This window comes from Mycobacterium decipiens (assembly GCF_963853665.1).
GTDB lineage: Bacteria > Actinomycetota > Actinomycetes > Mycobacteriales > Mycobacteriaceae > Mycobacterium > Mycobacterium decipiens.
In genome coordinates, this window is record NZ_OY970459.1 from 3,393,756 (window position 1) to 3,624,441 (window position 230,686).

A 230,686-nucleotide genomic window follows, 5' to 3' on the forward strand; every position below is an offset into this window, starting at 1 on the left:
GCAGCCGCTCGCGTCGCACTGGACATCGCGACCCGATATGCGTTGGCGCGCACGCAATTCAGCGCACCGGGGGACGAAGACGAAGTGCTGATCATGGACTATCTGGTGCACCAGCGGCGGCTGTTTCCCTTGATCGCGCGGTCGTATGCGCTGCAGTTCGCGCAGAACGAGCTGGTGTCCAAGTGTCACGACTTGCAGACATCGCAGGTGGTGGATGCCGAGGAGCAGCGTGAGCTGGAGGCTCGTGCCGCCGGGCTGAAGGCGGCGAACACCTGGCACGCCAGCCGGGCCATCCAGGAGGCCCGCGAGGCATGCGGCGGTGCGGGCTACATGGCCGAGAATCGGCTGATCGCATTACGCGCCGACACCGATGTGTTCACCACCTTCGAGGGCGACAACCACGTGCTGACACAGTTGGTGGCCAAGGAGCTGCTCACCGCATACGCCGACGATATCCGCAGCATGAGCCCGGTCGAGTGGGTGCGCTTCGCCGCCAGCGCCGTTGGTGACCGCGTAATGAAACGCACTGCCGCCGAGACAATTATGCAGCGAATCGTGGACGCCCGGCAGGACAGCGAGGAAGAGGGCAGCTTGTTCAACCGCGGCACCCAGGTAACGATGTTCGAAGAGCGCGAGGAATATCTGCTGTCCTCGGTCGCCCGTCGGCTACAGGCCAAGTCCAAAGAGATGTCGGCTTTCGAAGCGTTCAACGCCGTCCAGGATCACGTGTTGCACGCCGCGACAGCACACATCGACCGAGTGGTGCTGGAAGCGTTCGTCGCCGGGATCGAGTCGTGCCCAGACACCGAGGCCCGCGAACTGCTCGAGGTGGTGTGCGACCTGTATGCGCTGTCGGTGATCGAGGAGGACAAGGCCTGGTACATCGCGCACCGGTACCTGTCGACCGAGCGGGCCAAGGCAGTCACCCGCGGCATCAACGATCGGTGCCGGGTGTTGCGCCCGCACGCCAGGACGCTGGTCGACGGTTTCGGCATCCCGGAGCCGCTACGTTACGCCGAGATGCTGCACCCGGAGAATCTGTCCGACTGAGTTCTGGCCGGCGCCGATGCCGGCTGCGGCACCAAGGCCGGCTGCAACGTCGCCAGGTGGGTAGCCGTTCGGCGCACGTACATCTTCCAGGTCACGACGGCGGCGACGACGTAGAACAGCATGAAGCCCCAGAACGCGTCGGTCCCGGTGCCGGTGCTCACGTAGGACTCGCGCAGCGCCAGATTGATTCCGACTCCGCCGAGCGCACCGAAGGCGCCCACAAACCCGATGACTACCCCCGAGATGATGCGTGACCAGTCACGGCGTTCGGCCTCGTTGAGATCCAGGGAGCGGCTGCACGCATCGAAGATCGTCGGAATCATCTTGTACACAGACCCGTTGCCCAACCCGGCCAGGATGAACAACGCGATAAAACAAACGAAGTAGCCGGCCATGGTAGCGCCCCGATGCGGACCAGAGTGGCGGCCTTCCAGGGTGCTGGCGCTGATCAGCAGCGCGGTGGCGAGGGTCATCGCAATAAAGACCACAAGGGTGAGTCGGCTACCACCAATTCGGTCGGCCAGCCGGCCACCATAGATCCGAGCCACCGCCGCCAGCAGCGGTCCGAGGAACGCGAGCTCGACCGCATGCAGCGTCGCGTGCGCCGGGCTTTGTCCCCACGCCGCGAAGTTGGTCTGCAGGACCTGGCCGAACACGAAGGAGAACCCGATGAACGAGCCGAAAGTGCCTAGGTAGAGCACCGAGAGCAACCAAGTGTCGCGGGTCGACAGGACCGCGGCAATGATCGGCCGCAGCCGGTTCACCTCCACCCGGTGCTGCTCGACGTTGTTCATGAACCGCGACACTCCGACTACAGCGATCGCCAGCAGACCCACATAGAGTGCGCACACCAAGTAGGGCTTACGGTCGCCAGTGGTGGCGATTACCAACAGCCCGACCAACTGGATCGCCGGCACGCCAAGATTGCCTACCCCACCGGCTATTCCAAGCGCCGAGCCCTTGAGCCGTTGTGGGTAGAAGGCATTGGCGTTGCTCATCGACGACGCGAAATTGCCGCCACCCAAACCGGTCAGTGCCGCACACACCAGGTACGGCCACAGCGGCAGCCCCGGATGGGTCAACAGCACGGTGGTGCCAATGACTGGAATCAACAACACGATCGCCGAGAAAGTCGCCCAGTTCCGACCACCAAAGATTGCGCTGGCCAACGAGTACGGCATCCGCAGAAACGCGCCAGCCAATGTTGCGACGGTGCCGAGCAGAAATTTGTCACCGGCTGAAAATCCGTAGACGTTCTGGGGCATCAACAACTCGAGCACCGGCCAGAGCGTCCAAACCGAGTAACCCAGGTGAACCGTCACTACCGACCAGAGCAGATTGCGTCGGGCAATGGCCTTATTGCCCGCCTCCCACGCCATCAGATCCTCGGGATCCCAATGAGTAATGTGACGTGAGCCCCGCCCGGGCTTGCCCGAAGGGGCGGTAGTTTGGGAAGCACTCTGCGCGACGGTGGATGCGGCTCTCAAGCCTTGAGCGGGACTGCGCGGCGATTCGTCGCGCTGCAGCAGCGTGTGCTGTTCCATCACTCTCCTTGCTCCCAGCCTGGTGGGAAATCGGCCCGACCCACCAGGGTGCCAGCCCTTGCGTATACAAGGTGTTTCCTGCCAGCCTGAAATTCCTGTAGAAGTCCTGTAGAAGTGCTGAATACATAACGCAATTGGGCTCACCCTTGAGCCGCGAAGACCTGACCATACACGCAAATTTGCGCTGCGTCCTTGCAGCAAGCAAACCGGCGGAAGTTATTGTGCGCGAATGTCACTGATGTGGGATAGAGCCGAGGGCCTTTAGCTTGCCGTCGGATCCGATCTGAAATCGCACCGTGCCGATGCCGGTGGGACAGCACGGCTCATCGCTGCCGACCTGCCATTGGTACTGAACCGTCACCGTTTCATCACCGGCCGGCAACACAGTGATGTAGGGCTTCGGGTTCGGGGTCGGCGAGCCCAACGCGGTGTTGTGGTCGAAGAACAACAGCTGTTGGGGAGTCGACTCGGAGGCAATCGTCGGGATGACCTGCACCCAGTACAAGCGGCAGTTCCGAGTATGCCCCCGGCCGATCTCAACCCATTTCGAGCCCGGTACCAGCACCGGAACCGCGGCGATGGCCCGCCGTACCGAGTCAGCGGTCGGCCCGTCGGAGTCCTTGCAGTTCTCTGGCGGTGCAGGTCGCGGTGCCGGCGGCTGCCAGCCGCAACCGGAAACGCCCAGGCCCACGATCAGCGCCAGCGGTCCCAGAATCAACAGCACGGCCCTGCACTGACGACGCACGTGGTGAGCTTAGCGAAAACTGTGAATGTCCCCCAGATTTCATCAAAACCCCTGGTGTAGAGCTTTAGAGCGGATGCGCCGCGGGTAATCTTGCGCAAATCGGCCGGTCGATGATGACCTTTGGATGACTGCGCGAGATCCGGTAAAGCGGGCGAAACCTCGGATATCCCGACGCGAAACATCGTTATCGCACAATTCAGCGCATATTTCGGTGCGCAATCCAGGAAGGACATGGCGTGGCTAGGGGCACCGTGGCGCCCGGTACGGACACCGTGAACACCATGTGCGCCTATTGCGGCGTGGGCTGCGGTCTTGTGCTGCAGGTCACAACCGACCCGCAAACGGGAAGCCGTCACGTTTCTAAGTCCGTTGGGCAAAAATCACATCCGGCCAACTTTGGCCGGGTGTGCACGAAGGGTACGACCACCGCGGACCTGCTTGCTGCACCGGGTCGGCTGGAGTCGGCGTATCTACGGATCGACCCCTCCGAACCCTTTGAATTCGTCGCGATCGAAACTGCGATCTCCCAGTGCGCCAAGCGGTTAAGCGCGATCGTCGCCGAACACGGACCTGACGCCGTCGCAGTGTATGTGTCCGGGCAGATGTCCATAGAGGCGCAGTACCTGGCGAACAAACTGACTAAGGGCTTCATCGGCACCAACCAGATCGAGTCGAACTCACGATTGTGTATGGCCGGCGCAAGTTCGGGCTACACCCTGTCGCTGGGTGCGGACGGACCACCGGGGTCGTACCGGGACTTCGACCACGCCGACGTGTTCTTCGTCATCGGCGCCAATCTTGCCGACTGCCACCCGGTCTTGTCCCTGCGGATGATGGACCGTGTCAAGGCCGGCGCCAAACTGATCGTCGTCGACCCGCGGCGAACCGCTACCGCGGACAAGGCCGACCTCTTCCTGCAGATCGCCGGAGGCACCGACCTCGCGCTGCTCAACGGGCTGCTGCACCTGATTGTCGAGAACGGGCATATCGACCCCGAGTTCATCTCCGAATTCACCGAAGGCTGGGAGATGATGCCGGAATTCCTCGCACAGTTCACCCCCGACAAGGTCAGCGAGATCACTGGCATCCCAACCGAAGACATCCGCACGGCGGCACGCTGGATTGGCGAAGCGGCGAATTGGATGAGCTGCTGGACCATGGGACTCAACCAGAGCACCCACGGCACCTGGAACACCAATGCGATCTGCAACCTGCACCTCGCCACCGGCGCGATCTGCAAGCCTGGCAGCGGCCCGTTCTCGCTTACCGGACAGCCCAACGCGATGGGCGGACGCGAAATGGGTTACATGGGAACAGGTCTGCCGGGTCAGCGGTCGGTCACTTCCGACGAAGACCGCGAGTTCGTGGAGGACCAATGGGGTATTCCCCGGGGGTCGCTGCGCACCGAAGTCGGTGCCGGCGTGATCGACATGTTCTCCCGCATGGCCGATGGGCAGATCAAGGCATGCTGGATCATGGGCACCAATCCGGTTGCCACCGTGGCGAATCGAAAGACCGTATTGGCCGGTCTGGAAAACACCGAACTGGTGATCGCCCAGGACGCCTTCCTCGAGACCGAGACCAACGAATACGCCAACGTGTTGTTGCCGGCTGCCCTGTGGACGGAATCCGACGGGGTGATGGTCAATTCCGAGCGCAACCTGACCCTGTTCCAAAAGGCTGTGGAGCCGGTAGGACAAGCGCTGCCGGACTGGCAGATCATCGCCCGGATGGCCTGCGAAATGGGTTTTACGGACTCGTTCAGTTACCGTTCCGCGGCCGAGGTGTTCGAAGAGATAAAGCGGTTCTGGAATCCCGCAACCGGCTATGACCTGCGCGGCGCCAGCTACGACCGGCTGCGGCAGACGCCACTGCAGTGGCCATGTCCACCGGATGCCACGAATGACCGCAACCCGATCCGTTACCTCAACGACGGTGTCAGTCAGACTCGGTTGGTTCGCGAAGACGGCAGCGTGCCCCGGTTGGCGTTCCCGACCGCCAGTGGTCGCGCGGTGTTCTTCGCCCGCCCACACCTGCCGCCCGCGGAGCTGCCCGACGCCGATTTCCCGTTCTTGCTCAACACCGGACGCCTGCCCCATCAATGGCACACAATGACCAAGACCGGCAAGGTCGCGAAGCTGAACAAGCTCAACCCGGGGCCGTTCGTAGAAATTCACCCCGATGACGCCGCCCGGCTGCAGATCTGTGCGGACGACCCCGTCGAAGTCGCTTCCCGCCGTGGCCGCGCGGTGCTGCCAGCAGTGATCACCGACCGGGTGCGACCCGGCAACTGCTTCGCACCCTTCCATTGGAACGACTCCTACGGCGAATACCTCTCGATCAACGCCGTCACCAATGACGCGGTCGACCCGATATCGCACCAACCCGAATACAAGGCGTGCGCGGTCACCCTGACGAAGGTCGCCCTACCAGACGTGCGGCCAAGTACAGGCGATGAACCCGGAAGTTCGCCACCAAGCGCTTCGCAGGTCGATGCCCTCGCCGAATTCCTCGGTGTGGCAGGCGAACCCATGCCCCAGTTCGGTCCGGTTGCCCGTTCCTACCTGGCAGGACTGATGGCCGGCCTACGTTCGGAAACCGGTCGGCGCATGCGCGGGGTGCCCACCCTGCCGGTCAGCTCCCCTTTCGACACCGGCACCCGGCTGTGGTTGGACGGTCTGCTGGCGGGGATGTTCGCGCGCATCGAGACGGCCGCACCGGTCCCGGTCGCCGAAACGCGCTCCGACCCACCCGCAACGACTGATCCGGTGGCCGAGCAGGCACCAATCGTAGTGCTGTGGGCCTCGCAAACCGGGACGGCCGAAGAGCTCGCTGCCGACGTCGCAGCCCAGCTCACCGCGGCCCGCCTGCCAATCGCGTTGCACGCCATGGACGAATTCGGCGTGGCCGACCTGCCGACAGTTCGGTGGCTGCTCCTCATCACCAGCACCACCGGCGACGGCGAGCCACCGGACAACGGCGCCGCCCTCTGGCGGTCACTCGCCGCGGCTGACGCACCTCAACTGTCCGGTACCCGCTACGCCGTTCTAGCGCTGGGCGACTCCAACTACGACGACTTCTGCGGTCATGGACGCAAGCTCGACGAGCGCCTCGCCGAGCTCGGTGCGACCCGCATCATCGACCGCGTCGACTGCGAACCCGACTACGAAGCGCCCGCAGCAAGATGGCTGCGCCGGATCTTGCAACTACTGGCCCGGACCACCGCACCGGTCGGCGCACCGCGGACGTCCACGAAGAAACACCCCCTGGTCGTCAGTTTGGTCCGCAATACCATGCTCAGCCAGCCACGATCGGCGAAGGACGTGCGGCAGTTGGTATTTCGCTTGCCCGAAGGAACCGCCAGCTACGAGGCCGGTGACTCTCTCGGAGTGTGGCCGCGCAACGACGACCGGTTGGTCGACGAATGGCTGAGCGTGACCGGGTTGGACGGCAATGCCAACGTGGAGGTTGCCGGCTACGGGTCGATGTCGTTGCGAGCCGCACTCACCGACCGGTTCGAGATCGCTCACATCGGCCCGGACCTGCTGCGGTTCGTGCGACAGCGGACCCGTGACACCGACACCGCCGCAAAGCTCGCCGAATTGATGATGCCGGCGAACAAAGCCGCCCTGGCGGATTGGTCATGGGGGCGCCAGTCAATCGACCTGCTCTCCCAATCGCCGGTCATCGCATCCATCGACGAGTGGCTGACCGTACTCAAACCGCTTCAGCCGCGGCTGTATTCGATCTCATCCAGTCCTAAGGAACACCCCGGGGAGGTGCACCTGACGGTGTCGCCGGTGCGCTACAACTTTCGGGGTGTGCCGCGACGTGGGGTGTGCTCGACCTACCTCGCCGACCGCTCTCCCAACGATCAGGTCGCCATCTACATAAGGACATCCAGCAATTTTCGGCCGCCCAGCGATCCGGACACACCGATGATCATGATTGGACCGGGGACCGGGATCGCACCGTTCCGCGGCTTCCTACACGAACGGCGTGCGCTCGGCCACACCGGACCCAACTGGCTGTTCTTCGGAGAACGGCACGCCGCCACCGACTTTTACTACCGTGACGAGATCGAGGCGATGCACGCCGACGGGTTCCTCACCGAACTGGATCTGGCGTTCTCCCGCGACCAGCGTCACAAGGTTTACGTGCAGCACCTGATGCGCAAGCGCGGAGCACAGCTGTGGCGGTGGTTGCAGGACGGGGCACAGCTGTACGTCTGCGGCAACGCCGACCCGATGGCCAAGGATGTCGATCGCGCGCTCTGCGAAATCGTGGCCGAACAGGGGCACCTGGACCCCGACACGGCCAGAACCTACGTCCAGGCATTGCGAGCTGACAAGCGTTACCATCGCGACGTCTACTGAATCCACTGCTTGTGAGGTTGTGATGGGCGGCGCTCGCGTGCCACGGATCCCGGCCGCGTTGTCAGCGCCGAGTCTCAATCGTGGCGTGGGCTTCACCCACCCGCAACGACGACAGCTGGGACTGACCGGCCGGCTTCCGTCGGCGGTGCTCACGCTCGACCAACAGGCCGAACGCGTATGGCGTCAGTTGCAGAGCCTCGCCACCGATCTGGGCCGCAATCTGCTGCTCGAGCAGCTCCACTACCGCCACGAAGTCCTGTACTTCAAAGTGCTGGCCGACCATCTGCCCGAACTGATGCCGGTGGTCTACACACCGACCGTTGGAGAGGCGATCCAACGTTTCTCCGACGAATACCGGGGGCAACGCGGACTGTTTCTGAGCATCGATGAACCCGACGACGTCGCGGAAGCCTTCGAAACGTTGGGGCTGGGACCCCAAGACGTCGACCTGATCGTGTGCACCGATGCCGAGGCGATCCTGGGTATCGGTGACTGGGGTGTGGGTGGCATCCAGATTGCGGTGGGCAAACTGGCTCTCTACACCGCCGGCGGCGGCATCGATCCGCGCCGCTGCCTCGCGGTGTCCCTTGACGTCGGCACCGACAACGAACAGCTGCTGGCCGATCCGTTCTATCTGGGCAATCGCCACGCCAGGCGCCGCGGTGCGGAGTACGACGAGTTCATCAGTCGCTATATCGAAACGGCTCAGCGGCTATTTCCACGTGCCATTCTGCATTTCGAGGACTTCGGGCCGGCGAACGCGCGGAAGATCCTGGACACATACGGCGCGGATTACTGCGTGTTCAACGATGATATGCAAGGAACCGGCGCGGTGGTCTTGGCCGCCATATACAGCGGCGTGAAGGTGACCGGCATACCGCTGCGCGATCAGACGATAGTCGTCTTCGGCGCAGGGACCGCGGGTATCGGGATTGCCGATCAGATCCGAGACGCGATGGTCGCAGACGGCGCCACGGTCGAGCGGGCCGAGTCCCAGATCTGGCCGATCGACAGGCAGGGCCTGCTGTTCGACGACATGGATGACCTCCGCGACTTTCAAGTGCCGTACGCGAAGAACCGCGACCGGCTCGGTGTGGCCGTCGGGGATCGGGTCGGGCTGGTCGACGCGATCAAGATCGCATCACCCACCATCCTGCTCGGCTGCTCAACGGTCTACGGCGCGTTCACCAAAGAGGTGGTCGAGGCGATGACCCAATCCTGCGAACGCCCAATGATCTTCCCGCTCTCCAACCCGACGTCGCGCATGGAAGCCATGCCGGCCGACGTCCTGGGATGGTCGAACGGCAAGGCACTGCTTGCCACTGGCAGCCCGGTCGCCCCAGTGGAGTTCGACGAAACCACCTACGTCGTTGGTCAAGCCAACAACGTGTTGGTGTTCCCCGGCATCGGACTGGGCGTTATCGTCGCCGGAGCCCGACTGTTGACCCGGGGCATGCTGCATGCCGCGGCGAATGCCGTTGCACACCAGGCGAATCCGATAAATCCGGGCGATTCGCTATTGCCAGGAGTCCAAGACTTGCGCGCGATCTCGACGACGGTCGCCGAGGCCGTCTATCGGGCCGCCGTCGAAGACGAGGTGGCTACCAGAACGCATGACGACGTCAGCCAGGTCATCCTCGACACGATGTGGCTGCCCGCATACGACTAGGACCGGGAGGGATCGAGCACCGCGGGGGCTGCGGCGAGCTGCGCGAATGCGCTTCTCAGCCGGGGGTACAGGGCCACAAAGACACCATATTGTTCCTCGTAGGCTGAGTGTGCCCGGTCCCGCGGTGCATAGGATCGAGCGACCGGGATGATGTCGCGCGGCGCGAAGTCCTCGTACCAGCCCATTTCACGGCCCACGATAATGGCCGCGCCGCGGACCGCCGCATGCTCCGGCTCCGCCACCACCTGGAGTTCTCGACCCAGCACATCTGCCAGGATCTGCATCCACACATCCGACTTGGCCCCGCCACCGACGACATACAAGGTTTCCGCCATTGTCTCCAGTCCGTCGAAGAGCGAACGGTAGGCGAAACAGACGCCTTCCATCACGGCGCGAATGAGGTCTGCGCGCGTGGTCCGGCCGCCGATGCCGACGAAACACGCTCGAGCATGCGGATCTCGGAAAGGAGAACGTTCGCCGTTGAGGTAGGGCAGATAGATCATGCCGTTGCTGCCGACGGGAGCGGCGGCCGCTATTTCGTTCAGTGCGCCGTAGTCTTCGTCTCGAGCTATCTCTGCGCGTACCCAATCCAGGTTGCCTCCCGCGGTAAGCATGGGCGCGACCCGCACGACGCGCTGCAGGTCGGGATGACGCAGCGTAAAGATGCTGCGTTCAGCGCCGGGGGGCACTGCCCGAACGGTGGCCCGCAGCGTCGCCGCGACCCAGCCACTCATGCCCAGATAGCCATAGGAGCGATTCGGTTCTCCCGCGCCAGCCCCTACCGTCGTTGCGGCAAGATCGCCGGCACCGGCGAAAACGGCCAGATCAGCCGGCAATCCCAGGGCCCGCGCGGCCGCAGTTTTCAGCGTCCCGATCTGGGCGGCTGCCGCGGCCAACGGCGGCAGCTTCTGCGGGTCCAAGCCCAGCCGGGCCAAGAGGTCCGTTGCCCACACGTTGTGGTCCAGGTCGAAAAGACCGGTGGTGCTGGCCGTGGTGTAGTCACAGCTGGTGGCCCCGCAAAGCCGCCACGCGACATAGCTGTGCGCACCGAACAGAATGGTCTGAGCCGCGGCCAACCGTTCGGCATCGTGGGCCTGCAGCCAGCACCACTTGGCCAAGAGGCTCGACGCATCCTGGGCATTGCCGGTGACGCGCAGCAGTTCCTCTTCGCCGATCTGCGCAATGATCATCTGCGCTTCGCGTTGCGACCTCGTGTCGGAATAGAGGACGGCGGGCCCAATGGCATCATCTGCAGCTATCGGGATTAGATCCTGCATCTGCCCGCTCAACGCGATGCCGGCCAGTTCATGTGCGTGCATGCTCAGCCGGGTTCTCAGCTGGGCAATAGCCTCACTCGTTGCCAGCCACCACGCGTCCGGCTCCTGTTCGACGCGGTTCCCCGCCTGGTTGTGGCTCGCATACGCCGAATAACCGCTTGCCAGGATTCGCCCATCCCGTGAAACAAGTGCGGCTTTCGTGCCAGTGGTACCAATGTCTAGCGCAATCAGTTCTGGCATAGCTGAAAATCCCTATGTTTGTAGGTGTCTGGGGTTGATGCCCTGAACGCCCAGGACGGTGGGGTGTGGCTGATGGCTGGTTGCTGCGTGTGTGGCTCGAGTGAAATGGCTGCCCGGCCGTCCTGGACGCTCCGGGCGGATTTCTGATGCGGATCGTCGCTGTTTAGGGACCAGATGGCGGGGGTGCCCACGGGCTTGGCCGGCGATGACAGGAGGCCAACAGTGACGGTGCGACCGCTTGTTTGGGTCGGAATCGATGTCGTAAGACCACGCATTGCGCGTGTGTGGTGGATGAGACCGGCAAGGTCTGCCGGTCGCAGAGACTCGACAATGACCAGCGCTCGATCAAGCAGGTGATCGAGCGAGCAGGCAAGACCGCCGACCAACTGCGATGGGCGATCGACTTGACCATCCCGATGGCGTTGATGCCGATCACGGTGTTGTTGACGGCCGAGCAGTCGGTGGTTTGTGCGCCTGGCCGGGTGGTCAATACCATGACGCAGGCGTTTCGGGGCGAAGCAAAAACCGACGCCCAAGACGCTCGCGTGATCGCCGAAACTGCCCGCCTGCGCAGCGATCTCAGTGAGATCACCATCCCCGACGAGCTCGTCGTCGAGTAGACCCAGCCAACTGGTTACCGAGCCGATCTGATAGCGGACTGGGTGCGGGGCATCAACCGACTGCGTGCGCTGCTTGGGTCCATCTTCCCCGCGTTGGAGGCCGCATTCGACTACTCCAACCGCACACCGCTCATCCTGGTCGCCGGCCTGTGCACACCCGGCGACATTCGGGCGGCCGGAACCGAGGGTGTCACGACCTATCTCACCGAGAACAAAGCCTGGTCCGCCGGAATCGCCAAAACCGCTGCTACCGCACCGATCAAGCGGCTGGCGCGCAAAGCTGCCCGACCTCCACCGTGAAATCGAAGACATCGACAAAACCATCACCGAACGCCTCCGCACCCACCCCCACACGCGGATCATCGAGTCCCTGCCTGGATTCGGACCTGGCCCGGGCACCGAGTTCCTGGTAGTCACCGGCGGTAACCTCGACTCGTTTGCCACCGCAGGACGCCTGGCCTCCTACGCCGGATTGGTACCTGTGCCAGGCGATTCCGGCCGCATCACGGGAAACCTGCACCGACCGAAACGCTACAACCGCAGACTGCGCCGAGTATCCTACCTGGCCGCACTGTCGGCCATCCGTGCCTCTGGGCCAGCCCGGCAGTTCTATGGCCGCAAACGCGGCGAACGACTCATCCATACCCAGGCACTCCTGGCCCCGGCCCGTCGCCTCGTCGACGCGCTCTGGGCACTGCTGCGCGACGGCCGCGAATTCACTCTCAAAATGCCCACACCCGTCACCGTAGCGGCTTGACATCCTCATTCAGATTCCCCTCACGCAAGCATGCCGCCGATGCCGTTCGCCGTCGTCACGACTATCGACCCGCACGCACCGGTATGCGTACAGGGCTCTTCGCAGTTGGTAGGGGTGTGGCGCTTGTCGCACATTGTGTCGTGTCGGTGATTGGTCGAGAGCCCGCGCCCTGGTGAGCTGGGTGTCGTTCAGGCATCCAGAACAGCAAGCAACGCGGGCATGGTTGACGGTAGTTCGTTGCTTCTCGATCGCGACGGTGTCGTGGTCGACTCGGTGCAGCGCGTTGATCATGGAACTCGTCTGGCGCTCCTGCGGACCCCCCGAGGGCTCGGTGCTCACCAGCCCGCGCAAGCGGAAATGGCTGTGCCTCAACATGATGCGCGAGAGCAAGGTGTTCTCCGCGACGACCAACGCGATTCAAAGCTGGTGCCCAACAGGCGACTCACAGCGACATCGTAAGATGCTTGCATGGTCAAACTGCGTTCTACGCAGTCTCATAGAACCGTTCCATGCTCGCTCTTCGCGAAAGGTATCGCGTATGACACATCAAGATCAGGAAAGTATTGGCCGGCTCCATGCTCGCCAGTGCGCTCGGAACCGTCGGTGTTGGCACGACGGCTGGGATCGCCAACGCCGCGCCACACAATTCACGCGTACCAGCTCCGCCGCAAGTCAATCGGGGGAGACCGAACCCTCCTCCGGTGCCGAACCATGGCGGTGCGGGGTGACGGCCCGTCGGGGGGTCAGTGTCGCTGAGTCCGGGGTTAGCTGTGCGGCCAGTGATGCCGCGGCGACTTCGTACATGTCGATAGGCGTGTTGAGGTGACGCTGCCTTTCTTACTCTCGGTCTTCACAGCCGTGCCCATGCTCTGGATGGGTCAGCCGCCGGAGGTGCATTCGACCGCGCTGAGCTTCGGCCCGGGTCCCGGCCCGCTACTGGACGCAGGCGGGGCATGGCAACAGCTAGGCCTTGAGTACGACTGGGCGGCACAAGAACTCGGCAATGAGCTGGCTGTCGTGCCGTGGGAGGGCCCGAGTTCGCAGAGCTATCGGGGTGCGCATGGGCGCTACCTGGAGTGGTTGGAGGAGGCCGGCCAGGAAAGCCAACAGCAGGCTGTCGCACATCAGCAGGCGGCGGCGGCGTATTCCGTTGCGTTGGCGGAGATGCCAACGCTGGCAGAGTTGTCCGTTAACCGCGCCGCCAATGTGGCGTTGCTGTCGACGAACTTCTTTGGGATCAATACGATCCCGCTTACGATCAATGAAGCCGACTATGCGCGGATGTGGATCCAGGCGGCGATGTCGATGCAGTTGTATCAGCAGCACGCAAATATGGCGGTGGTGTTGAACGCACCACGTAACCGCCCCGCGCCGCTGATGCTGCGAGGCCCTGAGCAGTATGAGAATGAGGCGGCCGGACCGATAATTGAGGAACCCGACGACGATCCTGTCGATGACAACGGTAATCAGAACGCCCTTGTGGAACGTCCCGAATATAACGATGGACCGCTCATTGAGGAAGTCTTCGACGATGATGTTGACGTCGGCGGCGACCGAGCCCTGGTGGTCGTCGAGAACGCCGACGTCGTGGAAGCTGAGCCCGCCACGATCCCCCAATTGATGATTGCGGCGCTCAGTCAACTCGCCAATTTCGTTGGCCAGACGTTTAGCCTTATCGGCAACATCATCACTTTTGTTGATCGTGCTCTCGGCTGGGCGCTCCGCATTTTTTACGCTGTTGCCGTCTACAACGCGGTCGGTATGATTGCATCGGCGATAGCATCAATCTACAACCTTGTCACCACGATTATTCAGTGGGTGTATGCTGTGTATAACGCGGTCGTGTATTCGTTAACGATGGTTATGCACGCGATTTCGTTCATTGGGTCACTTGTCACGCAATTCGTGGCTACATTGACGCAGCTCACGGCCGAATACGTGCCTATGCTACTCGGGGGCGTTTTGACTGGCGTTCCTCCATCGGTGGTGCCGCCGTCGAGCGCTGGATTCGTACCACCGGATGGTTCATCGCTCGCCGTTGGCCCGCCACCCGCGCCGCCCGGCGCAGCGCTTGCTCCGCCCCCGCCCCCGCCCCCGCCCCCGCCCCCGGCGCCCACCGCCACCCCATTTGCGACACCTACCCCCGCGACCGGCACCGCGGCTTCGAGCGTGTCGGCCCCCGCCCCTACGGCTTCGACCGTGCCGGCCCCCGCCCCCGCATCACCATCGGTGACCGGTGTGGGTATGGAAGGCCACGCCTACCTGGCGGGCGGCTTCACCCCGGCTGCCAGGAAGGCGCCCGGCACCAGCGCCCGAAAGAAGGCACCGGAGCCCGATAGCGCCGAGGCCCCGGCGGCCGCGGCGGCGGCCCAGCAACCAGCCCGATTGCAGCGGCGCCGGCCGGCCAAGCTCAAAAAGATCAGCCGCGGTTACGAATACGCGGACCTAGAGCCCGATACCGACCAAGACCCGAGTCGTTCGTCGGGCAAGCACCGGGTCGCACTCCTCGCCTCGGATGGGTGCGCGCGAACCCCGGGTTTCGCCGGAACCGCACGCAAGCAGACCACCGCCGCGGCAGCCGGCCTAGCCACACTGGCCAACGATGCGTTTGGCGGCAGCCCGCCCGTGCCGATGGTGCCGGGGACTTGGGACGCTGACTTGGTGTCGCCCTCCAGGCGATAAGCAGCCCAGAATAGCCCCCTCAACCGTGCCTCGCCTGGCCGAGCTGCTGCGACGGTACTCGAGACTTGACACGTTCCAGAGATCCGTAGCCATCTGAGCCTTTTAGCAAAATCCCTGGTCAGGGGCTATGGCGGTTCAATTCCACGCGCCCGCGCGACGGACTTGAGCCAGGCCGCCCAGACCGGTCAAGCTCGACCAGCGGCTCGAAACGGACATCATCGCCGAGATCATCGCGCGACACGAGGCACACGAACCGTCCACCTCGGTAGCCGTCGCCTTCAGCGTCAGCAAGGGCAGCGTCATCGGCCTACTGCGCGAAGCCGGCGTCCCCATCCGCGATCAACGACTCGCCGACGACCAGATGTCGCTGGCCAAGATCGGCGTACCTCTCGGCGTCGACCACGGCACCGTCTGGCGTGCGCTGGGAAACGGTGAGGACAGATGCGGGATACGCACGGAAGGAAACGCTAAGCACACTTGTCTCGGTCGAGCGCTTTCGCGTACTTGCCGCAATTCGGCTCAAGTCGCTGAATACTGCGAACAGTGATCCGTCGATACTTTGGTGAATTGATCTTGCGTTTAGGGGTTTGGATTGTTATTCAAAGCACCTTTAAGAATACCGCTTCAGCTAGACTCGTCCGTTTCGATTAAGACTCGGCCTCAACCCACGGCCCGTCGTCATCGTGAATTGCCCCGGCTCGTCCGGAGACTCCACTTCTTGGGAAGGTTGGAGTCATGTCAGGTGGTTCGTCGAGAAGGTACCCACCGAAGCTGCGCGGAGACGGTGCGCATGTGGTTTCGCCAGGCCCAGGTCGATGCCGGCGCACGGCCCGGGATCACGACCGAAGAGTCCGCTGAGCTGAAACGCTTCGCCCCGGAGGCTAGAAGAGGATCGTCCAACACATCGGGCGTATCGCCTTCGGATTCTGCCGGGTGGACCCACGTCTCGAAGGCGTACTTTCCTAACACGTTCTACGAGTGCACTCAAAGATCGGTGGTATGCGTTGCCTCGCGTTTGGCGGCGCTGCCCGCGGCGTCGATGTTACGCGGGAACCAGCGCCAGCCGGCGAGGAACACAAAGGCCAGTGTTGCGGTGGCGACAAGGAAAGCCACGCGGATGCCTTCGATGAAATCCTCCTCAGCGATCGCAACGGGGTCGCGATGCTTGATGTGGCGCCGAGGGACGATTCCGCCGACGTGGGCTCGCGGATTGGCGCTGTCGATAATGATCTCGGCAATGACGTGCCGCTGGACCGGGTCGGGCACCGCGGGCTCCAGATGGGGCTCGAGTGTGGCCGAAAGCCAGGCCGCCAGGACAGAGCCCAGGACCGCAAAACCGATCGTCGAGCCGATCGCCCGCTGCGCGCTCATGATGCCGGACGCCATGCCCGCACGTTCTGCGGGAACCGCCGTCATGGCCACGGTCGTGATCGGCGTCAGGCACAGCGCGACGCCGGTGCCGCACATGCCCAGCCCGACCAGGACCAAGGCCGAGCTCCGGTGCTCGCTGACGATCAGCGTGAGCAGGCCCAACATCAACATGCACAGCCCCGCGAGGATGGGAAGACGTGCTCCGATCCGGCCAACCAGTTGCCCAACCAGAGGCGACACGATCGCCACGGCCGCGCTGAACGGAAGAATCATGAGGCCGGTCGTGCTCGGGGTATAGCCGCGTACGTTCTGCAGGAACTGGGTGGTGAGCAGCAGCATCCCGTACACAGCGAAGAACACTGTGCAGATGGTCCCGATGGCCAGTGCGTACGAGGTGTCGCGGAACAGGGTCAGATCCATCATCGGATTCGACGATCTGCGCTCGAGCCAGAGGAAGAGGGCACAGCAGATGGCAGCCGTCAAGAGCAGCACGATGGTCTGCGGCGACGTCCAGCCGACCTGGGGGCCTTCGATGATCGCGTACACAAAGGCCCCCACGGTTGCGATGAACAGCAGCTGCCCGGACAGGTCGAAGCGGCGTGCCCGCTCGTTGCGTGATTCCTCGACGAAACCCAGCGTCAGCAGGAGCACGAGTACGCCCATCGGCACGTTGACATAGAAGATGCTGCGCCACCCCCACTGATCCACCAGCAGACCGCCCAGCGTCGGGCCCGCCGTCGTGCCGACGCTGGCGATGGCGGTCCAGATCCCTATTGCTCGTGCCTTCTCCTTCGCCTCCGGAAACGCCGCGCTGACCAGGGCGAGCGAGGTCACGCTGACGATCGCCGCGCCCAGGCCCTGCACGCCCCGCGCGGCGGTCAGCACCGCCATGGAGGGCGCCACCCCGCACGCGACGGATCCCAGCGTGAACAGCGAAATGCCCGTCAAGTACCAGCGGCGGCGGCCGTGGAGGTCGGCGAGCGTGGCCGCCGACATGATGAACACCGCCATGCCCAGGCTGTAGGAGGCCACCACCCATTGCAGGCCGTCTTCTCCCACGTCGAAGCTGCGCTGAATGTCAGGCAGCGCCACGTTTACGATCAGCGCGTCAAGAAAGATCATGAACAGGCCTAGGCCGGTGGCAACGAGGGTGAGGAGCTGCGTGCGGTTCATGCGGGCCCCGATCTAGGCGAATGCGATGGCGATCTGTGGTGAAACCTTAGGCGGCAACACCGGCGGGGTCAGCGGATTTGGTCGTTTTTAGCCCTCGGCTATGCGACGCACCGCGTCGATGAAGACATCGATCTCCTGGTACGTGTTGTAAAACGCGACCGACGGGCGAACCGTAGCTTCAAGCCCGAGGCGGCGCAGAATCGGCTGTGCGCAGTGATGGCCGGCGCGCACCGCGATGCCTTCGGCGTTGAGTGCCTTGCCCACCGCGAGTGGGTCGTGTCCGGCCAGCACGAACGACAGCACGCTCGCCTTCTCAATTGCGGTGCCCACCAGCCGAACACCTGGTATGCCGGCCAGGCGCGGGGTCGCATACTCCAGCAACGCGTGCTCGTAGGCAGCAATGCGGTTGATGCCCACCCGCTGGACGTACCGCAGCGCCTCACCCAGTCCGACGGCGTCGGCGATGTTGCCGGTACCGGCCTCGAATTTGTTCGGAGGTCCTTGAAATAACGACCGTTCCAGCGTGACGTCAGCGATCATGTTGCCGCCACCCTGCCACGGCGGCGTCTCGTTTAGCGCATCCTCGCGACCGTAGAGCACACCAATCCCGGTGGGACCGTAAATCTTATGTCCGGAGAACACAAAGAAGTCGACGCCAAGCGCAGCAACGTCGACCGGCAGGTGCGGAATCGACTGGGCGCCATCGATCAGCACCCGCGCACCGTAGCGGTGCCCCAACTCGACGATCTTGTCGACCGGCGTCACGGTGCCCAGCGCATTCGAAACCTGAGTCGCGGCAACCAGCTTTGTTCTCGGACCCAACAGATCCTCGAATTCCGACATCAGCAGGTTGCCCGCGTCGTCAACCGGGGCGACTTTGAGTATCGCCCCCGTCTTCTGCGAAATTAGTTGCCACGGAACGATATTCGCGTGATGCTCCAGATGCGTGATGACGATCTCGTCGCCGGGACCTAAATGCTTGCCGCCCCAGGCGTAGGCGACGAGGTTGATGGCTTCGGTGGTGCCGCGCAGGAAGATGATCTCCTCGTCCTTGGACGCACCGATGAATCGCGCCACCCTCGCACGGGCCTCTTCGTAGGCGTCTGTCGCCCGGGCGGCCAACTCGTGTGCCGCGCGGTGGATGTTGGAGTTCTCGTGCGCGTAAAAGTACGACAGCCGATCAATCACCGCCTGCGGCTTCTGAGTGGTCGCGGCATTATCGAACCAGATCAGCGGCTTTCCGTTGCTGGTCTCTTTCAGGATCGGGAAGTCCGCTCGGATGGCGTTGACGTCGAACACCTGATGCTCGTCGGCCAACCGCGGCACCGGAGCGGTCGGCGTCACCCCGGCCAGCACCCCCGGCACCGTCGACACGATGCCCGAAGTCGGTACCGCGAAGGCAGCCAAATCGGCGACACCGGGCGGCAGGAAAGGATCCGCCACGGCCGCGGTCGGCACGTTCCCCCGCGGAGCCAAGGATGCCGGGAGGTAGATATCCGCGACACCGATCAAGGGAACCGGTACCGACGGGTCCTCACTTGTACTCATGGAACTGATCCACGGCGACGTCGTCGAGAACGGCCAGCGCGTCGTCGGTGAGCACCGCCAACGACGTGTACAGGGTGACTAGGTAGGTCGCGATCGCCGATTGGTTGATGCCGGTGAACCGCACCGACAGCCCCGGCGCCTGCTCGCCGACCAGGCCGGGTTGGAACAAGCCCACGACTCCTTGGCGTTCCTCGCCGGTGCGGACCAGGAGGAATTTGGTCTTGCCGTCCTGTACTGGCACCTTGTCCGACGGAATCAGGGGAATGCCGCGCCAGGTGATGAATTGCGCCCCGAACAGGCTCACGACCGGCGGCGGCACACCGCGGTAGGTGGCCTCCCGACCGAACGCCGCAATGCCCTGTGGGTGCGTCAGAAAAAAGCTGGGCGTCTTCCAGACCTTCGTGATCAGCGCGTCGAGGTCGTCGGGTGTCGGGGCACCGGCGAGCGTTTGGATGGTCTGCGCTGGAGTCGCCTGGGCAAGCAGCCCATACTCGGGGCTATTAACCAGTTCAAATTCCTGGCGTTCCTTGATCGTCTCGATGGTCAGGCGCAGCTGCTGCGTAATCTGGTCGTGCGGACTCGAGTACAGGTCGGATACCCGGGTGTGGATGTCGAGCAGAGTCGAAATCGTCCGCAGCGTGTATTCGCGCGGACTGGTCTCATAGTCCACGTAGGTCTCCGGCAGTGGGCCGTCGGTGCCGGCACCCTCTTCGGCCTTGACGGCGACCCGCTCGGGGTTGACCACGCGGTTCACCCGGTAGAGGCCGGCTTCCACCGGCACCCAGCTGAGTAGATGCAACAACCAGCGCGGCGTGATGGTCGAAAGCTGCGGAACGGTTTTCGTCGCGTTGGCCAGCTGCCTGGCGGCAAGATCACCGAGTGCCTGTGACTCAGTTTGCGGCCCGTTTTTGGGCAGGGTCATGGTGGTCCTTCCATGCTTGATGGCCGAATACAGCGGCGGGTGTCTGACCTGCCCACTCGGGCGGGCCGAGCCTATGCAATGGCAAAACTGGGGCAAAAGGTTTAATGCGGGTGTGAGGCAAATAGGCGAAGTGGCCCCGGTAAACCCATGCCCTTATAGTGGGCCTATGCAACAGGCCGTACAGCTGCGCTTTGTCCCCCCGCGCCGCATCGCCGTGCGCTGTTGTTGTTGTTGACACCTGGCGCCCGCAGTAATCCTCGCGCTCTTGCCCGCAAACGGGTGGAAATCCGAGTCCGCCCCGCGGCGCGCAGCTGCACCCCAGTCACGAGTCTTTCAGGAAGATCAACAACCCATGACCGTGCTGTTCATTCCCGACCGTGCCGTGGCGCGGGTGGCGACCCGTCGACGCGTACTGGTCCGGCCGGCGACCAAACTCCCGCACATGACCCGCTACCGGGGCGGCACCTACTCCCATACGGTGGACAGGATCGTGTTCGCCGACGGTACGTCAGCGCGCACGGATCTGATCCGGCTCAATCCCAACCTGCGTGGGTACTCTCTGGATTTCACCGGCGTCGCACCGGGGCGCCCGTCGCGCTATCACCTGGGGACCTGGTCTGCGGTGCCTCACCTGCGGGCACGTGCCTGCGAGACCGAGGTGGCGTGGATCCTGCGCCACTCCTACCCGATGCTTCCGACCGCCGAACTGAGCCGACGACTGCGCCAGGCCGGCTATCCGCTGGGACCGGCCAACATCAGCGAGCACGAGGCGATAGCCGGAACCCAGGCCGCGATCTGGCAGTTGACGAACGGCCTGGCCCTGGACACCCGGGCGCTGAACGTGCCCGTGGCGGTGCACCGTGCGTCCGGCCCGGTGTTCACGTTCGAATTCGACGGGCAACCACAACTGGGCGGCTACTCGGTGTGGACGGCTTCTGACGCAGCGGTCACCATCAAGCTGCAGAAGTCAGCCAATGGTGTTGTTTGGCAAGATATTTCCGGTTCCCAACTGACCGCACCCGCCGGAAAGGGCCGCCACAAGCGCACACTTGGCGTCGGCAGCACGCTCTGCGCCAGTACTCATGGCCGCAGCGGACGCGGCTACCGCTACTACCGGTTGATCGCGACAACCAACGCCGCTACTCCCGAAATCGACCATGTCCGCTTCTGGCTCACCGGTACCGGCCACTGCCGCAATGCCGACCGAGTGGTGCACCTATACGACTACCTGCTGGCCGGAGCACACAACGCCGGTCGCCACAACGACGAACCTCGCCTGGTCGACACCCACGCGACCGCCCTGGCGGAACTCATCGGACCGTTTCACGTGTCAATCCCCTTGACGCTCAGCGTCACCGACGGCTACCGACTCGTCGACGCCGACGGCGTGGCCATCGACGACGTGGTCCAACCAGGTGCACACTTCTACCTACGCCGAGCGCCGGGCGCATCGGCAACGACCCTGACCGCAACACCACCACACAGCCTCGGTGGGCGGGTGCTGACCGCCGTGGCGCTAGACGGGGCACCGCAGCGATACACACCGGTCGCACTGACCGTGCCTACAGATGTAACTATCGAGTTCGACATCAGCTGGGCGGGCGACAAGGCCCGGACCGACACCGTTGAGGAAAGCAGATGAGCATCGCCGAGGACGTCACACAACTCATCGGGCGAACACCGCTGGTCCGGCTGCGCCGGGTCACCGACGGCGCCGTAGCCGATATCGTCGCCAAGCTGGAGTTCTTCAACCCGGCCAACAGCGTGAAAGACCGTATCGGGGTTGCCATGCTCGACGCGGCCGAGCAGGCAGGTTTGATCAAGCCGGATACGGTCATCCTCGAACCGACCAGCGGCAACACCGGCATCGCCCTGGCCATGGTGTGTGCGGCACGCGGCTACCGGTGCGTGCTGACCATGCCCGAAACGATGAGCATTGAGCGACGAATGCTGCTACGCGCATTTGGCGCCGAACTCATCCTGACTCCGGGTGCGGACGGCATGCCGGGCGCCATCGCCAAGGCCGAGGAACTGGCCAAGACCGATCAACGGTATTTCGTGCCCCAGCAGTTCGAGAACCCGGCGAACCCGGCAATCCACCGCGCCACGACCGCCGAAGAGGTCTGGCGCGACACCGACGGCAAGGTCGACATCTTCGTTGCCGGAGTCGGCACCGGAGGCACCATTACCGGCGTCGCCCAGGTCATCAAGGAACGCAAGCCGTCGGCGCGATTCGTGGCGGTGGAGCCGGCCGCGTCGCCGGTTCTCTCCGGCGGTCAGAAGGGGCCGCACCCGATCCAGGGCATCGGTGCCGGGTTCGTCCCGCCGGTACTCGACCAGGACCTCGTCGACGAGATCGTCACCGTCGGCAACGATGACGCGCTCAACTTGGCCCGCCGACTGGCCCGGGAAGAGGGATTGCTGGTCGGAATCTCCTCGGGCGCAGCCGTGGTAGCCGCCCTGCAGGTGGCCCGCCGGCCCGAAAACGCCGGAAAGCTCGTCGTCGTTGTCCTCCCCGACTTCGGCGAACGCTATCTGAGCACGCCGTTGTTCGCCGACGTGGCTGACTAGCCGTGCTACGCGCCATGCAGGGTGACATCCGGGCAGCCCGGGAGCGGGATCCGGCTGCCCCCACCGCGCTGGAAGTCATCTTCTGCTACCCCGGTGTGCACGCCGTGTGGGGCCACCGCCTCAGCCACTGGCTGTGGCAGCGTGGCGCCAGGCTGCTCGCACGGGCATTCGCCGAACTCACCCGCATCCTGACCGGTGTCGACATCCACCCCGGTGCCGTCATCGGTGCCCGCGTATTCATCGACCACGCGACCGGCGTGGTGATCGGAGAAACCGCGGAGGTAGGCGACGACGTCACCATGTACCACGGCGTCACTCTCGGCGGCAGCGGCATGGACAGCGGGAAACGCCATCCCACCGTCGGTCACCGCGTCACCATCGGCGCCGGGGCCAAGGTCCTCGGTGCGATCAAGATCGGCGAAGACAGCCGGATCGGCGCGAACGCCGTCGTGGTCAGAACTGTCCCGCCGGGCTCGGTGGTCGTGGGCGTTCCGGGGCAGGTCATCGGCCACAGCGAACCCGGCCCCGGCGGCCCGTACGACTGGAGGTTGCCCGATCTCGTGGGAGCCAGCCTCGATTCCCTGCTAACCCGGGTGGCCCGGCTGGAAGCCCAGGGTGATGGCCCCGAGACCGGACGCGTCATCCGACCGCCCGAAGCCGGGGTATGGCACGGCGAGGACTTCTCCATCTAAGGAAAAGGTCCAACTAAGGAAACAGGTCCAACTAAGGAAACAGGGTCCAGCTGAGCAAGGGCTCCCCCGGGAGGACTCGAACCTCCAACCCTTCGGTTAACAGCCGAACGCTCTGCCAATTGAGCTACAGGGGACCAGCAAGTCCATGCGAATGCTCGCGCACATCGCGGGACGACTCTAGCGTACTGGCATAGGGCGCCCAACTAGACCACATGGTAGCGACCCGCTGCGCCCACTCGAGGGATCGGGCGCGCGCCCCACCGGGGGCGTGAGGCAGGATGGAACCAACCGCACTGTCTACTCGGAGGGGACCGCTTTGATCGGGTTTGTCGCCGTGCTGGGACTGGGTTACGTGCTGGGCGCAAAGGCCGGCCGCCGCCGCTACGAGCAGATCGCCGGCACCTATCGCGCACTCACCAGCAGTCCCATGGCCAGGGCGGTCATCGAAGGGGGCCGTCGCAAGATCGCCAATCGGATTTCACCCGATTCGGGGTTCGTCACCCTGGCCGAGATCGACAACCAGACCGCCGTTGTGCAGCGCGGAGTCGAACACCCGGTCGAGCGGCAGCCGAAACCCGCGCCCTGATCCTCACGCGGTGAGATCGTCGCCGCTGGCCTGCTCCAGCAGGCTGCGTCGATAAGCCTCCATGGCGACCAGGTCGCCGAACAGCGCGTGATACTCATCGCCCTGCTCGATCGGCGACATGCGCTGCAGTTTGGACTTCACTTCGGCGATCTGCCGGCCCATCCAAACCTCCTGCAGTCGGGCCAGCACGCCGGCGATATAGCGCGGCAGCTTGTCGTCGTCGACCGCAATCGCCTCTACCCCCAGCTCGCTGATCAGACCCGCGGTCAAGGCCGACGTGGTCTGTTGGCGCACCATATCCATCCACTGCGCCCCGCTCAGGCCGCTCGAGGTACCGCCCGCCGCGTCGATGGCCGTGCGCACCGCCGCGTATCCGGGGTGGGTGAAGCTTTCGACGGTCAGGGTGTCGAACACCGGGCCGGCCAGCGCCGGGTACTGCAACGCCGACTTGAGTGCCTCCCGTTGCGGCCACAGGGTTGGGTCACGCGGGTCGGGCCGGGCCGCGGGTTCGGCCGGGGGGCTGTCGGTGGGCTCCGGCGCCCCTCGGCCGATGGTCTTCGATCCCGGGCCGCCCCGCCTGGGCTGCTTGGATCCCTTGGCTTCGCCCCGCACCCGGCCGATGACCTGCGCGACGTCGGCCCAACCGACCCAGCCGGCGAGCTGACGGGCGTACTCGTCACGCAGCGTGGGGTCCTTGATCTGACCCACCATCGGTACGCAGCGACGCAGCGCGGCCACCCTACCCTCGGCGTTGTCCAGGTCCATCTCGGCAATCGCGGTGCGAATCGCGAACTCGAACAACGGGGTTCGCCGTGCCACGAGGTCGCGCAGAGCACCGTCGCCGCACTTCAGCCGCAGGTCGCAGGGGTCCATGCCGTCCGGAGCCACCGCGACAAAAGACTGACCCGCCAGCTTCTGCTCACCGCCGAAGGCCTTGAGCGCGGCGGCGCGGCCAGCCTCATCGCCGTCGAAAACATAGATCAGCTCGCCGCGGAAGAAACTGTCGTCCATCATCAGTCTGCGCAACATCGCCAGGTGCTCGTCGCCGAACGCGGTCCCGCACGACGCCACCGCGGTGGTAACCCCGGCCAGATGCATGGCCATCACGTCGGTGTAGCCCTCCACCACCACCGCCTGATGTCCCTTGGCGATATCGCGTTTGGCCAAGTCGATGCCGAACATCACCGACGATTTCTTGTACAGCGATGTCTCGGGCGTATTGACGTACTTGGCCTCCATCGGGTCGTCGTCGAACAGTCGCCGGGCCCCGAACCCGATCACCTCACCGGCCGAGGTGCGGATGGGCCACAGCAGGCGGCGGTGAAACCGGTCCATCGGGCCGCGGCGACCCTGCCGGGAAAGTCCCGCCGCTTCCAGTTCTTTGAACTCAAAACCCTTGCGCTGCAGATGCTTTGTCAACGATTCCCAGCCCGACGGTGCGAACCCGCAGCCGAAGTGCCGAGCCGCCGACGCATCGAAGCTGCGCTCGGTCAGGTACTGGCGAGCCGGGGCCGCCTCGTCCGACTCGAGCGCCTGGGCGTAGAACTCTGCCGCGGCCGCATTGGCGGCGATGAGCCTGCTGCGACTGCCGCGGTCGCGCTGCACGCTGGTGGCCGCGCCGGTATAGCTGATCGTGTGGCCGATGCGGTCGGCGAGCAGCTCAACCGCTTCGACGAAGCTGACGTGTTCGATTTTCTGGATGAACGCATACACGTCGCCGCCTTCACCGCAGCCGAAGCAGTGGAAGTGGCCATGGTTGGGTCGCACATGAAATGACGGGGACTTCTCGTTATGGAACGGGCACAGACCCTTCAGTGAATCTGCGCCGGCGCGCCGCAGCTGCACGTAGTCGCCGACGACATCCTCGATACCGGCCCCCGCGCGGATGGCCGCGATATCGCGATCGGAGATCCGGCCGGACATCGGCTCAGTCTAAAGCGTTCCTGTTGACACCAAGCCGATCGGCGTCGATGCGTTCCAACCGGCCCTCGGTGTAGGAGGCGATCTGATCGACGACGACCCGCAATCGGGCTCCATCGTCGGCGGCGGTGTTGAACACCGCGGCAAAAAACGGGTCGAGCGTCTGCGGTGCCCCCGCGTACAGCCAGTGCGCCACCCGGTGGATACGTTCGCGCTGCCGGGCCTGCGTTTCCAGATGCCGAGGGTCGGACATGATGAACTGCAGCGCCAGGATTTTCAGTAGCGCGACCTCGGCGCGCACCAGGTCGGGCACCCGCAGGTTGGCCTGGTAGCGCACCAGCCGCCCGGGACCGGCCGCCGCGCGGGTGGTCGCGATCGCGGCCGAGACAAACCGGCCAACCAGCTCGCTGGTCAACCGCTTGAGCGCGACCGACGCCGACAAGGTGGCGTCATACTTGCCGACCGCGGCCACCACCGGCAGCCCCGACAGCCGCCGCGCGGCCGCCATCAACTCGTCGGCGCTCACCCGGGAGAATTCGCGCTCCCCCAACTTCGCCAACGCGGCAGCGTCCTCGTCGGCGGCGAGCACGCGCAGGTCGATGCGTTCGGAGACGACGCCGTCCTCCACATCGTGTACCGAATACGCGACATCGTCGGCCCAGTCCATCACCTGGGCTTCCAGACAGATCCGATCCGCGGGGGCACCGTGCCGGACCCACGCCGCCGATTCGCGGTCGTCATCGTAGAAACCGAACTTGCCTCGCCCGTCCTCGAGCCGGTCACCACGCGTCCACGGATACTTGGTGACCGCGTCCAGCGACGCGCGAGTCAGGTTCAGCCCCGCACTAAGTCCCTGTGCATCAAGAACTTTGGGCTCTAGGCTGGTCAGGATGCGGAAATTCTGCGCGTTGCCTTCGAAACCGCCGTGGTGGGCCGCGACTTCATCGAGCGCCCGCTCACCGTTGTGCCCGTAGGGTGGGTGCCCGATGTCGTGGGCCAGACCGGCCAGTTCGACCAGGTCTAGGTCGCAGCCCAGCCCGATCGCCATTCCGCGCCCAATCTGGGCCACTTCCAACGAGTGGGTCAGCCGGGTGCGCGGAGTGTCACCTTCCCGGGGTCCGACAACCTGTGTCTTGTCGGCCAGCCGGCGCAGCGCGGCGCTATGTAGCACCCGGGCCCGGTCCCGGGCGAAGTCGGGGCGGTGCAGGTCCTCCGTGCCCGGCAGACCCGCAGTCTTCGGCGCTTCGGGTACCCGCCGCTGGCGGTCGAAGTCGTCGTAGGGGTCGTGCTCACTGGTGCTCACCGACCCACAGTCTGCCAGGGAGGCCGTCTAAATTGACGATATGCGTATCGCTCGCCCGCTCGGCGTGATCCTGACAGTACTTATCACCGGCCTCCTGCTGGCGCCGCCCGCCGACGCGCAACCACCGTTCCGGCTGTCGGCCTACGTGACCGACAATGCTGGCGTGCTGACTGATTCCGGTCGCACCGCGGTGAAGTCAGCCGTCGACCGGCTCTACACCGATCGCCGCATCCGGCTGTGGGTGGTCTACGTTGACAACTTCTCCGGACAGAGTGCGGTCAACTGGGCGCAGCGCACTATGCGGACCAGCGAGTTGGGTAACTATGACGCGCTGCTGGCCGTGGCCACCGTCGATCGTGCCTATGCCTTCCTGGTGCCATCCACGTTGCCGGGCATCAGCGAAAGTCAGGTCGCCAACCTCCGGCGCAATCAGATCGAACCTGCGCTGCACGACGGCGACTACGGCGGTGCGGCCATTGCGGCGGCGAACGGACTCGACAGGTCACCCAGCTCGTCCAATCGGGTGTTGTTGCTGGTGGCGCTTGGCCTCATCGTCATCGCCGTGGCGATCCTGCTGGTCGTGATGCGCTACCGCAGCCGCCGGCGGCGCGTCGACGCGCTGGCCGCGGCACGACGCGTCGACCCCACCGACCAGGTGGCGCTGGCCGCCGTGCCACTGGATGCCCTCGATGACCTCTCCAGGTCGATGGTGGTGAGCGTCGACAATGCGTTGCGCACCAGCTCCAACGAGCTCGCGCTCGCGATCGATGAGTTCGGCGAACAACGAACGGCACCGTTTACCCAAGCGGTGAACAACGCCAAAGCGGCTCTGTCCCAGGCGTTCACCGTGCGCCAACAACTGGACGACAGCACACCCGAGACGCCGATGCAGCGGCGTGAACTACTCACCCGAGTGATCGTGTCGGCGGCGAACGCCGACCGCGAACTCACCTCGCAAACCGAGGCCTTCGAGAAGCTGCGCGATTTGGTGATCAACGCCCCGGCCCGGCTCGATCTGCTCACCCAGCGCTACGTCGAACTCACCACCCGGATCGGCCCGACCGAACAGCGGCTAGCGGAGCTGCACAACGAATTCGATGCTGCGGCGCTAGCGTCGATCGCCGGCAACCCCACCACGGCCACCGAGCGGCTGGCGTTTGCCGACCGCAACATCAGCGCGGCCCGTAATCTGGCCGCCCAGGCGGTGAGCGGACAACAGACCGGCCTGGTGGATGCCGTCCGTGCCGCCGAGTCGGCGCTCGGGCAGGCCCGGGCGCTGCTCGATGCGGTGGATAGCGCGGCCACCGATATCCGGCACGCCGTCGACTCGCTGCCCTCGGTGGTAGCCGACATCCAGGCGGGCATCAAACGCGCCAATGAACTCCTACACCAGGCGCAAAAGCCGCAGTCCGCCCACACCGGTGACCTGATCGCGGCCCGCGATGCGGCGGCCAGGGCCCTCGACCGCGCACGCGGTGGCGGAGCCGTTGATCCGCTGGCGGTATTTGCCCAGCTAACGAAGGCCGACGCTGACCTGGACCGGCTCCTGACCACCCTGGCCGAAGAGCGGGCAAACGCCGATCGGCTCAACCGTTCGTTCGAACAGGCGCTGTTCACCGCCGAGTCGCGGGTGCGCGCCGTCTCGGATTACATCGACACCCGCCGCGGCAGTATCGGGCCCGAGGCCCGCACCCGGCTCGCCGAGGCGAAACGCCAGCTGCAAGCCGCACATGAGCAGAAATCGAGCAACCTGACCGAAGCGATCACCTACGCCAACGGGGCCTCGACGCTGGCCGCACACGCGCAGGCGCTGGCCAATGCCGACGTGCAATCGGCCCAGCGCGCCTACACCAGTCGCGGCGGCAGCAACGCCGGCGCGATCCTCGGTGGCATCATCATCGGCGACCTACTCAGCGGAGGCGCCAGAGGCGGGTTGGGTGGGTGGAGCCCCACCTCGTTCGGCGGTTCCTCGACCGCACCGGGCAGTTCCGACGGCGGGTTCTTTGGGGGCGGAGGGCGGTTCTAGGCCCGCATACGGCACCGTCTGCCCCGGTCTGACGGCATAAAACTGCGCACGCCAGCGCACGGGTTTCCCCGCACGCTGGCGTGCGCAGTCGCAGACCGAGTCTGCTTCGATCCGCCTCAGGCCCAGCTGGAGCCGACGGCGCTGTCGGTTTGCGCCATGTTGCTGCCGGCGGCCTGCACCTTCTGCCCGTGGGCGTTGGCCTGCTCGTAGATCACCTGGAAGTTGCGACCCAGCTGGGTAATGAACTCCTGGCACGCCACCGAACCGGCGCCGCCCCAGAAGTCCCCCGCAACCAATACATCGCGAACAATGGCCTGGTGCTCCGCTTCAAGCGATGCGGCCTGTGCCCGGATCATGGCACCGTGGGCGTCGACATCGCCGAACTGATAGTTGATCGTCATCGAACCTGTTCTCCTTAGCTTGTGAAAGTTATTGCGCTGCAGCGGCTTTCGCCGCGATCAAAGTTAACTGCCGAGAATCTGCTGGGAAGCCTGCTCTTGCTGCTCGTAGTTGTTGGCGTCACGAACCAGCCCGTCGCGCACCCCGTGCAGCATGTTCACGATGTTGCGGAACGCTTGATTCATCTGGGTCATGGTGTCCAGCGAGGTCGCCTCCGCCATGCCGCTCCAGCCCGCACCGGAAATGTTCTGCGCGGACGCCCACATCCTGCGGGCCTCGTCCTCGACCGTCTGGGCGTGCACCTCAAAGCGGCCCGCCATGTCCCGCATCGCGTGGGGATCCGTCATAAAACGTGTTGCCATCTTGCCTTGTCTCCTTGTTACCTGGACCTAATTACCTGGGACTACCTGCGACTTGTGTTGCAGATTGACTGTTGCCATCGCCGGCCACGAGAGCACCGAGACCGCCGATCACCGGTGAAACAACGACAGTCTTTGCCCCCTCTCTTAGCCGGCCGCCGGAGAATTCGGAATCACGCTGCTGCTGCTGCGTGGCATTTCAAAGCGAGGTTCAGCATTCTCGGCTTCCCACTCTCGCCACGCCTGCCACTCATCCCACTCGTCCATGCCTGCGGCCTCTGCGTCCGCCCCCTCGGCGGCCTGGACATCGACATCGGCACCTTCCTCCGGTTGCGGCGCCCAATGGTCATAGTCGTCGGGTGGCACGGCCACTCCCCAGCTGAGCGGAACCGACAACCCGCCGAGCATCCCCGACTCAGCCCGTTTCGCCGAGACTGCGTCGGGCGGCAAGGGCGGACCCAGTGGCAATAGCACGCTGTTCCCTTCCAGTCCCGAGTCTCAACACACCCACACTCGGAGGCAAAAAGCACCACCAAGCTCTCAGCATCGTATGACAATCCACGCACAATATCCCGAGTTTTCTGATTTCGGTGCCACGACGACGCTTCCGGACCAACCGACTCGGACGATCCCGGCGCACACCATGAAACCGGTCGGCCGCCTGGGGTTGGAGTTCGACCCAACCAATCATTTGCTCTGCCGCCATCAGCTAACAGATGCCGCTGGGAATCCCGCGGGCGGGCCCGGATTCCTGGACCGGCGTTATCTGTGGGAAGGGCACCCGATAAGGCAGCCCCTCGTTCAAGAAGCCCAACACGACATTCGGCACGCAGTTGGCGACCTTCGGCAGTTGCCGGACCGGACGGTCCAGATTGGGCGGCGAGGGATCGGGCGGGACCGCGAAGTTGAATACCGACGTCATATCGGCGGTCACACTGGCCCGCCAGGGCGTCAAGTTTGGGACCGGCACCCCGAAGCGCTTGCCGATCAACTGCAGCTGGGATGTGTGGTCGAACCGATCGTGGACCATCAGCCCGCCGCGACTGTAGGGCGAAATGACGAAACAGGGGACGCGAAAGCCCAGACCGATCGGCCCACGTATGCCGCCGGAGCCGTCGACCTTGTTAATGTCAACGCTGTTGGGAATCCATTCGCCGGGTGTGCCCTCCGGCGCGGTGGGCGGTGTGACGTGGTCGAAGAAGCCACCATGCTCGTCATAAGCGATGATCAGCGCGGTTTTCTCCCACACCGCCGGATTGCGTAACAACGCCCTGATCAGATTCACGATCGTCACCGCACCGACCGCCACCGGGAAGGAGGGATGTTCGGACTCGACGGTCAACGGGACGACCCATGAGACCTGGGGCAGCTTGTTGTTCATGACGTCGCGGACGAAATCCCAGGGGTAGGTCGGGGCGATGCCATAGCGGGCCAGGTCCGACCTCGGGTCTGCGGCCTGCTTGAAACTGCCCACATACCCGTTGCGGCTCAAAGATGTGTCGTTGAGGCCCCCGAGTAGCTTGCTGTTGTACACCTTCCAACTGATCCCCGCGTCGCTGAGGTTTTGCGGCATGAGGCGCCAGGTGAATGTCAATTTCGGCTGGATGGCGGGCTCGACTATCTGAGGCCCGCCTTGATCCCCGTCTGGATTGACCGTGCCGCTGATCCAGTAGAGCCGGTTGGGCATGGTCCCGCCCAGCAGCGACGAGTGATACTGATCGCAGATCGTGAACGTGTCGGCCAGCAGGTAGTGGATCGGTATGTCGGGACGTGCGTAGTAGCCCATCACCACGGGCGTATTGGCTACCGACCGGGTCCTCGCCTGTGCCGGCAGCCAGCCGTCGTTGGCGCCGCCGTTCCACGACAGGTGCGCCGCGATCCACTGGTGGTCGGGGTCGTTGACGCACTCGCCCACCCCGTTGGGACCCCTGGTGGTATCGATGCGGTAGGGCAACGTAATGCCGGCGGGGTCCAGTGCCTGCGTCTGCGGATTCCAGCCCCGTTGCTGGAATAGCGGCGTCGGGGTATCGAACCCATCGATAGCAGAAAGTGTGCCGAAGTAGTGATCGAACGACCTGTTTTCCTGTAGGCACAGCACGATGTGCTCGATATCGGTCAACTGACCCGAACAGGGACCGGCCCCATAGGCCTTTTCGATCACCGGTGCGGCCCAGTCCATCAGAAGCGCCGCTGCACCGGTACCAGTAGCCTTAGCCAGGAATTCGCGGCGCGACATTCCGGCGAATGCACCTTGGCTCACCACACCGGCTCTCCTTCGCGTATTCCAGCTCACCGTCGGGGCCATTCGCCAAATGTGGATCAGCAAAGTCCGCTGGGAATCCCTCGGGTGGGCGCGGTTTCTTGGGTGGGCATCGATTGCGGGAACGGGACTCGATAGGGAATTGCCGTCTTCGTCGTCGATCCCAAGACCACGTTGGGAACGCACTGCGGCAGCTTCGGAATCGCGTTCAGCCGCGGGTGGTCCAGATTGGGTTTCGACGGATTCGGCGGGGCGGCAAAGTTGAATGCCGACGTCATATCGCCGACCGTCGCGTCCCGCCAGGCGCTGATGTTGGGCACCGGGACGCCGAACCGCGCGCTGATCAATTTCAGCGTTGACGTGTGGTCAAAGACTTCATTGGCCATAAGTGGGCCGCGGCTGTAGGGCGAAATGACGAAACAGGGGACACGAAAGCCCAGACCGATCGGCCCGCGGATGCCACCGGACCCCGGCACCGAGTTGATGTCGGGGACCGTGACAAATTCGCCGGGAGTCCCGGCCGGCGGTGTCGGCGGTACGACGTGGTCGAAGAACCCGCCGTTTTCGTCATAGTTGACGATCAGCGCGGTCTTTTCCCACACCGCCGGGTTGGACAGCAAAATCCGCAGCACGTCGACGATCGCGACGGCACCGATGTTCACCGGGAATGCCGGATGTTCCGATAGCAGAAACCCGGGCAGCACCCAGGAAACCTTGGGCAGCCGGTTGGCTCTGACGTCGGCGGCGAAGTCCAACGGGTAGGTCGGTGCGATGCCAAACCGGGCCAGATTCGACCTCGGATCGGCGGCCTGCTTGAAGTCATTAACCAGCCCGTTGTAGCCGATGATGGTGTTGTTGATGGCCCCCAGCAACTTGTTCTGGTAGACCTTCCAGCTGATGGCGGCATCTTCGAGGTTCTCCGGCATGATGCGCCAGCTGTAATGCTGCAGCGGTTGGACGGTGGGTTCGATCAGCACCGGCCCACCGTTGGTGCCGGCGGGGTCGATCCAGGCGCTCATCCAGTACAGCCGGTTGGGGGTGGTCCCGCCCAGCAGCGAACAAAAGTAGTGGTCGCAAATCGTGAAGGTATCGGCCAGCAGATAGTGGATGGGAAGGTCGCGGCGCGTGTAGAAACCCATGGTCACCGGCACGTTGCCGGCCAGCGGACTGAACTGAGTCTGCGTTGGCAGCCAATTGTCGTTGGCACCGCCGTTCCATGACTGGTGCATGCCAATCCAGCTGTGGTCCGGGTCGTTGACGCATTCGCCGGCGACCAGCGGGCCCCGCGTGGTGTCGAAGCGGTACGGGAGGGTGGTGCCGGCGGGGTCGACCGCCTGCGTCATCGGGTTCCAGCCCTGCTGCGCGAATACCAGCGGCGGGGTGGTGTCGTCGAACCCACGGGTGTCAGAAAGCGTGCCGAAGTAGTGGTCGAAGGAACGATTCTCCTGCATCAACAACACGATGTGTTCGATGTCGGTCAAATGACCACCGCAGGGCCCGGCCCCGTAAGCCTTTTCGATTATCGGACCAGCCAAGGACAGGAATGCCCCAGCACTGGTGGCGGCGGCCGCTTTGGCAAAAAATTGTCGACGGGTCATTCCGTCGACTGGATGTTCGCTCCCCACGCGCCCTCCTCGACGGCCCCGTTCGGCCATTGCTGATCACGGTATAGTTACGCCCGCGATCAGCCATGGACATGCCGACCGGCGTGTCGTGGCTTGTGGCGGGATTTGCTCGCACATTGCGGACAATTCCACGACGGAGATATTCAGGTGCAGGGCCCGCTGGGAACCCCCCGGACAGGCGTGGTTTCCTGGGTCGGCATCGACTGCGGAAAGGGCACCCGATAAGGAATGCTCGGCAACGCGCCGTTCGTGGTTCCCAATACCACGTTGGGGATGCACTGCGGCAGTTTCGGCACCGCCGCCAGCAATGGATGACTCAAGTTAGGTCTGGTCGAATTCGGCGGAGTCGCAAAGTTGAACGCTGAGGTCATATCGCCGACCACACCGTCGCGCCAGGCGGTCAGGTTAGGAACCGGCACGCCGAACCGCGCGCGAATCAACTTCAACTGGGAGGTGTGGTCGAACGTGTCGGAGAGCATCAGGGGGCCGCGGCTGTACGGGGAAATGACCAAGCAGGGGACGCGAAAGCCAAGACCGATCGGGCCGCGGATGCCACCGGACCCAGAAACTGCGTCGATGTCGGGGACAGTGACAAATTCGCCGGGCGTCCCCGGCGGGGCGGTGGGCGGTGTCACGTGGTCGAAAAAGCCGCCGTTTTCGTCGTAGCTGACGATCAGTGCGGTCTTTTCCCAGACCGCCGGATTGGACAGCAATATCCGCAGCGCGGTCACCATGGACACCGCACCTAGCGCTACCGGCAGGGCGGGATGTTCGGACTGTAGGATATTCGGCACCAACCAGGAGACCTTGGGCAACCGGTTGGCCCTGACATCGTCCGCGAAGTCCCCAGGGTAGGTCGGGTTGATACCGTAGCGGGCCAGGTTCGACCTCGGATTCGCGGACTGTTTGAAGGCCTGCACCAGACCGTTGTTGCTGATTGGGGTGTTAATGAATCGCCCAAAATCCTTGTTCTGGTACACCTTCCAGCTGACCCCGGCATCTTCAAGGTTCTCCGGCATGATGCGCCAGCTGTACTCCTGCAGCGGCAGGAAGCCGGGCTCTACCAGTTGCGGTCCACCATTGGTGCCGGCGGGGTCGATGTTGGCGCTTAGCCAGTAGAGCCGGTTGGGCAGGGTGCCCGTCAGTGCCGAGCAATAGTAGCCGTCGCATACCGTGAACGTGTCCGCCAGCAAATGGTGGATCGGGATGTCCTGGCGCGTATAGAAACCCATTGTCATCGGGACATAGGGGCCCGCGCGGGTGGTCGCTTGCGCCGGTAGCCAGTTGTCGTTGGCGCCGCCGTTCCATGACAGGTGCATCCCGATCCACTGGTGCTCGGGGTCGTTGACGCACTCGCCATCCACGAAGGGGCCTCGGGTGGTGTCCAGGCGGAACGGAATGGTGACCCCGGCAGGGTCCAACGCCTGTGTCATTGGGTTCCAACCCATTTGTTGGAATGCTGGCGATGCGGTGTTGAACCCATTGGTGCTCGAAAGCGTTCCGAAGTAGTGATCGAATGAACGGTTCTCCTGCATCAACAGCACGATGTGCTCGATGTCGGTCAAATGACCACCGCACGGCCCGGCCCCGTAAGCCTTTTCGATCACCGGAGCGGCCCAGTCCATCAGGAACGCCGCGGCGCCTGCGCCGGTGAGCTTGGCCAAAAAGTCTCGGCGTGACATTCCGAGGAATGGGCGAGCGCTCACCTAACCTGCCTCCCTGCAAACACTCCAGATCACGTTATAGTTACGACGGTCATCGATCGCGATATGCCAACCGGCGTGTCGCAAGCGGATTTCCCTGGCAGCAAACGCAACTGCACTGTTTGGGCGCGGCGGGTGCCCCATGCCGTGATGTCGATCGGATTGCGCGGGCCGGTTGGAATTCACCCCGTCACGGCGCCGTCAAGGGGCCGGGCACCGACCTCCCAAACCCCCTGGGCACCAGCGGATGACGGCGTACACGCATCTGGAAAACACGGCCGTGCCGCACCCCGCATGGCGCTGGAACCGTTCGGGAGGGGCGCCGTCACCAAGACTGCCGCTGAGCCTCCTTGCAGCCGCTGGCAACCCCGGCGGCGAAAAAACTTATTGAATCCCACATTCCTAACGGAAACTTTATGGAGCCGATTTTCCTACCTCGTTTCGGCGCTTAAGGCACCGGATAGTTCGAGGTCAGCGACCGGCTATCGCGCCGTCGCCCATATGGCGATCGCCCGCCGATAATCTTACTCACGCGCCAGAAAGACAATCGGCTGTCGCACTCTGTCGCTATCGATAAATCAATATCCTATTTGGCGCAGACATAACCCGCGCCGCCGATGTAGCGTCCATGCCGTGTGGACCACGGTCCTGGTATTGGCTCTGGTGGCGACGGCTGACCCCGTCCGGATCGGGATCAGTGTTCTGTTGTCCTCGGGGCCCCGTCCGGTGCGTCATCTGGTCGCGTTCTGGCTCGGGGGCCTGGCAACGAGTATCGCCCTGGCTGTTGGTGTGCTCTTCGGGCTGCGTGACGTCACGCTTGCAGTGATGCACCGGGTGCAACTTGCCACCGCGAGCTCATCCGCCGGGCACATTCAAATCGCGATGGGTGTGCTGGCACTGCTGATCGCCGGTGTCACGATTGGTTGCTCGCCACGCCTGCGGGCGCGAGCCGCAGTGCCCTGCGCTCATCCGTCCCACCTGCGGGTGCTGACGTCGACCGCCGTGTCGAGATTGTCGACGCGAGCCCAGGACGCGCTGCAGACCAGGCCACTTCGGGTGGCGTTCATACTTGGCGTTGGGATGTTGGCGGACCTCAGGTTCTTGGCGGCACTCACCGCCATCGTGGCCTCGGGCGCCGCGGTGAGCACGCAGCTCACCGCGGCGGGGATGTATACCGTTGTGGCGCTGGCTTTTGTTGAGTTCCCGCTCGCCAGCCAACTGACGGCGCCGGCAAAGACCGGCCAGGTGCTGTCTGCGGTGCACTGCTGGGTGAAATCCCGCCGCCAACAGGTCTTCGCCGTCGTCATCGCCATGCTCGGGGCCTTCCTCATGGCCAGCGGAATGGGCCACGCCTAACCGAGCGCTTCGGCAACAGCCGCTTCAGCGCCGAGCCTGCTGCCTTGTTCGCGAAGCTCGGCCATCCGGTCCTCGCCAAGATGCTGACGAATCAGCATGTCCACCGCGCGCCGCTGCGAGGTCAACGTCCCGTAGCGAACGACCGAAATATCACCGCTGGCCCAGCTCTCGGCAGCAGCACCCAACCTTTTTGCGGCCAGCTCGTAGTCGCCGCGCTGCGCCGAGGTCCACGCCAGCAGCTCCAGAGCGAACGCAACGACAATCCGGTCGGCGAAGGGCCTGGACAGCCGCAATGACTCCAACTGCGCGGCCGCCGCCTGGTCGTAATCACCGGCGAAGTATTGGAACAAGCCCCGGGCGAACATCAGATACGCCAGATGCCATCGTTCACCCACCCGTTCGCAAATGGCAACCGCTTCCTGCCACATCCGCAGAGCGAGTTCCGCGTCGCCTGACGCCGCGAGTGCGGTGATCAACGCCGATGTGGTGGCGACGACGCCCTCCGGATCCTGTTCGGCCCGGTGGCACTGAAGCGCCCGCTGGTAGGCGGCGATTCCGGTGCTCACGTCGTTGCGACCGATCGTGGCCAGCCCGAGCACTAGGTTCGCGTATCCTTCGGCCGAGTGATCCCCGCACTGGGCCGCCAATTCGCATGCAGCACTGGCATATTGCTCCGCGATATCGAGATCGTTCTGGATCACCGCGGTGAAGCCGGCATGCCACAGCGCCCGCGCCCGAATCGAAGGGGCTTGAGCGTCGGAATCGGCGACCTCGACGAGCCACCGGCGACTCTCGGTCAAAGTGGTGCTGGCCAACCAGTAGTAGTGCAGGGACGTGACGATCCTCGCACCGATCTCGGCCAACCTGTCGTCACTCTGGCAGTACGCCAAAGCGGCACGGAGATTTTCACGCTTCTCGTGGACCTCGTTGAACAACTCGACCTGCCGCGCACTGAACCAGCCGCGGCCGAGTTCCTCAGCGATGCGCAAGTAGCGCTTGACGTACCGCTCAACAACTTCATGTCGATGGCCAGACTCCGCCAATCGTTCGGCCGCGTACGCCCGAAGTGTGACCAGCAAGCGATATCGCTGGATCCCATTTCGCGGCGTGCTGACCACCATCGATTTGTCGATCAGCGACGCGAGAAGCAAACGAACATCTTGGGCGCTCAACGACGGCCCGACACACAGCTCGACTACCGCCTCCGCATTGAACTCACCCGCGAAAAGTGAAGTAGCAAGCCATATTTCACGCTCACCGGGGGTGAGCAAGTGATAGCTCCAGTCGACCAGCGCCTGTAGTGTGCGGTGGCTTGGCTGTGCTGCGCTGCTGCCCGTGGAAAGCAACCGGAACCGATCCCTGATGATCTGCAGCAAGGTGGTGACTCCAAATGTGCGCAACCGGGCGGCAGCCAGCTCGATCACCAACGGCATGCCGTCGAGCTGGGCGCACAACCGGGCCACGTTCAATCGCTCCTGCGCCGTCATCGTGAAGCCGGGCACCACGGCCCTAGCCCGGTCGATGAACAACCGGATGGCCTCGTGCTCCATCAGGCGGGCGAGGGTGGCGGGATCGTCGTCGATGTCGCTGGGATCGGGCAATGACAGCGGTGCGACCGCGTAGATGTGCTCGCCGGCAATGCCAAGGACCTGCTGACTGGTCACTAGCAGTTGCAAGTCCGGCACCGCACTCAGCAGCTGCTCTATCAAGGGGCCGCAGACATCTATCAGGTGCTCGCAATTGTCCAGCACGATCAGCGCCCGGCGGGCGCCCAACGACCGGACCAACCGCCGGGCCAGGTCTTGGGTGGGGTTCTTTGCCGGCCCAGGCTGCTCGCCGAGCGACAGTGCATCGGCGATCACGTCGATGAGGTGATCGGCCTCGGGGACATTCCCCAGTTCGACGAACCAGACGCCGCCGGGGAGCGACGATTCGAGTTGGGTGGCAACGTGCACGGCCAGCCGGGTCTTGCCGACGCCGCCCGGACCGGTCAGCGTGACCAACCGGGCGTCCCCGCCCAGCAGTGCGATCACCTCATCGAGCTCGCGGCGCCGCCCGACGAACGTCGTCAGGGGTTTGGGCAGCTGCGGATGGGCGGGCAACGCATCAACTTCTGCGGGTATGCCGTCGACGCTCGTGGTTCGCATAGACCACCGCTCGTCGTCACGAAGCGAAGTCTGCAGCCCAACCACCGCGGCGGGTCCGGTCGATGTCGCAGGAATGGCCATCTCATCGGGCGGGATCCCGTGCTCGCGCTGCAGGCCGCGCAGCAGCGTTCCAAACTCCGCGGCACTGGCCGGCCGTATGACGGGGTCTCGGGCCATCACCCGCTTGAGGAGCTGCGCCAGGCCGGCCGGCACATCCCGGCCAAGCAGCATCGGGGGTTCATGAGTAGTGATCCGCAGGAACTGCGCCACCGCCTCCTCACCCGGCTGGCGTTCGAAGGCCGCGTGGCCGGCTACCAGGTTGAACAGTGTGGCGCCCAGACTATAGACATCGGTCGCGACACTCGGTGTCGCGCCGGCCAGCACCTCCGGCGCGGCAAAGGCCAGCGAACCGGTGACACTTCTTCCACTGCCGGTTTCAAATCCGCCCACGAGGCGCGCGATGCCGAAGTCGGTCAGTTGCGGTTCGGAGTATGCGGTGAGCAGTACGTTCGCGGGCTTGACGTCGTGATGAAGTATCCCGGCAGCGTGTGCGGTTTCCAGCGCGCCGGCCAGCTTTACCCCGACGCGTAGGGCCCAGGCCCAGTCGCACGCTCCGCCGCGCCGCACCAGAGCATCCAACGAATGCCCCGGATAGAACGGCATCACGAGGTAGGGCCGACCACTCGCGAGGGCACCGACATGCAAGATCGCGGCAATGTTGGGATGGCCGGACACCCGCCCCATCACATATACCTCGCGACGAAACCGCTCGTAGTTGGTGCGGTCGAAGCTGGTGGTCAGTACCTTTACCGCCACCGGGCGGCCCAGCTGCGGTTGTACACATCGATAGACCACGCCGAAGCCACCGCGTCCCACCTCGCTCACGTCGACGAAGCCCGCCTGCGCAAGTTCGCCAACAATTGAGTCGAACGGGTCCGCCCGCGCGGGATCTGGATCGAACTCGGTCGCGGTGCCCGGACGCCGGCGCGTTGTCGGCACGCGACCTCCGACCGAGTTGACCGAGCTTGCCGAGGCGCGCCGGCCGAGTGCTGCCGCAAAATCCCGGCACCGGCTGAACCGGTCGGCGGGCTCCTTGGACAACGCTTTCGCCATCACCGCATCAAGATGCGCCAACTCGGGGCGCCGCTCGCTGAGCCGGGGCGGACCGCCGCTCAGATGCCGGCCGATGACCGCCAAGGGATTGGCAACCTGGAACGGCGGGGCGCCGGTGAGCAGGTGAAAAGTGGTGGCGGCCAGCCCGTACTGATCGGCGCGGCCGTCGATACGTGCGCCCATCAGCTGCTCAGGTGCGGCGTAGGCCAGCGTTCCCAGCGCAAAATTCGTCGCCGTCAACCCACCGACATCGCCTAGTGGCCGAACGATGCCGAAGTCTGCCAACAGAATCTGCCGCCTGCCGTCAACCGGATGGGCGAGCAAGATGTTGGCGGGCTTGACGTCACGATGCAAGAGGCCCCGGTGGTTGGCATAGTCGAGCGCCTCTGCCACCGCGGTGACGATGGCGCACACATCGTCGGGTGGCATCCCGGCTGGAAACCGATCGCTCATCAGCTGTGCGGCATCGGTGCCATCGACGTAGCTCATCGCGATCCACAGCCGGCCTTCGAACTCCCCGCGATCATGCACCGCCACGATATGGGGGTGAAACAGCGTCGCGACCGTATCGGCTTCTCTGGTGAATCGCTCGCGGAAGTCGGCGTCAGCCACAAATTCCGCGGAAATGATTTTGAGGGCATCACACCGTGGCAGTCTCGGGTGCTGGGCAAGATAAACCTCACCGCTTGCCCCCGAGCCCAACAATCGGACAATGTGGTAGCCAGCGAATACGGCGCCGGTTGCCAGCGGCATGCAAGAAATCCTACTACCGCTGCGCATTGTCGAATCGAGAGCAAACCGACGAGTCCGGACCAATACGCCGACCAACGGGCTCGGCGAAAGTCTTAGCAGTGTAGTGCATTTCGCCCGAAAATGACCGCATCAGGGCAATTACCGCGCTCGTGCAGTTCCTGATTACTCGGCCGGGAGTACTCGGAGGTGTTGATATGCCGAGGGCGCGGGTAACACGACCCCCCGTGTTACCCGCGCCCGTGACCTCGCTCGTCGCAGTCAGCTCGTGAATAGCTAAGCCCAGCTAGATCCCACCGCGGAATCGGTTTGGGCCATGTTGCTACCGGCGCTCTGCACCTTTTGCCCGTGGGCGTTGGCCTGCTGATAGATCACCGAGAAATTGCGACCCAACGCGGTGATGAACTCCTGGCAGGCCACCGACCCGGCACCACCCCAGAAATCCCCGGCCGCCAACACGTCGCGCACAATCGCCTGATGCTCGGCCTCCAACGCCGCCGCCTGAGCCCGAATCATCGCCCCGTGGGCATCCACATCACCAAACTGGTAATTAATCGTCATTGCCCAAGCCCTTTCTAGCTGCTCAAAATCTGCTGCGACGCCTGCTCTTGCTGCTCGTAATTATTCGCGTCGCGGACCAACCCGTCGCGCACGCCGTGCAACATGTTCACAATATTGCGGAACGCCTGATTCATCTGAGTCATCGTGTCCAACGACGTCGCCTCAGCCAACCCGCTCCAACCGGCACCAGAAATGTTCTGCGACGACGCCCACATCCGCCGCGCCTCATCCTCAACCGTCTGCGCATGCACCTCAAACCGCCCCGCCATGGCCCGCATCGCATGCGGATCGGTCATAAACCGAGTAGCCACCACACCGCTCCCTTCCACAGTCGACTGATCACATCAATATCAACGTGCCCCAACATGGCCAACGGGAAGACCCCGACCGATCACCTCCGCCCTATCCGACCCCAACCCGCGGTACCACACTGGGCCGCGCCTGCACCACATTCGGATTTGCACCACCGCGGCCCATCATCCCGCCCGGCATGCCCGCCCCGGCACCGCCCATGCCCATCGGCATCGGCATCATCCCCATGGGGCCGCCGACCGCCGGCGCCTCAGCAGGCATGGCTCCCAAACCGGCCATCGCCGAGCTGGCCATCCGCGCCGGCATCGATCCCTCCCAGGTCGGCGGCACCGACATCGCTCCCACCAACCGCGCCTTACCCAGTTCCGCGGCCATTCCCGCCCCCACGCCGCCGGCACCGCCCAGGCCGTTCATCGGGGCGAGATCACCGGCAAACTTCGGCATATCCGCAGCGGCCAACCCCGCGGCCTCAGCACCAGCCAACCCGGTACCCATGCCCGCCGATTGCCCCAGCTGCATCATCGGCCCAATCAGCATGCTGGCCGGCATCGCCACCGCCTGCGCCGCCCCCATCACCGTCTCCACCGGCACCGCCGAGGCCACCGACTGCGCCCCGGCCACCACACCCGGCAACGCCGCCGCCGCACCCTGCGCGATCGGGGACAACGCGGCCGAGGCCGTCGTCGCCATCCCGGTCAGCTGCGCGCCAACCTGAGCACCGACCTGGGTCGCCAACCCCGCCAAATCCAGCGGTGGCGCAGCAAACGGCGTCAACGTCGCGGCCACCGCCGACGCTCCCGCGTGATAGCCCACCATTGCGCCCACATCCTGCGCCCACATCTCCACGTAATCGAACTCGGTGGCCGCAATCGCCGGCGTGTTCTGCCCCAAGATGTTGGTCGCCACCAACGCCCCCAGCAACACCCGATTCGACGTCACCGCCGCCGGATGCACCGTGGCCGACAATGCCGCCTCAAACACCGTCGCCGCCGCGCGAGCCTGACCCGCCGACGCCTCCGCCTGCCCGGCCGCCGCGCTAAGCCAACCCACATACGGCGCCGCCGCCCCCGCCATCGCCACCGACGCCGGACCCGCCCACGGCCCACTGGCCAACCCGGCAATCACCGAATCAAACGAGGACGCCGAGGCCCGCAAATCCGCTCCCAATCCCTCCCAAGCCGCCGCCGCCATGAACAACGGCCCCGACCCCGCACCGGCATATATCCGCGCCGAGTTGATCTCCGGCGGCAACCACGAAAAGTCCAAAATCATCACTACCCCAAACCAGCCAGCCGCATCAACGGCTCCGACCACCACTCGGTAGACACAAACCAACCCACGGGCGGATCGTAAGACAATCCACACCGAAAATCCGCAGTTTCACCAAAACCTTATTCATGAATTCGGCATGAGCGGCTGGCACCAGCGCATCACCTCCGCCGGCCGACCAGACAGGTGTCTAGACAACTGTGAAACATGGGCAACTGCCTCGGCTTGCGGACGCAGCGAGGCAGCCGCCGTGCCGGCCGGCGCCGCTATCCACGCCCGGACAGCTCGCGATATTCCCAGGTCAGAGGTTCGGGCCGCCGCCAGCCATCGACACGTCGCCCAGTGATCGTGCTAAGCCAACGAACGGCTAAACACCGATCGGGCGGGAACGACGATCTCAACTATGCCGCGCCACGAAACCCGACCGCACCGCTATCAGAACAAGTTCTTGAAGAAACCCGAAAGCCCAGTGCCCGTGACCAGCAGGCCGGAGTTGCCAGTCCCGAAATTGAAAAATCCCGAACTCACGACGCCCGTCACGTAAATACCGGTGTTGTTGACAGCCGCGTTATAGAAGCCCGCATTGCCGTAGCCGGTGTTGAGCACGCCTGAGTTACCGCCAAACATGCTTGTGGTGCTGGTGTTGACATAACCCGAGTTGCCGAAACCCGAGTTCTGAATTCCCGAGTTGCCATTGCCGGCCGGGTCGTTGTGCCCGAAACCGGAGTTTCCGGTGCCGACGTTGAAGAAGCCCGAGTTCGGGCCGGCTTGGGTCACCGCACTGAAGAAGCCCGTATTGAGGGTGCCGGCATTAAACCCACCCGTGTTGGTGTTACCCGAGTTTCCCAAACCAGTATTGACATCACCCGCATTGCCAAAGCCGGAGTTGATGTCGCCAGCATTGAGGAATCCACTGTTGCCGCTGCCCGAATTCCCAAAGCTCGAATTTTCGTTGCCGGCGTTAAAGCTGCCGAAGTTGTAGTCGCCCGCATCGAAAAAGCCGGTGTTGCCGGTACCGGCGTTGGCGAAACCTGTGTTTGTGCTGCCACCGCTCCAGAATCCCGTATTGACGTTGCCGGCGTTCCCGAAGCCGGTATTCCCGATACCGGAGTTCCCGAAGCCTACGTTGCCGGTACCGGAGTTGAAGAATCCGATGTTTCCGGTACCCGAGTTCCCGAAACCGAAATTTCCGGTACCCGAGTTCAGTCCGTGGATGCCGAACTGATTATCGCCGGTAATCCCGATGCCGAAGTTGTTGTTGCCCGTGTTCCCGAAACCAAAATTCCCGCTGCCGGTGTTGCCGAAGCCGATGTTGTTACTACCGGCGTTCCCGCTGCCCACGTTGAAGGTACCGGTGTTTCCGTTGCCGAAGTTCGTGTCACCGATGTTTCCGCTGCCCACGTTGGTATTGCCGATGTTGCCGCTGCCCAGGTTGGTGCTGCCGATGTTGCCGCTGCCCAGGTTTTGGCTGCCGAAGTTTCCGCTGCCCAGGTTGAGGTTGCCAACGTTGCCGCTACCTAGGTTGATGTCCCCCTGGTTGCCGCTGCCCAGGTTGAAGCTGCCGATGTTTCCGCTGCCCAGGTTGGTGTTGCCGATGTTGCCGCTGCCAACATTCGTGTCACCGGTATTTCCGCTGCCCAAATTGAGGGAGCCGATGTTGCCAAATCCGAAGTTGATGCCCTGTAGCGGCGGAGGCACGGCGGAGCCGACCGCTTCGGCGGTTACCGCCGGTGCGCTGGACTGTGTCGCACCACCTACCGGACCCGACAAACCCGGCAGCGAACCCTGCCACGGCGCCAACGCCGACGCCGCCGCCGATGCCCCACCGTGATAACCCACCATCGCGGCCACATCGGCGGCCCACATCTGCTCGTACACGCCCTCAGCCGCCGCAATCAACGGCGCATTCTGCCCAAATATGTTCGACATCACCAGCTGCACAAACGCGTTGCGATTGGCCGCCACCGCCAACGGATGCACCATGGCCGCCCGCGCCGCCTCAAACACACTGGCCACCGTCTTAGCCTGCGCCGAAGCCCCCGCGGCCCGCGCCGCCGCCGCACTCAACCACCCCGCATACGGCGCCGCCGCCGCAGCCATCGCCGCCGCCGCCGCCCCCTGCCACGCCTGACCCGGCCCCGCGATTAGGCCCGAAGTCACCGACCCAAACGACTCCGCCGCCACCCCCAACTCGGCCGCCAACCCATCCCAAGCCACCGACGCCGCCAACATCGGCCCCGACCCCGCACCAGAGAACATCCGCAACGAATTAATCTCCGGCGGCAACACCGAAAAATTCACCACGACCGCCCCTCCTCTAACGGAGTATTCTCAACCGCCCCCCCGCCCGTTACCACAAACGACACGCGGACAACCCCCACCGACCGCGCCACCCGCCCACCCAGCAACCACCCGGGTCCATCCGACAAGCCGACCGCACCACACCGAAAAGCGTCACCGCGGCGAACGGACCGTAACCGCGCAGATCACGCCGGGCGCGCCCAACCCGGCCGGGGAGATGTCGGCTACCTGAAGAATCCCGAAAGTCCTACGCCCGTGTTGAAAGCACCGGAGTTCTGGTCGCCCGAATTAATGGCACCCGAACTGTCGTCGCCCGAGTTGGAGATACCGGCGAGGTTGTTACCCGAGTTTGCAATTCCTGCGTTGAAAGAGCCAATGTTGCCAAACCCGGAGTTGAAGCCGGGAAGCATGGTGGGGCCGGCGTTGGAGAAGCCCGAGTTACCGTTACCCGTGTTGAAGAACCCGGAGTTGCCGGTGCCCGAGGGGTCACTGTTCCCCCAACCCGAGTTGCCGGTACCCAGGTTCCCGAAGCCCGAGTTGGCGCCCGATTGGGTGAGCGCACTGAAGAAGCCGGTGTTGAGGCTGCCGCCATCGAAACCACCGGTGTTGATGTCTCCAGCGTTAAAGAAGCCGGTGTTGACGTTACCCGCGTTCGCGAAGCCGGTGTTCGAGTCACCGCCGTTAAAGAAGCCGGTGTTTCCCGCGCCCGAATTTCCGAAACCCGTGTTCTGAAAGCCCACGTTGAAACTACCCGAATTTGAGTTTCCGCCGTCGAAGATCCCGAGGTTTCCGTTGCCGGCACTGCCGAAGCCCGTATTTAAACTGCCCGCGTTCCAGAAACCGGTGTTGATGTTTCCCGCATTCCCGAAACCGGTGTTGCCATTGCCCGAGTTGAAGAAACCGATGTTTCCATCACCCGAGTTGAAGAAGCCAATATTGTTGTTGCCGGAGTTTCCGAAGCCAATGTTCCCGGTGCCGGAGTTCAGTTGGATCCCGATCTGACCATTGCCGGTCATCCCGATGCCGATGTTGTTGTTGCCCGTGTTTCCGAAGCCGAAATTGAATTCACCGGTATTGCCGAACCCGAAGTTAAGGGTGCCGTTATTTCCGCCGCCGAAGTTGAAGTCACCGGTGTTCCCGCTGCCGAAGTTGCCATCGCCGTTATTTCCGCTGGCAAGGTTGAGGGTGCCGAAGTTTCCGCCGCCCAAGTTGAGGCTGCCGATATTACCGCTGCCGAGATTTCCGCTGCCGAAGTTTCCACTGCCGAAGTTATAGTCACCCGCGTTCCCGCTGCCGGTGTTTCCGGTTCCGACGTTTCCGCCGCCCCAGTTCTCGTCGCCGAAGTTTCCGCTACCCACGTTTAAACTGCCGAAATTGCCGCTGCCCAGGTTCCAATCGCCGAAGTTTCCGCTACCCAGGTTGAAGCTGCCGATATTACCGAGGCCCAAGTTCAGGGTCAGGTCGGCAAGACCTTGTGCAGCGGCCGCCGGCGCGTTGGCGGCACCACTGGCCAAACCCGACAAACCCGGCAGCGAACCCTGCCACGGCGCCAACGCCGACGCCGCCGCCGATGCCCCACCGTGATAACCCACCATCGCGGCCACATCGGCGGCCCACATCTGCTCGTACACGCCCTCAGCCGCCGCAATCAACGGCGCATTCTGCCCAAATATGTTCGACATCACCAGCTGCACAAACGCACTGCGATTGGCCGCCACCGCCAACGGATGCACCATGGCCGCCCGCGCCGCCTCAAACACACTGGCCACCGTCTTAGCCTGCGCCGAAGCCCCCGCGGCCCGCGCCGAAGCCGCACTCAACCACCCCGCATACGGCGCCGCCGCCGCAGCCATCGCCGCCGCCGCCGCCCCCTGCCACGCCTGACCCGGCCCCGCGATTAGGCCCGAAGTCACCGACCCAAACGACTCCGCCGCCACCCCCAACTCGGCCGCCAACCCATCCCAAGCCACCGACGCCGCCAACATCGGCCCCGACCCCGCACCAGAGAACATCCGCAACGAATTAATCTCCGGCGGCAACACCGAAAAATTCACCACGACCGCCCCTCCTCTAACGGAGTATTCTCAACCGCCCCCCCGCCCGTTACCACAAACGACACGCGGACAACCCCCACCGACCGCGCCACCCGCCCACCCAGCAACCACCCGGGTCCATCCGACAAGCCGACCGCACCACACCAAAGCGCGGTTGCTAGCTGCCCTTGAGCCGCACCGCCAGATAGTCGGCGACGTTACCCATCGCGACCCGGTCCTGCGTCATGGCGTCGCGCTCGCGCACGGTGACGGCGTTGTCCTCAAGCGAATCGAAATCAACCGTCACACAGAACGGCGTACCGACCTCGTCCTGGCGCCGGTAGCGTCGCCCGATAGCACCGGCATCGTCGAAATCGATGTTCCAGCATTTCCGCAATTCGGCGGCCAAGTCGCGGGCCTTCGGGCTCAGGTCTGCATGCCGGGACAGCGGCAACACCGCGGCCTTGACCGGCGCCAGACGTGGGTCCATCCGCAGCACCACACGCTTATCCATCCCGCCCTTGGTGTTCGGGGCCTCGTCCTCGGTGTACGCGTCGATCAAAAACGCCATGAACGACCGAGTCAAGCCGGCCGCCGGTTCGATGACGTATGGGGTGTAGCGAACGTCGTTGACCTGGTCGTAGTATGACAGATCGACGCCGGAATGCGTTGTGTGCGTTGATAAGTCGAAATCAGTTCGGTTGGCAACGCCCTCCAGCTCGCCCCACGGATTGCCCATGAAGCCGAACTTGTACTCGATGTCGACCGTGCGGTCGGAGTAGTGCGACAACTTGTCCTTGGGGTGCTCCCACAACCGCAGGTTGTCGCGCCGGATACCCAGGTCGACGTACCATTGCAGCCGGGTGTCGATCCAGTACTGATGCCATTCTTTCGCCGTCGACGGCTCGACGAAGAACTCCATCTCCATCTGCTCGAACTCGCGGGTGCGGAAGATGAAGTTGCCCGGAGTGATCTCGTTGCGGAAGCTCTTGCCGATCTGCCCAATACCGAACGGCGGTTTCCTGCGCGCGGTCGTCACCACGTTGGCAAAGTTCACGAAGATGCCCTGCGCGGTTTCCGGGCGCAGATAGTGCAACCCCTCCTCGGTCTCGATGGGCCCGAGGTACGTCTTGAGCATCATGTTGAACTCGCGTGGCTCGGTCCACTGGCCGGGTTCGCCGGTTTCCGGGTCGCGAATGTCGGCCAGCCCGTTGGGCGGCGGGTGCCCGTGTTTGGCTTCGTAGGCCTCGATGAGATGGTCGGCCCGGTATCGCTTATGGGTGATCAACGACTCGACCAGCGGGTCGTGGAACACATCGATGTGACCGGAAGCCACCCACACCTCACGCGGCAGGATGATCGACGAATCGATGCCGACAACGTCGTCGCGGCCGGTGATCACCGATCGCCACCACTGGCGCTTAATGTTCTCCTTGAGCTCCACGCCCAGCGGCCCGTAGTCCCACGCCGATTTTGTGCCGCCGTAGATCTCGCCTGAGGGATAGACGAAGCCTCGCCGTTTGGCCAGGTTGACTACGGTATCAATGACGGACGCCACGTGGTGGTGCACTCCCTTCGAGGGATCGGGCAGACGCGTGCGGTGCTGAATCACTGCGCGCAAAACATCAGCCATGGTAGCGATCGGGGCCTGGGTCTCCTATTGCCTTTGACATGCATCATCATGCATGTGACAGTGGAGGTGACCGGTAGATCATTCCCAGTACGGCAATTCTCGAGGTGAAGACTTCAATATGGTGACCTCCCCCCCGACGCCGACCGCCGCTCACCTGGATGTGGGTAGCGATCTCGTTGGCGGTCACGAGCATGCCGCGGACGGTGCCGCCGAACGCCCAGCGTTCCCCGCACCACCGCCGCGGGAGATCCTCGACGCCGCCGGGGAGTTGTTGCGCGCGCTGGCCGCACCAGTGCGGATAGCGATCGTGCTGCAACTGCGCGAATCTCAACGCTGCGTACACGAACTGGTCGACGCACTCGGCGTGCCCCAGCCGCTGGTCAGCCAGCATCTGAAGATCCTTAAGGCGGCGGGCGTGGTCGCCGGGGAACGATCGGGCCGAGAGGTGCTGTACCGGCTTGCCGACCATCACCTCGCGCACATCGTCGTCGACGCGGTCGCGCACGCCGGCGAGGACGCGCCGTAGCCCGAGCGCGCGACGCTGGTGACAACAGCCGGCGACGATGCACGAACGAAGTGACGAGGAGGACCAGCGCCTGTGACCCGAGCTAGTGGCCGCGCTACCCGCCAACGGGCAGCCATCTCGACCCTGCTCGAGACGCTCGACGACTTTCGCTCGGCCCAGGAACTACACGACGAACTGCGCCGCCGGGGCGAGAACATTGGCCTGACCACCGTCTACCGCACGCTGCAGTCGATGGCAGGCGCAGGATTGGTCGACACGCTGCGCACCGATACCGGTGAATCGGTCTACCGCAGATGCTCGGAGCACCATCACCACCATCTGGTGTGCCGCAGCTGCGGTTCCACCATCGAAGTGGGCGATCACGAGGTCGAGGTGTGGGCGGCGGAAGTGGCCGCCAAACATGGATTCTCCGACGTCAGCCACACGATCGAGATCTTCGGCACCTGCTCCGATTGCCGGTCCTAACCAACGAGCGCGCTGCGTACCTTGGCGCCCGTCTCTAGCACCAGAAGGATCAACGTGCGCAGCGCGTCGTCGGTCAAGCCGGCGCCGGGAAAGTTGTATCGCAGGATCACATCCGCGGTCTTGGGTGCGGTTTTGGGTCCACCCTTGCCGGAGTTGGGCTGCACAGCATTCGCGTCCACCTTTTCCAGCAGGGTCACTGAGCCGAAGTTGGTGTCGCGTGCCTGCTTGGCCACCTGATCGGTAACCTTCTTGGTCAGCGGCAGATCCCACGCCAATACCTGGGTAAGGGACACCAGCTCGAGGTCTTCGACGATGCTCACCACCCGCAACGAGGCGAACGTACCTGAATGTCGGACGGTCAACGCACCGTCGGGTTCCTCCTCGGCGGGAAGGACATCCCGCAGTATTGATGCCAGCCGCTCCGGCAGGGATGACACTATGCGCTCCCGAATCGTCGATTGCGCGAGGCGTATTCCTCGCAGGCCGCCCACAAGTCGCGACGGTCATAGTCCGGCCACAGCTTGTCCTGGAATATGTACTCAGCGTAGGCCGACTGCCACAACATGAAATTGCTCGACCGCTGCTCACCCGAGGTCCGCAGAAATAGGTCCACATCGGGGATGTCGGGTCGCTGCAGGTGACGGCCGATGGTGGATTCGGTGATCCGGTCCGGGTTCAGTCTGCCCGCGGCGACCTCACGAGCGATTTGCCTTGTCGCTTCCGCGATCTCGGTGCGACCGCCGTAGTTGACACAGTAGTTGATGGTGATGACGTCGTTGTTCTTCGTCACCTGCTCCGCGATCGCCAGTTCGTTGATGACGCTGCGCCACAGACGTGGCCGCGATCCCACCCACCGGATCCGGACTCCCATCGTGTTGAGGATGTCGCGACGCCGTCGCACCACGTCGCGGTTGAAGCCCATCAGGAAGCGGACTTCCTCGGTGGAACGCTTCCAGTTCTCGGTGGAGAAGGCGTACAGGCTCAGCCACTTGATCCCGAGTTCGACAGCACCGCAAGCGATATCGATCACCACCGCCTCGCCCATCCGGTGGCCGTCGGTGCGGGGCAGGCCACGCTGGGTGGCCCAGCGACCATTCCCGTCCATCACGATGGCGACATGGTTGGGCAACCGATCGGCCGGAATCCGCGGCGCAGCCGCTTTCGAAATGTGCTGCGGCGGCCGGCGCGGGCCGCCATGGGACGCCGGCGGTAGCTCCGGGAAGACAACCGGCCACGTCGACGTGTCGGGAAAGGTCGGATAGTCGTCGGGGGCCGGGGGCAACTGCGGGAAGTCAGTGGGCCTAGGCTTGCGCGCATCCCTAGCCACAGGCCATATCCTGCCCGATCAGCGCGGCGCGCCGTTCGGCAACCGATCGATCGGCCTGGTAAAACCGCTCCACCAGGGGCAACGTTTTGAGCTGCCGTTCCAGATGCCATTGCAGGTGCGCGGCCACCAACCCGCTGACATAACTGCGATGGGATTGCGGTGCCGCCTCGGCTGCCTCCCAGTCACCATCGTGTAGCGCGGACATCAGGTCCACCACGCCCAGTGGCGGTGTGGTCGAGCCGGCCGGGCGGCAGTGCGCGCAGACACTGCCCCCCGCGGCAATGTGAAACGCCCGATGCGGACCGGGTGTAGCGCAGCGCGCGCACTCGGTCAACGCCGGCGCCCAGCCGGCGATGCCCATGGCACGCAGCAGATACGCGTCCAATAGGAGATCACGAGGCCGCCGCCCATCAGCCACCGCCCGCAAGGCGCCCACCGTGAGCCGGTGCAGAGCAGGAGCGGGCGCCCGCTCCTCACCGGCGAGGCGTTCGGCGGTTTCCAGCATCGCGCACCCGCAGGTGTACCGACCGTAATCGGCGACGATATCGGTGGCCAACGCGTCAATGGAGACAACCTGCGTGACGACGTCGAGGTTGCGGCCGGGGTGCAGTTGCGCGTCGATATGCGCGAACGGCTCCAAGCGCGCGCCGAATTTGCTCCGGGTGCGCCGGACACCTTTGGCCACCGCGCGGACCAACCCGTGATCGCGGGTCAACAGGGTGACGATCCGGTCGGCTTCGCCGAGCTTATGCTGGCGCAGCACCACTGCCCGGTCCCGATATAGCCGCATCGCATTAGTTTTGCACCCCACCGCGACATCGCGGGTATCCGCGCCGATAGTCTCGTACCCCGTGGTTGGCGCTTCTGGGTCCGCTTGTGGGGCCGATTCTGGATCCGGAGCTCAGCGCCTGCCCACCTTGACCGATCTGCTCTACCAGCTGGCCACCGGCGCGGTGACTTCAGAGGAGTTGGTGCGACGTTCCCTGCGCGCGATCGATGTGAGCCAACCCACATTGAACGCCTTTCGGGTCGTGCTCGCCGAATCCGCGCTGGCCGACGCGGCGGCGGCCGACCGGCGACGGGGCGCCGGCGACACCGCACCGCTGCTGGGAGTGCCGATCGCGGTCAAAGACGACGTCGACGTTGCCGGAGTGCCCACCGCCTTCGGCACCCAGGGGTACGTGCGGCCCGCGACCCACGACTCCGAGGTCGTCCGGCGCCTCAAGGCGGCCGGCGCGGTGATCGTCGGCAAGACAAACACTTGCGAACTCGGCCAGTGGCCGTTCACCAGCGGGCCCGGCTTCGGACACACTCGCAACCCCTGGTCGCGCCGGCACACGCCGGGCGGATCCTCGGGCGGCAGCGCGGCCGCGGTGGCCGCCGGCCTGGTTACCGCCGCCATCGGCTCCGACGGCGCCGGCAGTGTCCGCATCCCCGCGGCGTGGACGCACCTGGTGGGCATCAAACCGCAACGCGGCCGCATCTCCACCTGGCCACTGGCGGAGGCGTTCAACGGCATCACGGTCAACGGCGTGCTGGCCCGCACCGTGGCGGACGCGGCGCTGGTGCTCGACGCCGCGTCCGGCAACGTCGAGGGCGACCTGCACAAGCCGCCTTCGGTGACGGTTTCCGATTTCGTCGGCATCGCCCCGGGCCCGCTGAAGATCGCATTGTCAACCCGCTTCCCGTACACGGGCTTTCGTGCCAAGCTGCATCCAGAGATCCTGGCCGCAACACGGACGGTGAGCGAACAGCTCGAGCTGCTCGGCCACACCGTGGTACCCGGCAACCCGGACTATGGCCTGCGGATGTCGTGGAACTTTCTGGCCCGGTCCACCGCGGGTCTCTGGGAATGGGCCCAGCGGTTGGGCGACGGTGTCACGCTGGATCCTCGCACCGTGTCCAACCTGCGTACGGGTCACGCGCTGTCACAAGCGATTCTGCGCAGCGCACGCCGCCACGAGGCCGCCGACCAGCGTCGGGTCGGCTCGGTCTTCGACATCGTGGACGTGGTGCTGGCACCGACCACGGCCCAGCCACCGCCACTGGCGCGCGCGTTCGACAGGTTGGGCAGCTTCGGCACCGACCGCGCTATCATCGCCGCGTGCCCGTTGACCTGGCCGTGGAACCTGCTGGGCTGGCCGTCGGTCAACGTGCCGGCGGGATTTACCTCCGACGGCTTACCGATCGGTGTGCAGCTGATGGGACCCGCCAACAGCGAGGGCGTGCTGATCTCGCTGGCCGCCGAATTGGAAGCCGTCAGCGGCTGGGCGACCAAGCAGCCGCAGGTTTGGTGGAACAGCTAAAAGCCCAGTCGGCCAAGCTGTTTGGGGTCGCGCTGCCAGTTCTTGGCGACCTTGACACGCAAGTCGAGGTAGACCTTGGTCCCAAGCAGCTTTTCGATCTGGCTACGGGCCGCGGTACCCACCTCCCGCAGCCGGGCACCACCCTTGCCGATGACGATTCCCTTCTGACTGTCTCGCTCGACGTACAGTGCGGCGTGTACGTCGATCAGATCGTCACGCCCCTCGCGCGGGCTGACCTCGTCGATCATTACCGCCAGCGAATGGGGCAGCTCATCGCGCACGCCCTCCAGGGCAGCCTCGCGGATGAGCTCGGCCATCAGAATCTCCTCGGGTTCGTCGGTCAACTCCCCGTCGGGGTAGTACGCCGGGCCGGCGGGTAATGCCGCGGCGAGCACGTCGATCAGCAAGTCGACCTGCTCGCCGGTGACCGCCGACACCGGGATGATCTCCGCCGAACTGGTCACGAGCTCGCTCACCGCGACCAGCTGGGCGGCCAAGCGATCCTTCGACACCTTGTCGATTTTGGTGACGATGGCGACGACGGTCGTCCTCGGAGCGACCGAACGAATCTGCTCGACGATCCAGCTATCCCCCGGACCGATCGCCTCGTCAGCGGGGATACACAACCCGATGACGTCAACCTCGGCGTAGGTGTCGCGGACCAAGTCGTTGAGCCGCTTGCCGAGCAGGGTGCGTGGCCGGTGTAAACCGGGGGTGTCGACGAGGATGATCTGAAAGTCGTCGCGATGCACGATCCCGCGGATGGTATGCCGGGTGGTCTGCGGCCGCATCGAGGTGATCGCCACTTTGGCCCCGACCAGCGCGTTGGTCAGGGTCGACTTGCCGGTGTTCGGTCGGCCGACCAAACACACGAAGCCGGAACGAAATTCACTCACGCGCGTTGCCTCGCCGAGCGTGTACCCAGTGCGAATTTTCGCGTGATTTCTCGCAGTGAATTCACGCTCGGCGTCATAGCGCGGCTTCTAGCTGCTCAACCACGGTGATCGGCCTCCTTACCGTCGACACCGTCGGCTGCGGCCGGGCTCAGCAATACTGTGCCGATGCGCACGCGTCCCCGATGATCCGGGCCGCCTTCAGCGTGCAGCCGCAGGCCGTGCGATACCACCTCAGCCCCGGGCAATGGAACCCGGCCCAGTTCCAAGGCCAACAGCCCGCCCACCGTGTCGACGTCAAGGCCGTCGTCAAACTCCATGCCGTACAACTCGCCGACGTCTTCGATTGGCAGGCGTGCCGATACCCGGAAACGCTTGTCGCCCAAGTCTTCCACCGGAGCCGTCTCCGCCTGATCATACTCGTCGGCAATCTCGCCGACGATTTCCTCCAGCACGTCTTCGATGCTGACCAGGCCGGCTATCGCGCCGTACTCGTCGACCAGCAGAGCCATGTGGTTACGGTCACGCTGCATTTCGCGCAGCAACGCGTCCAGCGGCTTGGAGTCCGGCACGAACACAGCCGGGCGCATCACCTGCGCAACGGCCGCTTCGCGGCCACGCCCCGAGCAAAACGTCTGCTCGACAAGGTCTTTCAGGTACACCACCCCAACAATGTCATCGACGTTCTCGCCGATCACCGGAATGCGGGAATGTCCGCTACGTACCGCCAGGGTCATCGCTTGACCGGCCGACTTGTCGCTTTCGATCCAGATCATCTCGGTGCGCGGCACCATCACCTCCCGGGCCGGGGTGTCACCGAGCTCGAAGACCGACTCGATCATCCGGTGCTCGTCGGCGGCCACCACGCCACTCTGCTGGGCCAGGTCGACCACTTCACGCAGCTCGATTTCGGATGCGAACGGCCCGTTGCGAAAGCCGCGGCCCGGGGTGAGCGCGTTACCCAGCAACACCAGCAAGCGGCTGATCGGCATCAACAGCCACGAGATCACCCGCAGCGGAAGGGCGGTGGCCAACGAGATGAAATACGCATTCTGGCGCCCAAGGGTGCGTGGGCCGACACCGACGACAACAAAGCTGGCCAAAACCATGATGCCCGCGGCGACAAACAACCCCCAATCCATGCTGACGTTGTGCCGGATATACACCACCAATAGCGCCGTCGCGGTGACCTCGCAGGTGATCCGCAGCAGCACGACCAGATTGATGTATCGCGGCCGCTCGGCCATCACCTTGAGCAGCGACCCCGCGCCCGGCCGCTGGTCGCGTACCAGCTCGTGCACCCGGGCCGGCGACACCGTGCTGATGGCGGCGTCGATCGCCGCGAACAACCCGCCCAGACCGATCAGCATGATCGAGCCGAGCAGCTGATAGTGCCCGGTCAAAGGTCGAAATACCTTGACTTATCCAGCAACCGACGGTCCCTTTCGTCCTGCCGGTCGTGCTGGTAGGCCTCGACCTGCTCGGCTACCCACTCTTCAAGCAACCGGTCCTGCAGGGCGAACATCTCCCTTTCCTCGTTCGGCTCGGCGTGGTCGTAGCCCAGCAGGTGAAGCACACCGTGGATGGTCAGCAAGGCCAACTCGTGGCCCAAGCTGTGGCCGGCCGCAGCCGCCTGCCCGGCGGCGAATTCCGGGCACAGCACGATATCGCCCAGCATGGACGGTCCCGGTTCGGGGGCGTCGGGGCGACCCCCTGGCTCGAGCTCATCCATCGGGAAGCTCATTACGTCGGTTGGCCCGGGCAGATCCATCCAGCGCATGTGTAGGTCGGCCATCGCCGCGGTGTCCAGCAACACCATCGACAACTCCGCGCCCGGATTGACGTCCATCTTGGCGATGACAAACCGCGCGACACTGACAAGTTCCGCCTCGGAGACGTCGATGCCCGATTCGTTGGATACCTCGATGCTCATCGGTTTTCCCGGTCGTTTCGCTTCATAACCAACATCATCGGCGACCGCGGGCGCCGGGCGCCCGCCGAGCCGCCCGGTTCATCCGGGAGGTGGGCTCCTCGTATCGTGCGTAAGCATCGACGATCTCCGACACCAGCCGATGGCGCACCACATCCACACTGGTCAGCTCCGCGATGTGGATATCGTCGATGTCCTCGAGGATGTCCACCGCCGCCCGCAGACCCGACCTGGCGCCGCCCGGTAGGTCGATCTGGGTGATATCCCCGGTGACGACGACCTTGGATCCGAAGCCGAGCCGGGTGAGGAACATTTTCATCTGCTCGGCCGTGGTGTTCTGCGCCTCGTCCAGGACGATGAACGCGTCGTTAAGGGTGCGGCCACGCATGTACGCCAGCGGCGCCACCTCGATGACCCCCGCCGACATCAACTTCGGGATCAGCTCGGGGTCCATCATGTCGTACAGCGCATCATAGAGCGGCCGCAGGTACGGGTCGATCTTTTCGCTCAGCGTGCCCGGCAGAAAACCAAGGCGCTCACCGGCTTCCACCGCGGGGCGGGTCAAGATGATGCGGGTCACCTGCTTGGTCTGCAGCGCGTGGACCGCCTTGGCCATCGCGAGGTAGGTCTTCCCGGTACCGGCCGGGCCAATCCCGAAGACGATGGTGTTCGCGTCGATCGCGTCGACGTAACGCTTCTGGTTGAGCGTCTTGGGACGAATCGTCTTACCCCGGCGCGACAAGATGTCTAGGGTGAGCACTTCGGCTGGGGACTCGTTGCCCGTGCCGACCAGCATGGCGACGCTGTGGCGCACCACCTCCGGGGTCAATGGCTGGCCGCTGGCCACGATCGCCACCAGCTCGGAGAGCACCCGCTCGGCCAGCGCGACGTCGGCCGGCTCACCGGAGAGGGTCACCGCGTTGCCGCGCACATGCAGATCGGCGCTCAGCGTGCGTTCCAGAGCACGCAGGTTCTCGTCGGCCGAACCGAGTAAGCCCACAACGAGGTCGGGCGGAACGTCGATGCTGCTGCGAACTTGAGTGTCGGCCTGCCGGGCTACACCAGCGTCAGCAGCGCGGGTCTCGCGGGGCGTCACGTGGTTTCTGATGCCTGCTTTCTGCGAGTTTCAAGCGGTGAGCGTTGTCAGTCTACCGCTGGTCAATAGGCCCGCCCCAGATCATCGCCTGAGCAGCGTATTCGCCGGCAAATCCCGATCCAGCACCTTATGGGCCTGGGCGACGCCGGTGACGGGTAGCAGGGCCTCGTCCAACAGCCCGACCTGCACCAACAGTGACGCTTGATCCCAGTAGATGCGTTCAAAGGCAACCTTTGGCGGCTCGGAGTCCGCATCGAAGCCCATCACGACCACCACCGGCAGCATCACCGCGCGACCGGTGGGTGCCACGCCAGGAAGCAGCGTCGGCATTGGGATGTCGTGCGTGAACGACATGATCATCTCGTCGACAACGCGGTCGGCGCCCACCGTACGACAGACCGGAACGATCGTGGTATCGGCAGGCCAATGCCCGATGAAATACCTGTCGTAAAAGTCCGCCACCCCATCGGCGCCGACCCCGCCCATCATGGTGGGCACGTGGTTGACGAAAGGGTCAGCGGACATGGTCGCCATCGTCGCCTTGACGTCCTTGGCGACAAACTCCTTGGCAACATGCTGGTCGAAGATCGCACTCAGATCGTGCGGATTGTTAGCCATCAGGCATGCTCCTTCCTGCACTGCAAGATCGTTACCAGGTCAGCGCCTTTGGGTGACGGCTCAATCCCAACGCGAGGTAAGCACGCCCAACGCCCCCAACGCCACCGCAGCCGCGGTCGATGTCCGCAGCACGGTCGGGCCGAGCCGGACTGCGAGCGCACCGGCGTCGGTCAGCGCGGCGATCTCGTCCGGCGTGATACCACCCTCGGGACCGACCACCAGAATCAGTGAGTTCGCTTGCGCCAGAGTGACATCGGCAAGCCGATCGGTCGCCGCCTCGTGCAACGCCAACACCGTCGAGCCGGCGGCCACCTCGTCACGCACCCGCCGAACCAGCGCCGCGGTGGACGCCACGCCGTCAACCGGCGGAATATACGCCCGGCGCGATTGCCGGGCCGCCGAGCGGGCGACGGCACACCAGCGGCGCAGGCCCCTGTCGATCCGGGCGCCCTCCCAGTTGGCCACGCAGCGCGCCGCCTGCCAGGCCAGGAACGCATCGGCGCCGGCCTCGGTGGCCAATTCGATCGCCAGTTCGGAGCGCTCGGACTTCGGCAGCGCCTGCACCACCGTCACCGACGGCCGACCGGGGTCGACGTTCCAACGCCCCAGCACCCGGGCATGCAACCCAGCACGCCCGGCCTGCTCCACCCGACAGCGGGCCAGGCCGCCGGCGCCGTCGCCGAGCACCAACTGCTCGCCCGGACGGATCCGCCGCACCGTGGCTGCGTGGAAACCTTCGTCGCCGGCTACGACCGCTACCGCACCCGTATCGGGCAATGCGTCGACATAGAACAGCGTCGCCACCATGTACAGGGCCCCTGGAACCCGAAAACCCGCGTTAGCGCCCGGTGAAGGTCTCGCGGAGCCGGCTGAACAACCCGCCGGCGGCATGGGTCGAGCGGACCTCGGCCACCTCGCGACCGCGGCGGCCTTTCAGTTCGCGCAGCAGCTCGATGTCCTGGTGATCCAGCCGGGTCGGGACCACCACCTCGACGTGAATGTGAAGATCACCCCGCGCGTTGGAACGCAGATGCGGCATCCCGCGCCCGCGGAGCGTGATCACCGAGCCCGGCTGCGCGCCAGGCGGAATGGTGATTTCGCTCAGACCGTCCAAGATGGCGTCCACCGTGACCGTGACACCCAGCGCGGCGTCGACCATGGGCACCGAAACCGTGCAGTGCAAATCGTCACCTTCGCGGACAAAGACGTCGTGAGCCTGCTCATGGACCTCGACATAAAGGTCACCCGCCGGCCCTCCCCCGGGCCCGACCTCACCCTGAGCGGCAAGCCGAACTCGCATCCCGTCGCCGACACCGGCCGGAATCTTGACGCTGATCTCCCGGCGGGCCCGCACCCGGCCGTCGCCCATGCACTGGTGGCACGGGTCGGGGATAACCACCCCGACACCGCGGCAGGTGGGACAGGGCCGCGACGTCAGCATCTGACCCAGCAGCGATCGCTGCACGGTCTGCACCTCCCCGCGACCACCGCAGGTGTCGCAGGGTACCGGGGCGGAATCGCCGTTGGTGCCCTTGCCCTGACACCGGTCGCATAAGACCGCGGTGTCGACGGTGACCTGCTTGGTGACACCGGTTGCGCACTCTTCGAGATCCAGTCGCATGCGCAGCAGCGAGTCCGAACCCGGCCGGACCCGGCCGATCGGGCCGCGTGATGCCGCGCCACCGCCAAAGCCGCCGCCGAAGAACGCCTCGAACACGTCGCCCAGGCCACCGAAGCCACCGAACCCATTGCCGGCCGCCGCGGCATTCTCCAGCGGATCCCCGCCCAGGTCCACGATGCGACGTTTGTCCGGGTCACTGAGCACCTCGTAGGCGACGCTGATTTCTTTGAACTTCGCCTGCGCAACCTCGTCGGGGTTGACGTCGGGATGCAGCTCGCGCGCCAGCTTGCGGTAGGCGCGTTTGATGTCCGCATCGCTGGCGCCTTTGCTCACGCCGAGCAGCCCGTAATAATCGCGTGCCACGCTTGATTCTCCTATGCCGCGTCTTATGCCGCGCCTACGCGGCCATCCACAAATTCTGCAGCAGGTGCGCGTTCATCGGGCACCCAAGACTTCGCCAATATAAAGAGCAACCGCGGCGACACTGGCGATAGTTCCCGGGTAGTCCATCCGGGTCGGACCCACCACCCCCATGCCACCGTAGACGGTGTCGGAGGAGCCATAGGCCGTGGACACCATCGAGGTGCCCGCCATCTGCTCAACCGCGGTCTCGTGGCCAATGCGCACCGTCACCTTGCCGGCTTCCTGCTGAGCCGCCAGCAACCGCAACACCACCACCTGCTCCTCGAGCGCTTCCAATATCGACCGCAGTGAACCCCCGAAGTCGGCGGCGTTGCGGGTCAGGTTCGCGGTGCCGCCCAACAGCAGGCGTTCCTCGGTGTGCTCCACCAGCGATTCCAGCAGCACCGTCGCCGCGCGGCCAACGGCGTCGCCCAACCCCCCGGCGCCATTGAGCTGACCGGCGAGCTCGGCCACCGCCACCGAGGCCGCCGACAACCTCTTGCCGTCCAGCGCCTGGGCGAGCATGTCTCGCAGCTGCGACAGCTGATGATCGTCGATAACGTCGCCAAGTTCGACAATGCGCTGATCCACCCGGCCGGAGTCGGTGATGACCACCATCAGCAGCCGGGCCGGTGTCAACGCGATCACTTCCAGATGACGAACGGTCGACGTCGACAACGTCGGATACTGCACGACGGCTACCTGGCGGGTCAGCTGAGCCAACAGCCGCACCGCACGGCGCAGCACGTCGTCGAGATCGACGCCGGATTCAAGAAAGCGCTGAATTGCCCGCCGCTCGGCCGACGACAGGGGTTTGACGTCCTCGATACGGTCGACGAACTCGCGGTAGCCCTTCTCCGTCGGAACCCGGCCGGAGCTGGTGTGCGGTTGGGTGATGTAGCCTTCGGCTTCCAGCACTGCCATGTCATTGCGGACGGTTGCGGATGAGACGCCCAGGTTATGACGCTCCACCAGGGACTTGGAGCCGATTGGTTCCTGGGTCGCAACGAAGTCGGCGACGATGGCACGCAGCACCTCAAAGCGACGCTCGTCGGCGCTTCCCATTGACTCGTCACCTCCTTGCACCTGCCTGGCCGGCTTCATTTTACGGTCTCAGCAGCCGCCCACAGTGGTACAGATATTCGGGCTAACCTGTCCAGCATGATCCCGTCGGGCTTCAGCGACGCGCCAGGGAAGATCCGCCCATGATCTTCAAGGGCGTGCGGGAAGGCAAGCCGTACCCCGAGCATGGGCTGTCCTATCGCGACTGGTCCCAGATTCCGCCGCAACAAATCCGGCTCGACGAGTTGGTCACCACGACGACGGTGCTCGCGCTGGACCGCCTACTTTCCGAGGACTCCACGTTTTACGGCGACCTTTTCCCGCACGCAGTGAGGTGGCGAGGCACCACCTATCTCGAGGACGGCCTGCACCGGGCGGTGCGGGCGGCGCTGCGTAACCGCACCGTGCTGCACGCGCGGGTGTTCGACATGGACACGCCACGAGGCCGGCCGGCCTAGCTGATAACCGGGGATGACGCCCGCCGCCGCGATCACTTTTCCGCGGCCCGCAGCAGCTGTATCGCCGGGGTGACCGGCAACGCGAGCTTCGGACCGAGCCGGTAACGTCCGCGCTGGCGGAGCCATCGGCGGCCAGCTGGATATTCGTCACGCTGAACGACAACGGCAGATCCCCAGGCTGATCAACTCGGCGACGGTCGGGACGTTAGGGGCCGGCGCCGGGCCCATCGGCTGGGGGTACCTCCCGGCCGGGCTGCCGGCTGCGATCGGCGTCATACCGACGGCCGCGGCGCCGATCGCACCGATGGACGCCTCCGGCAGGTCTGTGTGGCAGCTTGCGCCCTCGCCGTCATCGAAGGGATTGGCGCTCATCGCTGCTCCGCATCTGTGACTTACCCGCGGGTGATTGCCGATTCGGGGTGGGCGTGTGTGCGCCCAGGACCCGGTCCGACAGCAAACCGAGGCAGCTCAGGTTGGGGAACCCCGGCCCCTGGGTGAGTCCGGACAGGGTCGGCAGGAACAGCTTGGGTGTGACCTCGGCGACCGCCAGGTCGTAGCCGATCGCTTCCTGCAGGCGGTCGGCGGCCAGCGGTCCACCCAGCCCCAGCTCGAGCAGGTCGAGCGCGTCCTGACTGAATAGTGAGGTAAACCACAGCGGGTCGGCGCCGGAGCCGTCGATGACGAGATCGAATCCGTGCACCGTCTCGAAGTTCTCGCTGCCCCGGTTGGTGGACAGCGTCAACCGGATCTGCCCGTGGCGGCCCACCGCGTGGGCGACCCGGCCACGCAGGTGATGGATGCGGTCATCGGCCAGCAGCGCTTCCTGCACGTTCGCCGAGAACACTCCTCGGTCGGTGCGGGCCAAGGCATCGCGCCGTTCGTCGAGGGTCAGGGCCGTCCAGTCGGTCGGATCCGAGAACAGCGAGTTCTCGAAAAACCCTTCGCCGCGAGTGAACAGGGTCACCTGCGGGGAGATGACGGTGATGGTCGAAACCCGGTGCCGGAAGAGCTCGTTGAGCATCGAAGCGGCCGTCTCACCGCCACCGATCACCGCGACCCGCTCGGCGTTGATCCGGTCGTGGCCGGCGGCACGGTCCCAGAACTGTGCGATCGAGAACACCCGTGGGTTTCCGGGCAGCAGCGACTTTTCGGCCTGGCCGGGCCCGGTGATCATCAACGCGTCGGCGTGCAGGGTGGCTTCGTGGGTGCGCAGCGCCCAGCGGTCGCCGGTGACGGCTAGCCCGTCGACCTCGCCGTGGATCACCTTGAGGCCGACGTGATCGGCCACCCAGGCGAGGTATTGGCCCCACCTGCGATGGGTGGGCGCCGGGCGACCCCGGTCGATCCATTCAGCGAATGACGCGGTGGCGATCAAGTAGGACTGCCAGCTGTAGCGGGTCATCCGCTCGTCGAGTTCGGCGTTACGCCGCGGCACCAGCGCCGACCGGTAGGGGAAGCCGACATCCTTTTCCGGGCTGGTGCCTAGCCGGTGCGCCCCGTCCGTCCAGCCGCCGCTCGCCTGCCAGTTGGCGGCGACTCCGATGCGTTCGACGGCGATCACGTCGGGCGCATCCACGCCCATGTCACGCAGCACGGATGCCTTGGCCGCGACCGCGACCGCCTTGGCTCCGGCACCAAGCACGGCAAGCGTCGAAGTCATGGGGCAATCTCCACTAGCGCCTCCTGCCACAGCGACTGCAGCGCGGCGATGTCGTCGGCGCGCAGGATGTCGGGCAGTGCGCGCCACTGCGCGGCCAGCACCGGTGCGTCGGCGGGCCCGAGCAGCGCCACCAGCACCGTCAGTTCGTGGCGCACCGCCTGTTCGGGTTCGGGCAGTTGCCCCATCCCGGCCAGCAGTGCGCGATCGATCTTCAGGTCGCCAACGCCGACGTGCAGGCTACCCAGATAGTTCAGCAACAGTTGGGGTTCGGGGAGGGCGCGGAGTCGCTCGCCGGTGTCGGCCCGCAAATACCGCAGCAGGCCGTAGTCGATGCCGGCGCCGGGTATGCGCGCGATGTCGGTGGCGCCATCGGAGTGGATGCGCAACGGATAGATCGCGCTGAGCAACCCGACCGTGTCGCCGGTATCGGTGGTGACGTCGACGTCGACGTCGGCACGGCCGTGCGTCTCCAGCGCCAACAGCGGCGCCGGCGTCTGCTGGCCGCGTTGCCGCCGCCAAGCGGTCACCGTCCGCGCGGCGGCGGTCGCCAGCAGTTCGGTCATCGGCTGCCCCAGCGAAAGCAGCCGCGCAGTCAGATCGGCGTCACAACTGGAGATGCTGATCGCTAGATTGCGAACCCTATCGGTCTGCGGCGCCACCCTGCGGGCACCCAACGGCGGATCCGCGCCCGTGAGTTCTGCGGCCCAGAAGTCAGCGCTGTCCAGCGCCTGGGCCCGCTCGAGCAGCTGCCGCGACCACTGCCGGTAGCTGGTGTGCTCACGCGCCGGGGCGGGTCGGCGTCCCGCGGCCAGGGCGTGCAGACCAGCATCGAGTTCACCCATTACGATCCGCCACGATGCCGGGTCCAGCGCCAGCACGTGCGCCGTCAGCACGAGCACGCCTGGCCCGTCTGGTTCGCGCAGCCACACCGCCGAAACCAGCCGAGGTGCCGCCGGATCGAGGCTCGCCAGCGAGCGGGAGGTCTGCTCGGCGACGTCACTGACCAGATCACCGCTGACCCACGCTTCGCTCAGGATGTCGGTTTTTGCTTGTGGGACAAGCGCCATCGCGTCCCGGTCCAACCGGCACCGCAGCACCTCGTGGCCGACGATGACAGCATCCAGCGCGGCGTTCAGGCCTTCGCGGGTGATCCCGGCGGGCAGCCTGATGGCCTCGGTCTGGGCGAGCCGACGCGGATCGCCGTACTCGTAGAGCCAATGCACGTTGGGCAGTGCCGGGATCGGCTCGCCGGCCTCATCGACGGGGGCGTGCCGTCCGGCATCGGCGTCGAGGGCCGCCGCAAGCTCGCGGATGGTGTCGCACTCGACCATCAGCCTGGCCCGCAGTGCCACCCCACGACGGCGGGCGGCCTGCACCACCGACAGGGCAACGATGCTGTCCAACCCCAGCTGCAGAAAGCCCGCGGTGACATCGACGTCGGAGGTTTCCAATACATCGCTGAATGCCTGGGCCAGCGCCATTTCGGTCGGCGTCTCGGGCGGGGTCGCCGCACCTTCGTCGGCCATAGTCTCGGAAACGATTGCTGCCAAAGCGTTTTCGTCGATCTTTCCGTGCGGGGTCAATGGCAACTCGTCGACGACGACGATGTGATGCGGCACCAGGTACCGTGGCAGCCGATTGAGCAGCAGCGAACGGAGTTCGGCCACCGGCGGCGGGTTTGTCCCGCCCGCAACGTATGCCGTCAGGCGCGAGCCACCGGCATGGCTGCGGGCCGTCACATACGAGCCGCGCACTCCGTCGTGGCTGTTGAGCACCGCGGCGATCTCACCCGGTTCGACGCGGAAACCGCGGATCTTCACCTGGGCGTCACTGCGGCCGAGGAACTCCAAACCACCATCGGGCAGCCGGCGTACCACATCTCCGGTGCGGTACATCCGGCTACCACGCCCGTTCGGCTCGGCGACAAACCGCGCGGCGGTCTCGGCCGCGCGTCCGAGGTAGCCGCGGGTCAACTGGCCGCCCGCCAGGTACAACTCGCCGGCGACGCCGTCCGGCACCGGCCGCAGCCAGGAGTCCATCACGTAGGCGCGGGTGGTCCGGGTCGGACGTCCGATGACCGGTCGGGCGTGCTCGGTGACGGTGGCGACCACGGCTTCGACGGTGGTCTCGGTAGGCCCGTAGCAGTTGAAGGCCGTCATGGCCGTGCGGGCGCAGTTCTCCTGGATCGTCCGCCACGCCGAGCTGCCCAGGGCCTCGCCACCAAGCGCAAGAACCGCCAGCGGCACCCGGTCCAGCAGTCCCGCGTTCTGCAGCTGGGCGAACATCGACGGCGTGGTGTCGATCATGTCCAGCCCGAATCGGTCGATCGTGCCGACCAGCGCCTCGACGTCCCGCTGATCCTCGTCGCCGACGATGTGCACCGAGTGGCCGTCGAGCAGCGCCGCCAACGGCTGCCACGCCGCATCGAAGGTGAAAGACCAGGCATGCGCGACCCGAAGCGGTCGCCCGACCCGCGCGGCCGCCGGCCGCAGAACGCGCTCGATGTGGTCGTCGGCGTAGGCCGAAAGCGCCCGATGGGTGCCGATCACCCCCTTCGGGGTGCCGGTGGTGCCGGAGGTGAACACCGCATAGGCCGCATGCTCCGGAGGTACCGTGGCCGCCCGGTACTCGGCCGGCGGCTCGGCGGCGATGCAAGCGGTGCACCATTCCTCGGCCATTTCCTCATCGATGACGACCGGAGCCGACGTCTGGCGCAGGATCTCGGCGACACGCGCATCGGGCATCGCCGGGTCCAACGGCACGATCATGCCGCCGGCCTTCAGGATCGCCAGCATTGCGGCCACGTAGCGCGGACCGCGGGCCAGCCGGACCGCCACCGGGGTCTCGTTACCCACCCCGGCGCAGCGCAGCGCAGCGGCCAGCCGGTCGGCGAGTGCGTCCAGCTCCCGGTAGGTCAGTTGGCCGTCCGACCAGCTGACCGCCATCGCATCGGGCTTGGCCGCCGCGATTTCGGCGAATCGGGTATGCACCGAGACTCCCGACGCGCTCAAGCCCGCCGGGCCGGGCCTTGTCGAATCGCACTCGCCGTCCAGCGCGACGCCGACGTCGCGTAGCGGCCGGTCCCACCGGCTGACCAGGCGCTGCACCACGGCCAGCACCCGCCTGCCGAGGTCTTCCGGCGCAATCGCGCCCAACGCGCCGTCCAGCACCTCCACCAGCACCGTGAGCTCACCGGTGCTCAGGTGCGCAGCGATGGTCACCGGAAAGTGCGACAAACTCTCCAACGCCACCGGGCGGAAAGTCACCCCATTGGCGACGAACTCCGCGGCACCCACCAGTTCGCCGGGCGGGAAGTTCTCGTACACCAGCAGGGTGTCGAACAGCTCACCGACGCCGGCGATGGAACGCAGCTCGGCATGCGCCAGATAGCCATGGTCCCGCAGCGCCGCGGACTCACGTTGCAGCGCAACGCATTGCGCCCCGACCGTGTCGCGAGGGTCCAGCCGCACCCGCAACGGCACGGTGTTGATGAACAGGCCGACCATCGTCTCCACGCCCGACAGTTCGCTCGGCCTACCGGACACCGTCATGCCGAATGTCACATCGCTGCGGCCGGTGAACGCTGCAAGCATTGCGGCCCAGGCCATTTGAACAATCGTGTTGAGTGTGACACCGTGCGCACGGGCGGCGTCAACCAGCGTCCTGGTGGTATCGCTGTCTAGCCGCACTTCGGTGCGACGTGGAATCCCTGCCTGCGGCGGGACCGCGGTTAGCGCCGGCGACAGCAGGGTCGGGCCGTCGAGGCCCAACAGGTGCTGGACCCACAACGCGCGGCTGGCTGTCTCGTCCCGGCTGGCCAGCCAGCCGATGTAATCGCGATACGGCCGCGGTGGCGGCGGCAATGCGGCAACGTCCCCGCCAGCCCGATACAACGCGAGCAGCTCGGAGACGAAAGGCGGCAACGACCACCCATCGATGACGATGTGGTGCGCGACGATGACCAGATGCCAATGTTGGTCCGGTAATTCGATGAGCAGGAACCGGATGAGCGGTCCCCGGCCAACGTCGAAACGGCGTCGGCGCTCTTCGGCTGTTAGGTGCTCGACCTCATCGGGGTTGGCACGCACGCGCCGCCAGAGGACCTCGGCGGTGGTCGGGACCACCTGCACGGGCCGGCTCAGGTTGCCGTGTACGAAACTCGCCCGCAGGTTCGGGTGCCGGGCCAGCATCGCGGCGGCGCACTCGCGCAGCAAGGCGATGTCGAGCGGGCCGACGGCGTCGGCAACCATCGCGATGACATACGGATCGGCCTCCGAAGAGTCGGAACCGTACCCCGCACCGGTCAGCGTCGCCATCGAGAACAACCCCTGTTGCAGTGGGCTGAGCGCCATCACATCTTCGATGGCGACTCGCGCGTCGGCTCGCGTCACGGCTGGTGGTCCCAGGTCGCCCTCAGAGCTGCCAGCTCGTCCGGGGAAAGCCCTGATGTGCTCATCGGCGCGTGATGCGTGTCGTCCGGCTCCGCCTCGATCTGCGACTTGGCGTCGACCGCCGCGGCGAGCTCGTGCAGAACGGGATGCTCGAAAACCATCCGCGCCATCAGCCGCAACCCGGCATCCCGGGCCCGTGCGGCCACCTGGGTCGCCAAGATGCTATCGCCGCCGAGGTTGAAGAAGTCGTCGTGGCGACCGAAGTGCGGAACCTCCAGCACGTCGGTGAGGATGGCCGCCAATGCCCGCTCGGTGTCGGTGTTGGGCGGCTCGGCCGGAACCGGTGCCGCCTGGGCAGGGGCGGGCCGGTCGATGTTGGCCAAGCCGGCGAGCAGTTCCAGTTGGCCGTCGGCATGCCACACCCCGCGCTCACCGCTGCGGTAGAGCCGCGAACCTGCTGGCGCGGCGAACGGATCGGCAACGAATCGGGTCGCGGTCGCCGAGGCACGTGCCAACCTGGCGCCGACAGCCGGACCGCCACCGTAGTAGACATCGCCCACCGCGCCGATCGGAACCGGGTTGAGCCAGTTGTCGAGAAGGTATACCCGGGCCGTGCCGATACTCGACCGGTCCAGAATGCGCTGTCTGGCTTGCGCATCGACGATCTCGACCTCGCGCAGCGGTTGGTCCGGACGGTCGGCGAACGCCTCGATCACGCGGACGAGCCAGTTGGCGAACCGTTGCGCGGTGCTGCGTTCATACAACTCGGTTCGGTAAATGACGTGTCCGCGGTAGCCGTCGTGGCAGGCGAAGAAGTTGACCGATAGATCGGCATGCGCGGCGTCGAACGTCGGCTCCAGCACCCTAAACGTGGTATCACCGTCTGGCCCGGTGTCGATGACGCGGTCGGGCGGCAACTGTTCGCGAACGTGCACCACGACATCGAACAGCGGATTGCGGGACAGCGACCGAACCGGGCTGACCGCCTCCACCACCTGGTCGAACGGCAGGTCCTGATGCGCATACGCCGCCAGCGCCATCTCCCTGGTCCGCCGCAGCACCTCACGCAGCGTGGGGTTCCCGCGCAGGTCGTTACGCAGCACCAGGATGTTAATGAAGAACCCAATTAGCTGGTCCAAGTTGGACTCGCCGCGACCGGCCACCGGGGTGCCGATGGGGATGTCCACGCTGCCACCGGCCTTGTGCAGCACCACCGCGACGGCGGCCTGCAGCAGCATGAACTCGGTGCTGTGCAGGTCGCGGCTCAGGGCGGCCAGCTTGTCGCGGGTCGCCGCGCCCACGCTGAACTCGACAGCAGCACCGGCACCACCGAGCACGGCCGGGCGCGGAAAGTCCGGGCGCAGACCGTTTTCACCGGCCAGCCCCTCGAGCTGGCGGATCCAGTAGTCACGTTGCGGACCGACGATGCCCGCACCTGGGTCGAGCAACGCCGCCTGCCAGACGCCGTAGTCGCCGTACTGCACCGGCAGCGGTTCCCACGACGGCCGTTGTCCGGCGCTGCGGGCCAGGTAGGCGGTCAGCAGATCGGTGAACAGCACCCCGGCCGACCAGTGGTCGCCGGCGATGTGGTGCACCACCAACGACAGCACGTGTCGCTCCGGCATGCTCAGCAACGCCGCGCGGATCGGCCAGTCGGTCTCCAGATCGAAAACGTACCGTCGCTCGTTGTCCAGTTCGGCTTGCAGCCAGGCCTCGTCGGGCCCGGCGGCGCGCCGCACCGGTACCTGGGCGGGCGGTTGGATGATCTGGTGTGGCACGCCACCGATTTCGCGGTAGACCGTGCGCAGGATCTCGTGCCGGGCCACGACGTCGGTGATCCCCGCCGCGAGGGCGTCGGTGTCGCAGGGCCCATGCAGTGCCGCGGCGAAGGGAATGTTGTTGACGGCGTTGGGACCGTCGAAGCGATAGGTGAACCAGGTACGCAGCTGTGACGACGACATCCGCACCGGCCCGTCGTGGTTCACCCGAGTCAACCGCGGCCGTGCCGTATCCGGATCCAACGTATCGATGTGTCCGGCCAGCCCCGCCACCGTGGCGAGTTCGAAGATCTCCCGCACGCCGATGTCCACGCCGAACGTGTTACGCACGGCCGCAACGAGTTTGGTTGCCAGCAGCGAATGTCCGCCGAGGTCGAAGAACGAGTCGTCGGCGCCGACTCGGTCCCGGTCGAGCAGGCTACCGAAAAGTTGGGCAAGACGCCGTTCGGTAGCGGTTTCCGGCTCGCGGAACTCGGTGCCGGAAGCGATCTGCGGATCCGGCAGCGCTGCGCGGTCGATCTTGCCGTGCGCGGTGATCGGAATCTCTTCCAGCACCACGTAGGCCGCGGGCACCATGTATTCGGGCAGTGCTGCGGCCACCCGGGCGCGGATCCGGTCGAGGTCGACCCCAAGGACATCAGCCGGTCCGCCCTCACCCGCTGCGGGCGTCACGTAGCCGACCAGACTCTTGCCCAGCCGCGGCAGGTCGCTCACCACCACAACGGCCTGTCCGACGGTGGGATCGACCGAGATGGCCGCCGCCACGTCACCGAGTTCGATCCGGAAGCCGCGTATCTTGACCTGTTCATCGGCACGGCCCACGAACTCGATGTCGCCGTCGGCATTGCGGCGCGCCAGATCCCCAGATCGGTACATTCGGGATCCGGGATTTACCGGGTCGGCGACGAATCGCTCCGCGGTCAGGCCGGCGCGGCGATGGTATCCGTACGCGACATGGGTTCCGCCAATATAAATCTCGCCGATCACGCCGACCGGCACGGGCCGCAGCGAGTCGTCGAGCAGGTGCATGGTGGTGTTGATCTTGGGCCGGCCAATGGGAACGATGCGGGTGCCCTGTGGGCCCTCCACCTTGTACCGGCTGGCGTTGATCACGGTTTCGGTCGGACCGTAGAAGTTGTGCAGCAGGGCGTCGAACGTCGCGTGGAACTTGTCGGCCACCTCACCGGGCAGCGGCTCTCCGCCGATGGGTACCCGCTGCAATGTCCGCCACTGGTTGACGCCCGGCAGCGACAGAAAGAGGCCGAGCAGGGACGGCACGAAATGCATTGCCGTGATCCCCTCATCGCGCAACAGGGCGGTCAGATACCCGATGTCGGTGAGTCCCCCGGGGCGTGGGATCACCATCCGCGCGCCACAGGCCAGCATGCCGAAGATCTCGGCGATCGACACATCGAAGCTGGGCGAGGCGACCTGCAGCAGCCGGTCGGTGTTGTCGATCTCGTACTCGCCCTTGAACCAGACAAAGTACTCCGCGACCGGGCGGTGTGGCACCGAGACGCCCTTGGGCAATCCGGTGGTACCGGACGTGTAGATCAGATACGCCGTGTTGTCCGGCCGTAGCGGCCGGATCCGATCGGCGTCGGTGGGATTATCGGCCCGGTATCCGGCAAGCTCAGGTACCGGCTCGCGCAGCACCAGTTTCGCGTCGCAGTCCTCGAGGATGAAGTCCAGCCGGTCTTGCGGGTAGGTGGGGTCCACGGGGACATAGGCCGCACCGGCCTTGACCACTCCCAAAGCCGTGACGATCAGGTCCGGCGATTTGTCGAGCAGCACAGCGACCCGGTCTTCACTGCCTATCCCCTGCCCGATCAGCCAGTGCGCCAACCGGTTTGACGCCTTACTGAGGTCGCGGTAGGTGACGCGGTTGCCCTCATAGACCAGGGCGATGGCATCTGGAATGCGCTCGGTCTGCTCGTTGACCAGGTCCACGACGGTCTTCGGAGCGGTGTCGAACTTCTCGCCGCAGGACACCTGGCGCAGCCACTCGGCGTCGCGCTCACCCATCAGCGCCAACCCCGACAACGCCTGGTCCGGTGCGGCCAGAGCGTTGTCGATCAGCACACCGAAGTGTTCCAGCATCTGCTTCGCCAGTGCGGGTTCGAGAATCTCAAGCAGGTATTCGGCCTCGACCAGCGCACCGGTGCGGTCGAATTCGACCATGAAGCCCAGCGGCAGCGCCGTGACGTTGCTGCGCAGTTCATAGCGCTCGCACTCGATGCCTGGCGGGTTGAATCCGCCACCGTCGGACTCCCGGAAGCCGAAGCTGACCCGGGTCAGGCGCTCGGCACCGTGGCGGCGATCGGGATTCAGTTCCCGTACCACCCGGTCGAGGTTGACCCGTTGGTGTGCGAATGCCCCTGCGGTGATTTCGCTGGTCGCGGCCAGCAACTCGCGGAAGCTCATTGCCGACCGCGGTCGCAGCCGCATCACCACCGTGTTGCCGAAATAGCCGATGGCATCGTCGGTTCCGGCGCCTCGGTTGAGCACCGGTGCGGCTACGAGGAAGTCGTCACTGTGGGTATAGCGATGCACCAAGGCGCCGAACGCGGCCAGCAGCACCATGTAGGGGGTGCAGCCGGTGTCCTTGGCCATCGCGGTCACCCGCGCCGCAGTGTCGGCGGGCAGCCGCAGCGTGCTGCGGGCGGCGCGCCAATTGGTCGGCACGCTCGTTCCGGCAGGCCCGGGAAGTTCCAGTGGCTCGGGCGGATCGGCCATGACGGCCCGCCAGTAGGCGAGGTCGGCTTCGGTGGTGTCCGGTCCGGCGGCGGCCGATGAACGGTGTTCTGGCCCCAGGTCAGCGTCCGAGTAGGCCTGGGTGAGATCGGCAAAGAACACCCGCCACGAACCGTCATCCCAGGCGATGTGGTGGGCCACCAACAGCAGCACATGTTCGTCGGAAGCGATGCGCACCATCGTGATCCGCAACGGCGCGTCGGTGGAAAGGTCGAAGGGGGTGGAGAATTCACGTTGTGCCAGCACCTCCAGGCGCAGGCGCTGGGCATGTTCGGACAGGTCGGTCAGGTCGTGTTGCGCCCAGCGGGGGCGGAGATCCTCATGCACCGCCGGCCGGGGGTCGCCGTCGTCGCCGACGGTGTAGGTGGTGCGCAGGATCCGATGCCGCTGCGCGACGGCGTTCACGGCTTCGTGTAGCCGGGTCAGATCGACGTCACCGGTGATGCGATAGGACACACAGACATTGAGCAACGCACGGCTCGGATCGGCCATCTGCACGAACCACATCCGGGCCTGGCCATCGGAGAGTTTGTCGTCATCGTGCGGGCCGGGGGCCTTGACAACAGACGAGAGGCCGCGGTCGGCGAGCCTGCGCCGGAGCAGTTCCAGCCGGGCCTCGTCGAGGCGGGCGCCGGTGTCGACGGTTTCAGTCACGCGAAATGTCCACTTTCTGTGCTGTGTAAGAGTGCTCGCCGGCACGTCCGAGTTTCGCGACGAGTTCGTCGCCGGTGATTTCGTCCAGCAGCGCGGCCAGAGGGACCGTGCGGCCGGTCACCCGCTTGAGGCGTTTGCGCAGGTCCACTGCCAGCATTGAGTCGACGCCCAGATCGAACAGAGATTGCGCCAGGTTCAATTCCCCGGCCTGCGGCATTCCGAGCACGGCCGCCAACTGGGTGCGCACCGCGTCCACGATCGTCAGGTTGCCGTCCACCGGGCGGTCGCCCGGTTCGGACTTCGTGCTCGCCAAGAAGATCTGAAACCGGGCCTCGTCGGCCGAGAACACCAGCGGGTCAACACGGTACTCGTACAGGCTCGCCTCGATCGCCTGCAGCGGCGGCATCTGGCGCAGCCCGGAACGCTCGATCTGTGCGACCGATGCCGCATCGACGATGCCCGGGCTTGCGGTGCCATCAGTGGTGCCCTGCCACAAACCGAATTTCACGGCCACACAGTGCCTACCCGTGGCGCGCAGCTGGGCCGCCATAACGTCGAGCAGGCGATTGGCCGCGGAGTACCCGACGTGCCCCCGTCCGCCCCACACCCCCGAAACCGAGGAACACAGCAGCGTTCGGGTATCCGGGCGGATCGGCCACAGCCGCATCAGCTGGGCCAGGCCGAGGACCTTGGCCGCGAAGTTGTCAGCGACGCCAACCGACGTCAGCCTGGCGGCTGTGCCGAAGGTGGCCTTACCCGCAGCGTGCACCACCAACGAGGCACCGGTCCCACCGTATTCGGCGGCCACCAACGCTAATTGGGCATCATCGGTGATGTCGCACGGCGGCGATATCAGCACGGTGCCATGTGGTGCCGCCAGCGCGGCCAGCGCCGCCGGGTCCGCGGCGCGGCGGCTCAGCAGCACGATGCGCCGCGCGCCATGTTCGGCGAAATACCGGGCGTAGTGCAGACCGATCGCACCGGCACCACCGGTGATGACGACGTCGTCGAGCACGCCGGAGTCCAATGACCACCCCGGGGCGACCGGAGCATCGCCGAGAGTGCGCTGCAACAGCGCGTACCCGCTGCCGCAGCTGCGCAGCGCGGTCTCACCGGGACCGGCCAGCAGCGCATCGACGATCGTGCCGCCGGCAGCCGGCGCCACGTCCCACGACGGCAGGTCCAGGTGGCTGAAAGTTTGGTCGGGATACTCGAATCCGATGCTGCGGTGCATTGCGGCCAGCGCGGCCTGGCCGGCTGAGGGCACCGTGTCCGCTTGGCCGACCTGCTCGGCGCCGGCGGTGACCAGACAGACCGATTGGCAGCGTGGACCGCCCCGCGTCGGATAGTCCAGCAATCCGGCCCCGACCAGGTCGGCAAGCGCACCGGCGGCCCGAGCCGCGTCGGTGTGTTCGAAGTCGGGCGCGATCACCACAACCAGCTCCGCATCCTGCGGCGCGGTCAGCTCGGTCGCGGGATGTGAATCGATTGCCGCACGAAGCATTTGGGCGCACGGGCCGTGTGCGCCGAGATCGAGCACGGCGAGGTGACGGTGCTGCCCCGCGGCCGGCAGGGACGGCGTCATCCGATCCCAGCGCTCAACCGCAATGGTCGGTCCGGGAGTCAGTCCGGGCACCGGCGGCAGCGGCTCCGGGTGCGCCCACATCGGCACGGCGCGCATCGGCGCGTTGGGGAAGCCGCGCAAGCCGACGTCGCTCTCGACCGGGCCACCGCAGCACAGCTCACCCCATGCGTAGCCGGGATCAGCCACCGCCGCGGTCACGATATTCGCCGACAGCGCATCGACCAGCGGCTCGCGGCGACGCGCCGACCCGACCAGCACCGCAGGACCGTCCGGCAGGTCGGCGGAGCTCTCGCAGTTCTGACCGATCGCGAACAACAACGTAGGATGGGCCGACAGCTCGATGAACGACCTTGCCCCACAACGGATTGCCGACTCGATAGCTCGATCGAACCGCACGGTGTGCCGCAAGTTTGCATACCAGTAGTCGGCAAAGGTCGTGCCCGGCGCCACCACATCACCGGCGGTACCACCGATGAATTGCACCGGCGCCTCCGTGAATTCCGAGTTGGGTAGCTGTGCGAGCAGTTCATCGTGGAGTGGCTCGAGCACGCTGGTATGCACCGGGAAGCCCACGGTGATCTCACGGGCGAATCGACCGCCAGAACGGACCCTGTCAACGATGGCCAGCACCGCTTCCCGGTCACCGGACACCGCGATGGTCGAGGCGGCGTTGACTACAGACAGTTCCAGCCAGCCGTCGGTGGCCGCGATGAGCGGACTCGCCTCCCGTTCGCTGATGCCCAGCGCCGCAACCGCATGGCAACCGGGCAGGCGATCCACCACACCGGCGCGGGCCGCGACCACGGCGACGGCATCCGACAACGTGATACTTCCGGCGATATAGGCGGCCGCCACTTCGCCGAGACTATGACCGACCGTGAGGTCGGGCAGCACACCGCAGGAGCGCCAAACCTCCGCCAGCGCAACGGCGTGGACGAATTGCGCGCCTTCGATTTCGGTCTCGCAGAACTGCGGCTCGGCACCGACAATCGGGGCGGGCACGGCGGTGAGGTAGCGCAGCGGCGACACGACCCCGGCGTCCTCGAATGCCGCAGCACACGCGTCGGTTGCGGCCCGGTAGGCCGGCAGCTCCTGGTAGGCGACGGCACCCATGCCTGGCCATTGACCGCCCTGACCGGGAAAGACGAACGCCTGGCGCGGGGCCGTGCCATGCGCCGAGCAGGCGACCAGCGGATGCTCGCGCCCGGCGGCCAGCGCGCGCAACCCGTCGACAAGCTCGATTGAGTCCGCGGCGCGCACGACCGCCCGGCAGCTGCGGACCCGTCGGATACGGTGCAGGTGCCGGGCCACCTCGGTCACCGTCGTGGCCGGAAAGCGGTCGAGGTAGTCGGCGATGGCCCGCGCATCGGCCCTGACCAGCTCCTCGGCCTGGGCGCTGAGCAGAACCGCAACCCGTCCGTCGGGCAGCCGTTTCGGTGCCATTCAGCCCTCCTCGCGCCCGGACACGTTCGTGGCGTCCGACATCGAGACGATCAGATGGGTATTGGTGCCACTCATCCCGAACGCGGACAACGCTGCGGTTCGCCATCCCTCGACGGCCGGCCATGGCGTCAGTTTGTCCGCCAACCGCAGACCTTGGTTCTCCCACTCGATTTCGCGGCTGGGTTCGTCGACGTGCAGGGTGGGCGGTATCGCCGCGTGCTCGGCGGCCAGCAGGACCTTGGCCAGACCCAGCGCGCCCGCCGCGGCCTGGGCATGCCCGATGTTGGACTTGACCGATCCCAGCAGCGGTCCGCGTCCAGCGGCCGCGGTGCCATAGCTGGCCACCAAGGACAGCAGTTCGGTGCGGTCACCGAGCCGGGTGCCGGTGCCGTGGCCTTCCACCATCCCGACATCGCCGGGCCGGACCCCGGCCTGGGCGATCGCGCGCCGGAACAGTCGCAGCTGCGCGTCGCCGCTGGGCGCCGTCAACCCACGAGTGCGTCCATCGGAGTTCAGGCAGCTGGCCCGGACCTCGGCGAGGATGCGGCGCCCGTCAGCGATCGCCCTCGACCGGCGCTGCAATAGGAACATCCCCGCGCCCTCCGCCCAGACGGTTCCGCTGGCGTGCGCGCTGTAGGGCCGGCAGTGGCCGTCATCGGACAGCGCGTGCTGCTTAGAGAACTCGACGAAATAGCCGGGCGTACCCATCACGCACACGCCGCCGGCTAGCGCCAGGTCGCAGTCGCCGGCCCGGATGGCCGCCACCGCGGTGTGAAACGCCGCCAGCGCCGACGAGCACGAGCTGTCGACCGTCAGCGCCGGACCCGCCAGGTCAAGGGTGTAGGCAATGCGCCCCGAGATGACACCCAACGACGTCCCGGTGATCAGATGGCCGCTGTGGTGCGAGAATTCGGCCAGCGCGGGGCCGTATTCCAGCCCAGAGGCACCGATGTAGCAGCCCACATCGTGACCAGCCAGGTCATCGGGGTTGATCCCGCTGTTCTCCAGGGTGCGCCATGCCAGGCGCAGCCCGACCCGCTGCTGCGGGTCCATGGCCGTCGCTTCACGCGGCGAGATACGGAAGAATTCAGGATCGAATGCTGTTGCACTGGAAAGGAATCCACCAATGTTATGGATCGGCTTGAATCCGTCTCGACGTGACCCGTCAAACAGCTCCCGAAGTGCCCAGCCTCGATCGGTGGGGAACGGTCCGAGTCCCTCGCGCTGTTCGGAGAGCAGCGACCAGTAGTCGTCGGCGGTTTCGACACCACCGGGTGCCTCGACGGCCAGCCCGACGATGACGACCGGGTCGCTATCGGACATCGCCGCTTACCATCCGAGCCACGGCATCGAGGTGATCGGTGAGGTAGAAGTGGCCGCCATCAAAGTGCGACAGCATGAACCGGCCGGAGGTGTGAGTCTCCCAGCTAGTCAACATCTCCCGGCTGATGCGGTGGTCGCGGTCACCGCCGACCGCATGGATGTTGGCGCGAATGCGCACGTCGGGTGAACATGAATAGCCGCTCAGCGCCCGGTAGTCGGCCTTGACCGCCTTCACCAGCAGTTCGACGAACTCCTCGTCCTCGAGCAGCACGGGATCGGTGCCGCCGAGATCCACCATGTCGGCCAGTACGTCACCATCGGTGGTCGGCAACGGTCCGGACGCGGCCACCGTCGACGGAGCCTGGCCGGACGAAGCCCACAGTGCGCGCACCGGCACGCCGGTGCGCTCGGCGATGCGAGCGAACTCGAAGGCCACCACCGCACCCATGCAATGGCCGAACAGGGTCAGCGGAGCCGTCATGTGCCAGTCGCCCGCCTCGAACAGCTCGAGGGCCAGCGCCTCGATGGTGTCTGCCGCCGGGTGGCTACGCCGGTCGGCTCGCTGCGGGTACTGCACCACGAAGGTGTCAACGTCGTTGGCCGCTAGCGACTTCGCCAGCCACCGGTAGGCGGCGGCGCCGCCGCCGGCGTGCGGAAACACCACCACCGAGCCGGGCTTGCCGCTGCCGGTGAACCGCTTGACCCAGGGTTTGAAGGTCGGCTGAGCGGGTATCGGATCCAGTGCGGACATCACATCGGCACTTGTCATACTCGCGATCTCCAGGTACACCTCGGCCACCAGTTCGAGTCGGTCACCGTCGGATTCCCGGCTGGCGAGCAACTGGGCCAGGGTGGCGACGGTCCTGGCGGCAAAGACGTCGGCGACCATCAGGCTCGGTGAATCCAGCCATCGTCGGATGCTGGCGACGGCCTGCGTTGCCAGCACGGAATCGCCGCCGAGGGAGAAGAAGTCGTCGTGCACGCCCACGCCATCGGCGTCACGGCCCAGGATGCTTGCGAGGATGCGGCACAGTGCCCGCTCCAACACCGTTCGCGGCACTGCGGATGGCGCTGATGTGTCACCGGACTGCCCGGCCGACACCTCGGCAAGTACGACGCTGACGGCCTTGCGGTCGATCTTGCCGCCGTCGGTAAAGGGTATGCGGTCTAGCAGTGATATGTGCCGCGGAATCATGTGCGCCGGAACGAAATCGACCAGCGATTCCCGGATTCGCCCAGGGGTCAGGCCGGGATCGTCGATACAGACCGCCGCGGCCAGCACCTCCGAGTCACCGGGGGCGGGCAGGACGGCGGCCACCGCCGCCTGCACCCCCGGCACCCGCTGCATCGCCGCCTCGATCTCGCCGAGTTCGACGCGGTACCCGCTGACCTTGACACGGTGATCGGCGCGCCCGACGAATTCCAAATTGCCGTCCGGCCGGTAGCGGGCCAGATCGCCGGTGCGATACCAGGTCCGGCCGTCATATTCGACGAAGCGCTGCGCGGTCAGGTCTCCCCGGCCACGGTAACCCCGGGCGATTCCGCGCCCAGCCACCCACAACTCGCCGGCCACCCAATCGGGGCAGTCGCTACCAACGTCGTTGACAACCCGGCAGACGTTATTGGGGAACGGAACGCCATACGGGACCGAGGCGCAGTCCGGCGGCAGGTCCGCCGCGTCTTGGACTTCGAAAATGGTTGCATGGATTGCGGTTTCGGTGGCTCCACCCAATCCGGCGAACCGCGCTCTTGGCGCCCGGGCCTGCACGCGCCGGGCCAGATCGGGACGTACCCAGTCGCCGCCGACAGCCACGGTCCGCAGCGACGACAGCCGTCCCTGCCCAACTTCCACGAGCATGTCCAGCCAGCCTGGCATGAAATTCAGCACGGTCACGTTGTGAGCGTCGATCAGCCGGGCCCAGGCGTCGGGGGCACGGCGCTGCGCTTCGTCGACCACCACGATCGCCCCGCCCGACCGCAGGGCGGCGAAGATATCCAGCACCGACATGTCGCATTCCAGCGTCGCCAACGCAAGCCAGCGATCGGCGGCGCCGATGCCGAAGTGCCGGGTCACGAATTCCACGGTGTTCATCGCGGCGTCGTGTGTCAGTTCGACGCCCTTGGGTTCCCCGGTTGAGCCGGAAGTGAACAGCACGTAGGCGAGCGCCGCGGGATCGCTTGGCGTGGGCACGAATTCTCCGGACGGGGCGGCAAGCACGTCGCCAATCGACAGGGCCGGCACCGGCAAGGACATCTGGGACACCCGCTGTGGGCCGGACACCAGCGCTAGGCGCACGGAACCGGTCGCCAGGATGCGTTCCGCTCGGTCCCGGGGCTGGTCGACGCCGATCGGGAGGTAGGCGCCACCGGCGGCGAGAATCCCCAGCAGAGCCGGCACTTGTTCGGCGGTCTTTGGGCCCAGCACCGCGACGGTGTCGCCGGCTCCAATGCCCGCCGCACGCAGCGCCGCGGCCACGGCCACGGCCTGGTCGCGCAGCTGCGCGTAACTCATGTAGCCGGAACTGGCAAACACGGCCGGAGCCTCGGGCTGGGCCTGGGCCTGGCGGAAGAAGCCGTCGTGCAACGCCTCTCCGCTGGGAAGAGACGTGCGACCGTTCCGGGCCGCACGCACCGCGCGCTGCGCGGCGGGCAGCGCCGACGGGCCCGGCGCATCCCAGCCGTCATCCCCAGCGGCCAACCTGAGCAGTTCGTCGATCTGATGGGCGAACATGGCGTCGATGACTCCGGGTGCAAAAACCCCCTCCCGCACATCCCAATTCACCAGCACACCGCCATCGAACTCGGTGACCTGGGCATCGAGCAGAACCTGGGGTCCCTGCGAAATGATCCATCCGGGCCTGCCGAATTGCTCGGTGACGTCGGGGCAGAAAAGTTCGCCGAGCCCCAGCGCGCTGGTGAACACCACCGGTGCCAGCACCTGGGTGCCGCGGTGGCGGCTGAGGTCGCGCAGTACCGACAGCCCGGAGTACGCGGAATGAGCCGCGGCGCTCCGCATGGCATCCTGCACAACCCGCGCCCGAGCCGCTGCGGTGCGCACGCCGGTGAGATCGACGTCCAGGAGCAGCGAGGAGGTGAAGTCGCCGACCAGTAGATCGACGTCCGGGTGCAGGGCCTGGCGACCGAACAACGGCAGGTTCAGCAGGAACCGCGACGACGCGGACCAGCGCGCCAGGGCGTTGGCGAAGACCGCGGCCAGCGTCATCGCCGGGGTGATGCCGCGTGCCTGGGCGCGGCGGAATAGCGCGTCGCGGGTCTGCGGGTCGAGCCAGTGCCAGCGCCGGGTGCTGCGGTGCAGGTCGCGTCCCGCGCCGGTCTGGGTAGGCAGTGCCGGCGGATCCGGCAGGTACGGGATGCGCCGCGCCCACCAGTCCCGGGCGGCGTCAAGGGCCGGTTGGGGCCGTGCCTCGTTCGCCGCCTCGATGGCCCGCCGGTATTCCCGGTAGGTGTATCCCAGTTCCGGCAGTTCGCGGCCCGCATGGCAGGCCGCCAGGTCGGCCATCAGCGTGCGGTAGCTCATCGCGTCGGCGGCCTGCATGTCCAGGTCGACGTGCAGGCGTGAGCGCTCCCCGGGTAGCAGCGTCAACGCAAGTTCGAACACCGCACCGTCGAGCTGCTGGTGCGATTTTGCGTCGCGGATGGCCGCCAGCCGCTCATCGAGGCGATCCGGGGTCACCTGCCGCAGGTCGACAACGCTGAGGGGAAAGTCGCGAGATTCGGCCACCGGCGGGATGCGTTGCGTGCCATCCGGCAAGAACTGCACCCGCAGCATCGGGTGACGCAGTGCCAGCCGGGTGGCCGCCACGCGGAGCCGATCCGGATCGATCCGACCACCCTCGAACTCAACGTAGAGGTGCCCGGCCACCCCGCCGAGCTGCTGGTGGTCTTGGCGGCCCACCCACATCGCGTGCTGCATCGGCGCGAGCGGAAAGGCCTCGCCGGCCTCGCCTTCCTCGCCGTCCTCCGGTGTCGGCGCGGTGTCGGGTAGCGGGTCGGTGCTCATGGCGGCGGAGCCGGCGGACACCAGCTGCGACCAGGCCTCGACCGTCGGTGTCACGGCCAGCGTGGCGAAATCGACGGCGATGCCCTGGCGGCGCCAGCGACCCGCCAGCGACATCATCCTGATGGAGTCCAGGCCGTGAGCAACGAGGTTATCGGCGGGGTGAATCGCGTCGGCGCGCACGCCAAGTAATTCCGCCACCTGGGCGCGAATGACCTCCGAGCACGCCGAAGCATGCACCACGAACCCTCCCACTTAGCACAGGCTGCCCTAATTTGTGGGGTTACCCTATCTTTGAACCACGCACCTTCGCTACTACGCCCCTCGTTTAGGAACCCACATGCCACCGAAGCCGGCGCCTGGCCTCCGATCGTGTTCCGGTGGCGGCCTGGACGGATTCGTACCGTTCCCCCCAGATCGGGCCGCGTCGTACCGGGCCGCCGGCTATTGGTCGGGGCGAACCCTGGACACCATCCTGTCCGATGCCGCGCGGCGCTGGCCCGATCGAATCGCGGTGGTCGATGCCGGTGTGCTGCCTGGCCACGGCGGCGGCCTCAGTTACACAGAACTCGACCAGCAGGCCGACCGGGCCGCCGCGGCGTTGCGCGGCCTGGGCATTACGCCGGGTGACCGGGTACTGCTCCAGCTGCCGAACGGCTGCCAGTTCGCGGTCGCGCTGTTCGGGCTGGTGCGGGCGGGAGCGGTGCCGGTGATGTGCCTGCCCGGTCATCGGGCCGCCGAACTGGGACATTTCGCCGCCGTCAGCCAGGCCACCGGGCTCCTGATCACCGATGCGGCTGGCGGATTCGACTATCGGGGGATGGCCCGCGAACTTGTCGCGGATCACCCCACCCTGCGACACGTCATCGTCGATGGCGATCCCGGAGGATTCGTGTCGTGGCCGCAGCTGTGCGCCCAGGCCCGCACCGGTTCGCCAGCACCGCCGGCCGACCCCGGATCGCCGGCCCTGCTGCTGGTCTCCGGCGGCACCACCGGCACACCTAAACTCATTCCGCGCACCCACAACGACTACGTTTTCAACGCGACGGCAAGCGCCGAACTCTGTCGGCTTAGCGCCGACGACGTCTATCTGGTGGTGCTGGCCGCCGGCCATAATTTCCCGCTGGCTTGCCCGGGCCTGCTCGGCGCGATGACGGCCGGCGCCACCACCGTGTTCGGCCGCGATCCCAGCCCGGAGGCCGCCTTCGCCGCCATCGAGCGCCACGGCGTTACCGTCACCGCGCTGGTGCCGGCGGTGGCCAAACTGTGGGCTCAAGCCTGCGATTGGGAACCCGTGACGCCAAAGTCGCTGCGGCTATTGCAGGTTGGCGGGTCCAAGCTGGAGCCCGCGGACGCTCGCCGGGTACGTGCCGCGCTGACCCCGGGCCTGCAGCAGGTGTTTGGCATGGCGGAGGGGCTGCTGAACTTCACCCGCGTCGACGACCCACCAGATGTGGTCGAACACACCCAGGGGCGGCCGCTATGCCCGGCCGACGAACTGCGCATCGTCAACGCCGATGACGAGCCGGTGCGGCCCGGGGAGGAAGGCGAACTGCTGGTGCGCGGGCCCTACACACTGAACGGCTACTTTCGTGCCCAGCACGACAACGAACGCTGCTTCGATCCCGACGGCTTCTACCGCACCGGCGACCTGGTCCGCCGGCGCGACGACGGCTACCTGGTGGTCACCGGACGCGTCAAAGACGTCATCTGCCGTGCGGGCGAAACGATCGCCGCTAAAGACCTCGAAGAGCAGCTGCTGAGCCACCCGGGGATCTGGTCAGCCGCGGCGGTGGCGCTGCCTGACCAGTATCTGGGGGAAAAGATCTGCGCTGCGGTCGTTTTCGCTGGACCTCCGATTACCCTTGCGCAGTTGAATGCCTTCCTCGATCAGCGCGGAGTGGCGGCGCACGCTCGACCCGATCAGCTGGTCGCGATGCCGGCGCTGCCCACAACGGCGATCGGGAAGGTCGACAAACGAGCGATCGTCCGCCAGATCGGCATGGCGACGACGGCCCAAAGTCCCGCTAAAGGCACCATTGACTAGTGTGCAAATTTTGCATTGACTGCGTTTCATGACCGACGGTGTTCCGGCGCGCGGATCATTTCGATCACGCGGCGCGGTAGCGGTGAGCTCGATGATTTTGCGCCCACTCACCGCCGCGATTCCGTCCGACCGGGCGTGGGGGATATGGGCGTCGCGCCGGATCATCGCCGGACTCATGGGCGCCTTCGGGCCGTCGCTCGCGGGCACCCGAGTGGAACAAGTCAACTCCGTTCTGCCCGACGGGCGCCGGGTCGTCGGCGAGTGGGTCTACGGACCGCACAACAAGGCCACCGATGCCGCACCCAATAGCGGTGCCATTTACTACGTACACGGCAGCGGATACACCATGTGTTCGCCCCGAACCCACCGACGGCTGACGTCCTGGCTGTCGTCACTGACCGGGCTGCCGGTGTTCAGTGTCGGCTACCGGCTGGCGCCGCGCCACCGCTTTCCGACGGCGGCCAACGACGTGCGTGCGGGCTGGGACTGGCTACCGCAAGTGTGTGGCTTGCCGCCGGAACGCATGGTGATCGCCGCCGATTCGGCGGGCGGCCATCTGACCGTGGACATGTTGCTGCAACCCGAGGTCGCCGCGCACCCGCCGGCGGCAGTGGTGTTGTTTTCGCCGCTGATCGACCTCACATTCGGGCGCTGCGCCAGTCGTGAGCTGCAGCGCCCCGATCCCGCCGTTCGAGCTGACCGTGCGGCCAAATCCGTGGCGCTGTACTACGCCGGAGTCGATCCCACCCACCACCGGCTGACACTCGATGTCGCCGGAGGGCCACCGCTGCCGCCGACGCTGATCCAGGTCGGCGCGGCCGAGATGCTCGAGGCCGATGCGCGGCAACTCGATGCCGACATCCGCGCCGCCGGCGGCGAATGCGAGCTGCAAGTGTGGCCCGATCAGATGCACGTGTTCCAGGCCCTGCCGCGGATGACCCCCGAAGCGGCCAAGGCCATGACCCATGTTGCCCAATTCATCCGTGCGACAAGAACACGCGAAACCAACGCCAACGAATACCTGGAGCGGTCGGCCGTCTGGTGAAGGTTACTGACGCGCGATCAGATACGGCGCTAACGTGGATAGCTTTTCGCACGTCTCCTCGAATTCGCGTTCAGGTTCCGATGCTTTGATGATGCCGGCGCCAGCCCGCAGCCAGGTCCGGCCGTCGACCTGGTATGCCGCCCGCAGCGACAGCGCTGCGTCCAGCCCGCCATCCGACGAAAACCTCACGACCGCACCGGAATACAGCCCGCGGGGGTACTCGTCGAGGCGCAAGATCGCATCAACACCAGCTGCTTTGGGAATTCCCGACGCGGTGACCGCAGGAAACAGCGCTTCCAACGCATCCATCCGGTCGCTCGACGGGTCCAACCGAGCTCTGATCGTCGAGCCGAGGTGCTGCACACTCCCGCGCTCACGCACCGTCATGAAATCGACGACGGCAGCACTGCCCGGTTCGGCTATCTCGGTGATCTCCTGAAGCGATGAGCGCACCGAGATGGCGTGCTCAACGATTTCTTTGGAGTTTGATTCCAGATCGTCCCGCGCCAGTCGGTCATGCGCGGGACCTCGCCCCAAGGCGCGGGTACCGGCCAGCGGCTCAGTGACCACCACACCGTCGGGGTGCACGGCCGTGACGAGTTCGGGGCTATAGCCCAGAGCGCGAATTCCGCCCAGCTGCAACAAAAACGACCGCACCGGGGTGTTGTACCGACGACCCAGCCGATACGTCGACGGAAAGTCGAGGGCGAAGGGCACTTCGACACAACGCGACAGGATCACCTTGTGGTAGTTGCCGGCGGCGATCTCACCGACGGCTACCGCCACCCGATCGCGGTAGCGAGATAGGTCGACGGATAAGTCGACCGAGCGGGACCGCGGCAGGTCGCGCACCCCGCCGGCGAGTAATCGGTCTAGTGCCTCGCGGTGGCGAAGCCCGGCGCCGAACAGGCAAATCTCTCCCCCGCTCACCACGATCCGGGTGCGGGGCCAAAAGACCCGGGCCAGTGGGGTGTGGCGCGCCAGCCGCTGCTGCCACCCATAGCGGTACACACCGAACTCGAAGGCGACCCAGCCGAAGGCCTGATCGGTTTCCAGCAACAGCCGATCGACCGCTTCGCCCAGGGCGGTTCCCGGCCGACCCGACCACTGCTGTCGCTGCGTAACGCCGTCACGGGTGACCCGCAGTTCGTCGCTGTCCAGCTCCACCATCGCCTGCACACCGACGGCCAGAACCCATTGACCGTCGTGCTCATAAAGCAGGTATTCCTCGCCGACGGGCTCGGCCAGCACCGCGGCGAGCTCGGCTGCCAGGTCGGCGGGGTTGACACCGGCGGGCATCGGGATGGACAAAGACGCGGCACCGACGGCACCCGTCTCAACGCTGACGTCGGACACCTAGTAAATGTAGCCTAACCTACTTAATTGGGCGCAGCCGCCCGCGTCGTCGCACGTCCGAGATGCCCGACTGGAGAAACGCTCGTCTCGAACCAATGGCGCCCGCAGCGTTGGGCGGCGGCGCGCGCTGGGCGGCTTCACGGTCCGCGGGTTCCGCTTCGCGGCGAACCATTTCCGCAGGCAGAGGCGGTCATCCCAGCTGCTCACAGCAGGTCGCACCACTCATCTCACGCACATGAAACCTTGAACTTTTCCTAACCGTTTACCAGCTGGCTGCAAATCAAGGTTTTACCTTCGCCAGAATTCTCCTAACATCACTAACTAACCGCGTGGACCACTTGGTCGACGGCGCAGTCGTGGTGCGCGCGGCAACGGCGACAGCTCCCCCGGCGCTCATACGAAACACAAAGCTGACTCAAGCGATCTCGACCCGCCCAGGTATCCGATCGTTGGCCAGTCAACAGAGAGGACGCGATCATGTTCGTAATCCGGCTCGCTGACGGAGAAGAGGTCCACGGCGAGTGCGATGAACTGACGATCAACCCGGAGACCGGCGTCCTAACGGTCTGCCGGGTCGACGGTTTCGAGGAAACCACCACCCACTATTCACCGTCGGCGTGGCGGTCGGTAACACACCGCAAGCGAGGGGTCGGCGTAAGGCCATCCCTGGTCTCAACGGCTCGATAAGCAGGATTACGTTTCCAGACTCGACCGGATGTTCCCGGTAACTCATTCTGGGTGCTTCCTGGATTGCCGCACCAAGCATGGGAGGCACCGATGCTGCATGAGTTCTGGGTGAATTTCACCCACAACCTCTTCAAGCCGCTCCTACTGTTCTTCTACTTCGGGTTCTTGATCCCGATCCTCAAGGTGCGGTTCGAAATCCCCTATGTGATCTATCAGGGCCTGACCCTCTACCTGTTGCTCGCAATCGGCTGGCATGGCGGCGAGGAGCTCGCCAAGATCAAGCCGTCCAGCATCGGCATCATCGTTGGGTTCATGGCCGTGGGCTTCCTGGTGAACTTGCTGATCGGAGGTTTCGCCTACCTGCTGCTGGGCCGCATGAGTGCCATGCGGCGAGTCGACAGGGCGACTGTTGCCGGTTACTACGGGTCGGACTCGGCGGGAACCTTTGCCACCTGCGTGGCGGTCCTGGTCAGCGCTGGCGTCGCCTACAACCACTACATGCCGGTGATGCTGGCCGTCATGGAGATTCCGGGTTGCCTGGTGGCGCTCTACCTGGTCGCACGGCTGCGGCACCGGGGCTTGGACGAGGCAGGATTCATGCCGGACGAGCCCGGCCACACCCCACCAGCGAAAATCGTGGCCGGACCTGGCGCGGCCGTCCGCCCCGCTGAGGGCGAAAGCCTGCAGAGCCGGCGCGAGTATCCGGACCAGGATCCGCATGAGGTCACAACGAGCGGCAAGAGGCCATCCCTGCTATCGAGGGAACTCCTGCACGAAGTCTTCCTCAACCCTGGGCTTTGTCTCCTACTCGGCGGCATCATCATCGGCTTCGTCAGTGGGCTGCAGGGCGAGAAGGTCGTGCACGACGACGACACGTTCTTTGTCACGGCCTTCCAGGGCGTGCTCGCGCTGTTCCTACTCGAGATGGGCATGATGGCGTCGCGCAAGTTGAGGGATCTGACGTCGGCGGGACGTGGGTTCATCTTCTTCGGCCTGCTGGCGCCGAATCTGTTTGCGACACTTGGGATTATCGTCGCCCACGGCTACGCCTACCTCACCAACAGTGCCTTCGAACCGGGCACCTACGTGTTGTTTGCGGTGCTGTGCGGCGCTGCGTCCTACATCGCCGTCCCGGCGGTCCAACGGCTTGCGATTCCCGAGGCCAGTCCGACCCTGCCGCTGGCCGCGTCGCTGGGTTTGACATTTTCCTACAACGTCACGATAGGGATCCCGCTCTACATCGAGATCGCCCGCATCGTCGGGCATTGGTTCCCTGCCAGTTGAGCTTCGATCGGCTAACCCAGCAGGGTGCGCACCACCGCGTCGGCCAACAGTCGTCCCCGGCCGGTGAGAACGAGTCTGTCGCCGTCGGAATCCAGCAATCCGTCAGCCAACACGACTTCGGCACGCTCGCGTTCGGCAGCACCCAGCCGGGCCAGTGGTAGCCCTTGGCGCAGCCGGATTTTGAGCAACACGTCTTCGGTGTGCAGCGCGTCGGTGCCCAGCTGCTCGAAGCCGGCTATCGGCAGCGTCGCGCCGGCCAGTGCCTCGGCGTAAGTGTTGGGGTGCTTGACATTCCACCAGCGTGTCACGCCAACATACCCGTGCGCGCCCGGCCCCGCGCCCCACCACTGGCCACCGTCCCAATAGCCCAGGTTATGCCGGCATTCACCGTCCGGTCGGGACCAATTGGACACCTCATACCAGGTCAACCCGGCCGCGGAGAGCCGCGCGTCCACCAACTCGTAGCGATGCGCCAATACGTCGTCATCGGGCGCGGCCAGCTCACCACGCCGGATCCGGCGGGCCAGCGCGGTGCCGGTCTCGACGACCAATGCATACGCTGACACATGATCCACACCGGCCTCGACCGCGGCGTCCACCGAGCGCAGCAAATCATCGTCGGACTCCCCCGGGGTTCCATAGATCAGATCGAGGTTGACGTGTTCGAAGCCCGCGGCCATTGCCTCACGGGCAGCGGCCGCCGCCCGGCCCGGCGAGTGGACCCGGTCCAGGGTCGCCAGCACCCGCGGCGCAACCGACTGCATGCCGAGCGATACCCGCGTGTAGCCGGCCGCGCGGATCGCCGCGAAGAACTCCGGCCAAGTCGACTCCGGGTTGGCCTCGGTGGTGACCTCGGCGTCGGGCGCCAGCACAAAATGGTCCCGCACCATATCCAGCAGCGTGGCCAGGCGCTCACCACCGAGCAGCGACGGCGTCCCGCCGCCGACGAACACGGTATTCACCATCGGTGCGTCCAGCCGCGCGGCCGCCAGTTCGAGTTCCGTCCGCAGCGCCAACAGCCAGCCGTCCGGGTTGACGCCGCCCAGCTCGGCTGGGGTGTAGGTATTGAAGTCGCAGTATCCGCACCGGGTCACACAGAACGGGACGTGTAGGTAGATCCCGAACGGTTGTCCGGGACCCGGCCGCACGACGGGCAGCTCAACGGGTGCCTCACGAACAGTCATGCCAAATCATCGCATGACGCGTGCACGCCACAGCGGCTGCCAACGTTGCGCGAACGCGTCAGTCGACCGCGGTCCCGGTACAACCTCCAGTCTCAGCCGCGAGCAACGTCAAGACGTGCGTTAGCGACCCCAGCGGTGCGTCTCCCCGGCTACATGAACCGCACTTCGGCCACGCACCGGGCCCCTCGGCATTCATGATGTTGTCCGCGACCTCGATCTGCCGCTGGGGGCTGGCGGCAGCCGGTGACCCGACACCACCATTGGCATCCCACGTCGCCTGACTGATCTGCAGGCCGCCGTATAGCCCGTTACCGGTGTTTGCCGCCCAGTTGCCACCGGATTCGCATTGCGCGATGGCGTCCCAGTTGACGTCGTCCGCTTTCGAGGTGATGGTGAAGAGCCCCAACAACGTGACAACCGTTGTCGCCACCACGACCGCTTCGATGAACAGCGTGCACACGATCGTCGTACGCCTCCTGGGTGGGTAATCGTCACCCGGAACGGAACGCAACCGGTGTGTCACAGCAGCTCCACCTTGACTGGCCAGCCAGCGGCCGTTCACCTTGTCCATGGTCATCTTGATCCGACTGCGGTCGATCTTGGGAGTTGGGCTGTTCCGGTTGCTGACCGATTGATCGATGAACATCAGGACGACGACCCGGTTCGTGGTGGCGGACTTGACCGTCGCCTCGACGACCGCCCCGTGCGTGGCCACCCGATTGTCGGCCAGCACTTGGCGGAGGTGCTTACTGGATCTGCCGTACTTGTCGTTGAACTCGCCGGTCGAACCCTCGAGAACGTCCCTCATGCCGTCGTCGATCCGGTCGGAATCGATGTCGGTCAGCTTGACGACATAGTTCTGTGCGGCCTGCAGTGCTTGGGTGGCGGCAACGTCTTCCTGATGCTTCTCAAACAGCACCCATCCGCACAACACCGACCCGGCCAACACCACCAGCAGCGCCACCCCTCCAACCCAGCGGGCTGTCGATCCGGTCGAGTGACCAGGAGCGCGAGTGGCGGGCTCGCCCGTGTCAAGTTGCTTGCGAGCGCCCCGGACGCGACCGAACCTCGCAATTCCGAGCATGGTTGACCTCAATCACTATCTCCTAGTGCAACTATCTCGGTGGTCATCTTTAGGCACATCTGTCACTTCTGTCAACGACGTGCGTCCACCCAGGCCCGCTCCGTACTTTTGATCACCGTGATAAGAACTTTGTCCAGGTCGCGCGGCTACGCGCCATCCATGGCAGAATGTCACCGTGACCGCCGCCAACCCCAACCTGCGCCCCAATCTGCGGATGGTGCTGGTGGCCCGGCGGCACATCGACCTCAAGCGTGTCTGCAGCTGTCGCTGTCTGCCTTGATGTCGTAGACCCAGCCCACCTGTACCGCCAGCTGGCCACCGGATCTGCGCCTGTGGAACAAGCAGCGTTTTTCGTGTCCCAGGTCGGCGATGTTCGCGAAGGAGAACCCCCGAATGACCACAGCACGTCCCGCCAAGGCCCGAAGTGAGGGCCAGTGGGCGCTGGGAAATCGCGAACCGCTCAACGCCAACGAGGAGCTGAAGAAGGCCGGCAACCCGCTCGACGTGCGGGAACGCATCGAGAACAACTACGCCAAGCACGGCTTCGACAGCATCGACAAGACCGACTTGCGCGGGCGCTTCCGCTGGTGGGGCCTCTACACCCAGCGCGAGCAGGGCTACGACGGCTCGTGGACCGGCGACGAGAACATTGACAAGCTCGAGGCCAAATACTTCATGTTGCGAGTGCGCTGCGACGGGGGCGCGCTCTCGGCTGCCGCGCTGCGCACGCTGGGCCAGATCTCAACCGAGTTCGCGCGCGATACCGCCGATATCTCCGACCGGCAGAATGTGCAATACCACTGGATCGAGGTGGAGAACGTACCCGAAATCTGGCGGCGGCTGGACGAGGTCGGACTGCAGACCACCGAGGCATGCGGTGACTGCCCGCGGGTAGTGCTGGGCTCGCCGTTGGCCGGTGAATCGCTCGACGAAGTGCTCGACCCGACCTGGGCAATCGACGAGATCGTGCGTCGCTACATCGGCAAGCCCGACTTCGCCGACTTGCCGCGCAAGTACAAGACCGCCATCTCCGGGCTGCAGGACGTCGTGCACGAGGTCAACGACGTGGCCTTCATCGGCGTCAACCATCCCGAGCACGGGCCGGGCCTGGATCTGTGGGTCGGCGGCGGCCTGTCGACCAACCCGATGCTGGCCCAGCGGGTCGGTGTCTGGGTCCCGCTCGACGAGGTCCCCGATGTCTGGGAAGCGGTGACCAAGGTGTTCCGCGACTACGGTTACCGGCGGCTACGCGCCAAGGCCCGGCTGAAATTCCTGATCAAGGACTGGGGTATCGCGAAATTCAGGGAAGTTCTCGAAACCGAGTACCTCAAGCGTCCGCTCCTCGATGGCCCGGCCCCCGAACCGGTCAAGCATCCGATCGATCACGTCGGCGTGCAGCGGCTGAAGAACGGGCTCAACGCGGTCGGGGTTGCCCCGATTGCCGGACGGGTATCGGGCACCATCCTCTCGGCGGTCGCCGACCTCATGGAGCGGGCCGGCTCGGATCGGGCCCGGTTCACCCCCTACCAGAAGCTGGTCATCCTCGATGTTCCCGACGACAAGCTCGACGAAATGATCGCCGGCCTTCAGGCGCTGGGGCTGCAAACGCGTCCGTCGCATTGGCGCCGGAACCTGATGGCGTGCAGCGGAATTGAGTTCTGCAAGTTGTCATTTGCCGAAACCCGGGTCCGGGCACAGTCTTTGGTTCCTGAGCTGGAACGCCGGATGGAGGACATCAACTCGCAGCTTGACGTACCGATCACGGTCAACATCAACGGCTGCCCGAATTCCTGCGCGCGAATTCAGATCGCCGACATCGGGTTCAAGGGCCAGATGGTCGACGATGGAGATGGGGGCTCGGTCGAGGGGTTCCAGGTGCATCTGGGCGGCAGCCTCGGCCTGGACGCCGGCTTCGGCCGAAAACTGCGCCAGCACAAGGTCACCAGCGACGAACTCGGCGACTACATCGACCGGGTGACACGCAACTTCGTCAAACACCGCAGCGAAGGCGAACGCTTTGCGCAGTGGGTCATTCGGGCCGACGAGGACGATCTGCGATGAGCGGCAAGGCAACCAAGCCGACCGAACCTCAGCTGCGCGAGCTGGCGACGCGCGGCGCGGCCGAACTCGACGGCGCCACCGCCACCGACCTGTTGCGCTGGACCGAAGAAACCTTCGGCGGCGGCAGCGATGTCAGCGGCGGCCGCGAGTGGGCGACGTGCAACTACGTGGTTGCCTCCAACATGGCTGACGCCGTGCTGGTGGATCTGGCCGCCAAGGTACGGCCTGGCGTACCGGTCATCTTTCTGGATACCGGCTACCACTTCGTCGAGACAATCGGCACCAGAGATGCGATCGAGTCCGTCTACGACATCCGGGTGCTCAATGTCGCCCCGGAACACACGGTCGCCGAACAGGATGAACTGCTGGGCAAGGACCTATTCGCCCGTGACCCCGGTGAGTGCTGCCGGCTGCGCAAGGTCGTCCCCCTGGGCAAGACGCTACGCGGCTACTCCGCTTGGGTAACCGGGCTCCGCCGGGCCGAGGCACCGACCCGGTCCAACGCCCCACTGATCAGCTTCGACGAGGCGTTCAAGTTGGTGAAGATCAACCCACTGGCGACGTGGACCGATCAGGATGTGCAGGACTACATCACCGACAACGACGTGCTGGTCAATCCGCTAGTCCAGGAGGGCTATCCGTCGATCGGCTGCGCCCCGTGCACGGCCAAACCCGCCGCGGGCGCCGACCCGCGCAGCGGACGCTGGCAGGGCCTGGCCAAGACCGAATGCGGGTTGCACGCCTCATGACGACACTCGTGCTGACCGCTCACGGAAGTACGAATCCCCGGTCGGCGGCCAACGCACGGGCCGTCGCGGGCCGGCTGGCGCGCATGCGGCCGGGCCTCGACGTACGGGTTGCGTTCTGCGAGAAGAACTCTCCTGGCCTGGTCGACGTACTTGCCGGCTTGTCCGGCCCGGGTGTGGTGACCCCGCTACTACTGGCCAACGCTTATCACGCCCGCCTGGACATCCCCCGCCAGATCGCCAGCTGCGGTCTCGCCGAGCGCGGAATCGACCTGCGGCAAGCCGACGTGCTCGGCGAGGACGATCGACTGGTATCGGTGCTGCGGCAGCGGGTGACGGAGCTGGGGGTTTCCCGGCTCGACGACACGCTCGGTGTACTCGTGGTGGCGATCGGCTCATCGAACCCCGTTGCCAATGCGTGCACCGCCGAAGTAGCGCCAAAGCTGATCGTGGGAACCCGGTGGGCGGCTGCGACGACCGCGTTCGCCACCCGTCCGGAACCTTCATTGGCCGAAGCCGTCAAACTGTTGCGACGAGAGGGCGCCCACCGGGTGGTCATCGCGCCATGGTTTCTGGCGCCCGGGCGACTGCCGGATCGGGTGCAGCGGTTCGCGTGCGGCGCCGGCATCACCATGGCGGCGCCGCTGGGCTCGCACCCGCTGGTGGCCGAGACGGTGCTGGATCGCTTCGATCAGGCCCGGAAAGCTCGAGCGGCGCGCCTAGCGGCCTGACGGCGGCAAATAGGCGGATGCGGCACCGACATCCAGGTGCATCAGGTTGCCGGCGCCAAGTTGGCAAGAAAGCAACTATTCTCGCCAAACCCTGGGATGTCGGGTCCCGGACGCCGATAAAGTGAGCCGCTGCCGATTGGTCGACGGTGACCGGAAGCGATGCTGGCGAGTCGCCATGACTCTCCCTCGTGGCGTTTTGGAGGTGTCGGATGTCCCTCATAATCATTGCGCCGGAGGCTGGTGGCCACGGATTTGGCGGCTGGGGCCGGCGGGATCGTGATCGGCAGCGGCGGGGCCGGCGGGTCCGGCGCGGCGGACATGGGCGGCGCCGGCGGGGCCGCGGGGCTATTCGGCAACGGCGGGCAGCAGTTGGGCCTGAATGGCCTGAATGGGTTGAACGGGTTGCCCTAGTTGGTCCTTGCGCCGTGGCTCCTGGCGCGGGGGGTATTGTCCGACCGGGTACGCGGATACGCACGGGAGGCTGGCATCGCGATGGCACGGCCATTGGGTGCCCACCCTATGGTGGCCGCGACAATATTGGATCGCTACCAACGAACCGTGGCCGACCGGGTCGCGGCCTGAATCTCCTCGAACGGATTTCATCTAGTGAATGTTTGGTCCCGAGTTGGCGCCCTGCTGGCTGCGGTGATGTTGTCGCTGACCGGATGTGGCGGTTCCCAGGTGGGTGCGCCAAGCACGGAAGGTCCGTGCGAGCTGGTACCCAACGGCACCCCGGCGCCCAAGACGTCGGGGGCGCCCGTGGCTACGGTGCCATCGTCGAGGAACCCCGCGACCAACCCCGAGATCGCCACGGGCTACCGCACGGATATGACGGTGGTGCGGACCGCTCACTATGCGGCGGCCACCGCCAATCCGCTCGCGACTCAGGTGGCCTGCCGAGTATTGCGCGACGGTGGCACCGCCGCCGATGCCGTAGTGGCCGCCCAGGCGGTGCTGGGGTTGGTCGAACCCCAATCCTCGGGGGTCGGCGGCGGTGGATTTTTGGTGTACTTCGACGCCAGTGCGGGCTCGGTGCAGGCCTACGACGGCCGCGAGGTCGCTCCCGCGGCCGCGACCGAGAATTACCTACGCTGGGTAAGCGATGTCGACCGCAGCGCGCCCAGACCCAACGCCCGAGCCTCGGGACGGTCGATTGGAGTCCCGGGCGTCCTGCGGATGCTCGAGATGGTGCACAACGATCATGGGCGCACACCCTGGCGCGACCTCTTCGGCCCCGCGGTGGCGTTGGCCGACAACGGTTTCGACATCAGCGCCAGGATGGCCGCTGCCATCTCCGACGCCGCGCCGCCACTGCACGCCGACCCGCAGGCTCGCGAGTATTTCCTCAATCCCGACGGCAGCCCCAAGCCCGCGGGAACCCGGTTGACGAACCCCGGGTACGCGAAAACCCTGTCCACCGTCGCCTCTGCCGGTGCCGATGCGTTCTATACCGGCGACATTGCCCACGACATCGTCGCGGCGGCCAACGATACGTCGAACGGCCGCACGCCCAGCCTGATGACACTGGAGGACCTGACGGGTTACCTGGCCAAGAGACGCCAGCCGTTGTGCACGTCCTATCGCGGCCGGGAGATCTGCGGCATGCCCACTCCCTCGTCGGGCGGCGTCGCCGTGGCGGCGACCTTAGGCATCCTCGAGCACTTCGCGCTGGGCAACTACGCGCCCAGCGACGTCGACCTCAACGGCGGGCGCCCGACCGTGATGGGTGTTCACCTGATCGCTGAGGCCGAGCGGCTGGCCTATGCCGATCGCGACAAATACGTCGGTGACACCGATTTTGTCGCGATGCCCGGCGGCTCGCTCAACACTCTGGTTGACCCGGGTTATTTGGCCGGACGGGCCGCGTTGATCTCGCCGCAGCACAGCATGGGCAGCGCCGAGCCGGGGGACTTCGGTGCGCCGACTGGGACCGCGCCGCCCGTGCCCGAGCATGGCACCAGCCACCTCAGCGTGGTTGATTCATACGGCAATGCGGCCGCGTTGACAACGACGGTGGAATCGGCGTTCGGCTCCTTCCACATGGTCGACGGGTTCATCCTCAACAACCAACTGAGCGATTTCAACGCTGAGCCACGCACGGCCGACGGATCGCCGGTGGCGAACCGCGTCGAACCTGGCAAACGACCGCGCAGCTCGATGGCACCGACGTTGGTGTTTGATCGCTCGCCGGCGGGGCGGGGCGACCTGTACGCGGTGCTCGGTTCTCCAGGCGGCTCCATGATCCCCCAGTTCGTCGTGAAAGCACTTGTGGCGATGCTGGATTGGGGCTTGAACCCGCAGCAGGCGGCTTCCCTGGTGGATTTCGGCGCCGCGAACTCCCCGCAAACCAACCTCGGCGGCGAGGATCCCGAGATCAACACCACCGATGATGGGGATCACGACCCCCTGGTGCAAGGCCTGCGCGCGCTGGGGCATCGGGTCAACCTGGCCGCGCAGTCCAGCGGGCTATCGGCGATCAGCCGCAGCGAATCGGGGTGGTGCGGCGGCGCCGACCCCCGCCGTGAAGGCATGGTCATGGGTGACACCGCATAGGCCGCCGGCCCGCAGCGGCCGCAGGCTACTTCGCCGAGCCGGCAATCTCGCCGCCCCTTTCTCGGGTTTGCGCTGCGGATGTGACGCCAACGGATAGGGTCTATCCCCATGTCTGGTGCAACGGTGGGTGCGCGCGAAATCACCATCCGCGGAGTCGTCCTGGGTGGATTGATTACGCTGGTGTTCACCGCAGCAAACGTCTATCTGGGGTTGCGGGTCGGGTTGACGTTTGCCACTTCCATTCCGGCCGCGGTGATCTCGATGGGCGTACTGCGGTTTTTCGCAAACCACTCGGTGGTGGAGAACAACATTGTGCAGACGATCGCGTCGTCGGCCGGCACGCTGTCGTCGATCATTTTCGTTCTACCAGCACTAATCATGATCGGCTGGTGGAGTGGCTTCCCATACTGGACAACGGTGGCGGTGTGTGCGCTCGGCGGGATTCTTGGCGTCATGTACTCAATTCCGTTGCGCCGCGCACTGGTCACCGGCTCGGACCTACCGTACCCGGAAGGTGTTGCGGGAGCTGAGGTTCTGAAGATCGGTGACTCCGCGCGGGGGATGGAAGAGAACCGCAAAGGAATCGGGGTAATTGCCCTGGGCGCGGTGGCGGCGGCGGGCTATGCCCTGCTGGCTTCGCTGCGGGTGATCAGCAACTCGCTCTCGGCGACCTTTCGAATCGGTTCCGGCGCGACCATGGTCGGTGCCAGCTTGTCGCTGGCGTTGATCGGCGTGGGCCATCTGGTCGGCGTCACGGTCGGTATCGCAATGATTGTCGGACTGCTAATCGCCTTCGGGGTAATGCTGCCGATGCGGACCGCCGGCCATCTGCCACTAGATGGGGGCTACGCCGCCGCCGTTGCCAAGACCTTCTCGACGGACGTGCGCTTCATCGGGGCGGGCGCGATCGCGGTGGCCGCGGTTTGGACATTCTTGAAGATCCTCGGACCGATCCTGCGTGGGATCGCCGACGCGGCGGCCTCCGCGCGCACCCGTCGCCAGGGGCAAGCGGTTGGCCTGACCGACCGCGACATCCCCATCCACGTCGTGGCCACGGTGGTTCTACTTTCGCTGATCCCGATCGGATTGCTACTCGCGGGCTTCACCGACGGGACACCGATAGCTGCTCACCGCGGCGGCGTCGTCGCCGCCGGTGTACTGCTCGTCTTGGTGATCGGACTGGTGGTCGCGGCGGTATGTGGCTACATGGCGGGGCTGATCGGTTCATCGAACAGCCCGATCTCGGGGGTGGGCATCCTGGTGGTGGTTCTGGCCGGGCTGTTGATCAAGACGACATACGGGCCGGCCAGCGGTTCGCAGCTGCCGGCGCTGGTGGCCTACACCGTTTTTACCGCGGCGTTGATCTTCGGTGTGGCGACCATTTCCAACGACAATCTGCAGGACCTCAAGACCGGCCAGCTCGTCGGCGCCACCCCGTGGAAGCAGCAGGTAGCGCTCGTCATCGGCGTGCTCGTCGGGTCGGCGGTAATGGCACCGATACTGCAGCTGATGCAGACCGCATTCGGGTTCCAGGGGGCGCCTGGTGCGACCGGCAACGCACTGGCCGCACCGCAGGCCGCGCTAATTTCCGCGCTGGCCAAGGGGGTATTCGGCGGCTCGCTGAACTGGTCGCTGGTGGGTCTTGGGGCGCTGATCGGCATGGTCGTGGTCGTCGTCGACGAGGTGCTGGCCAACAGGACCGGCAAGCTTCGGCTGCCGCCGCTGGCGGTGGGTATGGGCATGTACCTGCCGGTCGCACTGACGCTGATGATCCCGATCGGCGCATTCCTCGGGCGGATCTATGATTCCTGGGCTAGGTCTACTGGCGATGATGACGAGCGCAAAAAGCGGTTGGGCGTCATGCTCGCGACCGGCCTGATCGTGGGCGAAAGCCTGTACGGAGTGATCTTTGCCGGAATCGTCGCGGCCACCGGCCGGGAGGAGCCGTTGGCCGTGGTCGGGGACGGATTCAAGTTTGTGTCCGAGCCGCTCGGAGCCGTCGTCTTCGCCGGCCTCGTCGGATGGCTGTACAAGCGCACCCGGGTCACCGCGTCACGCCGGCCAGCAGCTCGGGCCGGCAGCCCCAGCCCGCTGCCCGAGCGGGCTGCATAGCTGCTGACCCGCAAACTCCGGGCGTAGGTAGCCGCGTTAGTAAAAAGCCGGCCATTTTCACAGCAAATTCACGGCATACGTCCACCTTGACTCGCAGCTCTGCGGGGCAGCCTGAGCTGAACAGCCGAGTTGGCTGGCCGAGAAGGGGGAAGGGGTTGATCATGACAGCTAGTGCGGCAGAGGTGACAGGTGTAAGCCCCAAGCCAGGCTCGGCTTGGGCCGAAGCTCAGCGGCGCGCACGCCAGCGTCGCGAGGACATGCTGCGCCATCCCGCATTCCTGTCCAAGCAACTCCCTGCTGAACCAGCGGATGACGCTATCGCCGTGGTCTACGACATCGAGGTTGCGCGTCAGCGCCGACCCGCTTGAGCGGGTCCCGGGACTCCCGCCGGCGACTCCTGGGTCAGTGCGTCAACCTCGGCGGATGTTTCCGATGTTTGCGATGAGCCGGCAATCGCCGGGACCCGGGTAGCGCGCACGTACACGGTGTCTCCCTCGTGTAGGGCCAGCGCTGCGGCGTCACCCCGGGTGATCTGAGCGGTGAAGCTGCCCCCGGTAGCCGCGCTGGTCAATTCCACACGTACCTCGAAGCCCAGCACCACCACCCGATCCACGATGGCGCGCAGGACACCGGTGGACTCCGCGGTGCCGTCAGCGGCGGCCACGGCCATGTTGGGAGTCCGGCCGACCCGGATGTCGTGCGGGCGGACCAACGATCCGTTCAGCCGGGAAACCGGGCCCAGGAAGGACATCACGAAGGCGCTTTCCGGAGCGTCGTAGACCTCGGTCGGGGATCCGACCTGCTCAATCCTGCCCTTGTTGAGCACGGCGATCCGATCCGCCACATCCAGGGCTTCGGCCTGGTCGTGGGTGACCAGCACCGTGGTGACGTGCACCTCGTCGTGCAGCCGGCGTAGCCAGGCGCGCAGATCTTCGCGCACTTTTGCATCGAGCGCGCCGAACGGCTCATCGAGCAGCAGCACTTCCGGATCCACCGCCAGCGCCCGGGCCAACGCCATCCGCTGTCGTTGCCCACCGGAGAGCTGATTGGGATAGCGACTCTGAAATCCGCTCAGGCCCACCACCTCCAGCAGATTGTCGACCTTCGCTTTGATCTCAGCCTTGGGGCGCTTGCGAATCTTCAAGCCGAACGCCACGTTGTCGCGGACAGTGAAGTGTTTGAACGCCGCATAGTGCTGGAAGACGAATCCGATGCCACGCCGCTGTGGCGGCACCTGAGTAACGTCGCGTCCATTGATCGTGATGGTTCCGGTGTCAGGCTGGTCGAGGCCGGCGATGGTGCGCAACAAGGTTGACTTTCCCGAACCGCTGGGGCCCAGCAATGCGGTCAGCGAACCGGTCGGTACGACGAAGTCCACGTGGTCCAATGCGACAAAGTCGCCATAGCGTTTGTTGGCATCCCGCACGATGATGGCGTCGGTCATTGTCACAGTCTCCTTGTCAGGCCTGGCTGACCGCTCGTAGCCGGCGGGCGTCCAGAACCATCTGCACGATCAGCACCACCACGGAAACAACCATCAGCAGCGTCGACAGCGCATAAGCACCGTATTCGGCCCCGCGGTTGTAGCGGTCCGAAACCAGCAGGGTCAATGTCTGCGACCTGCCGGGAAGGTTCGACGACACGATGATGACCGCGCCGTATTCGCCGAGTGTTCGAGCGACGGTCAGCACGATGCCGTACGTCAGGCCCCACCGGATCGCAGGCAGCGTGATCCGCCAGAATGTCTGCCACCAGCCAGAACCCAGTGTCGCCGCCGCCTCCTCCTGGTCAGTGCCCAACTCGTGTAGCACCGGTTCGACCTCGCGCACCACGAACGGCAGGGTGACGAAAACGCTGGCCAGCACGATGCCGGGCAGGCCGAAGATGATCTTCAACCCGAGGTCGCGCTCGACGAAGCCCAGCGCACCGGCGGATCCCCACAGCAGGATCAACGCGACGCCCACGATGACCGGTGATACCGCGAAGGGCAGATCGATAATCGCCTGCAGCGCGCCCTTGCCGCGAAATCGGTTGCGGGCGAGCATCAATGCCGTCGGGACACCGAAGATCACGTTCAGGGGCACCACAATGGCCACTACCAGTAGCGACAGGTTCAGTGCCGATATCGCCGCCGGGGTGCTGACCCAGTCGACGAACTGGCCAAACCCCGGTTCGAAGGTTCGCCACAGGATGAGTGCCACCGGAACGACCAGCAGCACAAAGATGTATGCGAGCGCGATTGACCGGATAAGGTAGCGAACCCGCGGCGACGATGTCACGCGATCATCTCCTCGCGTTTGGCCACACGCGCGCCGACGGTGCGCAAGAAGAGCAGCACAACAAATGAAATTGACAGCAGCACAACCGAAATCGCGGCAGCCCCGATGGGGTCGTCGTTTTCGATCAAGGTCCGGATCCACTGCGACGATACCTCGGTCTCGCCGGGCACCGCTCCACCGATCAGCACCACCGAACCGAACTCGCCGATGGCGCGCGAGAAGGCCAGGCCCGCACCGGACAGCAACGCCGGCGTCAGCGACGGCAGCACGACCGAGGTGAAGATCTTAGGGCCGCTGGCGCCTAGCGAAGCTGCCGCCTCTTCGGTCTCCCGATCGATTTCCAGCAGCACCGGCTGGACAGCGCGCACCACGAAGGGCAACGTGACGAAGGCCAGCGCCACCCCAACACCCCATGCGGTGTGTTGTAGATGAAGACCCACCGGACTGTTGTTCCCGTAGAGGGCCAGCATGACCAGGCTGGCGACGATGGTGGGCAACGCGAACGGCAGATCAATGATCGTATCGACGAGCCGCTTGCCGGCGAAGTCATCACGCACCAGCACCCAGGCGATCAGCAGGCCGAACACCGTGTTGAGGACCGTGACTGCGGCTGAAATCGTCAGCGTTACCCGAAACGACTCCAGCGCGGCATGCGACGTGACCGCTAGCCAGAAGGCCTGCCAACCACCGCCCGCGGCCTGCCAGGCGATGGCGGCCAGCGGCAGCAGCACGATCACCGAGAGCCAAACCACCGCAACACCGACCCGAAGGGAAGGGGTGCCCGCGCGGCGGGAAAAGCGTACGTCCACCCGCGGGCCGGCGGTTTCGCCCAACAGGGATCCCGTCATCCGGTGGCCTGCATATAGATCTTGGTGATGCTGCCGGTCGCCTTGTCGAACAGCTGGGAATCCACGATGCCCCAGCCACCGAGGTCGGCGATCGTCCACAGCTTCGCCGGCACCGGAAACTGATTGGAAAAGTCGGCGGCGACGGCTGGATCGACCGGCCGGAAACCGGCCTGCGCCCACAACGTCTGGGCCTGCGCGGTGTACTGGAAGTTTCTGAAGGCGATCGCGGCACCAAGGTGGGTGCTGGTCGTCACCACCGCCAACGGGTTGTCGATCTTGAACGTCTGCGGCGGGGTGACGTGTTGCACGGGTTTGCCCGCCCGCTCGGTGGCGATCGCCTCGTTCTCGTAGCTGATCAACACGTCACCGCTGCCCTGAACAAAAACATCGGTCGCTTCCCGCCCCGACCCGGGGCGCAATTTGACGTGTCCATTCACCAACCTATTGACAAAGTCGATCCCCGCCTGGTTGTTCCTGCCGCCGTCACTTTTGGCGGCGTAGGGGGCCAGCAGATTCCATTTGGCGGAACCCGAACTCAGCGGGCTGGGCGTGACGACCTCGATGCCCGGGCGCAACAGGTCGTCCCAATCTCTGATGTTCTTCGGATTGCCGGCGCGGACCACAAACGTCACCACCGACCCGAACGGGATGCCCTTGGTGGCGTCGGCATCCCAGTCTTTGGCAACCTTGCCGGCCTTGACCAGTCTAGTGATGTCCGGTTCGACCGAGAAGTTCACCAGATCGGCCGGTTTACCGTCGGCAACACCGCGTGACTGGTCGGCAGAGGCGCCATACGAGGTGATCACCTGGACATCCCGGCCCTCCTTGGAAGCGTTGAACGCCGGAATCACCGCACTCCAGCCGGGTTCTGGGACGGCGTAGGCGACCAGCGTGATACTCGTGTGCGCGTCGTCCGGTCCCGCACCGCCAACGATGTCGCTGGGACCGCCGTGACACGCCGCGACGACACCGGCGATCAGCGCGGACACGATGCACCTCGCCATCGATAGCCGCAGAGTCAGGTGGGGCATTGGCGACCTTCCGATGCGGGACTTTGGACGACGTTCCCGTAGCTGCGGAAGGGCGATCATTGAACAATTGCAGGAATTTCACGAACTCCGCACCAGACCGCAACGGGTTGGGAGTCAGCGACAACAGCGCAGGTCAGCCGCGGTGCCGCAGGCGAGCGCGACAACATTGCGCCCCAAACCACCCGATGCTGCGTGCATGTCGCGAAGCCTAACAGAATTCGGGTGACCGACGAGTTGGCGCGCAACCTCAATGCGTGAGAAGCCAGGTGACGATCACCAGCGCCACCAGCGTGACGAGAACCAAAGTGACGTGCGACCGTGGCATCCGGGTTACCTGGGCGCCTCGTCGGAGTGGCGAGCGCGGCGCATCAACTGGATGCCCCTGCCGAGCAAGGCATCCAGCAGCGCCGCGGTGAGGTAGGCCAAACCCAGCACGACCGGCATAACTACCAGCGCCTGAAGCGCGAACGGGAGTCCGGACAGCCACAGCTCGACGCCGTCCCACCAACTCAGGAACCCGTGCACCGGGCCCACACTATTAGCGCTGGCACGCGAAACCAATGTGTCAAGCTCAGCGGATACCGTCCGCACCCGATCGAACAGCCGGTCTCATCGCCGGCGGCCGGTCAGCAGGCGTGGTGGCGGGTTTGCTGCTGGCCCGTGCCGGCGTTTGACGTCACCGTGATGGAAACCACGCGGATGGTGGGCTATCCGGCGGCGGTGGTCGGGTCCTCGAGCACGCAGCCGACTACGTCAGGCGCCCGGCATGCAGTGGACGCCAAGCAGGTCGACGGATGATGATGTCGGGATGGTCCTGCACGCCCAACCCTCCGACCAACCGACCGAAACTGCGCGCGAGGCTGAAGCGTTCGCCGGGGCATCGGACGGGGCGGCGGCCGCATCCATCGATCTCCGCGCACCCGCGACCGCTTCGTTCAGCGGAGCGCTACGCAACCCGTTTCCGCCGATTGCCGATTACGCGTTCCTGTCCGACTGGGAGACGACGTGCCTGATCTCCCCGGCCGGTTCGGTGGAATGGATGTGTGTGCCCCGGCCGGACTCCCCCAGCGTGTTCGGCGCGATTTTGGACCGCAGCGCCGGCCATTTCCGACTGGGCCCCTACGGCGTATCGGTGCCCTCGGCGCGGCGCTACCTTCCCGGCAGCCTGATCATGGAAACCACCTGGCAGACCCATACCGGCTGGCTGATCGTGCGCGACGCGCTGGTGATGGGAAAGTGGCACGACATCGAGCGGCGATCGCGAACGCACCGCCGCACCCCGATGGACTGGGACGCCGAACACATCCTGCTGCGCACGGTGCGCTGCGTCAGCGGCACAGTCGAACTGATGATGAGCTGCGAACCGGCGTTCGACTACCACCGCCTCGGCGCCAGCTGGGAATACTCGGCCAATGCGTACGGCGAGGCGATCGCCCGTGCCTGCAAGCAGCCAGACGCACACCCCACCCTTCGGCTGACCACCAATCTGCGGATCGGTCTGGAGGGCCGGGAGGCGCGAGCACGCACCCGGATGACCGAGGGTGACGACGTATTCGTCGCGCTGAGCTGGACCAAACACCCAGCGCCGCAGACCTACGAAGAGGCCGCCGACCGGATGTGGCAGACCACCGAGTGCTGGCGGCAGTGGATCAACATCGGCAACTTCCCCGACCATCCGTGGCGGGCGTACCTACAGCGCAGCGCGCTCACGTTGAAAGGGTTGACGTACTCACCCACCGGCGCGTTGCTGGCCGCCAGCACCACGTCGCTGCCCGAAACGCCACAGGGCCATCGCAACTGGGACTACCGCTACGCGTGGATTCGCGATTCGACGTTCGCGTTGTGGGGGCTCTACACCCTCGGGCTGGACCGTGAGGCCGACGACTTTTTCGCATTCATTGCCGACGTCTCCGGTGCCAACAACAATGATCCCAATCCGCTGCAGGTGATGTACGGCGTGGGTGGCGAGCGCAGCCTGGTCGAAGACGAACTGCACCACCTGTCCGGCTATGACCACGCGCGCCCGGTCCGCATCGGTAACGGCGCCTACAACCAGGACCAGCACGACATCTGGGGCTCGATTCTGGACTCGTTCTACCTGCACGCCAAGTCACGTGAACAAGTCCCCGAGACCCTGTGGCCGGTGCTGAAGCGGCAGGTGGAGGAGGCCATCAAGCATTGGCGCGAGCCCGACCGCGGAATCTGGGAGGTGCGCGGGGAGCCGCAGCACTTCACGTCGTCGAAGGTGATGTGCTGGGTGGCGCTGGACCGTGGGTCCAAGCTCGCCCTGCGGCAGGGCGAGAAGAGCTATGCGCAGCAATGGCGAGCCATCGCCGAGGAGATACGGGCCGACATACTGGAACACGGTGTGGACTCCCGGGGTGTGTTCACCCAGCGCTACGGCACCGACGCGCTGGACGCCTCGCTGCTGTTGGTGGTGCTGACTCGATTCCTGCCGCCGGATGACCCGCGGGTGCGCAACACCGTGCTGGCCATAGCCAATGAACTCACCGAGGAAGGCCTGGTGCTGCGATACAAGGTCGAAGAGACCGACGACGGGCTGACCGGGGAGGAAGGCACCTTCACCATCTGCTCGTTCTGGCTGGTGTCGGCGCTGGTCGAGATCGGTGAGGTGAGCCGCGCCAAGCGCCTGTGCGAGCGGCTGCTGTCCTTCGCCAGCCCGCTGTACCTCTACGCCGAGGAGATCGAGCCGCGGACCGGGCGGCACCTGGGCAACTTCCCCCAGGCGTTCACCCATCTGGCGCTGATCAACGCGGTGGTCCACGTGATCCGCGCCGAAGAAGAAGCAGACAGTTCCGGGATGTTCCAGCCCGCCAACGCACCCATGTAGCAAGCCAGCACTGCCGCAAAGACGGAGAAAGTCTTCGGCGGGCCGACACGCATTTCTCGAGCGCGCTACATCCCCGATCAGCTAGGCTCCCGATGGACAGACGCTCTCGAAATGGGTAACGGCGCACCGTTGTTCGAAAGGTTGAGCCAGATGTTGTGGGTTGTGGTGCCCGCGTTCAACGAAGCCGAGAACCTCGAGGTAGTCATCCCGAAGGTGGTTGAGTCGGCGACGAGTATCGACGCTGGCGCGCGCGTGCTGGTTGTCGATGATGGTTCGACCGACGACACCACCGGCGTGATGGAGAAGGTGGCCGCGGAGTACGCGGGCATATCCGTAGAGTGCATGGGCCGAAATCAGGGCAAAGCTGCGGCTCTCAGGCGCGGTTTTGGTATCGCGGTCGAGGGTGGCGCGACCATTGTGGCAATGATGGACGCCGACGGTCAGGACGATCCCACTGAACTCCCGCGCCTGGTAGCCCAGCTGGAACAAGGCCCAGGATTGGTCACGGGTGCGCGTACCGTTCGCAACGACCGCTTCGTCAAACGGACCACGTCCAAGCTCTACAACCGAGTGACAGGCACTCTGTCGGGGACACCGGGACGGGACTTCAACTCTGGTTTCAAGGTGATGCGTGCCCAGGTTGCTACGGATGTAGCGCCGATGATGTATGGCGAACTCCACCGCTACCTGACGGTCATTGCGCACTGGCGCGGCTACCGCGTCGACGAATTGTCCGTACTGCATCACCCCCGTTTGGCCGGGCGCAGCAAGTACGGGATTGCGCGCTTCTGGCGTGGGTTTCTGGATCTCCTCACGATCCGGTTCCTAATGACATACGAGAGCAGGCCATCCCATCTGTTCAGCGGCATGGGCCTCACCAGCCTGGCACTGGGCACCCTGACCTTGCTGTACCTCGTGTACGACAAGCTCATGCTGGGCCACCCCATCGGCGGCAGACCTCTGCTTGTCGCAGGCGTCCTGATGGTCCTTGTGGGCTTGCAGGTCTTCATCTTCGGATTGCTGGCCGAGTTGGTTATTTACCTGCACAATCGCAGTATGGTGCGCGAGACGCGATGAAACGCGCCTATGTCGGCATCACCCGCGCCTTGCGCACCTTCCTGGGCGCCACCGGCCTACTTCGCTTGCTTGACCGGTGGGCGAGGCGTTCCCGCACGGGCACCTGGGCGCGTTCGTTGCTGTCAATCTATGACTTCCACGACCTCCTCCTTCTTGACGTGCCCTGGTGGACATTCAAGTCCGCAGACGATGTGACGAACTTCCTTGCATCTCGCCCGAGGGCACGTGTCTTCGAATGGGGTTCTGGTGCCTCAACCGCGTGGCTCGCGCATCGCGCCGGCGAGGTGACCTCCATTGAGGACAATGCAGCGTGGGCCGACATGCTTCGGGCCCAGATATGTGGGACAAATGTGGCCACGGACAACGTCGACGTGCGTACCGTGAAGCCTGACCTGGCCAATTCACCCGACGCGGTCCGCTCCCGGAAGCGGGGGTTTGAGGGACTTGACTTCAGCAAGTACGTCGCAGCGATCGATGACTTAGAGGGCAACTTCGACTTGATCGTTGTCGATGGCCGGGCGCGCGAAGCATGTTTCGCAAAGGCACTCCCGCGCCTTGCAGCCGATGGACTGCTCGTATTCGACAACGTTGACCGCAAACGCTACCGAGAGGCCATTAGCAAGGCACAGCTCCCCGTGCAGGTGAAATGGACCCGTGGCCTGACGCCCGCGCTGCCGTACCCGACTCGTACTGCGCTGGTTCGGTTGCAGGACTGAACTGGATGGCACGCAGTCGGTGGATGAACCTGGCACGAGTCGCTTTCCTGGTGGCCGTTGCCCTTGGTGGTTGGTGGGGGTTTCGGGGACGCGAAGACGAACTGTGGGCCGAGTTGCGGAACACCTCGGTTGCCCAGCTGGCGACTGCGCTGGCGCTCACACTTGTGGGCTTGTTCATCACCGCGGTGATCTGGCGAACCATCATGGCAGGTCTGGGCGCCGAACTTGGTCTGCGTGATGCCCTGTCGATCTTCTTCGTCGGGCAGCTAGGTAAATATGTGCCCGGCTCGGTGTGGACAGTCGGGGCGCAAGCGTACCTGGCGCGGCGGTGCGATATCCCGGCCCGCGTCACCGCGGGTGCGGGCCTGATCTTCCTCGGTTACAACGTCGCCACCGCGGTCCTCGTCGGTGGGCTCGCCTGTATGGCCCAGGCGGTCGATGCGCCCTGGCCTCGGGCTGCGACCGTCGCGGGTGTCGTGGCGACACTGCTGGCGCTGACCCCGCCGGTGGTGCGTTGGCTTGGTAAGCGGCTCGCCGGCCGGACTATGCGGTTGGGCTGGACGCAGTCTGCACTTCTGATCGGGCTCATGGGCTGCGTCTGGGGACTGTACGCTCTCGCTCTGCTGAAACTCGCGTCGTCTGCCCGCCATTTCTGGCTCCTGGCGGGAGCCTTCGCCATCTCATACGCCATCGGGGTCGTCGTCGTGTTCGCTCCGGCGGGGCTTGGCGCACGGGAAGCGATGTTTATTGTGCTGACGGCACCCGTGATCGGAGCAGCACCGGCCGCGGCGCTGGCGTTGCTCGCTCGCGCGGTGCATACCGCGGCTGATGTGTCACTCGCATTCGGGAGCTGGCTGATCGCGCGCGGCGGAAGCAAGCCTAGGGTGCGTTCGTGAACCCGGCGCCCCGTTCTCCTCTGCGCCCGCCACTGCTGCTGGTAGCGGTCGCCATCTTCTCCATCATCGCCGGTGCGGTGATGGGCTTCTACGGTGCCGTGACAACCGGCGTATCCACGGATGAACCTGTTCACGTAGAACGCCTGAGAGGATATTTCAAGGATGGCCTCTACGTTCTTGACGAAGAACGTAAGGACCACCTGCACGAAATGCCGCGCCAGGCATACGTCTATGCGCCCGTGACGATGCTGGCACTCCACGGTTTGACGGTCGCGGTAGGCGCAGAGAAGCCCGGCAGTGTTAGTACGGATGCCCGCGCTTTCCACGCCCGGCATGTCGGTGTTGTCCTCATTGGACTAGTGGGCGTAGCTGCCGCCGGGGCTTTGGGCGCGGTCGTAATGCGGGACAGGCGCTGGGGTTTGGTCGCCGCAGGCGGACTCTCCGCGTTGCCAATGTGGACCGGCAGCACAATGTTCAATGTCAAGGACACTCCGGTCGCCACCGGGAATACGCTGATGGTCCTTGGGCTTGCGATGCTCATCATGAGTGACCCGCAGAAAGCGCTGACGCGTTGGTTTGCGCCAGCACTGCTCGCGGCCGGAACCTTCGTCATGGTTGGCACCCGCCCTGGAATGTGGCCAGCGGTCCTGGCGAGCACGTTCGCCGCGCTTGCTGTGCTCGCGATCGGCCGCAAGCTGAGTCGGCGGATCGCAACATCGCTCGGAATCGCGTTCGCGGTGGCTGTCGCAGGTTTGCTGGCGATTGATCATCGTGTATTCGGGCGTCCTGTCCAGCTGCTCATAAATTCAATCGAAGCCACCGCAAGCTACGGGCAATTTGAATACGAATCAAGGCGGGGTCGGGGTCTCATCCCTTTTCTCACAATAGTTGAAGTGCCTATCCTTATGCTTTTGCTGGCTACCGTGGGTGTTATTACGGCGACCGCGACGGTGGTTGCGTCGTTGAGGAAAGATCCGCCGCTGGCGGCAGGGCTAGTGGCGGTGGAAGCCCAAGCACTGACTTTCCCGCTTGTCGTGATCACGTTCGGCTTGGATGCGGGCCTTCGACAACTATTATTCGCAGCACCGGCCGCAGCGGTTCTTGCAACGTTTGGCCTACGCTGGCTCTACTCCCGTTGGGAGCATCCCGGGCAGACAGCGTGGTCGGCAATCGGCGCCTTGGCGATCGCTCTACCCCTCGTCACACAGGTGACGACTTTCCCGTATCAGTACTCCAACCGGAACATCTTGGCCGACCTGCTTGGCGCGCCCGAAAACAACGACTACTGGCAAACTAGTGTTCCCGAGCTCCTCGACAAGGCACCAACTGACCACCCGTACACTTGCGAAACGGGCCCAGGAAAATACGCTATCTACCCGAATCACAGGTGCTTGTTCTGGTGGGGCTGGTGGTCGCTTCGACCGGAATGGAGGGAACACGGCCTCGCCAATCCACCCGCAGTGCCCCCGCACACCGAGTTCTACGCAGTGGCGAGGGGGTACGTACCGCCCAACTGCCAACGGGTCAAAGAGGTAACGCGATGGCGCAACTTTCGCAACGTTGTCATGAGTAGACTCCTCTTGTGCACGACGGTGCCGGACTGACGAAGGGCTTATCCACGCATGCCAGTGAAAGTGAATTTGGTAGGCCTATCGCGACATCCGTAATTGCGCTATTTCCGATATAAGTACTATTTCTGCGTGGCATTCCACCGCCATGGAATGCCACAATTTCTACCGAAGACGGCAGCATTTTCTATGTACAGGCCTGACGGCATCCGATCCAAGTCGAGCCGGATGTTTACTAGTGATGCGCGCCAAATCGGTTGTCGGTCACCGACATCACCGAACACCGTACCTACGAGGGCAAGGTGTACTGCGCGGTCGTGCTCGATACCTTCTCCCGGCGCGTAGTTGGGTATCGATCGACCCAAGCCGGACCGCCGCAGTGGGTCACCAACGCACTGGGAATGGCCGTCGCCAACCGTGATCCGCAGGCGGGCGAGATCATCCACTCCGACCAGAGCGTGCAATTCACCTCCTGAGCCTTTCACCGACCGCGCCAAGCGCGCCCGGCTAGTGCCATCGATAGGGTAAATCGGAAACTGCTATGACAATGTGATAATCGAATCCTTCTGCGGCAGAATGCAAACCGAGCTGGCGGATATGCGATTTCGACTACCTGGACATCTTTCACAACGGCCAACGATGCCATTCCACTCTCGGAATGCGAACCCCGATAGAGTTCGAACTGTTTCACCAAACTGCTCAACCCGTGGCCAAAAACGAAGTTCCGCGACACCACGAAACTCGGGAGGCATCAGTCCGCGACTTCGAAGCCATGGGCTACCATGTCACCCTCGACCGCGCGTCCTGAACAAAATGTCACCCTAACAGCTCAACTCGCGACTATCGTCGCGTCAGGTCACCGGATTGCAACTGCGTTAGCGCGATGAAGCGATTTATCGACAACAGACCTCTATCGACAACAACCCTATTGGGTCGCTGAGCTGCGCCAACAAGGTTCGTCATTCCGGCGGTGGAACAACTCCGATGCCTTGAACACGCGAAATCCATCTGGCTATCCCGTCTCGGCTCCTATTAATTTCACCCGCCGCCCGAATCCCCGATAAATCCAACCTGCCGCACTCCATGCCTGAGCATCCAGGAAGTTACGGCCGTCGACGATCACCGCGGATCGGACTATGGCCTTGAGAGCGGCGGGATCAATCGATCGGAACTGCGGCCACTCCGTGAGGGCCAACACGACGTCAGCTCCTGCGCAGGCATCGAACACAGACTTCGCGTAGTTCAGCGTGGGAAATACAGAGCGCGAGTTCTCCATGGCCTGCGGGTCGAAGACGCTGACCGCCGCGCCTTGCAATTGAATCTGTCCGGCAACGTTAAGAGCCGGCGAGTCCCGCACGTCGTCCGAATTCGGTTTGAACGCGCAGCCCAGCACGGCGACCTTGGCCCCTAACAGGTCGCCTCCGCAGATGTCCCTTGTTATGTCGACCATCCGTCTTCGCCTGCTCATATTGATGCTGTCGACTTCACGCAGAAACGTCAGCAGCTGATTCGCGCCCAGTTCGCCGGCGCGTGCCATTAGAGCACGAATATCTTTCGGCAGACAGCCTCCGCCGAAACCAAGCCCTGCGTTCAGAAATCTGCGCCCGATGCGCCCATCAAACCCTAATGCATCCGCCAAGACTGTCACGTCCGCGTCCGTCGCCTCACAGACCTCAGCGATCGCGTTGATGAACGACACCTTTGTGGCCAGAAACGCATTCGCTGCGGACTTCACTAATTCGGCCGTCGCAAGATCTGTCACCATGAATGGTACGCCTTCATCAAATAGTTTCGCGTACACTTCCCGCGCGACACTCTCCGCCCGGCCAGGTCCTTTACCGTCGACGCCCAGAACCACACGATCGGGATGCAGCGTATCTTGAATCGCAAACCCTTCCCTTAAAAACTCCGGATTCCATGCGACCTCGACCGCATCGCCCGCGGGGGCTAATTCTCGTGCGATCTTGTTCAGTCGGGCGGCCGTACCAACGGGAACGGTCGACTTTCCGAAGATAACTGCCGGGTTCACGAGTAGGGGCGCCAGACTGGTCAATGCCGCATCAACAAAGCTCAAATCGGCGGCGTATTCGCCCTTCTTTTGCGGCGTACCGACAGTGATAAAGAATACGCCCGCGAAGCTAGCCGCCTCCTCGTACGAAGTGGAGAACTTTAGGCGACCATTATCAAGACCACCCCCCAGGAGGTCAGAAAGGCCCGGTTCAAAAAATGGAGGGTCGCCCGCGGTAAGTCTAGCTATTTTGCCGGTGTCAGTATCCACGCCGAGAACCTCATGACCGAGTTCTGCCATACAGGCCGCGTGCGTGGCTCCGAGATATCCAGTTCCCACGACCGCAATTCTCACTTCTCAGGATCCTTCGCTATTTCGTAGTCAGTTGTTTAACTGAGCTCCTTAATTCTCGCCGGTACAGTGAATGTACAACTTCAACGAACCCCAACGACAGGCTTGGCCTACTTCTTGCCCTTGTCCCCCGCGGCATCGGTGGACAATGCCGCGACGAAGGCCTCCTGCGGCACTTCGACCCGCCCGATGGTCTTCATCCGCTTCTTGCCTTCCTTCTGCTTTTCCAGAAGTTTGCGCTTACGGGTGATGTCACCGCCGTAGCACTTGGAGAGCACGTCCTTTCGGATCGCGCGGATGTTCTCGCGCGCAATGATTTTCGAGCCGATCGCGGCCTGCACCGGCACCTCGAACTGCTGACGTGGGATCAACTCCTTGAGCTTGGTCGTCATCTTGTTGCCGTATGCGTAAGCCCCGTCTTTGTGGACGATCGCAGAGAATGCGTCGACGGCCTCGCCCTGCAGCAGAATGTCGACCTTGACCAAGGACGCCTCCTGCTCGCCGGCCTCCTCGTAATCGAGGCTGGCATAGCCACGGGTACGTGACTTCAGTGAGTCGAAGAAGTCGAAGATGATCTCCCCGAGCGGCATCGTGTAGCGCAGTTCCACCCGCTCGGGCGAGAGATAGTCCATACCCCCCAACTCACCGCGGCGCGACTGGCACAGTTCCATGATGGTGCCGATGAACTCACTGGGCGCGATGATGGTGGTCTGCACGACGGGCTCGTACACGGTGCGGATCTTGCCCGTGGGCCAGTCCGATGGATTGGTCACGACAACGGCTGCTTGGCTTCCTGGGTCCGCCCCGCCTTCCAATTCGACGCGGTAGACCACATTGGGGGACGTCGAGATCAGGTCCAGGTCGAACTCACGTTCCAGCCGCTCGCGGGTGATCTCCATGTGCAGTAGGCCCAGGAAGCCGCACCGGAACCCGAAACCCAGCGCCACCGACGTTTCCGGTTCATAGGTCAGCGCCGCGTCGTTGAGTTGCAGCTTGTCCAGGGCGTCACGCAGATTCGGGTAATCCGAGCCGTCGACGGGATAGAGCCCCGAGTAGACCATCGGCTTGGGTTCGCGGTAGCCCGTCAGCGCTTCGGTGGCACCATGGCGGGCGGTCGTTACGGTGTCGCCGACCTTGGACTGCCGGACGTCCTTGACCCCGGTGATCAGGTAGCCCACCTCCCCGACACCAAGGCCTTCGCTAGCCTTCGGTTCCGGTGAGACGATGCCGACCTCGAGCAATTCGTGGGTGGCGCCGGTCGACATCATCGCGATGCGTTCGCGCGGGGTGATTTTGCCGTCGACCACGCGGACGTAGGTCACCACGCCGCGATAGATGTCGTAGACGGAGTCGAAAATCATTGCGCGAGCGGGTGCTTCGGCGTCACCGTGCGGGGGCGGCACCTGCCGAACCACCTCGTCGAGCAGTTCAGCCACGCCTTCACCGGTTTTGCCGGACACCCGTAACACATCACCGGGCTCGCAGCCGATGATATGGGCGATCTCGCCCGCGTAGCGGTCCGGGTCGGCGGCCGGCAGGTCGATCTTGTTGAGCACCGGGATGATCGTCAGGTCCCGGTCCAGCGCCAGGTAGAGATTGGCCAGGGTCTGGGCCTCGATGCCCTGGGCGGCGTCGACCAGCAACACCGCCCCCTCACAGGCCTCCAGTGCACGCGACACCTCGTAGCTGAAGTCGACGTGACCTGGTGTGTCGATCAGATGTAGCACGTAATCTTGGTCACCCACCCGCCATGGCAGTCGCACATTCTGAGCCTTGATCGTGATACCACGTTCCCGCTCGATGTCCATCCGGTCCAGGTATTGGGCCCGCATCGAGCGTTCGTCGACCACCCCGGTGAGCTGCAGCATTCGGTCGGCCAGCGTCGACTTGCCGTGGTCGATGTGGGCGATGATGCAAAAGTTCCGAATCTGCGCCGGCGGGGTAAAGGTGTTGTCGGCGAAACTGCTGATGGGAATCTCCTGGAGCGGGGGTTTGCGGGTATCCAGCCTATCCGTGCGGCGCAGCCGGGACACACTGAGACCCGATCGCGCTTCGTTGATCGCGTCTATGCTGCCAACATGGCGTCCGCACGGAAGTCACAGTGGAAAACGTTGCAGCGCTTCGCCGAGAACCTGGTGTTCAACGAGGCTCCTAAACTTGTCCGTCAGCTGCAGAACACACAGGACGCCCTTCGGACAATCCAGCAAGCCGTCAAGATCACCGCGAACATCATGGTCACCGCCGTGCCGCCACCACCCACCGAGATCACCGCGGGCCGGCCGGTGACCAGCACCAGCTTCCCCACTGCGCAGCGGGCCCGCAAACTGGTGTACGCCCCCGACCTCGACGGCCGCGCCGATCCCGGGGAGATCGTCTGGACGTGGGTGGTCTACGACGAAGACCCCAGCCGCGGCAAAGACCGACCAGTGCTCGTTGTGGGCCGGGACCGTAGCGTGCTGCTGGGACTGATGGTGTCCAGCCAGCAGCGCCACGCTGCTGACCCGGATTGGGTCAAAATCGGTACTGGCGCTTGGGACTACGAGGGGCGAGAGAGCTGGGTCCGGCTCGACCGCGTGCTCGATGTGCCCGAAGAAAGTATTCGCCGCGAGGGCGCGGTACTGGATCGCGACACTTTCGACGTGGTGGCCGCCCGGCTGCGCGCCAACTTTTCCTGGCGCTGACCTAGCCTGCCCGGTGACGATGCGCGCCGCGCAGCGGGGTGAGGAGGAGCCGGGCGATCAGCCCCTGCCCGGTGACGATGCGCGCTGCGCAGCGGGGTGAGGAGGAGCCGGGCGATCAGCCCCTGCCCGGTGACGATGCGCGCCGCGCAGCGGGGTGAGGAGGAGCCGGGCGATCAGCCCCTGCCCGGTGACGATGCGCGCCGCGCAGCGGGGTGAGGAGGAGCCGGGCGATCAGCCCCTGCCCGGTGACGATGCGCGCCGCGCAGCGGGGTGAGGAGGAGCCGGGCGATCAGCCCCTGCCCGGTGACGATGCGCGCCGCGCAGCGGGGTGAGGAGGAGCCGGGCGATCAGCCCCTGCCCGGTGACGATGCGCGCCGCGCAGCGGGGTGAGGAGGAGCCGGGCGATCAGCCTTGAGTGATGTAGGACTGCAGCTGCTGCTGCTCGGCCTCGAGTTCTCCCATTCGCGATTTCACCACGTCACCGATGCTGACGATGCCAATCAGTTTCTTCCCGTCGAGCACCGGGACGTGGCGAACCCGGTTTTCGGTCATCAGCACGCTGATCTTGTCGACCGTGTCGGATTTTGTGCAAGTGGCGACGGTGCTCGACATGATCTTGGAGATCGGGCGAGACAGCACGCTGGCACCGTAGGTGTGTAGCTGGCGTACCACGTCACGTTCCGACACGATGCCGACCACACCTTCCGAACCGACCACCACCATGGCACCGATGTTCTGCTCGGCGAGACCGGCCAGCAGTTCCCGGACCGTGGCGTCCGGGTTGATCGTCACCACTGCTGCCCCCTTGTTCCGCAAGACATCCGCGATGCGCATCAAGGCCTCCCGCCGGTGGTGATCCTGTTCACACCAGGCTACGGCGTACTCGCACGGCGGGAAAGCCGACACCCGAACACGCGGCGATTGGCGCCCCAACCGATAGGTGTCCATCACTCGGGCTTGCCAGGATAGGACCATGATCGAGATCACCTTGCTGGGAACCGGAAGCCCCATCCCGGACGCGAACCGGGCCGGGCCGTCCACCCTGGTGCGGGCCGGTGGGCAGGTATTCCTGGTGGATTGCGGTCGCGGGGTGCTGCAGCGTGCGGCGGCCGTCGGCGTCGGCGCCGCGGGATTGACGGCGGTCTTGCTCACCCACTTGCATAGTGACCACATCGCCGAACTCGGCGACGTGCTCATCACGAGCTGGGTCACCAACTTCGCGCCTGATCCTCCCCCGCTGCAGATCATCGGACCGCCGGGCACCGCCGAGGTGGTGGTGGCGACGCTGAAGGCGTTCGGTCATGACATCGGCTATCGGATCGCCCACCACGCCGATCTGACCGCACCACCACCGATCGAGGTCCACGAATACACCGCGGGCCAAGTTTGGGATCGTGACGGCGTGAGAATCCGGGTGGCCCCTACCGATCACCGGCCGGTGGCGCCGACAATCGGGTTCCGAATCGAATCCGGCGGCACTTCGGTGGTGCTGGCCGGTGACACCGTTCCGTGCGACGGCCTCGACCAGCTGGCCGCCGGCGCGGACGCGCTGGTACACACGGTGATCCGCAAAGACATCGTCTCTAACATCCCGCAGCAACGGCTCAAGGACATCTGTGATTACCACTCGTCGGTGCAGGACGCCGCGGCAACCGCGAACCGCGCTGGGGTGGGAACGCTCGTCATGACGCACTACGTGCCGGCCATCCTGCCGGGACAAGAGGAGCAGTGGCGCGCGCTGGCCGCGACCGAGTTCAGCGGGCAGATCGAGCTCGGCGACGACCTACACCGGGTCGAGGTGCACTCGCGGCAATAGCGCGCCAGCGATGACCAGCCAGGCCAGGGCCGATACCCGCGCGATCGGCAAGATCACACCCAGTTCGGGCCAGGCCAACACCAACGTCGTCAATTCGGCGAGCCCGGCGATCGCCACGCCGCACCAGGCCAACGGTCTCGGCAACAGCTCCCGGACCAGGGCGGGCACCGCCATACCCGCCACCAACAGCCCCAGGGCCACGATGTGCCCCGGACCGCCGACGAGAAACGCCAAGAAGTAGATCGCCCGAACCAGCGCGGGGTCCATGCTGACTTCGGCGCGCGACAATGTCCAACCCAACAAACCGGTCAGACCCAGCGCGCCCGCCGCCAACGTGCCGCCGACCAACGCGATCGCGGCACCCGAGCCGGTCACCGAAAGCTGCCGCAACCGGGCGGCGGCTACCGCCGCGTAGACCGCCAGCGGTATCGCTGACGTGAATACCGCGGTGGCGATGACATGGAGCGCGAGTGGCTCGGCGCGGATGTACGCCACGACCGCGGCCACCGGCCCGTAGGGCAGCGGCAGCACGCCGCCCAGTGCAACCCCGACGGCAAGTCCACCGAACAGCAACACCACACAGCTCCCGGACAGCATCACCAGCGCCGAGCCCCCTCGCTCGCCGGTCGGTGCCGTCCCGGTGCCGTCGCTCAGTGAATCGCTCATACCGGGCATACTGCCCAGCCGCGAACGTTGGTGGTGAACGGGCCCCCGATTTCGCCGAAACGCAGGCTGTCAGCGCAGCTAGCGATACGATTCGCAGGGGAAATTGATCGGAGTTCCCGATGTCGTATGTGGTCACGGGTCCGGAGGCAATGCTGACCAAGGCCGCCGATTTGGCCGGGGTCGGGTCGGTGATTGCGGAGGCCAACGCGGCCGCGGCGGCCCGGACGGTCGGCATGCACGCCGCCGCCGCCGATCACGTGTCGGCGGCCGTCGCGGCGATGTTCGGGTCGCACGCGCAGATCTATCAGTCCATCAGCACCCAGATGGCCGCATTCCACGACCAGTTTGTGCAGACCCTCACCGCGAATAGCGCCGCGTACGCCAGCGCCGAGGCCAACGTTCAGCAAAGCCTGCTCGGCACGATCAATGCGCCCGCCCAAGCGCTGCTGGGTCGGCCGCTGATCGGTAACGGCGCCGACGGAGAAACCGTCGGTGGGGTGGGTCAGCCCGGCGGACCAGGCGGATTGCTGTACGGCAACGGCGGCCGGGGCGGCGACAGCACCAACCCCGGGGTCCCCGGCGGAACCGGCGGGGCCGCCGGGCTGATCGGTTGGGGCGGTGCGGGCGGCAAGGGCGGGGACGGCGTCGTCGCCAGCGGCAACGGTGGAAACGGCGGAACCGGCGGCAGCGCGTGGCTGTGGGGTAGCGGCGGGCCCGGCGGAACCGGCGGGGCCGCCGTGGACGTGGCTCAGCCCGGCACCGGCGGTACCGGAGGCCAAGGCGGCCTGTTCTTCGGTGACGGCGGTGCCGGCGGCACCGGAGGAATTGGCGCGGACGACACCATCACCTCCGCCGGTACCGGAGGCCTCGGCGGCAGCGCCCGGCTGTTCGGCCACGGGGGACCCGGTGGAGCCGGTGGCGACACCACCGGCTCCTTCGGAGGCGGGGGCGGTGAAGGCGGCAATGGGGGGCTGCTCTACGGCAACGGCGGCACCGGCGGTAACGGCGGCGTCGGCGCCTTCGTGGGCGGGGGCGGCGGCGAGGGTGGCGACACCGGTCTGCTCGGCAACGGCGGCAACGGCGGCGATGGCGCCGGCACCGGGGCAAGTCCCGGATTCGGCGGGGGCGGCGGGGACGGCGGCCGCCCGGGGTTGCTGTACGGCATCGGCGGCAACGGAGGTGACGGCGGCCCCGGCACCGACGCCTCGGCCAACGCGGGCGGCTTCGGCGGCGCCGGGTACGGCGCCGGGCTGTTCGGCCACGGTGGAGCGGGCGGGAACGGCGGGTCGGGCGGCGGCACCGGCGGCGCGGGCGGAGCCGGCGCCTTCATCATCGGCAGCGGCGGCCCCGGCGGCGCGGGCGGCGCCGGCAACGCGACCAGCACCGCCGGTGGACCCGGGGGTAGCGGCGGGGACGCCCAGGTGATCGGCAACGGCGGCAACGGTGGACCCGGCGGATCGGGCTTCGGCGGCGGCCCGGACGGCGTGGGCGGACCCGGCGGGGCCGGCGGGTCGCTGTTCGGCCAACCGGGAATCCCCGGCTAGGCCGCGCGCGTCAAGGTTCAGGCCAGCCGCGTGGTCTCTACCACCACATCCAGGTCGGTGACCCCTTCCCCGGAGTAAATGCCTTTCAGCGGGGACACGTCGGTGTAGTCGCGGCCAACGCCCACGCTGACGTATTGCTCGGTGATTTCACTGTCATTGGTGGGGTCGTAGTGCCACCATCCGCCGGTCCAGGCCAGAATCCAGGCATGACTGCGCCCGTCGACCGTCTTTCCGACAACGGCGTCCCGCTTGGGGTGCAGATACCCGGACACGTACCGACAGGGAATTCCCATGCTGCGCAACACAATCAGCGACAAATGCACGAAGTCCTGGCAGACGCCCTTGCCTTGTTCCAACGCATCGAGCCCGGACGAATGCACACTGGTGGTGCCCGGAATGTAATCCAACTCGCTGCGCGCCCACCGGGCCGCGGCGACCACAGCTTCGCTAGGCTCGTGGTATTTCATGATCCGCCTGGCCACGGCGTCAACACGTTCGCTTGTCGGGGTGTGCGGGGTGGGGCGGAGCACTTCGTCGAACCGATCGATCACGGCCGCCGATTCCAATTCGGCCCAGGTCGCCTTGGCCACCGGCGGCTCGGGGCGCTCGGTCTCCACGACCGACGCGGACGTCACCGTCAGCTCGGTGTGCGGCGCATGCAGATCGAATGCCGTCACCGCGGTACCCCAGTAGTCGATGTAGCGGTAGGAGCGGGTGGCCGGGATGGTTTCGACTCGATTGTGGATGACGTTTTGCCGACTGCTGGACCGCGGGGTTAACCGGGCTTCGTTGTAGGAGGCGGTGACCGGGGACTGATAGTCGTATCCGGTGGTGTGCACCACCCGCATCCGCCACATCAGGACTCCCCTTGGCTGACCACAAGTTGGCCGCGCTCGCCGGCATCCGACCAGGCAACCCAGGGCGCGGCGTGGAAATACTGCAGCGCCAACGCATCTCCGACATCGCGGCAGGTTGTCTGCAAGCCCGCCAGGCGGCTTTCCAGGGTCTCGAGCAGGACGCCCGGTTGCACGAATTCCAGTTCGCTGCGCGCCTGCCCCAGCAATCGCTGCGCCTCGCTGGTGGCCCCGATCCGGCTGTGCGGATTGTGCCCCAACTCGTCGAGGTTGTGTTCGGCCAGCTTCAACGAGTGGAAAACCGAGCGCGGGAAAAGCCGGTCGAGCATCATGAATTCGACCACCCGACCCGCGTCCAGCACACCGCGGTAGGTACGCAGGTAAGTGTCGTGCGCACCCGCCGAGCGCAGCAGCGTCACCCACGCCGGCGACGATGCGCTGTCCCCCACTCGCGACAGCAATAGCCGCACCGTCATGTCGACCCGCTCAATCGCGCGGCCCAGCACCATGAAGCGATATCCGTCGTCCCGCGACAGCGTCGAATCAGCCAGACCGGCGAACATCGCGGCGCGACCCTCGATGAACGACAGAAACTCGTGCGGCCCAAGGCGTTTGGCAGCGCGTTCGCGTTCGGGCAGGGCGTGATAGGTGGTGTTGAGACACTCCCAGGTCTCGCTGGAAGTGACTTCCCGTGCCGACTTTGCGTTTTCCCGCGCCGCCGAGATCGCGTCAACGATCGAGCAGCCGCCCGAGGTGTTGGTGCTGAAAGCCACCAAGTCCGTCAAAGACCAGACATCCAACGCGTGATCCGGGGGCTCGATGCCGAGCACAAGCAACAGCAGCCGGGAAGCGTGGTCGGGATCGACGCTGGAATCCTCGAGCAGTTGATGCACCGCCACGTCCAGAATGCGCGCGGTGTCGTCGGCACGCTCGACATAGCGACCGATCCAATACAGTGCTTCGGCGTTGCGGGCCAGCATCAGTCGATCGCCTTCTGTTGTTGCTGCTGCTGCGGTTGTTCGTCTTGCTGTTGAGATCCGGACGCGTCCAGCGCGGGGTCGGGCAGCGGCTGCGGCAGCGAACGCACGATCTGCGCGGCACCCAACTCGCGGGCGGCCGCCGAAGCGCGTGGCGCCAGCACCCAGGTGTCCTTCGAGCCGCCGCCCTGACTGGAGTTGACCACCCGGGAGCCCTCGACCAGGGCCACCCGGGTCAGCCCGCCCGGCAGCACCCACACGTCGTTGCCGTCGTTGACCGCGAACGGCCGCAGGTCCACGTAGCGAGGTGCCAACGTGCCTTCGATTCGGGTCGGCACGGTCGACAGTTCCATCATCGGCTGCGCGATCCAGCTTCGGGGGTCGTCGCGGATCTTCTTACTGACGACGGCCAGTTCCGCCGGCGAGGCTTCAGGGCCGAACACGATGCCGTAGCCACCGGATCCCTCGACCGGCTTGACGACCAGTTCGCTGATCCGGTCCAAGACCTCTTCACGTTCGTCATCCAGCCAGCACCGCAGGGTCTCCACGTTGGCCAGGAGCGGCCTTTCGTGCAGGTAGTACTCGATCATGGTCGGTACATAGGTGTAGACGAGTTTGTCGTCGCCGACGCCGTTGCCGATCGCACTGGAGATGACGACGTTGCCGGCGCGGGCGGCGTTGACCAGACCGGCCACCCCGAGCACCGAATCGGCGCGGAACTGCAGCGGATCCAGGAAGGCGTCATCGATGCGCCGGTAGATGACGTCGACCTGACGCTCCCCCTCAGTGGTGCGCATGTACACCTGGTTGTCCCGGCAGAACAGGTCGCGACCTTCGACCAGCTCGACACCCATCTGCCGGGCCAGCAGCGAATGCTCGAAATACGCCGAGTTGGCCACCCCTGGGGTCAGGACCACCACCGTGGGGTCGGCCTCGTTGGTAGCCGCCGAATTGCGCAGCGCACGCAGCAGGTGTGCGGAGTAGTCGTCGACCGCGCGCACCCGATGGGTGGCGAACAGGTTCGGGAATACCCGCGCCATGGTGCGCCGGTTCTCCATGACATACGACACCCCCGAGGGCGAGCGCAAGTTGTCCTCGAGAACCCGGAAGTCGCCGCGATCATCGCGGATCAGGTCGATGCCGGCGACGTGGATTCGCACGCCGTTGGGTGGGACGATCCCGACCGCCTCGCGGTGAAAGTGCTCGCAGGAAGTCACCAGCCGGCGCGGGATGACGCCGTCGCGCAGGATCTCCTGATCACCGTAGATGTCGTCGAGGTACATCTCGAGGGCCTTCACGCGCTGAGTGATGCCGCGCTCCAGCCGGGTCCACTCGGCCGCCGAGATGACCCGCGGCACCAGGTCGAGCGGGAACGGCCGCTCCTGGCCCGACAGGGAGAACGTGATGCCCTGGTCGATGAACGCCCGGCCCAGCGCATCGGCGCGGGCCTTGAGTTCCGACGCGTCTGATGGCGCCAGCTCGGCATAGATGCCTTTGTAGGGGCCACGGACAATGCCCTGCGCATCGAACATTTCGTCGAACGCCATCGCATAAGCGGCCGATGTGTTGTAGCCACCGAAGATGCGTTCAGCGCGGGCAGGCGATCGCCGCTTGGTCTCCTTGAGTTGGTTTGGCAGACTCACCCGTCTTATGCTGCCTCAAATTCGACATTCCGGTAGCCCACGGATTCCGCTTTTGGGCGAAAACGTAACCGACTGATAACCTGGGCAGCCGAATCAAACCGACCAAGGGACTCTGACGCGTGGCCAACATCAAGTCGCAGCAGAAGCGCAACCGCACCAACGAGCGCGCCCGACTGCGCAACAAGGCGGTGAAATCCTCGCTTCGCACCGCCGTCCGTGCGTTCCGTGAGGCTGCCCATTCCGCTGACAAGGAAAAGGCCGCGGAACTACTGGCGTCGACCAACCGCAAGCTGGACAAGGCGGCCAGCAAGGGCGTGATTCATAAGAATCAGGCCGCGAACAAGAAGTCGGCGCTGGCCCGGGCCCTCAACAAGCTCTGAGCTCTGGGGCCCGCCAACTCATCGGCTGCGGTCCGCCACCAACTCGGCGACCTGCCGGACCGCGGCTTCCAGCGCGTAGTCGGCGTCCGCGACGGCGCCCTTGACGTTGGCGTTGAGTTCGGCCACCAATCTCATCGCGGTTGCCACCGTGTCGCGCGACCAACGCCGAGCCTGCTTCTGGGCCTTCTGTACCCGCCAGGGCGGCATCCCCAGCTGTGCAGCCAGCCGGTACGGGTCACCGGATTGCGGCCCGACTCGCCCAATGGCATGCACCGCTTCGGCGAGCGCATCGGCCAACACCACCAGCGGCTCGCCACGCATCATTGCCCACCGCAGCGCCTCCGCAGCTCCCGCTACATCGCCGGCCACAGCCTTGTCTGCGATGTCGAAGCCCTTCACTTCGGCCTTGCCACTGTGATAGCGCCGCACCGCGGCGGCATCGACAGCTTCGCCGGTGTCGGCGACCAACTGTGAGCAGGCCGAGGCGAGTTCGCGCGCGTCGGAGCCGACGGCATCCAGCAGGGCGGTCACCGTCTCGTCGTCGACCTTGACCCGCAACGATCGGAACTCGCCACGGATGAAGTCCGCGCGCTCGCTGAACTTGGTGATTCGCGCACATCGGTGAATCTGCGCGCCTAGCGACTCCAACTCGTTGGCCAGCGCTTTGGCGCGCCCGCCACCCGAGTGCACCACCACCAGCACCGTGCCGTGCGGGATGTCGGCGGCGGCCGAGGCAACTAGCGCGGCAGCGTCCTTGCCGGCCTCGGCGGCGGCCTCCAGCACGACGATCCGCTCCTCGGCGAACAATGACGGACTCAGCAGTTCGGCGAGTTCATAGGTACCGACGTCGCCTGCCCGCATTCGGCTCACGGGAACGTCGTCGGAGCCGGCCCGCCGCCGAGCTGCGCGCAATACGTCCTGCACCGCCCTCTCGACCAGCAGCTCTTCGTCCCCCAGCACCAAGTGCAACTGCGAAACCTCGCTCACCCCATGATGGTGTCACGACCGGCCGACGAGTCCTGACAGTGACCAGGCAAGCAGACAAAGGATGGCCACCAGCGCCGCCGAGCACATCGCTGCCCGAAACCATCGCCAGCGCCACAGCGCAATCGCGAGCACGGTGGCGCCACCGACTACCAGCATGCCGGGCAAACCCGCCCCGACGGGCACGGTCGCCGCGGGTATGCCGGCCGCCCAATGCGCCACTCGCAACACCCACCACACTTCGGGCCCGGTGAAACGGATCAGCAGTCGCGCGCCGGCCGGCCACGGGACCACCAGCACGGCCGCAGCGCTACCCAGCACGGTGATCGGCGCAATCACGGCCCCCACCGCCAGATTGGCCGCCGCGGCCACCAGGCTCACCCGGCCAGAGATAGCGGCGACCAGTGGCGCCGTCACCACCTGCGCTGCCCCCGCGACGGCGAGGGCGTCGGCCAGCGCCTCAGGACAGCCGCGCGCGACCAGGCGACGCGACCAGGCCGGCGCGATAACGATCAGTGCGGCCGTCGCCACCACGGACAGCGCGAAGCCGATGTCGACGGCAAGGTGCGGAGCGGCTGCCAGCAACACCAGCACGCTGCCCGACAATGCCGGAATGGCCTGCCGCCGGCGCGACGCCAGTATCCCCAGCAGGGCAATGGCACCCATCACGGCCGCGCGTAACACGCTGGCCGTCGGCTGCACCACGATGACGAACGCCACCAGTGCGACGGTCGCACCCACCGCGGCCACCCTCGGTCCGATCAATCGGGCCGAGAACAGCACCGCCGCGCACACGATCGTGACGTTCGCCCCCGAGACCGCGGTCAGGTGCGTCAAGCCGGCCGCACGGAACTCGCGGCCGGTTGAGGCAGTGACCGTCGAAGTATCACCGAGAACCAGGGCCGGCAGCATCGTGGCCTGATCGGCGGGCAGCACCTCGCGAACCGCGCCCGCGAACCGACTGCGGACGGTGTGGGCAGCCAGATGCACCGGACTGGCGCGGCCCATGGTTGGCCGACCGGTCGCGTTGAGCACCGCGACCGTCAAGTCGTGACGGGCTGGGCGGCTGATGCGCGCGGTGAACCGGGCGGGTTGTCCGACCAGCAGTTCGCCGAAGTCCAGCGCTCGCCCGAAAACCACTACCCGCCCGGATGTCTTGTCATCACGCAAACGCTGCAACGTCGCCCGGAACATCAACCTGCCGCGACCCAGCGACAGCGGACTCTCGCTGGGGGTGACCGTCACCAACGCGGAGGTTCCAAACGCTGCGGTGATCGGGTGGCGACCGACCGCCTCGGCCCGCAACGCGACCGCTAGCCCATACCCCGCGCCCACGACACCGATCGCGACCAGGCCGGCGCTGATCGCACCCAGTCGCGGAACTTGCCCCAGCCGGCGCGTCACGCACCACCACAGCGCGCCGGAGGTGGCGGCCACCACGGTGCAGCACGATGCACACGCGGTGCCGATCGGCCACCAGATCCCGGTAGCAGTGACGATCCAGCTGGTCAGCGCGGCCGGGACCAGCCGCACGTCGATGCGGGATGCGCCGAAGTCGGTATCGCGCACCGGTGTCAGACACGGACCAGGGTCCGCAGCTTGTCCAGCCGCGCCGGGCCGATGCCGTCGACGTCGGCGAGCTGGTCGACGCTGGTGAACCTGCCATTATGCTGCCGCCAGGCCACGATCGCCGCCGCGGTAACAGGCCCGATACCGGGCAGGGCATCCAGCTGCTCCACCGTGGCGGTGTTGAGGTCGAGCACGTCGGTTGTCTTAGCGGCAGACTTAGGGGCTGTTGTCGGGGTGCCCGAGGTGCCTGCCGGCCCCGCCGTGCCCGCGCCGACCGAGCTGCCCAGCACGCTCGGCTGCCCCGAGGGGGCGGCCAGCCCGACCACGATCTGCTCACCGTCGCCCAGCTGCCGGGCCATGTTCAATCCGATGGTGTCCGCACCGTCGATGGCTCCGCCGGCGGCCTGCAGCGCATCGGCGATCCGCGCGCCCGGCGCCAAGGTGACCAGTCCGGGGGTGTGCACCAGGCCGACCACACTGACCACCACCGGTAGGTCAGCACCGGCCGCCGGGCCGGGGCTTGCCGACGATCTGGGGTTCGCCGGCGAAACCGGTTCTACCGAAGGAAGCTTGGCCGACATTACCGGCACAGGCCGGTCGCGGACCATGGTGAATACCGTGACCAGCACCGCGAGGGCGGCGACCACCGCCAGTGCAATGGCGCCGGCACGGCCCGGATCCGCGCGTACCCTGGCCACCCAACCTTGCCCACGGGAGGTGTCGGGAAGCCAACGCGGCAGCAGCGAGTTCGGATCATCCGGTGGGTCATGGCTGGGATCTGGGTTCGGGTCTGCAGGTTCGGCGTGCGAGTCGGTATCCGGGACGGCACCGAGCCGTCGTTGCAGTCGCCCGGCGGGCAGTTCGGTTCGCATAGGCCGACGGTAGCTACCGCGACCGCCGAACGAGCGCGGCCAACGGCGTCGCATCGCCGTGCTGTGGATCAATCCGAGGCTCTGCACAAGCTGCTCAGTCGGATGGGTCAAGATGGAACGAACCGGCGCGAACGGAGGTTGCCCATGAAGCTGGCACTCACACCCGACGAAGCCGCCTTCCGCGACGAGCTCCGTACCTTCTACACCACACACATACCGGCCGAGATCCGTGACCGGGTGCGTCAGGGCGAAGCACTGACCCGCGACCAGATCGTCACCAACCACAAGATCCTCAACGACCACGGGCTCGCCGTACCGAGTTGGCCCGTCGAATGGGGCGGCAAGGACTGGACACCCACCCAACATCAAATGTGGGCCGACGAGATGCAATTGGCCTGCGTCCCGGAGCCATTGAACTTCAACACCAAGATGGTCGGCCCGGTGCTCGCCGAATTCGGGTCGCAGGAGCTCAAGCAGCGTTTCCTGCCGCCCACCGCGAGCATCGACATCTGGTGGTGTCAGGGGTTCTCCGAGCCCGACGCCGGCTCCGACCTGGCCTCGCTGCGGACCACCGCAGTGCGGGACGGCGACAGCTACATCGTCAACGGCCAGAAGACATGGACGACGCTGGGCCAGCATGCCGATTGGATCTTTTGTCTGGTGCGTACGGACCCGCAGGCACCCAAGCGTCAGGCCGGCATCTCGTTTCTGCTCATCGACATGTCGACACCGGGCATCACGTTGCGACCGATCAAGTTGGTCGATGGCGGCCACGAAGTCAACGAGGTGTTCTTCTCCGACGTTCGCGTACCCACCGATCAGCTTGTCGGGCAGGAGAATCAGGGCTGGACGTACGCGAAATTCCTGCTGGGCAACGAACGCACCGGGATCGCCGGTGTGGGCCGAACCAAGGTGCACCTCGCCGAGGTGAAACGGCACGCCGCGCACACCGGACTGCTGGACGATCCGCTGTTCGCGGCGCGACTGGCCGAGGCCGAAAACGAGGTACTGGCACTGGAACTCACGCAGGCCAGGGTGGTTTCGGGCTCCGCGGGCGGAAAGCCCAACCCGGCGTCGTCGGTGCTCAAACTGCGCGGCAGCCAATTGCAGCAGGTGGCCACCGAACTGCTCGTCGAGGTTGCCGGCCCCGACGCGCTGCCGATCGACGGCGGTGCCGACATCGCCGCACCGGCGTGGGCGCAAAGCAGTGCCCCGCACTACCTCAACTACCGCAAGACGTCGATCTACGGCGGCAGCAACGAGGTGCAACGCAACATCGTCGCGTCTACCATTCTCGGATTGTGAGGCAGCCATGGACTTTCAGTTGAGCGATGAGCAAGTCTTGCTCCGCGATACCACCCGCGACCTGCTGTCGCGCAGCTACGACGCGGAGAGCCGCAACAAGGTCATCGGCACCGAGCTGGGCTTCAGCCGCGAGGTGTGGAGTCAGCTTGCCGAAACCGGGATTCTCGGTCTCGGGTTCGACCCGGACGAGGCCGGCCAGATCGAGATCATGGTCGTACTCACCGAAGTCGGGCGGCGGTTGGCACCCGAACCCATCGTGCACGCCGCGCTGGCACCCGGTGCGCTCATCGCCGAACTGGGTAGCCAAGCGCAGCAACGGTTGCTGGGCGATGTGGCGGCTGGCCAGCGGCTACTGGCGTTCGCCCACCTGGAACCCGGCCACCGCAATCCGGGCACCGACGTGGTCACTAGGGCTGTACAGCAGGGCGATTCGTGGACACTGAGCGGACGGAAGAACCCGGTGCTCGCCGGTGACTGCGCGGACACGCTGGTGGTCAGCGCCGCACTGCCGGACGGCGGCACCGGGCTGTTCCTGGTCGGCGGCGACCACGACCACATAACCGTGAACCGGCACGTTTACACGACATTCGACGGCCAGCGCGGCGCCCAGATCGACTTGGACCAGACACCCGCCGAACCACTGGGCAATGCGGTCGATGCGTCGCTCGCCATCCGCAACGCCATCATCGGGATTCAGTCGGCGTTGTGCTCCGAGGCGGTGGGCGCGATGGAGGAAGCCCTTCGCCTGACCACCGATTACCTCAAGACGCGCAAACAATTCGGCGTCACGCTCAATAAGTTCCAGACACTCACCCAGCGTGCCGCGGACATGTATGTATCGCTGGAGATGGCCCGCAGCATGAACCTCTATGCGGCAATGTCGATCGCGGACGGCACCTTCGACCCGGTGATCGCGTCGCGGGCAAAACTGCAGGTCGGCCGGTCGGGCCGGCATATTGGGCAGGAGGCTATCCAGCTGCACGGCGGTATTGGGATGACCGCGGAGTATCCGGTCGGCCACTACACCGCCCGACTCACCGCGATCGAGCACACGCTGGGTTCCGCTCAGGACCACCTGCGCGTGCTCATCGACCACATCTCCGATTACGAATTGGTAAGACTGTAGGTCAGGCTCTAGCCCATGGCCGAACTCTCGAACAGAGTCGTCGCGTTCCTGTCCGAAGGCACCCGCACCGGGATGCTGGGTTTCGTCGCCGCTGATGGCCGACCGTTGGTGACGCCGGTGTGGTTCGTCGTCGATAGCGGCGAGCTCTGGTTCACCACCGTGCGTAGTTCGCCGAAAGGCCGTGCACTGCAACGCGACCCACGGTTAGTGATCTGTGTGGACGATCCCCATCCGCCGTACTCGTTCGTGCAGGTGCAGGGCGTAGCGAGCCTGACCGACGACCCGCAGGCGGTGCTGGATATCGCCACCAGAGCCGGCGCTCGCTACATGGGGGCTGATCGCGCCGACGAGTTCGGCCGCCGCAACGCCGTGCCCGGCGAGGTGGCGGTGCGGGTCCGCCCGACCAAGGTGATCTCCGCATTCAATATCAGTGACTGACTCGAGTCGTTTAGAACTCGAACGCGGTATCGACGGGGACATCGCTGGCAAACGCCGCGTCGAGTCGACAAAGCAGCTGGGAATCTTTGGCGCGCAACCGGTTCGCCGCGGCCAACGTCGAAGCACGGTGCACTCCCAGGTACAGACTGCCCAGCACATCACGACCCATTTCGATCTCGGCCGCCGCGTCGGTAGCAGTACAACGCGCGCGGCCGTCACGGATCTCGAACGCGAATCGGCCACCATCGGATACACCGAGCACGGTGGAAAGCTCGCCAATTTCCGGAGAATAGCTGCGCGCCTCGAGCGCGGCCGGTACGTCCATGATTCGCAACCACAGGCCATCCTGGCGCCAGGTAGTGCGGGCCAGGCGGGTATCGGTGAGCAGGTGGGGCAATGGGTCCCCAGGATGGGTGATAACGCTGATTCGCTCCATCGAGTCCAGCCCGAGCAGAGCACGCCACAACGCACAATGCGCGTCGGCGGTTACCGCCCTGAGTTCGCTGACGCGCGTTAGCCTGAGATCGGCGCGATCCACCCGGTAAAGCGCGTATCCGTCGGGATGCAGTAACGCGAACGATTGACGGTCTCGACCGGGCGTGGCCTTGCAGTCAGCCAACAGCTCGTCCCAGAGCACCTGCGGGCGTAGCAGCCCACCCGGCACCCGTTGGCGCCACCGCTCATAGATCGCCTCGAACTCACTGCGATGCTCGGTGGGTCTCACCAACCGGACGCTGCTGCTATCGAGGTCGCCGCCCGGTGCGTCGGCATGAAAAACCGCGAAGCGCCGATCAACCGTCAATTCATGCAAGATGGTGGCTGGCCCATAGCCGAACCGGCCGTAGATGCCGCCCTGGCTCGCATGCAGCGCCGCCACCGGATACCCGGAATCGGCTATGCGGCGGTGCAGTTCGGCGCACATGGCGCGCAGCAAGCCGCGTCGGCGATGTGTCGGTGCCACCGCGACGAAGCTGAGCCCGGCCGTCGGGAGCACCGCTGAGCCAGGCACGGTCAACCGCAGATCCAGATACAGCGCCATCCCGACCACTGCTGAACCGGGTCCGTCACCATCACGGACCACCACCGCGCCATTCGCGGGCACCAGTGTCCTCAAGGCGGTAGCTGACTCAGGGCCAATGAAGTCGGCGAAACTGGCCGCGGCCAGCAAAAACATTCCCGGCCAGTCGGCCTCGGTCGGATCACACACAACGGGCACAGTCACGGAATCCGACTCTGGCACACACCCACGCCCGCGCGCACCTGAATTTTGCGACGATAATCTCTCCCATCGCACCGGCAAAGGAGCCCCGATGAGCGCAACCAGCACGGATCGTCCGCTGCGCGTAATCCAGTGGACCACCGGCAACATAGGGCGGCGATCGTTGCACGCCATCATCGGCAGACTCGACATGGAGCTCGTCGGCGTGTACGCGCATGGGCTCGACAAGGTCGGTCTGGACGCCGCCGACCTGGCGGGCTGGCCGAAGCCGACCGGCGTATTCGCCACCAACGACATCGACGCGTTGCTCGCGCTGGGTGCCGACGCGTGTTGCTACAACCCGCTATGGCCCAACGTCGACGAACTGGTGCGACTGCTGGAATCCGGAGTCAATGTGTGCTCCAGCGCAGCCTGGATCACCGGCGGCAAGCAGACTCCTGCGGACCGCGAACGCATCATCGCCGCCTGCGAACGCGGCGGCTCGACGATCTTCGGTAGCGGCGCCCATCCCGGGATGACGAACATGGTCGGGATGGTGCTGAGCGCTTCCTGCGAGCGGGTCGACGAGATCCGCATCACCGAATCGGTAGATTGCTCGACCTACGAGTCGGCGCAAACCCAGACGGCAATGGGGTTTTCACAAGATCCCGACACCCCGGGGCTGGCCGAGAGTGTGCGGGTAGAAAGTGAAGTCTTTGCCGAGTCGGCGGCGATGATGGCCGATGCGATCGGAGCGCGGCTGGACCGGATGACCTTCGATGTCACCTTTACCGCCGCCACCGCCGACACCGATCTGGGCTTCATGACAATCCCCGCCGGAACCGTCGGCGGCGTGTTCGGCTACCACCGCGGCTGGGCCGGCGACCGCAACGTCGTCAGTGTCGGATTCAACTGGACCATGGGCGATCACGTGGTCCCGCCCAAACCGCTCGAGCACGGCCACGTAATCCAGGTTTTCGGTCTGCCCAACATGCGCACCGTGATTCACTGTCTGCCGCCAAAGGATTGGACCGAGCCCGGGTTCATGGGGCTGGGCATGATCTACACCGCGCTGCCGGTCACCAATGCGGTTCCCGCGGTGGTCGCCGCCGAACCCGGGATCGTGACGCTGGCCGATCTGCCGCCAATCACCGGCCGCGCGGCCGTCTAGCGTGAATCGGCTGAGCCGCGGGAGCTGCGCCGCCGGAACCAGTTGTTGGAGCAGGAAAATGAAGCGCTTCGCCGTTATCCCCCGGCAAAGGGACGTGCCATGACGGTGAGTTTTGTGCCGTATCGGGGCAGAGTTCCCAGATGCCCTGCCCCCGATAGGGGTGTGCCGGGCATTCCGGGCATACCGGATGCTGCAGGTGCGATGGCGTCTGTGGCCGCTAGTGAGGTCAACGGCGTGGCCCGGAATGTCTCGGCCGTGGCTAGCGCTGGTGCGTTCCAGGCGGCAGGCACCGACATTTGCCCGATGGAACCCGCACTGCGCATGGCGGCTGAGACTTGCCCGCCAAGCCCCGCGGCTTCGCCGGAGAATGCATTGCCGACGGAGTTCAGCGGCGAGCCCAGCAGCGGGGCGACCTTGGTCAGTCCTGCATGAGGCACAGCACCCAGGCTTTTGCCGGCCCCAATCACACCGTTAAACATCATTTGTGCGGTGTTGGCCGCGCCAAGCGTCGAATAGCAAGTGTGTAGGCCCTCGAGGAGGGTGAAGTCCTTCCTCACGATCCGCCAGAGCGTATTGGAGCTGTTGCCCACCTTGACCGGAGCCTTGGTGGCGGCAGTGCTTGGGACCGCGGCGACCGCACTGCTGGGACCGGCGCTGGTTGGGGCGGCACCGCTCGGGGCGGCGCCGGTCGGGGCGCCGCCGGTCGGAGTGGCGCTGGCAACGGTGGATTCGACTGCGGTTTTAGCAGTTTCGCTGACGGCTTCTTCGCCGGCTAAGCCGCTGGAGCTGATGCCAGGTTGTGGAGGGGCGAATGGGGTTAGCGTCCCAGCGGCCTCCGAGGCGACCGCATAGTCGGCCATTGCGGTGACGTCTTTGGCCCACATGTCGGCATAGTCGCCTTCGGCGGTTGCGATGGCTGCGGTGTTTTGACCGACGAAGTTGGTTGCCTTCAGAAATTGGCACAGGGCACGGTTGGCCGCGACCTCCGTCGGGGGAACTGTCATCATGAATGCCTGCTCAAATGCCATCGCGGCCGCGCCGGCTTGAATCGCGGTCTGTCTTGCGAGCTCGGCAGTCGTGTTGAGCCATGCGACATATGGGCTAACCGCGGTGATGAAGGATTCCGATGCGGGACCTCGCCAATGAGAGCTGGTCAAATCCGCGATCATGTGGCGGTATACTTGGGCGGTAGTCCACAATTCGCCTGATATCGCATCCCAGGCCGCCGCGGCGGCCCACAGAGAGTCCGACCCCGGGCCGGCATAGATGAGCGCGGAGTTGACCTCCGGCGGCATTAGCAAGAAAGCCATGTTAGCGTTGAGTGCCTTTCAAACTTGAGTGCGCGGTGCGGTGTGGTTTCGGCGACGTCAGTGGTTCGTTGCCGCAAGCGGACCCATGAACGCGTTAGGTCGGACACCACGTGGTGTGGTCAGACAACATGGTGCGCGCCAGTGAAATGCGGCCAAGTTCGCGCCAAGTTCGATACCTCTGGAGAGCTTGGCCCAAATCTTCAGTGCTGGGCACTCGCCGGCCCCGTTGGGACTGTGTCGCCGAAACAATTTGCGCTGCAGCAATTTTTGCGTTGGGCACGTTGTCAGTGCCCCAGCGGCTGCCGCAATTTCACCTGAGGGGTATCTCGCCTACCCCATCTGCGGTCGAAGGTATCGACAGGTAACAGAGCCAGTGAGCAACCTGAAAGTGGACGCGGTATCGGCCCGTTGCCTTGGCAAGCTCGGAACGGCGCGAAATGTTCTGCGCCGAGGGTCTGAAACGGGGTTGTCGTCGCCGCGGCATGAAAAACACAATCAGCCAACATGTTTCACACCGAACGCGCCCTAACGGACTGTGCGCAAGCGTTCTCAATCCGCTTGGCGCTGCCATCCCAACGTCGTTCGCGTGGTAGTCCGACCGCCCGCCATTCGGGCGTCCTTCCCGCAGGACCAGTAGCCCCGCGGGAAGGATGCCCACCAGAAGGGTCAACCCCAATCAGTCATCGCCGTCGATGAACGCCTATCAGTACACCTCATCGTTTGCGGTGTCTTGAATCATGCCTTCGTCTCCCCCGTAGGCGATTTCGTCAACACCCAGATCGATCCAGCCATCGACATCGTTGCCGGCGCCTACTTTGTCAGCGGCTGGCGCGATATCGTCGGCGACATCAATCCAGTCGTCGACACCGTTCTCGTCGTCCGCATAGCCAGCCCCCTCGACTTGGTCATCAACGATTTCGTCACCCAGATCGACCCAATCATCGCCACCGTTAGCGGCTTCTTCTGCCGGAACATTGACCCAGCCACCGATATCGTTAGGGGCCGCTTCGTACTCGCCATACACACCGTCATTTGTGTCATCGAACATGGGAGCGGCGTTCGCCACCCACGGTGTGGTGGCCAGTGCCAGCCCAACCCCAAGGCCGACCGCGAGCCCACCCACCCGGGCGACAACCTTGCGGCCAGATCCCCGCCGCGCAGCGGCGCGACACTTGCTCTTCGAATTGCCTGTCATTACAGTGATTCCTCTCATTACACTTCGGTTGGTTGGTTGATCCGAGCACAGAGCGGTGGCCGGTGTTAACCACGTTGTTAACCACGTCACTATTGCGTGCATTTCGTTCAGCCGGGCATGGCTGGTAGTGCAGCGACATCAGCGACCTAAGCCCGGGAAGGTGCACCTCACACCAGAGGCGTGGCGTCGCACAAACTTCCCTTCACTAAGCACTGCGAACCGTTGACTACAGACATCAACGTGAACAGATAGTAAACACACGTCGAATAGATCTGCAACTGCCTGTGATCGAGCTCATCGGACGTACGTTGTGGGCGTTGGTGTTTCGCGCCAGCGCCCACGCGGTAGCGCAGTTAGCTGGCCAAGCGAGTTCCCGTTAGCTGCTCAGAGCATGCGGTAGGTGACGCGCATGCTGGTCAGATCGTCGAAACGAACGCGACATTGACCGATCCAGTCATGGATGGCAAACATCAATTCCAACGGTGGCTTCAACACGATTCCGCATCGCTCCAGCGACACCAGCACCATGGATCTTCTCTTCCGAGAGGCATGGCCGCACAGCAGCTTTATGCCTTAGCTAACGCAGAGATGCCGCGTGAAGTCGCCCAGTGCATGGCGTCTCCGCCATGGGGATGGCGTTGGTTCGTGCGATGGTAGTCAAGCCGGCGTTGCCGGGAGTGACCTACCCAATTCCCTCGTGTAGGCGAACGGTCTTGTATTCAGTTCGTGCCCTGGTTAATTGGGTCCGCGATGGCCTAGGCCCGCCAGCGTAACGTCACCGCGAATATCCTGGCCAAGTTTCGCAGCTGGGTTACCCGCGCGACGAAGCGTCCCGCACCTCCAGACACACCGCGACGGCTCCGGCACCGACGTGCAGCGCGAGCACCGGCCCCATAGGAGTTACGATCGCCGGTTCGGACGCCGGGAGCCGGCGCGCCAGCGTCGCCGCCACCTCGTTCGCGGCTGCCGGGTTGGCGACGTGGTGCACCGCGAGGGCGGCGGGGCTCTCGCCCACCACCTCACAAACCCGGTCGATCATCACGGCCACCGCGCTTCTGACAGTTCGAACCCGTTGGGCCAGAACAAGTTTGCCGTCGTCGACGCGCAACAGTGGTTTGAGCGCCAGCGCAGTGCCCAACCATGCCTTGGCCCCACCGATGCGCCCGCTACGGCGCAGGTTGTCCAACCGGTGCACGACGATGAACGCATGAGTGCGGCTCACCGCGGCGCTCGCAACGCGCGCAACGGTATCCATGTCACGGCCTGCTGCGGCCGCGCGCGCAGCGGCCAGCGCAACGAAACCGGTGCCCATCGCGGCCGACTTCGAGTCGATAACCCTAACGGCCGGCCCGACTTCTCCCGCGGTTAGCTCGGCGGCGCGGAAGGTGCCGGAAAGCGCAGACGAAATGTGCACCCCCACTACCCCGTCGCCACAGCTGTCCGCCAACGCCCGCCGGTAGGCCGCGCACAGCTCAGCCGGCGTCGCCCCCGCGGTCGTGGCATGACGCCTGTGGATATCTTCGGGTATCTCGTCCACTCCGTCGCACAGGTCGAGGCCGTCCAGCAAGATGTGCAGTGGAACCTGGCGGATCGACCATTTTTCGCGCAGGTCGGCAGGCAATTGCGCCGACACATCGGTCACCACCACCACGGTCACGGTCGCCGCTCCTCCCCCTCGCTACGCTCTGCATCCTCGCCGGCGTAGTCACCGATCTTCAGCCGCGCGATTTCTCGCTCGGCACCCCGGCTTCGGCCAGTGCCTTGAGCATCAGGTCCGCAACCGCATGGTGCGCCTCAAAATTCCAGTGGATCCCGTCCGGATTGCCACGCCCGCCCATAATCTGTTCGGCAACAGCGGATTTCAGATCCACCAAGGGAATATCGCGCTGCTGCGCCCATTTCGTGATCGCCGCAACGGTGCCCGCACGCCCGCGGTGCGCCTTGCCGTACGTCTCGGCAATATGCACGGACGGCAGCGACGCGATGATCGGGATGCCTGGCCGGTTGAAATCGATTGCACCACGGGTCTGTTCAAGGTATTCCGCGGTCAGATGCGGTGGCAATGCCGCCCGCGCCACTGGCGAAAGACGCGGTTGCACCCAGGCGTAGCCGTCGCGGACCCACCGTCGTAGCCAGGGCGGACGAACATAGCGGATGAGTTCACGAAGTGCGGTCGGCAATACCGACGGCAACGAATCCATCCCGCTAGTGGCGAAGATTACCGCCCCGGCCCGGGGTAACGCCGCCCAGGATCTCGGGTCCTGGGTCGCCGCCCACCAGACGTCCCGGCAGGTCCAGCCAATGCGACCGATCAGCTCCAGATCCCAACCTAGTTGGGAGGCGACAATATTGGGCCAGATGCGGGGGTCATCGGCGGGAAGGCCACCGGTGGGGCCGTAGTAGGCCAGCGAGTCGGCGAAGACCAACAGTATGGGCTTCACCCCGCAGTTAGAGGACATCGTTGGAGACCTGTGCCGAAGCATTCCACACGTCCAGACGCCACCGGATACTGTCAAGGCTGCGGTCAAATTCGGCGCATGAATCGTCCATGTCCGCAGAATGGCCACTCAATTGCACCCAACTGGCATTGCCCATGCCGCCCAGAGCCGGCCAGTTGGCGACCGGCAACTTCAGCAGTGCGGCCGACAAGGCTGCGATCAACCCCCCGTGGGCCACCAGCACCACCGGCCGGTCCGGCTCGCCTGCGCCACCCCATTCCGGCTCACTGGTGACCAACTCGGCAACCAATGGCCGACTTCGGGCGGCCACGTCGATCCGGCTCTCCCCGCCGTGCGGCGCCCAGGTCGCGTCCTCACGCCACGCCAACCGGGCACCCGGCGCATCGGCGTCGATCTGGGCGTGGGTCAAGCCCTGCCAATCGCCAAGATGCGTCTCCCGCAACCGGCGGTCTACCCGGACCGCGAGCCCGGTCTGCTCGCCCAGCTTGATCGCCGTGTCGTAGGCGCGCCGCAGGTCCGACGACACGATAAGCAGTGGCTGCAGCTTGCCCAGCACCTCGGCGGCCGCGACCGCCTGGGTGCGGCCCAGGTCACTCAACTCGGTGTCCAGTTGCCCCTGCATCCGGCTACCGAGGTTGTAATCGGTCTGCCCGTGCCGCAACATCACCAGCCGCCGCACCCTCATTGCGCACCCGCCGAGTTCTCGGTGCCCTCGGCCAACTCCACCGGCACCACCGGACAGTCACCCCACAACCGGTCCAGCGCGTAGTAGTTGCGGTCGTCCTGATGCTGGATATGCACCACGATGTCGCGGTAATCCAACAGCGTCCAGTGGCCTTCGCGGGCACCCTCGCGGCGCGCCGGCCGGTAACCCGCCTGACGCATCTTCTCCTCGACCTCGTCGACGATGGCGTTGACCTGGCGTTCATTGGACCCCGAGGCGATGACGAAGCAGTCCGTGATGACCAGCTGCCCCGAGACGTCGATGACCACGACGTCGTCGGCGAGCTTGGCAGCGGCCGCAACGGCGGCCACCGTGGCCATGTCGACGGCTTCCTGGTTGGCGGTCATGTGCTGTTCCCGGCGGCCAGGCTGTTCGTTGAGTGCGCGCCCGCGCCACTTGGGCCAAGGTAGAGCCGGCACTTGGAGACGTACTGCACGACGCCGTCGGGCATCAGGTACCACAGCGGCCGGGACTGCCGGGCCCGCTGACGGCAGTCGGTCGACGAGATGGCCAGGGCCGGGATCTCGACCAGAGTCAACGCGTCCTTGGCCAACTGACCCAGTACGTCGGTGATGTGATCGTAGTGCAGCTCGTAGCCGGGTCGGCTGACCCCGACGAACCGAGCCAACTCGAACAGCTCCTCCCAGCCTTGCCAGGACATGATGGAAGCCAGCGCGTCGGCGCCGGTGATGAAATACAGCTCGGAGCCGGGGTTAAGCGCGTGCAGCTCGCGCAGGGTGTCCTTGGTGTAGGTGGGCCCGCCGCGGTCGATGTCGACCCGGCTCACCGAGAAGCGGGGATTGGAGGCGGTGGCGATCACTGTCATCAGATAGCGGTCCTCGGCGGCGGAGACCTCCCGTCCCTTTTGCCAGGGTTGGCCGCTGGGCACGAATACCACTTCGTCGAGATCGAACAGGTCGGCCACCTCACTGGCGGCAACCAGGTGGCCGTAATGGATGGGGTCGAACGTCCCACCCATGACTCCCAACCTGCGACGGTCCGTTTGCACGGTTTGCCAGCTTACTGGAGTATGTTGCCGCAGTTCAGCTGGCGGTGACCGACGTGCTACGTGGCCCGCCGGCTCGGTCTCGCCTTCAGATATGGGCGCGCTCTTGATGTGGACGTCGAGTTGCTGAGCCGACGGCCAATCGGGCCCGGCGGCGGGCTCGGTCGTGTAAAAGGGGTCTGTGGACAATTTGCCGATCGAATCAGCCGAGTCGACACAGTTGGCGAAGGAGGCCATGGCCCGGCGGTTCTACACCCGATCGGTGGTCAAGGCCGAGATCACGCTGCCGGCCGTGCCGAGCATGCTCGACGAGTACGTGAGGATGTGTGACGGCCTCTTCGCGGGTGTGGGCAGGAAGTTTTCCGACGAAGAGCTTGCTCATCTTCGCAAGGTGCTCGAGGGCCAGTTGGCTGAGGCCTACGCGGCCTCCCAGCGTTCGACCATCGTCATCTCATACAACGCCCCAATGGGCCCGACCTTGCACTACCAAGTCCGAGCCCAATGGCGGACCGTGGCCCAGGAGTACGAGAACTGGATCAGCACCCGCGAACCACCCCTCTTCGGTACCGAACCTGACGCTCGGGTGTGGGCGCTGGCCAACGAAGCAGCCGATCCCGCGATGCATCGAGTACTCGAGATTGGCGCAGGTACGGGGCGCAACGCGGTTGCGTTGGCGCGGCGCGGCCACCCGGTCGACGTGGTGGAGATGACCCCGAAGTTCGCCGACATCATTCGCGCCGACGCCGAACGGGAGGCCCTCGACGTGCGCGTCATCATGCGTGACGTCTTCTCGATGATGGATGACCTGCGGCGGGACTATCAGCTCATGGTGCTATCCGAGGTGGTGCCTGACTTCCGGACGACGCAGCAGTTGCGCAGTCTGTTCGAGCTGGCTGCTCAGTGCCTCGCTCCCGGTGGCCACCTGGTGTTCAACGCCTTCCTCGGCACTGGGGCCTACGTGCCCGACCAAGCCGCGCGGGAGTTCGGGCAGCAAATGTATACCGGCATGTGCTCGCGGGGCGAGATGTCAACCGCGGCGGCTGGCCTACCCCTCGAACTGATTGCCGATGACTCCGTATACGACTACGAGAAAACTCACCTGCCTCCCGGCGCCTGGCCACCCACGAGTTGGTATGCCGATTGGGTCCGCGGCCTCGACGTGTTCACCATCCAACCGGAGAAGTGCCCGATCGAAATGCGCTGGCTGGTGTTCCGGAAGACGCGGTAGGCCGACCCGACCGGATTGGATTTGCTAGACCGGCAGCAGCTGGTCGATCACCGCGGCCAGCTGTTTGGCGGACCGGCATTCGTGCATCGTGATCACCTCCTGGTAGCGCGGCACCGCCGAGTCACCGCTGCCCCATAGATGCCTAGGCTCCGGATTGAGCCAGTGCGCGTGCCTACTCGCGGTCACCATGTCGGCTAGCACGTCGCTGGCCGGGTTGCGATAGTTGGTACGCCCATCGCCGAGCACCAGCAGCGAGCTGCGCGGCGACAGCACATTTGGGAAACCCTGCATGAACGAGACGAAGGCATTGCCGTAGTCGGAATGACCATCGCGGGCATACACACCGGCCTCCCTGGTGATCCGCTGGATCGCCACGGCCAGGTCGGCATCGGGGGAAAACATGTGGGTCACCTCGTCGGTGGTGTCGACGAAGGCAAATACCCGAACCCGTGAAAACTGTTGGCGCAGGGCGTGTACCAGCAGCAAGGTGAAGTGGCTGAACCCGGCGACGGAACCGGAAACGTCGCAAAACACCACCAGTTCCGGACGCGCCGGGCGAGGCTTGTGCAATACCACATCGATCGGCACGCCACCGGTGGACATCGACTTACGCAGCGTCTTGCGCAGATCGATCGAGCCCGCCCGGGCGCGGCGGCGCCGGGCCGCCAACCGGGTCGCCAGCGTGCGGGCCAGTGGGGCCACCACCCGGCGCATCTGGCGCAGCTGCTCACCGGAGGCACGCAGGAACTCGACATTCTCGGAAAGCTGTGGAATCCCGTACATCTGGACGTGGTCGCGGCCCAGTTGCTCGGCAGTGCGACGCTTGGTCTCGGCGTCGACCATTTTGCGCAGCTGCGCGATCTTTTGTGCGGCAAGCGCTTTGGCGATCTGCTCCTGGGTGGGCGTGGGCTCGTCGCCGTAGGGAGCGAGCAGGCCCGCCAGCAGCTTGCCCTCCAGTTCGTCCAGCGCCATAGCCTTGAGCGCCTGATACGACGAGAACGACGGACCGCGGCTGGAGCTGTACTTGCCGTAGGCCTCAACGATCCTGGCGATCATCGCCACCAACCGCTCGTCCAGGTCGGCCAGGTCTTCGTTGCTTCCGAGCAGATCCAGCAGCATCTGCCGCATCGCCTCAACATCGTCGGGCGGCAGGGACGCGTCGACTGCCACTGCATCGTCCTCGGTAACCACGGCGCGCGCACCCAGTGCCGCGGGAAACCATAGATCGAACATGGCGTCGTAGGTATCGCGATGGTCGGGCTGGCGCAACACCGCACAGGCGATACCCTCGCGCAGTACCTCACGATCGCCCAGGCCCAGGGTGGCCATCACCCGGCCGGCGTCCACCGTCTCCGACGGGCCCACCGAAATCCCGCTCCCGCGAAGCGCTTCGACGAAGCCAACCAAGTGACCGGGCAGCCCGTGCGGGGCGAGCGGCCGGGTGGGACGGATGCGGCGAGTGGCCATCAGTTGAGCCCCATTAGTTCAGCCGGAGTTCGCCGCTGGCGCGTTGCTGGTCGGACTGGTGTTTGAGCACCACACCGAGTGTGGCCGCGACGACCGCGTCGTCGATGGTGTCCAATCCCAGCGCCAGCACAGTGCGGCCCCAGTCGATGGTCTCGGCGATCGACGGCAGCTTCTTGAGCTGCATGCCACGCAGCACGCCGATGATGCGCACCAATTCCTCGGCGAGGTGTTCGGGCAGCTCGGGCACCCGGGATAGCAGGATACGGCGCTCCAGCTCGGGGGTCGGGAAGTCGATGTGCAAGTACAGGCAGCGACGCTTGAGCGCTTCGGACAGTTCGCGGGTGGCGTTGGAGGTCAGCAGCACGAACGGCGCCCGGGTTGCGGTCAGGGTGCCCAGTTCGGGTACGGTCACCGCGAAGTCGGACAGCACCTCCAGCAGCAGGCCTTCGATCTCGATGTCCGCCTTGTCCGTTTCGTCGATCAACAGCACCGTGGGCTCGGTGCGCCGGATGGCGGTCAGCAGCGGACGCTGCAGCAGGAATTCCTCGCTGAACACGTCATCCTTTGTGCGGTCCCAATCACTCCCGTCCACGGAGCCGGCCTGAATGCGCAGGATCTGCTTGGCGTGGTTCCACTCATACAGCGCGCGAGCTTCGTCGACGCCCTCGTAGCACTGCAGCCGGACCAGTCCGGATCCGGTTGCCTGCGCGACGGCGCGCGCCAGTTCGGTCTTGCCGACCCCGGCCGGACCCTCCACCAGCAGCGGCTTACCGAGCCGGTCGGCGAGAAAGACCGCGGTCGCCGTGCCGGTGTCGGGCAGGTAACCCGTCTCGGCCAGACGTCGCGAGACGTCGGCGATGTCGGCAAACAGCGGCATGGGCCGGGCGGGCACGGTCACGATCGGGTCTCCTCTTGCAAAAGGGGGTCAGGCCGGGCGCGTGTGGCCAGCACCCCACGCGATCCACTTGGTCGAGGTCAGTTCCGGCAGTCCCATCGGGCCGCGCGCATGCAGCTTCTGGGTGGAGATGCCGATCTCGGCCCCGAAGCCGAACTGCTCGCCGTCGGTAAACGCCGTGGACGCGTTGACCATTACCGCGGCGGCATCGACCTGTTCGGTAAATCGTTGGGCGGCAGCAAGATCGGTGGTCACAATTGCTTCGGTGTGTCCGGTGCCGTACTCGCTGACGTGGGCGATCGCAGCATCGACACCGTCGACCACAGCCACCGCGATATCCATCGAAAGGTATTCGCGGCGCAGGTCGGCGTCGTCGGGGTCCATGTGCACCGTGACACCCGCGTCTTGCAGAGCAGCCAGCAAGCGGGGCAACGCTCGCGCGGCGATCGCCGCATCGACCAGCAGCGTCTCGGCGGCGTTGCAGACGCTGGGCCGGCGGGTCTTGGAGTTCAGCAGGACGCGTTCGGCGACGTCCAGGTCGGCGGCCTCGTGCACATAGACATGACAATTGCCGACGCCGGTCTCGATGGCGGGCACCTGCGCATCACGCACGACCGCCTCGATCAGGCCCGCTCCCCCGCGCGGAATCACCACGTCGACCAAGCCGCGAGCCTGAATCAGGTGGGTGACGGTGGACCGGTCGGCAGACGACAGTAGCTGGACGGCGTCGGCGGGCAAATCCTGACCGACCAGCGCGGTACGCAACACCTTGACCAGAGCTTCGTTGGACCGAGCCGCCGAGGAGCTGCCGCGTAACAGTGCGGCATTGCCCGACTTGAGCGTCAACCCGAAGGCATCGACGGTGACGTTGGGGCGGCCCTCGTAAATCATGCCGACCACGCCGAGCGGCACGCGCTGCTGGCGCAGCGCAAGCCCGTTGGGCAGCGTGTAGCCGCGCAGTACTTCGCCGACCGGATCGCGCAGTCCCGCCACCTGCCGCAGGCCGGCGGCGATTCCGTCGATGCGTTGCGGGTTCAGGGCCAGCCGGTCGAGCATTGCCGCAGGGGTGTCCGCGTCCCGCGCCGCGTTCAGGTCTTCGGCGTTGGCGGCCAGGATCTGATCGGAGTGCGCCAGGATCTCGTCGGCAGCCGCATGCAGCGCGCGGTCCTTGACCGCTGTCGGCAGCGATGCCAGCCGGCGGGCGGCCACCCGGGCCCGGCGCGCGGCGTCGTGCACCTCTTGGCGCAAGTCGGGAAGCGACGGTGCTTGCACACTCATTACCCCAGGGTAACGGGCTTGCGCTGGCCAGGTAAGACGGCCCGTTCCGGGTGGGTGGTCAGCCATCCGGTTGGGTAGTTGCTATGCGATCAGGCGCACGTGGTGGTCATTTCTGACCAGCTCGCCGATAATCCCAGCGAGGCGCTGGTAGGACTCCTCGCGGCCACTAGAAGAGCGAAACACCAAGCCGATTCGTCGCGCTGGGCGGGGGGCGGCAAATTGGGCCACTTCAAGCCGGCTTCGCGTGGTCTCGACGGGGACCGCGGTCTGCGGAATCAGCGTCACCCCCAGTCCGCCGGTCACGCACTGCACGGCGGTGGCCAGCGACGCCGCCCGGGTGTTGGCCAGCTCGGCCCGCACACCTGCCTTACGGCAGACATCGAGCGTCTGGTCGCGTAGGCAGTGCCCCTCATCGAGTAACAGCAATGGCAGTTCGGACAGCGCGGTCAGCGACACACGCCGCTTGCCCGAAAGACGATGCCCTGGGGGGAGGGCAAGGACGAACTCTTCTTCATAGATCGGTATCTCGATGGCCCCACTGACATCGGCGGGCAAGGCGATCAGGGCTGCCTCCAATGCCCCTTCACGCAAGGCCGCCAACAGGCGATTGGTCTGATCTTCGACGACTTGCAAGACCAACGCCGGGAGCTGCAGCGCAAGCCCGGTCAAGATCGTCGGCAGCACGTATGGCGCCACTGTCGGGATCAGGCCGAGGCGCATGCTGCCTTGTAGCGGATCGGACGCCCCGGCCGCGGCGGCGGTGAACGCTTCAACAGCCTCGATCGCCGCTTGGGCGTGAGGCAGCAACCGTCTACCCTCCGTTGTCAAGAAGACTCGCCGCGTCGACCGCTCGACCAGGTGGACGCCGAGGCCGGTTTCCAGCCCGGCCAACGCCTGCGACAGCGTCGACTGACTGACACCGAGAACACCTGCGGCACTGCCGAAGTGCTGCTTTGCCGCCACCGCGGCGAATGCGCGAAGCCCGGCCAAAGTAGGCTGATATCTCTTATCGGTCATATCGATAAATATAGTGGGATATATCACCTTTGCCTGACGGCGACTTCACGGCACGATGGAGTGTCGCTACCAGATGTATTGCCCGCTTTGAGATGAGGAGAGTCATGCCACTGCTAACCATTGGCGATCAGTTCCCCGCCTACCAGCTCACCGCGCTGATCGGCGGTGACCTGTCCAAGGTCGACGCCAAGCAACCCGGTGACTACTTCGCCACCATCACCAGTGACGAGCACCCGGGCAAGTGGCGGGTGGTGTTCTTCTGGCCGAAGGACTTCACGTTCGTGTGCCCAACCGAGATTGCGGCGTTCGGCAAGCTCAACGACGAGTTCGAGGACCGGGACGCCCAGATCCTGGGGGTTTCGATCGACAGCGAATTCGTGCACTTCCAGTGGCGTGCACAGCACGACGACCTCAAGACATTGCCCTTCCCGATGCTCTCGGACATCAAGCGCGAACTCAGCCAGGCCGCGGGCGTCCTCAATGCCGACGGTGTGGCCGACCGCGTCACCTTTATCGTCGACCCCAACAACGAGATCCAGTTCGTCTCGGCCACCGCCGGTTCGGTGGGACGCAACGTCGATGAGGTGCTGCGAGTCCTCGACGCCCTCCAATCCGACGAGCTTTGTGCATGCAACTGGCGCAAGGGCGACCCGACGCTAGACGCTGGCGAACTCCTCAGGGCTTCGGCATAACGCGGATCTGGTTGGCAGGGAAATCATGAGCGTAGAAGATCTCAAGGCCGCGCTACCTGAGTACGCCAAGGACATCAAGCTCAACCTGAGCTCAATCACCCGCAGCAGCGTGCTCGACCAGGAGCAGCTGTGGGGAACCCTGCTAGCCAGCGCCGCAGCGACACGAAATCCGCAGGTATTGGCTGACATTGGCGCTGAAGCGGCCGATCATCTGTCGGCTGAGGCCCGCCACGCGGCTCTCGGAGCCGCGGCCATAATGGGCATGAACAACGTGTTCTACCGTGGCCGCGGCTTCCTTGAGGGCCGGTACGACGACCTGCGGCCCGGACTGCGGATGAACATCATCGCCAATCCGGGCGTGCAGAAAGCCAATTTCGAGCTGTGGTCCTTCGCAGTGTCCTCGATTAACGGGTGCTCGCATTGCCTCGTCGCCCATGAGCACACGCTGCGCGAGGAAGGTGTGGACCGAGAGGTGATCCTTGAAGCGCTGAAAGTTTCAGCAATCGTTTCAGGCGTTGCGCAAGCGCTGGCCACAAACGAGGCGCTAACCAGCCGCACGTAAGTAAGCCGGCCGCACCCAATCTCGTGTGCCTTCACTTGCGGGCATGAACAAGACACTAGCCTGGAAGCGGAACACATCGCGGATAAGCCGACTAGCCCGCTCCGCTACCGGCTGCTAAGCCGCTGATTCTCCCGCTCAACCTCCTTGAGCCGTTGGGGCACGGGCTCAGCCAACAAGTTGTGGATATGCCTTGAGGGCTGATCGGGTTGCGATCCGTCCGGCATCCAGGGCGGCATCGATCTGATCGAAGTCAAGTGGACCGATTGCTGAGACATCCGGCTCGATTACGGCAGCAACACGAGGGAGCTCACGCGGGTTCGCACTGGAGGCCGCGAGTTCGAAGGCGCGCAGTAGTGTCTCTTGCAGTGGTGGTAGGGCGACGTCCGTGCCCGTCAAGAGCCGCCGGACGAACCCAGGAAGTGGAACAATCGGTGGCAGCAAACCAAAGCCCTTCGACGGCACGTACTTTCGCCGCAGATCGACACATATGACTTCACCGTCTGGGTCGGCGCACATCACGTCTGCCGGGAGGTTGTTCAACAGGCCACCGTCGACGAGGATCTCGTCACCACGTTGAACTGGCGGAAGGATACCGGGGATCGAGATCGATGCGCGCACGGCCGTCCCGAGAGGGCCGCGCCGATGGATAATCTGATCACCTGTGATCATGTCCGCAGAGACGCAAAAGAACGCCTTTGGTAGATGCTCGATTAAAGTCTCGCCGCAGATCCGCTCTGCCAGGAGCTCCACGCGCCGCCCGCGCGTTAAGGCAACCGCAGGGATCGTGTAGTCGCCGAGTGGGTTGTTTTGTGCAATGAACTCTCGTCCGATCGTTATCGCATCCTGGGCGTCCATTCCGAGCGCGAAGGCCGCAGCGGCGATAGCACCGGAACTCGTTCCGCCAAATCGATCGATAACGACGCCTGCCCGGGTGAGTTCTTCGTAGACACCGAAATGCGTGAGTCCCCGCGCTCCGCCACCTGCCATCACGAGACCTAGGGACCGGCCGGCGATTCTGCGGATTAGAGCGCCGATACCATCGTCGTTGGCGGGGTGATGCGACACCACCTGTGGCAGATCCCACCAGCTCGGACCAGGATCTGCCGTGCACGTCATCAGGTGTACTGGCCCTCGCTTCGGCAGTAGGCCGATCGCTTTAGGAGGACGGGTTTCGTCCACCAAGACCACGAGCCGATCACATTGCGCGGCGACCTGTCGTCGCCAGAGATCCCCTGCATCTCGGTCGGCCACTACCAAGACCCAGTCGTTGCTCCGCTCCGCTCGACCGAGGCTCTCACTAAACGCTCCAACGAGCTCACTGAAATTCTCGGCTGCATTGCTTATGCTCGTAGGCGCAGCGATCACGGCGACCTTACCGTAGGAGCGCAATTGGGTCGCCATTGTGTCGGCGATCTGGCCAACCGGGGCGGCACTCCCAGCCGACAGTATGCCGATGACCCGCGGACGACCAGAGGCGTTCCGAGATCGTGACTCGCGAAGCATCATCGCCATCGCTCGCAGCATCACCAATTGCAGTCGCGGAGTCGTTGCCAGAACCGCGCGGAATGCGTCAGCGGCTATTCCCCAGACGACGCTATCTCTAAGAGCCTGTACGCCGGCCGAGCGGGCAGTGCCGGCGATTACGCCCAACTCTCCGATTGAATCACCGGATGCCATCTCACGAATCACCTGTCCGTCGGCGCCAACAGCTATGAACCGCCCATAGTCAACGACATAAATGGTGTTCGATGGATCTCCGGCGCGAAAGAGCCACTCGCTGGCAGGGATGTGGCGGCGATCTAGGGCTCCCAGGAGTCGATCGAGTTGTTCGTTATCGATGTCAGCGAGTAGCGGAATCCTCCGCAGCGCAGCTCGTTCTTCAGAACGACGCCGCCTGGACAGCTGCCGGTTGGCGCTCACGAGGGGTGATCCTGCTACCCCGACCTACCAACGGATTCGCGAGACCTTCCGCCAATTTTTGCTGCCGCGCCAAGCTTGCGGTGTTCGACCAAGTCACGCGGGTCCGCCGCGCTGAAATGCTCGCGCAATGCCTGGGCCGTGTAACCAATGGCTGTCGCGTCGGTGCGGGCGCGCACGGTCGCCGAGCGCGGTAGGTGACACAGCACACCGATCTCGCCGAAGTAGTCTCCGGGCACTGCCACCTTTACCAATTCCTCTCCACCATCGGCCAATTCGCGCACAATCTCAAATTCACCGTCGGAGATTACGTAGATCAGTTCGCCCGTTGTGGATTGCTTGAACAGCACCTCACCAGCTTTCACGTGCACCAGCTCGGGTTCCCGCTTCGTCGGCGCGCTTGCGGGAACCAGCTGTACGACGTGGTCGGCCATTGGCAGCATGCGGCTATCGTGGGTGGCGACCACCACCACCCGTTCGCCCTGCGCAAGCGAGCGGATCAGCCGCAGCACCTCCTCTACCTGTATGAAGTCGAGGTGCGCGGTCGGTTCGTCGGCCAGGATCAACGGCGGATCCAGTGCTATCGCGCGCGCGACGGCAACGCGTTGCTGCTGCCCACCGCTTAAGTCACCTGGTCGGTGCTTCATTCGCTCCGCGAGATTGACCCGGGCCAACAGTTCCTCGGCGCGCCGACGCGCGGATGCACGTGACATACCTGCCGCGCGCATCGGAATCGTCACGTTCTCGACGGCGGTAAGGCTCGGCACCAAATTGAAGGCCTGGAACACGATGCCGACCGTGTCGCGTCGGTACGTTGCCAACGCGCTGCCCTCGAGTCCTGTGATGTCGCGACCATCGAACTTGATTGCCCCTGACTTCGGACGCAGAATCCCGCCCAGACAGGACAACAACGTCGTCTTCCCGCAGCCACTTGGGCCAAGCAGGATTACCAGCGACCCAGCCGAAACCTCCAAGCTCAAGCCATTAATCGGCCGCACGGCGTATCCACCGCTGGAATACTCGACGACAAGGTCTTGAATGCTCAGATCACCCATGATTCAGGGACCTCCAAACGCAATCGCCGGATCTACCGCCACCGCCCGTCTGAGTCCAGCAATGCTGGCAAGTAGTCCGATCACACACGCGATGACCGGCAGCGCCATGTAGCCATTCATAGGCACCACCACAGTCACGGGGAACAATGGTGCCAATCCCCACGAAAGGATGATGCCCACCACCGCCGCGAGCAGCGCAACGACCACCGCCTGCAGCGCCAGCCCGGCCAGAATCGACCGCGTCGGCACACCCGTCGCTTTGAATACCGCAAAGTCACGCAAGCGCTCGAGTGCGGAAAGATACACTGCCGATCCGACGATCAGCACCGCCACGATCCACAGCAGAACCGCCATGAGCGTGATCGCATCCACCGCAACCTTCAGCGGGCGCATCAGGTCGTTGACACCAGCCGATTTGTCGAGGGATTGATAGCCGTTTGGGAGCCGTTCAGCTACGCCTTTGATCCCGATCGACGTGATCATTGCCTGGCCGTTGTAGGCCAGCCTTTGCAGGCCCTCGTTGGTAAGAAAGACGTTGGGCGTCTTCGGTAGTGCCATGGAATTGGGCACGACGCCGACGATCCGCAAGGTGCGCGAACCGACCTGTGCCTCGTCGCCCACCTGGCGGCCCAGTGTGCTCGACACAGCAACCTCGTCCGGCGTCGATGGTGCCCGCCCCTGCGTGATCCGCGGCATGCCGGGTCCGCGCTCCGGGGCCCCGAAAGCCGTGGCGTTTTGCGTTGACGAGCCCTCTCTGATCGTCGTCGGTGCGCACGCCATCGGAACTGCCGTCATGACACCGGGCATACTAGCTACCCGGCTCACATCCACTGGCGGAAAAGGTGTCGCACCGAGGAACGGTCCGGACGCGCCACTCTTGACCACGAAGGCGTCGACCCCCAAGGAATCAACGGTTCGCTGCGCCTGCACCCGAAATCCGTGTGCAAGTCCGGTCAATACGAGCGTCATTGCGAAGATCAGTCCGGTGCTAACGACCGCGACAACAAGGCGCCGCACTCGCCATTGCATATCACGCAAGGCTGCCAACAGCATAGCGGCGACACTAACACTTCTTCTCACGCCGTGTCCGCCAAAATCCGTGCTGCCACAGCAAATACGCATTGCGCCACGACAAGATACGCATCGACATACGACAAAATACGCATTGACGCATGAAAGCATTCGCACTAGCATCTCTTCGGCGCTCCCGTTGATTCATGTCATCAGATGCTGGCGTAGCCGTGATCCACCGATGCGGTTCGTGGCGTAGGAATTCGATCGCGTGGTTTGTGGTGCAGGTTGGGGTTCGTGGCCTTCGGCAGCTTGATTGTTGCGAAGCATTCAGGCGACGAAGGGAGCAGACTGCGGCGGTGTGACCAGCGTGTGGGTGGTCTCGGCGTTCGGTCAAGGACCGATCGCACGGGTCAGCCGGAAGGTTTAGCAACCATTGCTAACCGTCTGGTGACGGTGCGACAGTCCGCGGGTTGCACAGCGTGCTCGGTGAGCACGCTGTGCAACGAATCGGCCTTGCTGGTGGGTTCGAGGATCCGGGCCAACACCAGATCACGAAATGCCTCATCACCGCCGATGGCGGTGTCCGAGCGCAGGATCCGTAGACAGTCGACAACGCCTGCCACAACCTTCGGCCAGGCGTTGGCGACCAGCGGCACGCCACGAGCGCCTCCGCTCACACTGACAGCGTCTGACGACGTGCTTCAGCTAGCCACCCGGCCATGTCCATTCGCTCGAACAGTTCAGTGGCCTGTTTCAAGGCGGCGCTGGCCGTTGTCACGTCGCCGCGCTTTAGAAGAACTTTCGACCGATAAAAGTGCGCTTGTGCCAGGAACGGACGTTGCCCTCTCGCCTTGGCAAGTTCGATGCTTTGTTGGAAGTGCGTGTCAACAACCTCAGACTTGGCTCCCGTGTTCGATGCAACGATCGCTTGCGCCCAGTACGCCCAGTGCTCGTATCCCGCGCACGTACGTACACAACCTTGCAGGCACGATTCGGCCGCCCGCAAAGACTCCTCGTTTCGTCCGACTTCGGCGCAACAGAGTGCTAGCGGTCCGAATACCCGTGAATAGAGCTCATAGATGGTTCCTTGTCTTGCGATCTCCGCCATTTCTTCCAACTGGGCGATGCCGCGGTGACGCTCGCCCAACATGAACTGGGCCTGGGCAACCACGGAACCCGCTACGCTGACAATGAGCATTTTGTCGACGCCCCGCGCGTAGGTGAGGGCTCCACTGGCCTCCAGGATGGCCGAGTCCCAGCTGCCTTGCAGAATAAGTGTGAGCCCCGACCAATAGTGCGATAGCCATTGTCGGGTGAGGGCATCGCACGCGCGCGCAGCCACTAAGGCTCTTTCGGTCGCCTCTCTCGCACTTTCGAACTCCCCGAGGTGCGCGTAGCTATTATTCAGGAGGTTTGCGGCATGAGCGCATCCGAGGAGTTCGCCTGCTTCTCGATGTAAGGCATAGCCCGTTTCGAGGTGTTTCACCGACTCCCGGAATTTAGCCGCATGATTTGCAACGAATCCAAGGCCGGAAACGCCGTGGGCTTCGAGTACCTTCAGGTTGCAGCGTTGTCCTATCGTCTGGCAGCGTGCGTAGAGTCGCTTCGCGGCTGACAAGTTCCCTCCAAAAATGTTCAGGAAACCGATCAAGCGAGACAACTGTGCGCTCTCCACGTCGAGGCCAAGGTCCTCGGCATGGCCGAGCGCGGTCTCGAGCACGGGTATAACGACGTCGGGAGGCGCAGAGTAGACGCTAATCTCCCCCCACTTCAACGTGAGTTCGACGAGTTTTCGCCTTTTCGCCTCGGTTTGTTCGGCCGCAGCAACCCGTCGTAGGGCATGTTCGTAATGAGCACGTGCATCCACCAGCGCGAAACGACCGGTCGCCTTGTCCCCTGCTAGCTCCAGATATCGGGTTGCCCGATCGGATGCATCGCTTCGATCGTAGTGAAACGCGAGAACCTCGAGGTGTTCTTCCAGACGCGCCGCATAAAGTTCTTCGATGGCCTCAGCGACCAGCTGATGAAGCGCGGCACGCCGCTTGCGCAGGATCGTATCGTAGGTGACTTCTTGCGTGATGGCATGCTTGAACTGGCAGGACTGTTCCGGGCTGCTTCGAAGAAATTGGATGAGATCATTCCTACTGAGATTCTGTAGCAATGACGGCAACTTCTCACGGTCGGCAAGTACCCGATCCAGTATCGGCACCAGGAACTCCCGACCAATCACCGACGCAGGCCCTAAGACCGCCCTGGAGGCACGGTCCAATCTATCCAGCTTGGCGCGAATCAGGGCTTGGACGGTTTCAGGGATGGTGACGTTCTTAAGACCCCGTTGAAGTGTCACGCGGCCATCGACCACTCGCACGATGCCCTGATCCCGCAACAGTTCACACAGCTCTTCGACAAAGAACGGATTGCCGGATGAGCGCTGCAGGATATCTTCTGTCAGCATATCGGGCAATTCGTCGGCGCCGTAGATGGCTCGGATCATCGACTGGGTGCCGCTTTGGTCCAATGGCCCGAGTTCGATTTCGGTGTCAGAAGTACCGTGCCAGGCCGGCAGGTAATCCGCCCGGTAGTTGACGACGAGCAGGGCCGAAGCAGCTCGAACAGTGTCCACGATGTGCATCAAGGCCACATCGGATGCCTCGTCCGCCCATTGCCAGTCTTCCAGCAACAGGATCAGAGGTTGTCGGCGCCCGAGTGCGGCAAGGGTGGCCGAAAGTGCGGCATGAATGTTGCGTTGTAGCCCCTCACCAGAGAGTTCATTAGGAACCGAGTATTGGTCGCTTGGAATCGACAGTATGCGCAACAGAGCAGGCAAATACTCATCACGCCCAGCGTTGAGCGCCAGCACAGCGTCGACGACCTTTTGCCGCATTGTCGTCGGCGAATCAATATCATCGATTCCAAACGCCAGCCTCAACAGCTCCGTGAAAGGAAGGTAGGCAGCATGCTGTTCATGAGATTGACAGCGACCACGCAGAATCGAGAAATCCAATACCTGATGCTGCACACGGTGCAGAAACTCCGCGACCAAACGGCTCTTGCCGACACCCGCCTCGCCGTGAATGGTAACAAATCGCCCCTGACCTGCTCTCGCTTTCAAAAAAGCCGAGTGCAACGCCAGCAGTTCTTTCTCTCGTCCCGCATATGGCGTGAAGCCCTTGAGTTCTGCCGCCTCAAAGCGAGTCTGGACGGCCGTCTTTTTCACAACGCGATGTGGCACCATGCCTTCGGACTTGCCCTTCATATGGATCAGGCCGACCGGCTCCGTTTGGAAGTATGGTGCTACCAACCGTTGAGTCACAGGACTCACTAGTATTTCGTCATTGTTGGCCGCGGCCAACAACCGGGCACCCGTATTAACGACGTCACCGGTAATACCGAACTTGCCATCCCGCTGATCACGCAGGCTCGTCACGATAAGGCCCGAGTTAATCCCGGTATGCATACCTAGCGTTTGACCGACGTCTTTTTCAACCTCCGCGTTCAGTTCGCGAACAAACGTGTGTAGTTCCAGCGCGGCGTGGACCGCGCGACAGGGATCATCTTCGTGGGCGCGTGGGATACCAAACAGCGCGACCACCTCGTCCCCAACGAACTGGTTTACGGTTCCGCCGCGGCTTTCAACGATGCGAATTGCCGCCGTCTTAATGCGATGCATGATCGCTTCAACCTCTTCAGGGTCGAGGCGCTCATTCATAGCCGTATAACCAGACAGGTCCGAGAACATGATCGTTGCGCAACGACGTTCTCCCGTCTCGGGATACACGGTCGCATTCTCCAAATCAGCAAGCTGCTTTCGTAACGCCGCCAACGCCGATTCAACCGCAACCGCAGGCAATATCGATCGCCGCGCCTCCAACGCATCAATTGCGTCTATTAAGTCCCGAATTTTCTCAATGCGATTCGCATCCACAAATTCTCCCCCAGTTTCGATACATGGCTAGTTATTCTAGCGTCCATTCTACGACTAATCGACCGGTTTCGTACGAGTCATTGCGCGCAGCACTCGGCCTCGGCTTCTGTGGGTGTGCGGGGCCCCGAGGCGCTGCACGAGCCATTGTTCGTTGTACCAACTCACCCACGCCGACGTGATGTTCTCCAGGTCGGCTGGGGCGCGGATCGGTCCGACGCGAAAACGGGAAACCCTCGCGGACGCACTCGGCATTGTACGGGCCGATCGTCGCTTTCCAGAGCGTGTCAGGCGTCCCCGACGTTTCCGAACGACGGCCTGAGCCATTCAAGCGTCCATACCTCGCCGCAATGTATTGCAGTGTACTGGGCGGATTCAACCTGTCGTCGCAACACCATGTCGTGGACTCGAGTGTAGTGGGTCGGCAAGCACTTCCGTCGGTGTCATCCACCCGAGTGATTTCCGGGGGCCGGTTGTTGAGTGGATCAGCCACCGATTGAACTTCTCGCCGGTCATATCGCGCTAGATCGGTCCCCTTCGAAAAATATTGGCGCAGAAGTCCATTGGTGTTCTCGTTTGTCCCGCGCTGCCACGGACTGTGGGGATCGCAGAAGTAGACACTGATCCCCTCGATCCCCCTCGGGTGGCGGGTATGGCTCAGGTCTCGGCGACTACTCCAAAAATAGGGCCGCGCTGACGCTTTGCCCCGATACCAGACCCCCGACAGTTGCGTCGGATCGGGTCTACCAGGCTGGCGACATGGCTGAAGGCACGCGGCTGCCTAACGGCGCCACTGTCGGACGCGAACGGTCTCCCACATTCCCATCCTCGTCACGGATCACCCGGATAGCTTTTCCTGCACATACTTTCGAGGTCGAGAGTGCATAGCGCTCCTAGCCGGCTTCGGCCGCCTTGCAGCGTGGCCAGCTGTTCCACTGCGCGGTCGACGTGCGACATTCGAGCTTGCCGTTGCGAGTGGCGGCGTTGCGCCGGAACTCCCGCAAGCTCGTCAACCGAGATCGCCTGAGGCGGTCGTTATGATGCACATATTCACGGCCTTCGGCCCGCATCATGGCGATCTGCTCCCGTTCGGAACGGCACAGGCATCTCCATGGCCTTGGGGGGGGCGCTTCCCAAAATGGAGTGCAGGTCGGTTGGCGCTTGCGGCCGCATCGCCCTCTATCGGGACACGGTGATTCGGCGTCCGGCGGAGAGCTTGGTACGCGCCGGCCCGCAGAAGAGGTGGACCAGCGAATCGGGCGGGAACTGCTCGGCCCGCGCCTCGATGTGTCTCCGGAGCATCTCGCGCATCGCCACGATACCGGCGTCGAACGGTGTGACACGTATGTCCTCGGGGTCGACCATGCGCGTCTCGCTGAGGACCCGGGCGTCCTCGCCACCGATGTGACGCTCAAGAAAGTAGTGAAGTCCGCGCCGCTGCAGCGCCCGGACGACAGGGTTGCGGCGATCACGCGGCCCGAACGCGGTTTTGACGAACGCACCCGCGTACACGAACTGAAGTTCGTCGCGGGACGACGGGTTAATCGCCGTCCAGTACTCCACGGAGTGGTTGCCGAGTGGGCTCCAGGATTCGAGGCGGTACTTCTGGCAGAAGGGCGCCGCCAGGTCGATTGTGACGCGTACCCGGTCGGGGCGCATACCACCGGCGCCCGCGAGGAGAAGGAATACCGCCAGGCCAGGCGAGTACAACCGTCGGCGCAGGCTGACGTCCTCAACGTGGTATTCGAACTGCAGCCAGCGTGGGATGGGGAACACGCTGTCGGGAAAGAGTTCAACAGTGGCCACCGAGCCGACGCGCGACGGTCGGTCAGCGCCGCCGCCGAACAACGTCTTGCCGTGCAGGTAGATGCCATGCGGCAAGTCGAGGAAGTGGTCCATCCAGACGCGGATGTCGCCCCGGACCGGGAAGAAGCCGACGCCGGCGACCTCGCGATCATCCTCGCCGAGCAGACTCACCGGGAACGGTGCTTGCCGTTCATCCTCAGTGGAGATCCAGATGAGGCCAAGGGCTTCGCGCACGTGGTAGCGGCGGACCCGGCAACCCGCCCGGAACGCGTCATCGACTTGAAAGACGTCAGGGATGCTGGTGCAGGATCCTTCACTATTGAAACAAAACTGATGGTAGGGGCAACGTACCGTCTCACCACAGACGTTGCCCAAAGACAGCGGCGCACCGCGATGAGCGCACGCGTCGTGCAGTGCCGCGATCCGTCCTGACGCGGTCCTGAACAGTGCGACCGGCGAGCCCCAGTACACGACCTGTTCGGGTTTTTCACCGAGTTTGCTAGTTTCAAATACGGGCACCCACATGGGCGTTCCACCTTTAGGATTGGGCTACACAATTTCGCCGAAATTCAGATCTGGCGCGCCCGCCGCCCTGAGGAACGCAAGGCGTGCGGATCGAACCCGCCCAGGGTGCCGTGTGCAACGTATGGCAGGCATCGAAACCGCGCCGAACGAAGTGCCGTCGGAATGCGGGGGTGGCCAGGGCGGGTCCATTCGAAAATGGGCAGTCAGGAACCTCGGCTAGGTCGCGCTGCAGGCCCCCGATCATGCGCTGCACCCAATTCGGATGTGAGGGTAGCCAAGTTCTCGCTTGACCGAGCGGTGGTGTACGGGGCGTGATCGAGTTACAGACGATGCTTCCGTGACCGTTGATATTTCGGATCCACCCCGCCCACAGCCAAACCCGAACGTCGCCAACAATACACCGGCGGCCGCTGCACCGGTGCCCCCAAACACCTGCACACTACAGCGTTGGTTCCGTCATTCGGCGATGATAATGCTATTCGAACTCGGCGCTGCTACGCAATACCCGCGCGTTGACTCACCCAAAAATGCGCGCGTAGCCCCATTCGTTGACTCACTTGAGATTCGTTGATTCACTTGAGAGTTCGCACCTCCGGCCTGCTTACTCGGCGAACAAGGAACCGCTGTTCAGGCCCCTGACGATGGGGCTGGTGATGAGTCAAAGCAAAACTGTCACAAGACGATCCTGACCCGCTATCAGAGAGCTGAGAGCACCTGATCGATGAATTGGACTGCCTGGCTACCCGGCGGCGGTGTCCATCCCACTGCCTCGCGATGTGACAACGGACCGAATTAATTTGCAGGGCAATGGCTGATTGGGCTCGAGGCCAGGTCGGTCGACACTTCATCCCACCGGGTGAGCCGTGGTGCGACGGGTACATCGAGTCGTTCAACTCGCATATCCCTGGAAACACGACCACAACCACTACCGGCGGCATGTCTCGCCGGGCCACCAACCGCCCGTGGACCAGTTCACCGAGTCCGGTCACTCGCCCCGATTCTGGGGCCTCAGACTCCCAGAGGAATTGGCCCGCACCGGAGGGCTCACGTCACCAAGGCGTGACACGTCAGCGGGTGAACGCTAGTGACTCAGCGTCCGACACCTCACACACGAAGAGACCACGGCGCTTGGCCGCGCTCAGCGAACGCCCCGCCGGTCCACAGCAGCTGTGCATGGGCCAGACGCACGCATGACCGCAAATCGTATCGGCCAACCACCATCACGGCGAAGCGGATATCTAGGTGCCTGTACGAGATGGCACCATAGCAGCTGGCTCCGCCGTGCCAAGCGACACCGGTGCGACCAATCCGGTTTTGTTGGCGATCGGCGGCGGCGGCTTCCACGGAGTCAACTGCGCCAACGCTTCCGACACGCGAAGCCGATAGTCCCTCATCACCTCACCGTCCTCGTCCCAGAAGTCTTCATATTGCTGGTCGAGGTCGGCGATTTGCGCATTGTATCGCCCGAGCGCGTTGTTTCTGATCAGCATCCGCCGCTCAGCACGGTTGGTGTAGATCTGCGCCGGAGGCACTACCTGGTGATATGCCCATTCATAGGCCCGCTCGATTTCGTAGATCTGCATCTCGACCTCATGCAGCTGCTCACAGAGCTCATTCAGCCACCTGACAAACGGCTTGGTCGCCTCCATCACCTGCGTCGCCGCGGGACCCTGCCAGGCGTCCATCAGACACAGTAGCGTTCGGCTGAACATCCTTTGCACGGCCGTCATCTCGCTACCCAACGACCTCCACGCATGGGCAGCAACCCATATCGAGTCAGGACCCGGCCCAGCATGCATGTTGCCGGAGTTGACCTCCGGCGGGTTCGCTTCGAAATGCATTTGTTGTTCGTTGTTCCTTCCGGCTCGCAACGACTGTCGTGACTCGATACTTCCTCGCGTACTCGACCAGGAACGTCGCCGCCCTCACCGGCACCAGATCTGCAGCGGGGGCCGCGCAGCGGTTGTCGCCGGGGCCGTCTGAGCATCGCTTTCAATCGCACGATCGCGAATCCCTCGCACGCTCGTAGCCGCCAACGTCAACGCCTCGGGATTTGTGATCAAAAGTGACATGCCGACTCCATTCCGTGATTGTCCGCCCCCCCAACATTTGCACCGGGCTGATCAACCACCGGTTGCTTGCGCTATCAACCACCCGCGTCTGGTGCCTGTCTTTAATTAGTCGGATTTGCAGTAGTTTACGCGGAACTGACACGACCCGATTATTCCCCCCAAGTTGACGTCCAAAGCAGTCGGGACGTACGGCATCACGCCGAAATACCACTGGGCGTCCGCGGCCATTGGAGGCGCTCGAAGCCGCGATCTTCATCGACACCCCGGGCGCGAAGGTCCGCGAACGACTGTCACCAGTCTGCGATCACCTGCAGGGCCTGCCGACGTGCTCACTGAGGCCGCGATGACAGGCACGCCAAGTCTTGTCGAGCCCGATCGCGTTCTAACACAGCGCATTACCGAACGCATCGCTGCAAATCGTATCGGCAAACCACCATCACGGCGAAGCGGAGACCAGCGGAGATCTAAGCGCCTGTGCGAGACAACACGGTACTAAGTGGCGCCGGTGCGACCAATCCGGTTTTGTTGGCGATCGGCGGCGGCGGCTTCCACGGAGTCAACTGGGCCAACGCATCCGACACACGAAGCCGATAATCCCTCATCACCTCACCGTCCTCGTCCCAGAAGTCGTCATATTCCTGGTCGAGGTCGGCGATGGCCGCATTGTTTTGCCCGAGCACGTTGTTGTTGATCAGGAGCCACTTCTCAGCACGGTTGCGATAGATTTGCGTCGGGTGCACCACCTCGCGACGTGCCCATTCATAGGCCCGCTCGATTTGGTAGATCTGCATCTCAACCTCAGACAGCTGCTCACAGAGCTCGGCCAGCCACCTGACAAACGGCTTGGTCGCCTCCATCACCTGCGTCGCCGCGGGACCCTGCCAGGCGTCCATCAGACACAGTAGCGTTCGATTGAACATCCTCTGCACGGCCGTCATCTCCGTATCCAACGACCTCCAGGCACTCGCGGCGGCCCACAACGAGTCAGGACCCGGGCCGGCATACATGTTGCCGGAGTTGACCTCCGGCGGGTTCGCTTCGAAATGCATGTGTTTGTTCGTTGTTCCTTCCGGCTCGCTAAATGGTCTTGATGTTGTCGGCCTCGGTGGTCGCATACTTACCGGCGCCAGTGGTCAAGGCGAGCGCAAACTCCTCAAGAACCACCGCCGCCGCTGCGATGGTCTGCCGATACTTCCTGGCGTAATCGACCAGGAACGTCGCCGCCCTCGCCGACACCAGATCGGCAGCGGGGGGCCGCACAGCGGTTGTCGCCGGGGCCGCCTCAGCATCGCTTTGAATCGCACGATCGCGAATCCCTCGCACGCTCGTAGCCGCCAACGTCAACGCCTCGGGATTTGTGATCAAAAATGACATGCCAACTCCACTCCGTGATTAACGAACCCCCAATTGGACCGGGCTGACCAACTACCAGTAGTTTGCGCTGTCAACTACCTACATTGAGGAAGTGCAACGACTTCACTGGCATAGTTATGCGACAGACCGAAGGGGTCAGTTCCGCGTAAACTGCTGCAAATCCGACCAATTCAAGATAGACACCGCGACCCGATGATTACCCCCCGTCCAAAGCAGTCGCGAGGTACGGTATCACGCCGAAATGGCCTATGGGTGTCCGCGGCCGTCGGACGCCAGATCACAAATCCGCGATGACCTCAAGGGTCCGCCGACGTGCTCACTGAGGCCGCGGTGACAGACGCGCTGAGTCTTGAACGAACAGCCCGTCAGGTAGAAGAAAGATTAAGGAAGACAAGAGATTCCGAGCGGAACTAACTATCCGACCCGATTACGCTTAATCTCGCGCAGCGCTTTGGCTTGCCGCTCGTCGATAAGCCGGCCCAACTCCTGCAGCAGCGCCGGCTTGTTCATCACGACCTGTTCGAGGTGTGCGCGGCCGATCTCCAATGCGGTCACTTCCTCGAGTGCCACTGCGCCGGCAGGGTTGGGTTGCCGAGTCAGCGCCGTCACCCCTAGGAATGCACCTTCTTTGAGCGTGGCAATCGGGACCACGGAACCGTCGTCTGTCGTGGCTGTCAGGCGCACACTGCCGGCGATCACAAAAGTCACCCCCGTGGGGACTGCACCCGCGTACTGCACAATTTCGTCGGCGCCGTAGCGCACCATCCTCGCAACCGGAGCCAGGGACTGCTGATCGCCAGGGTTCAGTCGTAGTTCCGGCCCCACCACCGTCCGTAATGCCGCCTCCACACGTTCCGGCGTCGAAAACTCATCGTCGGCCTCGTCGAGGTGAAGCCCTTCCCGTCGCGCTGCGTACCAAACCCACCGCAGAAACATTGCCTGCGTTGCGCCCTCGTCGGCGGGTGATATCAGCCTGACCGTCGTTCGATACTCGGCGGCGCCGAGGGCAACGGTGGTGGGCATGACCCCGGGTCTGAGGTGCGGTAACGCGCTGGCAGCCCTGGTCAGCATCGCGCACACCTGGTCCGGGGGGTCAGACGTGGCGAACATGGTCGTGATCGAGCATTTGTGCGCCCGGGCCGGCCGGCTGAGATTGGTGAACGAGGTACCGGCCAGCATCGAGTTTGGCATGATGCGCAGCCCGCTGCCGGTGTCGATATGAACGGCCCGCCAGTTCACCTCGACGACTCGCCCCCGCGCGTTCGGCGTGTCCAACCAATCATCGATCCGGAAGGGCTGTTCGAACAGCATGAACAGGCCCGACACGATCTGGCCGACCGAGTTCTGCAACATCAGGCCGATGACCACTGAAGTCACGCCCAGCGCGGTGAACAAACCCCCTACCCGCACGCCCCAGACGTAGGACAGGATCATGGCGAGACCGACGCCGATCAACGCAAAACGTGCGACATCGAGGAAGATGGTGGGAAGCCGCTTGCGCCAGCTCTGTTCGGGTGCGCCCTGAAACAGCGTGGCATTCAGCAATGACAGCAGCAGCACCAGCACCAGAAATCCGAACGCCGTCGTGAGAACCCGCACGGCGCCGTCCCACGCCGGCACTTGAGATGCCTTGACAAGCAATAGCAAAACCGCGCCAAGGGGCAAAACGTAGTTTCGCAGCAGACCTACCTGTCTTGCCAGATGGCTGTTCCTGCGCAGAAGTATCTGGTGCAGCTCGGTGAGAATGATTAGTCCGAGCGGCAACCCGATCGCAATGCCAACGGCCCAGTAGAACCACGGCGAGTCGCGCAGGTTCATGATCGCTCCGACAATTGGTAGATCGGCTCTTCTGACCCACCAACCGAAATGGTGCCGGCGGGCGTGAACTGCCGGACGTCCCGCATCGCCTCGTACACCTGGGAGGTGACGTAGATTCCGGGCTGTGGCGAACCGCTGTGCATTTGGTAGGCCAAGCTCACCGCCGCGCCCCACATGTCATAGACGACGCTCGACCGGCCCACCAAGCCGCTGATGACGTCCCCGGTGTTGATGCCGGCCCGCAGCCGCAGATCGTAACCGGTCTGGCCATTGAACCGATCGATGATGCGTCGCATTTCCAGGGCGAAGTCCACGGTTCGGGGAATGTTGTCCAGGCGTGGCGTGGTTACGCCGCAGCTGGCCAGGTAGCCGTTGTGCAGCGTGCGGATACGTTCAACGCCAAGGTGTTCGGCGGCCGAGTCGAACTGGCGAACCAGTTCGTCGACGATGCCGACCAGTTCGTTGCCCGATAGGCCGCTGGAAACCTCGTCGAGGCCCAGAATGTCGGCAAACAGGACGGTGACATCCTGGTGCTCCTGGGCAATGGTTTTCTCTCCATCGCGATAGCGCTGCACGACGGGTTCGGGCATCATCGACAGCAGCAGCCGGTCATTTTCCCTGCGTTGCTCGTTGAGCAGCTCTTCCTTGATCTGAAGATTCCGGCTCATCTCATTGAAAGCCGCTGTGAGATCACCGATTTCGTCACGCGACTTTACCGGAATGGTGACGTCGTAGTCGCCCGCGCTGATCTTCTGCGTACCGGACTCGAGCCGCCTGATGGGCCGCACCATCGCCTGGGCGATCAGCATCGACGCCACACAGATGACGACAATCATGCCGACCGTAACCAACACCAGCGCCTTGGAAAACGATGCTACGGCCGCGAACGCCTCGGAGTTGTCCCGCGTAGCCATTATCGACCAGTGCAGATCGGAGTCCGGCACATTCAACGGCGCATAGGCCTCCAGTTCCTTGTTACCGGTGTAGTCAGTAGCGGTGACCGTTCCGGTCTGTCCGGATTGGGCGGCGCGCAGGCCTTCGGTCGCAACGGGCTGCAGCAGGGTGGTACCACCGAATTGGATCGCTCTGTCGACCACGTTGGGAGAGGTGCCCGCGGCCACGGCCTCTTTCCGGTATTCCTCGGGGTCTTCCAGGAAGAGCCGGGAGTCGGAACGCATCAGACTGTCTGGACCGGCGAGATAGGTCTCCGTCCCGTTGCCCATTCCGGCGGCTTGCCACTGCTTTTCGGCGGTCATGATCTTGTTGACCTTGGCAATCGGCAGCGGCAGCGCAAGGACACCCTGGGTCCTGCCGCCCGCTTCGACCGGTGCCACCAACCACGCGGTCGGCACGTCGAGTTGTGGCTGATACGGCTTGAAGTCGGTGATCCAGGTAAAGTCGACGGCGTTGGCGCCCAAGGCCCTAAGATATGCGTCGCGCAGATTGGATTCGCGATACGGTCCCGTCAGAATGTTGGTACCGAGGTCGGGGTCTTTGCTTGCGGTGTAGACGATATTGCCCCGGGTGTCCAGTAGCACCGCGTCGTCGTAATCGAAGCGGGTGACGATTTCCCGGAAGTAGCTGTTGAATCGCGCGTTGGCGGCCGACCATGCACTGCCGTCGCCGGCATCGTCAAGGCGCATCGAATCCTGGTCCGACGTGAACGGCGCGGTGTAGTAGGCCTGAAGGTACCGTTGGGCCGGAGAACTCGGCAGCAATGCGGTGATATCGAGTTTTTCACCGGTGGCGCGTTCCACCGGTTCGATGAATTCGTTGTTGTAGTAGTTGACGATCGCCTGTTGTTGGGTGGGGCTGATCGTTGCGTCAGCCAGTTGATCGAAGCCGGCGGTGAACTGCGCGACGGCATCGATCACGGTCAGTCCACGTTCGTAAATGACCAGCGAATTCGTCAAATCGGAAAACAGCGTCTCCACTGCCCGCTTCTGCGACTCGCGCAACTGGGTCAACCGCTCGTATGCCGCTGTCCTCAGTGAGGTGCGACCGGATTGATAGACGACGGCCGCAATCGCCGCTACGGACACGATGCTCGTCAATAACAGCAACACCATGAGCTTGGACTGGATACTCGCCCGGAAGTGCGGCCGACGCCGGCGCGCATTTTTCGGGACCGTCTGAACCGGGGCGGATTCGCCCTCGGCTACCGAGTCTGTTGGCTCACCCGACGTCAAGCGGCTTCCTTTCTGCGCTCGGTGGCTGACCGTTCTCCGACACGCCGATTACGCAGCAGACTAACCCGCCAAACCCACGATCATCGCGTTTGCCGAAAAGCGGCCCGCCGCAAAATTGGGAAACTTGCCGTTTTAGGGGTCGGCGCCGTCTTCTGCGAGGAGTTTTCTCCGGTGGTGGTAGCCATTGGTGCGGGGTTGGCTGTCGCCGTGGGCGTTTTTTCGGGTGGTCCAGCCCTGTTCGGCCAGCGGGTGGTCTTGGCCGCAGGCGAAGCTGAGGTGGTTGACGTCGGTGGTGCGGCATTGGGCGTAGGGGGTCAGGTGGTGGACCTCGCACTCATACCCGGGCACGTCGCACCCGGGGCGGGTGCAACCGCGGTCCTTGGCGTACAACACGATTCGCTGCCCTGGGGACGCCAACCGCTTGGCGTGGTAGAGCCCGATGGCCTTGCCGTCGTCGAAAATCGCCAAGTAGTGATTCGCATCGCGGGCCAGCCGGATCACATCGTTGCGCACCGCCGCCAAACGGTCCACCAGCGCCAACCGCTACGGCGTGGTCGACGCATCACACGACAAGGCGATCAGATCATCGACGGTGGCGTCGAGCCGATCGAACACGCGACCGCCGTATCCCGATCCGAAAACATGTTCGAATGGTACGGCGCGGCACCGACGCGTTGACTCGACAGCGACTAACGTCGGCCCAATGGCGCCCCGGGTGTGCGTGGTAGGAAGTGTGAACATGGACCTGACGTTCGCGGTGGACGCCCTGCCGCGGCCGGGCGAGACCGTGCTGGCCTCGTCGTTGACCCGCACACCGGGGGGCAAGGGCGGCAACCAGGCGGTAGCTGCCGCACGTGCGGGTGCGCAGGTCCAATTCGTCGGCGCATTTGGCGACGACCCGGCCGCCGCTCAGCTGCGGGCGCATCTGCGCGCCAATTCCGTCGGACTGGGCCGGGCCATAGCGGTGCCCGGACCGAGTGGGACGGCGGTTGTGGTGGTCGACGCCGGCGCAGAAAACACCGTTCTGGTGGCGCCGGGCGCCAATGCACACCTGACACTGGCACCCTCGGCCGTCGCCGATTGCGATGTGATGTTGACCCAGTTGGAGATTCCGGTAGCAACCGCGGTGGTGGCGGCCCGGAAAGCCCAGTCGGCCGAAGCGGTCGTCATGGTCAACGCCTCCCCAGCCGGCCAGGAGCGTAATTCCCTGGCAGAGTTGGCGGCTATCGCCGACGTCGTGATCGCAAACGAGCACGAGTCGGACGACTGGCCTTCGCCACCAACACATTTCGTGATTACCCTGGGTGCACGCGGAGCCCGGTACGTCGGCGCGGACGGCGTGTTCGAAGTACCCGTCCCGGCGGTGACGCCGGTGGATACCGCCGGCGCCGGCGACGTATTCGCCGGGGTGCTGGCTGCGAATTGGCCGAGCAACCCAGGTTCGCCGGCCGAACGACTGCGCGCGTTGCGCCGCGCCTGCGCCGCGGGTGCTCTGGCAACGTTGGTGTCCGGTGCCGGCGACTGCGCACCGGACGCCGCAGCCATCGATGCGGCCCTGCAGGAGGCCCGCTGATGTCGGCCACCACCGCGGCCGATGTCGCACTGGCACTGTTCGCGGTCTTCAGCGTGCTCGGATTCGGTTGGCGCAGTTGGCTACAGCACCGGCGCACCGGATCCACCGGTTTTCGCGGCGTCAGCGGCCGGGTTGGTTCGCCGGAATGGATTGCCGGGATGGGCTTTGTCCTTGCGCTGATCACGGCGGTGATCGCCGCGGTCCTGCAACGGACCCACGTTATCGAACCCGTCGGCATTATGCGCGTGGTCTGGATTCAGATCGCCGGAATTGTCGTGGCGACGACCGGCATCACGGCCACCGTCTACGCACAGCTGGCAATGGGCGATTCGTGGCGGATCGGGGTGGACGAGCAGGAAACCACCGCGCTGGTGCGCACCGGCGTGTTCGGCTGGGTCCGCAATCCCATCTATACCGCCATGCTGACGTTTAGCGTCGGGATTGTGTTGGTGATCCCGAATCTCGTTGCCTTCGCCGGGCTTATCCTGCTCGTCACCACGATCGAGGTGCATGTGCGCCGCACCGAAGAGCCCTATCTGTTGCGGACCCACGGTGACGCATATCGCGCCTACGCCGCCAGCGTCGGGCGCTTCATCCCGGGCGTCGGGCGAATCCGCTAACTGGGCTCACGCCGCACGTCATGGGCGATTGCCAGACCGTCGGCGGCCTCGAGTTCATCCGCCGACTGGCTCAGCAGCACCCGACTTCGGTTGGGTGACAACAATACCGACTGGTAGTGGTGTGGGGCGCCGGCCTCGAATATCAGACGGTTGATCCGCAGCAGGGCGGCACCAATCGCCGTGTCGAGAAGGTGCGCGTTACGTGGGCCCGCGATCTCGGCCGTGATTTCATGCCGTACCCGATCCACACTGACCCCGGCGTCCTTCAGCAGTCGGTAGAGCGGTGCTCGGCGCAGCGCGGATTCTGTCAGCGTGTTCGCCAGTCCGGCCGGTAACCAGACGTCGCTTACGATCAATGGCTCGCCGGTGCGGCGCTGCCGCCGCACTCGCACGACATGAAGTAGTTGGCCAGACGTCTCGAGCGCATCGGCCACAAGCCGCGGCGGGCGCCGCACACCGAGTTCGATCATCGCGACCTCGGTCTCGAACTGGGTCTGCCGCAGGCCCTCCAGGTACGAGCGACCCGGCGATGACCGGTCCGCCCGACCATGCTCCAACACAAACGAGCCCACCCCCTGCCTGCGCTCGATGTATCCCTGTTCCGCCAGGTCGGCCAGGGCGCGGCGCACGGTGATGCGAGAGACCCCGAACTGGTCGCACAGCGTCTGCTCGGTCGGCAACGCGTCGCCAGGTGCGATCGCACCGCGGTCTATCTCGTCATGCAGCACCAGGAAGAGTTGCCGGTGTAGCGGCACCCCCGCGGTGGCCGACACCGGTCCGCTGCTAGCGCTGCTGCCCTGCACGGTGATCAATGTTTGCACAGACCCGAGTTTGCAATCGGTCCGTAGTTGTTATATGTATATAACATTATTACAAATTGGCGCCTGACAGCAGCAGCGAAGGGACCCAAACCATGCCGACGACACCAGCCCGCCAGCGCCTGCGAGCCCTGCTCGGCAAGCGCGAACTCGTCAGCGCGCCCGGAGTCTTCGATGGCATTTCCGCACACCTGATCAAACGCACCGGCCAGCTCGCCGCGTATATGACCGGTTCCGGCGTTGCGGCCTCAGGCTTCGGGCTACCCGACGTCGGATTGGTCACCGCGACCGAAATGGCGGAACGGGCACGGATGATCGTGACCGTGCTGGGCGATATCCCGCTCATCGCCGACGCCGACACCGGCTATGGAGCACCCTTGAACGTGGTCCGCACCGTCCGTTCGTACGACCGCGCTGGGGTGGCCGCGATCCAGTTGGAAGACCAAGTACTTCCCAAACGGTGCGGCCATCTGCCGGGGAAGCACGTCGTCGACGCGGCCGAGTTCGAACAGAAGCTGGCAGCCGCGCTAGACACCCGCTCCGATGATGGCCTGCTGGTGGTGGCACGCACCGATGCGCGCGCCCCGCTCGGATTGCACGCGGCCATCGACCGAGCCAACCGCTATGCCGCCGCAGGCGCAGACATCGTCTTCGTTGAGGCACCCCAGGACGTCGGCGAAATCGAACGTATCGCAACCGAAGTCGATGCCCCCCTGCTGATCAATCAGGCGCTCGGCGGCCTCACGCCGCGGCTTTCGGCAGCGCAACTGCAGCAATTGGGTTACGCGGTCGCGATCTACCCGGGCGACCTCGCTCGGCGCGCTACGGCCGGCATGCTGCAGGCGCTCGGCGAAACCAACGGGAGCGACCCGGCCGCCCACAAGTGTGGCACGCCCGCCGAATTCTTCAATTTGGTTGGCCTGGCGGAGTGGTTGGATATCGAGGCCAAGTATGCAACGACAGGGGCCACCGCATGGGCATGACGATCGTCGAGAAGATCCTGGCCCGCAAGAGCGGTCTGGAAACGGTGTCGCCCGGTGACACCGTTGTCGTCGACGTCGACATGACGATCTTGATCGATCTCCAGTTCGCTAGGACCTGGGTCCAGCCCAGCCGGATCCACGATCCCGGCAAGCTGGCCGTCGTCCTGGATCACGCCGTACCGGCCCCGACCATCAAGGACGCCGCCGGCGCAGTGCACGCCCGGAAATTCGTCGCGGACTTCGGCATCCAACACTTCTACGACGTCGGCCGGCACGGCATCAGTCACCAGGTCATCGCCGAGAACGGACTGGCCCGACCCGGAGAAGTTCTGGCCTGCAGCGATTCTCATACTTGCGCCGCCGGCGCCTTCAACAACGCGGCACGCGGGTTGGGGACGGCCGAGGCGTATTCGATCATGTGTACCGGCAAGACCTGGTTTCAGGTTGCGCCGACGATCCGTTACGAACTCGACGGAGCCAAACCAATCACGGTGAGCGGCAAGGACATCTTCCTGTACATCGCCGACGAATACGGCAACGCCGCGAACTTGAACCTGGAGTTCGGCGGGTCCGGCCTGTCCAGCGTCCCGATGCACGATCGGCGCACCATAGCAACCCAGGGTGCGGAGTTGGCGGCCGAGTTCAGCACTTTCGAAGCAGACGACATGTTGACCGGTCTCCTCGACGCCCGTGGCGTCACCGGATACACCACTGCCACACCGGATCACGACGCTCAATACCACGAAGTACGGCATATCGACCTGACAGCGCTGGAGCCCTATGTTGCTCGGCCGGGCGCGGTCAGTCGCAACGGAGTGCGTGTCTCACGACTCGGAAAGCAGAAGGTCGACCAGGCGTTCATCGGATCGTGCGCCAACGGTCAGCTCGAGGACCTCGAGATCGCCGCACGCGTGCTGCGCGGCAAGAGCATAGCTCCATGGGTGAGACTGCTGGTCACGCCCGCATCGCAGGCGGTATACCGGGACGCGATGCTACGGGGCTATCTGCAGCATCTCGCCGACGCGGGTGCCGTCATTACCAACTCCACCTGCGGCGCCTGCTTTGGCTACCACATGGGTGTCGTCGGGCCGGGCGAGGTATGCATCACCTCGAGCACCCGAAATTTCCCGGGCCGGATGGGCAGCACCGAGGCAGAGATCTTCATTGCCTCACCGGCGACCGTCGCCGCCTCCGCGATCACCGGATTCATCACCGACCCAAGAGAGCTGGCGGCGTGACACTCAACTTCAGCGGCAGAATATGGGCGTTCGGCGACAACCTGAACACCGACGCCATGTATCCGGCGTTTGCGATGAAGATGGACCCGCCGGAGGCTGCCAAATACGTCTTCTACCAGGTCCGTCCCGGCTGGGCGGAGCTGGTGTTGCCCGGTGACATCGTGCTGGCCGGCAAGAATTTTGGGATCGGATCGTCGCGGCCGGTCGCCACGCTGTTCTGCGCACTCGGCATCGCCGGGCTCGTGGCCGAGGAATTCAACTCGCTGTTCTTCCGCAACGCGATCAACGCCGGGCTGCCCGCAATGACGGTGCCCAACGCCACCACCCATTTTCGGGACGGCGACATCGGGACCTTCGATCTCACCGGTGGTAGTTGGCGCAACGACACCACGGGAGCCTCGGGATCCGTCCCCACCCTGCCCGGACTGATTCTCGACATCGTCGATGCTGGCGGTGTCATGCCGCGGTTGGCGGCGCAGGGCTACCTGCCGCCCGGACTCGGCGACTGGCCACGCCAACCCTTGGGCACCTCGCGTTCGATCTGATCAAGCCAGATTCGCGCCGACATGTCCGACGGGGCCCGCCAATCCCCGCGCGGCGACAACGCACCCCCATACGACACCTTGGGGCCGTTGGGCAATGCCGAGCGTTTGAATTGGCTGAACGAATAGAACCGCTGGACGAAGATCTGCAGCCAATGGCGGATCTCGGCCAATGAATAGGACGGGCGCTTGTTCTCCGGGTAGCCGGGCGGCCAGCTGCCGTGCTCGACATCGTTCCACGCGTGCCAGGCCAGAAATGCGATCTTCGACGGCCGGAATCCGTAGCGCAGCACCTGAAAGAGCGAAAAATCCTGCAGGGCAAAGGGCCCGACCTTTGCCTCGCTGCTCTGCAGCTCCTCCTCCTCGCCGGTCGGAATGAGTTCGGGGGTGATCTCGGTATCGAGCACCGACTGCAGCACCTCGCCTACCGTCTCGTCGAACTCACCCGTCGAAATGACCCACCGGATCAGGTGCTGGATCAGCGTCTTGGGCACACCGCCGTTGACGTTGTAGTGCGACATCTGGTCGCCGACACCGTATGTCGACCAGCCCAGCGCCAGTTCCGACAAGTCGCCGGTGCCGAGCACGATTCCCCCACGCTGGTTGGCGATCCGGAAGAGATAATCGGTGCGCAACCCGGCCTGGACGTTCTCGAACGTGACGTCGTACACCTCCTCGCCAGCCGCGAACGGATGGCCGATGGTGTGCAGCATCAATTGTGCGGTGTCACGGATGTCCAGTTCGGTGAAGGTGACACCCAGCGCACGCGCCAGCCTGATCGCGTTGTTCTTGGTGTGCTCGCCGGTGGCGAACCCGGGCAGGGTGAACGCCAGAATGTCACTGCGAGGGCGGTCTTCGCGGTCCATCGCACGGGCCGCGACGATCAGCGCGTGTGTCGAGTCCAGCCCCCCGGACACACCGATGACGACCTTAGGGTAGTCCAGCGCCCGCAACCGCTGCTCGAGTCCGGACACCTGGATGTTGTAGGCCTCATAGCAATCCTGTTGTAGCCGTTGTGGATCGGCCGGGACGAACGGAAAGCGTTCAACATTGCGCAGTAGCCCAATGTCGCGTTCCGGCGGATCGAGCCGGAACTCGATGCGCCGGAACGACTCCGTCGACGCCCGGTGGTGCCGCCGGTTGTCGTCAAACGTGCCCATCCGCAGCCGCTCGGAGCGGAGCAATTCGGTGTCGATGTCGGCAACCGACCGGCGCTCTCCTTTGGGGAACCGCTCGGACTCCGCGAGCAGCGCGCCGTTCTCCCAGATCATCGTCTGGCCGTCCCAGGCCAGGTCGGTCGTCGACTCACCTTCACCCGCGGCGGCATAGACGTAGCCGGCCAGACACCGCGCCGACGCCGACCGGGCGAGCAAGCGGCGGTCCTCGGCGCGGCCGACGGTGATCGGGCTGCCGGACAGGTTGGCCAGCACCGTCGCACCCGCCAGCGCTGCCTCGGCGCTGGGCGGTACCGGCACAAACATGTCCTCACAGATCTCCACGTGCAATACGAAGCCGGATAGATCCGACGCGGCGAACAACAGGTCAGCGCCGAAGGCTACGTCGGCGCCACCGATGCGGATCGTGCCGCGCTCCCCGGCTCCGGGCGCCATCTGGCGCCGCTCGTAGAACTCTCGATACGTGGGTAGATACGACTTGGGGACCACACCGAGCACGGTGCCGCGGTGAATGACGACCGCGGCGTTGTAGATGCGATGCCGATACCGCAGCGGTGCGCCGACCACCACTACCGGCAGCAGGTCCACCGACTCGGTCACCAGGGCGAGCAGCGCGTCCTCAACGGCATCGAGCAAGCCGTCCTGCAGTAACACGTCTTCGATGGAGTAGCCCGACAGCGTCAACTCGGGGAAGACCGCCAGCGCTACACCCTCGTCGTGACACACGCGCGCCAACCCCGAGACCGACGCGGCGTTGGCCGCCGGGTCGCCGATCGTGGTGCGGTGCGTGCAGGCGGCAACGCGCACGAACCCGTGCTGGTAGGCGCAGTAAAAGTTCATCGCCCTCTCATTGTCGCGTCTCGCCGGTCAAGATCGGGTGACGGGGTTGTCAACGAATGCCTACGCTCGGACCCGTGGAGTCCCCCGAACTCGTGGCTGTGCTGGCCGGTCGCCGGGTCGCGGTACTGACCGGCGCGGGGATTTCTACCGATTCGGGCATTCCCGACTACCGGGGCCCTGATTCGCCGCCGAGCAATCCGATGACGATCCGCCAGTTCACCTCGGACCCGGTGTTCCGGCAGCGGTACTGGGCACGCAACCACGTCGGCTGGCGGCATATGGACGACACGCTGCCCAACGCCGGGCACCGGGCGCTGGCCGCGTTGCAGCGCGCCGGGGTGGTGAGCGGCGTGATCACCCAGAACGTCGATCTGCTGCACACCAAGGCCGGCAGCGCAAACGTGGTCAATCTGCACGGCAGCTACGCCCAAGTGGCGTGCCTGTCGTGCGGCTACACCATGAGTCGCGCAACGCTGGCCGAACGGCTTGAGGCGCTCAACCCGGGATTCATCGAGCGGGCCGAGGCCGTCGGCGGGCTGGCAGTGGCTCCCGACGCCGACGCCGTCGTTGCCGATACCGCGTCGTTCCGCTACCTCGACTGTCCGGTCTGCAGCGGCATGCTTAAGCCCGATATCGTCTACTTCGGTGAAAGTGTGCCCAAAGATCTTGTAGCCCAGGCATATTCGCTTGTCGACGACGCGGATGCGCTGCTGGTCGCGGGCTCGTCGCTGACCGTGTTCTCCGGCTACCGGTTCGTGCGCCACGCCGCGGCACGCGGCATCCCGGTTGCGATCGTCAACCGTGGGCGCACCCGTGGCGATGATCTGGCCACCGTCAAGGTGGACGGCGGATGCTCTGAATTGCTGGTGTTGCTGGCCTCCGAGCTGCAGGAGGCACTGGCCGAGCGCTGACGATGCCGGCAGCTACACCCGCGTCAACAGCAAACGCCTCCGGACGGGCAACCGGTCCCCGCGTAATCGCCGATATCTCGGGCTGGTCACGTTACGATCCAGGGTAGCCGGGGGCTAGCACACGAAAAGGAGTTCGTGTCGATGTCACTTCTCAGTGTGGCTCCCGAGAGCAACCCGGCCCACTGCCCGTCTCCGGCCTGGTTGACGGCGCCGACACCGGCAGCGGCGGCAGCAGCGGCGCCGGCAAGGGCGGCATGGGCGGCACCGGCGGCAATGGCGATGCCGCCGACAGCCCCGGAGTGATCGGCGGCGCCGGCGGCGTCGGCGGTCTGGGCGCACCAGGCGGCGCAGCGGCTCCGGCGGGAATGGCGGCCATGGCGGCGCGCCCGGAATGACGGGCAGCCCCTCATTCGGCCACCGGGCGCAACCGGCGATCAGGGCGCAACCGGCCAGCACGGCAACCCCGGCCCCCCGGCTGACCCGTCACGACGAGCACGTCATCGCGAGCCTCCGGGCCGCAGGAGGCGCTTGGGCATTCTCAACCGCTCGAGTGTGGATGACGACCCGATTGATAAAACCGAGGCATCGAGGTTCCGCAAAACCCTGGTCATGACACGCCCGCGCCAACCCCGAGACCGACGCGGGTTGGCCGCCGGGTCACTGACCGTGGTGCGGTGCGTGCAGGCGGCAACGCGCACGAACCCGCGTTGTTAGGCGCAGTAAAACTTCATCGCCCGCTCTACCGCTTGACCTCGACGGGTTACCACTCCGCTCGCCCCACCAGTCCGGCCGGAAGAAGTCATGGCGTAGGCAGATGGTGTGGTGCTCTGAGCTCGGGTTCTCCACGATGGTGCATTCCTTGGTAGACGGTCTCGGCCGAGGCGACACCGGCAAACCCAACCAGCACGGTGGCTACCGCGGCCATCACCAACAGCGCCGAGCCCAACCGACCACAAACACCACCACCAGCAACCATGACTCCCTCCCCGGATAGACACCGCCGCTGCTCCTCTGCACCACCCAATTCCTTTCTGCGCCAGCCTATTTCTGTCTGCGGCGCACTGTACCTCAACGCAACGAATGCGTTCCGACCCGCATCACACCGCTATCAGATCGTCCGCGTGCACCGCGGGCCGGCGCAGCTCGCCAGGCAGCTCCGAGGTCGACCGGCCAATCATGGCGGCAAGCTCGGTCGCGTCATAGGCGACCACACCGCGGGCGACAACCGTCGCGTCCGGTCCACGCAATTCGACGACATCTCCGCCGTAGAACCGGCCCGACACCGCGGTGATACCCGCGGCCAGCAACGAGCGCCGCTGCTGTACCACTGCGCGCACCGCACCCTCGTCGAGAGTCAGCGAACCTGCAGCGTCGGCGGCATAGCGCAACCAGAACCGGCGGGCGGACATGCGGTCCGGTCGCGCCGCAAACACCGTGCCCACCGAGGCGTCGGTGAGCGCGGTCGCGGCGTCGGCCGCGGGGGCCAGCAGTACCGGCACGCCGGCGTCGGCGGCCAGCAGCGCCGATGACACCTTGGACGCCATTCCGCCGGTACCCAGGTGGCTACTCCGGCCGGCGACCACACCATCCAGATCCGCCGGCCCGGACACCTCGGGAATGAATGTCGCGTCCCCGGTTTTGCGCGGATCTGAGTCGTAGAGACCGTCGATGTCGGACAGCAGCACCAGCGCATCGGCGCCGACCAGGTGCGCCACCAGCGCCGACAGCCGATCGTTGTCACCGAACCGGATCTCGTTGGTGGCCACGGTGTCGTTCTCGTTGACGATCGCCACCGCATGCAGCGCCCGCAGCCGATCCAGGGTGCGTTGGGCGTTGGTGTGCTGCACCCGCATCGAAATGTCGTGCGCGGTCAGCAGCACCTGGCCCACGGTGCGGCCGTAGTGGGCGAACGCCGCGCTCCACGAGTTCACCAGCGCGACCTGCCCGACGCTGGCCGCGGCCTGCTTGGTCGCCAGATCATTGGGACGACGGGATAGCGCGAGTGGCTCGATACCGGCGGCGATGGCACCCGAGGACACGATGACGACATCAGAGCCCGCCTTCATCCGCCGCTCGATCGCGTCGGCGAGTCCGGCGAGCCGGCCCGCGTCGAACATTCCGGACGGTGTGGTCAGCGCCGTGGTCCCGACCTTGACGACAAGGCTGCGCGCGGTCCGGATGGCTTCCCGGTGCACACTGGCCATCAGCCGTCACCGCGTTCGCGACGGCGACGCCGAGCGGCCTTTCGCTCGGCCGCGCCGACCCGCTCGTTGCGGTCCAGCCGTGGGTCCGTGCCCCGACCGGACATCGCGACCTGGTCGCCCGCCGGCGTTTGGGGCTCCCAGTCGAACGTCATCTCGCCGATGGTCACCGCGCACCCCGGTTGCGCGCCCAGCCTCAGCAATTCCTCCTCGACACCGAGGCGTGCCAGCCGGTCGGCGAGATAGCCAACGGCCTCGTCGTTGTCGAAGTTGGTCTGGTGAATCCAACGCTCCGGTCGGGCACCAGTCACCACGAAACCACCCTGTCCGTCGGATTCGACGGTAAAACCGCTGTCGTCCACCGGAACCGGACGAATCACCGGCCGGCGTGGCACCGCTTTCGGCAGCGCAGCGTGATATTCCGAAATCATCTGCCATAGCCCAAAGACCAAGGGCTGCAGGTTTTCCCGGGTTGCGCTCGAGACGCAAAACACCGGCCAGCCGCGCCGAGCGATGTCGTCACGGACGAACTCGGCGAGTTCGCGCGCCTCCGGCACGTCAATCTTATTGAGGACCACCGCCCGGGGCCGTTCGGCGAGGTCGCCCAGAGTCGCGTCCCCTTGCAGGGTGGGCGTGTAGGCTGCGAGCTCGGCTTCCAGTGCGTCGATGTCCGAGCTGGGGTCGCGGCCCGGCTCGGCGGTGGCGCAATCCACCACATGTACCAGCACGGCGCAGCGTTCGATGTGCCGCAAGAAGTCCAGCCCCAGGCCGCGGCCGCGGGATGCGCCCGGGATCAAGCCCGGCACATCGGCGATGGTGTATGCGTGCTCTCCCGCCGAGACCACCCCGAGGTTTGGCACCAGCGTGGTGAACGGGTAGTCGGCGATTTTCGGTTTGGCCGCCGAAATCACCGACACCAACGAGGATTTTCCGGCCGACGGAAACCCAACCAGGCCGACATCGGCGACGGTCTTGAGCTCCAGGGTGAGGTCGCGGGACTGTCCCTTTTCGCCGAGCAGCGCGAAGCCGGGGGCCTTGCGGGCACGTGACGCTAGCGCGGCGTTGCCCAAGCCGCCACGACCGCCGGCTGCGGCCTCAAAGCGGGTGCCCGCGCCGACCAGGTCCGCCAAGAGCCGACCGTTCTCGTCCAAGACCACGGTGCCGTCGGGAACTTTGACTTCCAGGTCCGCGCCCGCGGCCCCGTCCCGGTTGTTGCCCATCCCCTGCTTGCCCGACGGCGCGGTGAGGTGCGGACGGAAATGGAAGTCGAGCAGGGTATGCACCTGCGGGTCGACGACGAAGACGATGCTGCCGCCCCGGCCGCCGTTGCCGCCATCGGGGCCGCCGAGTGGCTTGAACTTCTCGCGATGGACCGAAGCGCAGCCGTTACCTCCGGAACCCGCTCGAGTGTGGATGACGACCCGATCAACAAACCGAGGCATCGAGGTTCCGCAAAACGTCGATCGCGCGAGGCTCAGTCGGTGGTCGATCCGACGATGTTCACCGTCTTACGTCCACGCTTGACGCCGAACTCCACCGCCCCGGCCGCCTTGGCGAACAGCGTGTCATCGCCGCCGCGCCCGACGTTGACGCCGGGATGGAACTTGGTGCCGCGCTGGCGCACCAGGATCTCGCCGGCCTGGACGACCTGGCCGCCGAACCGCTTGACCCCTAGCCGCTGAGCGGCGGAATCGCGACCGTTACGCGAGCTGGATGCGCCCTTCTTGTGTGCCATATTCTGCAGACTCCGCTCAGTCTCGTCCGTGTTGTCTGTTCTTCGCCCGACGGCGCATCACGCGATGCCGGTGACCTTCAGGACCGTCAACCGCTGACGGTGTCCCTGCCGCTTGTGGTAGCCGGTCTTGTTCTTGAACTTGTGGATGCGGATCTTGGGGCCCTTGGTGTGCTCGAGTACCTCACCGGTCACCGAGACCTTGGCCAGTGCCTTCGCATCGGTGGTGACGGTCGCGCCGTCAACGACCAGGGCGACCGGTAGGGACACCTTCGCTCCCGGCTCGGATTCCAGCTTTTCGACCTTGACCACGTCTCCGACGGCGACTTTGTACTGCTTGCCACCGGTCTTGACGATTGCGTAGGTCGCCATCGTTGCTCCTGCCTCTTCTATTCTGCTGCGTGGGTTGCGCCTCGCGCGCGGGCTACCGGCGATGCGCGTGGTGGGTCTAGGGCGGGCACCGAAGCTGGACCCCCGCATCGTCTCCAGCCGTTAGCCTGGGGACAACTGGTCAAGGGTACGTGACCTGCAACTACGGGTCAAACCAGCACGCTGTCGGATAGTCGACACCAAAGCCATCGCGCGCGGCCGTCTCCGCACGCCGACGAACACCTCAGGTGGTGCGGTCGTCCTGTTGGGCCGCTGCTGGCAGCGTCTAACATCGTGCCGAATCGTGCCGGATGCCGTCCTGAAGGAACGCCAATGCCCACCCCCCTGGATCGTCCACCGGATACCGATTTGCCGGCCGGCAAGAACAACCGGGACCGCACCCACTGGCTATATCTCGCGGTCATCGTCGCTGTGGTAGCCGGCGTGATCGTCGGGTTGGCGGCGCCGTCGACCGGCAAAGGCGTCGCGGTGCTCGGCACGGTGTTCGTCAATCTGATCAGGATGATGATCTCGCCGGTCATCTTCTGCACGATCGTGCTGGGGATTGGTTCGGTGCGCAAGGCCACCACCGTGGGCAAGGTCGGCGGGCTAGCTTTCGCCTACTTCCTGGTGATGTCCACGGTTGCGCTCGGGATCGGACTGATCGTCGGCAACCTGCTCAATCCGGGCAGTGATCTTCACCTTTCGCCCGGTGCGGTGGGAAGCGGCGCCGCATTGGCCGGACAGTCCGCGGAGTCGCGTGGAATCGCTGGGTTCATCCAGGAAATCATTCCGAGGTCGCTGTTGTCGGCCCTCACCGAGGGCAACGTGCTGCAGGCGTTGTTCGTCGCGCTGCTGGTCGGCTTCGCGATCCAGGGCCTGGGCTCCTCGGGCGAGCCCATCCTGCGCGCCGTCGGGTACCTGCAAAAGGTGGTGTTCAAGGTGCTCGTGATGGTGCTGTGGCTGGCGCCGATCGGCGCGTTCGGCGCGATCGCCAACATCGTCGCCACGACCGGCTGGGCCGCCGTCACCAACCTGCTGATGCTGATGGCCGGCTTCTATTTGACTTGCCTGGTGTTCGTGTTCGTAGTCCTCGGCGTGCTGCTGCGCATCGCGTCGCGTTTGTCGATCTTCCGGCTGGTGCGCTATTTGGCCCGCGAATACTTGCTGATCTTCGCGACGTCGTCGTCGGAGGTGGCGCTGCCGAGGCTGATCGCCAAGATGGAACACTTAGGGGTGCAGCCCAGCACCGTCGGCGTCGTGGTGCCCACCGGCTACTCGTTCAACCTCGACGGCACCGCGATCTATCTGACCATGGCGACGCTATTCATCGCCGACGCGCTGGAAGATCCGTTGACATGGGGCGAGCAGATCACTTTGTTGGCGTTCATGATTGTCGCTTCCAAAGGTGCTGCCGGCGTCAGTGGTGCGGGCCTGGCCACGCTGGCCGGCGGCTTGCAGGCGCATCGCCCGGAGCTGCTGGAAGGTGTCGGGCTGATCGTAGGAATCGACCGCTTCATGTCGGAGGCACGTTCGGTCACAAACTTCTCCGGCAACGCGGTGGCAACCGTCCTGATTGCGTCGTGGACCAAGACCATTGATCGGTCGAAGGCCAACGACGTACTACGCGGTCGCGATCCCTTCGACGAGTTGACCATGGTCGATCGCCACGACGAAGAGCCGACCGCCAGCGTCGTCGCATGAGGCGGCGTCGTGGCGACGCCGGCGCTGCGCGTTTTCCGGTGCGGCGGGCGGGCGCAGGTCAGTCCACGTGGATGGGCGGGCCGGCCGGCCGACCCGCAACGCGCCGGCGCGAACGAGGAGCGGCCAACCCCGTGACAACGCGGGCGTCGACTTCGCCAGCGGAACCGTCGTCGTCGAGGTCCACATCGGCGACGTCTTCGTCGGAGTCCTCGTCATCGGACTCGGAATCGTCGACGTCGAGATCGTCATCGAGGTCCTCGTCGTCCAGGTCCTCGTCGTCAAGCTCGTCGTCGAGGTCCTCGTCGTCGTCGAGTTCGTCCTCGTCTTCGTCGGTGTCTTCGTCAGTGTCTTCGGTGTCTTCGTCAGTGTCTTCGGTGTCCCCAAAGTCCGCCCGGGTGGTGTCGTCGAGGTCGGTGGGCGCCTGATCTTCGGTCTGCTCATCGAGCTCCGCGGAGAGTTCGGCACCGGACTCGCCGGATTCGTCGTCACCGCGGCCAGCCACCGTGGACAAGCCCGCTGCCATCGCCTTGAACATGGGATGCTCACCGGGAGCGTGAGCTGGGACCTTGGCGACGATGCCCTTCTCGCTGGGCTCTTCGGACCGGCCTTTCTTCGATCGCCTGCCCCGCCGACCACCGGACTCAGACTTTCGCCCGGTCGCCGAAGCCGAATCGACCGGGTCGGCGTGTAGCGTGATCCCGCGGCCGGCGCAGTTCGAACACGATGTCGAGAACGCTTCGATCAGCCCGGTTCCCAACCGCTTGCGGGTCAACTGAACCAGGCCCAGCGAAGTCACCTCGGAGACCTGGTGGCGGGTCCGGTCCCGGGCCAGTGACTCGGTCAGCCGGCGCAGCACCAAGTCGCGGTTGGATTCCAGCACCATGTCGATGAAATCGATGACCACGATGCCGCCGACGTCACGCAGCCGCAGTTGGCGCACGATCTCCTCGGCCGCCTCTAGGTTGTTCTTGGTGACCGTCTGCTCGAGGTTGCCCCCGGACCCGGTGAACTTGCCGGTGTTGACGTCGACGACCGTCATCGCCTCGGTCCGGTCGATCACCAGCGTCCCGCCCGACGGCAACCACACCTTGCGGTCCATCGCTTTGGCCAGCTGCTCGTCGATGCGGTGCACCGCGAAGACGTCCGGCCCCGACTGCCCTTCCGGCCCCACGGCGGGCTCGTACTTGGTCAGCTTCGAAATCAGATCGGGGGCAACAGAATTCACGTACTCATTGATCGTGTTCCAAGCCTCGTCGCCGGAGACGACCAGGCCGGCGAAGTCCTCGTTGAACAGGTCACGGATAACCTTGACCAGCACATCCGGTTCTTCGTAGAGAGCCACCGCAGCGCCCGCAGCCTTCTCCTTGGTCTCTTGTGCCTTGGCCTCGATCTGCGCCCAGCGCTCCCGCAACCGAGTGACATCGGCGCGGATGTCATCCTCTTTTACCCCCTCCGACGCGGTGCGGATGATGACCCCCGCGTCCGATGGCACCACCTCGCGCAGGATCTCTTTGAGTCGCTGGCGTTCGGTGTCGGGCAACTTGCGGCTGATCCCGGTCGACGACGCGCCCGGCACGTAAACCAGGAACCGACCGGCCAGGGACACCTGCGTAGTCAGCCGCGCACCCTTGTGCCCGACCGGGTCCTTACTGACCTGCACCACGACGTAGTCGCCGGGATTGAGGGCCTGCTCGATCTTGCGATCCGCTCCGCCCAATCCCGCTGCATCCCAATTGACTTCACCGGCGTAGAGCACTCCGTTGCGGCCCCGGCCGATGTCGACGAAAGCCGCCTCCATCGACGGCAGCACGTTCTGCACGATGCCCAGGTAGATGTTGCCCACCAGCGAAGCCGAGGCCGCAGACGTCACGAAGTGCTCCACGACAATGCCGTCTTCGAGCACCGCGATCTGGGTGTACCGCTCGCCCGGGTGGGGTGGTTCGGTGCGGACCCTGTCGCGCACCACCATTACCCGCTCGACAGCCTCACGGCGAGCCAGGAATTCGGCCTCGCTCAACACCGGTGGGCGGCGCCGTCCGGCATCGCGCCCGTCGCGACGGCGTTGCCGCTTGGCTTCCAACCGGGTCGAGCCGTCGATGCCCTTGATCTCAGTGGGGCCAGAGCCGCCGCCATCCTCCGAGTTGCCGGACTTGCCGCCCGCGCGGGGTGCGCGCTCGTGGACGACGGTATTGGGCGGATCGTCGGGTGCGGGCCCCTCGTCGTTGTCGTCACCGGAACCCGACTTACGCCGCCGCTTGCGGCGGCGGCGACGATTGCCGGCCTCCGGCGAACCATTCTCTTCCTCGCCGTTGTCGCTGGCTTCCGAATCTTCGGAGTCGCGATCGTCGGCGTCGTCGGCTTCGGCGGAGTCCGCGCGTATCCCGTTTCGGGCCCCTTGTTGGGCGCGCGGTTCGGCTTGCTGGTCGCCCGGGCCCTCGCTGTCGGGTCCGCCGGCCTGGCCCGGACTGTCGGATCCGCCCTGTTCGCCACGTCCGCGACCGCGACCCCGACGGCCACGACGTCGCCGCCGGTTCGCCGGTCGGTCGGGCTGCTCGTCATCGTCAGCGTCGGAGTCGTCGGCGGAGTAGTCGTCGCCATCGCCGCTGTCCTCGACGGCCTCTACCGGCTCGGGAATCGGCTGGGGCGCGACGAACAACGGCATATAGTGTGGCCGCTCCACAAGGGCATTCCGAGTGTCCTGGGCCTGAAGCATCAGCCGGGATTCGGGTTCCTCGGGCGCCCCGGCCGCCTGAGCCGGGACCGCGGACACCGCGGTGGTCTCGGGCTGAGCGGCCAGCAGATCGCGCACCCGGACCGCATCGACGCGGTCCACGCTGGAATGCGCGCTGCGGACCCGTCCGTCGAGCTCGGTCAGCGCATCCAGCACCCGCCTGCTGGTGGTTCCCAGCGTTCGTGCCAGCGAATGGACTCTTAGGCGGTCCGGCAGTTCCGCTCGCTGGCTCGGCTCTTTTGGATCTGAAGATGCACCGTCTACCACGTATTCTCCTCAAGCCCCCGGGCGCGTCCTGATCGATGCGGCCACGCGGGGGCTTCGCTATGTGCCCGGGTCACTTCTCCCGGGCTTGTGATGGTCTTGTCCCGAGGAGCTCATGGCGAACCCGCTCGGCACCGTGCTGAATGACGGCCCGACACGCCGCGCCGCATCGCAAGCTGGCGATGGTCGCGCTTGTCAAAGTCTTCATTCGGGCGTCCGACGCCGCTTCGGCGACGTTCACCCGCCACAAGTATCCCACATCACTGCGCCGGGTCACCCACCCCTGAGCTGGGCTGCTGCGTTAGCCCCGCGGACCAGCCGCCCGGAGCTAACCGCCGGGAAACCAGAGCGCGATCTCACGCCGCGCGGATTCAGCGGAATCGGAGCCGTGGACCAGGTTGAACTGCGTCTCCAAGGCGAAGTCGCCCCGAATTGTGCCGGGCGCGGCCTTCTCCACCGGATCGGTGCCGCCGGCGAGTTGCCGGACCGCCGCGATTGCCCTGGTTCCCTCCACGATCGCCGCCACCACCGGTCCCGACGTGATGAACTCCAGCAACGATCCGAAGAATGGCTTGCCTTCATGCTCGGCGTAGTGCCGGCTGGCCAGCTCCTCGCCAACGCTCCTGAGCTGAAGCGCCACAATGGCGAGGCCTTTGCGCTCGATGCGGCTGATGATCTCGCCGATCAGCTGCCTTTCGACGCCATCCGGCTTGATCAGTACGAGGGTCCGTTCGGTCACGGTGCCCAACAGTACCCAACGGTTGATGCCTGCACCGGGCATGCCCAACCGGTCATTCCGGCGAGCCCGGGCGCGGCGGCAACCCATGCTCCTGCCGCCGCCGAACCTCGCCACGCAAATACGCGATCAGGACCCACAACGCTGCGAACAGCACGCCGATGAAACCCACACCGGGGTAGACGGCGAAGCCGGCGAGCAGCACCGCCTGTACGCATAGGTTTGCCCAGATCGCCCAGGGTCTGCGCTGCAGACCGGTCAGCAGTATCAACAGCACTGCCAGACCGATCAAGTAGCCCAACGAGACCGGACTTAGCCCACCGCCAACCGCGCCCACCACCGGAATTGCCAGCAGCACCACGATCGCTTCCAGGATCAGCGTCGCCGCCATCACCCCACTGAAGCTCTTCCACGGATCAGCGGCGGGCCCCTGCGGCTGGTCGGTCATTCCGGATCACGACCGAACAAGGTCCGAGCCGCCCCGGCGGTGACGACCGAGCCGGTGATGACGATCCCGGTACCGGAGAACGCCTGCCCTGCCACCTCCCCGCCGGCGGCCGCGGCGTCAACCAGGGCGGTAGCGGCGTCGACGGCGTCGCTTAGGGTCCCGGCAGTGATTACTCGGTCGGGTCCGAATCGCTGCCGAGCTGCCGATGCCAGCGTTTCGACGTCCAGCGCCCGCGGCGACCCGTTGTGGGTCACGACCACCGAATCGAACACCGGCTCCAGTGCCGCGAGAATGCCGTCCACGTCCTTGTCGCCCAGCACGCTGAGCACCCCGACCAGGAATCGGAACTCGAACTCGTTGGCCAGCGTCTGCGCCAGCGCGCTCGCCCCGGCCGGGTTGTGCGCGGCGTCGATGAACACCGTGGGTGCGCTGCGCATGCGCTCTAGCCGGCCGGGGCTGGTGACGGCCGCAAAACCGGCCCGGACCGCCGCTACGTCGAGCTGACGCTGCGCACCGGCGCCGAAAAAGGCCTCGACGGCGGCAAGTGCGACCACCGCGTTGTGCGCCTGGTGTTCGCCGTGCAGTGGCAAGAAGATGTCGGAATACACCCCGCCGAGACCCTGCAGCTGCAGCACCTGACCGCCGACGGCGATCTGCTGCCCCAACACCGCGAACTCGGAATCCTCTCGGGCAACCGAGGCGTCGGCTCGTACCGATTCGGCCAGCAGCACCTCCATGGTCTGTGGTACCTGACGCCCGATGACCGCGACGGTGTCAGGCGAACCGTCCGGGGCCCGAGTGATGATGCCCGCCTTTTCCCCGGCAATCCGCGCTATATCGGCACCGAGGTAGTCGATGTGGTCGATGCTGATCGGAGTGATGACGGCCACCGGGGCGTTGATCACGTTGGTGGCGTCCCAACGTCCGCCCATGCCCACCTCAACCACTGCGACGTCGACGGGCGCATCCGCGAACGCCGCGAATGCCATCGCGGTGAGCACCTCGAACTTGCTCATCGCCGGTCCACCGGCGGCCTGTGACTGCGCATCGATCATCTGCACGAACGGCTCGAGCTCCCGGTACGTCGCCACGTACTGCGCCGGGCTGATCGGCTTCCCGTCGATCGAAATGCGTTCCACCGCCGACTGCAGGTGTGGGCTGGTGGTTCGGCCGGTACGCCGGTGCAGCGCGGTCACCAGCGCGTCGATCATCCGCGCTACCGATGTCTTGCCGTTGGTGCCCGTGATATGGATCGACGGATAACTCAGTTGCGGTGAGCCCAACACGTCCATCAACGCGCTGATCCGGGTCAGGCTCGGCTCGATGCGGGTCTCCGGCCAACGCTGGTCGAGCAGATGCTCGACCTGCAACAGCGACGCGATCTCGTCCGGAGTGGGTGCGACGTCGGGGGGCTCGAATGTCATTGCAACGCAGCCAGCCGGGCCGTGATCCGGTCAGTTTCCTCCCGCGCGACGCGCTGGCGGTCCCGGATCTTGCCGACCACGGCGTCGGGCGCCTTGGCCAGAAAGTCCGCGTTGGCCAACTTGGCCGCGGTCGACGCCAGCTCCTTTTGCACGCTGACCAAGTCCTTTTCCAGGCGGCGGCGCTCGGCGGCCACATCGATGGTGCCCGAGGTGTCGAGTTCGACGACGACCGTGCGGTTCATGTCCGGGCCGAGCCGAACCTCCAACGAAACCGACGGCCGGAAATCCGAGCCCGGGGCGGTGAGCCAGGCCAGCGATGTCACGGCGGCCACCTGGCCACTCAGATCCGAGTCCTCGACGCCGTCCAATCGGGCCGGCACCCTCTGCCGGTCGGCCAGACCCTGATCGCTGCGGAACCGCCGTACCTCGGTCACCAACTTCTGCATGTCGTTGATTCGTTGCACGGCAACCGGATCCACGCTAATCCCGGAAGGCTCGGGCCAGTCTGCGATGACCAACGATTCGGGACCGGTTGTGGAGCCGGTCAGCGCCACCCACAGCGCCTCGGTGATGAACGGAATCACCGGGTGCAGCAAGCGCAGTAGAGTATCCAGTCCGGCAGCGAGCACGGCGGTGGTGTGTGTGAGTCCGTCCGCGAGCTGCGTTTTGGCCAGTTCGAGGTACCAGTCGCAGAATTCGTCCCAGGCGAAGTGATAGAGGGCCTCACAGGCCCGGCTGAACTCGTATTCGTCAAAGGCCGAATCAACTTCGGCCCGAACCTCTTCCAACCGTCCCAGGATCCAGCGGTCGGCGTCGGTCAGCGCCTCTGGCGCGGGCAAGGGGGCCAGTGCAGCACCGTTGAGCAGCGCGTACCGAGTGGCATTGAACAACTTGGTACCGAAATTCCGCGACGCCCGAACGGCATCCTCGCCGACGGCCAAGTCACCGCCGGGACTGGCACCGCGGGCCAGGGTGAACCGCAACGCGTCCGCCCCGAACATTTCCACCCAGTCCAGTGGGTCGATGACGTTGCCCTTGGACTTGCTCATCTTGCGGCCGGACTCGTCGCGGATCAGCCCGTGCAGAAACACGTCGGTGAACGGCACCTGCGGGCCCCGCCGGCCATCAAGCGTGATGGCGTCGTCGCCGCCGACGAAGGTGCCGAACATCATCATTCTGGCCACCCAGAAGAACAAGATGTCGTAGCCGGTAACCAGAACGCTTGTCGGATAGAATTTTTCCAGCTCCGGCGTAATGTCCGGCCAGCCCAACGTGGAGAACGGCCATAGCGCGGACGAGAACCAGGTGTCCAGCACGTCGGGATCCTGTTCCCAGCCCTCCGGGGGTGTTTCGTCCGGGCCGACGCACACCCGTTCACCGTTGGGCCCGTACCAGATCGGGATGCGATGCCCCCACCACAGCTGCCGCGATATACACCAGTCATGCATGTCGTCGACCCAGGAGAACCAGCGCGATTCCATGCTGGCCGGGTGAATGACAGTGTCCCCGTTACGCACCGCATCTCCAGCGGCCTTGGCCAGCGATTCCACCCGGACCCACCACTGCAGGGACAGCCGTGGCTCGATCGGCTCCCCGCTACGTTCGGAGTGTCCGACGCTATGCAGGTAGGGACGTTTCTCCGCGACGACGCGGCCCTGGTCAGCTAGTGCCTCACGGACCGCGACCCGGGCCTCGAAGCGGTCCATACCGTCGAATTGTGTTGCGGTATCCACGATCCTGCCTTTGGCATCCAGGATCGAGGGCATCGGCAACTGGTGCCGCAACCCGATCTCGAAGTCATTCGGGTCATGAGCCGGCGTGACTTTGACTGCACCGGTGCCGAATTCGGGATCCACGTGCTCGTCTGCGACGATGACCAGCTCCCGGTCCACAAAGGGGTGCGGCAAGGTGGTGCCGACCAGGTGGCGGTAGCGCTCGTCATCGGGATGGACCGCGATCGCGGTATCTCCGAGCATCGTCTCGACCCGGGTGGTGGCGACCACGATGTGGGGTCGCGAGTCGTCGAGCGACCCGTATCTGAACGACACCAGCTCGCCTTCGATGTCGAGGTAGTTGACCTCGAGGTCAGAGATCGCGGTCTGCAGCACCGGCGACCAGTTGACCAGCCGCTCGGCCTGATAGATCAGCCCGGCATCGAAGAGCCTCTTGAAGATCGTGCGCACCGCCCGGGACAGGCCCTCGTCCATGGTGAACCGGTCGCGGCTCCAGTCCACCCCGTCACCGAGCCGGCGCATCTGGCCGCCGATAGCACCACCAGACTCACGCTTGAAGTCCCAGACCAAGGCCGCGAACAGCTCCCGGCCGAATTCCTCTTTGGTCTTGCCGTCGGCCGCAAGCTGCTTCTCGACCACGCTCTGGGTGGCGATGCCGGCGTGGTCGGTGCCCGGCTGCCACAGCACCGCATAGCCCTGCATCCGCTTGCGGCGGGTCAAGGCGTCCATCATGGTGTGTTCCAGCGCGTGGCCCATGTGCAGGCTGCCGGTCACGTTCGGCGGCGGCAACACGATGGAATAGGCGGGCTTGGAGCTGGTCGGGTCCGCGGTGAAGTAGCCGGCCGCCAGCCACTTCTGATAGATCGCGCTCTCCATCGCGGCCGGATCCCACGACTTGGGCAGCTGGTCATCGGCAGGGTGGGGGCTCGCGGTCACCGGTCAATTCTAGGAACCGCCTTGGACCCGCGTGACAGCGCCCGAATCCGCTGGTGATCGGCTGCCGTTCGCCGATCAGGGGATCGTGCGCACCTGGCCGGGGTAGATCAGGTCAGGATTTCCGATGCCGCTCGCGTCGGCGATCATCTGGCATTTGCTGCCGTCTCCGTAGAAGCGCTCCGCGACGGCCCACAGGGTATCGCCGGAGACGACAGTGTAGGTCTGCACGGCTGGTTCCGGGGCGGGCTTTTGCTCGGTAACGGCGGCTGCGGCCGGCTGCGGTGCGCCTTCGTCGACGGGCTGGGCCGTCTCCGAGGGCGCGGGTTGCTCGGCGGCGGCGTCGGGCGGCGGTGGAGTGTCGGTCTCGGTGTGTGTCGACCAGGCCGGCCCATCGGCGGCGTATAGCGCCAGGCCGCCGAGGATTTCGCCGAGCACCCTGCTCTTGCTGCCCTTGCCGCCCAGCACGCTGCCGAGGATGCTCCCCAGGGACATCTCCGGGGTCGCCGCGCCGCTCGGGCTCAATCGTTTTCCGATGTACGCCAACACGATCGGAAGCAGGATCGGCAATAGCCGCTTGAGCAGCTCGCTATCACCGGCTCCCCCCCTTCGCCAGTGCGGATGCCACCTGGTCGGCGTCATTACCACCGAACAGCGTCGCAACCACCCGGTGTCCGTCGCCCTCGGCGACCTGGTCCAACCCGCTACCGGTGTCGAGCAGGCACCGGGCGGAGTGACCACTGGCCGCGGATTCGATCCTGTTGGCGTGCTCGGGACCTTGCGAGTTCTGCTGCAGCCCGCTCAGCAGCACCGGCACCAGCGTGCGAACAGCGCTATCGACCTCACCTTGGTCAGCGCCGAATTTGTTGGCAATTTCAACAGTAGGAATCTAGGCCAACAGGTCATCAAGACTAGCCATCGCCGCACCCACCTTCTTTGCTGGGGTGTAAGGCAAGTCGATTACGACATTAGACCCGCCCAGACCCGGACAACACCCCCGCGGCGGACGGATCAGCGCAGCCGCTCGGTCCGCAGTGACACACCCGCGGCCGGCAATCGCGCCAGCAAGGCATCACCCAGTGCGGCCGCGGGGGTCAGCACCCCGGACAATGTGGCGAGCTTGTCGCGATCCAGTGCGAGCGCAAGACCGCACTGGCCCAATAACACCGATGTCGCCTGGTAACCGGGGTCGCCCCGCTGCTCCATGCGCGCCACGTACCGGCTACCGGTGGTCGTGGTGGTGTAGGTTTCGACACGGTAGTAGCCGCGCTCCCGGGCCGCTGCACTCGGACCGGTGCCGGGCTTGGGGACGACACGCTGCACCAACCGGCGCGGCAGCAGCCGGAAATAGCGACTGCCCAAGCCGAATGTTGCGTTGCTGAACCCGGCAACTGCTACCGATGCCGCCGGCGCAAGAACGGATGAGCCCAGGCTCATGGTTTCGCCGTAGCGGAACCCCCGGCCGTAAGCCCAGTCCAGCAACGCGTTGCTGCGCCGCACGATCCGGGTGTTGTAGGGCGCCATCACAAATCCCACCGTCCACAGACCGGTCAGTTCCGGCGCAAGTTGACGACCCCGGCGCAAAGGCAGATCGGGCTGCGAGCCGAGCTCGGGTTCCGCGCCGCGGTCGGTGGTCAGCGTGTAAGGGTCGGCGAGCTGACGGCGCGCGTCCGGATCACTAGAGGCGGTGCGCAGAACTTCCAACATCGACGCGACCGTGCCACCGGAGAATCCGCCCCGTAACGACCGCACCACAAAGTTGGTGTCGGTCAACTCCCCGGCGCCGTCCTCGCGGGCCGCCCGATACAGCGCGTACACGCTGAGGTCCGAAGGGACGGAATCGAATCCGCAGGCATGCACGATGCGGGCCCCGCTGTCGGCGGCCTGCTTGTGATACAGGTCGATGCTTTCCCGGACGAACATGGCCTCGCCGGTCAGGTCTGCGTAATCGGTGCCGGCGGCAGCACACGCGGCCACCAGCGGCAGCCCGTAGCGGGTGTAAGGCCCGACCGTCGTGAGAACCACCTGTGTTCGGGCCGCCATTGCATTCAGCGTCGACGGCAGCGAGGCATCGGCGGTCAGAATCGGCCAGGTCTGCGCGGATTCGCCCAGGGCGTCGCGGACGGCGAGCACACGTTCCGTCGACCTGCCGGCCAGCGCGACCCGAGCATCTCCCCCGGCCCGGGCCAGGTATTCGGCGGTCAGCTTCCCGACGAAGCCGGTCGCCCCATACAACACGATGTCGAATTCGCGTGCGGCCACGAGCCGACGCTACCTCGGGGATCTCGGGCTAGGTTCAGCCCATGGCGCAACGGGTGGTCGTCATCGGCGCCGGCATCGCCGGCTTAGCAACCGCTGTTGCGCTGCAGCGGCGGGAATACGACGTCAGCATCATCGAACAGCGCGCCGACACCTCGACCGGCGCCGCGATCAGCATCTGGCCCAACGCGCTGGCGGCCCTGGACAACCTCGGCTTGGGTGACGCAGTCCGTGCATCCGGTGGCCGGATCACCGCGGGCGCGCTGCGCTGGTGCGACGGCTCCTGGCTGCGCCACCTCGAGACCGAGAGGTTGGTCGCTGCGCTCGGCGAGCCGTTGGTCGTCGTGCAGCGCTGCACGCTACGCGACCTCCTTACCGGCGCCGTTCGCGAGGGCACCGCCGAATACGGACTCGCGGCCGACGGGCTCGTTGCCACCCCCGACGGCATGCAGATCAGGTTGTCGGACGCGACGGTCCGTCATGCGGATGCGGTGATCGGCGCCGACGGCATTGGCTCGATGGTGGCCCGCCACCTCAACGGCCCGCTAACCCACCGCTATGCCGGCTACACGGCGTGGCGTGGGATAGCTGCCCATGCCATGGACCCTGAGCTGGCCGGCGGCACGCTTGGACCCGGTGTGGAAACCGGCCACGTTCCGGTCGGGCCCGACCGCACATATTGGTACGCCACCGAACGTGCGCACGAGGGCCGGCTGTCACCTGGAGGAGAGCTGCCCTACCTGCGGGCCAGGCTGGCCCGAACCCATCCCCAGCGTATTGGCCGCGACGACCCCGGCCGACGTGTTGCACAACGACCTCTACGACCGCCGTCGCTGGTGCGCGAGTCGGCGTTGATCGGCCGAGTCATCAATCTGCGCCCGGCGTTCCTCGGTGCAGCCGCCACCCGCGCGACGCGGCTGATGCCCGAGGCCTTGTTCACCCGGCATCTGGCATCGGTGGCGGCACGGGCGGCGTTCGTATTACCCACCGGCGGCACGTAGCCCTCAAATGACGAAGTGCCGGACCCAGAGGTCCGGCACTTCTCGTCGGCGGATGTCGGTCAGCCGCGTCGGCCGCAGACCGGCCAGGCGCCGATGCCCTGCGAATGCAGCACATTCTCGGCCACCCGGATCTGCTCCTCACGGCTCGCGCCAGCCGCGGTCCCCGAGCCACCGTTGGCACGCCAGGTGCTGGCGGTGAACTGCAGGCCGCCGGAGTAACCGTTACCGGTGTTGATCGACCAGTTTCCACCGGACTCGCACTGCGCGATGGCATCCCAGTTCACGCTGTAGGCCTTGGGAGCGGGAGGCGCATCCTCGGGAGGCGGGGCCAGGAAGCCAGGGGCTTCAGGCGGCGGGGGCAGGGTCGGGTCACCCACCGGTTCGGCCGGCGCCGGCGGCAGGTCAACCGGCGCAATCATGGCGTCCGGGGCGTTAGGCGGCGGAGGCAGGCCAGGGTCAAACCCCGCATTCTCCGGAGCCGGCGGCGCATCAACGGGTGGGGCGTCGGGGGCCGGCGGCAGGTTCGGGTCGAAGCCCACTGCGCCAGGGCCGGGAACGGCGTTCGGGTCCAAGCCCGCGTCATCCGCACTGGCGATGCCGCCGGACGGCATGGCCACGAGCGTCCCGGTGATCGCGGCGACGATGAGCGTCTTACGGACGTTCTTCAAAGTTGTTCCTTTCGCGGTGCGCGCGCGCCAAAGCCAACCCACGAATGGGTTGGGTGCCTGGTGCTGTCGAAGGTGCTGCTTTAGGACGTGCCGTCTCGGTTCGGCACGACAGCGGAGGGCTTGATCTGCCGGCGCGGCTGCTAGCCACCGCCTGCGGGGCGGCCAAACCAGCCGTCCCCAGCTCCGCTCGCACGCGGGTCCGTGGATTCAATTTTTAAATTTCCTGGCGCCCGTATTCGGACTAGTGGACCGTACGATAACGATTTGGATTCGTCATCTCCGTCAATCGGATATATCAGTTCAATAACGAGCAGATTACGACGCGGTGGAGGAATGGTTCTTGCAGGTCAGCTGTGCGTTTTTGACTTGCCCCCAACTGTCGCGACCACGGCATTATCGTGAGCTGAATCACGCAAATATTGTGAGCTGGAACACGGGTTTGCCACCGATACCGCGACTCTGGCCCGGCAGCCGGTCCGCGCGCGGTGGTGACCTACGTCATAGGAAGCAGTATGTACCTCGACGTCGACTACACCTTGAGCTAACTGGGCAGCTCCCGCCCTCTCGGCTGAATACTTAGTGCCACAATGCGATTCAGGACAGCCGATGCCACCTCAAAATGAGGCTTGTAGCGAGCGCCCACCGAGGGACACACGGGTCAGACATCGGCCGGGATGACAAACTCTTGTCGGCTAGCCGGCTGTCTTTGCTGACGGATCCTGAAGTTTCATCACTCGACGTGTAGCCCAAATACCTTCTGTCCCAACAGAATACGGTCTATCAATTTTCTTTCGAGAACACAAACCGACCGCCGCCGTACAATAACGATTTCATTAAAAGGCAGAGAAAGAATATCTTGAGCGGTCCCTCGGAAATTAATGCGGAATGATTTCAGCTGCCGGGTTGCACCGGTGTGCGCAGGCCCGCAGCTGAATTGATGTTGGTCAGCGGCCGGGAATCCGACATGACAATCCGCTGTGCGTCCGAAGCGTCGACCAGGGCGCTCATCTTTCGCTCGCCGGCACCGACCAGCGCATCAACTCGGTCGGCAAGATCGGTCCGGTACACCGCGGCCAGGTAGTGGCTGCGGCCATCCCAGGGCAACACCACTTCGGCATTGGTCTCAACCGCGCGGCGCGCGAGATCGTCAATCAATTCGACTGTCAGATACGGCATGTCGACCGCGCAGACAAACGCGAGCCGGACACCCGCGTCCGCGGCCGCACGCAGCCCACGCCCGGTCGCCGGCAGCGGCCCCAGCCCCCGCAGCTCATCGCGCAGAATGGGCACCTGCAGCGTGGGCAACGGTTGGCCCGGAGCGGCCATCACGAAGACAGGAGCGCAGCGCTGGTCAAGCATGCCGACCAGATGCTCGACCAGCGTGGTGGTTCCCCCGGGGTGCGGCAAGGTGGCCTTGTCGCGGCCCATTCGCCGGGATTCACCTCCCGCTAGCACGATCCCCGCCAGGGACACTGCATCGGGCACGAGTTCAGCCACGTCAGTCGACGGTCCAGGTGTCGCGGCCATGCAACAGCGATTGCAGCGCAGCGGTGTCGGACGGAGCGGAGTTCTGGGCCGCGACGACCTGCGAGCGGGCCGCGTCGTCGTAGGTGGGCCGGCTGATGTGGCGGAAGATTCCCAGCACGGTGTGATCGAGATTTTGATGGGACAGCCGGGACAGTGCGTACGCGTAGGCCGGGTCGTCGGTGTGCGCGTCGTGCACAACGATCTCGTCGACAGCCACGTCGGCGGTCTTGGCCACATCGAGGCCGAAACCGGACTTCACTACGCAGTATTCGCCGTTGGCGCCGAAGACGATCGGCTCGCCGTGGCGGACGTTGATCACCCGTTCTTCGGCGCCCTCCTTGCGCAACACGTCGAACGAGCCGTCGTTGAAGATTGGGCAGTCCTGCAGAATTTCGACCAGAGCAGCACCGCGATGCTGGGCCGCGGCGCGCAGCACCTCAGTCAGCCCGTTGCGGTCTGAGTCCAGTGCGCGGCCGACGAACGTCGCCTCCGCCCCCAGCGCCAGCGACACCGGATTGAACGGGTGATCCAACGAGCCCATCGGTGTCGACTTGGTGACCTTGCCGACCTCCGATGTCGGCGAATACTGCCCCTTGGTCAGCCCATAGATCCGGTTGTTGAACAGCAGAATCGTCACATTGATGTTGCGACGCAGCGCGTGGATCAGGTGATTGCCACCGATTGACAACGCGTCGCCGTCACCGGTGACCACCCATACCGACAGATCGTCCCGAGCCAGCGCCAGACCGGTCGCTATCGCCGGCGCACGGCCGTGGATCGAGTGAAACCCGTAGGTCTCCAGGTAGTAGGGGAACCGGCTGGAGCAGCCAATACCGCTGATGAACACGATGTTTTCCCGGCGCAGCCCAAGTTCGGGCAGGAAGTTGCGGATCGTGTTGAGGATGACATAGTCGCCGCAGCCCGGGCACCAGCGGACCTCCTGGTCACTGGTGAAGTCCTTGCCCTTCTGTGGCTGATCCGTTGTGGGCACGCCGTCGTGCTTGGTTAGCCTCGGAGTCAAACCGAGGTCCGCGCCAGTCATGAGCGCCGCTCCTCCTCATCGCTTCGCTCTGCATCGTCGCCCGGGCTAGTCATGGGCGCCGCTCCTCCTCATCGCTTCGCTCTGCATCGTCGCCCGGGCTAGTCATGGGCGCCGCTCCTCCTCATCGCTTCGCTCTGCATCGTCGCGGCGCGAATCACCCGTTGGCTCGCGCTCCGACGGTGGCCGCCGACAATCGGGCGATTATCGTCTTGTCTTGCTCGAGTTCGCCCAGTCTCCCGGCCAAGGCAGCCCGGATAAAGCGCCCAATCTCGTCGGCCAGGAACGAGACACCCTTAACTTTGGTGACCGATTGCACATCGACCAGGTACTTTCCGCGCAGCACCTGCGCAAGCTGACCCAGGTTCATCTCCGGCGCCACCACCTTGGGGTATCGACGCAGCACCTCGCCCAAGTTGGCCGGGAATGGGTTGAGATACCGCAGATGGGCATGCGCCACCTTGGTGCCCCGGCGACGCGCACGCCGGCACGCTTCACCGATCGGGCCGTAGGAACTGCCCCACCCGATCAACAACAGCTCGGCATCCCCGGTCGGATCGTCGACTTCCAGATCGGGAACACGGATACCGTCGATCTTGGCCTGGCGCAACCGGACCATGAGGTCATGATTGGTCGGCTCGTAGGAAATGTCGCCCGCGCCGTTGGAAGCCTCCAGCCCGCCGATACGGTGTTCCAGGCCGGGGGTGCCCGGAATGGCGAACTGGCGGGCGAGGGTTTCCCGGTCACGGGCATAAGGTTGGAACGGCTCGTCGGGTTTGGCGAAGGTGTGCTTGATGGGCTGCAGCGCAGTGACATCCGGGATTCGCCACGGCTCCGAGCCGTTGGCGATGGCGCCGTCGGACAACAGGATCACCGGGGTGTGGTACGACACCGCGATGCGCACCGCCTCGAGGGCGGTTTCAAAGCAGTCGGCGGGAGACCGCGGCGCCAGCACCGCCACCGGTGACTCGCCATTGCGGCCATAGAGTGCCTGCAGCAGATCGGCTTGCTCGGTCTTGGTGGGTAGACCGGTCGACGGACCGCCCCGCTGCACGTCGATGACCAGCAGCGGCAGTTCGGTCATCACACCCAGTCCGAGCGCTTCGGACTTCAGCGAAATGCCCGGTCCCGAAGTGCTGGTGACTCCCAACGCGCCACCGTAGGCGGCGCCCAGCGCAGCACAGATACCACCGATCTCGTCTTCAGCCTGGAAGGTCATGACATTGAAATTTTTGTGCTTGGACAGTTCATGCAGAATGTCCGACGCCGGGGTAATCGGATAACTGCCGAGCACGACCGGAAGGTCGGCGAGCTGACCGGCGGTGACGATTCCGTAGGCCAGCGCGGTGTTGCCCGAAATCTGCCGGTACTCGCCGGGCGGCAAAGTCGCCGGCGATATCTCGTAGGTGGTGCCAAACGCCTCAGTGGTTTCGCCGTAGTTCCAGCCCGCCTTGAGGGCCAGCACGTTGGCCTCCGCGATTTCGGGCTTGCGGGCGAACTTCTCCCTGATGAAGTTCTCACTGGTTTCGATCGGCCGCCCGTACATCCACGACAACAGGCCAAGCGCGAACATGTTTTTAGCGCGCTGGCCGTCCTTCTTGGACGCGCCGATCGCCTCGACGGCACCAAGGGTCAACGTGGTCATTGCGACGGTGTGCACGACGTATTCCGACAGCTCGCCGGACTCCAGCGGGTTCGTCACGTAACCCACTTTCGTCAGGTTGCGCTTGGTGAATTCGTCCGAATTCACGATCACCATTCCGCCGAGCGGCAGGTCTCCGATATTGGCCTTCAACGCTGCCGGGTTCATGGCGACCAGGACGTCGGGCCGGTCACCGGCGGTCAGGATGTCGTAATCGGCTATTTGTATCTGGAACGACGAAACCCCGGGCAAAGTGCCGGCGGGGGCCCGGATCTCGGCCGGGTAGTTCGGCTGGGTCGCCAGGTCATTCCCGAAAAGCGCTGCCTCCGATGTGAAACGGTCGCCGGTCAGCTGCATACCGTCGCCGGAGTCCCCGGCGAACCGGATAACCACATTTTCCAGGCGTTGCCGGTCGGGCGCGGCATGTGACGCCACGTCATGAGACTCTGACCCGGCTTCGCTGCCGTTCGGATCCACGTCTCCGCCTTCCATCTGCCATCGGACAGGCACTCCGCGCTGCAGCTTCAGGTTACGCGTCGTCGGAGTGACACCCCCCACGCCTCACGATTTGTGTCACTGGCGGTACCGATTATGACACTTCCCATGGGGTGTATAACCGTCTGCGAACGAACATATGCAGCCGGCAAACAACCAAAAGCCGAAGTCAGCGAGGGGTGGCGAGGACGACAACCCAAAACTGTGGTATTGGTCACTTTTCCCCGGGGTCCGGCCGAGACCGCACACGAGAATCCGCCGTTTCCGGCATCGCGAGCAAGTACAGGACGAAGCCGGCGCCGGCGAGCGCGCCCAGCGACATGAATGCCACGTTGTAGCCCGCGACGACCACGATCCAGCCGGCAACGAGATTGGACAGCGCGGCACCAATGCCGGTCGCCGTGGTTACCGCCCCGAGGCTGATATTGAAATGGCCGGTTCCGTGCGTGACGTCCTGGACAACAAGGGGGAACAGCGCCCCGAAAATGCCGGCTCCAATACCATCGAGCAGTTGCACGCCCACCAACCAGTACGAGTTATCCGACAGCGTGTAGAGGAACCCGCGAGCGGTCAAGACAGCGAATCCCACCAGAAAGATAGGCTTTCGCCCCCAGGCGTCGGCCTTGCTGCCGACCACGTATGCCACCGGCACCATCACGACCTGCGCGGCGACGATGCAGGACGACATCAGTGCCGTTCCCTCGTCTTTGTTGTGCAACGCCAACAGCTCGCCAACCAGCGGCAGCATGGCCGCATTAGCGAAGTGAAACGCGACAACCGCCGCCGCGAAGATCATCAATTTGCGGTTGTGCAGGAGCGCGGTGAACCGCGACGGCTGCGGATGCGGCTCTCCGGGCGCATGGTCCATGCCGCGCGCCACGTCGTGGTCGATCACGTCGGGCGGAATCCGCAGCGTTGCCACCACGCTCAGCATTGCCATGCCGGCGAGCACCCAGAACACCACCACGGGCCCGAAGAAGTAGGCCAGCCCGCCTGTCGCCGCAGCGGCCGACGCGTTGCCGGCGTGGTTGAAAGCTTCGTTGCGCCCAATCCGTCTGGCGAAAAACTGGGGACCAACGGCACCCAAGGTGATCGCGGCCAACGCCGGAGCGAAAACCGAGCTGGCGATTCCAGTAACTGCCTGCAGCAACGAGATTGAATACAGGCCGGGAAACAGCGGCATCGCCAACGTAGCAGCGGTGACCAACACCGCGCCGGCGACTACCAACGCTCGCTTGGCCGTCGTCCGGTCCACCAGGGCGCCCACCGGCGTCTGCGCCACGATCGCCGCGATGCCGCCGACCGCCATGACGAGCCCGATCGAGGCTTGATCCCAATCGTGGATCAGCAGAAGGTATATCGACAGATAAGGGCCCAGGCCATCGCGAACATCGGCCAATGAGAAGTTCAGTAGGTCAAGAGCGCGCGCTACCCGCCGCGGCACTGCGACAACGGTGCCCGACATCTAGTGGACGCGGAATTACGCGCTCTTGTCGCGGCGCTCCGAACGTGACGGCTTGCGCGGCACGATCGTCGGCAACACGTTGTCCTGCACGGTCTCCTTGGTGACCACGACTTTGGCGACGTCGTCGCGGCTTGGGATGTCGTACATCACGGGCAGCAGGACCTCTTCCATGATCGCTCGCAGACCACGGGCACCGGTGCCACGGTGGATCGCCTGATCGGCGATCGCTTCCAGCGCATCGTCGGTGAATTCCAGCTCGACGCCGTCCATCTCGAACAGCCGGGTGTACTGCTTGACCAGAGCATTCTTCGGCTCGGACAAGATCTTGACCAACGACTCCTTGTCCAGGTTGGTGACCGAGGCAACCACCGGGAGGCGCCCAATGAACTCGGGGATCAAGCCGAATTTGATCAGGTCCTCCGGCATCACATCGGCGAAGTGGTCGGTGGTGTCGATCTCCGCCTTGGAGCGGACCTCGGCGCCGAAGCCCAGGCCACGTTTGCCGACGCGCTCGTAAATGATCTTCTCCAAACCGGCGAACGCACCCGCGACGATGAACAGCACGTTGGTGGTGTCGATCTGGATGAACTCCTGGTGTGGGTGCTTGCGGCCGCCCTGCGGGGGAACCGATGCCTGGGTGCCCTCCAGAATTTTCAGCAGGGCCTGCTGAACGCCCTCACCGGAGACGTCACGGGTTATCGACGGGTTCTCGCTCTTGCGGGCGATCTTGTCTACCTCGTCGATGTAGATGATGCCGGTCTCGGCGCGCTTGACGTCATAATCGGCGGCCTGAATGAGTTTCAGCAGGATGTTCTCGACGTCCTCGCCGACGTAGCCGGCCTCAGTCAGCGCAGTGGCGTCGGCGATGGCAAACGGCACGTTGAGCATCTTGGCCAACGTCTGGGCCAGGTAGGTCTTGCCACAACCGGTAGGTCCGAGCATCAAGATGTTGGACTTGGTCAGCTCAACGGGCTCACATCTGGAGTCACGGCCCTTTTCGCCGGCCTGGATCCGCTTGTAGTGGTTGTAGACCGCGACGGCCAACGTCCGCTTGGCGGTGTCCTGCCCGATCACGTAACCCTCAAGGAACTCCCGGATTTCGGCGGGCTTGGGTAGCTCGTCGAGTTTCACATCGTCGGCGTCGGCGAGCTCCTCTTCGATGATCTCGTTGCACAGGTCGATGCACTCGTCGCAGATGTACACACCAGGGCCGGCAATGAGTTTCTTGACCTGCTTTTGGCTCTTCCCGCAGAACGAGCACTTCAGCAGGTCACCACCGTCTCCTATGCGCGCCATGATGCTGATGGCCTACTTCCTGGGTCGCCGTTCGTCTTGCTATGCCGCGTGTATCCCCCGACGCTACCCGCTTGCTCCGGCCCGCCGCGACCGTTAGCGGCGAATAGCGTCCTAGATATTTTTCGGGGTATTCACGCCTCTCGTCTGAATGAAACATATAGCCCGACTGCGCCTCACTCGCCTAGACGCGCAATCCGTGTCTCTGGCGTGTCGCGGTCGTTACACCACTGAGGCCAGCGAGCTGGCGGACCCGGCAGCAGCCAGACCCCCAGGTGAACACCCTACAGTGACCTTATGGGGTTGGTCAGCGATTCCGTGCTGACCAGCGATGGCGGTCTGGCCACCGAGCTCGAGGCACGCGGGCATGACCTGTCCGACCCGTTGTGGTCGGCAAAGCTGCTGGTGGACGCTCCGCACGAGATCACCGCGGTGCATACCGCGTACTTCCGTGCTGGGGCCAAGATTGCCACGACCGCCAGCTACCAGGCGTCGTTCCAGGGCTTTGCGGCCCACGGGATTGGCCGGGCGGATGCCGCCGGGTTGCTGCGCCGCAGCGTCGAACTCGCCAGGACCGCACGCACCGAGGTCGGCGCTCGTGGTCTCTTGGTCGCGGCCTCCGTCGGGCCGTATGGCGCCGCGCTCGCCGACGGATCCGAATATCGTGGCCGCTACGGCATGTCCGTAGCGGCCTTGATGCGGTGGCATCTGCCGCGGCTCGAGGTGCTGGCCGATGCCGGCGCCGACGTGCTTGCTCTGGAAACCATCCCCGATATCGACGAGGCCGAAGCGCTGGTCAACCTGGTGCGGCGGTTGGGTACGCCGGCCTGGCTCAGCTATACCATCGACGGGATGCGAACCCGTGCCGGACAACCGCTCACCGAAGCGTTCGCGGTGGCCGCCGGGGTACCCGAAATCGTCGCCGTGGGCGTCAATTGCTGCGCGCCAGATGACGTGTTGCCGGCAATGGCGTTGGCCGACATGGGCAAGCCGCTGATCGTCTACCCGAACAGCGGAGAGCGGTGGGACCGCCGGCGCCGCGCCTGGGTGGGGCCGGCGCGGTTTTCCACGCAACTGGCCGCCCAATGGGTATCGGCCGGCGCGCGAATAGTCGGCGGATGCTGCCGGGTACGGCCGAACGACATTGCCGAGATCGCACGCGCGCTGGAAACCCGCCAGTGAGCACGCTTCTTGTGCAAAATGCCCATGCGGTCTCGTCGAGTTCCCTAGGGTTGAGCTTCGTGACGGGGATGCGCGGGGGCGTACGATTCAGCCACGCCTGGCGCCGCAAGCCGCTCTGTGTGTTCACCTCGACGACCAAGGCCGGCCATGGGTGACAACGGCTTCCAATCGGATCCTGACCGATTGCCCACGCTCGACAACACAGATTCCCGCCCCGCGATGACACCGCGTCAGCGGCTGACCGTGGTGGCGACAGGGCTCGGCATCTTCATGGTGTTCGTGGATGTCAACATCGTCAACGTCGCGCTGCCCAGCATCCAAAAGGTGTTTCATACCGGCGAGCAAGGTCTTCAGTGGGCGGTCGCCGGATACAGCCTGGGCATGGCGGCCGTGCTGATGAGCTGCGCCTTGCTGGGCGATCGCTATGGCCGCAAGCGCGGCTATCTGTTCGGGGTCACACTGTTCGTCGTCAGCTCTACCCTCTGCGTGCTACCGGCCAGCCTGGCATTTTTCACGACGGCACGGGTGATCCAGGGTTTGGGAGCGGCTTTCATCTCAGTGCTGTCGCTTGCCCTGCTAAGCCACGCCTTTCCCGACCCACGATTGAAGGCGCGGGCGATAGCGAACTGGATGGCCATTGGCATGGTCGGTGCGGCGTCGGCCCCCGCGCTGGGCGGGGTCATGGTCGAAATCCTCGGTTGGCGCAGCGTGTTCCTGGTGAACATTCCGCTCGGAGCAATCGTGTGGCTGCTGACGTTGATCGGTGTCGACGAGTCAGCCGATCCTGACCCGACTCAGCTCGACTGGTTGGGGCAGCTGACGTTCGTACCCGGGATCGCCGTGATCGCATACACGATCATCGAGGCTCCCCGGTTTGAGCTACAGTCCGCGCCCTTCGTGACGGCTTTGCTGCTAGTAGCCATGCTGCTCATGTGGCTGTTCGTCCGACACGAACGCCGCGCGGCTTTCCCGTTGATCGATCTCCAGTTGTTTTCCGAGCCGGTGTACCGATCGGTGCTGATCGTCTACTTCGTGGTGATGTCCTGCTTTTTCGGAACTTTGATGGTGATCACCCAGCACTTCCAGAACGTGCGCGACTTCTCTCCGCTGCACGCGGGTCTGATGATGTTGCCGGTCCCCGCGGGCTTCGGGGTGGCGAGTTTCCTGGCGGGTGCGGCGGTCAACAAGTGGGGTCCCCGGCGCCTGGTGCTGACGTGTCTGGCGGCGATGGTCATCGGGTTGGCGCTATTCGCGACCGCGATGAGCCAGGTGCCACCGGTCGCCCTGACCGGACTCACGCTGTTCGGCGCGGGAGCCGGCGGTTGCGCAACGCCGCTGCTGCATATCGGTATGACCGAGGTTGGCGATCACCGTGCCGGCATGGCCGCCGGCATGCTCAATCTGCAGCGGTCGATGGGCGGAATTTTTGGCGTCGCCTTCCTCGGAACCATTGTCGCCGCCTGGCTAGGTGCCACGCTGCCGGAAAGAATGGCCGACCAAATACCGGATCCCCTGGTTCGCACGATCGTCGTCGACGTCATCGTGGACAGCGCCAACCCGCATGCCCACGCAGCATTCATCGGGCCGCGACACCGCATCACAGCAGCGCAGGCGGATGAGATAGTGCGGGCCGCCGACGCGGACTTCATGCGCGGCATCCAGCTCGCACTGAGCGGCGCCGCAGTGTTGCTGGCAGGCGCCTTCGTCCTTGGTTTGCGGCAGTTTCCCTCCGGCCCAGCACCGGACAGCGGTCGCTAAGCTCCCGCAGCTCAAGCGGTCTGCGCGGAAAGCTTCCGGTACTCGAGAACGGTGTCGATGATGCCGTAGTCCTTGGCCTCTTCCGCGGTCAGGATCTTGTCCCGGTCGGTGTCCTTGCGGATTACCGTGGCGTCCTTGCCGGTGTGGCGGGCCAGCGTCGTTTCCATCAGGGTGCGCATCCGCTCGATCTCGGCGGCCTGGATTTCCAGATCGGAGAACTGCCCCTGGATCACGCCCGACAACGACGGCTGGTGAATCAGCACCCGCGCGTTGGGCAGCGCCATCCGCTTCCCCGGTGTTCCGGCGGCCAGCAGCACCGCGGCAGCCGAGGCGGCCTGGCCCAGGCACACGGTCTGGATGTCGGCCCGCACGTACTGCATGGTGTCGTAGATCGCCATCAGCGAGGTGAACCCGCCACCCGGCGAGTTGATGTACATCGTGATATCGCGGTCGGGATCCAGCGATTCCAGCACCAACAGCTGCGCCATGATGTCGTTCGCCGAGGCATCGTCGACCTGGACGCCGAGGAAGATGATGCGTTCCTCGAACAACTTGTTGTAGGGGTTGGACTCCTTGACGCCGAAGCTGGAGTGCTCGATGAAGGACGGCAGGATGTACCGCGCCTGGGGCTGGATTGCAGGATTCATTGCGCTTCTCCGTTGACGTGGGCGCGGGTGATGATGTGGTCGACGAAACCGTATTCGAGGGCTTCGGCGGCGGTGAACCAGCGGTCGCGATCCGAATCCGCCTCGATGCGTTCGATCGGTTGGCCGGTGAATTCGGCGTTGAGCCGGAACATCTCCTTCTTGATGACGGCGAACTGCTCGGCCTGGATCGCGATATCGGCCGCGCTACCAGTCACCCCGCCCAGCGGCTGGTGCATCAGGATACGAGCGTGCGGCAGCGCGTAGCGCTTGCCCTTGGTGCCCGCCGCCAACAGGAACTCGCCCATCGAGGCGGCCATGCCCATGGCGTAGGTGGCGATGTCACACGGCGCCAGCACCATGGTGTCGTAAATCGCCATGCCGGCGCTGATCGATCCACCCGGGGAGTTGATGTACAGGGAGATGTCCTTGGTGGCGTCCTCGGCGGCGAGCAGCAGAATCTGTGCGCACAGCCGGTTGGCGATCTCGTCGTTCACCTCCGAGCCGAGGAAGATGATGCGCTCGGAGAGCAAACGCTCATAGACCGAGTCCGTGAGGCTAAGACCCTGCGAGTTCGAACGCATGTCAGTCACGACTGGATTACCTGCTTTCTTTCCGTTCTCATATGCACCGACACTAACCAACCAGGCTGGCTGTTTGGCGGTCACGCACCCCCCGAAATGGGCACGTTCGCTCACAGCGTCATGTTGTCGCGGAGTCGGACGACTCCTGCAACGCATCCTCGTCGGCCTCGGGGTCCAACTTGTCGGCCTCGGTAGCCTCGCCTGCCGGCTCGGCCTCCGGAGCCCGCTTACCGAAGAATTCACTGGTGTCGATCGTGTTTCCGTCGGTGTCGGTGACCGTTGCCGCCTCGGCTGCCGCCCGGATCGCCAGCTCGCGCCGCACGTCGGCGAACATGCTCGGCAACTGGTTGTTCTCTTGGAGATAGCCGAACAGCTGCTGCGGCTCGATGCCATATTGCCGAGACGTCGCGACCAGTCGTTCAGTCAGATCATCCTGGCCGACCTGGACCTTGAGGTCATCGGCCAGGGCATCCAGCAACAACTGCCTCTTGACGTCTTTCTCCGAGGCGCTGCGGGCCTCAGCATCGAACGCCGAGCGCGACGAGCCTTGCTCGACGAGCAACTCATTGAACCTCGCTTCGTCGTGATCGAGACCGCGCAGCGCGCTGTGCAGGACGCTGTCGAACTGGGCCTGCACATACGACTCCGGCAACGGCACATCGACCTGGTCAAGTAACGCGTCGATGGTGGCGTTTCGAATCTGCTCGGCCTGCTGGGTGCGCTTAGCCTGGCGCACCTGGTCGGTGAGGTTGGCCCGCAACTCCTCGATTGTGTCGAACTCGCTGGCTAGCTGCGCGAATTCGTCGTCGGGCTCTGGTAATTCGCGCTCCTTGATCGACCTAACCGTGACGGTCACTTGCGCTTCCTGTCCGGCGTGTTCGCCGGCCGCCAGCTTGGCGGTGAAGACCCGGGACTCATCGGTGGACAACCCGACAACCGCGTCGTCGAGACCGGCGATGAGTCGGCCGGAGCCGACCTCGTGGGACAGGCCCTCGGCGGCGGCGTTCGGTACGTCCTCCCCGTCGACGGTGGCGGACAGGTCGATCGAGACGAAGTCGCCAACGGCCACTGGCCGGTCCACGTCGGTCAGGGTGCCGAACCGCGCGCGTAGCGACTGCAGCTCGGCATCGACGTCCTCGTCGCTGACCTCGATCCGATCCACCGAGACCGCAAGTGCGCCCAGGTCCGGAAGGGTGATCTTGGGGCGGATGTCGACCTCGGCGGTGAAGGTCAGATCCTGGCCGTACTCCTTTTTGGTCACCTCGATGTCGGGCCGACCCAGCGGTTGGACCTCCGACTCGGCCACCGCCTGTCCGTACCGGCTCGGCAACGCATCGTTGACGATCTGATCGAGCATCGCCTCTCGGCCGATCCGCGCCTCGAGCAGTTTGGCCGGCGCCTTCCCCGGCCGAAAGCCGGGCAACCGTACCTGTTTGGCGAGCTCCTTGTAGGCCCGCTGGAAATCGGGCTCGAGCTCGGCGAAAGGCACCTCCACATTGATGCGAACCCGGGTGGGGCTCAACTGCTCGACGGTGCTCTTCACGGGTGTGCTCCTTGGTGTCGATAATGGTCGGCTGGTCGGGGTGACAGGATTTGAACCTGCGGCCTTCCGCTCCCAAAGCGGATGCGCTACCAAGCTGCGCTACACCCCGCGCTGACCTCGCGATCCTACGGCCCGGCGCGGCCGGGCCCGAAATGACCTCGTCAGACCTCACGAGGAGGTCTCAAAACGGCTCCGATTAGATTTGATGTCCTTCGCCACGTACAGTCGCGCTCGACTAATACACGCGGGCGTAGCTCAATGGTAGAGCCCTAGTCTTCCAAACTAGCGACGCGGGTTCGATTCCCGTCGCCCGCTCCAGCAAAGGCGCCATGAGCGACGTCGATGTCAAGGGCTCATGCGCGTCGAAGTTCGTCAAGGTACGCGACGCGTTCGAGCGCAACTTTGTACTGCACAACGAGATCGGCGCGGCCGTCGCGGTGTGGGTGGACGGCGATCTCGTCGTTAACCTGTGGGGCGGTTTCGCCGACGCCGCCGGTACCCGGCCGTGGCAACACGACACGCTGTCCACCGTGCTGTCCGGCACTAAGGCACTTACCGCCACCTGTGTCCATCGGCTCGCCGACCGCGGTGAGCTTGACCTGTACGCGCCGGTGGCGGACTACTGGCCCGAATTCGGGCAGGCCGGCAAGGAGACCATCACCCTGGCAATGGTGCTAAGCCACCGCTCCGGCGCTATCGGGCCGCGCCAACGGCTGAGCTGGGAGCAGGTCGCCGACTGGGACTTTGTCTGTGACCAGCTGGCCGCCGCCGAACCGTGGTGGGAGCCGGGTACCGCGCAGGGCTACCACATGACCACCTTCGGTTTCATCCTCGGCGAGGTGTTCCGCCGGGTCACCGGGCGCACGGTCGGTCAGTACCTGCGCACCGAGATCGCTAAGCCGCTGGGCGCCGACATCCACATCGGCTTGCATCCGACCGAACAGGGCCGCTGCGCCGATCGGGTCAACAAGCCACACATCCGCCAAGTGCTGGCCGACGTCCAGGCCCCCGGCGACCCCACCAGCCTGGACGATCACCCCAAGGCCGCATTGTCGGTGTCGATGGGATTCGCCCCCGACGACGAACTCGGCTCCAACGACCTGCAGCTGTGGCGCCAGATCGAGTTCCCCGGCACCAACGGACAGGTGTCAGCATTGGGGCTGGCGACGTTCTACAACGCGCTCGCCCAGGAAAGACTGCTCAGTCGCGCACAGATGGACCGGGTCCGGGTTTCGCAGGGCGGCTTCGACACCGATCTGGTGCTCGGGCCGAGGGTCGCCGACCATGGCTGGGGCCTGGGCTACATGCTCAATCAGCGCGGCGTCAACGGACCCAACCCTCGGATTTTCGGGCACGGCGGCCTCGGCGGCTCGTTCGGGTTCGTCGACATTGAGCACCGGATCGGCTACGCGTACGTCATGAACCGCTTCGACGCCACCCAGGCCAACGCGGACCCGCGCAGCGTCGCCCTGTCCAACGAGGTCTACGCCGCGCTAGGGGTAAACGCCGCTTAGACCGGTGGCCGCCGGCCGGTCAGGTCTGACAGGTCGGGCACCAGAAGACGTTGCGGCCCTCGAGGAGTGCCGTGCGGATCACTCCCCCACACACCCGACACGCTTCGCCGGCCCGGCGGTACACGTAGGTGCGGGGCCGGTCGGGCCGATATGACGGCGGACCATGGTCGTGTTCGGGACGTACCACGATGATCTTGCCGCGGCGCAAGCCGACCTTCATAAGCGACACCAGATCGGTCCAGGCTGCGTCGAAGTCCGGCTCGCCGATCCCGCGGCCGGGCCGGTACGGGTCGATGCGGTGCCGAAACAGCAACTCAGCGCGGTAGACGTTCCCAACACCGGCGATCACCGTTTGGTCCATCAACAGTGCACCAATAGGCCTGCGAGACTTGGTGATCCGGGACCATGCCCACGACGGGTCGGCGTCGCCGCGCAACGGATCGGGTCCCAGCCTGGCAACCACGTCGGCGACCTGGCCGTCGTCGATTACCTCACATACCGTCGGGCCGCGCAAGTCCGTGCCGAATTCGGCGCCGACCATCCGCATCCGCACCTGCCCGACCGGGTCGGGAAGCAACCCGGCCCGGGGGCGTGCCCATTCGGTGAAGGTGCCGTAGAGCCCGAGATGTACATGCACCACCGGACCGCCAGCGTAGTGATGGAAGAGATGCTTGCCCCAGGCACTGGCCCGCCGCAACACGCGGCCGTCCAGCGCGGCAGCCGAATCGGCGAATCGCCCCTGGGGGCTGGACACCGAAACCGGTGCACCGGCGAACCGGCGCTGGTGTAACCGGGCCAGCCGGTGCAGGGTATGCCCTTCGGGCACGGGCGCTCTCAGCCCTGGGCGCCGGGTACCGGCGGCGCGTCGTGAGTACGTTCGTACTCGGCGAGAATGTCGATGCGGCGTTGGTGGCGCTGCGCTTTCGACCAAGGCGTGGACACGAAGGCGTCGACGATAGCCAACGCCTCGGCAACGGTGTGCATGCGGCCGCCGATGCCGATCAACTGGGCATTGTTGTGCTCGCGGGCCAGCGCCGCGGTCTGCACACTCCACGCCAGCGCGCAGCGGGCCCCGGGCACCTTGTTCGCGGCGATCTGCTCACCGTTGCCCGATCCGCCCAGCACGATGCCCAGGCTGTCCGGGTCAGACACCGTGCGCGTGGCGGCCGCAATGCAGAACGCGGGGTAATCGTCGTCGGCGTCGTAGCCGAACGCGCCGCAGTCGATCGGCTCGTGTCCGGATTCCCTGAGGTGCTCAACGATCCGCTGCTTAAGTTCGTATCCGGCGTGGTCGGCCCCCAGGTAGACGCGCATGCCCGACATTCTGCACGAGGCTGCGACCGGCGTCGGCGGGCGCCCGGCGAGAGGGAGTCGGCGTCTAGTCGAATTCGGGCCGCTCGGTGCGAGTCCGCTTGAGCTCGAAAAAGTGTGGGTAGGCCGCGAAGGTCACCGAGGCGTCCCAGAGCTTTCCGGCTTCCTCGCCGCGCGGAATCTTTGACAGCACCGGGCCGAAGAACGCTACACCGTTGACGTGGATGGTGGGCGTGCCGACGTCGTCGCCGACCGCGTCCATCCCGGCGTGGTGACTCTTACGCAGGGCGTCGTCGAAGGCGTCGCTGTCAGCGGCGTCGGCCAGCTCCGCGGGCAAACCCGCGTCGGCCAGCGACTGCTTGATGACCTCGTCGAGGTCCTTGTTGTCCTGGTTGTGGATCCGGGTACCCATCGCGGTGTACAGCGGGTCCAGGACGGCGGCGCCATGGGCCTGCTCGGCGGCGATCGCCACCCGCACCGGCCCCCAAGCTCTCTTTATGTTTTCGCGATACTGCTCGGGCAGGTCTTCCCGGTTTTCGTTGAGTATCGCCAAGCTCATGACGTGGAAGTTCACCTCGATATCACGAACCTTCTCGACCTCGAGAATCCAGCGTGACGTGATCCAGCACCACGGACACAGCGGATCGAACCAAAAGTCGGCGACAGACTTCTCGGGCATATGCGGGTCCTCTCCTAGAAAGTCCTAGAAAGTTAGGGGCGGTTCAATAGCCACCCAGCACAACCGTGGCCGCCCCACGCCTGTTCCCGCCGACACGTTTAAGTTGGACGCCGTGGCCCTTCCAAACCTCACCCGAGACCAGGCCGTCGAGCGCGCCGCCCTGATCACCGTCGACAACTACCAGATCAGCCTCGATTTGACCGACGGCTCAGATAGTGGAGGCGCTCCCGGCGAACGTACTTTCCGCTCGACCACCACCGTGGTGTTCGACGCGCTCGCCGGCGCCGACACGGTCATCGACATCGCCGCCGACACCGTCCGCAGCGCCAGCCTCAACGGCCGGGACCTGGACGTCTCCGGATATGACGAATCGACCGGGATCCCGCTACGCGGGCTGGCCGACCGCAACGTCGTCATCGTCGACGCCGACTGCTGCTACTCGAACACCGGCGAGGGCCTGCATCGGTTCGTTGACCCGGTTGACGGCGAGACCTACCTGTACTCGCAGTTCGAAACCGCGGACGCCAAACGCGTGTTCGCGTGCTTCGACCAACCCGACCTCAAGGCCACCTTCGACCTGCGGGTGACCGCGCCTACGCATTGGAAGGTGGTCTCCAACGGCGCACCCACCTCCGCCGAAGACGGGGTTCATACCTTCGCCACCACCCCGCGGATGAGCACCTATCTGGTGGCTTTGATCGCCGGGCCATACGCCGCCTGGCACGACACCTACCGCGACGAACACGGCGAGATCCCGCTCGGCATCTATTGCCGGGCCACACTGGCGGAACACATGGACGCCGAGCGGCTGTTCACCCAGACCAAGCAAGGATTCGGCTTCTACCACAAGCACTTTGGCATGCCATACGCGTTCGGCAAGTACGACCAGCTCTTCGTCCCCGAATTCAACGCCGGAGCAATGGAAAATGCCGGCGCGGTGACGTTCCTCGAGGACTACGTCTTCCGCAGCAAGGTCACCCGGGCATCGTATGAACGGCGCGCCGAAACCGTGCTGCATGAGATGGCCCACATGTGGTTCGGCGACCTGGTCACCATGACGTGGTGGGACGACCTGTGGCTGAACGAGTCTTTCGCCACCTTCGCGTCGGTGCTGTGCCAAAGCGAAGCCACCGAATTCACCGAGGCCTGGACGACGTTTGCGACGGTCGAGAAGTCGTGGGCGTACCGCCAGGACCAGTTGCCGTCGACACACCCCATCGCCGCCGACATCCCCGACCTGGCCGCTGTTGAGGTGAACTTCGACGGGATCACCTACGCCAAGGGCGCTTCGGTGCTCAAGCAGCTTGTTGCCTATGTCGGGCTGGAGCGCTTTCTGGCCGGGCTGCGCGACTACTTTCGCAGGCACGCCTTCGGCAATGCCACCTTCGATGATCTGCTGGCCGCGCTGGAAAAGGCCTCCGGCCGTGACCTGTCGAATTGGGGCGAGCAGTGGCTGAAGACCACTGGGCTCAACACGTTGCGGGCGGACTTCGACATCGACGACAGTGACGGCAGTGGGGGCAGGTTTACCCGGTTCGCGGTGACACAGAGCGGCGCTGCACCCGGTGCGGGTGAGACCAGGGTGCATCGGTTGGCGGTGGGCATCTACGACGATGACGGTTCCAACGGTTCCGGCAAGCTGGTGCGGGTGCACCGCGAGGAACTCGACGTCTCGGGTCCGAGCACGAACGTCCCTGCGCTGGTTGGTGTTTCGCGCGGGAAACTGATTCTGGTCAACGACGACGACCTGACCTACTGTTCGCTGCGGCTGGACGCCGAGTCATTACAGACCGCGCTGGCGCGGATCGCTGACATCGCTGACCCACTACCGCGCACGCTGGTGTGGTCAGCGGCCTGGGAGATGACCCGCGAGGCCGAACTGCGCGCCCGGGATTTCGTCGCGCTAGTGTCCGGCGGCGTGCACGCCGAAACCGAGGTCGGGGTGGCGCAGCGGCTACTGCTGCAGGCGCAGACGGCGTTGGGGTCCTATGCCGAGCCCGGCTGGGCCCGCGAGCAGGGGTGGCCGCGGTTCGCCGACCGGCTGTTGGAGTTAGCGCGCGAAGCCGAGCCCGGATCGGACCATCAGCTGGCCTATATCAACTCGCTGTGCTCGTCGGTATTGTCCGCCCGGCAGGTGGAGACCCTGGCGGCCTTGCTCGAGGGTGATCCCGCCAAACGCGGATTGGCGGGCTTGGACGTCGATACCGACCTGCGCTGGCGCATGGTGACCGCGCTGGCCACCGCCGGCGCCATCGACGCCGACGGGCCGGCGTCACCGAGAATCGACACCGAAGCCCACCGCGACCCGACAGCTGCCGGCAAGCGGCATGCCGCCCAGGCCCGCGCGGCACGGCCGCAATTCGACGTCAAGGATGAGGCATTCAGCACGGTGGTCGAGGACGACACCCTGGCCAACGCCACCGGCCGCGCGATCATCGCGGGCATTGCCGCGCCCGGACAAGGCGAGCTGCTCAAGCCGTTAACCGCACGCTACTTCCAGGCGATCCCCGGAGTGTGGGAACGGCGATCCAGCGAAGTCGCGCAATCGGTGGTGATCGGCCTGTATCCCTACTGGGACATCAGCGAGGAGGGTATCGCCGCCGCCGATAAGTTCCTGAGCGCCCCTGAGATTCCGCCGGCGTTGCGCCGGCTGGTGCTAGAGGGCCAGGCCGCGGTGAAGCGGTCGTTGAAGGCCCGCACCTTCGACGCCGCTGTCTGAAATCCCCCGCGAATGCGGCACTGCCACCCTGACACTGAGTGCCTGTACGCCGACACGCCGCGCGGACCGCACATCTGAGGACGCTCGCGGGCGAGCAACTAGGCCGGCGCGATACCGGCGCTGAGCACGCGGATCGCGCTGACCAGCCCGTCAATCAGTTCGCCCTGCTCGAACGCTGCGGACGCGGCCGCGACCCCGAGCGGAGCCGCCGACTCGGCACCACGGCCCCGGACTTGCGAACCGTAGACCACCTCGATGGCGCACTGGTTGGGCGAGACCGCGATCAGCACGGCGTTGTCCGGGGTCGGCACCTTGGCCAGAATCTCTCGGGCCCGTGCGGCGGTGTCACTACCCAGTTCGCCCAGGTAGACGGCGAACCTCGCCTTGGACGCCCGCGACCCGTAGGTCAGCGCGTCGTCGACGGCGACGAGGTCGTTGATCGAGAATGGGTAATGCACGGACAGTTCCCCGGGCTCGGTGACCCCGGAGATCCGTCCACTGGTGGTCAGCACCCAGCCCTCGGGCAGCTCGGCGTGCTCGATCGTCGCAACATCACCATGTGCCACTGGCGCCACCTCCAACCGTGAAATCTGAAGCGTCGTGCCCATGCCCGCCGTGGGCGCTACCGACGACCTCGTCGGTGGCGGCCCACAGGATGGGCGGATGTGTCCATTGCTCCGACAGTTTGTAGGTCGCGGGATGCGGGCCCTTATGGGACCAGATCAGCACCGACAGCACGACCACCAACAACAACGGAATTCCGACAAAGAAGAGGTGGATCTCCATAGCGCTCACGAGCAAACCGTATCCCACCGAGTTTTCAGGCCGCACCCTCACCGAGGTATCGCGCCCAGGACGGGTCCAAGTCTTTGACCGTGGACAGCAACCGCCAATGCTGGCCGGTCGGCGGCAGCGGCGCACGGCGCAACGCCCAGCCAAGTTCGGTGAGCAGCTTGTCCCCCTTACGGTGATTACACGGCGAGCAGCACGCAACGCAGTTCTCCCACGAGTGGCTACCACCGCGGCTGCGCGGTACCACGTGGTCGACGGTGTCGGCCTTGGCGCCGCAGTAGGCGCAGCAGAAGCGGTCACGGTGCATCAGCGCGGCGCGGGTCATGGGGACCCGGGCCCGGTAGGGAACCCGGACGTAGGACCGCAGTTGGATCACCGATGGCACCACGATCGAGCGGGTCGCCGAGTGGATGACCGGCCCGGCTGGGTCGTCGTGCACCACGTCAGCCTTACCGCAGATGACCATGATGATGGCGCGGCGCATCGGCAACGCGGTAAGCGGTTCGTAAGTCGAGTTCAGCAACAGCACCCGCCGGCGATTCCAGATCGATGCGCTCTCGTGGCGGTTGGGCGGATGGGTGTCGACGCTGTGCAGGCATGCGGCGGGCCCGGTTACGCCTGCCGCGGCACCCGAACTGCGGTGGCCGCGGCGCTTCTTGCCGTGCGCCATAGATCCTCCGCGGAACAGTCCACCATGATTCGCGGCCAATCGCACGCCAAATGCCACGTCCACGCCGTGTCGCTCCGGTGAACAAACCGGGGGCCGGCAGGTCCGCCCCGGCAAATGGACCACAATGGAGGGGATGGATCAGATGCCAAAGTCTTTCTATGACGCTGTCGGCGGTGCCAACACCTTCGACGCGATCGTGTCGCGTTTCTATGCGCAGGTCGCCGAGGACGAGATACTGCGCCAGGTGTATCCCGAAGAGGATCTGGTGGCCGCCGAGGAACGATTGCGGATGTTTCTCGAGCAGTATTGGGGTGGCCCGCGAACCTACTCGGAGCGACGTGGCCACCCCCGGCTGCGCATGCGGCACGCCCCCTTCCGGATCACTCCCCTCGAGCGTGACGCCTGGTTGCGGTGCATGCACACCGCCGTCGCCTCCATCGACTCGAAGACACTCGACGACGAGCACCGTCGGGAGTTGCTCGACTATCTGGAGATGGCCGCCCACTCACTCGTCAACTCCTCGTTTTGATGGCCGGCCACATGAATGCGCCGTGGTGGTCGCGCGCGGTCTTCTACCAGGTCTATCCGCGGTCGTTCTCCGACAGCACCGGTGATGGAGTCGGCGACCTGGACGGACTGGCGGCCCGGCTTGACCACCTGCAACGGCTCGGTGTCGATGCGATCTGGATCAACCCCGTCACCGTCTCGCCAATGGCAGACCACGGATACGACGTCGCCGATCCCCGTGACATCGACCCGCTGTTCGGCGGTATGGCCGCGTTCGAACGGCTGATCTCGGCGGCACATCTGCGGGGCATCAAGGTCACCATGGACGTGGTGCCCAACCACACCAGCTCGGCGCACCCCTGGTTTCAGGCCGCACTGGCGGCCGCCCCGGGCAGCCCAGCACGGGAACGCTATTTCTTTCGCGACGGTCGCGACCCCGACGGCACGCTCCCGCCGAACAACTGGGAATCGGTGTTTGGCGGACCGGCCTGGACACGGGTGGTCGAAGCGGACGGCACTCCCGGCCAGTGGTATCTGCACCTTTTCGATACCGAGCAGCCCGATCTGAACTGGGACAACTCAGATGTCTTCGACGACTTCGAGAAGACGCTGCGCTTCTGGCTGGAACGCGGCGTGGACGGGTTCCGCATCGACGTGGCGCACGGCATGGCCAAGCCGGAAGGTCTGCCGGATTCGCAGGATCTTGGCATCGAGGTGCTGCACCACACCGATGACGACCCACGCTTCAACCACCCGGACGTGCACGCGATTCACCGCGGCATCCGGACGGTGATCGACGAGTACCCCGGAGCGGTGACCGTCGGCGAGGTGTGGGTGCACGACAACGCCCGGTGGGCGGAGTATCTGCGGCCCGACGAACTGCATCTCGGTTTCAATTTCCGGCTGGCGCGGATCGATTTCAACGCCGCCGAAATTCGCGACGCGGTGCGCAACTCGTTGGCCGCCGCGGCGATCGAAAATGCCACCCCCACCTGGACGCTGGCCAACCACGACGTGGGACGCGAAGTCACCCGGTATGGCGGCGGCGAGATCGGGCTGCGCCGGGCGTGGGCAATGGCGCTGGTGCTGCTTGCCCTGCCGGGTGCGGTGTTCCTCTACAACGGTCAAGAACTGGGCTTGCCGGACGTGGAGCTGCCGGACGAGGCGCTGCAGGACCCGACCTGGGAACGCTCGGGACATACCGAACGCGGTCGCGATGGCTGCCGGGTCCCGATTCCGTGGTCGGGCCAGGACCCCCCATTCGGGTTTTCTACGTGCGCCGACACCTGGTTGCCGATGCCGCCGGAATGGGCGGCGCTGACCGTCGAAAAGCAGCTCGCCGATGCCGACTCAACGTTGTCGTTCTTCCGGCGCGCGCTCCAACTACGCAGGGAGCGTGCCGAATTCGACGGTGGTGACATCGAGTGGCTCACCGCACCGCGCAGTGCGCTGCTATTCCGCCGCCCCGGCGGGCTGGTGTGCGCCCTCAACGCCGGCGACCGGCCGCTCGCACTGCCGGCGGGCGAGCTGCTGCTGGCCAGCTCGCCGTTGGTGGACGGCCGGTTGCCACCCAACGCCGCGGCCTGGCTGGTGTAGCAGGTAGGGGGATGGCCACGCGAGAGTCGTCGGTCGGCGCGGTAGCGCCGTCGGCGGTCAGCGATACCATCGGCCGATGTCGGATACTCCGTTTGTCGAACCCTATCCCGAGCAGGGTCCCCCGTGGGGGGTGCCCGCACCAGACCGGGACGGATCGTCGCAGTCGGCACCCCCAACGACTCCGCGATCGCCCGGGCGGTGGTCTATCCTGGCGACCCTAGCCGTTGCGGTCGTCGCGTTAGGCGTTGGCATCGTCGGGTGGTTCCACCCGCAACCGCACAGCGATCCAGTAGCGACTCCATCGGCGCCCACGTTCACCGACCAACAGGTTTCCGATGCGAAGGAACACGTCTGCGCCGCACACCGGATCGTGCGTCAGGCAGCCATTTTGAATACCAACCAAGCCAACCCGGTACCCGGTGACCCTACCGGTGATCTAGCGGTGGCGGCCAACGCACGCCTCGCGCTCTATAGCGGCGGCGACTACCTCCTGAGGCGTCTCAGTGCGGAGCCCGCGACGCCCGCCGAGTTGAGCGATGCCGTCCGCTCACTCGCAAACGCTCTACAAGCGCTTGCGCTGAACTATCTCGCCGGAACCCCCGATTCCGTCGTCACTCCCCTGCGGCTGGCACTGGAGGAAGACACCAGATCCGTCGATCCACTTTGCGTATGACTGCGACCCAGCGGAACCGAAATCCGGGTACGTCACCACCTGTTGCCCGATCCGCAACGGGCACTGTCACAGGCGATCCGGGCGGGATTCGATCTCGAATCGGTCGGCGTCACCGCAGCACCAGCGCCGCATGGCCGCGGCGCCGGTAAACCGAGCCGAAGCGGGCGTCGAGACGCAACCACGTCGGCAGGATCCGTACCCGGATCATCTCGTCCGCGTCGATCGCTTCCGGTGACTGCGGCAGGAAACCCATTGCGGTCAAAGCGAACACGCAGCGCATTGGCAGCCCCACGACGACGTCCGCCGAGCTGACCTGAACGACCTCCTGGTCGAGCAGCGAGACCGGCGGACCATGGGAGCTGCCGTGCTCCTTGGCCAGCCGCGCGCCACGCTGCGCCAGGTCCAGCACCACCCGGGCCGGTACGTCGTCAAGGTGGGTGAAGCCGGATTCCGGGGGTAACCCACCCCGCCACGCCGAGTCCATCGAGTAACCGGGATCGACATAGCCCGCGGCATCCATTATGGCCAAACCGTGCGCCAGTCCCGGTGCCCCCACCGACAGATCATCGGGTCGCACTTTGCCGGCCACCACCCGACTGGCCAGCACATCGAAACCCGTTGCTACCCAAGCCGATAGCAATCCGGCAGACCGTGCGCGTATTCGGATGACCGCGGCATCGTCGAGCCGCAGCGCGTGATCCACGAACGTGGCCAGATCCGCGCGCTGGGCCGGGTCGGGAAGCCACAACCCACGCTCGGCTCCGTCCCGGATTTCCTCCCCTATTCCCGTAGCCACCGTTGCAGGTACTCCCGATGATGTGGCGATAGTCGCACCAACCGCTGTTCCTCGATGTGGAACGCGGCCAGTTGTGACTCGGCGATGACGGCGGGCTTCGAAGCGAGCTCGGCGTTGACCGACCGCACCTCGTACCCAAGCGTGAAGTCGACCGCCCGCAGCCGCTTCACCCAGATCGTCACCTGCAGCGGCGAATCAGCCAACCGCAGTTGGCCCTTGTAGGTCACCCGGACATCGGCGATCAGCAGACCGGTGGAGGTGATGTCGGCGCCAAAAGCGTCCTTGAGAAACGGGACCCGCGCCTCTTCGAGAATCGTGACCATGGTGGCGTGGTTGACATGCTGGTACATGTCGATGTCGGACCAACGCACTCCCACCGGCGCGACGAACCCGACGCTCACCCCGAAATTCCTCGCCCGCTCGTTCGTGTCATGCGGCGGATCTGCCGCGCCGCCACTGACAGCGTCGCCAAATCCGTCTGACCACTGTCGCGGATGTCGTCGAGCGTCCGGCGCGCCCGCGCCACCCGGGAGGCGCTGAGGTGTTCCCACTCGGCGATCTTCTCTGCACTGCTCTCGTCGGGCTCCCCCACGGCTAGCACATCGAAGCACAACGACCGCAGCGCACCGTAGATGTCGTCACGAATCGCCAAGCGCGCCAACGAATGCCACCGATCGTTTCGGGGCAGATGGGACACCGCGGTCAGCAGGCTGTCGGTGCCCAGCCGGTCCATCAGAGCGAAATAGGTATCAGCGACCTCGGCTGCGTCGATGTCAGCGATGTCGGCGATGTCGATAATATCGAGCAGGCTGTAGCGGTATAGGCCGGTTGCGACCCGGTAGGCCAAGTCTTCTGCCACACCAAGCGATGCGAATTCCGCGGCCGTTTTTTCGACAATGGCCTTGTCGTCGCCACGCAACCACTCCGACATGCGCGGCGTCAGTGCTTTGACCATTGCTGCGAATCGGTTGATCTCGGCGCCGACGGCCAACGGCTGCGGACGGTAGTTGAGCAGCCAGCGCCCGGCACGGTCGATCAGCCGACGGGTGTCGAGCGTCAACCGGTCCGACAGCGCAACAGGCAAGTTCGCCGCACGGATCCGACGCCAAATGTGACCCACCCCGAAGATGGCATCGATGGCGACATAGGTGCGCACGGCGTCGATCGGCGTGACACCAACGTCTTCGGCGATCCGGAATGCATAAGTGATGCCGGCGGTGTCCACCAGGTCATTGATCAGCATGGTGGTGACGATCTCGCGGCGCAACTGGTGGGAACGGATCTCCGGGGTGAACCGTTCGCGCAGCGGCGTCGGGAAGTACCCGGGCAGCCTGGAGGCGAAGACATCCTGGTCCGGCAGCTCGGTGGCCAGTACCTCCTCTTTGAGCCCGAGCTTGACGTGCGCCATCAGGGTGGCGAGTTCGGGCGAGGTGAGCCCAATTCCGGCCTCGGAGCGCCGCGCGATCTCCTTCTCCGAGGGCAGCGCCTCCAATTCGCGGTTGACCCCCCGCTCGGCCACCAGGTACTTGATCTGCATCGCGTGCACCGGTAGCAGGCTGGCCGCGTTGGCGCGGCTGGTGCCCATCAAGTCGTTCTGATGTTCGTTGTCGGTGAGCACCAGCTGGGCGACCTCATCGGTCATCGACTCCAGCAGCTGTGTGCGTTCGTCGGCTCGAACCTTGCCCGCGCTCACCAGCGAGTCGATCAGGATCTTGATGTTGACCTCATGATCCGAGCAGTCCACGCCGGCCGAGTTGTCCAGCGCGTCGGTGTTGATCCGGCCGCCTGACAGGTCGAATTCGACGCGGCCCAATGCCGTAACTCCGAGATTGCCGCCTTCGCCAATGACTTTGGCGCGCACTTGGTTCGCGTTAACCCGTACCGGATCGTTGGCGCGATCGCCGACATCGGCGTCCGACTCGGACTCGGCCTTGATGTACGTGCCGATGCCGCCGTTGAAGAACAGGTCCACCGGCGCCTGCAGTATCGCCCGGATCAGGTTGGGCGGCGCCATCTCGACGACCCCGCCCTCGACCGAGCTCTCGATGCCGAGGGCGGCGCGGACCTGCGCGCTGACCGGGATGACTTTCTGCTCGCGGCTGTACACGCCGCCACCCTCGCTGATTAGGGATTTGTCGTAGTCGTTCCAGCTGGACCGAGGCAGCTCGAACATCCGCCGGCGTTCCGCCCACGACACCGCGGCGTCGGGGTTCGGGTCGAGGAAGACGTGCCGGTGGTCGAAGGCGGCGATCAGCCGGATGTGTTTGCTCAGCAGCATGCCGTTGCCGAACACGTCGCCGCTCATGTCGCCGATGCCCACGACGGTGAAGTCCTCGGTCTGGGTGTCGACCCCGATCTCCCGGAAATGCCGTTTGACGGCCTCCCAGGCTCCCCGGGCCGTGATGCCCATCACCTTGTGGTCGTAACCCACCGATCCGCCCGAAGCGAACGCGTCGCCCAGCCAGAATCCATAGGACTTGGCGACATCGTTGGCAATGTCGGAGAAGGTGGCAGTGCCTTTGTCCGCGGCCACCACGAGGTAGGCGTCGTCGCCGTCACGCCGCACCACCTCGGGTGGTGGGTTGACGCCTCCGGTCGCATGGTCGACGTTGTCGGTGACGTCGAGCAACCCCGAGATGAACAGCTGATAGCAAGCGACCCCTTCGGCGCGGGTGGCGTCGCGGTCGGTAGCGGGGTCGCCGGTTGGCAGCGACGGACGCTTGACGACGAAGCCGCCCTTGGCGCCGACCGGCACGATGACAGCGTTTTTCACCGCTTGCGCCTTGACCAGGCCGAGGATTTCGGTACGGAAGTCGTCGCGGCGATCCGACCAGCGCAGCCCACCCCGTGCTACGGGGCCGAACCTCAGGTGCACACCTTCAACGCGGGGTGAGTACACGAAGATCTCGAATTTGGGGCGCGGCAGCGGAAGTTCGTCGATCAGTTGGGCATTGAGTTTCAGCGCGAGCACGTCCTTGCTGCGAGCCGAATCCTGGCTTGTTACAAAGTAATTGGTGCGCAACGTGGCCTGAACCAGCGACGCGAAGGCACGTAGGATACGGTCGGTGTCCAGGCTCACCAGCGCGTCGATGTCCGCGGCGACAGCGGCCGCGGCAGCTTGGGCATCGCGGTTACTCGGCGATCCCGACGGCACCGGAACGAAAAGCGCTTCGAACAGATCGACCAAGGACCGAACGGTGGCGGGGTGCTCGTTGAGCACCGATTCGATGTAGGACTGGCTGTACGGGAAGCCCGCCTGTCGTAGGTACTTCGCGTAGGCACGCAGCAACACGACCTGCTGCCAGCTCAGCCCGGCGCGCATCACCAACTCGTTGAATCGGTCGATCTCGACCCGGCCATGCCAGATCGCGGTCACCGCCTCGGCGAATCGCTGCGCTGTGGCGTTCCGCTCGGCGACGGTCGAGGCCAGCGGGATGGTGGGATGCGGCGAGATCTTGAACTGATAGATCCACACCGGCAAGCCGTCCGGCCGGGTGACGGTGAATGGCCGCTCTTCGAGCACCACGACGCCCATGCTCTGCAGCATCGGGAGCAGCTGACTCAGCGAGGCGGTGCGTCCACCGAGGAACCAGGTCAGTTGCGCGACTCCCTGCTCGTCGCGTTCGGAGAACACCAGCTTGACCGAATCGTCGGTCAGCTCGGCGATGACGGCGATATCGCCAATGGCATCGGCCGGGGTCACGGCCTGCTTATAGGCCTCGGGGAAGGCGGCGGCGTAATGCTCGGCGTCGGCGTGTCCGACCGAACCGGTCGCTGCGGCGCCGATCAGCCGGTCGGCCCAGGTTCGCGCGGCTTCGGTCAGCAGGCCCTGGATCCGGATCCGGTTTGCTTCGGAGACATCGACGGGCGGGAAAGCGGTGCCCGCTCTGCCCGCCGCGCCTTCTTCGGGTAGGCGCACCATGAAATGCATGAGCGCCCAGGGTGATTCACTGACCCGAGCGGTGAACTCCAATCGCGTGCCCCCGAATTCGCGGACCAGGATGTCCTCGATCTGCAAGCGCACGGGGGTGGTGTAGCGATCTCGGGGTACATAGACCAGGCACGAGACGAAGTACTGCAGCCGATCCGCGCGCAGGAACAACAACGCCTGCCGTTGCGATCCGAGGTCGACCACGGCCTTGGCCATCGTCAGCAGCCGCTGGGCGCTCAGGGTGAACAGCTCTGGGCGCGGAACGGTCTGGATGACGTCGAGCAGCAGCTGGCCCGGGTGGCTCGGATCGCTTTCGGCCAGCGCGAGCGCCTCGCGAACCCGGCGCGAGATCGTCGGGATTTCCAGCACGTCCGCATTCATGGCGGCGACGCTGAAGAGCCCGACGAAGCGGTGCTCGACGACGCTGCCGTCGACGTATTCGCGGACCGCGATGGCATAGGGATAGGCGCCGTAGCGCAGGTAGCTGCCGACGCGCGCTTGGGCCAAGACCAACAATTTGTCCTCGTCGGTCAGCCGGGGGCGCGAACCAGTGCGGTCGCGTAGCACACCCATGCCGCTCGACCCCTCGCCGTAGACCGTCCCGTCAGCCACCCGGCACCGCTGGTAGCCCAGCAGCAGGAAGTTCCCGTCACCCAGCCAGCGCAACAGTTCCCCGACATCCTGGCGGTCAGGAGCCGAAAAGCGGCCGTCGGAATTGGCTTCGACTTCTCCCGCCAGCTCGCTCAGGGTGGCGCTCAGCGCCACGGCGTCAGTGGCGACGCGCTGGACGTCGGCCAGCACTTTGGGCAGCAGCAGTTCGACCTCGGCAAGCGCCTTGCTGTCGACGGAGGGCGAGAGCGCAACGTGCATCCAGGCCTCGCCCAGGTACGGCGAGGTACCGTCGGCTTTCGGTCGGACGCGCAGCAGTTCTCCCGTCGCGCTGCGGTGCACCTCAAACACCGGGGTCAGGATCGCCGTGTAGGGCACCCCGAGCCGGTGTAGCAGCACCGTGACCGAATCCATCAGCATGCTGCCGTGCTCTGTGACCACCTGCAGCGCGGGCCCGTACCCGGCGGGGTCCTCCGCCGGGTACACCGCGACACAGCTCTCACCGGCCGGCCGGTGAGAGCCAAGCCGGTAGTGTGCGCTCAGCATGGCCGGCGTCACCAGGGCAGCGGGAACCCGACCGGCTCCGGCGGCTTCCGACGAGTCGTCGCGCGGTCCTCGATAGCTGTCGATGTAGGCCTTCGAGATCCAGTCAGGAATGTCCAAACTCTGCGTGAACGTGGTCCACGCTTCGACGTCCTGCTGCTTAGCCTCGGGATCGATCGTCATGCCGATTGCTCCCAACTCACGACGGACACTGGCGCGCTGCTCAAAGCCCCCTCCTCAACGGCCGCGTCGACCGCATCGTCGCGGGGCGGTGCTCAATCGCCCCCCGTCCTCAGCGGCCGCGTCGGCCGCATCGTCGCGGGGCGGTGGCAGAGCTGACATTAGTCGCGCGTCAGCTTGCGGTGGGTAACCCTATGCGGACGCGCGGCTTCGACACCGAGTCGGTCGACCTTGTTCTCTTCGTAGGCACCGAAGTTGCCCTCGAACCAAAACCACTTGGCCTCGTTTTCGTCGTCACCCTCCCACGCCAGGATGTGTGTGCACGTGCGGTCGAGGAACCAGCGATCGTGCGAAATCACCACGGCGCAACCGGGGAAGTTCACCAGAGCATTCTCCAACGAGCCCAGGGTCTCGACGTCCAGATCATTGGTCGGCTCGTCCAGCAGGATCAGGTTGCCGCCCTGCTTGAGCGTCAACGCAAGGTTGAGCCTGTTGCGCTCGCCACCGGACAGCACCCCGGCCGGCTTTTGCTGGTCCGGCCCCTTGAACCCGAACGCCGACACGTATGCCCGCGACGGCACTTCGGTTTGCCCGACCTCGATGTAGTCCAGACCGTCCGAGACGGCTTCCCACACGGTCTTCTTCGGATCGATGCCCGCACGGGCCTGGTCCACGTAGCTCAGCTTGACGGTCTCGCCGACCTTGACGCTGCCGCTGTCCGGCTCCTCGAGCCCGACGATGGTTTTGAACAGTGTCGTCTTGCCGACCCCGTTGGGCCCGATGACGCCAACGATGCCATTGCGGGGCAGGGTGAATGACAGGTCCTTGATCAGGGTGCGTCCCTCGTAGCCCTTGTCGAGGTGGTCGACCTCGACCACCACCGAGCCCAGCCGGGGCCCGACCGGGATCTGTATTTCCTCGAAATCGAGTTTGCGGGTCTTCTCCGCCTCTGCGGCCATCTCCTCGTAGCGCTGTAGCCGCGCCTTGCTCTTGGCCTGGCGTGCTTTGGCCCCGGACCGCACCCAGGCCAACTCCTCGGTGAGCCGCTTCTGCAGCTTGGCGTCTTTGCGCCCTTGCACCGCCAGCCGCTCGGCCTTCTTCTCCAGGTAGGTCGAGTAGTTGCCCTCGTAGGGATATGCACGACCGCGATCCAGCTCCAGGATCCATTCGGCGACGTTGTCCAGGAAGTACCGGTCGTGGGTGACGGCCAAGATCGCACCGGCGTAGCCGGCCAGATGTTGTTCGAGCCACTGCACGCTTTCCGCGTCGAGGTGGTTGGTCGGCTCGTCGAGCAACAGCAGGTCGGGTTTGGATAGCAGCAGTTTGCACAGCGCGACGCGACGGCGCTCACCACCGGACAGGTTGGTTACCGGCTCGTCCGGCGGCGGACAGCGCAGCGCATCCATGGCCTGCTCGAGCTGTGCGTCGAGGTCCCAAGCGTCGGCGTGGTCCAGTTCCTCTTGCAGCCGGCCCATCTCCTCCATCAACTCGTCGGAGTAGTCGGTGGCCATCAATTCGGCAACCTCGTTGAAGCGGTCGAGCTTGATCTTGATGTCGCCCATGCCCTCTTCGACGTTGCCGCGGACGGTCTTCTCCTCGTTCAGCGGCGGCTCCTGCTGCAGGATGCCCACGGTGGCGCCGGTGGCCAGGAAGGCGTCGCCGTTGTTCGCCTTGTCCAGTCCGGCCATGATCCGCAAGACGCTCGACTTACCGGCCCCGTTGGGACCAACCACGCCGATTTTGGCGCCGGGGAAGAAGCTCAACGTGACATCGTCGAGGATCAGCTTGTCGCCGTGCGCCTTGCGGACCTTCTTCATCGTGTAGATGAACTCAGCCATGCCGGGGTGTTGCCTTTCTGGTCTTTCGGATTACCTCGCGGACCATCCTAGGCACCGCCGGACAGCGCCGAGTCGACCCCTAAGCCGACATGGGCAGCGGGTTGGGGCTAGCGGCGGCGTCCCCGACCGCCACATCGGGAACCGGGTCAACCGCGGAGGCTGGCACATCGGCGGCGCCGGCGACCCCGGACGCCCCCGTTGTCGTGGCCGCCGTGGGGTCATCGGCGCTCGGGCCGGTGTAGGCCGGCTTCTCGATGCGCACGATCACCCGCGACAAATCGGGCCCCACCGACGTCGCCCGCATCTGAAGCGACGAGCGACGTATGCCGTCACGGTCCTCGTACTCGCTGGTGTACACATGACCCACCACAATCACCGGTGCGCCCTTGCCCAACGCCGCGCCCACCCCGGTGACAAGCCTTCCCCAGCAGTTGACGGTAATAAACAGGGAGTTGCCGGGCTCCCAACCGCCGTCACTGGTGCGCCGGCGCGAATTGCTGGCCACCCGGAACCTAACCACCTCTTGGGCACCGACCTTGCGGCGCTGCAGATCGTTGACGATGTGACCGACCACGGTCAGTGATGTTTCGAACATTTGCTCTTTCCTTTCCTAGTTGGTTTCTGGTTGCGGGCAATCTCGGGCGCGTTAGCGAGTCGGCTACCGGGGAAATCCCCGCGAACGCCTAACCCGGTATCGACCGCTATTCACCCCGGCCGCACTGACAAGTGCGGCGACAAACCGTCGCCGCACGGTGCGCCTGTGGGTAACGGCGCAACTGTGGATTAGTGTGCGGGCGCTTCGAATCTTGGAAATCAGACCAAACCCCCCGCTCAGTATTCGCAAACGGCCCAATGGGGCGCGGCTACGGCGATAACATCCCGGTGACTGTGGCTTGCACCACGGCGATGTACCGCAACCAAAAGCGCCATCGAAGGAGCGACAAAATGAAGATTAAGAACCCAAGGAGGCTGCTAATTTGGCTCGCCGGCGCGGTGGTCACCGGGTTGTTCGTGCTTTTCGCGACGAGCTGCGTAGACCAGTTGGAACCGACTCCAATGCCGGAGATCGGATGCTCGGGCGAGCTGGCTCCCGCGCCGTCGTCGGAGGCTGCGGTCCCTTCGCCAAGGCACATCGCCTAGCCGGTTTGGGCGGCGCGACTCGTTCGGAGCCCCAGGTGAGCGGGGCTCGTGACAGTAGGTGATCTATGGCAGACCTCGTCCTAACGTTGCTGGTCGGGATACTGGTGTTGATGGGGATCGAGTTCCTCAGCTACCGCCTGGATAAGAACCCCACCCGGCAGCGAGTCGGCGTGTCAGCGCGTGACACCGCCACGAGTTTGTCGGTCTACGCCCTGGCGCGCGTCACCCGCCCGCTAGGCAAATTCACCGGGGTCCCGTTCGTCGTGCTTGCGGCGGCGCTGACACCGATACACCTGCCGGCAGCACAGTGGTGGGTCTGGGTGTCCGCGTTGGTGCTGACCGACCTGGCCTACTACGTCAAACACCGGATAGCACACCGCATTCGGTTTTTCTGGGCCGCACACAGCGTGCACCACTCCAGCCAGCACTTCAATCTATCGACGGGTTTGCGGACACCCTGGCTAGTCCCCGGGTGGTTCTTCCTGTCGGCGGTCGTGTACGTGCCGCTGGCACTCGTCGGTTTCCCGGTCTGGATGATCTTCGGTTGCCACGCCATCGTGATCTTCTACCAATACCCGATCCACACCGAACGGATCGACCGGCTGCCCAGGCCGATCGAATACCTGTTCAACACGCCGTCCCACCATCGTGTGCACCACGGCGCCAACAATCCCTACCTCAACAAGAACTATGGGGGCATCTTCATCGTGTGGGACCGGCTTTTCGGCAGCTACGCGGAGGAGGGTGAACCCGTCCGCTTCGGGTTGACAAAGAACATCGCTACCCACAATCCGATCAAGGTCAACTTCCACGAGTTCGCGGCAATGCTCGGTGACGTTCGCCGCTCACGGACGTGGCGAGGCCGCCTCGGCTACCTGCTGCGCCCTCCGGGATGGACCGAGGTGGCCGCACAACCCGCGAGCACGCCGGAGTCGGGGGTGCCCGGCCGTGCCGCGCAGTTGGCGAAAGCCCGCGGCTAGACGTCGCGATTGTCTTCGCAGCGCCCCTGACGCGCTTTGAACTCCCGGGCGATAAACTGATTGAGGGCGATCCGCTCGACGTAATCGAAATCCCGCAAAATGTTCCGCAACTCCCGCCGGAAAGCGATCCTGCGTTCGGCGAGATCTGCCGCCGGCGCTATTAAATCTTGATCGACGGCAACCTGGCGTGCGGTGGCGAACAGCAGCGTCGATACCGGTTCGCTGCTGCGGACCCGGCCCTGTGCCACATACTGACGGCCGACCCCGAGCGCCAACTCCGTCAATTCCTTTTGATCGATGTGCGCTGGAGCATCGCGCAACACGTCAGCGACGATCTCGTAGGCCTCGAAGAAGACCCGCAGCATCGCGTCCGACATCAGCGGTCGCTTGGCATACAGCATCGCGTCGATCTCGTCGCCCCCGGCTCCAAGATGATCTTCCCAACGTTCGTGCCACGCCATCTCTTCGGCGATGTTGGCACGAAACGCCGTGGAATCCGCGAAATAGAAGTCAAACTTCAGCAGGTCCCGCAGCCGCATCGCCTGGGTCCAGAAAGCCGCGACGCGGTCTCCTTCGGCGTGCTTTGCATGGGCCAGTGCCAGCTCGACGATCGAGGTCTCCAAAAATGCGTGGATCACCGAGTTCCGGTAAAACGCCGCTGCGTGTTCGTCGTCAGGCGCTATGTACCACACCGGCTCCCGACCGCTGTCAACCCGGGTGACCGGATGTCCGTTGGACAACGCATCCACCGCAGCGCGGACACCTTCGCGCGAGCGCAGCCGCAACGCGCTGGTCGAAATCGGCGTTTGTTTGCGCTCGAGGTAGTCGAGTGAGTCCTGCAACGTGTGATGCAGCTGATCAAGCGTCAACGCGGTCCCGCGGGTGGTGAGCAGCAGCGCGGACACCAAACCCGTCGCGGTCACCGGCGTAGCCTGCAAAATCCTCCAGGCAACCTCGAACGACATCTTCTGCAACGCAAGCCGTTTCGCAGCCCGATCATGGGTCAGCTCGCCGCGCGGTGCGCCGAGGTACTGGCGCATCGAGACCGCTTCGGGGAAGCGGATGTAGATCTTTCCGTAGTTGCGCTCACCCTGCGCCTTAATGAACTTGTAGAGCCAGCGCAAGCCCTCGGGTGTCTTCTCGGCGCCGCGCGCGTAGGCGGCGTACTCGGTGATCTCGTGCAGCTGGTCGAAACAGATCGAAACCCCTTGCAACAGGATGTCGTCGCTGCGGCCGTCCAGGTAGGCGTCGGCCACGTAGCTCGTCAGGCCGAGCTTGGGCGGCAACATCTTTCCGGTGCGCGACCGGGTGCCCTCAATGGACCAGCTGAGATTGAACCGCTTTTCGACGACGTAACCCACGTACTCCTTGAGCACGTACTTGTACAACGGGTCGCCGCCGATGTTGCGCCGGATGAAGATCATCCCCGAGCGCCGCATCAGGGGTCCCATCACGCCGAATGACAGGTTGACGCCGCCGAACATGTGCACCGGCGGTAGCCGGTTGTCCTGCATGGCCACCGGTACCACCGCGCCGTCGATGTAGGACCGGTGTGAGAACAGCAGGACCGCTGGATGAGATTCCAGCGCGGCGCGCATAGCTGCGACCTGATACTCGTCGTAGTCGAATTCCGGATCGAATCCGCGGCTGAGCAGCCTGCCGAGGACGGAAATCAGGTCTACCGACACCTGGCTCCACCCAGTGGAGAGTTCGTCGAGCATGTTCCCGGCTTCCTCGATCGTGGCGCCGGGGATCTGTTTCAGGCCGGCCCGAAATCGTGCGGACGCCAACATCTCTGGCTTCACCAGCCGGGGAGACTTATATTGCGGTCCAAGGATCCGGTACTCGGCGCGCGCCAATGCCAACAGCGCTCGGCGGGTGACGAACTGGGCGAAATCGCGCTTGCTCTCTGCGACGGTGGTGTCGCGCCACTGCTGGCGCAGTTCGGACACCTTCGCCGACTCGCCGGCCACCACCCGCGCGCGCCGGGGATCGGCGCGCAGGATGCGACGCTGCTGACGTTGGTTGGGATGGTAGGGATCCCGGCCCGGGAGCAGCGCGGCCACCTTGCCGGCCCTGCTGCGATCGGCGGGAGGAAGCCAGAACACCCGGACCGGAACAATCGAACGATCCTCGCGGGATTCCGGGCTGGATGCGGGGTCGAAGTCGAGCTGCTCGACAAGCGCCGTCAGCGCCGCCGGCGGCGCACTGCGGGGTGGCAGCTTCAATACGTCGATCTTCGCCTCGGGATTGCGGGCACGCTGCTGGCCAAGCCAATCCATAACCAGCTGCACTTCGACCGGCGACTCCATGGACGCCAGCACCAGCGTGTCTTCAGCGGTGAGGACCGCGCTGGTATCGGCCACCGGTTTTGTCACGGCCGTCCTCTGGGTGTGGAACTCTTGCGCGCGGCCGTGGATTTTGTTGCCTTCTTCGCGCGCGCAGTTGCGGCCTTTTCTGCGGCGGTCTTGGGCGGCTTCTTTTCCGCGGTGCTCTTGGCGGGGCGCGACCTGACTCGTCTCGCGGCTTTCCGCTCTGCGTACAGGTCGACCTCGGGTAATCCATCGACCGGCCAATCCGCGAGCGTGTCCAGATACAGCTGGCGCACCTCGGCGATGCGATCGGGCAGCGTTTCCAGGGTCCATTGGTCCACGGAAATCGGCGGAAACACCGCGACGTCGACCGTACCTGGGTTGATCGTGGTGGAATTTCGCGAAGCGACAATCTCCGCGTTGCGGATCACGATCGGCACGATCGGGATCTTCGCTGCCATGGCGATGCGGAAGGGCCCCTTCTTGAACGGCCCGACTTCGGTGGTGTCCAGCCGGGTGCCTTCGGGGGCGATCACGATCGACAGACCGTTGCGGGCCCGCTCCTCGACGGTATGCAGTGTCTGTACCGCGGCGACCGGATCGTCTCGGTCGACGAACACTCCGTCCAGCAATTTGCCGAGCGTGCCCATGAACGGGTCGCTTTCCAATTCCTTCTTGCCCACCCCGACCCAGTTGTCGCGCACCAGCGCACCGGCAATGACCGGGTCAACCTGGTTGCGGTGGTTGAAGATAAAGACGGCGGGACGCGCAGCGGTCAGATTCTTTTTTCCGATGACGTTCAGATGCACGCCGCTGGTCGCCAGCAGCAGCTGCGAGAAGGTGGAGGTAAAGAAGTTCACGCCACGGCGCCGGCTACCGGTCAGCACGCCAATCCCTACCGCACCGGCCGCGACCGGGAACATGGTGCTGAAACCGGCTAGTGTCCGCAACTGCCGCCGGATGCCCACACCGCCACGACTATTGAACTTCAAAATCGGCCAGCCGCGTCGCTTCGCGACGGCGGCCATCTTGCCTTCCGGGTTGGTCGGCCGCGGATTGCCCACCAAATACATCAAGGCGACGTCCTCGTCACCATCGGCGTAGAAGTAGCTGTCTTTAAGAGCGATGTCGTTCTCGGCCGCAAAGCGTTGCACCGCAGCGGCTTTGCCGGGACCCCACAAGATCGGTTTCAGCACGCCACCGGTGAGCAACCCATCGTCGTTGGTCTCGAACTTGTTGGTGAGCATGTTGCTGATCCCCAGGAAACGTGCGACCGGGCCAACTTGGATGGTCAACGCCGACGAGCTGAGCACCACGGTGTGACCGCGCGCCACGTGAGCCCGGACCAGCTCACGCATTTCCGGATAGACCCGGGACTCGATCCGCTGGGCGAACAACCGCTCACCGATCTCCTCCATGTCGGTCAAAAGCCGCCCGGCCAGCGCCGAAGCGGCCTTTCCGATGAGATCTTCGAACTCGATCCGCCCGAGCCGATGGTTCAGTCCAGCCTGAACCATACCGAGCAGCTCGCCCACACCCATATCGCGGCGCCGCAGTCGCTCCTGGGTGAGGATGACGGCCGTGAAGCCGGCGACCAGCGTGCCGTCCAGGTCGAAGAAGGCACCGACCTTCGGGCCGGCGGGGCTGGCGAGAATCTCGGCTACCGAGCCGGGCAGGCGCAAGTCGGGCGCCGACTTGCGCGCCCCGCGCCCGTCGGCCTGCTCTTCGGCGGCGCTCATGAGCCCGACACCGATCGAGGCACCGAACCGGCCGCCTGGGCGCCAAACGAAGCCGGCACCGCGCGCGGCGCCGGATCACCAGCCAGCGCAAGGATCTCGTCGAAACCCTCCAACAGGCACCGGGCGAACAATTCGTCGTTTCGCACCGACGCCCTGTCGTAGCGCACCGTAATGGTGCACCACCCGCCCCGGGAAATCAGCACCACCATCATCGCCACACCGGGCAAGGGTCCAATACCGTACTGCCGCAATATCTTCGCACCGGCGAGGTAGGTGTCAGCCGGGTAGACCGGAACATTGCTGGCCTGAACGTCGGAGCCAATCACCGAACCGGTGATCCCCTCCAGCACGGCTGTCGGCAAGATACTCAGCACCGGTGCGATGGAACCGACGATGTTCATCGCGGGCTCGTCGCGACGCTGGGTCATCTGCGCCCGGATCTTCTTCATCCGCGCCACCGGATCGACGGTCCCTACCGGCGCCGCCAAGTTGACACCCGTGAACTGGTTGCCGCCGCCCGCATCACCTTCGGCCCGCAGGTTCACCGGCACCGCCATCGGCAGTGTGCTGATCGGCATGCCCAGGGCCTCGTGGTAGCCGCGCAGCGCACCACACAGACCCGCGAGGTAGGCATCGTTGATCGACCCGCCACCGGCCTTTGCGGCCTTGTGCAGGTCGGAGAGCCGGATGTCGATGGCCTCGGTACGGGTGGTCAGGCTGCGCCTGCGCAGTAGCGGCGAGGGCTCGGCGGGGCGGTTTAGCACCCGCATGCCGGACATGGCGTAACTCAAGATTCCCGATACGGTGGACACCGGTTCCAGGACCGCCCGCCCAGCCATCGATACCGCCCCGGACACTGCGTCCAGGACACCGCCGACTAGGGCGATCGGCAAGTGGTTGATGCCCTGTCGCATCAGGTCGTTGGGCGACAGATCCTCCGGAATGGGTTGCGGCGGCGTCGGCCTGGGCGGTGGATCGGGCTCGAGGTCATAGATCTGCGCGAACATTTCCACACCGCCGACGCCGTCGGTGACCGCGTGGCTGACGTGCAGCAGCATCGCGGCTTTGCCGTCTGCCAAACCCTCGACCAGGGTGGCCGTCCACAGTGGGCGCGATATGTCCAGCGGAGACTGCAAGATCACCTCGGCGAGATCGAATGCCTCACGCAACGTGCCGGGCCCGGACACGCGTACCCGACGCACATGGAAATCCAGGTTGAAGTCCGGGTCCACCACCCAGCGCGGTGCCGCGGTCGGCAGGGTCGGCACCACGACCTTCTGCCGCAGCCGCAACACCCGCCGCGACGCGCTTTCGAATCGGGTCCGGAAGCGGTCCCAGTCCGGCGTCGCGTCGAGGAGCTCCAGCGCCATGATCCCCGAACGAGTCCGTGGATTTGCCTCGCCCCGATGCATCAAATAGTCGAGGGGCCCAAGCTCGTCGGACAACCCAGGGGAATCGCCGGACTCAGCCATGATCACGGCCCCACGCGGGCCGGGTACCTCGACGCGCCAAATCTGTCACCGCCGATCAACCTCCTGCCTCCGACCCGCCACAACCAGCACCATAGTGCCAACACAACGCTAGTCCGCTTGGCGCGGTGGTGAAAGCCGGTCGCGGGCTGCGTTCCGATCGGCGCACCGGTGCCGCGGCCACGACGACGAAAGCTCGTGCTGGGCAGCCCAGTTGAAACAACCAGGCTCAGCTGGCCGGCGACGCCGAAAGCGCCAGCGGACCCACCCGAGCGCCAATGCGTCGCCCGTAGACCACACCCAAAAAGTCCGAGACGGCATCGGCGACCATCCGCGATCGGACGGTGGCCGCGAGGTCGAACGCGTGGTGGGCGTTGGGGAGTTCAGCGTAGGACACCGTCGAGGCGCCGGCGTCGCGCAGCGCCGCGCTAAAGGCGCGGGATTGTGCGCTGGGCACCATAGGATCCTTCTCCCCGTGCAACACGAAGAACGGCGGAGCGCCGCCGTGTGCGTGTGAAATCGGCGACGCCGCCCTGAACAAATCCGGGTTGTCGACGTAGCGGCTGCGCATCACGAAATGCTCCAAGAACGGCATCATCATTTCGTGCATGTTCTCTTCGCTGGTGAGGTCGTAGACGCCGTAGTAGGGCGCCGCCGCTTGGACCGCCGTGTCGGCGCTCTCGAAGCCGGGCTGAAGCGCCGGATCATTCGCCGTGAGCGCGGCCAGCGCGGCTAGGTGCGCGCCGGCAGACCCGCCGGTGATCGCGATGAAATCGGGGTCGCCACCGTAGTCGGCGATATTCTCGCGAACCCACGCAATCGCCCTCTTCACGTCGACGATGTGGGCCGGCCACGCGCAACGCGGGCTCTTGCTGTAGTTGATCGAGACGCAGATCCAGCCGAGCTCCACCATCCGGCTCATCAACGTGTACGCCTGCGGGCGTTTGCCGTTGATGGCCCACGCCCCTCCGGGGACCTGGATTAGGATCGGCGCCCGGCGGCCGGGTGCCAAATCGGGACGCCGCCAGATGTCGAGTAGGTTCTCCCGGCCACCCGGCCCGTACGGAATGTCCGAGGTCTGTGCCGCGTACCGGCGATGGGGTCCGGGAATTTGCGGCAGGTGTAGCAGTCCGCTGCGGCGTGCGGCGTCGGACTGCTCACCGCTCGGATGCCACACCAGGTCACGGAAGTCTGGGCCGAACGCATCCTTGAGCGCCGCGGTGAGGACTTGATCCGCCCGCTGCGCCGCCCACGTGGTGGCGACCCGACAGATTGACGGCGGAGATATGCGGGACAGCGCATGCCCGGTCACGACGCGGGCCGGAAACTCCGCGGACAGCCAGCCCGCGACCCAACCAATGGCGCACGGTGATCCACGAAGCAGCAGGGCGCCGGTCCGGCATGTGTCTCTCGCTTCGGCCGCCAGCTGCGCTCCCTGCCGCAATGCCTCGGCACCGGCCCGCGAGCACCGCGAAGTCACACTGGCGATGCACATAACAAAGCCCACCCCTCGACGTCAGGCACACGCGTCGTTGCGGTAAACGGCTGGTTGCCAACCGATGTTGTACGTGTGTCGAGGATCACACAATAACGGATAATTGGCGCAGCCGAAGACCTTTCGCGCGCTTTGTGTCGCGCGGCACCGTTGACTGCCGCGGTTAGATAGACTGACCTGCGCATTGCCTCCGTAGCTCAGGTGGATAGAGCAAGGGCCTTCTAATCCCTAGGTCGCACGTTCGAGTCGTGCCGGGGGCACTGAAGTTGAAACACCCGTTTCCTCTGCGACGTCAGTGACGTGAGTGAGCAAACCCGCAACCACGGAGGTGCCCGATGGCCCAACCCGACCCGGTCCTATTCAGCATCGCCGACCGCGTCGCGCTGATCACCGTGAACGACCCGGATCGACGTAACGCCGTCACCGAAGAGATATCGGCACTGTTGCGCGAAGCAGTGGAGCGCGCCGAAACCGACCCCAATGTGCACGCGGTCGTCGTCACCGGGGCGGGCAGGGCCTTCTGCGCCGGAGCCGACCTGAGTGCGCTGGGCGCTGGGGTCGGCGGCGAGGCCGAGCCGGGTTTGCTACGGCTCTACGACGGCTTCATGGCGGTGGGCGATTGCAGCCTGCCGACCATCGCGGCGGTCAACG

The 230,686-nt window shown here is 65.0% G+C and carries 176 protein-coding genes, 4 tRNA genes and 16 pseudogenes (2 of these 196 only partly in view); 68 read left to right on the forward strand and 128 right to left on the reverse strand.

Annotation, left to right across the window (positions count from 1 at the left end; all coding sequences use genetic code 11):
* A protein-coding gene (locus tag AADZ55_RS14985; RefSeq protein ID WP_085327125.1) for an acyl-CoA dehydrogenase crosses the window boundary here: on the forward strand, positions 1-1,050 show its 3' portion. It extends 891 nt beyond the left edge of the window; the window shows 1,050 of its 1,941 coding nt (coding positions 892-1,941); the start codon falls outside the window, past its left edge; it ends in the stop codon at positions 1,048-1,050.
* On the opposite strand, the gene AADZ55_RS14990 is transcribed toward AADZ55_RS14985, so the two are convergent.
* Together AADZ55_RS14990 and AADZ55_RS14995 are read right to left on the reverse strand one after the other, a co-directional pair.
* Complete coding sequence (locus AADZ55_RS14990) at positions 1,011-2,594, reverse strand: nitrate/nitrite transporter (protein ID WP_085327124.1); 1,584 nt, start codon at positions 2,592-2,594, stop codon at positions 1,011-1,013. The two genes, AADZ55_RS14985 and AADZ55_RS14990, sit on opposite strands and share 40 nt — an antisense overlap.
* Positions 2,595-2,826: 232 nt before the next feature.
* Positions 2,827-3,339, reverse strand: a complete 513-nt coding sequence (locus AADZ55_RS14995; RefSeq protein WP_085327123.1) for an LppP/LprE family lipoprotein — start codon at positions 3,337-3,339, stop codon at positions 2,827-2,829.
* A 281-nt stretch (positions 3,340-3,620) separates the two neighbouring features.
* Between AADZ55_RS14995 and AADZ55_RS15000 the strand changes: the two genes are divergently transcribed.
* Positions 3,621-7,715, forward strand: coding sequence for a bifunctional nitrate reductase/sulfite reductase flavoprotein subunit alpha (locus AADZ55_RS15000; protein ID WP_085327144.1), 4,095 nt, complete (start codon positions 3,621-3,623; stop codon positions 7,713-7,715).
* A 22-nt stretch (positions 7,716-7,737) separates the two neighbouring features.
* Entirely contained in the window at positions 7,738-9,384 is a 1,647-nt protein-coding gene (locus AADZ55_RS15005) for an NAD-dependent malic enzyme (protein ID WP_085327122.1), read from the forward strand.
* Here AADZ55_RS15005 and AADZ55_RS15010 read toward each other — a convergent pair.
* Positions 9,381-10,901 (reverse strand): xylulokinase, encoded by a 1,521-nt coding sequence (locus AADZ55_RS15010; protein ID WP_085327121.1) that lies wholly within the window; start codon positions 10,899-10,901, stop codon positions 9,381-9,383. The genes AADZ55_RS15005 and AADZ55_RS15010 overlap by 4 nt on opposite strands.
* A gap of 222 nt (positions 10,902-11,123) precedes the next feature.
* Between AADZ55_RS15010 and AADZ55_RS15015 the strand changes: the two are divergent.
* Both AADZ55_RS15015 and AADZ55_RS15020 read left to right on the forward strand, forming a co-directional pair.
* Positions 11,124-12,278, forward strand: a pseudogene (locus AADZ55_RS15015) (IS110 family transposase).
* An 822-nt stretch (positions 12,279-13,100) separates the two neighbouring features.
* Complete coding sequence (locus tag AADZ55_RS15020) at positions 13,101-14,960, forward strand: PPE domain-containing protein (RefSeq protein ID WP_341286203.1); 1,860 nt, start codon at positions 13,101-13,103, stop codon at positions 14,958-14,960.
* 984 nt (positions 14,961-15,944) lie between these two features.
* On the opposite strand, the gene AADZ55_RS15030 is transcribed toward AADZ55_RS15020, so the two are convergent.
* The 3 genes from AADZ55_RS15030 to AADZ55_RS15040 form a co-directional block, all read right to left on the reverse strand.
* On the reverse strand, positions 15,945-17,504 hold the full coding sequence (locus tag AADZ55_RS15030) for an MFS transporter (protein WP_085327305.1): 1,560 nt from the start codon (positions 17,502-17,504) through the stop codon (positions 15,945-15,947).
* Between the two features lie 87 nt (positions 17,505-17,591).
* A complete protein-coding gene (locus AADZ55_RS15035) occupies positions 17,592-19,052 on the reverse strand; it encodes a family 2A encapsulin nanocompartment cargo protein cysteine desulfurase (RefSeq protein WP_085327306.1) in 1,461 nt (486 codons plus the stop codon).
* Positions 19,039-19,974 (reverse strand): family 2A encapsulin nanocompartment shell protein, encoded by a 936-nt coding sequence (locus AADZ55_RS15040; RefSeq protein WP_085327307.1) that lies wholly within the window; start codon positions 19,972-19,974, stop codon positions 19,039-19,041. Before AADZ55_RS15040 ends, AADZ55_RS15035 begins: the two co-directional genes overlap by 14 nt.
* 166 nt (positions 19,975-20,140) lie before the next feature.
* Here AADZ55_RS15040 and AADZ55_RS23595 point away from each other — a divergent pair, with 166 nt between their 5' ends.
* The 4 genes from AADZ55_RS23595 (at position 20,141) to cysE (ending at position 23,237) form a co-directional block, all read left to right on the forward strand.
* On the forward strand, positions 20,141-20,209 hold the full coding sequence (locus AADZ55_RS23595) for an Rv2334A family Cys-rich leader peptide (protein ID WP_423202402.1): 69 nt from the start codon (positions 20,141-20,143) through the stop codon (positions 20,207-20,209).
* Between the two features lie 117 nt (positions 20,210-20,326).
* Complete coding sequence (locus tag AADZ55_RS15045) at positions 20,327-21,616, forward strand: TQXA domain-containing protein (RefSeq protein WP_085327308.1); 1,290 nt, start codon at positions 20,327-20,329, stop codon at positions 21,614-21,616.
* Complete coding sequence (gene cysK, locus AADZ55_RS15050) at positions 21,613-22,545, forward strand: O-acetylserine sulfhydrylase (RefSeq protein WP_085327309.1); 933 nt, start codon at positions 21,613-21,615, stop codon at positions 22,543-22,545. Before AADZ55_RS15045 ends, cysK begins: the two co-directional genes overlap by 4 nt.
* A 2-nt stretch (positions 22,546-22,547) precedes the next feature.
* Entirely contained in the window at positions 22,548-23,237 is a 690-nt protein-coding gene (cysE, locus tag AADZ55_RS15055; protein WP_085327310.1) for a serine O-acetyltransferase, read from the forward strand.
* Between the two features lie 61 nt (positions 23,238-23,298).
* On the opposite strand, the gene AADZ55_RS15060 is transcribed toward cysE, so the two are convergent.
* A tRNA-Asn gene (locus tag AADZ55_RS15060) sits at positions 23,299-23,371 on the reverse strand.
* 182 nt (positions 23,372-23,553) lie between these two features.
* Here AADZ55_RS15060 and AADZ55_RS15065 point away from each other — a divergent pair.
* Entirely contained in the window at positions 23,554-23,823 is a 270-nt protein-coding gene (locus AADZ55_RS15065; RefSeq protein ID WP_085327323.1) for a hypothetical protein, read from the forward strand.
* A gap of 3 nt (positions 23,824-23,826) precedes the next feature.
* Here the strand turns inward: AADZ55_RS15065 and dnaG are convergent, their stop codons facing one another.
* A complete protein-coding gene (gene dnaG / locus AADZ55_RS15070) occupies positions 23,827-25,746 on the reverse strand; it encodes a DNA primase (protein ID WP_085327311.1) in 1,920 nt (639 codons plus the stop codon).
* A 4-nt stretch (positions 25,747-25,750) separates the two neighbouring features.
* Positions 25,751-27,046 (reverse strand): deoxyguanosinetriphosphate triphosphohydrolase, encoded by a 1,296-nt coding sequence (locus AADZ55_RS15075; RefSeq protein ID WP_085327312.1) that lies wholly within the window; start codon positions 27,044-27,046, stop codon positions 25,751-25,753.
* A gap of 40 nt (positions 27,047-27,086) precedes the next feature.
* Here AADZ55_RS15075 and AADZ55_RS15080 point away from each other — a divergent pair, with 40 nt between their 5' ends.
* Positions 27,087-29,072, forward strand: a complete 1,986-nt coding sequence (locus tag AADZ55_RS15080) for a TPM domain-containing protein (protein ID WP_085327313.1) — start codon at positions 27,087-27,089, stop codon at positions 29,070-29,072.
* Positions 29,073-29,188: 116 nt separating this feature from the next.
* Here the strand turns inward: AADZ55_RS15080 and AADZ55_RS15085 are convergent, their stop codons facing one another.
* The 6 genes from AADZ55_RS15085 to AADZ55_RS15110 all read right to left on the reverse strand — a co-directional run bounded on the left by AADZ55_RS15085 (position 29,189) and on the right by AADZ55_RS15110 (position 35,397).
* Positions 29,189-29,473 carry a WXG100 family type VII secretion target gene (locus AADZ55_RS15085; protein WP_085327314.1) on the reverse strand — a complete coding sequence of 95 codons (285 nt, stop codon included), beginning with the start codon at positions 29,471-29,473 and terminating at the stop codon, positions 29,189-29,191.
* A gap of 63 nt (positions 29,474-29,536) precedes the next feature.
* Complete coding sequence (gene esxJ / locus AADZ55_RS15090) at positions 29,537-29,833, reverse strand: type VII secretion system ESX-5 protein EsxJ (RefSeq protein ID WP_085327315.1); 297 nt, start codon at positions 29,831-29,833, stop codon at positions 29,537-29,539.
* A 144-nt stretch (positions 29,834-29,977) separates the two neighbouring features.
* Complete coding sequence (locus AADZ55_RS15095; protein WP_085327316.1) at positions 29,978-30,304, reverse strand: hypothetical protein; 327 nt, start codon at positions 30,302-30,304, stop codon at positions 29,978-29,980.
* A gap of 235 nt (positions 30,305-30,539) precedes the next feature.
* Positions 30,540-32,066 (reverse strand): alkaline phosphatase family protein, encoded by a 1,527-nt coding sequence (locus AADZ55_RS15100; RefSeq protein ID WP_085327317.1) that lies wholly within the window; start codon positions 32,064-32,066, stop codon positions 30,540-30,542.
* Positions 32,067-32,149: 83 nt separating this feature from the next.
* Positions 32,150-33,688 carry a phospholipase C gene (locus tag AADZ55_RS15105; protein WP_085327318.1) on the reverse strand — a complete coding sequence of 513 codons (1,539 nt, stop codon included), beginning with the start codon at positions 33,686-33,688 and terminating at the stop codon, positions 32,150-32,152.
* Positions 33,689-33,858: 170 nt separating this feature from the next.
* Positions 33,859-35,397, reverse strand: a complete 1,539-nt coding sequence (locus AADZ55_RS15110; RefSeq protein WP_085327319.1) for a phospholipase C — start codon at positions 35,395-35,397, stop codon at positions 33,859-33,861.
* Positions 35,398-36,051: 654 nt separating this feature from the next.
* Between AADZ55_RS15110 and AADZ55_RS15115 the strand changes: the two genes are divergently transcribed.
* The gene (locus AADZ55_RS15115) at positions 36,052-36,774 is read left to right on the forward strand and encodes a GAP family protein (RefSeq protein ID WP_207569168.1); all 723 of its coding nucleotides are present in this window, start codon (positions 36,052-36,054) and stop codon (positions 36,772-36,774) included.
* On the opposite strand, the gene AADZ55_RS15120 is transcribed toward AADZ55_RS15115, so the two are convergent.
* The 7 genes from AADZ55_RS15120 to AADZ55_RS15150 form a co-directional block, all read right to left on the reverse strand.
* Complete coding sequence (locus AADZ55_RS15120) at positions 36,771-40,787, reverse strand: protein kinase domain-containing protein (protein ID WP_165759459.1); 4,017 nt, start codon at positions 40,785-40,787, stop codon at positions 36,771-36,773. The two genes, AADZ55_RS15115 and AADZ55_RS15120, sit on opposite strands and share 4 nt — an antisense overlap.
* A gap of 273 nt (positions 40,788-41,060) precedes the next feature.
* On the reverse strand, positions 41,061-41,345 hold the full coding sequence (locus tag AADZ55_RS15125; RefSeq protein ID WP_085327321.1) for a WXG100 family type VII secretion target: 285 nt from the start codon (positions 41,343-41,345) through the stop codon (positions 41,061-41,063).
* Between the two features lie 14 nt (positions 41,346-41,359).
* Positions 41,360-41,656, reverse strand: coding sequence for a type VII secretion system ESX-5 protein EsxJ (gene esxJ, locus AADZ55_RS15130; RefSeq protein WP_085327324.1), 297 nt, complete (start codon positions 41,654-41,656; stop codon positions 41,360-41,362).
* A 91-nt stretch (positions 41,657-41,747) separates the two neighbouring features.
* The gene (locus AADZ55_RS15135) at positions 41,748-42,929 is read right to left on the reverse strand and encodes a PPE family protein (RefSeq protein WP_085327325.1); all 1,182 of its coding nucleotides are present in this window, start codon (positions 42,927-42,929) and stop codon (positions 41,748-41,750) included.
* Between the two features lie 432 nt (positions 42,930-43,361).
* The gene (locus tag AADZ55_RS15140) at positions 43,362-45,230 is read right to left on the reverse strand and encodes a PPE family protein (protein WP_341286204.1); all 1,869 of its coding nucleotides are present in this window, start codon (positions 45,228-45,230) and stop codon (positions 43,362-43,364) included.
* Positions 45,231-45,451: 221 nt separating this feature from the next.
* Entirely contained in the window at positions 45,452-47,284 is a 1,833-nt protein-coding gene (locus AADZ55_RS15145) for a PPE family protein (protein WP_341286205.1), read from the reverse strand.
* 154 nt (positions 47,285-47,438) lie between these two features.
* Complete coding sequence (locus AADZ55_RS15150; RefSeq protein ID WP_085326999.1) at positions 47,439-48,830, reverse strand: glycine--tRNA ligase; 1,392 nt, start codon at positions 48,828-48,830, stop codon at positions 47,439-47,441.
* Positions 48,831-49,011: 181 nt separating this feature from the next.
* Here AADZ55_RS15150 and AADZ55_RS15155 point away from each other — a divergent pair, with 181 nt between their 5' ends.
* Entirely contained in the window at positions 49,012-49,419 is a 408-nt protein-coding gene (locus AADZ55_RS15155) for an ArsR/SmtB family transcription factor (RefSeq protein ID WP_085326997.1), read from the forward strand.
* A gap of 72 nt (positions 49,420-49,491) precedes the next feature.
* Positions 49,492-49,884 (forward strand): Fur family transcriptional regulator, encoded by a 393-nt coding sequence (locus AADZ55_RS15160; protein WP_085326996.1) that lies wholly within the window; start codon positions 49,492-49,494, stop codon positions 49,882-49,884.
* Here the strand turns inward: AADZ55_RS15160 and AADZ55_RS15165 are convergent.
* From AADZ55_RS15165 to recO, 3 genes are read right to left on the reverse strand one after another with little or no spacing between them, the layout of a single operon-like run.
* Positions 49,881-50,321, reverse strand: coding sequence for a hypothetical protein (locus AADZ55_RS15165; RefSeq protein WP_085326995.1), 441 nt, complete (start codon positions 50,319-50,321; stop codon positions 49,881-49,883). The two genes, AADZ55_RS15160 and AADZ55_RS15165, sit on opposite strands and share 4 nt — an antisense overlap.
* Positions 50,321-51,211, reverse strand: coding sequence for a decaprenyl diphosphate synthase (locus AADZ55_RS15170; protein WP_085326994.1), 891 nt, complete (start codon positions 51,209-51,211; stop codon positions 50,321-50,323). Before AADZ55_RS15170 ends, AADZ55_RS15165 begins: the two co-directional genes overlap by 1 nt.
* Positions 51,204-52,001, reverse strand: a complete 798-nt coding sequence (gene recO / locus AADZ55_RS15175; protein WP_085326993.1) for a DNA repair protein RecO — start codon at positions 51,999-52,001, stop codon at positions 51,204-51,206. The genes AADZ55_RS15170 and recO overlap by 8 nt, the downstream gene beginning before the upstream one ends.
* A 61-nt stretch (positions 52,002-52,062) precedes the next feature.
* Between recO and AADZ55_RS15180 the strand changes: the two genes are divergently transcribed.
* Positions 52,063-53,517 (forward strand): amidase, encoded by a 1,455-nt coding sequence (locus AADZ55_RS15180; protein WP_085326992.1) that lies wholly within the window; start codon positions 52,063-52,065, stop codon positions 53,515-53,517.
* Here AADZ55_RS15180 and era read toward each other — a convergent pair.
* From era to hrcA, 8 genes are all read right to left on the reverse strand, one after another.
* Positions 53,514-54,413 (reverse strand): GTPase Era, encoded by a 900-nt coding sequence (era, locus tag AADZ55_RS15185; protein WP_085326991.1) that lies wholly within the window; start codon positions 54,411-54,413, stop codon positions 53,514-53,516. The two genes, AADZ55_RS15180 and era, sit on opposite strands and share 4 nt — an antisense overlap.
* Before the next feature lie 95 nt (positions 54,414-54,508).
* A complete protein-coding gene (locus AADZ55_RS15190; protein WP_085326990.1) occupies positions 54,509-55,813 on the reverse strand; it encodes a hemolysin family protein in 1,305 nt (434 codons plus the stop codon).
* Entirely contained in the window at positions 55,810-56,343 is a 534-nt protein-coding gene (ybeY, locus tag AADZ55_RS15195; RefSeq protein ID WP_085326989.1) for an rRNA maturation RNase YbeY, read from the reverse strand. Before ybeY ends, AADZ55_RS15190 begins: the two co-directional genes overlap by 4 nt.
* Positions 56,344-56,377: 34 nt before the next feature.
* Positions 56,378-57,436, reverse strand: coding sequence for a PhoH family protein (locus AADZ55_RS15200; protein ID WP_085326988.1), 1,059 nt, complete (start codon positions 57,434-57,436; stop codon positions 56,378-56,380).
* A gap of 81 nt (positions 57,437-57,517) precedes the next feature.
* A complete protein-coding gene (locus tag AADZ55_RS15205; protein ID WP_085326987.1) occupies positions 57,518-58,054 on the reverse strand; it encodes a hypothetical protein in 537 nt (178 codons plus the stop codon).
* A gap of 60 nt (positions 58,055-58,114) precedes the next feature.
* A complete protein-coding gene (locus AADZ55_RS15210) occupies positions 58,115-58,861 on the reverse strand; it encodes a 16S rRNA (uracil(1498)-N(3))-methyltransferase (RefSeq protein WP_085326986.1) in 747 nt (248 codons plus the stop codon).
* A gap of 31 nt (positions 58,862-58,892) precedes the next feature.
* Entirely contained in the window at positions 58,893-60,038 is a 1,146-nt protein-coding gene (gene dnaJ, locus AADZ55_RS15215) for a molecular chaperone DnaJ (RefSeq protein WP_085326985.1), read from the reverse strand.
* Between the two features lie 72 nt (positions 60,039-60,110).
* Positions 60,111-61,142, reverse strand: coding sequence for a heat-inducible transcriptional repressor HrcA (hrcA, locus tag AADZ55_RS15220; RefSeq protein ID WP_085326984.1), 1,032 nt, complete (start codon positions 61,140-61,142; stop codon positions 60,111-60,113).
* Between the two features lie 140 nt (positions 61,143-61,282).
* Here hrcA and AADZ55_RS15225 point away from each other — a divergent pair, with 140 nt between their 5' ends.
* On the forward strand, positions 61,283-61,597 hold the full coding sequence (locus AADZ55_RS15225) for a type II toxin-antitoxin system VapB family antitoxin (RefSeq protein ID WP_085326983.1): 315 nt from the start codon (positions 61,283-61,285) through the stop codon (positions 61,595-61,597).
* A 68-nt stretch (positions 61,598-61,665) separates the two neighbouring features.
* On the opposite strand, the pseudogene AADZ55_RS15230 reads toward AADZ55_RS15225, so the two are convergent.
* From AADZ55_RS15230 to AADZ55_RS15260, 7 genes and pseudogenes are all read right to left on the reverse strand, one after another.
* Positions 61,666-61,918, reverse strand: a pseudogene (locus AADZ55_RS15230) (hypothetical protein); the annotation flags it as partial.
* A 28-nt stretch (positions 61,919-61,946) separates the two neighbouring features.
* Positions 61,947-63,257: an NADPH-dependent L-lysine N(6)-monooxygenase MbtG gene (gene mbtG, locus AADZ55_RS15235; protein ID WP_085326981.1), complete on the reverse strand. Its 1,311-nt coding sequence runs from the start codon at positions 63,255-63,257 to the stop codon at positions 61,947-61,949.
* Positions 63,254-67,648 (reverse strand): non-ribosomal peptide synthetase, encoded by a 4,395-nt coding sequence (locus AADZ55_RS15240; RefSeq protein WP_207569151.1) that lies wholly within the window; start codon positions 67,646-67,648, stop codon positions 63,254-63,256. Before AADZ55_RS15240 ends, mbtG begins: the two co-directional genes overlap by 4 nt.
* On the reverse strand, positions 67,645-72,834 hold the full coding sequence (locus AADZ55_RS15245) for a non-ribosomal peptide synthetase (protein WP_085326979.1): 5,190 nt from the start codon (positions 72,832-72,834) through the stop codon (positions 67,645-67,647). The genes AADZ55_RS15240 and AADZ55_RS15245 overlap by 4 nt, the downstream gene beginning before the upstream one ends.
* Positions 72,827-75,862, reverse strand: coding sequence for a mycobactin polyketide synthase MbtD (gene mbtD, locus AADZ55_RS15250; protein WP_085326978.1), 3,036 nt, complete (start codon positions 75,860-75,862; stop codon positions 72,827-72,829). The genes AADZ55_RS15245 and mbtD overlap by 8 nt, the downstream gene beginning before the upstream one ends.
* Entirely contained in the window at positions 75,863-77,185 is a 1,323-nt protein-coding gene (locus AADZ55_RS15255; RefSeq protein ID WP_085326977.1) for a polyketide synthase, read from the reverse strand.
* Positions 77,175-81,446: a non-ribosomal peptide synthetase gene (locus tag AADZ55_RS15260; protein WP_085327001.1), complete on the reverse strand. Its 4,272-nt coding sequence runs from the start codon at positions 81,444-81,446 to the stop codon at positions 77,175-77,177. The genes AADZ55_RS15255 and AADZ55_RS15260 overlap by 11 nt, the downstream gene beginning before the upstream one ends.
* Positions 81,447-81,543: 97 nt before the next feature.
* Between AADZ55_RS15260 and AADZ55_RS15265 the strand changes: the two genes are divergently transcribed.
* A complete protein-coding gene (locus tag AADZ55_RS15265; RefSeq protein ID WP_085326976.1) occupies positions 81,544-83,250 on the forward strand; it encodes a (2,3-dihydroxybenzoyl)adenylate synthase in 1,707 nt (568 codons plus the stop codon).
* 28 nt (positions 83,251-83,278) lie between these two features.
* A complete protein-coding gene (gene mbtJ, locus AADZ55_RS15270; protein WP_207569150.1) occupies positions 83,279-84,295 on the forward strand; it encodes an acetyl hydrolase/esterase MbtJ in 1,017 nt (338 codons plus the stop codon).
* 3 nt (positions 84,296-84,298) lie between these two features.
* Here mbtJ and mbtI read toward each other — a convergent pair whose 3' ends face one another.
* Positions 84,299-85,651, reverse strand: coding sequence for a mycobactin biosynthesis salicylate synthase MbtI (gene mbtI, locus AADZ55_RS15275; RefSeq protein ID WP_085326975.1), 1,353 nt, complete (start codon positions 85,649-85,651; stop codon positions 84,299-84,301).
* A 477-nt stretch (positions 85,652-86,128) separates the two neighbouring features.
* On the opposite strand from mbtI, the gene AADZ55_RS15280 reads away from it, so the two are divergent.
* Both AADZ55_RS15280 and AADZ55_RS15285 read left to right on the forward strand, forming a co-directional pair.
* Entirely contained in the window at positions 86,129-86,338 is a 210-nt protein-coding gene (locus tag AADZ55_RS15280; protein ID WP_085326974.1) for a hypothetical protein, read from the forward strand.
* A 90-nt stretch (positions 86,339-86,428) separates the two neighbouring features.
* Positions 86,429-87,622: a sodium-dependent bicarbonate transport family permease gene (locus AADZ55_RS15285; protein ID WP_085326973.1), complete on the forward strand. Its 1,194-nt coding sequence runs from the start codon at positions 86,429-86,431 to the stop codon at positions 87,620-87,622.
* Positions 87,623-87,633: 11 nt separating this feature from the next.
* Here AADZ55_RS15285 and hemW read toward each other — a convergent pair whose 3' ends face one another.
* The 3 genes and pseudogenes from hemW to AADZ55_RS15300 all read right to left on the reverse strand — a co-directional run bounded on the left by hemW (position 87,634) and on the right by AADZ55_RS15300 (position 89,881).
* Positions 87,634-88,806 carry a radical SAM family heme chaperone HemW gene (hemW, locus tag AADZ55_RS15290; protein WP_085326972.1) on the reverse strand — a complete coding sequence of 391 codons (1,173 nt, stop codon included), beginning with the start codon at positions 88,804-88,806 and terminating at the stop codon, positions 87,634-87,636.
* Positions 88,807-88,864: 58 nt separating this feature from the next.
* Complete coding sequence (locus AADZ55_RS15295; RefSeq protein ID WP_278248628.1) at positions 88,865-89,317, reverse strand: transglycosylase family protein; 453 nt, start codon at positions 89,315-89,317, stop codon at positions 88,865-88,867.
* A gap of 8 nt (positions 89,318-89,325) precedes the next feature.
* Positions 89,326-89,881, reverse strand: a pseudogene (locus tag AADZ55_RS15300) (hypothetical protein).
* A 184-nt stretch (positions 89,882-90,065) separates the two neighbouring features.
* On the opposite strand from AADZ55_RS15300, the gene AADZ55_RS15305 reads away from it, so the two are divergent.
* The 9 genes and pseudogenes from AADZ55_RS15305 (at position 90,066) to AADZ55_RS15345 (ending at position 98,461) form a co-directional block, all read left to right on the forward strand.
* The gene (locus AADZ55_RS15305; RefSeq protein ID WP_341286206.1) at positions 90,066-90,170 is read left to right on the forward strand and encodes an Ms4527A family Cys-rich leader peptide; all 105 of its coding nucleotides are present in this window, start codon (positions 90,066-90,068) and stop codon (positions 90,168-90,170) included.
* 113 nt (positions 90,171-90,283) lie between these two features.
* Positions 90,284-91,951, forward strand: a complete 1,668-nt coding sequence (locus tag AADZ55_RS15310; RefSeq protein ID WP_341286207.1) for a nitrite/sulfite reductase — start codon at positions 90,284-90,286, stop codon at positions 91,949-91,951.
* Positions 91,948-92,700 (forward strand): phosphoadenylyl-sulfate reductase, encoded by a 753-nt coding sequence (locus AADZ55_RS15315; RefSeq protein ID WP_085327465.1) that lies wholly within the window; start codon positions 91,948-91,950, stop codon positions 92,698-92,700. The genes AADZ55_RS15310 and AADZ55_RS15315 overlap by 4 nt, the downstream gene beginning before the upstream one ends.
* Positions 92,697-93,428 carry a sirohydrochlorin chelatase gene (locus AADZ55_RS15320; protein ID WP_085327464.1) on the forward strand — a complete coding sequence of 244 codons (732 nt, stop codon included), beginning with the start codon at positions 92,697-92,699 and terminating at the stop codon, positions 93,426-93,428. The genes AADZ55_RS15315 and AADZ55_RS15320 overlap by 4 nt, the downstream gene beginning before the upstream one ends.
* Positions 93,429-93,668: 240 nt before the next feature.
* A complete protein-coding gene (locus AADZ55_RS15325; protein WP_278248636.1) occupies positions 93,669-93,839 on the forward strand; it encodes a hypothetical protein in 171 nt (56 codons plus the stop codon).
* Positions 93,840-94,010, forward strand: a pseudogene (locus AADZ55_RS15330) (sirohydrochlorin chelatase); the annotation flags it as partial.
* Positions 94,011-94,034: 24 nt separating this feature from the next.
* A complete protein-coding gene (locus AADZ55_RS15335) occupies positions 94,035-95,981 on the forward strand; it encodes a gamma-glutamyltransferase family protein (RefSeq protein WP_085327462.1) in 1,947 nt (648 codons plus the stop codon).
* A 108-nt stretch (positions 95,982-96,089) separates the two neighbouring features.
* On the forward strand, positions 96,090-98,093 hold the full coding sequence (locus AADZ55_RS15340; RefSeq protein WP_085327461.1) for an OPT family oligopeptide transporter: 2,004 nt from the start codon (positions 96,090-96,092) through the stop codon (positions 98,091-98,093).
* 155 nt (positions 98,094-98,248) lie between these two features.
* Positions 98,249-98,461: a hypothetical protein gene (locus AADZ55_RS15345; RefSeq protein WP_119185102.1), complete on the forward strand. Its 213-nt coding sequence runs from the start codon at positions 98,249-98,251 to the stop codon at positions 98,459-98,461.
* Here AADZ55_RS15345 and AADZ55_RS15350 read toward each other — a convergent pair.
* The 5 genes from AADZ55_RS15350 to AADZ55_RS15370 form a co-directional block, all read right to left on the reverse strand.
* The gene (locus AADZ55_RS15350; protein ID WP_085327459.1) at positions 98,443-99,537 is read right to left on the reverse strand and encodes a sulfate/molybdate ABC transporter ATP-binding protein; all 1,095 of its coding nucleotides are present in this window, start codon (positions 99,535-99,537) and stop codon (positions 98,443-98,445) included. The genes AADZ55_RS15345 and AADZ55_RS15350 overlap by 19 nt on opposite strands.
* A 16-nt stretch (positions 99,538-99,553) precedes the next feature.
* The gene (cysW, locus tag AADZ55_RS15355; protein WP_085327458.1) at positions 99,554-100,372 is read right to left on the reverse strand and encodes a sulfate ABC transporter permease subunit CysW; all 819 of its coding nucleotides are present in this window, start codon (positions 100,370-100,372) and stop codon (positions 99,554-99,556) included.
* On the reverse strand, positions 100,369-101,220 hold the full coding sequence (gene cysT, locus AADZ55_RS15360; RefSeq protein ID WP_085327457.1) for a sulfate ABC transporter permease subunit CysT: 852 nt from the start codon (positions 101,218-101,220) through the stop codon (positions 100,369-100,371). Before cysT ends, cysW begins: the two co-directional genes overlap by 4 nt.
* Positions 101,217-102,251 (reverse strand): sulfate ABC transporter substrate-binding protein, encoded by a 1,035-nt coding sequence (locus AADZ55_RS15365; RefSeq protein WP_085327456.1) that lies wholly within the window; start codon positions 102,249-102,251, stop codon positions 101,217-101,219. The genes cysT and AADZ55_RS15365 overlap by 4 nt, the downstream gene beginning before the upstream one ends.
* A gap of 330 nt (positions 102,252-102,581) precedes the next feature.
* A complete protein-coding gene (locus tag AADZ55_RS15370) occupies positions 102,582-102,785 on the reverse strand; it encodes a hypothetical protein (RefSeq protein ID WP_085327455.1) in 204 nt (67 codons plus the stop codon).
* A gap of 274 nt (positions 102,786-103,059) precedes the next feature.
* On the opposite strand from AADZ55_RS15370, the gene AADZ55_RS15375 reads away from it, so the two are divergent.
* The 6 genes from AADZ55_RS15375 (at position 103,060) to AADZ55_RS15400 (ending at position 109,835) form a co-directional block, all read left to right on the forward strand.
* On the forward strand, positions 103,060-105,102 hold the full coding sequence (locus AADZ55_RS15375) for a glycoside hydrolase family 15 protein (RefSeq protein WP_165759469.1): 2,043 nt from the start codon (positions 103,060-103,062) through the stop codon (positions 105,100-105,102).
* 165 nt (positions 105,103-105,267) lie between these two features.
* Positions 105,268-106,179, forward strand: coding sequence for a glycosyltransferase family 2 protein (locus AADZ55_RS15380; protein ID WP_165759468.1), 912 nt, complete (start codon positions 105,268-105,270; stop codon positions 106,177-106,179).
* The gene (locus AADZ55_RS15385; RefSeq protein ID WP_085327452.1) at positions 106,176-106,895 is read left to right on the forward strand and encodes a class I SAM-dependent methyltransferase; all 720 of its coding nucleotides are present in this window, start codon (positions 106,176-106,178) and stop codon (positions 106,893-106,895) included. Before AADZ55_RS15380 ends, AADZ55_RS15385 begins: the two co-directional genes overlap by 4 nt.
* Before the next feature lie 5 nt (positions 106,896-106,900).
* Positions 106,901-107,791 carry a lysylphosphatidylglycerol synthase domain-containing protein gene (locus tag AADZ55_RS15390; RefSeq protein WP_165759467.1) on the forward strand — a complete coding sequence of 297 codons (891 nt, stop codon included), beginning with the start codon at positions 106,901-106,903 and terminating at the stop codon, positions 107,789-107,791.
* Positions 107,788-109,395, forward strand: a complete 1,608-nt coding sequence (locus AADZ55_RS15395) for a hypothetical protein (protein WP_085327450.1) — start codon at positions 107,788-107,790, stop codon at positions 109,393-109,395. The genes AADZ55_RS15390 and AADZ55_RS15395 overlap by 4 nt, the downstream gene beginning before the upstream one ends.
* A gap of 221 nt (positions 109,396-109,616) precedes the next feature.
* A complete protein-coding gene (locus AADZ55_RS15400) occupies positions 109,617-109,835 on the forward strand; it encodes a DDE-type integrase/transposase/recombinase (RefSeq protein ID WP_085327449.1) in 219 nt (72 codons plus the stop codon).
* Between the two features lie 536 nt (positions 109,836-110,371).
* Here the strand turns inward: AADZ55_RS15400 and AADZ55_RS15405 are convergent.
* Positions 110,372-111,721 (reverse strand): UDP-glucose dehydrogenase family protein, encoded by a 1,350-nt coding sequence (locus AADZ55_RS15405; RefSeq protein WP_085327448.1) that lies wholly within the window; start codon positions 111,719-111,721, stop codon positions 110,372-110,374.
* 107 nt (positions 111,722-111,828) lie between these two features.
* Positions 111,829-113,809: pseudogene (gene lepA / locus AADZ55_RS15410) on the reverse strand (translation elongation factor 4).
* Here lepA and AADZ55_RS15415 point away from each other — a divergent pair.
* Entirely contained in the window at positions 113,797-114,399 is a 603-nt protein-coding gene (locus tag AADZ55_RS15415; RefSeq protein WP_207569174.1) for a type II toxin-antitoxin system PemK/MazF family toxin, read from the forward strand. The pseudogene lepA and the gene AADZ55_RS15415 overlap by 13 nt on opposite strands.
* 405 nt (positions 114,400-114,804) lie before the next feature.
* Here the strand turns inward: AADZ55_RS15415 and AADZ55_RS15420 are convergent, their stop codons facing one another.
* On the reverse strand, positions 114,805-115,233 hold the full coding sequence (locus AADZ55_RS15420) for a CBS domain-containing protein (protein WP_085324554.1): 429 nt from the start codon (positions 115,231-115,233) through the stop codon (positions 114,805-114,807).
* Between the two features lie 139 nt (positions 115,234-115,372).
* Here AADZ55_RS15420 and AADZ55_RS15425 point away from each other — a divergent pair, with 139 nt between their 5' ends.
* Positions 115,373-116,215: an Rv2407 family type 3 sulfatase gene (locus tag AADZ55_RS15425; protein ID WP_085324530.1), complete on the forward strand. Its 843-nt coding sequence runs from the start codon at positions 115,373-115,375 to the stop codon at positions 116,213-116,215.
* Here the strand turns inward: AADZ55_RS15425 and AADZ55_RS15430 are convergent.
* The gene (locus AADZ55_RS15430) at positions 116,183-116,881 is read right to left on the reverse strand and encodes a hypothetical protein (protein WP_207569056.1); all 699 of its coding nucleotides are present in this window, start codon (positions 116,879-116,881) and stop codon (positions 116,183-116,185) included. The genes AADZ55_RS15425 and AADZ55_RS15430 overlap by 33 nt on opposite strands.
* Positions 116,882-117,000: 119 nt before the next feature.
* Between AADZ55_RS15430 and AADZ55_RS15435 the strand changes: the two genes are divergently transcribed.
* Positions 117,001-118,425 carry a PE family protein gene (locus AADZ55_RS15435; RefSeq protein WP_085324529.1) on the forward strand — a complete coding sequence of 475 codons (1,425 nt, stop codon included), beginning with the start codon at positions 117,001-117,003 and terminating at the stop codon, positions 118,423-118,425.
* A gap of 17 nt (positions 118,426-118,442) precedes the next feature.
* Here AADZ55_RS15435 and AADZ55_RS15440 read toward each other — a convergent pair whose 3' ends face one another.
* From AADZ55_RS15440 to AADZ55_RS15450, 3 genes are read right to left on the reverse strand one after another with little or no spacing between them, the layout of a single operon-like run.
* Positions 118,443-119,282, reverse strand: coding sequence for a transglutaminase family protein (locus AADZ55_RS15440; RefSeq protein ID WP_085324528.1), 840 nt, complete (start codon positions 119,280-119,282; stop codon positions 118,443-118,445).
* Complete coding sequence (locus AADZ55_RS15445; protein ID WP_085324527.1) at positions 119,282-120,259, reverse strand: alpha-E domain-containing protein; 978 nt, start codon at positions 120,257-120,259, stop codon at positions 119,282-119,284. Before AADZ55_RS15445 ends, AADZ55_RS15440 begins: the two co-directional genes overlap by 1 nt.
* Positions 120,259-121,908: a circularly permuted type 2 ATP-grasp protein gene (locus tag AADZ55_RS15450; protein ID WP_085324526.1), complete on the reverse strand. Its 1,650-nt coding sequence runs from the start codon at positions 121,906-121,908 to the stop codon at positions 120,259-120,261. Before AADZ55_RS15450 ends, AADZ55_RS15445 begins: the two co-directional genes overlap by 1 nt.
* 110 nt (positions 121,909-122,018) lie before the next feature.
* Between AADZ55_RS15450 and rpsT the strand changes: the two genes are divergently transcribed.
* Entirely contained in the window at positions 122,019-122,279 is a 261-nt protein-coding gene (rpsT, locus tag AADZ55_RS15455; RefSeq protein ID WP_085324525.1) for a 30S ribosomal protein S20, read from the forward strand.
* A gap of 18 nt (positions 122,280-122,297) precedes the next feature.
* Here the strand turns inward: rpsT and holA are convergent, their stop codons facing one another.
* The 3 genes from holA to AADZ55_RS15470 are packed head-to-tail and all read right to left on the reverse strand — an operon-like array spanning position 122,298 to position 125,704.
* Positions 122,298-123,248, reverse strand: a complete 951-nt coding sequence (holA, locus tag AADZ55_RS15460; protein WP_085324552.1) for a DNA polymerase III subunit delta — start codon at positions 123,246-123,248, stop codon at positions 122,298-122,300.
* Between the two features lie 30 nt (positions 123,249-123,278).
* Positions 123,279-124,832: a ComEC/Rec2 family competence protein gene (locus AADZ55_RS15465; protein ID WP_085324524.1), complete on the reverse strand. Its 1,554-nt coding sequence runs from the start codon at positions 124,830-124,832 to the stop codon at positions 123,279-123,281.
* Between the two features lie 5 nt (positions 124,833-124,837).
* On the reverse strand, positions 124,838-125,704 hold the full coding sequence (locus tag AADZ55_RS15470; protein WP_085324523.1) for a ComEA family DNA-binding protein: 867 nt from the start codon (positions 125,702-125,704) through the stop codon (positions 124,838-124,840).
* A gap of 144 nt (positions 125,705-125,848) precedes the next feature.
* Between AADZ55_RS15470 and AADZ55_RS15475 the strand changes: the two genes are divergently transcribed.
* Genes AADZ55_RS15475 through AADZ55_RS15485 form a run of 3 tightly spaced genes read left to right on the forward strand, consistent with a single transcriptional unit; the run spans position 125,849 to position 128,573 of the window.
* On the forward strand, positions 125,849-127,009 hold the full coding sequence (locus tag AADZ55_RS15475; RefSeq protein ID WP_085324551.1) for an acyl-CoA dehydrogenase family protein: 1,161 nt from the start codon (positions 125,849-125,851) through the stop codon (positions 127,007-127,009).
* A gap of 7 nt (positions 127,010-127,016) precedes the next feature.
* A complete protein-coding gene (locus tag AADZ55_RS15480) occupies positions 127,017-128,135 on the forward strand; it encodes an acyl-CoA dehydrogenase family protein (RefSeq protein WP_085324522.1) in 1,119 nt (372 codons plus the stop codon).
* Positions 128,136-128,150: 15 nt separating this feature from the next.
* Positions 128,151-128,573, forward strand: a complete 423-nt coding sequence (locus AADZ55_RS15485) for a PPOX class F420-dependent oxidoreductase (RefSeq protein ID WP_085324521.1) — start codon at positions 128,151-128,153, stop codon at positions 128,571-128,573.
* A 10-nt stretch (positions 128,574-128,583) separates the two neighbouring features.
* Here AADZ55_RS15485 and AADZ55_RS15490 read toward each other — a convergent pair whose 3' ends face one another.
* Complete coding sequence (locus tag AADZ55_RS15490; RefSeq protein ID WP_085324520.1) at positions 128,584-129,813, reverse strand: enhanced intracellular survival protein Eis; 1,230 nt, start codon at positions 129,811-129,813, stop codon at positions 128,584-128,586.
* 70 nt (positions 129,814-129,883) lie between these two features.
* Here AADZ55_RS15490 and AADZ55_RS15495 point away from each other — a divergent pair, with 70 nt between their 5' ends.
* Positions 129,884-130,942 carry a dihydrodipicolinate reductase gene (locus AADZ55_RS15495; RefSeq protein WP_085324519.1) on the forward strand — a complete coding sequence of 353 codons (1,059 nt, stop codon included), beginning with the start codon at positions 129,884-129,886 and terminating at the stop codon, positions 130,940-130,942.
* 74 nt (positions 130,943-131,016) lie between these two features.
* On the opposite strand, the gene AADZ55_RS15500 is transcribed toward AADZ55_RS15495, so the two are convergent.
* The 8 genes from AADZ55_RS15500 to nadD all read right to left on the reverse strand — a co-directional run bounded on the left by AADZ55_RS15500 (position 131,017) and on the right by nadD (position 137,639).
* Positions 131,017-132,252 carry a PPE family protein gene (locus tag AADZ55_RS15500; protein ID WP_085324518.1) on the reverse strand — a complete coding sequence of 412 codons (1,236 nt, stop codon included), beginning with the start codon at positions 132,250-132,252 and terminating at the stop codon, positions 131,017-131,019.
* A 703-nt stretch (positions 132,253-132,955) separates the two neighbouring features.
* A complete protein-coding gene (locus tag AADZ55_RS15505; protein ID WP_133056407.1) occupies positions 132,956-133,447 on the reverse strand; it encodes a hypothetical protein in 492 nt (163 codons plus the stop codon).
* Positions 133,448-133,831: 384 nt separating this feature from the next.
* Positions 133,832-133,975: a hypothetical protein gene (locus tag AADZ55_RS15510; RefSeq protein WP_165759363.1), complete on the reverse strand. Its 144-nt coding sequence runs from the start codon at positions 133,973-133,975 to the stop codon at positions 133,832-133,834.
* A 283-nt stretch (positions 133,976-134,258) separates the two neighbouring features.
* Positions 134,259-135,104 (reverse strand): DegV family protein, encoded by an 846-nt coding sequence (locus AADZ55_RS15515; RefSeq protein WP_085324516.1) that lies wholly within the window; start codon positions 135,102-135,104, stop codon positions 134,259-134,261.
* A gap of 58 nt (positions 135,105-135,162) precedes the next feature.
* Complete coding sequence (gene octT / locus AADZ55_RS15520; protein WP_423202319.1) at positions 135,163-135,888, reverse strand: diglucosylglycerate octanoyltransferase; 726 nt, start codon at positions 135,886-135,888, stop codon at positions 135,163-135,165.
* A gap of 7 nt (positions 135,889-135,895) precedes the next feature.
* The gene (gene gpgP, locus AADZ55_RS15525) at positions 135,896-136,591 is read right to left on the reverse strand and encodes a glucosyl-3-phosphoglycerate phosphatase (protein WP_085324514.1); all 696 of its coding nucleotides are present in this window, start codon (positions 136,589-136,591) and stop codon (positions 135,896-135,898) included.
* The gene (rsfS, locus tag AADZ55_RS15530) at positions 136,588-136,977 is read right to left on the reverse strand and encodes a ribosome silencing factor (protein WP_085324513.1); all 390 of its coding nucleotides are present in this window, start codon (positions 136,975-136,977) and stop codon (positions 136,588-136,590) included. The genes gpgP and rsfS overlap by 4 nt, the downstream gene beginning before the upstream one ends.
* A complete protein-coding gene (gene nadD / locus AADZ55_RS15535; protein ID WP_085324512.1) occupies positions 136,974-137,639 on the reverse strand; it encodes a nicotinate-nucleotide adenylyltransferase in 666 nt (221 codons plus the stop codon). The genes rsfS and nadD overlap by 4 nt, the downstream gene beginning before the upstream one ends.
* 178 nt (positions 137,640-137,817) lie before the next feature.
* Here nadD and AADZ55_RS15540 point away from each other — a divergent pair, with 178 nt between their 5' ends.
* A complete protein-coding gene (locus tag AADZ55_RS15540) occupies positions 137,818-138,864 on the forward strand; it encodes a class I SAM-dependent methyltransferase (RefSeq protein ID WP_085324511.1) in 1,047 nt (348 codons plus the stop codon).
* Between the two features lie 24 nt (positions 138,865-138,888).
* Here the strand turns inward: AADZ55_RS15540 and AADZ55_RS15545 are convergent, their stop codons facing one another.
* The 4 genes from AADZ55_RS15545 to AADZ55_RS15560 all read right to left on the reverse strand — a co-directional run bounded on the left by AADZ55_RS15545 (position 138,889) and on the right by AADZ55_RS15560 (position 143,521).
* The gene (locus AADZ55_RS15545) at positions 138,889-140,331 is read right to left on the reverse strand and encodes a vWA domain-containing protein (protein WP_085324510.1); all 1,443 of its coding nucleotides are present in this window, start codon (positions 140,329-140,331) and stop codon (positions 138,889-138,891) included.
* Positions 140,332-140,344: 13 nt separating this feature from the next.
* Positions 140,345-141,229 carry an AAA family ATPase gene (locus AADZ55_RS15550; protein WP_085324509.1) on the reverse strand — a complete coding sequence of 295 codons (885 nt, stop codon included), beginning with the start codon at positions 141,227-141,229 and terminating at the stop codon, positions 140,345-140,347.
* A gap of 27 nt (positions 141,230-141,256) precedes the next feature.
* A complete protein-coding gene (locus AADZ55_RS15555; protein ID WP_085324508.1) occupies positions 141,257-142,504 on the reverse strand; it encodes a glutamate-5-semialdehyde dehydrogenase in 1,248 nt (415 codons plus the stop codon).
* A gap of 81 nt (positions 142,505-142,585) precedes the next feature.
* Positions 142,586-143,521 (reverse strand): hydrogen peroxide-inducible genes activator, encoded by a 936-nt coding sequence (locus AADZ55_RS15560; RefSeq protein WP_085324507.1) that lies wholly within the window; start codon positions 143,519-143,521, stop codon positions 142,586-142,588.
* A gap of 104 nt (positions 143,522-143,625) precedes the next feature.
* Between AADZ55_RS15560 and ahpC the strand changes: the two genes are divergently transcribed.
* Both ahpC and AADZ55_RS15570 read left to right on the forward strand, forming a co-directional pair.
* The gene (gene ahpC / locus AADZ55_RS15565) at positions 143,626-144,213 is read left to right on the forward strand and encodes a peroxiredoxin AhpC (protein ID WP_085324506.1); all 588 of its coding nucleotides are present in this window, start codon (positions 143,626-143,628) and stop codon (positions 144,211-144,213) included.
* A 25-nt stretch (positions 144,214-144,238) separates the two neighbouring features.
* Complete coding sequence (locus AADZ55_RS15570) at positions 144,239-144,775, forward strand: alkyl hydroperoxide reductase (protein ID WP_085324505.1); 537 nt, start codon at positions 144,239-144,241, stop codon at positions 144,773-144,775.
* A gap of 165 nt (positions 144,776-144,940) precedes the next feature.
* Here AADZ55_RS15570 and AADZ55_RS15575 read toward each other — a convergent pair whose 3' ends face one another.
* The 7 genes and pseudogenes from AADZ55_RS15575 to AADZ55_RS15610 form a co-directional block, all read right to left on the reverse strand.
* Positions 144,941-146,695: a patatin-like phospholipase family protein gene (locus AADZ55_RS15575; protein ID WP_085324504.1), complete on the reverse strand. Its 1,755-nt coding sequence runs from the start codon at positions 146,693-146,695 to the stop codon at positions 144,941-144,943.
* Between the two features lie 14 nt (positions 146,696-146,709).
* Complete coding sequence (locus AADZ55_RS15580) at positions 146,710-147,747, reverse strand: ATP-binding cassette domain-containing protein (RefSeq protein ID WP_085324503.1); 1,038 nt, start codon at positions 147,745-147,747, stop codon at positions 146,710-146,712.
* A 3-nt stretch (positions 147,748-147,750) separates the two neighbouring features.
* Positions 147,751-148,800 (reverse strand): ABC transporter permease, encoded by a 1,050-nt coding sequence (locus tag AADZ55_RS15585; protein ID WP_085324502.1) that lies wholly within the window; start codon positions 148,798-148,800, stop codon positions 147,751-147,753.
* A 371-nt stretch (positions 148,801-149,171) separates the two neighbouring features.
* Positions 149,172-149,438 (reverse strand): hypothetical protein, encoded by a 267-nt coding sequence (locus AADZ55_RS15590; protein ID WP_133056406.1) that lies wholly within the window; start codon positions 149,436-149,438, stop codon positions 149,172-149,174.
* Entirely contained in the window at positions 149,435-152,686 is a 3,252-nt protein-coding gene (locus AADZ55_RS15595) for an ATP-binding protein (protein WP_085324500.1), read from the reverse strand. The genes AADZ55_RS15590 and AADZ55_RS15595 overlap by 4 nt, the downstream gene beginning before the upstream one ends.
* Before the next feature lie 372 nt (positions 152,687-153,058).
* Positions 153,059-153,311: pseudogene (locus AADZ55_RS15605) on the reverse strand (IS30 family transposase); the annotation flags it as partial.
* A 551-nt stretch (positions 153,312-153,862) separates the two neighbouring features.
* Positions 153,863-155,014 carry a Rieske 2Fe-2S domain-containing protein gene (locus AADZ55_RS15610; protein WP_085324498.1) on the reverse strand — a complete coding sequence of 384 codons (1,152 nt, stop codon included), beginning with the start codon at positions 155,012-155,014 and terminating at the stop codon, positions 153,863-153,865.
* A 708-nt stretch (positions 155,015-155,722) separates the two neighbouring features.
* On the opposite strand from AADZ55_RS15610, the pseudogene AADZ55_RS15615 reads away from it, so the two are divergent.
* Positions 155,723-155,976: pseudogene (locus tag AADZ55_RS15615) on the forward strand (IS3 family transposase); the annotation flags it as partial.
* A 276-nt stretch (positions 155,977-156,252) separates the two neighbouring features.
* Here the strand turns inward: AADZ55_RS15615 and AADZ55_RS15620 are convergent.
* The 7 genes and pseudogenes from AADZ55_RS15620 to AADZ55_RS15650 form a co-directional block, all read right to left on the reverse strand.
* The gene (locus AADZ55_RS15620; protein ID WP_085324497.1) at positions 156,253-156,855 is read right to left on the reverse strand and encodes a PPE family protein; all 603 of its coding nucleotides are present in this window, start codon (positions 156,853-156,855) and stop codon (positions 156,253-156,255) included.
* Between the two features lie 22 nt (positions 156,856-156,877).
* Positions 156,878-157,086, reverse strand: a pseudogene (locus AADZ55_RS15625) (PE domain-containing protein); the annotation flags it as partial.
* A 464-nt stretch (positions 157,087-157,550) separates the two neighbouring features.
* Positions 157,551-158,135, reverse strand: a complete 585-nt coding sequence (locus tag AADZ55_RS15630; RefSeq protein WP_119184927.1) for a PPE family protein — start codon at positions 158,133-158,135, stop codon at positions 157,551-157,553.
* A gap of 28 nt (positions 158,136-158,163) precedes the next feature.
* Positions 158,164-158,460 carry a PE family protein gene (locus AADZ55_RS15635; protein WP_085324495.1) on the reverse strand — a complete coding sequence of 99 codons (297 nt, stop codon included), beginning with the start codon at positions 158,458-158,460 and terminating at the stop codon, positions 158,164-158,166.
* Positions 158,461-158,874: 414 nt separating this feature from the next.
* Positions 158,875-160,278: a mechanosensitive ion channel family protein gene (locus tag AADZ55_RS15640; RefSeq protein WP_085324494.1), complete on the reverse strand. Its 1,404-nt coding sequence runs from the start codon at positions 160,276-160,278 to the stop codon at positions 158,875-158,877.
* A complete protein-coding gene (locus tag AADZ55_RS15645) occupies positions 160,275-162,467 on the reverse strand; it encodes an adenylate/guanylate cyclase domain-containing protein (RefSeq protein ID WP_085324493.1) in 2,193 nt (730 codons plus the stop codon). Before AADZ55_RS15645 ends, AADZ55_RS15640 begins: the two co-directional genes overlap by 4 nt.
* A gap of 132 nt (positions 162,468-162,599) precedes the next feature.
* Positions 162,600-162,974, reverse strand: a pseudogene (locus AADZ55_RS15650) (DUF222 domain-containing protein); the annotation flags it as partial.
* Between the two features lie 196 nt (positions 162,975-163,170).
* Here AADZ55_RS15650 and AADZ55_RS15655 point away from each other — a divergent pair.
* Both AADZ55_RS15655 and AADZ55_RS15660 read left to right on the forward strand, forming a co-directional pair.
* Entirely contained in the window at positions 163,171-164,040 is an 870-nt protein-coding gene (locus AADZ55_RS15655) for a ribokinase (RefSeq protein WP_085324490.1), read from the forward strand.
* Positions 164,040-164,660, forward strand: coding sequence for a methyltransferase family protein (locus AADZ55_RS15660; RefSeq protein WP_085324489.1), 621 nt, complete (start codon positions 164,040-164,042; stop codon positions 164,658-164,660). The genes AADZ55_RS15655 and AADZ55_RS15660 overlap by 1 nt, the downstream gene beginning before the upstream one ends.
* Here AADZ55_RS15660 and AADZ55_RS15665 read toward each other — a convergent pair.
* On the reverse strand, positions 164,657-165,481 hold the full coding sequence (locus AADZ55_RS15665) for a GntR family transcriptional regulator (protein ID WP_242670028.1): 825 nt from the start codon (positions 165,479-165,481) through the stop codon (positions 164,657-164,659). The genes AADZ55_RS15660 and AADZ55_RS15665 overlap by 4 nt on opposite strands.
* 92 nt (positions 165,482-165,573) lie before the next feature.
* Between AADZ55_RS15665 and AADZ55_RS15670 the strand changes: the two genes are divergently transcribed.
* Genes AADZ55_RS15670 through AADZ55_RS15680 form a run of 3 tightly spaced genes read left to right on the forward strand, consistent with a single transcriptional unit; the run spans position 165,574 to position 168,244 of the window.
* A complete protein-coding gene (locus tag AADZ55_RS15670) occupies positions 165,574-166,461 on the forward strand; it encodes an isocitrate lyase/PEP mutase family protein (protein WP_085324488.1) in 888 nt (295 codons plus the stop codon).
* Complete coding sequence (locus AADZ55_RS15675) at positions 166,452-167,699, forward strand: 3-isopropylmalate dehydratase large subunit (RefSeq protein ID WP_085324487.1); 1,248 nt, start codon at positions 166,452-166,454, stop codon at positions 167,697-167,699. Before AADZ55_RS15670 ends, AADZ55_RS15675 begins: the two co-directional genes overlap by 10 nt.
* Positions 167,696-168,244 (forward strand): 3-isopropylmalate dehydratase, encoded by a 549-nt coding sequence (locus tag AADZ55_RS15680; RefSeq protein WP_085324486.1) that lies wholly within the window; start codon positions 167,696-167,698, stop codon positions 168,242-168,244. The genes AADZ55_RS15675 and AADZ55_RS15680 overlap by 4 nt, the downstream gene beginning before the upstream one ends.
* Here the strand turns inward: AADZ55_RS15680 and AADZ55_RS15685 are convergent.
* Positions 168,181-170,256, reverse strand: a complete 2,076-nt coding sequence (locus AADZ55_RS15685; protein WP_085324485.1) for an NAD(+) synthase — start codon at positions 170,254-170,256, stop codon at positions 168,181-168,183. The two genes, AADZ55_RS15680 and AADZ55_RS15685, sit on opposite strands and share 64 nt — an antisense overlap.
* A 56-nt stretch (positions 170,257-170,312) precedes the next feature.
* On the opposite strand from AADZ55_RS15685, the gene AADZ55_RS15690 reads away from it, so the two are divergent.
* A complete protein-coding gene (locus AADZ55_RS15690) occupies positions 170,313-171,167 on the forward strand; it encodes an NAD-dependent protein deacetylase (RefSeq protein WP_085324484.1) in 855 nt (284 codons plus the stop codon).
* Between the two features lie 86 nt (positions 171,168-171,253).
* On the opposite strand, the gene AADZ55_RS15695 is transcribed toward AADZ55_RS15690, so the two are convergent.
* The 7 genes and pseudogenes from AADZ55_RS15695 to rplU all read right to left on the reverse strand — a co-directional run bounded on the left by AADZ55_RS15695 (position 171,254) and on the right by rplU (position 175,472).
* The gene (locus AADZ55_RS15695) at positions 171,254-171,577 is read right to left on the reverse strand and encodes a hypothetical protein (RefSeq protein ID WP_165759362.1); all 324 of its coding nucleotides are present in this window, start codon (positions 171,575-171,577) and stop codon (positions 171,254-171,256) included.
* A gap of 184 nt (positions 171,578-171,761) precedes the next feature.
* Positions 171,762-171,865 (reverse strand): annotated as a pseudogene (locus tag AADZ55_RS23600) (hypothetical protein); the annotation flags it as partial.
* A 101-nt stretch (positions 171,866-171,966) separates the two neighbouring features.
* The gene (locus AADZ55_RS15705) at positions 171,967-172,143 is read right to left on the reverse strand and encodes a hypothetical protein (RefSeq protein ID WP_165759361.1); all 177 of its coding nucleotides are present in this window, start codon (positions 172,141-172,143) and stop codon (positions 171,967-171,969) included.
* Between the two features lie 121 nt (positions 172,144-172,264).
* A complete protein-coding gene (proB, locus tag AADZ55_RS15710) occupies positions 172,265-173,371 on the reverse strand; it encodes a glutamate 5-kinase (protein ID WP_085324483.1) in 1,107 nt (368 codons plus the stop codon).
* The gene (gene obgE, locus AADZ55_RS15715; protein WP_085324482.1) at positions 173,371-174,810 is read right to left on the reverse strand and encodes a GTPase ObgE; all 1,440 of its coding nucleotides are present in this window, start codon (positions 174,808-174,810) and stop codon (positions 173,371-173,373) included. The genes proB and obgE overlap by 1 nt, the downstream gene beginning before the upstream one ends.
* A gap of 32 nt (positions 174,811-174,842) precedes the next feature.
* A complete protein-coding gene (gene rpmA / locus AADZ55_RS15720) occupies positions 174,843-175,103 on the reverse strand; it encodes a 50S ribosomal protein L27 (protein WP_085324481.1) in 261 nt (86 codons plus the stop codon).
* 57 nt (positions 175,104-175,160) lie between these two features.
* The gene (rplU, locus tag AADZ55_RS15725) at positions 175,161-175,472 is read right to left on the reverse strand and encodes a 50S ribosomal protein L21 (RefSeq protein WP_085324480.1); all 312 of its coding nucleotides are present in this window, start codon (positions 175,470-175,472) and stop codon (positions 175,161-175,163) included.
* 330 nt (positions 175,473-175,802) lie between these two features.
* Between rplU and AADZ55_RS15730 the strand changes: the two are divergent.
* A pseudogene (locus AADZ55_RS15730) lies at positions 175,803-177,308 on the forward strand (cation:dicarboxylate symporter family transporter).
* Here the strand turns inward: AADZ55_RS15730 and AADZ55_RS15735 are convergent.
* Positions 177,232-180,171, reverse strand: a complete 2,940-nt coding sequence (locus tag AADZ55_RS15735; protein ID WP_085324478.1) for an Rne/Rng family ribonuclease — start codon at positions 180,169-180,171, stop codon at positions 177,232-177,234. The pseudogene AADZ55_RS15730 and the gene AADZ55_RS15735 overlap by 77 nt on opposite strands.
* A 140-nt stretch (positions 180,172-180,311) precedes the next feature.
* Between AADZ55_RS15735 and AADZ55_RS15740 the strand changes: the two genes are divergently transcribed.
* Positions 180,312-180,455 carry a hypothetical protein gene (locus AADZ55_RS15740; protein ID WP_165759360.1) on the forward strand — a complete coding sequence of 48 codons (144 nt, stop codon included), beginning with the start codon at positions 180,312-180,314 and terminating at the stop codon, positions 180,453-180,455.
* Positions 180,456-180,496: 41 nt separating this feature from the next.
* On the opposite strand, the gene ndk is transcribed toward AADZ55_RS15740, so the two are convergent.
* From ndk to AADZ55_RS15775, 7 genes and pseudogenes are all read right to left on the reverse strand, one after another.
* On the reverse strand, positions 180,497-180,907 hold the full coding sequence (gene ndk, locus AADZ55_RS15745) for a nucleoside-diphosphate kinase (RefSeq protein WP_085324549.1): 411 nt from the start codon (positions 180,905-180,907) through the stop codon (positions 180,497-180,499).
* A gap of 52 nt (positions 180,908-180,959) precedes the next feature.
* Entirely contained in the window at positions 180,960-181,352 is a 393-nt protein-coding gene (locus AADZ55_RS15750; protein WP_085324477.1) for a DUF4233 domain-containing protein, read from the reverse strand.
* Complete coding sequence (gene folC / locus AADZ55_RS15755) at positions 181,349-182,776, reverse strand: bifunctional tetrahydrofolate synthase/dihydrofolate synthase (RefSeq protein ID WP_085324476.1); 1,428 nt, start codon at positions 182,774-182,776, stop codon at positions 181,349-181,351. Before folC ends, AADZ55_RS15750 begins: the two co-directional genes overlap by 4 nt.
* Positions 182,773-185,445: a valine--tRNA ligase gene (locus tag AADZ55_RS15760; RefSeq protein WP_085324475.1), complete on the reverse strand. Its 2,673-nt coding sequence runs from the start codon at positions 185,443-185,445 to the stop codon at positions 182,773-182,775. Before AADZ55_RS15760 ends, folC begins: the two co-directional genes overlap by 4 nt.
* Positions 185,446-185,520: 75 nt before the next feature.
* Positions 185,521-185,856: pseudogene (locus AADZ55_RS15765) on the reverse strand (LysM peptidoglycan-binding domain-containing protein); the annotation flags it as partial.
* Positions 185,857-186,331, reverse strand: a pseudogene (locus AADZ55_RS15770) (DUF937 domain-containing protein); the annotation flags it as partial. It lies immediately after the preceding pseudogene.
* 122 nt (positions 186,332-186,453) lie between these two features.
* Positions 186,454-187,704: a saccharopine dehydrogenase family protein gene (locus AADZ55_RS15775; RefSeq protein WP_085324472.1), complete on the reverse strand. Its 1,251-nt coding sequence runs from the start codon at positions 187,702-187,704 to the stop codon at positions 186,454-186,456.
* 41 nt (positions 187,705-187,745) lie between these two features.
* On the opposite strand from AADZ55_RS15775, the pseudogene AADZ55_RS15780 reads away from it, so the two are divergent.
* Positions 187,746-188,702, forward strand: a pseudogene (locus AADZ55_RS15780) (FAD-dependent oxidoreductase).
* Positions 188,703-188,761: 59 nt separating this feature from the next.
* On the opposite strand, the gene AADZ55_RS15785 reads toward AADZ55_RS15780, so the two are convergent.
* The 6 genes and pseudogenes from AADZ55_RS15785 to clpX form a co-directional block, all read right to left on the reverse strand.
* A complete protein-coding gene (locus AADZ55_RS15785) occupies positions 188,762-189,370 on the reverse strand; it encodes a transglycosylase family protein (protein WP_085324548.1) in 609 nt (202 codons plus the stop codon).
* 891 nt (positions 189,371-190,261) lie between these two features.
* On the reverse strand, positions 190,262-190,867 hold the full coding sequence (gene mobA / locus AADZ55_RS15790) for a molybdenum cofactor guanylyltransferase (RefSeq protein WP_085324471.1): 606 nt from the start codon (positions 190,865-190,867) through the stop codon (positions 190,262-190,264).
* 1 nt (position 190,868) lies between these two features.
* A pseudogene (locus AADZ55_RS15795) lies at positions 190,869-191,992 on the reverse strand (2-oxoacid:ferredoxin oxidoreductase subunit beta).
* A 101-nt stretch (positions 191,993-192,093) separates the two neighbouring features.
* Positions 192,094-194,055 (reverse strand): 2-oxoacid:acceptor oxidoreductase subunit alpha, encoded by a 1,962-nt coding sequence (locus AADZ55_RS15800; protein ID WP_085324547.1) that lies wholly within the window; start codon positions 194,053-194,055, stop codon positions 192,094-192,096.
* A 232-nt stretch (positions 194,056-194,287) separates the two neighbouring features.
* Positions 194,288-195,538, reverse strand: a complete 1,251-nt coding sequence (locus tag AADZ55_RS15805; RefSeq protein ID WP_085324469.1) for an MFS transporter — start codon at positions 195,536-195,538, stop codon at positions 194,288-194,290.
* 15 nt (positions 195,539-195,553) lie between these two features.
* Complete coding sequence (clpX, locus tag AADZ55_RS15810; RefSeq protein WP_085324468.1) at positions 195,554-196,834, reverse strand: ATP-dependent Clp protease ATP-binding subunit ClpX; 1,281 nt, start codon at positions 196,832-196,834, stop codon at positions 195,554-195,556.
* Between the two features lie 294 nt (positions 196,835-197,128).
* On the opposite strand from clpX, the gene mmuM reads away from it, so the two are divergent.
* Positions 197,129-198,013, forward strand: a complete 885-nt coding sequence (mmuM, locus tag AADZ55_RS15815) for a homocysteine S-methyltransferase (protein WP_085324467.1) — start codon at positions 197,129-197,131, stop codon at positions 198,011-198,013.
* A gap of 219 nt (positions 198,014-198,232) precedes the next feature.
* Positions 198,233-199,771: an MFS transporter gene (locus AADZ55_RS15820; RefSeq protein WP_085324546.1), complete on the forward strand. Its 1,539-nt coding sequence runs from the start codon at positions 198,233-198,235 to the stop codon at positions 199,769-199,771.
* An 11-nt stretch (positions 199,772-199,782) separates the two neighbouring features.
* On the opposite strand, the gene clpP2 is transcribed toward AADZ55_RS15820, so the two are convergent.
* The 4 genes from clpP2 to AADZ55_RS15840 all read right to left on the reverse strand — a co-directional run bounded on the left by clpP2 (position 199,783) and on the right by AADZ55_RS15840 (position 202,651).
* Positions 199,783-200,418, reverse strand: coding sequence for an ATP-dependent CLP protease proteolytic subunit ClpP2 (clpP2, locus tag AADZ55_RS15825; protein ID WP_085324466.1), 636 nt, complete (start codon positions 200,416-200,418; stop codon positions 199,783-199,785).
* On the reverse strand, positions 200,415-200,999 hold the full coding sequence (clpP1, locus tag AADZ55_RS15830; RefSeq protein WP_085324465.1) for an ATP-dependent CLP protease proteolytic subunit ClpP1: 585 nt from the start codon (positions 200,997-200,999) through the stop codon (positions 200,415-200,417). The genes clpP2 and clpP1 overlap by 4 nt, the downstream gene beginning before the upstream one ends.
* Positions 201,000-201,117: 118 nt before the next feature.
* Positions 201,118-202,542: a trigger factor gene (gene tig, locus AADZ55_RS15835; protein ID WP_085324464.1), complete on the reverse strand. Its 1,425-nt coding sequence runs from the start codon at positions 202,540-202,542 to the stop codon at positions 201,118-201,120.
* Between the two features lie 32 nt (positions 202,543-202,574).
* A tRNA-Pro gene (locus AADZ55_RS15840) sits at positions 202,575-202,651 on the reverse strand.
* A gap of 135 nt (positions 202,652-202,786) precedes the next feature.
* Here AADZ55_RS15840 and AADZ55_RS15845 point away from each other — a divergent pair.
* Together AADZ55_RS15845 and AADZ55_RS15850 are read left to right on the forward strand one after the other, a co-directional pair.
* Positions 202,787-202,860: transfer RNA gene (locus tag AADZ55_RS15845), tRNA-Gly, on the forward strand.
* Positions 202,861-202,871: 11 nt separating this feature from the next.
* Positions 202,872-204,056, forward strand: coding sequence for a serine hydrolase domain-containing protein (locus AADZ55_RS15850; RefSeq protein WP_085324463.1), 1,185 nt, complete (start codon positions 202,872-202,874; stop codon positions 204,054-204,056).
* Positions 204,057-204,075: 19 nt separating this feature from the next.
* Here the strand turns inward: AADZ55_RS15850 and AADZ55_RS15855 are convergent, their stop codons facing one another.
* The 3 genes from AADZ55_RS15855 to AADZ55_RS15865 form a co-directional block, all read right to left on the reverse strand.
* Positions 204,076-204,882: an Fpg/Nei family DNA glycosylase gene (locus AADZ55_RS15855; protein WP_085324462.1), complete on the reverse strand. Its 807-nt coding sequence runs from the start codon at positions 204,880-204,882 to the stop codon at positions 204,076-204,078.
* A gap of 8 nt (positions 204,883-204,890) precedes the next feature.
* On the reverse strand, positions 204,891-205,370 hold the full coding sequence (locus AADZ55_RS15860) for a ribose-5-phosphate isomerase (protein ID WP_207569054.1): 480 nt from the start codon (positions 205,368-205,370) through the stop codon (positions 204,891-204,893).
* A gap of 64 nt (positions 205,371-205,434) precedes the next feature.
* Positions 205,435-206,046 (reverse strand): Rv2466c family mycothiol-dependent reductase, encoded by a 612-nt coding sequence (locus AADZ55_RS15865; protein ID WP_085324460.1) that lies wholly within the window; start codon positions 206,044-206,046, stop codon positions 205,435-205,437.
* A 112-nt stretch (positions 206,047-206,158) separates the two neighbouring features.
* On the opposite strand from AADZ55_RS15865, the gene pepN reads away from it, so the two are divergent.
* Positions 206,159-208,765 (forward strand): aminopeptidase N, encoded by a 2,607-nt coding sequence (gene pepN / locus AADZ55_RS15870; RefSeq protein WP_085324459.1) that lies wholly within the window; start codon positions 206,159-206,161, stop codon positions 208,763-208,765.
* A 98-nt stretch (positions 208,766-208,863) separates the two neighbouring features.
* Here pepN and AADZ55_RS15875 read toward each other — a convergent pair whose 3' ends face one another.
* The 3 genes from AADZ55_RS15875 to AADZ55_RS15885 are packed head-to-tail and all read right to left on the reverse strand — an operon-like array spanning position 208,864 to position 210,227.
* Positions 208,864-209,331: a DUF5130 domain-containing protein gene (locus AADZ55_RS15875; RefSeq protein ID WP_207569053.1), complete on the reverse strand. Its 468-nt coding sequence runs from the start codon at positions 209,329-209,331 to the stop codon at positions 208,864-208,866.
* A complete protein-coding gene (locus tag AADZ55_RS15880; protein ID WP_085324457.1) occupies positions 209,318-209,551 on the reverse strand; it encodes a hypothetical protein in 234 nt (77 codons plus the stop codon). Before AADZ55_RS15880 ends, AADZ55_RS15875 begins: the two co-directional genes overlap by 14 nt.
* Before the next feature lie 34 nt (positions 209,552-209,585).
* Complete coding sequence (locus AADZ55_RS15885) at positions 209,586-210,227, reverse strand: HNH endonuclease (RefSeq protein WP_085324545.1); 642 nt, start codon at positions 210,225-210,227, stop codon at positions 209,586-209,588.
* A gap of 142 nt (positions 210,228-210,369) precedes the next feature.
* On the opposite strand from AADZ55_RS15885, the gene AADZ55_RS15890 reads away from it, so the two are divergent.
* From AADZ55_RS15890 to AADZ55_RS15900, 3 genes are all read left to right on the forward strand, one after another.
* Positions 210,370-210,756, forward strand: coding sequence for a globin (locus tag AADZ55_RS15890; protein ID WP_119184932.1), 387 nt, complete (start codon positions 210,370-210,372; stop codon positions 210,754-210,756).
* Complete coding sequence (locus AADZ55_RS15895; RefSeq protein WP_085324455.1) at positions 210,756-212,330, forward strand: glycoside hydrolase family 13 protein; 1,575 nt, start codon at positions 210,756-210,758, stop codon at positions 212,328-212,330. The genes AADZ55_RS15890 and AADZ55_RS15895 overlap by 1 nt, the downstream gene beginning before the upstream one ends.
* A gap of 76 nt (positions 212,331-212,406) precedes the next feature.
* Entirely contained in the window at positions 212,407-213,003 is a 597-nt protein-coding gene (locus tag AADZ55_RS15900; protein WP_242670027.1) for a hypothetical protein, read from the forward strand.
* A 109-nt stretch (positions 213,004-213,112) separates the two neighbouring features.
* On the opposite strand, the gene AADZ55_RS15905 is transcribed toward AADZ55_RS15900, so the two are convergent.
* The 5 genes from AADZ55_RS15905 to AADZ55_RS15925 form a co-directional block, all read right to left on the reverse strand.
* Positions 213,113-213,775 carry a hypothetical protein gene (locus AADZ55_RS15905; protein ID WP_085324543.1) on the reverse strand — a complete coding sequence of 221 codons (663 nt, stop codon included), beginning with the start codon at positions 213,773-213,775 and terminating at the stop codon, positions 213,113-213,115.
* A gap of 8 nt (positions 213,776-213,783) precedes the next feature.
* The gene (locus AADZ55_RS15910; protein ID WP_085324454.1) at positions 213,784-214,200 is read right to left on the reverse strand and encodes an acyl-CoA thioesterase; all 417 of its coding nucleotides are present in this window, start codon (positions 214,198-214,200) and stop codon (positions 213,784-213,786) included.
* Complete coding sequence (locus AADZ55_RS15915; protein ID WP_085324453.1) at positions 214,197-219,065, reverse strand: NAD-glutamate dehydrogenase; 4,869 nt, start codon at positions 219,063-219,065, stop codon at positions 214,197-214,199. The genes AADZ55_RS15910 and AADZ55_RS15915 overlap by 4 nt, the downstream gene beginning before the upstream one ends.
* A gap of 158 nt (positions 219,066-219,223) precedes the next feature.
* The gene (gene ettA / locus AADZ55_RS15920) at positions 219,224-220,900 is read right to left on the reverse strand and encodes an energy-dependent translational throttle protein EttA (RefSeq protein WP_085324452.1); all 1,677 of its coding nucleotides are present in this window, start codon (positions 220,898-220,900) and stop codon (positions 219,224-219,226) included.
* Positions 220,901-220,979: 79 nt separating this feature from the next.
* The gene (locus AADZ55_RS15925; protein WP_085324451.1) at positions 220,980-221,495 is read right to left on the reverse strand and encodes a single-stranded DNA-binding protein; all 516 of its coding nucleotides are present in this window, start codon (positions 221,493-221,495) and stop codon (positions 220,980-220,982) included.
* 350 nt (positions 221,496-221,845) lie between these two features.
* Between AADZ55_RS15925 and AADZ55_RS15930 the strand changes: the two genes are divergently transcribed.
* Both AADZ55_RS15930 and AADZ55_RS15935 read left to right on the forward strand, forming a co-directional pair.
* Positions 221,846-222,040, forward strand: coding sequence for a hypothetical protein (locus AADZ55_RS15930; protein WP_085324542.1), 195 nt, complete (start codon positions 221,846-221,848; stop codon positions 222,038-222,040).
* A gap of 65 nt (positions 222,041-222,105) precedes the next feature.
* Positions 222,106-223,020 (forward strand): sterol desaturase family protein, encoded by a 915-nt coding sequence (locus AADZ55_RS15935; RefSeq protein WP_085324450.1) that lies wholly within the window; start codon positions 222,106-222,108, stop codon positions 223,018-223,020.
* Here AADZ55_RS15935 and AADZ55_RS15940 read toward each other — a convergent pair.
* The 4 genes and pseudogenes from AADZ55_RS15940 to AADZ55_RS15955 form a co-directional block, all read right to left on the reverse strand.
* Positions 223,017-225,398: a glycerol-3-phosphate 1-O-acyltransferase gene (locus AADZ55_RS15940; RefSeq protein WP_085324449.1), complete on the reverse strand. Its 2,382-nt coding sequence runs from the start codon at positions 225,396-225,398 to the stop codon at positions 223,017-223,019. The genes AADZ55_RS15935 and AADZ55_RS15940 overlap by 4 nt on opposite strands.
* Positions 225,398-227,071 (reverse strand): annotated as a pseudogene (locus tag AADZ55_RS15945) (HAD-IB family hydrolase); the annotation flags it as partial. The gene AADZ55_RS15940 and the pseudogene AADZ55_RS15945, both read right to left, overlap by 1 nt.
* Positions 227,068-228,543, reverse strand: coding sequence for a WS/DGAT/MGAT family O-acyltransferase (locus AADZ55_RS15950; protein ID WP_085324541.1), 1,476 nt, complete (start codon positions 228,541-228,543; stop codon positions 227,068-227,070). The pseudogene AADZ55_RS15945 and the gene AADZ55_RS15950, both read right to left, overlap by 4 nt.
* Before the next feature lie 226 nt (positions 228,544-228,769).
* On the reverse strand, positions 228,770-230,035 hold the full coding sequence (locus AADZ55_RS15955) for an alpha/beta hydrolase (protein WP_085324447.1): 1,266 nt from the start codon (positions 230,033-230,035) through the stop codon (positions 228,770-228,772).
* A 186-nt stretch (positions 230,036-230,221) separates the two neighbouring features.
* Here AADZ55_RS15955 and AADZ55_RS15960 point away from each other — a divergent pair.
* Both AADZ55_RS15960 and AADZ55_RS15965 read left to right on the forward strand, forming a co-directional pair.
* Positions 230,222-230,295: transfer RNA gene (locus AADZ55_RS15960), tRNA-Arg, on the forward strand.
* A gap of 75 nt (positions 230,296-230,370) precedes the next feature.
* Positions 230,371-230,686, forward strand: the 5' portion of a protein-coding gene (locus tag AADZ55_RS15965) for an enoyl-CoA hydratase (RefSeq protein WP_085324446.1). 455 nt of this gene lie beyond the right edge of the window; the window shows 316 of its 771 coding nt (coding positions 1-316); its start codon is at positions 230,371-230,373; the stop codon falls past the right edge of the window.

Bases quoted from the DNA above. Each gene is read 5' to 3' on its own strand.
- AADZ55_RS14990 (WP_085327124.1), bottom strand. From the start codon at position 2,594: ATGGAACAGCACACGCTGCTGCAGCGCGACGAATCGCCGCGCAGTCCC.
- AADZ55_RS15000 (WP_085327144.1), top strand. From the start codon at position 3,621: ATGTGCGCCTATTGCGGCGTGGGCTGCGGTCTTGTGCTGCAGGTCACA.
- AADZ55_RS15005 (WP_085327122.1), top strand. From the start codon at position 7,738: ATGGGCGGCGCTCGCGTGCCACGGATCCCGGCCGCGTTGTCAGCGCCG.
- AADZ55_RS15010 (WP_085327121.1), bottom strand. From the start codon at position 10,901: ATGCCAGAACTGATTGCGCTAGACATTGGTACCACTGGCACGAAAGCC.
- AADZ55_RS15030 (WP_085327305.1), bottom strand. From the start codon at position 17,504: ATGAACCGCACGCAGCTCCTCACCCTCGTTGCCACCGGCCTAGGCCTG.
- AADZ55_RS15035 (WP_085327306.1), bottom strand. From the start codon at position 19,052: ATGAGTACAAGTGAGGACCCGTCGGTACCGGTTCCCTTGATCGGTGTC.
- AADZ55_RS15040 (WP_085327307.1), bottom strand. From the start codon at position 19,974: ATGACCCTGCCCAAAAACGGGCCGCAAACTGAGTCACAGGCACTCGGT.
- AADZ55_RS15045 (WP_085327308.1), top strand. From the start codon at position 20,327: ATGACCGTGCTGTTCATTCCCGACCGTGCCGTGGCGCGGGTGGCGACC.
- cysK (WP_085327309.1), top strand. From the start codon at position 21,613: ATGAGCATCGCCGAGGACGTCACACAACTCATCGGGCGAACACCGCTG.
- dnaG (WP_085327311.1), bottom strand. From the start codon at position 25,746: ATGTCCGGCCGGATCTCCGATCGCGATATCGCGGCCATCCGCGCGGGG.
- AADZ55_RS15080 (WP_085327313.1), top strand. From the start codon at position 27,087: ATGCGTATCGCTCGCCCGCTCGGCGTGATCCTGACAGTACTTATCACC.
- AADZ55_RS15085 (WP_085327314.1), bottom strand. From the start codon at position 29,473: ATGACGATCAACTATCAGTTCGGCGATGTCGACGCCCACGGTGCCATG.
- esxJ (WP_085327315.1), bottom strand. From the start codon at position 29,833: ATGGCAACACGTTTTATGACGGATCCCCACGCGATGCGGGACATGGCG.
- AADZ55_RS15100 (WP_085327317.1), bottom strand. From the start codon at position 32,066: ATGTCGCGCCGCGAATTCCTGGCTAAGGCTACTGGTACCGGTGCAGCG.
- AADZ55_RS15105 (WP_085327318.1), bottom strand. From the start codon at position 33,688: ATGACCCGTCGACAATTTTTTGCCAAAGCGGCCGCCGCCACCAGTGCT.
- AADZ55_RS15110 (WP_085327319.1), bottom strand. From the start codon at position 35,397: ATGTCACGCCGAGACTTTTTGGCCAAGCTCACCGGCGCAGGCGCCGCG.
- AADZ55_RS15120 (WP_165759459.1), bottom strand. From the start codon at position 40,787: ATGCCGCTGGCAACCGGCGCCGTATTCGCTGGCTACCACATTGTCCGA.
- AADZ55_RS15125 (WP_085327321.1), bottom strand. From the start codon at position 41,345: ATGACGATTAATTACCAGTTTGGTGATGTGGATGCCCACGGGGCGATG.
- AADZ55_RS15135 (WP_085327325.1), bottom strand. From the start codon at position 42,929: ATGATTTTGGACTTTTCGTGGTTGCCGCCGGAGATCAACTCGGCGCGG.
- AADZ55_RS15155 (WP_085326997.1), top strand. From the start codon at position 49,012: ATGGTGACCTCCCCCCCGACGCCGACCGCCGCTCACCTGGATGTGGGT.
- recO (WP_085326993.1), bottom strand. From the start codon at position 52,001: ATGCGGCTATATCGGGACCGGGCAGTGGTGCTGCGCCAGCATAAGCTC.
- ybeY (WP_085326989.1), bottom strand. From the start codon at position 56,343: ATGAGCATCGAGGTATCCAACGAATCGGGCATCGACGTCTCCGAGGCG.
- AADZ55_RS15205 (WP_085326987.1), bottom strand. From the start codon at position 58,054: ATGGCTAACAATCCGCACGATCTGAGTGCGATCTTCGACCAGCATGTT.
- AADZ55_RS15210 (WP_085326986.1), bottom strand. From the start codon at position 58,861: ATGGTGGCGACGCTGTTCTATGTCGACGCATTGCCCGATACGGGTGCG.
- hrcA (WP_085326984.1), bottom strand. From the start codon at position 61,142: ATGGGAAGCGCCGACGAGCGTCGCTTTGAGGTGCTGCGTGCCATCGTC.
- AADZ55_RS15225 (WP_085326983.1), top strand. From the start codon at position 61,283: ATGATCTTCAAGGGCGTGCGGGAAGGCAAGCCGTACCCCGAGCATGGG.
- mbtG (WP_085326981.1), bottom strand. From the start codon at position 63,257: ATGACTTCGACGCTTGCCGTGCTTGGTGCCGGAGCCAAGGCGGTCGCG.
- mbtD (WP_085326978.1), bottom strand. From the start codon at position 75,862: ATGGCACCGAAACGGCTGCCCGACGGACGGGTTGCGGTTCTGCTCAGC.
- AADZ55_RS15255 (WP_085326977.1), bottom strand. From the start codon at position 77,185: ATGTCCGATAGCGACCCGGTCGTCATCGTCGGGCTGGCCGTCGAGGCA.
- AADZ55_RS15265 (WP_085326976.1), top strand. From the start codon at position 81,544: ATGCCACCGAAGCCGGCGCCTGGCCTCCGATCGTGTTCCGGTGGCGGC.
- mbtJ (WP_207569150.1), top strand. From the start codon at position 83,279: ATGACCGACGGTGTTCCGGCGCGCGGATCATTTCGATCACGCGGCGCG.
- AADZ55_RS15280 (WP_085326974.1), top strand. From the start codon at position 86,129: ATGTTCGTAATCCGGCTCGCTGACGGAGAAGAGGTCCACGGCGAGTGC.
- AADZ55_RS15285 (WP_085326973.1), top strand. From the start codon at position 86,429: ATGCTGCATGAGTTCTGGGTGAATTTCACCCACAACCTCTTCAAGCCG.
- hemW (WP_085326972.1), bottom strand. From the start codon at position 88,806: ATGACTGTTCGTGAGGCACCCGTTGAGCTGCCCGTCGTGCGGCCGGGT.
- AADZ55_RS15310 (WP_341286207.1), top strand. From the start codon at position 90,284: ATGACCACAGCACGTCCCGCCAAGGCCCGAAGTGAGGGCCAGTGGGCG.
- AADZ55_RS15315 (WP_085327465.1), top strand. From the start codon at position 91,948: ATGAGCGGCAAGGCAACCAAGCCGACCGAACCTCAGCTGCGCGAGCTG.
- AADZ55_RS15320 (WP_085327464.1), top strand. From the start codon at position 92,697: ATGACGACACTCGTGCTGACCGCTCACGGAAGTACGAATCCCCGGTCG.
- AADZ55_RS15340 (WP_085327461.1), top strand. From the start codon at position 96,090: ATGTCTGGTGCAACGGTGGGTGCGCGCGAAATCACCATCCGCGGAGTC.
- AADZ55_RS15350 (WP_085327459.1), bottom strand. From the start codon at position 99,537: ATGACCGACGCCATCATCGTGCGGGATGCCAACAAACGCTATGGCGAC.
- cysT (WP_085327457.1), bottom strand. From the start codon at position 101,220: ATGACGGGATCCCTGTTGGGCGAAACCGCCGGCCCGCGGGTGGACGTA.
- AADZ55_RS15365 (WP_085327456.1), bottom strand. From the start codon at position 102,251: ATGCCCCACCTGACTCTGCGGCTATCGATGGCGAGGTGCATCGTGTCC.
- AADZ55_RS15375 (WP_165759469.1), top strand. From the start codon at position 103,060: ATGGTCCTGCACGCCCAACCCTCCGACCAACCGACCGAAACTGCGCGC.
- AADZ55_RS15385 (WP_085327452.1), top strand. From the start codon at position 106,176: ATGAAACGCGCCTATGTCGGCATCACCCGCGCCTTGCGCACCTTCCTG.
- AADZ55_RS15390 (WP_165759467.1), top strand. From the start codon at position 106,901: ATGGCACGCAGTCGGTGGATGAACCTGGCACGAGTCGCTTTCCTGGTG.
- AADZ55_RS15415 (WP_207569174.1), top strand. From the start codon at position 113,797: ATGGCGTCCGCACGGAAGTCACAGTGGAAAACGTTGCAGCGCTTCGCC.
- AADZ55_RS15420 (WP_085324554.1), bottom strand. From the start codon at position 115,233: ATGCGCATCGCGGATGTCTTGCGGAACAAGGGGGCAGCAGTGGTGACG.
- AADZ55_RS15425 (WP_085324530.1), top strand. From the start codon at position 115,373: ATGATCGAGATCACCTTGCTGGGAACCGGAAGCCCCATCCCGGACGCG.
- AADZ55_RS15430 (WP_207569056.1), bottom strand. From the start codon at position 116,881: ATGAGCGATTCACTGAGCGACGGCACCGGGACGGCACCGACCGGCGAG.
- AADZ55_RS15435 (WP_085324529.1), top strand. From the start codon at position 117,001: ATGTCGTATGTGGTCACGGGTCCGGAGGCAATGCTGACCAAGGCCGCC.
- AADZ55_RS15440 (WP_085324528.1), bottom strand. From the start codon at position 119,282: ATGTGGCGGATGCGGGTGGTGCACACCACCGGATACGACTATCAGTCC.
- AADZ55_RS15445 (WP_085324527.1), bottom strand. From the start codon at position 120,259: ATGCTGGCCCGCAACGCCGAAGCACTGTATTGGATCGGTCGCTATGTC.
- AADZ55_RS15470 (WP_085324523.1), bottom strand. From the start codon at position 125,704: ATGCGAACCGAACTGCCCGCCGGGCGACTGCAACGACGGCTCGGTGCC.
- AADZ55_RS15475 (WP_085324551.1), top strand. From the start codon at position 125,849: ATGAAGCTGGCACTCACACCCGACGAAGCCGCCTTCCGCGACGAGCTC.
- AADZ55_RS15480 (WP_085324522.1), top strand. From the start codon at position 127,017: ATGGACTTTCAGTTGAGCGATGAGCAAGTCTTGCTCCGCGATACCACC.
- AADZ55_RS15485 (WP_085324521.1), top strand. From the start codon at position 128,151: ATGGCCGAACTCTCGAACAGAGTCGTCGCGTTCCTGTCCGAAGGCACC.
- AADZ55_RS15495 (WP_085324519.1), top strand. From the start codon at position 129,884: ATGAGCGCAACCAGCACGGATCGTCCGCTGCGCGTAATCCAGTGGACC.
- AADZ55_RS15500 (WP_085324518.1), bottom strand. From the start codon at position 132,252: ATGGCTTTCTTGCTAATGCCGCCGGAGGTCAACTCCGCGCTCATCTAT.
- AADZ55_RS15505 (WP_133056407.1), bottom strand. From the start codon at position 133,447: ATGACAGGCAATTCGAAGAGCAAGTGTCGCGCCGCTGCGCGGCGGGGA.
- AADZ55_RS15510 (WP_165759363.1), bottom strand. From the start codon at position 133,975: ATGGTGCTGGTGTCGCTGGAGCGATGCGGAATCGTGTTGAAGCCACCG.
- gpgP (WP_085324514.1), bottom strand. From the start codon at position 136,591: ATGAGGGTGCGGCGGCTGGTGATGTTGCGGCACGGGCAGACCGATTAC.
- rsfS (WP_085324513.1), bottom strand. From the start codon at position 136,977: ATGACCGCCAACCAGGAAGCCGTCGACATGGCCACGGTGGCCGCCGTT.
- AADZ55_RS15545 (WP_085324510.1), bottom strand. From the start codon at position 140,331: ATGGCCACTCGCCGCATCCGTCCCACCCGGCCGCTCGCCCCGCACGGG.
- AADZ55_RS15555 (WP_085324508.1), bottom strand. From the start codon at position 142,504: ATGAGTGTGCAAGCACCGTCGCTTCCCGACTTGCGCCAAGAGGTGCAC.
- AADZ55_RS15560 (WP_085324507.1), bottom strand. From the start codon at position 143,521: ATGACCGATAAGAGATATCAGCCTACTTTGGCCGGGCTTCGCGCATTC.
- ahpC (WP_085324506.1), top strand. From the start codon at position 143,626: ATGCCACTGCTAACCATTGGCGATCAGTTCCCCGCCTACCAGCTCACC.
- AADZ55_RS15570 (WP_085324505.1), top strand. From the start codon at position 144,239: ATGAGCGTAGAAGATCTCAAGGCCGCGCTACCTGAGTACGCCAAGGAC.
- AADZ55_RS15580 (WP_085324503.1), bottom strand. From the start codon at position 147,747: ATGGGTGATCTGAGCATTCAAGACCTTGTCGTCGAGTATTCCAGCGGT.
- AADZ55_RS15585 (WP_085324502.1), bottom strand. From the start codon at position 148,800: ATGCTGTTGGCAGCCTTGCGTGATATGCAATGGCGAGTGCGGCGCCTT.
- AADZ55_RS15610 (WP_085324498.1), bottom strand. From the start codon at position 155,014: ATGTGGGTGCCCGTATTTGAAACTAGCAAACTCGGTGAAAAACCCGAA.
- AADZ55_RS15620 (WP_085324497.1), bottom strand. From the start codon at position 156,855: ATGCATTTCGAAGCGAACCCGCCGGAGGTCAACTCCGGCAACATGCAT.
- AADZ55_RS15630 (WP_119184927.1), bottom strand. From the start codon at position 158,135: ATGCATTTCGAAGCGAACCCGCCGGAGGTCAACTCCGGCAACATGTAT.
- AADZ55_RS15635 (WP_085324495.1), bottom strand. From the start codon at position 158,460: ATGTCATTTTTGATCACAAATCCCGAGGCGTTGACGTTGGCGGCTACG.
- AADZ55_RS15640 (WP_085324494.1), bottom strand. From the start codon at position 160,278: ATGAACCTGCGCGACTCGCCGTGGTTCTACTGGGCCGTTGGCATTGCG.
- AADZ55_RS15655 (WP_085324490.1), top strand. From the start codon at position 163,171: ATGGCGCCCCGGGTGTGCGTGGTAGGAAGTGTGAACATGGACCTGACG.
- AADZ55_RS15660 (WP_085324489.1), top strand. From the start codon at position 164,040: ATGTCGGCCACCACCGCGGCCGATGTCGCACTGGCACTGTTCGCGGTC.
- AADZ55_RS15670 (WP_085324488.1), top strand. From the start codon at position 165,574: ATGCCGACGACACCAGCCCGCCAGCGCCTGCGAGCCCTGCTCGGCAAG.
- AADZ55_RS15675 (WP_085324487.1), top strand. From the start codon at position 166,452: ATGGGCATGACGATCGTCGAGAAGATCCTGGCCCGCAAGAGCGGTCTG.
- AADZ55_RS15685 (WP_085324485.1), bottom strand. From the start codon at position 170,256: ATGAACTTTTACTGCGCCTACCAGCACGGGTTCGTGCGCGTTGCCGCC.
- AADZ55_RS15690 (WP_085324484.1), top strand. From the start codon at position 170,313: ATGCCTACGCTCGGACCCGTGGAGTCCCCCGAACTCGTGGCTGTGCTG.
- AADZ55_RS15695 (WP_165759362.1), bottom strand. From the start codon at position 171,577: ATGAGGGGCTGCCCGTCATTCCGGGCGCGCCGCCATGGCCGCCATTCC.
- AADZ55_RS15705 (WP_165759361.1), bottom strand. From the start codon at position 172,143: ATGGTTGCTGGTGGTGGTGTTTGTGGTCGGTTGGGCTCGGCGCTGTTG.
- proB (WP_085324483.1), bottom strand. From the start codon at position 173,371: ATGGCCAGTGTGCACCGGGAAGCCATCCGGACCGCGCGCAGCCTTGTC.
- obgE (WP_085324482.1), bottom strand. From the start codon at position 174,810: ATGCCTCGGTTTGTTGATCGGGTCGTCATCCACACTCGAGCGGGTTCC.
- rpmA (WP_085324481.1), bottom strand. From the start codon at position 175,103: ATGGCACACAAGAAGGGCGCATCCAGCTCGCGTAACGGTCGCGATTCC.
- rplU (WP_085324480.1), bottom strand. From the start codon at position 175,472: ATGGCGACCTACGCAATCGTCAAGACCGGTGGCAAGCAGTACAAAGTC.
- AADZ55_RS15740 (WP_165759360.1), top strand. From the start codon at position 180,312: ATGACGGCCCGACACGCCGCGCCGCATCGCAAGCTGGCGATGGTCGCG.
- AADZ55_RS15750 (WP_085324477.1), bottom strand. From the start codon at position 181,352: ATGACCGACCAGCCGCAGGGGCCCGCCGCTGATCCGTGGAAGAGCTTC.
- folC (WP_085324476.1), bottom strand. From the start codon at position 182,776: ATGACATTCGAGCCCCCCGACGTCGCACCCACTCCGGACGAGATCGCG.
- AADZ55_RS15805 (WP_085324469.1), bottom strand. From the start codon at position 195,538: ATGTCGGGCACCGTTGTCGCAGTGCCGCGGCGGGTAGCGCGCGCTCTT.
- clpX (WP_085324468.1), bottom strand. From the start codon at position 196,834: ATGGCGCGCATAGGAGACGGTGGTGACCTGCTGAAGTGCTCGTTCTGC.
- mmuM (WP_085324467.1), top strand. From the start codon at position 197,129: ATGGGGTTGGTCAGCGATTCCGTGCTGACCAGCGATGGCGGTCTGGCC.
- AADZ55_RS15820 (WP_085324546.1), top strand. From the start codon at position 198,233: ATGACACCGCGTCAGCGGCTGACCGTGGTGGCGACAGGGCTCGGCATC.
- clpP2 (WP_085324466.1), bottom strand. From the start codon at position 200,418: ATGAATCCTGCAATCCAGCCCCAGGCGCGGTACATCCTGCCGTCCTTC.
- clpP1 (WP_085324465.1), bottom strand. From the start codon at position 200,999: ATGCGTTCGAACTCGCAGGGTCTTAGCCTCACGGACTCGGTCTATGAG.
- AADZ55_RS15850 (WP_085324463.1), top strand. From the start codon at position 202,872: ATGAGCGACGTCGATGTCAAGGGCTCATGCGCGTCGAAGTTCGTCAAG.
- AADZ55_RS15860 (WP_207569054.1), bottom strand. From the start codon at position 205,370: ATGCGCGTCTACCTGGGGGCCGACCACGCCGGATACGAACTTAAGCAG.
- AADZ55_RS15865 (WP_085324460.1), bottom strand. From the start codon at position 206,046: ATGCCCGAGAAGTCTGTCGCCGACTTTTGGTTCGATCCGCTGTGTCCG.
- AADZ55_RS15880 (WP_085324457.1), bottom strand. From the start codon at position 209,551: ATGGAGATCCACCTCTTCTTTGTCGGAATTCCGTTGTTGTTGGTGGTC.
- AADZ55_RS15885 (WP_085324545.1), bottom strand. From the start codon at position 210,227: ATGGCGCACGGCAAGAAGCGCCGCGGCCACCGCAGTTCGGGTGCCGCG.
- AADZ55_RS15890 (WP_119184932.1), top strand. From the start codon at position 210,370: ATGCCAAAGTCTTTCTATGACGCTGTCGGCGGTGCCAACACCTTCGAC.
- AADZ55_RS15895 (WP_085324455.1), top strand. From the start codon at position 210,756: ATGGCCGGCCACATGAATGCGCCGTGGTGGTCGCGCGCGGTCTTCTAC.
- AADZ55_RS15900 (WP_242670027.1), top strand. From the start codon at position 212,407: ATGTCGGATACTCCGTTTGTCGAACCCTATCCCGAGCAGGGTCCCCCG.
- AADZ55_RS15915 (WP_085324453.1), bottom strand. From the start codon at position 219,065: ATGACGATCGATCCCGAGGCTAAGCAGCAGGACGTCGAAGCGTGGACC.
- ettA (WP_085324452.1), bottom strand. From the start codon at position 220,900: ATGGCTGAGTTCATCTACACGATGAAGAAGGTCCGCAAGGCGCACGGC.
- AADZ55_RS15925 (WP_085324451.1), bottom strand. From the start codon at position 221,495: ATGTTCGAAACATCACTGACCGTGGTCGGTCACATCGTCAACGATCTG.
- AADZ55_RS15930 (WP_085324542.1), top strand. From the start codon at position 221,846: ATGAAGATTAAGAACCCAAGGAGGCTGCTAATTTGGCTCGCCGGCGCG.
- AADZ55_RS15935 (WP_085324450.1), top strand. From the start codon at position 222,106: ATGGCAGACCTCGTCCTAACGTTGCTGGTCGGGATACTGGTGTTGATG.
- AADZ55_RS15950 (WP_085324541.1), bottom strand. From the start codon at position 228,543: ATGGCTGAGTCCGGCGATTCCCCTGGGTTGTCCGACGAGCTTGGGCCC.
- AADZ55_RS15955 (WP_085324447.1), bottom strand. From the start codon at position 230,035: ATGTGCATCGCCAGTGTGACTTCGCGGTGCTCGCGGGCCGGTGCCGAG.